We start from the raw sequence: 229,760 nt of genomic DNA, 5'->3' as shown, positions 1-229,760 counted from the left end.
ACTGCGAGCGCCATGCTTACCCCGGAACCCCGAATCGGCAACTGTGCTGGTTACCGTGCCGCGGGCGGCTCGCGTCCCACCCGTGCTTGGGGTTCGCCGGGTACGAACTTTCGGTCCGGACCGGAACTTCTCGCCGAACGTACGTGACTTCTTCCGGAGTCCGGCTTCGACCGGCCCGGTTCCGCGAGAGGTGGCATCCTCGAGTCAGTGTCCGAGCAGCCCGCCGCCGACAGGCGCCCTCCGTCCGCCGCGAAACTACGGGCCTGGCGCAGGATGCTGGCCGACGAACGAGCCGAGGCCACCGTGTACCGTGAGCTCGCCGACCGCAGGCGCGGTACGGAACGGGAGATCCTGCTGCGATTGGCCGAGGCCGAGCAGCGTCACGCCGAGCACTGGCGGCGTCTGCTCGGGGAGTACGTCGGTGAGCCGCGCCGCGCCACGTTCCGAATGCGGGTGTTGGCCTACCTCGCCCGGGGATTCGGATGGATCTTCGTGTTGGCGCTGGTGCAGCGTGCCGAAACCCGTTCCAACTACGAGTCCACTGCCGACGCCACCGAGGCCATGGCCGCGGACGAGCGTGTGCACGGTGAAGTGGTGCGCGCGCTGGCCGCACAGGGGCGGGCGCGGATGTCCGGAACCCTACGAGCGGCCGTTTTCGGCATCAACGACGGCCTGGTCAGCAATCTCGCCCTGGTGCTCGGTGTGATCGGCGGGGGAGCCGGCACCACCCTGGTGGTGCTGACCGGGTTGTCCGGGTTGTTGGCCGGAGCGCTGTCCATGGCGGCGGGCGAGTTCGTGTCCGTGAGTTCGCAGCGAGAACTCCTCGCGGCGGGAAAACCCGACGACACGGCGGACGGGGCCGTGCCGTTGCTGGATGTGGACGCCAACGAACTCGCCCTGGTCTACCGGGCACGGGGCATGACGGCCGCCGAGGCCGAACAACGTGCCGAGACGATGCTGCGTCGACCCGGTGCGGAACAGTGTCCGGCGGGCGAGGAGGTCGACGGCGGGGAAGTGGTCGGCAGCGGCACGAAAGCCGCCGCCTCCAGTTTCACAGCCTTCGCGCTCGGGGCCCTGTTGCCGGTACTGCCGTTTCTCGCCGGGCTTCACGGCCCGCTCGCCGTGCTGGTTGCCGCGGTGTTGAGCGGTGCGGCGCTGCTGCTCACCGGAGCCACGGTGGGAGTGCTGTCCGGGGCGGCTCCGCTGCCGCGCGCCCTGCGCCAGCTCGGTATCGGAGCCGGCGCCGCGGCGATGACCTTCCTGCTGGGCCTGGTGTTCGGGGTGACCGCTTCCTGAGCGCGTTCGGGCGAGTCCGACGCTCGTGGCGCGACTCCGCGAGGGACATTCTTCCGAACGTCGGTGTCCCCGATTCACAGGCCAGGGTTCACGCCTCGGAGAGGGACTCGACCAGTTCCCCCACCCGGGGTTCCGGCATGGTGCGTGCCATGTCGGCGACCGTGACCATGCCCACGAGACGCTGTCCGTCGATCACGGGAAGGCGCCGGATCCGATGCTCGTTCATGATGCGCATCGCCTCGTCGGTGGAATCGTCGGCGCCGATCGTGACGGCCTCCTGCTGATTGAGATCGCCCGCAGGGAACGTCCCGGCGTCCCGGCCCTCGGCCACCACTTTGATCACGATGTCCCGGTCTGTGACCATGCCCTTGATCCTGTCGTCCTTGCCGCAGATGGGAAGTGCGCCCACCCCGAGACGGGCCATGAGCCGCGCGGCATCGGCCGCGGTCTCCTCGGTGCGCACACAATCGGCTCCCTGGTGCATGATTTCTCGTACCGTGCTCATCGCTCACCTCCGGTGTGTCCCCGCCGGGCGCTCCGAATCGCTTCCGGGCCGGCTGCTCGGGAGTCCTCCTTGTGTGTTTCCAGGTGTTGTGAGGCTCAAACGCCCCAGCCGTATCCGGAAGCCCCAGCCGTATCCGGCAATCGAGCGGTGAGTGCTCAAGCGGTGTCACCCCCAGCCCCAGTGGGCTCGTCGTGCCCGTATCGACCACGCCGAAACGGCTTCGTAATCGGACCGCCGGTAGTGGCGTTCGCTGCCCGGACAGCGGTCGCTCACGTGGTGAACTCGGAGAATCCGGAAATCGGACTGCGGCCCGCTGCGGCAGCAGTCGACGTGGTCTTTCGTGTCCGCACGAGCGTGGTCACCGCAACCGCTGCTTACCGTGCCGACCGGTCCGGCCGCCGCGGCCGGGCTCGGAGCTAGCGCAGCTCGCGAGCGAAGAGCCCGGCGACGGCCTTCGGGTCGAACCAGGTCGATTTCGGTGGCATCACCGAACCCGAGTCGGACACCGCCATGACCTGTTCCACCGTGGGCGGGTGCGGCACCAGGCAGATCGCGTTCCGGGACGAGCACCAGCACTTTCCCCCGCCGTCGGGGCTCTCGCCGTGTTGGCCGTTCGGATCGACGATACGTGAGACGGCAGGCAACAGCTGCTCGTCGAGCAGCACCGCGTCCAGTCCCGCCCGCACCTGGTTCGGTCCGGTGGGCGTGCGTAGCCGAAGCCGGAAACACCGATCGTTGAGGCGGAGCAACACCACCCCCGGTGCCGGATTGGTCGTGGCGGTCGAGGTGCATTCCTCGATCCGTGTCATCATCGGCAACGCCGCCAGCCGTTCGAGTACCCACGACGTCGACAGCTCGCGGTGCGCGGGCAGGCAACGGTGGTAACCGAGAATACGCATCTGGCTGCTGGGAAACAGTGCGGCCAATGTGAACGCGCGCGGATCCTCTTCCGTGGAGTGCCGGTGTGACCGGCCGTTCCGCTCGGCGACCGCCATCCGGTGGTGACCGTCAGCGATGTAGATCGTCGAAACACTCGCCAGTTCCTCCCGCACCGTTCCGGCCAGCATGGCGTCCTGCCGCAGCCACACACTGTGCCGAACCCCGCCAGCGGCATCAGTCTGAAGGTCCGGCTCCCCTTCGGCTATTCCGTCGAGGAGCTCACCCAGATACGGCCGGTCCGGATGCGTGAGTGTCACCGGCATCTGTTCGACACCGCCCGCCTCGGTGAGCTGCTCTATGCGGTGCTCCCGCTCGGGCTTGGTGGCCTCATGGCGGCGGATCCTGCCCGCCCGGTAGTCGTCGAGCGAGACCTCCACGACCACGCCGGTCTGTTGGTGCCTGCCCGCCCGCAGCCGGTAGACCACCACGGTGGGCCGTGGGGGACGGGTGTATCCGCCCCCGTCGAGCAGGCGTTTCACCCGCTCGGGCTCGAGGGAGCCGTCCAGAGGAGCGGCACCTCGCTGGTCGAGCACGAGTAGGCGTGGGTAGCGTACCGTGATCCCGCCGGAATGCTGAGCGTTGTTCGGGGGGACGGTGGTGGTGTGCTGGATGCGCGGGGTGTTCATGAGACACCGCCGGAACGTGCCGACACGGCCGCGTCTCCGGCCCGGTCGGGTGATGGGGGCTGTTCGTTGACACAGTGCAGTACGCTGCCCGCCCGAAAAGCCCCGATCATGTGTACCACTTCGTCGGCCACGGCTTGCTGCGCCTGCTCGGTGGAGGCACCGATGTGGTGGGTGCCGTACACGTTGGGGTGGGTAGCCAGCCGCGACGTGATGTCTCCCGTCCCGCCCTCCGGCTCGTCGGGGAACACGTCGATGCCCGCCCTGATCCCCCGAGCTTCCATGGCCTCGATCAACGCGTCCTCGTCGACCAGCTCGCCCCTGGAGGTGTTCAACAGGATCGTGCCCGGTCGCATCCGGGCGAGCAGGTCGCGGTCGACGATGTGGTGGGTCTCCTCCGTCAACGGCAGATGCAGGGACAGCACGTCACAGGTCTGCGCCAGTTCGTGCAGGTCGGCGACGAGTTCGATCCCGAGTGCCTCGGTACGTTCCCTCGTCTGCCGATCCCGTTCCGGGTTGTTCAGGGCGTACACGTGGGTGCCGAACGCCACGGCCCGTTCGGCGAACCGTAAACCGATACGTCCGAGCCCCAGCACGCCCACCCGACGGCCGTGGATACCGCGGGCACGGGAGTAACGTCGTTTGTTCCAGTGGCCTGCGCGTAGATCGGCGACGTTCTCGGCGATGTTGCGGTCCAGCGCCAGCAGCAGGCCGAATGCCAGCTCGGCGACGGCCACCGCGTTGCGTCCCGGGACGTTGCAGACGTGAATTCCGAGTCGTGCGGCGGCCGCGCTGTCGATCGTGTTGGTGCCGGAGCCGGCCCGGATTACCATCCGGAGCGCGTCACCCGTTTCCAAGGCCTCGGCGGCGACCGGAGTGCTGCGCACGACGAGGATCTCGGCGCCGCCCAACGTTTCACGCAGCTGTTCGGAGTCGAGATCGGGCTGGTACACGCACTCGTGTCCGAGTCGTGAGAGCTCGGCCAGGGAGGTTTCCGGGAAGGTGTCTGCGAGGAGAATCCGCATCGATGGCTCCCTTGCGATCGGTGGACCGCCCCGGTGGTTCCCCGATTTCACCGAGGCCAACCGCACCAGTGGCACGTCAACAGCGCAGCGTCACGAACGATAGCACCTTGTTGCTTATTGCGCACCGAATTGCTTATAACGCAATGTTGGCTTTTCGGGAGAGTACCGTCAACACCTACCCCTCGAGCTGTGCGCACAACTCGCCCGACAGCGTGAAGATCACGTGCCGCTCGCGATCGCGGCCCGTGCGGAGATCGCCCGCCGAGCTCATGAAACGGAGCCACGATTGTTCCTCGCCACGCAGTGCGATCACGTGGCCGATCGGGCACTCCGGGGGAGAGGAGATTCGGAACGGGCCGTGCGAGGAGATCGACCATGTCGGACACCGAGATCACCGTGATGCCGGGCAGGCAGGACATCGTGTTGAACAGGGTGTTCGAGGCGCCGCGCGACATCGTCTTCCGTGCTTGCACCGAACCAACGCTGGTACCCCGCTGGTGGGGACCCCGGCACTACAACACCACGGTGGAGCGTGACGACGTCGCCACCGGCGGAAGCTGGTGCTACATCAGCCGTGACGAGCAGGGGAACGAGTACCGCTTTCACGGCGTGTACCACGACATCACCCCACCGCATCGGATAGTGGCCACCTTCGAGTACGAGGGGATGCCCGGACACGTGTCACTCGAGAGCGTGACCCTCTGGGAGAACGGCACGGGGACGACCCGCTACGTGGGGAGCTCGGTGTTTCAGTCCGTGGCCGACCGTGACGGGATGGTTCAGAGCGGTATGGAAGAGGGCGCCCGGGAAGGGATGAACCGGTTGGCGGAGGTGATCAGGGTGTTGCGGGAGCGCACCGAGTGGTGAGTCGTTCCCGTTGCCGAGGCGCTGCCCCCAATGTTCTTCAGGCAGGCAGCGGTTCCCCCACGATCTCGGAGCAGGCCAGCCCGTCACTGACGGCCGGTGAGCCACTGAGACCGAGTGCCTGTTGTTGTTCGAGATCGACGCAGCGCACGGCGGATCCGTTCACCAGCAACGGAGCCATCTCTCGTGCGGCGGCCGTGTAGGCGAGCACGCGCTCGGGGCTTCGACCGTTCTCCAGCGCGATCGAGGCGGAATCGTGCAGTCGTACCAGCCGGTAACGCTTGCCTCGGCCCTCACACCGGTCGAGCACTCGGCGCTGTTCCGCGGTGGCGTACCAGATCGTGTGCTGCTCGGTGACTCCCGAGGCAGCGGCGAGTACGGCGGGCCGTTGGCCGTCGCGGGGCCGCAGTCCCGAGGACCAGACCGCTGCCATCCCCTCGCACTCAGCGCGCAGCACGACCGCCGGACCGGTCAGCGACAGATTCCGGCGCAGCCAACCGATCTTCTCCGGGCAGGCGTTGGATCCGTATGCGAGTACCGGTCGCCGTTGCCGCAGTGGTTCGGCCCCGTGCTCGGCCAGCCATCGGTCCAGACAGGGTTCCGTCCGGGTTCCGGTGCGTACTCGCCATCCCGAATCGGTCGTGGAATCGGGCAGCAGGGGGTATCCCGTCCCGTTGAGATGAACGAAGGAGCAGTCGGGGCGCGTTCCGGGGTAGGGATGCTCGGGGTACTCGGTCTCGGCGAACGGTTCGGTGAGGGGGGAGCGGGGCAGTAGGTGGGGAACGGTCATCGGCCGCCCACCCTGGCAGCCCGCGTGCGCCCACGCTGCGATCGCCGTCACATTCAGCTGGGTTCAGATCCTGTGATGTGACGAGTTTTTCAGACAATGTGCCCGGTTCACGGTGAGTGCCACCGGACGGGCGTATCTCCTCTCGGCCGTTCGGTGGTGCGCCGTGCCGAGGCCGAAGAACGAACGGGGCCCGCTCACAGCGAAGTGAGCGGGCCCCGTCATATGTTTATTCGCGGGCTCGAAAGCTCGAGATCAGAGCGCGCGGACGGTGTCGGCCTGCGGGCCCTTGGCGCCCTGGCTGACCGTGTACTCCACCTGCTGCGCCTCGTCCAACGTGCGGAAGCCAGGGGCGTCGATCGCGGAGTAATGCACGAAGACGTCCGGTCCGCCGTCGTCGGGAGCGATGAAGCCGAAGCCCTTCTCCGAGCTGAACCACTTGACGGTTCCCTGTGGCATGGCTGTCTCCTTTCGGGAGCTGATTAGGTCACCGGCGACCGTCCCGTACGGTCACCAATGGTCGTGGATCTCAGACGGCGCCTACTCCAGCTACACCAAAGACAGCTGCTCGCCCGCACCAACTATCTGCGAACGTGCTCTAACACGACTCCAGAAAAACGACCGAGGCTCATCATACACGCCTCGGCTCCGGGGTGCAGCACTCACGTGGCAACTGATCGAAAAGTCCGTGTGGCCCACTCGGGTAAGGCGATGAGCCCGGATGGCGGGCCCCTTCCCCGGGGTGTTGATCGGGCGGATCGCTCCACGGTGCCGGAGTTCCCCGGCGGTTTCGTCCCCATTGAACATCCCGGGACGGTGTGGTGCCACGTGCCTCGTCCCCGGCCTCAGTTCGTGGTGTAGTGGGCCACGCCCTCCACCAGCTCGACATCGAGTCGTCCCCACTCCGTGAGCAGCTTCAGGTGCGCCGCCGTTTCGAGTATCGCCAACGTGCGGTTGAACGTGTCGAGCTCGTCCAACGCGTATCCGTGTCGGGTCCAGGTCAGCGCCCGTGCCGCCTGGTATGCGGTTTCGGCTCCCTCGGTTACCGCGGTGGCCATGGTCGTCAGCCGCCGTTCGTGGTGCCGCAGCAGCTCGTCGACCCGGGAGTGCACGCTCGAGCCCGCGGGCCCGTGAGCGGGCAGCATCCGCGCGTCCGGCAACGAGCGGGTCAACCGTAGTGAGTCGAGGAAGTCCCGCAGCGGTACCGGCCCGGGGGCCTGCTCCAACGCGACGGAAGGGGTGATGTGCGGCAACACGTGATCGCCGGTAAACATCAGTCCCGCGGCCTCGTCGAGGAACACCACGTGGCCACGGGTGTGGCCCGGGGTCGGTACCACGCGCAGCGAGCGCTGTTCCAACTCGATCAGGGCCGACTCGTCGAGCCACTCGTCGGGTTCCCGCCAGGTTCCTTCCGGTGGAAGCGCGTCCGGCGTGCCGAATTCGGCTTCCAGCGCGTCGACGACGTTCTTGGCGCCGCACTCCAGCAGTTGTTCCCGTTGCCTGCGCATCGGAACGTGATCGGAAGCCATCAGGCACCGTAGGTTGGGTCGTTCGGCTGCTCCGAGAGCGACTCGGCAGCCGGTCTCCTCTCGCAGCGTCACCGCCTGGGTGTAGTGGTCCCGATGGACGTGGGTGACGAGAACGCGGGTTATGTCGCCGAGTTCCGCCCCCAACGTGGCGAGCGCTTCGGCCAGCTGGTTCCGGGACTCCTCCAGCGCCCAACCCCCGTCGATCAGGGTGATGGTTGAGGTGTCCCGGATCGCGTAGACGTTCACCGCGCGCAACCCGTCCCCGGGCATCGGCAGTGGAATCCGGTGTACTCCCGGGGCGACTTCGTAGGCCCCCGGCTCCGTCCAATCCGCACTCGACATGCTCACCTCCACGACGCCAACCTGTGATCGGCAGGCATACCACGCGGTCGGTACTCGATCGAGTGGGTGCGACACAGCTCACCGACTCCTTGGGTGGCCGAGTGGGCCGAGGCCACCAGCACAGCGGAAGTGGGACTCCGTCGGACACCGTGGCTGCTCGGCTTCCTCCCGGCAGGACCTTCTTCTCGGTCGGGGGAATTCGCGTCCACTCGGAAACAATTGATTTCCCGAGTGGGAATTGTTTTCAGCCTATTGCCGGGGTTGGAGGCGGTACAACCTTCGACTGCTGGGATTTTCGGGTGAGTTCGTGGTTCCGGGGCATGGCCGGAGGAAGCGCCGTGGGCGAGCTGAGCTCGGTTACGAACCGGGACCGGTCCGGAGGAAGTCAGCGGTCCGCGGCGCTCCCCCAGTTGATGGCATGGTGGATGGCACTGCCACCGTGTCCGGTTTCGTCGCGGACCGCCGTGGCCTGCTCAGTGGTCACCACCCAGTCTGCCCGCCAGCGCGGCGTGCCGCTGCTTGCTGGATTCGTTCATGCCGGTGATCGATACCGTGCTGCCGCGTTGGCGGTACTTCGTTTCGACCGCGTCGAGCGCGGCCACGGTGGAGGCGTCCCAGATGTTGGCCTCGGAGAGGTCGATGATCACGTTTTCGGGATCACCCGCGTAGTCGAACTGGAACACCAGGTCGTTGCTGGAGGCGAAGAACAGCTGTCCGGTGACCCGATAGATCTTGGTCCCGCCCTCCGGATCGAGCACGCTGTCGATGTTGACCAGATGCGCCACGCGCTGTGCGAACAACACAGTGGCCACGACGACGCCCACCACGACGCCGATCGCGAGATTGTGGGTGGCGACCGTAACGGCCACGGTCGCCAGCATCACGGCCGTCTCGCTCTTGGGCATCATGCGTAGCGTTCTCGGATGCACGCTGTGCCAGTCGAAGGTGCCCACCGAAACCATGATCATGACCCCGACCAGAGCCGCCATGGGGATCATGGCAACCACCGGACCCAGCGCCACGACCAGAATCAACAGGAACACCCCGGCCAGAAAGGTGGACAATCGAGTCCTCGCGCCGCTGGATTTCACGTTGATCATGGTTTGGCCGATCATCGCGCAGCCACCCATGCCACCGAAGAAACCGGTGACTATGTTGGCGAGCCCCTGGCCCCAGGACTCGCGGGTCTTGTCCGAGTGCTCGTCGGTGATGTCGTCGACCAGCTTGGCGGTCATCAACGACTCCATCAGCCCGACCAGTGCCATAGCGATCGCATATGGGGCGATGATTCGCAGCGTCTCGAGGGTGACGGGCACCGACGGCAGCCCGGGCACGGGCAGACTGCTGGGGAGTTCACCCTGGTCACCGACGGTGGGCACCGCGATCCCCGCCGCCACGGTGAACACGGTCAGCGCGACGATGGCCACCAACGGAGCGGGGATCGCGGTGGTCAGCCGCGGCAGCCCGATCATGACTGCCAGCCCCACGGCCACGAGCGCGTAAACGCTCCAGGGAACATCGGTCAGGTACGGCAACTGCGCGGTGAAGATCAGAATCGCCAACGCGTTGACGAATCCGACCATCACGCTTCGGGGCAGGAACCGCATCAATCGTGCCACTCCGAGCAGCCCCAGCACGGCCTGGAACACGCCGCCCAGCAGCACGGTGGCAACCAGGTAATCCACTCCATACTGCCGCGCCACCGGTGCCAACACCAGCGCTATGGCCCCGGTCGCCGCCGAGATCATGGCGCGCCGTCCGCCCGTCAGCGAGATCGCCACCGCCATGGTGAACGAGGCGAACAGTCCGATCCGGGGATCGACTCCGGCGATGATGGAGAACGAGATGGCCTCCGGAATCAGTGCCAACGCCACCACGAGACCGGCCAACACCTCGGTCCGCAGCACACGTGGGGACAACCAGTCCGGGCGTGACATCCGGTCACGTAATACGGCAGGAAACGACATCATCTTCTTTCGTACGGGGAGAATCACTGCTGGAAGACCGATCGGAGCGGAGCCACACCTGTGGGGCTCACGCGATCACCACGAACCCTACCGTTACGTAACGGCAAAGATGGTCGGAGTGTGACATATATCGGTGTGTGATCCACGCCGAAACCCTCGTCAGCGGCCACCCGATGACTTCCCGGGCGAAACCACCGCTACGCCGGGGCGTTCCGGCGAACGCTCGATCTCCACCGCGTGACTCCGAGCCGTTCGCCGGAGGACTCACTACGTCAACGGCACACGGAGTGCGGACTCCGCGCCGGCGCCCCACCGCGCAGGGCGTCCAGATCCGAAGGCATGTGTGCACCGGTCCGCGCCAGCTCGACACGGCAGTCCGGAGCGTGGCGGGCGTTCCCGGAACGAGCCAACGCGTTCAGCAGTTCGTCGTTGATCTCGTCCAAAGATGTGATTCCCGGCTACACGCCGTCGACGTCGTGTGGGTCAGTGTTGGCCGAGCTCGGCTGCGAAAATCCGGTAGGCCCCTTCGTCGAAGAGTACGAACCGCACCAGTTCCACAGCGGTGTCGGCCTCGCGCACGGCCCGCACCGCCACCCGTGCCGCCTCGTCAGCCGGGTAGCGGTACACACCCGTGGATATGGCCGGGAAGGCAACACTGGTGGCCGGCAGCGAATCGGCGATCCGCAACGATTCCCGATAGCACGAAGCCAGCAGGTCCGAGCGGTCCCGCGAGACCGAGTAGGTCGGGCCGACGGTGTGTATCACCCATCGGGCGGGGAGTTCGCCCGCCGTGGTGGCCACGGCGTGCCCTACTGTCAGCCCGTCGGTGTACTCGGAGGCACGTAGCTGCTTGCAGGCCTCCAGTATCTCACTGCCGCCGCGCCGATGGATCGCACCGTCGACACCGCCTCCGCCCAGGAGCGAGGAGTTGGCCGCGTTGACCACGGCGTCCACCCGCTGTTCGGTGATGTCGCCCTGTATCGCCGTGATATGCATGGTCGTATTCTCGGGTCCGCACCGACTGTTCCACCAGCGACGTGTTCCATGACTCGTGTGCGACTGGCTCAGAGCAGCGCCTTGCCGAGCAGCACCGCCGCGCTCAGACTCGCCACCGCGAGCAACACCGGACGTGTGCGTCCGTTGTCGAGTATCCGACGCAGTGGACCCGAGAGCACGAATCCCAGCAGCGCGAACGGGAACAGCACCCCGGCGGCCAATAGCTGCTCACCGTGTACCTGCCCGGAGGCGACCAGCGCGATCAGGGAGAGCACCGAGCCCAGCGCGAAGTAGGCGCTGAGCGTGGTGCGTACCGTCGGTCCCGCGTTGTGCTGGTACACCAGTGCGATCGGTGGGCCGCCGATCGCGGCGGCGGTCCCGAACACGCCGCTGAACATGCCGGCGGTGAAGAGGGTTCCCGGCACCGGCTCGGGACGCCACGAAACCAGGGACAGCACTACGGAGACCAGCACCACCAGGCCGATCAGTACCGCCAGCCACCGATTCGGCAGCAGCGCCAGCGCGGTGACCCCGAGCACGGTTCCGGGCACTCTGCCGAGCAGCCCCCACCGGACTCCACGCCAGTCGGCCCGGCCCCTTTCGCGGAGCAGGGGCAGGATCGCGAACGCGGAGGCGGTCAGCAACAGCGGAACCGGCACCAGCGCTGGGTGGGCGATGGCCAGCAGCGGGGCGGCGATCAGGTTCATGCCGAACCCCACCGCTCCCTGCACGACCGCTCCGCTCAGCACGATCGCCCCCGCCAGTAGCAGCATCCAGATGCTCAAGTGTTTCCTCGATCGTCTCGGACAGGCTCGGGGCACCGAGTCAACCCCCACAGCGGAAGTGGTACGAGTGCGGGGACCCTTCGGTGTGTTCGACTTCATAGTCCGGCGTCGATAGCGGCTCTCGGATGCGTCCCCGGATGTGCTCGCGGTTGGTTCCGGTGGTGCTTCCGTGGGGCCGTTCGCTCCTGTTCTCTCTCGAGAAGTGGCGAACCGGACAGCTGGGACGTTTCGCGTGAGCCACCCGGTTCGGGAAATCTCCCGGACTGGGGTGACCTCGCTCGCGAGCCGGCCTTCGGTTGGGGAAATACCAGTTCACGGGCCTGATCGTCGATGCTGTTCGTCCGGTTTCGGGAGCTCGGCGTCCACGCCTTCGGCACGTCGAGTGTCACGGTCGATGCGACAGATGTCACCGGGATGGCGCAACCCCGGTGGTAACCGACCCCTCCTAGGCCGGTTGACCTGCCTTTTCGTCGAACAAGCTCGTCCCCGGAAGGCCCTTTGTTACTCCGTTCGGAGTAACGCTACTACTCTGTTCGGAGGTATTTACCGATGATTGACGGCCGTACGTTGTTCGCTCGTGGCACGAATCGTGCTCGCGGTGGTGCGGGCTTGCCGCCATCGGCAGCCACGATCCGCCGTGACCGACGTCGACAGAAGGAAAACCTGAGGCCGACATGGAAACGATCGCACTCGAACTGGTGCCGCCCGATCAGGACGGCGGTGTGGAGAGCGCAGTTGAGGAAGGCCGCAAGGTGGCCGAGAGCTGCCGCACGTCCGGGCTCGGGGACCGCATCCAGCACCTGATGATCCCTGGTTTGATCGCCGAGGACGACGATCGTCCGGTCGAGATCAAGCAGAAGATGGACACGCTCGATTTCTGGCATGCCGTTCGTCCCGAGATCGGTGATGTGAAGGGGCTGTGTACCCAGGTCACGGCATTCCACGACAAGCAGCAGCTGACCGACCGTATCGGCGACCTTCGCAACGCCGGTATGGAAGGCATCGCCTTCGTCGGTGTGCCGCGCAACATGAGCGACGGTGAGGGGCCCGGGATGGCTCCTACCGATGCGTTGGCCGAGTTCAAGGGAACCGTCCCCAACCGGGGCGTCATTCTCATTCCCACCCGTGAGGGCGAACACGGCCGGTTCAACTTCAAGTGCGAGCGGGGCGCCACCTACGGCATGACCCAGCTGCTGTACTCGGATGCCATCGTCGGCTTCCTCAAGGAGTTCGCGCAGCAGAACCCGCACCGTCCGGAGATCCTGCTCTCGTTCGGTTTCGTGCCGGGTGCCGAGAGCAACGCCAAGCTCATCGACTGGCTCATCCAGGATCCGGGCAATCCGGTTGTGGAGCAGGAACAGGAGTTCGTCGCCAGGCTGGCGGAGAAGTCCTTCGAGGAACGCAAGCGTCAACTCGTGGACCTGTACAAGCGGGTCGTGGACGGGGTGCGTGACCTCGGCTTCCCGCTGAGCATTCATCTGGAGGCGCCCTACGGTAACTCCAAGCCCGCTTTCGAGACCTTCGCGGAGATGCTGGATTACTGGTCGCCCCGCCAGAGCTGACGGCGTGGAGCCAGAGCTGACGGAGCGGATGCGGGCGGCGAAACCGGTTGTCGTTTCGCCGCCCGCATGTGCTTTCCGGCCGCCGGCTCGGAACCGTTCGCTCGCACGACGGTCACCGTCCCCGCACGGGGCATCGTTACGCCTGTCGCCACTCCCGGATTCGGGTGTAGCCTCGGATCAGTCGCAGCGCCGTTGTGATTCCGACTCCACCGATGATGTTGCCCAGCAGGGTCCAGCTGAACCAGCTGAGCCATTCCAGGTATCCGTAGTCGGCCCCGGCGTGGATTCCGCCGAATATCAGCAGCGAATCCAGTATCGAGTGGTGCATACCTGTTCCGACGATCAGAAATCCGGTGACGGCGCTGGCGGTGAGTTTCGCCATGTCGTTGTCGGTGCCGTTGTGCATCCTGGTCATCAGCGTGATCGCACTACCGGCCAGCACCGCCAGACACAGATTCTTGGGTGACAGGGCGGCGTTGGCGAACTTGCCCCCCATTTCCACGGCCGTGGTGTGCAGGTCGGGAAACGCGGTGATCACCACGAACATCAGCGCCCATCCGCCGAGCAGATTGCCGGCCAGGGTTCCGCCCCAGAAGCGTGCCAGTCGTCGCCAGGTGGCCTGGCGAGCCGCCACCACCACGATGGGTACGAGAAAGCCCTCGGTGAACAGCTCGGCGTGGCCGAGCAGCAGCGCGATCAGGGCGATCGAGAACGCCATGCCCGCCAGCAGCGGACTTCCGGTGGTCTGGTACACGGTCAGCAGAGCGAGCACGCCCAGTGCCACTTCCACACCGGCGACCAGAGCGGTCGCCAACAACTGCGGCCACGTTCGGTAGAGACGGGGACGCCCCTTCTCGATGATCCGATCGATGGCACGGTCCACCTCGTTCTCGCGCGGTCGTTGTCGAGTTTCCGGCGCGTGGGGGGTGACTACGTGACTAGGCTGCTCAATCTGCTTGGTAACCACGACCTACCTGTGTTCGCGTTCGAAGGTGTAAGGGCCAATTTCCGGGTGTATCGGCCTCGGACGCCGCGCGTTCCCGAACGCCATGTGTCGCCCACCAGCGGAAGAGATGCTTGCTGTCAGGGGAAGAAGTCCGTTGTTCGAGCCGCGGCCCGCAAGTGTCGCAAAGCCGATATTCCGGGCGTAACCCCGGTGGGAAAATCCCTCTGGAGGGGTGGTGCTAGGCGCCGCGACAATGGCGGTTCCGTGTGGGCAGGTATTGTTTCACCCGTCTGAACGCCGCCGGTGTCCGCCGAGCGGGCACGGCCCCGCGACGCTGGTTCCCGCGAACGAGTACCGCCGCGACCGGAAGGTACGACGGAATCACTCGTTCGATGCGGTGCGGTGCCTTTCCGCTCCCTCGTTCGGTGAGTTCTCCGCCGTCCGCTCGGTGCGGCGCAGCCACACTATGCCGCCGAGCTGTACCGCCATCGCCGCGGCGATCAGCACCACCGCGGTAGTCGCGAGGGATGACCAGCCGATGACGGTGAACAGCACCAGCCCGGCCACCAGGAACACTCCGGTGCGCATCAGCACGAAGGTCAACCTTCGGGAATTCATCGAACCTCGCTCGGACAGCGGTTGCATCGCGAGTGCGCAGCATACGTCAGGGCTAGGCCCCTGCAGAGCCCGCCCAACTCGGTGAGACGCCGACTCACCTGCCTTGCTCGGGTGGGCTGAGCGGGCCGTTCCGCGATGAGTTCCAAGTGTCATTCGTCCGTATCGACCGTACCGGTGGTGAGCGCAAACTGGCCACGGCAGGACGCGGCGCACGCGCGTAGTGGGATCGGAGTACGAGCGGACCGAAGATCGCTGGGCGACCACACCCGCGCACGGGAAGCCGCGAAAACTGATTCGTCGAGATCGTCGGAGAAGATCATGTCCGCACAACTGCGAACACTCACGCCGGAACCGACCACCCTCTCGGAGGAGACGTTGCGCGACTTCCGAGCCGAGTTCCGTGGTTCGGTGATCGGCCCCCTGGACAGTGAGTACGAGCAGGCCTGCGTGGTGCAGAACGGTGCGTTTCATGGCAGGCCCGGTCTCGTGCTGCGCTGTCACGGGACAGCCGACGTCGTCGAAGCCGTCGAGTTGGCACGCAGGAGCCGGTCGTTGGTCACGGTTCGGGGCGGTGGACACAGTGTGGCCGGTCACAGCAGTTGTGAGGGAGGTCTGCTGATCGACCTCTCCGGGATGCGTGCCGTGACGGTGGACCCACGGCACGGAGTGGTACGGGCACAGGGCGGCGCCACCTGGGGCGACGTCGACCGGGAATCACAGCTGTTCGGACTGGCGGTGCCCGGTGGAATCGTGTCCACCACCGGGGTGGGCGGACTGACTCTCGGTGGCGGAATCGGTTGGCTGCACCGTGCCTACGGTCTCGCCTGCGACAATCTTCGAGCGGTCGAACTCGTCACCGCCGACGGTCGGGTGGTGCACGCCGACGACGAGCATCACCCCGAGCTGATGTGGGGGCTGCGCGGCGGTGGGGGCAATTTCGGGATCGTCACCGCCTTCGAGTTCGACGCTCACCCGCTGGGTCCCACGGTGATGGACTCCACCGTGATCTACGACGCGGGCGATGCCGATACGCTGTTCCCGCTGTGGCGGAACTGGGCGGACACGGTTCCGGAGGAAGTGACGACGAGAGCGCTGTTCTGGACCATGCCCGCCGACCCGACGTTGCCCCCGGAGCTGCACAACAGGGACGTGTTCATCCTCGCGGCGTTGTACGCGGGCGATGTGGAGAACGGGCAGCGGGTACTCGACCCGATCGCTCGGTTCGGAACACCGGTGGCCGATCTCAGCGGCCCCACACCGTATCGGCTCGCGCAGTCCTCGTTCGACGCGTTCTTCCCGCGGGGGGAGTTGCTCAGCTACTGGAAGTCGATATATCTCGACGAACTGACCGACGACGCCGTCGAACTGGTACTGCGCCGTTCACGGCAACGGCCGCATCCGTTGACGATGGTGCACCTTCCACTGCTCGGTGGTGCCATGAAGCGTGTCGATGCCTCGGGCACCGCGTTCGGGGACCGGCAGGCCGGCTACATGCTCAGTGTGGACGGGAACTGGCTCGATCCGTCGGACAGCGTGCGAGTCACCGAATGGGTGAGGGACACCGTGGCCGAGGCGGCCACACTGCCCGCGGCGGCGGGAACGTATCTGAACTTCAGCGGTGACACGGAGGTCGACGACTCGGTGCGCCGAGCCGCGTTCGGGACGAATCTGCGTCGGTTGACGCGGCTCAAGACCGAATACGATCCCGAAAACCTGTTCCGCTCGAATTCCAACATTCCCCCGGAATGAGCGGGTCCCGGCTGGGAGCTCATCCGAACTCGAGGGGCCCGTGGCGGTCACGGGCGGGAGGTTCCGCCGGGAAGTGCCGCCCGAAAGCTGGCCGACAGGGACCCTGACCACACAGGGACCCCTGACCACACGGGGACCCTGACCACACGAGTCGGAACCGCGGCCGGTCCCCTCGGTGTCACGTCGATTCGGGATCCGTCTCCGTCAGTTCCTCCGCCAACCACAACCACCTGGTAATACCGAGATCACGCAGGAACGCCGAGTCGTGGCTGGCCACCACCAGCGCGCCCTGGTAGTCGGCGAGCGACTCGGCCAGTTCGCGGGTACTGGTCATGTCGAGGTTGTTGGTCGGTTCGTCCAGCAACAGCAGCTGCGGGGCCGGTTGCGCCAGCAGCAGAGCGGCCAGCGCGGCCCGGAGCCGTTCCCCGCCGGAAAGAGTGTGTACCGGTTGATCCGCGCGCTGTTGTTTGAACAGGAAACGGGCCAGCCGGGCCCGGATCTCGTTGTCCGTCGCTTCGGGGGCCAGCCGGGCGACGTTGGCCGCCACCGAAAGCGATTCGTCGAGTACCTCGTGGCGCTGGGGCAGGTAGCGCAGGGGCACACCGACCTCGACAGCACCGTGTGCCACCGGCAACGATTCGGCCACGGTGTGCAACAGGGTGGATTTGCCCGCCCCGTTCGGTCCGGTCAACGCCACCCGTTCCGGACCACGCAGTTCCAGCTCCGGAATCGAGACTCCGTTGCGCAGCTCGGCCTGCCGGACCGAGAGCACTCGACGGCCGTTGGGCACGGCGGTGGCGGGGAGATCCACCCGGATGTTCTCCTCGTCGCGGACCTGTTCCCGAGCATCCGCCAACTGTCGCCGAGCCTGTTGGAGCCGTTGTTCGTGCAGGATACGATGTCTACCCGCAGATACCTGCGCGTCCCGTTCGCGTTGCCCCGCCACTATCCGGGGCATGCGGTTCTCGGCGGCGCTGCGTTCACCTCGTGAACGTCGTTTGTCCGATTTCTCGCGGGCCTCGATCAGTTCGCGTTTTTGTCGTTTCACATCGGCCTCGGCCGATCGCACCGAGCGTTCGACCGCTTCCCGCTCGGCGGCAACCGCCGCCTCGTAGTCGGCCAGGTTTCCGTGGTAAGTGTGCACGGTCGCGTCCCGCAGTTCCGCTATTCGATCCATCAGCCCGAGCAGCTCACGGTCGTGACTGACCACGACCAGCGCACCCTCGTAGGAGCGAACCGCTTCGTACAGCAGGTGCCGTGCCTTTCGATCGAGGTTGTTGGTCGGTTCGTCCAACAGCAGTACTTCCGGCCGTCGCAACAACAGAGCCGCCAAGTGCAGCAGGACGAGCTCTCCGCCGGACAGTTCACCGAGCGCGCTGTCGAGCCGGAGATGCCCGAGACCGAAGCCGTCGAGCATTCCCAGACAACGTTCCTCGATGTCCCACTCCTCACCGAGCACGGTGAAATGCTCCTCTCGGGCTTCCCCGGCCTCGATGGCCCGCAGCGCCGCCAGGCGGGCGGTGACGCCGAGAGCGTCCGCCACACGCGCCGTTTCGTCGAAAGTGAGCCGTTGTGGCAGATAACCGAGCTCACCGGACGTTCGTATGGTTCCGGCTCGGGGGAACAACTCGCCGATGAGCAGTTTCAGCAGGGTGGACTTGCCGGTTCCGTTCGAACCGACGACACCGGTTCGTCCCGTTGCCACAGCCCAGTCGAGATCGTGCAGTACTACCGTGCCGTCCGGCCACTCGAAGGAAACGGCGGCGCATTTGACAAGAGTGCGGTCGCGTGTGGACATGGTGCTGTCTCCAGAGAGGTTTCGAGTCGATCAGCCAACGCGTGGAGACACCGCGCCGCCACACAGCGGGACGGCCGGAAAGAAGACTGCAACTGGGATCGGGATGGCACACGATCCGAGGTCACGTCACTGCGTACCCGAGGGGCACGCGATGTCCCGAGACCTCAGCGGCGCACTTTCCCTCCTCCGGACGGCAGCAGAACCGAGCGGATTCTATGTCGTTGTCCGCCGGGCGGGCAACCCGCCGCTGCACCTCGAGCGCCTCGGGGCGTCCGGGGCAGTGGTGGACTTCGCGGTTCGGCTCAGAGCCGGTTCGAGGACGAAACGAAGTCGTGTGATGAAATTCATCCTACTTCTTCGTTTCTCGCCGATCGGCGTCGTGGCCCGCGTTGTGAGCGTATCCAGCCCGCATCACGCGGGAACACGAAGAGTATCTACTCTTCCTACGCCTGTTCGGTCGTTGGTTCTTCCTGTGCATTGGCAGTACAGTGAAAATATTTAAACCGCTTAGTTGGTTTTCTTGAAGATGAGACAGGGAGCATGTCGTGATGGCGATGAGGCAGGAACGGGCCGAACAGACCCGGTCCCGGGTGGTGCAGGCCGCTGCCGAGGTGGTCGAACGCGGCGGCGTGCGGGACGCGACACTGACTCGCATCGTGGCGGTCGCCGGCGTTTCGAAGGGGGCGCTGTACTTCCATTTCGACACCAAGGAACAGCTCGCGGACGCCGTTTACGAGGCCGGACTCGCAAGACTCGGGAAAGTGGTGAGCGAGAACTATCGCTGGTACCGCTCGGCGCTGGACACGCTGGCTCTGTTGTGTGGAGCTCTCGTGCGTACTCTTCGTCGGGATGTGGTCGCCCGTGCGATGATCAGACTGGCGCGAGAGACCGATGTCAGCACTCGGTTGTCGGGTGATCCGTACCACCACTGGTGGCGTGTGGTGTATCGCTTGCTGGTGCGAGCTCGGAACCAGCGCGAGGTGCCCACCGCGATGGACCTCGAGGCGGGGGCGGGTCTGCTGGTCTCGGCCACAGTGGGCTTGGAGATCCTGGTGCGGAACAATCCCGCATGGTGGAACGAGGGCAGCGTGGAGCGCATCTGGCACATGCTGTTGCATGTGCGTGAGCAGGCGGTCGCGGTGACGGGTTCCTCAGGGGAGGCGCCGTCCGAGTGGTGACCCGGCGCTGAGGTGCACAGTGGTTCAGCAGTGAAAAGTACCGCCCGGTTGGATTGATATGTTGACCGAAGCAACAGACCAGACGTGTCCGAGCGGTTGAGGCGGGGACGTCGGTGGTACGGCAACGTGCTGGAGGAGAGCTTGGTTAAGCAGGAACGCGCGGTGCGGACGAGGGCCCTGGTGCTGCGGGCCGGGGCCGAAGTGATCGCCGCACGTGGTTACGAAGGGGCGACGATCGCGGAGATCCTCGAGCACGCCGGGGTGACCAAGGGGGCGATGTATTTCCACTTCCCTTCCAAGCAGGCGCTGGCAGAGGCCGTTATCGAGGAGCAGACCAACATATCGACCGTGCCCGTGACGAGTTCGCGGCTGCAGGACGCGGTCGATCTCTCGCAGCACGTCGCCAGGGCGTTGCGGTCCGATCCGTTGTTGCAGGCGGGGACGCGAATCGCGGTGGAGACGGGGTTCGGTGAGGAACCGATCGTTCCGTACCAGCAGTGGACCAGTGTGTTCCGGTCGCTGTTCGTCTCCGCCAAGGAGAGCGGGGAAGTGTTGCCCTCCGTCGACCCGGCGGAGACCGCGGAAATGTTCGTCGCCTCCTACTTGGGTGTCCAGCTGTTCTCACAAGCCGCCACCAACCGCGAGGACGTGTGTGACCGGGTCGCCACGTTGTGGCGTCATCTACTGCCGGGAATCGCGACTCCGGGGATATTGGCACGGATCGAGCCGGAGGGCCTCGGTGATTTCGACGACTTCGACGGCATTCCCCAGCAGACCGAGACCACCGACATCGCGTCCTCGTGAGCCCTCGCGCCCGAGTGCGTTTCCGCGGCGTAGTTTCAGAGTTCCACCAGTACGGTCCCCAAGTGCTTGCCGGCCACGAGTTCACGGAGTGCCTCGGGGGCTCGTTCGAGGCCGTACAGCCTGGTGTGTGGAAAGCTGAAAGACCCCTCGGCGAGACCGGCTACGAACAGGCGGCCCCACTCCCGCACCGCGTCCGCGTGATCCCGCAGTGAGACACCCCGGATTTCCATTCTTCGCCTGATCAGCAGCGCGGAGTCCAAGCGGGTCGGTGCGCTGAGCCCGTCCCCGCCGAGTTGGCCGGACAGTGCTCCCAGCAGAGCCACGCGTGCCCCGGTGTTGGCGTTTTCCACAGCGGCTTCGAGCTGTTCGCCGCCCACGGTGTCACAGACGACGTCCAGCCCCTCCGGTGCGGCCATCCGCAGCTGATTCGTGACACTGGCCTCGTTCCGCAACACGAGTTCGTCGTAGCCGAGCTCTCGACGCAGGTAGTCGGCCTTTTCCGTCGAGCCGGTGCTGCCCACTACTCGTTTTGCGCCGAGGTGTCGCGCGATCTGTCCGGCCAGAGTGCCGATGCCACCTGCCGCACCGCTCACGAAAACCGTGTCGTCGGTACCGACCCCCGCGACCCTGTGCAACGCGGCCCAGGCGGGAGCTCCGTGCGAGAGCAGGGCACCGGGGTCGTGTGAGTCGGTGAGCTCGACCGGCTCGACCTCCGTCGCGTCCAGCAGCGCGTAGTCGCGCCACCCCAGTTCGTGCTTTACCAGGCAACCGGGTTCGATACCGCTCGCCGGGCCCGCGGCCACGACCTCGCCGATGGCGGCCCCCCACAGTGGGCTCCCCCGGCGGTAGGAAGGCATCGGGAGTTCCTCGGCGACCATCATGGTGCACATCGCCGCCGTCACTGCCATGAGCTTGTTGCGCACCAGAACTTCGCCGACCCCGGGGCGGGGCACCGCTGTGGTGATCACACGGAAGTGTTCCGAGGTGAGTGGCATGCCACTGGCCTCGCCGAGATGTACTTCCCGGTTCGGTTCCGCAGAGACGTACACCGGTCCGGTAGTCACAGCAACACCGCCAATCATCGTCGAACCGTCGTATCCGGGTGGCGAGCCGGTTGACCGAATTTTCTCCCCAAGACTACTCACCACACTCTTGAAAAACCGACTAACCGGTCTCTATGCTCAGCAATGGGGATTTCAAACCGCGCGGTAGGTATCTTTAATGCTGTGGAGGGCCTTATGACCAGCAGTATCGTCGCCGACACCGTCACCGAAGAGTCCCGTGAACAACCGAGTGTCTCGTTCGAGCAGAGTTTGCCGCGGCGCTGGGTCCATCGTGCCGCGAACACCGAGGTTCTGGTTACCAGTTTCGACAAACGCAGCGAGAACGATTTCGTACTGGGGGCGCAGTTACCTCGTGCACACGCCCTTTACGGGCCTGTCGCGGGCGGTCACGATCCTCTGCTGTTCGTGGAGGCTGTCCGTCAGGCGGGGTTGGTCGTTGGACACGTCGGCTTCGATGTGCCCTACGGGCATCAGTTCATAATGGACACATTGGAGTATCAGGTGGAGCCGGAAGCACTTCGTCTCGCGGACGCTCCGGCTCAAATCGTATTGGAAATTCACTGCGAAAACGTCAAACGGCGTGGTAAGACATTCGCCGGGGCGGATATGCACGTGCACGGATATCGTGACGGGGTGTTCGTCGGGAGAGTCACGCTGCCGTACAGCTGCATATCTCCGGCGGCTTACGCACGAATTCGGGCCGGCTGCGACGACTTCACCGATATGGCCGGTCAAGCGGAACTTCCGGATCCGGTCCCGCCGTGGGTGGTCGGTCGTGATTGCCCATCAGACGTGCTGTTGGCGCCGACTCCGCACGAACGGATCTGGTTGTTGCGGGACGGGCGTACGCACCCGGTGCTGTTCGACCATCCGGTGGATCATGTTCCGGGAATGACGGCCCTGGAAGCGGCGCGGCAAGCCGTACGTTCCGAGTTCTGTCCGGATACGATACTGCCGGTGGGAATGCGAACCCACTTCCACAATTACATCGAGTTGGGGCGCTCGTGTTTCGTACGGATCCATGACGCATCGGGCGCGCGGGATGCCATGCGGGTGACTCTGGAACAGGAGGGGCGGGTCGCGGTCGACTCGACCGTACGGGTCCGGCGAGTGTCCGACTAGCCGCTACAGTGCTCGATCGGCAGGTTTCCGTGGCGGCACCCGAGCTGGGGCGGGTACGCCACCCACGCCGTCGCGGTCCTGCCGTGTCGCCCCGGAATACTGTGAGTGGGGCGACCATCCGAGCCGGGGCTCCGTCGCCTCGCGGTGCACCCGACTCATGTGCGCTGCGAGTGCGAAGTGCGAGGGAATGCCTGCGCGGAACGGCGGGAAGAGTTCACGGAGGTGCGCGGCAGCGGCCGTACGGTGAAATCGCTCGGCGGAGACTTGGCAAACCGCGCAGTCGGTTTGCCAAGTCGTTTTTGGGCTCGATGGCACCGAAAGTGGTGACTGACAGTGGTCACCACGCGAAGTCGGAGATCTTACTGCGTCTCGGAACCGAAAGCGGAATCGAAAGACACCGAAGGTGGGGTGAAGTTCAGCTTCCGTACGAATTCCAGCGCTTCGGGAGCACCCCGCAGCCGATCCATGCCCGCGTCCTCCCACTCGATGGAAATCGGTCCGTCGTAGCCGATCGCGTTGAGCGTGCGGAAGCAGTCCTCCCACGGGACGTGGCCGTGTCCGGTGGACACGAAATCCCAGCCACGCCTGGGGTCGCCCCAGGGAAGGTGTGACCCGAGCAGGCCGCTGCGGCCGTCATTGGTCCGGACACGGGCCTCCTTGCAGTCGACGTGCAGGATGCGGTCCCGAAAGTCCCACAGAAAAGTCACCGGATCGAAGCCCTGCCACACGTAATGCGAGGGATCGAAGTTCAGTCCGAGTGCGGATCGGTGGTCCACCGCTTCGAGGGTGCGAACCGTGGTCCAGTAGTCGTAGGCGATCTCGGTGGGATGGACCTCCAGCGCGAACCGGACACCGCACTCGTCGAACACATCGAGGATGGGGTTCCAGCGGTCGGCGAACTCCTGGTAACCACGTTGCACCATTTCGTCGGGAGTCGGTGGGAACATCGCCACCGTGTACCAGATCGGAGATCCGGTGAAGCCGACGACTTTGTCCACGCCGAACTCGGCCGCGGCTCTTGCCGTGTCCCGCATCCGTTCCGCGGCACGCTGCCGAACGCCTTCGGGATCGCCGTCACCCCAGATTTCCGGTGGAAGGATGTTCCGGTGTCGTTCGTCGATCGGATAATCGCAGGTGGCCTGTCCGAGCAGGTGGTTCGACAACACCCAGCAGTTCAGGCCGTGCTTTTCCAGCACCTCTCGTTTCCGTCGTACGTAGTCCTTCTCCGCGAGTGCCCTGTCCACCTCGAAGTGATCACCCCAGCAGGCGATCTCCAGGCCGTCGTAGCCCCACTCCGCGGCGAGCCGGGCCACGTCCTCGAACGGCAGGTCGGCCCATTGGCCGGTGAACAGTGTGATCGGTCGGGACATGATCATCCTTTCCTGGTTTTCAGCTCGTTACCTGTCGCGGTTCGCGAAGGCCGGAGAGTTCGAGCAGCAGGTCCTTGACTTCCGTGGCGTGGTAACTCTCCCGACCGAAGCGTTCATCGGAGCACAACAGCACCGGTCCATGGGAGGGGCTGTCCGCGAGCCTGCCGTGACTGCCACGCACCGGTGTCGGATCGAGCGGTACCACGTTCATCCGGTACCGCAGTCCCAGTTTCTTGCGAGCCACCGCCGTCGCGGCGCGTAACTTGACCAGCCGGTCCCGGGGGTCCATGAACAGTTCGGCCGGGTCGTAGCCGGGTTTACGGTGGATCTCCACGTGCGAGGCGAAATCGGGTGCCCGGGCGTCGTCCAACCAGTAGTAGTAGGTGAACCACGAGTCGGGCTCCGCCATCGCCACGAGGTCCCCGGCCCGTTCGTGGTCGATGCCGTACCGTTGCTTGCCCGAGGCGTCGAGAACCTCGTCGACGCCGGGCAGCGCGCCGACGAGGTCACGTACCCTGGGGATGTCGTCCGTGTCCCGGACGTATATGTGCGCCGCCTGATGATCCGCGACGGCGAAGGCACGGGAACTCCACGGGTCGAGGTATTCCATGCCCGCCTGGGTGTGTACGTGCAGCAGCCGTTCGTGCCGCAGGGCACGATTGATGTCGATCGGTCGGCTCACCTCGGTCATGCCGTACTCCGACAGGGCCAGTACCGTGATGCCCTGTGCTTCCGCCCGATTCAGCAATGGGGCCAACGCCCGGTCCACCTCTCGCGCTGCCGCCGTGGCTCTGGGACTGTCCGGGCCGTAGCGCTGCAGGTCGTAGTCGAGGTGGGGGATGTAGGCCATCGTGAGGTCCGAGCCGCGAGTGGCCAGTAGGTGACCGGTGGCCTCGGCGATCCAACGGCTGGATTCGATCGAAGCGGTCGGTCCCCAGTAGTTGAACAGCGGAAAAGTTCCGAACTTCCCGGTGAGCTCGTCACGCAGCGCCGTGGGGTAGGTGTAGCAGTCCGGCGACTTGCGTCCGTCGGCGTGGTATACGGGCCGAGGAGTCACGGTTTCGTCGACGTCCATTCCCATCGCGTACCACCAGCAGACGTTGCTGACCCGGTAGCCGGGATCTCGTTCGCGTGCCGCCTGCCAAACCTTCTCGCCGCGCACCAGCCCGTTGTACTGGCGCCAGAAGAAGACCTCCCCGATGTCGCGGAAGAACCAGCCGTTACCGACTATGCCGTGCTCGCCGGGATTTCGTCCGGTAAGCAGGCTGGACTGCACCGGACAGGTGACGGCGGGAAACACGGTTTTCAACTCGGCCCGAAAACCACGCCGTGCTATTCGGTCCAAATTGGGCATGTGCTCGAGAAGCGGGGGAGTCAACCCCACCACGTCCAGCAGCAGTACCGGAGTACGCGCGTCGGCTGTGTGATTCATCGATCTTCCTCCGTGAGTCCGAGTGCGAGCAGTCGCCGCCGGGCCCAGTCGAGTTCGGCCGCGATCCCGGCACTGATGCTCGTGGAGTGATCTCCCGAGCCCGGGAGTACGTCCCAGGTGTAGGTCTCCACCTCCACGTGTCGGGTGTGTGCCGTGTTCTCACCGAGCAGCGAGCGGAGTGTCTCGTCGAGCACGTCGTGCGTTCCCCGCACCGAGGTGCCGGGGGCGGTGTGCAGCGGAGTGTGGAAGTGCACCCGCCACGGTTGCTCCCCCGAGAGCTCACCTGCCAAGGCCAGGTCCAGATCATCGGCGGCACGCCGGACCCCGTCACCGCTCTGCTGGGTCTGATGCAGGAACCTGGGCTCCACGAAGGAGTTCAGCTCCGCACGCTGCGCCGGGTCACGGGGATCGTCGACCCGTAGGGCGCAGGACGCCTGCGTTTTGACCACCGGAAGACCGGCTTCGTGCAGCTGTCGCAGTGCTCGATATGGGTTTTCGAACGCCACGGCCACGTGGCAGGTGTCCAGGCAGATCCCGAGGTGCTCGGTGTCCGTTCCGGACAGCGCGGAAACGAGTTGATCGGTTGTCTCCAACACGCATCCCGGCTCGGGCTCCAACCCCACCCGCACCGCACGTCCCTCTCGTGCGGCTATTCGAGCGAGCCCGTCGGCCAGCTCGCTCAGATGTGCCAGGGCTCGGGTGTGGTGGTGTTCCGACCACCACGCCCCCCACCCCAGCGGTAGTGTGGAGACACTGCCATCGGTGACGTCTTCCGGCAACAGTTGAGCCAGTAGTTTCGCCAGGTCGAGTGTGTAGTCCAGCCTGGCACGCTCGGACCAGTCGGGTCGGTAGACCGCATGTTTGACCACCGTTTGTTGGAAGCCCCGGTAGGGGAAGCCGTTCAGCGTCACCACTTCCAGACCTCGTGCGGCCAGCTCGGAGCGCAGCCGGGCGAGCGCGGTGTCGTCCTCGACCAACGCGGTGGCCACGTTCCGTGCCAGCCACAGTCCGAGGCCGAGCCGTTCGACCCCCAATCGCCGACGTATTGGTACGGCGTAGCGGTCGAACTGAGCTATGATGCCGTCCAGGTCTTCCGCCGGATGCACGTTGGTGCAGTAAGCCAGGTGTACGGTTGATCCGTCACGATGACGAAATCGCATGATCATCGTTTCCCGCGTTCGATGGAGTTTCCCGCGAAAGTGGTGCCGTCACCGTCTCCGAGCGCGGGCGTATCCATGCGTAGTCGACCACTCTGCCCGTAGAATCCGACCGGATTCGACCAAAAAACGGTGTCCACCGCGGCCGGTTCGAAACCGGCGGCAAGCATGGCGTGCGCGGTTTTGCTCGTTTTCAGCGGATCGCTCTTGCCCCAGTCGGCCGCCGAATTGACCAACATCCGTGCTACGCCGTACCTGCGCATTATCCGAACCATCCGGTCCTCGTCCATCTTGGTGTCCGGATAGATCGAGAATCCCATCCAACAGCCCGATTCCGCCACCGCTTCGACGGTTACCTCGTTGAGGTGATCGACGACGACACGCTCAACGGGGATGCCGGACTCTCGGATCACATCGAGGCTGCGCCGGGTACCGGCCTCCTTGTCCCGATGCGGGGTGTGTACGAGCACCGGCAACTCGTGCTCGGCGGCCAGCTCCAGCTGAGCGGCGAAGGCATCGTCCTCCTCGGCGGTCATGGCGTCGTAGCCGAGCTCGCCCACCGCCACCACGCCGTCCTTGGCCAGGTAACGGGGAAGCACCTCCAGTACGTCACGGCACCTGGGATCGTTGGCTTCCTTCGGATTGAGACCAATGGTGCAGTGGTGCGCGATACCGTACTGCGAAGCCCGGAACGGTTCCCATCCGATCAGACCGTCGAAGTAGTCCACGAAGGTTCCCACCGAGGTGCGTGGCTGTCCCACCCAGAATGAAGGCTCGACCAGAGCCCTCACCCCCGCCCGGTACATCGCGTCGTAGTCGTTCGTGGTCCGCGAGCTCATGTGGATGTGCGGATCGAAAATGCGCATCACGCCTCCTCTGCGGAGTGGTGTTGTGTCGGGTCCACGACGAGCCACACGTCGTTGGGGATCTCCCGCCCGGCCGCACTGCGCTCCCTGGCGTAGTCGGTGAGCATGCGTGCCAACTCGGCGTCGAGACGTTCCGGCAGTCCGAAGACGTCCCGTAGGGGTATTCCGAGGAAGACACACTTGAGCACGCCCTGCCGGTAGGCGGGTGGGTCGAGATTCCTGGCACCGAACTCGGCCATTCCCGCTGCGATCAAACCGGTGTCGTTGCTGCGCAACGCGTCCCGTACCAACGGCAGCCCGGTTTCCACCAGCTCGGGATCCTCCCGCAGCACACCCGCACCTCGCAGCACACCGCGTTTCTCCGCGGCATCGCCGTACCGGTACAGCGCGCTGAGCTCCGTGCCCAGCTCGGCACCCGTCAACGGCAGCGCCGTCAGCAGCAGCGCGCGTACCGCGTCCTCGCTGCTCCAGGTACGTAGTGTTTCGGGCTCGGTCGTGTTGTCGACGAGTGGGCCACGACCGCATTTCCTGCCCGCTGCCGGAAAGAGCGTGCCGATCGCACGCACGCCCGCGGCGATGTCCGCCAGGGCCTCGTCCAGCCAGCGCCCCGCGGTCTCGTCGATCCGCTCGTCGAGCGCGGCACGCAGCTCGGCGGGATTCGGAGCGGTCATGCTGTCACCTCCGTGGCTGCCTGACGAAGAAAACGCAGTGAACGCTGTGCCACCGCGGGCGCGGCGTGGCTGTGACGAGGTAGTTCCACGGAGATCAGCCCGCGGTAGCCCACTTCGCGCAGCGCTGCCATCACCGGTGGGAAATCGATGTCGCCCTCGCCGAACTCCAGGTGTTCGTGCACGCCACGCCGCATGTCGTCGATCTGGACGTTGACCAGGTCAGGGCCGGCACGGCGTACGCACGCCGGTACCTCGACGGGTTCCAGACAGCGGCAGTGCCCGATGTCCAGCGTCACCCCGAACAGCTCGGGGTGGTTCAGCTTCGCCGCCAGCTGTTCGTAACCGTCCAGGTCTTGGACGAACATGCCGGGCTCCGGCTCGAAACCCAGCTTCACGCCGTACTCGGCAGCGGTGTCGAGAACCTCGGAACACCCCTCGACCAGCAACGACCACGCCGTTTCGTCGTCGAGGTGGTCGGGCTTCGTGCCGCTCCAGAACGAGACGACCCCGGCCCGCAGTTGTGCCGCGATGTGTACCGCGCGGTGCAGCAGATCGAGACGCAGCTTTCGACCGTGTTCCGACAGCAGCGTCGGATGGTGCTTGTGCCGCGGATCGAGCAGGTAGCGTGCGCCCGTTTCCACCACCACGTCGAGTTTCAGTCGTTCCAGGTCTCGTCTTAACCGGGCGGTGTGTTCGGCCACGTCCGGGTGAAACGGATCGAGGTGGTCGTGATCGAGTGTTACCGCGACTCCGTCATAGCCCTGCTCGGCAAGGATTTCCAGTGAGTCCGTCAGCCGGTGGTTGTCGAATCCGTTCGTGCCGTAGCCGAAACGCAGCGTCCGTTCGGGGCCGGAGTGTTTCGACAGCGCCGTGGCGTTGGTGGGGAAGGAACCGAGTTCTCTCATGTCGGTGACACCCGTCCGAAGAGTCGTCGCGCGATCGGGAAAAGCGCCAGGACAGTGGCCGCCCGCTTCGGAGCTCCTCCGAGCGAGGTCAGCGCCGCTTGCAGCGGGATCATCCCGAGAATCCCGGCACTCGTGGCTTGTTGCAGTCGTGCCGGGCTCGGATCGCGGAGAGCTTTCAACTGAGCGGTTCCGGTCGTGCTCGCGTAGACGGCCAGCGCCGCCGACGTCGTGGCTCCGGCGAAGCGGCGCCACGATTCCGGCCCGTGGCCCCCCACGGTCATCCGGATCGCTCGGGTGAGAAGCGCCGAGACGATCGTGGTCGTCACCGTCAGCGCGACCCCAGGAACCCGGCGGGGCGCTCCGGTGACCTCGTCACGCCCCACCGTGCTCACGCCGAAGGTGTGCGCACCGATGGCCGCGGCCGCTGGTGCCGCGTTGCGGAAACCACCAGGTCCGGCGCCGTGCAGCACGTCGAGAAAGCGCGCGGCGGCCATAGTGGCGGGCCCGGCCGGAGTTCGTTTCAATCCCAGGTTGTAGGCCCAGACCGTGCCCGCCAGCGGTACGGTGACGCGCAGAGCCCGCCTGCCGTGGGAGAGCGCGGTGATCGTCGTGGCCAGGCCGGTGAACGAGATCGCCAGGCCCAACGCGAGTCCGGGCGGAACCCGGCCGGAAGGAATCGGTCTCGCCGGTCGCTCAGCCGCGTCCACCTCCCGGTCGGCGTAGTCGTTGAGCGCCATGCCCGCCCAGTACAGCCAGCACGAGGACAACATCAGCATCGTCGTCGGTCGGGACGAGTGCCGCGCGGCGGATCCGGCCGCCACGTCGCCGGGCACCGACAGCGCGGCCGGAGCGCGTACGAGTTCCACCAGTGTCCGGATTCGCACTGTCATCCCTCCTTGAGCTGTTCGACGAAGGAACGCAGCGTTTCGAACTGGGCCACCAACCGGTGCTCCTCCGAGGCCACCGGATCCTTGAAGAAGAAACCGAGCTGGGGAAGCGGACCGGAGTGCCTGCGCTCGTGGGCCCGGGCCAGCAGTCTGGCCAGATCGAGTACGAGAGGTGCCGCCAGGGCGGAGTCGCAGCCCTGCCAGGTGAACTGCATGCTCATGGCGTTGCCGAGAAAGCCCTCGAAGGAGATGTGGTCCCATGCGGTTTTCCATTCGCCGAGGGCGGGGACGTAGTCGATGTGCACCTCCCCGTCGACCGGATGCCCCAGCGACTCGTCGATGGCACGTTGTTTCGAGGTTGTTTTGCTGGTCACGTTGTGCGGATCGGCGAGGTTGCGGCCGTCGCCACCGCCGAGCAGGTTGGTACCGGACCAGGAACGGACGTGTAGCGCACGGCTGGAGAACATCGGCAGCAGCGCGCTCTTGACCAGCGTCTCACCGGTTTTGCCGTCGCTGCCCGCGTAGGGCACCCGCTGTTCTGCGGCCAGTTGATCCAGCGCTGGTAACCGGGCTCCGACGGAGGGTGTGAAGTCGGCGTAGGAACAGCCCGCTCGTAGGGCCGCGTAGGCGTAGAGCGAGCTCGGTGGCAGTGGTCCTGCTCCTTCGGACGGATCGGGACGCCGCAGACAGTTCTCCAGATCCTCGAGGTCGGCGTGTTCACGCCGGGGCGGTGGGTGCGCTTCGGTGGCGGCCACATTGAGCACCACGACGCGGGACAGCGCGTACAACTCCCGGAAGGAACACAGCTGTTCGGTCAGCCGTTCGACCGCTTCCAGTTGATCGTGAGGCGTTTCCGCGGCACCGATACCAGGCCGGATCCGGTTGTCCACGGCCGCGAGATCGGTGTGAACCAGCTCGCGAAGTCCACGCGGCAGCACTCCTCCCGCCTCGAGCTGTTCGGCCCGCTTCGGCAACGGAGTGTCGGTTATGTCGTGCCCGGCGAACACGAGTCGGTCGAAGCCGGGCATCGCTGGGTCCATGAGTTCCGGTGATTCGGTGACGCAACCGGTGGGGGGAATCAGCCGGTCGCGCAATGCCGCCGCTCCCGTGATCGCCGTGGTCGCTACCGATCCCCGGGCACCGATGAGCCAGACGCCGGTACGTTCGTCGCTGTCGGGACTCGTCAAAGGACGGCCCTCCTCGTTCGCCTCGATCCGTTCGGCACGCCCCGACCGCCGGACGGGTGCGGCAGCATCCGTCCGGCGGCGGAACTCGCCAGGTGGCACGGTCCCGGTTCCGCGCGGGGCGGAACCGGGACCGGGACTCACTTGCCGATGTCGGAACGCCCGGCGGCGCTCATGATCCGACCCTTGTCACGTCCGGAGATGACACCGGCCGCGAGCAGATCGTTGGTCACCCGATCCACGTGGGACACGAACTGCCCGTGATTGCCGTAGCCCGCCTGTTCGTCGATCAGGTCGTTGATCGTGCAACCGTTCCCGGAGTCCCGGTTGACCACACCGGTGTCGTCGGAGCCGATCACCACGGTTTTCCGCAGATCCGAACCAGGACAGGAGTCGGGTTTGATCTCGAAGGTGAACGTGCCCACCTTCGAGGTGTTGCCCGCCTTGTCCGTGGCCCGGTACCGCACGGTGTGGTTTCCCGCACCTCGCACGGTCACCGGTTCCGCGTAGTCCGTCCAGCCCTTCTCGTCCACGCGGTACTCCACGGTCGCCACTCCGGCCCCGCTGTCCGAGGAATCCAGGGTGACGCTCACGGGAGTGTTGTAGGTTCCCGCGTACTCGCCGTGCGGATCGCCGTTGGGCTCGGCGGGGGAGGGCACCGCGGAGACCTTCGGCGCGGTCACGTCGATGCTCTCGTCGACGCGGACGTTGCGGAAGGCGACCGTGTCCTCGTCCCCGTGGTTCTGCAGCCCGATGTGACCGTTGCTCAGGTCGACGTTCTGGTCGTCGTCGACCCAGTGGGTGATCCGGGTACCGTTGAGGTGGACCGTGATCGACTGTTCGGTCACGACGATCTCGTAGGTGTTCCACTCGCCGGCCGGGTTCAACGCGGCGTCGCGTTTCTCCTGGTCGGGAGCCTGTTCGTCGTAGATCGCCCCCGTCTGGTTCGCCGGGGCGTCGGTGGGATCTATCTGGATCTCCTCACCGCTGTTGACGGCTGCCCACGGATCGTTGCCCGGATCGGGGAATCCGACGAACACCCCGGAATTGTCCTGGTCGGAGAGTTTCCAGTCCAACTTCAGCGAGTAGGGGGCCTCGAACTTTCGGTCGCCCAGCCAGTACAGGCCCATGCCGCCGGTCGAACGCAGCGTGCAGTCCGAGGTGTGCTCGAATCCGCCGGGCCCCGCCTGTTCCCAACCGTTCATGCTGGCCGCGGTGCCGTCGAACAGACTGGTGTAACCCTGTTCGGGTTCTACCGCTTCACAGGCGGGCGAAATTCCCGTGCGATCGAGGTGCATCGAGTCCACGTCGAACAGTCCGCCCGAACCGTTGCCCGTGAACACCAGGAACAGCTCGTCCGAACCACCCGGATCGCTCACCGGCACGGGGCCCACCTCGGTGTAGGTGCCCCAACCGCCGGTGTTGGGCACATCGGTGGTGGCCACCACCGGACCGTCCGGGGCGCCGGAGCGCACCTCGATCGTGCCGCCCGGACCGCCCGAGGAGACGCGGAAGGTGGCTGATCGGATCCCACCGAGGTTGTACGGAGTGAACGAAGTCCAGTCACCCGACTGGATGTGTCCGACCCTGGCACCGGCTTCGGCACCCGCACTGTCCTCCACGACCTGCACTCCGTTGCTGTCGTCGAAGAACTCCGCCTGCTTGCTCGCGGGCTGCATGATGATCTCGGCGGAACCGCTCAGGGCAGGCGCCTGCTCGGTGGGCGAGGTGTCGGTGTAGCTGGCGTTGAGCACACCGTAGATGTCGGCGCCCTGATGCCCGTCCGTGTTGGAGGTTTCGATGGTCCCGCTGCAGCCGTTGGCCTCGCTCAACGGGTGCCCGTGGGAGTCATTGCCCGTGGAATGACCCAGGATGTATTCCACGTGCACCTTCGAGCAGTCGACCGCCGTGCCGTCCGGATCGGTGACCGAGACCTGGTAGTTGATCGTGTCCCCGAACTCGAACACCTTGCCCGCGGCCGGTCGCTGGAACGTCACGCTGGGAGCGGTGTTGCCCACCACCACCGTCTCACTGGCCGAGCCGGTCTTGCCGGTCTGATCGGTTACGGTCAACGTGGCGGTGTGCTCGCCGTCCGAGGTGTAGGTGTGCGTGGGGTCGGCCTCGGTGCTGTCGGTCTGCCCGTCACCGTCGAAGTCCCACGCGTAGCTCAGCGAGTCACCCTGGTCGGGATCCGAGGATCCTCGCGACGAGAAGTCGACCTCCAACGGGGCTTGCCCGTTCGTCGGTTCGGCCGAGATCTGTGCTGTGGGGGCTCGTCCGTCGCGGGTGTAGTCGATCCGGTACACGGCCGAGTCCTCGGCACCGCCGAAGTAACCACTGCCGTAGTCGAGTACGTACAGCGATCCGTTCGGACCGAACTCGATGTCCATCGGACGGGTCAGCGTCATCGAGGGAAAGAAGTCCTCGATCTGTGACGGCTGCCCGTTCGAGTCGGGAGTGATCGTCTTGATCCAGCCGCGTCCCCACTCGTAGGCGAAGAACTTGCCGTCGTAGGAGGCAGGCAGTTTCGTGGTGGACGGGCTGTCGGCGTCGTAGTGGTAGACCGGACCTCCCATGGGCGACTCGCTGCCCGAACCGAGTTCGGGAACCGAGCCGTCGTTGTAGGGCAACCACGCGGGCTTCGCGGTGGGCAGCTGCGTGAGCCCGTCGTTGTTGGGGGAGTCGTTGACCGGATTGGCGCAGTCGAACTCGCCGCTGGAGTTACCGGTGGCGAAGTCGTAGTCGTGGTAGGCCTTGTTGTCGCCCACGCAGTACGGCCAACCGTGGTTACCGGGCTCGGTGACCCGTTCGTACTCCACGATGCCCGCAGGGCCGCGTTGCGGATCGGCGGTTGCGGCGTCCGGACCGTAGTTGCCCACATAGACCGTGCCGGTCTGCTGGTCGACCGAGATCCGGTAAGGGTTGCGGAAACCCATCGCGTAGATCTCGTCGCGGGTCTTGTCACTGTTGTCGCCGGCGAACAGATTGTCCTGCGGGACCCTGTAGGAACCGTCCGAGGCGACGTCGATCCGTAGTACCTTGCCGCGCAGGTCATTGGTGTTGCCCGAGGTGCGCTGCGCGTCGAAGGCCGGGTTGCGGTTTTCGCGTTCGTCGATCGGGGTGTACCCACTCGACTGGAAGGGGTTCGAGTCGTCCCCGGTGGACAGATACAGCGACCCCTCGGGGCCGAAGGCGATGTCCCCACCCACGTGGCAGCACATACCGCGGGTGGCGTCCACCCGCATGATCTGCTGCTCGCTGCTCATGTCGAGGGTGCCGTCCTGAGCGAGCTTGAAGCGCGAGAGCTGGTTGTAGCCCTGCCACTCCTCGAACGTCGCCGGATCGTCGGCAGTCGCGGGGGCATCCCCAGCGGGGGTGTTCAACGGAGGTGCGTAGTAGAGATAGACCCATCGGTTCTGCTCGAAGTTCGGATCGATCTCCAGCGACTGCAGTCCCTCCTCGTCGTGGGTGTAGACGGGGATATCGGCAGCCACTTCGGTGTTTCCGGACGCGGTGGTGTAGTACAGCGTGCCCTGACGCTCGCTGTGCAGCACATCGCCGTTCGGCAGTACCGCCATGCCCATGGGCTCACCGACCTCGTCGGCCGTTTTCGCCAGTGTCACCTGGTTGAGAGTCCCCGCCGATGCGGACTCGCCGCAATCGGCCGAGACAGCGCCCGCCGCGGTTCGGATGCCGCCCGCGAGATGGTCCAGGAAGTTCTGGTTCGAGAAGGACTCGGCGGTGTGTCCCATTCCCGTGTACCAGGAACGGCCACCCTGATAGGGCTGGCACCAGCTGATCGGGTGGTCCTCGCCCATCGAGCCGCCGTCGTAGGTGGATTCGTCCAGCGTGCTCAACACGTGCACGTTCTCGCGGGGATTGGGCGAGTAGTTGTACCACTCGTCGGTGCGAGTCCACTTCTGCGGCAACGATGACGTCGAGGGGTGCTCGGAGTCGGTGACGTCGACGGTGGCTTCCTGCACGGCCGGGTGGGAGTCGAAGTAGGCTCCGACGAGGTCGCCGTAGAACGACCAGTCGTACTCCGTGTCCGCCGCCGCGTGCACACCGGCGTAGCCGCCGCCGTTGTTGATGTACTTCTCGAAGGCCGCCTGTTGCGTCGCGTTGAGCACGTCCCCGGTGGTGGACAACCACACGACCGCCTCGTACTGCTTGAGGTTGTCGTAGGTGAACGCCGAGGCGTCCTCGGTGGCGGTCACTCCGAAGTGGTGCTCGTTGCCGAGCTGTTTCACCGCCTCGATGCCTGCCGGGATGGAACCGTGTCGGTAACCGGCGGTCTTCGAGAAGACCAGTACGTTGAACTCCTGGTGCTTCGGGGTGACATCCGCCGCGGAGTCGGTGTTGTTCGTGGCGGTCGTGGAGTCGTCGGACCGTGCGGCGGCTGGCGCGCCGAACGCGATCATGGTTCCGACGAGAAGTATGGTGCTGAATGTCGCCGCTAACGCTCTACGTAATAACGGTGGCACGGTGTCTCCCTCTGTAGACAGCATGCTGATTCAATTTCGAATACTGGTTGCGCGACAGAATCTCTTTCCCGGACACGTCATTTCCGCTACGGTCGATTCCCGATTTTCGCCTCGGGGAGACGCCGGACTGCCGCTGGAAGCGGGGAACCCGGTTGACCGGCTTCACGAAGATGACGGATCCGACGGGACAACTCGATCGAGGGGTCGATCGAAATCTCGGAGCATGCTCAGCATCCGAGACGCCGAAGGTAGTGGTATCCCTCCCTCGCGGTTTCCCTCGGGTGTGGCTGGTCGTCACGTTCCACGAAGAAGTGACGAATTCCGGCGCGTGTTCGCTCCGCCAGAATGCGTTCGTAGTCGATGACCCCCTCACCCAGGTCGGCGAACGAACCGTCCGGGGCCATTCCCTTGATGTGTGCGAGTGGAAATCTGCGGGGTGCTCGTTCGAACAGTTCCAAGGGATCGACGCCCGCCTTGACCACCCAGTAGAGGTCCACTTCGAAGTCGACCAGATGCCGGTCGGTCTCCTCCAGCAGGACGTCGTACGGACGTTTGCCTTCCAAGGTCTCGAACTCGTGGGCGTGGTTGTGGTACCCGATCCGGACGCCGTGCCTACGTGCCAGATCACCGGCCCAGTTCAGCCGTTCGGCCAGCCGGTGGTACGAGGCCAGGTCATCGGCGGAGAACCAGGGAAGGACGATCCAGCGTTGCCCCAGGACCCGGGCTCGGTGCAGCAGCTGTTCCAGCTGGTCCCGTTCGGTGGGGATGTCCTCGTGAGCGGCGGGGGTCCGGAGCCGCAGCTCCCGCAGCAGATCACGCGTTTGTTCCGCTGTGTGGTCGTACAGTCCGGCGAACTCCACCTCCGAGTAGCCGACCTCGGACAGGAACGAGAGAGTGTCGGCCACCGACTCGCTCATCATGTCGCGCAGGGTGTAGAGCTGGATTCCGATTTTGCTCCGCGGTATGTGCGGCCCGTGGCCCCACTCCGTTCCCGCGAGCGCCGTTCGCGCTCCCACCACCGAGGCCCCCGCAGCCAATGCCGCCGCACCCGCACCGCGGAGAAAAGTACGCCTGTCGTTGTTCGTGAACTCCCGCATGATCGATCCTTTCGTGCTCGAAGGTGATTCACAACGCGTTCTGTCGGGGGACCTCCGTCCAAACACTCTGATTGTTCGAGCTGTGCTCGACGGCCGCCAGTACGTGTTGCACCGCGAGGCCGTCGGCGAACGAGGGCTCGGGATCGCCGTCGGCGCCAACTGCTTCGAGCAGGTCCCGCATCTGGTGCGTGAAGGTGTGCTCGTATCCGAGTCCGTGACCCGGTGGCCACCACGCGTGCATATAGGGGTGGTCCGGTTCGGTGGCCAGTATCCTGCGGAAACCGGCTGTGGAGTCGTCCTCGGTGTGGTCGTGGAACAGCAGCTCGTTCATCGACTCGAAGTCGAAGGCCAGACTGCCCGCGGAGCCGTTGAGTTCCAGCCGCATGGCGTTCTTGCGCCCGGTCGCGAACCGGGTGGCCTCGAAGGTGGCCATTCCACCGCCGTCCAGCCGCGCCAGGAACGCCGCCGCGTCGTCCACGGTGACCTCTCCGTAGGCGCCGCTGCCGTCGTCGAGCGGACGTTCGGGAACGAAGGTCTGCGTGATTCCGGAAACCCCGGTGATGTCCTGCCCGGTGACGAACCGGGTCAGGTCGACAATGTGGGCACCGATGTCCCCCAGAGCTCCCGAGCCGGCCCGCTCCCGATCGAGGCGCCACATCATGGGAGTTTCCGGGTCCACGATGAAGTCCTGCAGGTACTGGGCGCGTACATGTCGAATCGTGCCGATTCGACCCTCGGCCACCATCCGCCGAGCCAGGGCCAGTGCCGGAACCCTGCGGTAGTTGAACCCCACCATGCTGCGTACACCGCGTTCCCGCGCTTTTCGAGCGGCCTCGGTCATAGCGCTCGCCTCCGTCACGGAGTTCGCCAGCGGTTTTTCGCAGAGCACGTGTTTGCCCGCTTCCAGCGCGGCGATCGCTATCTCGGGATGGGTGTCACCGGGAGTACAGATGTCGACCAGTGCCACGTCCCGACGTTCGATCAGTTTTTCCCAGTCGGTTTCGATCGCGGCCCAGCCGAGGCGTTCGGCGGCTGCTGTCGTGTTGTCCGCTCGGCGCCCGCACAACGCGGCCATCACTGGTCGGACGCGCGTGTCGAAGACCCGGCCGACGGTACGCCAGGCCTGCGAGTGGGCCGCTCCCATGAACGAATAACCCACCATCCCGACGCCCAGTCGGTCGTTTTCCGTCATCGGTCACGGTCACCTTTCTGTGTAGTGGCTCGTCCCGCCGCGCGAGGAGCACCTCCTCGCCGGTTGCCCGGAAGGCGTGTCCGTTGCGCGGCTGTCCTCGGCTCGCTCAGAACGCCGTTTTCAGGTACTCGTCGACGTTGTCCTTGCTCACGGTCGCCGAGTGCAGCGTGATCTCACTGGGTACGGCACGTTCCACCAGCCCGGACACGCTGCGCTGCTGTGCGAGGAGCCTGGCCATGTTGACGGCCGAAGCGGACATGGTCGGTGGGTACAACACGGTGGCGGCCATGGGGCCGTCACCCGCCTTGATGTGTTCCATCATCACCTTCGAACCGGCGCCGCCCACCATGAAGAACTCGTCGCCCCGGTTGGCCTGCTCGATCGCGGCCAGCACCCCGACCCCTTGGTTGTCGTCGTGGTTCCAGACCGCGTCTATGTTGTCCCTGGCCTGCAACACGTTTCCCATGACCTGGCGACCGGACTGCGGGGTGAACTCGGCGCTCTGACTCATCGTCACACTCAATCCCCGCGACTTGAGCGCTTCCGCGAACCCTCTGCTGCGCTCACGGGTCAGCTCCAGGTTGTCGATACCCGCGATCTCGACGATCACCGGGTTCTCCACCCCCTGCTGCTCGAGACGGTCGGCGATGAAGTTGGCCGCGTTGACCCCCATGCCGTAGTTGTCCCCGCCGACCCAGGTGCGATAGGCCAGCTTCGACGCGAAGACACGGTCGATGTTGACCACCGGGATGTTCGCCCGCATCGCCTGTTCGGCCACCTGGGTCAGCGACTCACCGTTGAACGGCAGGATCGCCAGTACATCGACCTTTTTGTTGATCAGCGTCTTGACCTGTGATATCTGACGATTCACATCGTTGGTGCCTTCCGTGGCCTCCAGCTTGACGTCCTCGAAGCTCTCGGCCTGGGCGATCGCGTTCTCACCGATGGCACCCATCCAGCCATGATCGTCGGAGGGAATGGACAGTCCGATCGTGACGGTTTCACCCGGTTGTGAGTTGTCGCCCTGCTGTTGGCCGACGAGCTGGTTGGCGCCATCGGACTCGCCGCTGCCGCTTCCGGTGCAGGCGGTGAGCAGCGCGCCCGCGCCCACGGCGGCTCCTCCCATCAGGAAGCGGCGGCGTTGCGTCGCTGAACTGTCCCACTTCGACATTTCGATACTCCTTCGACGGACGGGGTACTGCACGGTTTCGTGCGGAGTCCCTCCTGCCTCAGCCGGCCGATTCCTTGTTGGCACGGCGTTGCAGCAGCACGGCGATCACGATGATCACGCCCTTGGCTATCTGCTGGATCGGCGTGGACAGATTGTTCAGCACGAAGATGTTGTTGACGGTGGTGAACACGACCACACCCAGAATCGACCCGATCAGTGTCCCGCGGCCACCGGAAAGCAGCGTGCCGCCGAGAATCACCGCCGCGATGGCGTCGAGTTCGTAGAGGTTGCCGTGGGTGCTGGCTCCGGTGGCGGTGCGGGCCGTGAGCATGATCGCCGCGACGGCGCAGCACAAGCCGGACAGCACGAACACGATCGTGCGAGTTCGACGCACATCGATGCCCGCGAGCCTGGCTGCCTCGGCGTTACCACCGACGGCGAACACGTGCCTCCCGAACGTCGTCCGGTTCAGCAGTAACCATCCGAGGATCACGGTGGTGGCGAACATGTAGACGAGCAGCGGGATGCCCAGGAACTCCGTCGTGGCTATGGCACCGAATCCGTCCACTCGCACGACCTGCGGCTGTCCTCCCGAGATGAGGGTGGCCATGCCGCGGTAACTGGCCAGCCCCGCGATCGTCACGATCAGTGACACGAGACCGCCGTAGGCGATCAACACACCGTTGATGAGGCCACAAGCGCCGGCCACGACGACCGCGGTGAACAGCATCCCCCACAGTCCGAACTCCTGGGTGGCTCCCGTGGTGGCCCACACCGAGGCCAGGGCGATGATCGCGCCCACCGACAGGTCGATACCACCGCTGATGATCACGAAGGTCATCCCGATCGACAGCACGCCGATGATCGAGGCCTGACTCAGCAGCAGCACCAGATTGGATACCTCGAAGAAGCTGTCCGTGGTGAAGCTGCCCACCGCGATCAGAATCACCAGTACTGCCAACAGCCCGAGAATCTGCCGCTGATTACCGTCCGAGAACCTCGCCCGAGCGTTTCGTGTTCTCGGCGTCGCGGCAGTGGCGGACCGTGATTCCGACGTCGGCACCGTGTCGGTCTGCGATTGCTCCGTCACGCGGCACTCCCTTCGATGAACAGATCGAGCACTTCGGCCTCGTCGATCTCGTCCGCGGGGGATTCCCGAACGATTCGTCCCTCGCGAAGCACCAGGACGCGATCCGAAAGACCGAGAACCTCCGGTATCTCACTGGAAACCAACAGCACCCCGACTCCGGAGTCGGCCAGCTCACGCACCAACGCGTAGATCTCGGCCTTGGCGCCCACGTCGACACCTCGGGTGGGTTCGTCCAGCAACAGCACCCTGCAGTCGGTCAGTAACCATCGAGCCACTACGGCTTTTTGCTGGTTCCCCCCGGACAACACCCGCACCGGTTGTTTCGTGTCCGGTGGTTGCAGGCGCAACGCGGTGGTTACTTCCTCGGCAGCGGCTTGTTCCCCGGTTCTGTTCACCCACCCCAGCCGGGCGTAACGCCCCAGGGCGGCCAGCGAGACGTTGTGCGCGATCGACTCGTACGGAACCAGGGCCTGACTCTTGCGCTCCTCCGGGGCCAGCCCCATCCCGCCGCGTACGGCGGCTCGCACATTGCCTGGTGGAAGACGCCCACCGTCGAGTTCCACCTTTCCGGTGCGGGGTTTGCGCGCCCCGTAGACGGTCTGCAGAATCTCCGAACGGCCCGACCCCACGAGTCCGGCTATTCCCACGATCTCGCCACCTCGCACCGTGAACGAGACGTCCTCGAATTCGCCGGTGCGACTCAACTCCGCGACCCGGAGCAGTTCGTGCTGTCCTTCTGGAGCGCTCCCGAAGTTACGTTCCGGGAAGGCGGAGACCATGCTCCGCCCCGTCATCAGCGACACGACCCGCTCCGTCGAGGTACTGGCCGCGGGGAGAGCCTCGGCCACGGTCCGGCCGTCCTTGAGCACGGTGATGCGGTCGCCGATCTCACGGATCTCGTCCAGCCGGTGCGAGATGTAGACGATCGCGATTCCCTGCCTGGTGAGCTCCTCGATCACCCGGAACAGACCCGAGATCTCGTCGTGGGCGAGCACGGCCGACGGCTCGTCCATGACGATCAACCTCGCATTGAGTGAGAGTGCGCGTGCCATGCTGACGAGTTGTTTGCTCGCCGATGACAGCTCGCCGACCTCTCGTGCGGGATCGATCTCGCCGTGCCCCAGTCTTTCGAGTAGCCGCCGAGCGTTTCGCCGCATCTCGGTGCGGCGTGCGAAGCCGACAGTGGTCGGCTCGTGACCGAGAAAGATGTTCTCGGCGATCGACAGGCCGTCGACCAGGTCCAGTTCCTGGTAGATCGTGGCGATGCCGAGCTTCATCGCCGCGGCGGGACTCCGTGGTGAGACCGCGTTGCCATCCCACTCGATGGTTCCCTCATCGGGACGTTGTGCCCCCGCGAGCACTTTGATCAACGTCGATTTGCCCGCGCCGTTCTGTCCGAGCAGGCAGTGCACCTCGCCGGTTCGCACCTCGAGGTCCACCCCGTCCAGCGCACGCACGCCGGGAAACGTTTTCACGATTCCGCGCATTTGAAGCAGGGTCGTACTCATCAGCTGGACTCCTCGAACCGTCGCGTGTCGGGGAGGCATGTGGTCTCGCCGAATCGAGAGACGATTCCGGCGGGAGGTGGCGCACAACACTTGGTGTAGCTGATCATGGTCACGGTGCCCCTAACGTTCCTCGATGCCACGCGGTACGGACAGGACCTGGTCGCTGATCAACCTGGCCCCGCCGACCACTCCGGCCGCCGCGGCCAGTTCGGACAGCACGATCGGGAGATTGCCGGTGGCCAGCGGTAACGACCTGCGATAGACAGCGCTGCGCATCTCGGCCAGCAGGGAGTGGCCCGCGCCCGCCACACCACCCGCCACCACCACCAGCCCGGGATTGAAAAAGCTGACCAGGCTGGCCAGCACCTGCCCCACGCGGTGCCCGCCACTGCGCAGCAGTTGTACCGCTACGGGATCACCCACCGAGACGGCGTCGGTGACGTCGGCGGCGGAGAGTGCCCCCGACTTCTCGAACAGCTCGGCCAACCGTGGGGAACTACCGGCCCGCGCGGCGGCCATCGCGTCCCGGGCCAGCGCTGTGCCGCTCGCGTAGGCCTCCAGGCAGCCACTGTTTCCGCAGGCGCAGGGCGGACCGTTCTCCTCGATCTGGATATGACCGATGTCGCCCGCGCTGCCCGACACACCTCGATGCAGCTCGCCACCGACGACGATGCCGCAACCGATACCGGTGCCTATCTTGACCAGCAGGAAGTCGTCGACGGAGCGCGCCACGCCCGCGTGCAGTTCACCGAGAGCCATCAGATTGACGTCGTTGTCCACCTGTACCGGCACACCGAGCGCCTGGCTCATCGTCTCGCGCACCGGGTACTGATCCCACCCCGGCATGATCGGTGGGGCTACCGGAGCTCCGTCGCGGAAACTCACCGGTCCGGGGATGCCGACACCGGCACCGTGGATGTCCGGTGCGGTGCCGTCCGCTCGTAGCTTGCTCAGCAGGTCCAGTGCGGTGTCCAACACGGTGTCGGGGCCGTTATGGACTCCGATCTCTGCGCTGCTGTGCCCGAGAACATCGAGCTGTCCGTCGGTGACGGCGACATCGACGGAGGTCGCACCGATATCCACACCGACGAACCGCAGGTGTTTCGACAGTCGGACGATCGAGGAACGGCGTCCGCCCCGGGAAGCGGCGAACCCGCCCCGCTCGACGAATTCCAGCTCCGTGAGGCGATCCACCTCGTGGGCCAGTTTCGACCGCGAGAGTTTGAGTGCCTCGCCCAGCTCCGCTCGGGAGTGCGGGCCACTGTCCCGCAGCAGCCGCAGCAGTCTTCCCTGCTGGGGGTTTTCCGGGCGTGATGCGATACGCGGCACCGTTTCTCCTCCCGTGTCCGAATTGCTCACCGGGCGAGGTGAGACGTTAATCACGTTCAGCGGGATGTGGCAATACTAGTGCCGATTTTGAACGAACTTTTGCTGTGTTGAGAACAAAGTTTGTCCGTCGTTCAGTGGTGTTGATTGCTCCGTTCGCAGTAACGAATGGATCAATTGGGGTGATCTTCGTTCCCGTATCTACTGTGGAGCTGTTCCCGCTTTTCGGTCGCCTCGGTGCCTCCGGTGCACCGGGTTCGAGTATCCGGACGACTCGGTGGGAAGCTTCGGTACCCGTGAACCAGCCCCGTGCCTCCCACCGCTCCGCGAGCTCGATCCGCTCCGAGGCCCCGGTCGCGACGATTCGGTCCGCCCATTCCCGAGCGGTGGCCGTGCCCTACCGAACCGAGGTGGCGCGATCCCCGTTTCAGGACGAGGGGCGTGACCCGAGCATCTCCGAGTGGTCCATCCCGAGCCGGTAGCCCCGTTTGACCACGGTCTGCACCAGTCGTTTTGCTCCCAGCGCGGTTCGCAACCTGCCGATCGCCGTCTCGACGGCGTGTTTCTCGCCCCCGTTCGGCAGCGCCGCCACCAGTTCCTCGCGAGCCACCACTCTCCCCGGGCGTTCGGCGAGTTTGCGCAACAGCGCCATCGGGACCGGCGACACGGAGCGTAGCTCGCCGTCGACGAGCACCCCCTGCCCGCGTAGTTCTATCTCCCGGCCGCCGATTCGTAGGTATTTGCCCCGCTGTGGCAGGGAGTGCGAAATCGAACGCACCAATGATCCGAGTCTGGCCCGTTCCGGGAACGTCACCGCCACATCGATCTCCCGCAGCGGGCGTGCGCAAACCGGACCCACGCAGGCCGCCACAACGTGTTCCCGGAACGCCGTGAGCAACCCTTCCCATCGTCCGGTGTGCCTGGCCAGTTCCAACAGGCTGGTCACGGCGGGGGCGCTGGTGAAGGCGAGTGCGTCGATACGCCGGTTCATCGCGGCCTCCACCAGACCGTCGAGCGGGGTGGTGTCCAGTGGCGCCGCCCACCGATACACCGGTAGCTCGATGACCTCCGCCCCCGCCGCACGCAACTGCTCGGTGAACTCCGGCATCCGCCGACCGTGCAGCTGTACCGCGATCCGTTGTCCGCGTACCCCTTCCGTGAGCAGTCCGTGCAGTATTTCCGAGTTGCTTTCCGAGTCGGGGCACCACGCCTCGTGAAAACCGGCGGCCCGCAATGCTCCGGTGGACTTCGGCCCTCTGGTGAGCAACCTGGCCTCCCGCAGATGTCGGGACAGGTCCGGTGCCAGTCCCCAGCCCTCCGCGGCTTCCAACCAGCCGCGGAATCCGATACCCGTGGTGACCACGACCTTGTCCACCGGTCGGTCCGCCAGGTTCCGGCTCGCCTCGAACAGTTCCCGGTCATCGGCCAGCGGAAGGATGCGGATGGCGGGAGCGTGCTGCACCTCCGCGCCTCGTCGGCGCAGCATGGTGGTCAGTTCCTCGGCTCGTCTCGCCGCGGTCACCCCCACGGTGAAACCGGTCAGTGGCCCTGCCCGCCGTGTTGTTTCCTGTCGTTGTGCTGTCATCCCGCGCTCGGTTCGCGCTCACGTGGCTGTCGAGGAGGAGCCGCGCGGTGCTGTTGGCGGTGCGCCTACGTGCGCCTCCCCGGTCGGCTGCTGTTCACCCATGCTCGTACTCGCTGATGTCGTGCTTGGTTCGAAGTGGTTTCCTGCCTGTTACGGAGTTCTCGCGGTGGGGCGTTGCCCGATGTCGGGTCACCCGGAGCGAGAGCCGGCGGGAGGTTCCGCCCAGGGAGCAACCTGACAACCCGACCGGAAAACTCCGATCAGATGTGGGCGTAGGAGAGGTTGGGGGCCCGTTCGATGGCGAAAGTGCTCCGCACGTAGAACCACCAGGTGACGAGAACGCATGCCAGGAAGAACACGAGAATCGCGAGCAGTGCCGGGATCAGCGTTCCGCCAACCTGCAACGAGAACTTGAAAACCAGGTTGATGAGGACACCGCCGAAAGCGCCGACCGAGCCCACGATCCCCACGACCGCGCCGGCCTGGCGCTTGGCCGCTTTCTGCGCGCCCTCCATGTCCTCGCCGGTTCTCGCCACCCGTTCGTTCGTCTCGGTCCGAAATATCAACGGAATCATGCGATAGGTGGAACCATTTCCTATGCCGGTGAACACGAACAGGAGCACGAACGAACCGAAGAACAGCGCGAAGCTGTCGGCTCGGACGCCGAGAAGTACCCCCATTGTTCCCAGGGTCAGTCCCACGAAGTTCCACAACGTTATCCGAGCCCCGCCCATCCTGTCGGACAACCAGCCACCGATCGGTCGTGCGATCGAGCCGATAAGAGCTCCGAGGAATGCGATACCGGCGAATTGCGAGAAATCGCTGAAAGCGATCCCGATAAGTGATGGAAAAGCGAACGAGAAACCGATGAAGGATCCGAACGTTCCGACGTAGAGCAGTGCCATCACCGGAGTGTGCTTGCTGGTCAGTGCTGCCCGGTAGGAGGTGTTGTCCGGTTTGGCCGCCGTCAGGCTGTTCATGAAGAACCACGAACAAGCCGATGACACGATGATCACGGGCATCCACATCAGGGCTGCGTAGGAGAGGTTGACTCCGGTGCCCAGGTGGATCGCGAACGGCACGAGCAACTGGCTCACGGCCACGCCGATGTTGCCGCCCGCGGCGTTGATTCCCAGCGCGAGTCCCTTGCGGTCTTCCGGGAAGAAGAAGGAGATGTTGGTCATCGAGGATGAGAAGTTACCGCCCCCCACTCCCATGACAGCGGCAGTGAGGAGAAAGAACCAGTAGGGGGTTCCCGCCGCGGTGACGGCACCGGCGAGCATCGCGCACGGAACGAGTAACAGCGAAGCACTCGTGGTTGTCCATCCCCTGCCGCCGAATCGTGGTATGGCGAAGGTGTATGGAATGCGCAGCGCCGCCCCGACCAGGTTCGGCAGAATCAGTAGCCAGAACGTCTGCCCCACGGTGAACGCGTAGCCGACGTCGTCCAGGCTCACCACGACTATGCTCATCAACGTCCAGACGTTGAATCCCAGGTGTTCGGCCAGTACCGACAACCACAGGTTGCGCCAGGCGACCCGCTTTCCGGTCCGATGCCAGAATCCGGCGTCCTCCGGTTCCCAGTGGTCGATCCAACGACCGGTGAGAGCTTGTTCGGCTTCGGCCGGATTTCTCGCGGCATTCTTGATCGTCATCCGCGTGCCTCCTGTTGGTCGGTCATGCTGGAAGCATCCGAACATGTCGTGATTTCCGATCGGCAACGAGTGATAAACGGTGAGCGAAATTTCGCGCACGCTCGCCGTGGCTCGCTGTGCGTCCCGCGCGTCACCGGCGCTCGACTCTCCGCTCGGGGTGCGTCATCTCGATGCCACACGATCGTGATAATCAAACGTCACTGTTCAGAAGCGCTGTGTAATATCATCAGGTCAGCGTATGCGTTTCTTACGTGAGCGTTCCCAGTATTATGGCTGGGGTACGGGGATATGTGGGGCGAGCTGGAGGCCGTATGACGAGTCTTGGGCGTGTGCGGACGACGGGGCGGCCGACGCTCGAACAGGTGGCCGCGGAGGCAGGCGTGTCGCGAGGCACCGTGTCACGAGTGGTCAACGGCTCGCTCGAAGTCAGCACCACCACGTTGCGCGCGGTGCAGGATGCCATCGACAAGCTCGGTTACGTGCCCAACCACGCGGCACGCAGCCTGGTGACCAGGCGGACCGACACCGTGCTGCTCGTGGTTTCGGAATCCGAGGCACGGGTTTTCGACGAGCCTTTCTTCGCGGGAGTCGTGCGTGGGCTCGGGCAGGAGCTGGCGAAGACGAATCTGCAGCTCAACCTGATGATGGCCAGTGGTGCCCGGCAACGGGACAGAGTGGAGCAGTTGGTCGGCAACGGCCACGTCGACGGTGCGGTGCTGATTTCGCTGCACGGTGATGATCCCCTGCCGCGCAAGCTTGTGGAAGTGGGAGCACCGGTCGCATTGAACGGCCGCCCGCTCTCCTCGGAGGTCGCCGTGCCGTTCGTCGACGCCGACAACCTGGCGGGGGCGAAGAGTGCCACCGAGTACCTCTACCAGTCCGGCAGGCGGCGTATCGCGACCCTGGCCGGTCCGCAGGACATGGCCGCCGGTATAGATCGGTTGGCGGGATATCGGACTGCTCTCAAGTCGCGGCGCGGGGTGACGCGGGTTGTCGCGCAGGGCGACTTCGGACAGGCCAGTGGTGAGCAGGCCATGCGGGACGTGCTCGAACGTGACAGCGAAGTGGATGCCGTCTTCGCTGCCAGTGACCTCATGGCAGCGGGCGCGATGCGAGTGCTGCGCGAAGCGGGTAAACGCGTGCCCGAGGACGTCGCGGTGATCGGTTTCGACGATTCCGACGTGGCTCGCAACACCGAGCCGGCCATGACCAGTGTCGCGCAGCCGGTGCAGCGGATGGGAACCGAGTTGGCGAAATTGCTGATCACGCAGCTGGAGGAGCCGGGGCGCAGCCTGGATCCGGTGATCCTGCCGACCGAGCTGGTGTGCCGCGGTTCGGCCTGACCGAAGCTCCCCCACGGGGGTGCTCGGCTCGCTGTGCGGGGCCTTCCCGCTCGCGTCGCTCGTTCACGCGGCAGCGAAACGGGCGGGCACGAGCCCGTGCCCGCCCGTTCGTCAGTGTCGGATCAACCGACGTTGACCGAGAAATCGTTCGTGGCGAGGCCGGTGCCGTTGACCCACGGCTCGAATCCCGCCTGCACACTGTTGAGGTACCAACTCGGTTCGACCGAACCTCGTTCGACCGCGTCGGCGCTGAAGGCAGTCAAATCGAGATCGACCGAATCGGTCGTTTCCGTCCGCACGTAGCTGATCACGTTCCACCCGACGTTGCCGGTCCAGACCTCCCACTGAGCGCCATCTATGGTCACGGTGCCCACTGGTGATCCGATCGGCTGGATGTCCCCGCGGTGGTCGAGCCAGATCATCAGTTCGGCGGCGTTCTGTCCCGACTTGCTCGGCTGCGGGTCGAACCAGAGATCGTAGGCGGCGTTGTAGGTTCCGGTTTCGGGGGTGGTGATGTCCCAGCTGGTGGTGGCATGGGTCATTCGGTCGGCGCGTACCGGCAGTCCGGTTCCCGTGGTGCAGTTGCCGTAGTGGCAACCGGCGTAGATGGAGGGATAACCCGCCGGTGAGCCGTTGGTGGCCTTGTCGTGGTTGGCCGTGGTCACCGTGAACGAGCTGCCGTCGACGTTGATGCACTGCTGGGTGTCGGCGCCCCACACGTTGTTCTGTACGATGTAGCGTCCACCTTCGACCTGGGTGGAGGCGTACTTGCCGCACATGGTGGTGGCGGGTTGTGCGGCGGCCGCACCCGTGCTCAACGAGCTCAGTGCCAGCCCGGACACGGCGAGTGCCAGCGCGGCACGTCGCCCGCGGTTGTTTCCGTTGAACATCGAAACGTAGTCCTATCCGATCCGGTGAATGCTTCGGATTCCGTCCTCGAGCTCGAGCGCCGCCTCACGGCGGCCCGTCGAGCCGCGTAACCGGTCCGTCGTCAAAGTGGTGACGGGAACACCGAACGGGCCACGGTCGTCGTGTCCCGTCACCACGGTTGACCGAGCAGTCACGAGGTGACGATCACTCGAAGATCACGTCCGAGCAGTTGTAGAAGGCCTCCGGGCTGTCCGAACGCTGCCAGATCGAGTAGATGAGGTGCCTGCCACTCTTGTCCGGTAGCTCGGCCTGCCAGGTGTACTCGTCCCCGTGCGGTCCGCTGCCGTTGATCGGCGGGTTGGTGACCGTGTTGAAGGGCTCGGGTTCCAGGTCTGACCAGGCGAGTGGTTCGCTTGGGTCCCAGCTGTCCTTCGTGACGTACTGGTACCAGGTCCCGGGGTGTGCGGCCCAGGCGTTGTACCGCAGGGTGACCGTCTCTCCGGCGGGCATCGTGGTGGTCGGCCAGTCCGTACGGGCCATGTTGTAGGCGTCGAAGGTCTCCGTGGGACCGCACAGCTTCCCGTCGGGAATCCGCTCGCGATGGTTGTCGCCCACATCGCTGATCAGATTGCCGAACCAGTTCCACAACGCGGTCTTGCCGCCGCGCTCGATCGCCTCGGCACAGGCCGGGTTGGTGGGGGCGAGGTCACCACCCTGGCCACCTTCCAGCCCGTTCACATAGCAGGCGTAGGTCCTGGTTTTCGGGTACGTGAATCCGCCGTGTGCCTGTGCCACACCGGGATTCATCGTCGAGGCGAAGAGTGCGACCGCCGCGCCCAGGGCGCCGAGGGCGATCATTTTTCCTCGTAATCGCATTTCTGCTCCCGTTTGGTTTTCTTTGTGGCCGCTGTTTATTTTAGTGAGCACCCCCGGGGGGACAAATGGTGCGATCAGGTGATTTTGTGCTCTGTGGCGATCGATCTTGGTTTTCGCTCTCGTCGGCGGCTTTCTCGGTGTCGGGGTGGAATATTTTCGGCTTGACCCCGGGGGCCGGGAAAATTTGATCATTGTTGGTTTCGGCGGTTCGATATGTGAAAAACCGTCCCGCCCGAATTCGGTCGGACGGGACGGTAGTGGTTCCGGCTGATCTACCCGGCGCGGTGGGTCAATCGAGCCGGATCAAATTGTCGTGGTTGCTCCGTTCAGTTCGTTCCCTATCGGGAAGCGGCGGTGCTGATCTCCGGATGGGCGTTCTGCACCAGCATCTTGAACTGCTCGTGGAACCAGTGACCCGCCAGAGGTGAGTTCGGCAGCGCGCCGGTGGGGTTGTTACCCGCGTTGGGGGCGACGTAGTCGGGGTCGCACATCGGATCGGCGTGCTTGCCCTCTTCGTTCGGGATCTCCTCGCTGTTGCCGTCGGACTCGCCCGGCGGTTTCGTCCACACGAATGCGTCGATGTTCGCGTTCGGATGTCCGGACGGGGCCGCCTGCGGAGGCACGCCGATTCCGGCACCGCTGACGTTGCACCACAGGCCGCGGTGGGCACGGCGGTCCACCTTCGATTCCTCGATGTAGGTGTTCAGATTGGTGCTGGAGCTCTCCTGGGCGGGTCGTTCCGAACCGCCCCAGCCGTTACGGCCGGTGTCGATGATGGTTCCGACGTTACTGGGCCAACCGTTGCTGACGAGCTGGTCGTGGAGGCTGGCGGCGAAATCGGACTCATCGAAGTTGGGATTCCACTCGTAGAACTGTCCGGACCTGACCTGGTTCCCGCCCACCTGAGCGTTGGGATCGGTCAGGAATGGTTCCTCAGTGGGTGTGTAATTCGAGGTGTTGGTCGCGAAACCGTCGACGCTCTGGAAACCCGCGTCGGTGTTCTGCACGACGTCGGTGTAGAGCTGTACCGTCTGGGTAAGATTGTTGTTCCAACCCAGCCAGCCGGAATGCGCGAAATCCATGTAGGTGTAGACGTTGGAAATGTCGTGCAGCTGGTTCAGCGCGTACTGCACGGCGTCGACCTGGATCCCGCTGGACTTGGCCTCGGCACATTCCGGATCGTCCAGGTTGGTGACCAGATTGGGCAGCCCGTCGGGCTCGATCACCGTGGTGATTCGGATGTCGTTGTACTTGGGGTCGTCCATCACGTCGGTGATGGCGTCGATGTAGTCGGTCTTGTAGCGCTGCAGTCCTTGCTGCGTCAGCGGCAACTCGCCGTTCGAGGCCAGTGCCGAGCAGTCGCGCCCCGGCAGGTCGTAGATGACGAACGAGGCCGTGATCGGACCGGAGCCCTGCTGCGCGAGGGCCTCGTCGAGGTGCTCGCGCAGACTCAGTCGTCCACCGTTGTCCTCGCCGCCCTCGATGGCCGCGATGCGGTCGAGCCACACCGCGGTGGGGTACGACTTGACCTGCTGCATCTTGGCTTTCAGGTCGGCGTCCTGGGTCTGGTCGATGGAGGACTGGACATTCTCGGCATAGTCGGGATTCACGTAGGAGGTGGCTCCCTCGAAGGGATTGTCCACATGGGCGGGAGCTGCCTCCGACGAGGCCGGGGCCAGCATGGGAACCGCCGCCGTCATCGCCAACGCGAGGAATCCCGGTACGACGCGACGCCAAGTCGGTCTGCGCCCCTGTTCGGGTAATGAGTTGGATGGCATGCGAGATGCTCCTTGCCGTTTTCGGTTCTGCCGGGACCGGTTGGCGGCCCGGCCACCGGCGACTGAGCGCAGCGAGGAAAGCTACGCCGAATCACTCCTCCCGAACCCGGAACCACTCGGTGATCCAGATCACTGGGAGCGCTCCCAAGGTAGCGACTCGAACGCGTTGCGTAAACCCCTGAATGTGAACTCCCTTGTGGTGTCGAACCGGCCGCGGCAGTGGTTGATCACTTTGTGTTGTCCGATGTGGCTGCTGTGTCAGCATGTTGCCCTCGGCTTTCGTGTGACTTACTTGACAATCCGCGGGTCCACGAGCAGTCTTTCACGACTAGTGAGAGCGCTCCCAGCAAGACGAACGAGTGAGCCGGTGGGGGAGATGTCCGGGCGTGCGCTTCGCGCGCCGGGCGTGGCTTCCGGCTCCGTCGACGCCGCGACAAGGAGTGGTAATGCGGCATAGAAGGTTATCCGGGGTGATCGTGCTCATCCTGGTGCTGGCCTCGAGCCTGTTGTCGGGGTGCGCCCGGGAGCAGGACGACGAGCGGACCCTGACCTACTGGGCGAGCAACCAGGGCAACAGTCCGCAACAGGACCGCAGGATTCTGAACGAGGAGTTCGAGAAGTTCACCGCCCGTACGGGTATCGAGGTGAACGTCGAGGTGATCGGCTGGGGGGATCTACTGAACAAGATTCTGGGTTCGGCTGTTTCCGGAGTGGGACCGGACGTGGTCAACCTCGGAAACACCTGGGCGGCTTCGTTGCAGGCGACGGGTGCCTTCGTGCCGTTCACCGAAGAACGGATGCAGCGGTTGGGCGGACGGGACCGTTTCCTGGAAACCAGCATGAGCTCCACCGGCATGTCCGGTAGGCCACCGTCCTCGGTCCCGTTGTACGGACTTTCCTACGGAGTCTTCTACAACAAGGCGATGTTCCGTGAGGCGGGAATCGAGCAGCCCCCGGAGAACTGGTCGGAGTTCGTCGACGTCGCTCGCGACCTCACTCGGCCGAACCAGGATCAATGGGGGATGACGCTGGCAGGTGCCAGCTACACCGAGAACGCGCACTTCGCCTTCATGCTCGGGAACCAGGAGGGGGCTCAGCTGTTCGACTCGAACGGCAGGGCGACGTTCGCCTCGCCGCAGATGGCCACCGGGGTGCAGCGCTACGTGGAGCTGATGAGCGAACACGAAGTGGTCAACCCCGATGACGCCGAGATCGGCTCGGCCACCGAGGCGGTGGGCAATTTCGCTACCGGTGAGGCGGGGATGCTGGTGGCGCAGAACAGCGCGATCGCCGCGATCCGTGCCGCCGGGATGAAGGACAGCGAGTGGGGGGTCTTCCCGCTCCCGACTCCGGATCCGTTGCCCGAGGGAGGAGAGGCGGTCCGCAGTCACGTCGCCGGAACCAATATCGCGGTGTATCGCAACAGCGAGAACAAGGACGCTGCGATCGAGTTGGTCAAGTTTCTGACCAGCGCCGAAGAGCAGAGCATCCTCAACGAGAAGTACGGCAGCCTGCCCGTGGTCTCGGATGCCTACGACAATCCCGCTTTCAACACCGACGCGTTGCGAACTTTCTCTCGAATACTCGCCGAATCCTCGAAGCGAGTTCCGATGATTCCCAACGAGAACCGGTTCGAAACCACTGTGGGAGCCGCGGTGCGTGATCTGTTCGCCAGGGCGGGCACCGACCGTTCGGTGCGCCGCGAGGACATCGCGGAGGCGCTGGACGAGGCACAGCAGAAGATGCGGAGTGGCGGAGGTTCGACACGATGACGGTGACCAGCACCGCTTCGACGGCACCGCCTTCCGGTGCCGAGCCGAACGGTTCCCGAACCAGACGTCCCTGGATCAGCAAACGCAGTGTGCCGTACCTGCTGCTGGCACCCGCGCTCTTCTTCGAGTTGCTGGTGCACATCGTGCCGATGCTCGGCGGGCTCTGGATGAGCTTTCTACGGCTCAACCAGTTCTTCCTGCGCGAGTGGATGAGCGCTCCGTTCACCGGACTGCAGAACTACCGCTTCGCGCTGGATTTCCACGGCGCCGCCGGGGTCGAGCTGTTCCAGTCCTTCGCCGTGACCATCGCCTTCGCCGTCATCACCGTTGGGGTGTCCTGGGTGATGGGGCTGGCAGCGGCACTGTTCCTGCAGCGGTCCTTCCCCGGCAGAACCCTGTTGCGCGGGCTGTTCCTGGTGCCCTACGCACTGCCGATCTACACCTCGGTGATGATCTGGAAGTTCATGCTCGACCGCAGCGACGGAATGGTCAACGCGACGTTGTCCGACCTGGGGCTGGGCGGCGAACGTTTCTGGTTGCTGGGCAACAACGCGTTCCTGAGCCTGACGGTGACCGCGGTATGGCGGTTGTGGCCGTTCGCCTTCTTGGCCCTGATGGCGGGACTGCAGTCCATTCCGACCGACATCTACGACGCCGCCGCGGTGGACGGCGCCGGGCTCTGGCAGCAGATACGCACGATCACTGTGCCGATGTTGCAGCCGGTCAGTCAGGTGTTGATCCTGGTGCTGTTTCTGTGGACGTTCAACGACTTCAACGTTCCCTATCTGCTGTTCGACCAGGCGGTTCCCTCGTCGGCGAATCTCATATCGATCCACATCTATCAGAACTCGTTTTTGACCTGGAACTTCGGCCTCGGCTCGGCCATGTCGACCCTGCTGCTGTTGTTCCTGCTCGTCATCACCGCCGGGTATCTGATGCTGACTTCGAGGAGGAGTCGCAATGCGTGAACCACGCTGGTTCCAGTGGGTTCGCGGTGTAGGACTGTGCCTGCTGACGCTGTTCACCGTCATACCGCTTTACGTCATGGTGACGACCTCGGTGAAGCCGTTGTCCGACGTGCAGGACACGTTTCAGTGGTTTCCCTCGGCACTGACGCTGGAGCCCTACGTCGACATGTGGTCGACCGTGCGGCTGGCCGACTACTTCGTCAACAGCGCCGTGGTCTCGTTGGGGGCGGCCGCCTTCTCGGTGTTGATAGCACTGTTCGCCGCCTACGCCATCAGCCGTTACCGTTTTCGTGGCCGTGACGCCTTCCGGTTCACCGTGCTTTCCACCCAGATGTTTCCGGGAATTCTGTTCCTGCTGCCGCTGTACCTGATCTACGCCAGTGTCGGACAGGCAACGGGAATCGTTCTCCAGGGCAGTCACATCGGCCTGATCATCACCTATCTGACCTTCTCACTTCCCTTCTCGATCTGGATGCTGGTCAGTTACTTCGACTCGATACCGGTCGATCTCGACGAGGCGGCGTACATCGATGGAGCCGGCCCGGTCCAGACGTTGTGGCGGGTGGTGATCCCCGCCGCGAAACCGGGTATAGCCGCGGTGGCGATCTACGCGTTCATGACGGCCTGGGGTGAGACCCTGTTCGCCTCGATCATGACCGACTCCGATTCCACGACCCTCGCGATCGGGCTGCGTGATTACTCCACCCAGTCCACCGTGTACTGGAACGAGGTGATGTCGGCCTCGTTGGTGGTCAGCATTCCGGTCGTACTGGGTTTCCTGGCTCTGCAGCGTTATCTCGTGCAGGGACTGACGGCTGGAGCCGTCAAGTGAGCTGGGGGAGCGAAGCTGTCCCCGGCCGTTTCGTTCGGCGCCTTACGGCGGGTCCGGACTTCGCAACAGCGGAAATGGAGCGAACGAGTTGACTGGCGAATCAACTTTCCCCACCTTCCCTGACGGATTCAGGTGGGGGGTGGCGACCTCGGCCTATCAGATCGAAGGGGCGGTGGACGTCGACGGACGCGGGCCATCCATCTGGGACACCTTCTCGCATCGAGCAGGTGCGGTGGACAACGGTGACACCGGAGACGTGGCCTGCGACCACTACCACCGTTACGGGGAGGACATCGCGCTGATGCGCGAGCTGGGGGTCGACAGCTATCGGTTCTCGGTGGCATGGCCCCGGATACAGCCGCAGGGTAGCGGTCCTCCGAGCAGCGCGGGACTCGACTTCTACTCCCGGTTGGTCGACGAGCTGCTCGCGGCGGGCATCGAACCGTGTCTGACGTTGTACCACTGGGATCTGCCCCAACGACTCGAGGAAGCGGGCGGATGGCGTGAACGCGACACGGCAGGCCGGTTCGCCGACTACGCGGCGATAGTGCACCGCGAGCTCGGCGACCGGGTGCGGCTCTGGACGACACTCAACGAACCGTTCTGTGCCGCGTTCCTCGGCTACGCGGAGGGCAGACACGCGCCCGGGGCCAGGGAAGGCCATGAGGCGCTCGCCGCCGCCCACCACCTCCTGCTGGGGCACGGTGCCGCGACGGCCGCGATGCGTGCGCAGCGTTACGGCGACGAGTCGTTCGGGATCACGCTCAACCTGAATCCGGTGACCCCGGTCAGTGACTCCCCCGAGGACGTGGCCGCGGCCAGGCGTTACGAGTGCTACCAGAATCTGGCGTTCTCCGACCCGGTGCTGGCGGGGACCTATCCGGACATCGAGAGCACGGTGTGGGGCGAGATCAGTGACTTCTCCTTCCGACGCGGTGGTGACCTGGAGCTGATCGGTACGGAGCTCGACTTCCTGGGGGTGAACAACTACTTCCCGGGGTATGTGCGGGCCGCCCCCTTCGAGAGCGTTGATCCGAAGCTGCGCACGGCCGATGACATCGGGGTCGAACTCGATCCTCCCGAGTCGCTGCGACGGACCACGATGAACTGGCCGGTGGAGGCGGCGGGACTGTCGCGCCTGCTGCTGTGGCTCGGCGAACGCTATCCCGAGCTCCCTCCGATCTACATCACCGAGAACGGGACGAGTGGATTCGACGCGCCGGACGGCCAGGGCGAGGTCCACGACGGGCACCGCATCGAGTATCTGGACACTCATCTGCGCGAACTGCGCGGCGCGATGCGTGCCGGTGTCGTCGTGCACGGCTACTACTGCTGGTCGTTGCTGGACAACTTCGAGTGGGCCGAGGGTTACAAGCAGCGTTTCGGCCTGGTGTACGTGGACTTCGAGTCCCAGCGACGAGTCCGCAAGGACAGCTTCGACTGGTATCGCCGCACCGTCGCGCACTCGCGGGAACCCGACGGCTCACTGACCGGCTGACTCCCGTTCTCGATTCCGGCCCCGGTGCGTCCTCGGCACCGGGGCCACGGCCCGCGACTCCGGTCCCGCCCACCGAAGCGCCGCGGGCGGCTTTCACCCACACATCCGAACGAATTGGAATACCGCCATGGCAGAAGTCGAATACCGCGCCGCCACCAGAGCTTATCCGAGCACCCCGCCGGTCCGGGCGGTGGACTCGCTGGATCTCGAGATCGGTGACGGCGAGTTCCTGGTGCTGGTGGGGCCTTCCGGCTCCGGGAAGTCGACGGCACTGCGCATGCTCGCGGGGCTGGAGGACGTCGACGAGGGTGGCATCTCCATCGGCAGTGCCGACGTCACCGGCACACCTCCCAAAGCGCGCGACATAGCGATGGTGTTTCAGTCCTACGCGCTGTACCCACACATGACGGTCGGCGAGAACATGGGTTTCGCCCTGAAGCTGCGCAAGACCCCCAAGGACATGATACGTCGCAAGGTCGCCGAGGCGGCCGACATGCTGGATCTGCGCGAGTTCCTCGATCGCAAGCCACGTGCCCTGTCCGGTGGGCAACGGCAGCGGGTCGCGATGGGCCGGGCCATCGTTCGGGACCCGAGCGTCTTCCTGATGGATGAGCCGTTGTCCAACCTCGACGCCAAACTGCGGGTGGAAACCCGCGCGAACATCGCCGCCCTGCAGCGGAAACTGGGTACCACCACCATCTACGTCACTCATGATCAGGTCGAGGCCATGACCATGGGCGATCGGGTGGCGGTGTTGGACGGGGGAGTCCTGCAGCAGGTCGCCGCCCCACGTGAACTCTACGAGAGCCCTGCCAACTCGTTCGTCGCCGGATTCATCGGATCCCCCGCGATGAATCTGGAGACCGTCCCGTCCCGGGGAGACAGCGTGTTGCTCGGCGGCCATCGGGTCGAACTGCCCCGCGCCGCACAGGCAGCGGCCCGGGGGCTCGACGAGGTGATGTTCGGGGTGCGCCCCGAAGTGCTGCGCCCGGTGCCCGCCGAGGAGGACGGTATCCGGATGGACGTGGAACTCGTCGAGGAGCTGGGTGCCGACGCCCTGGTCATCGGCTCGGTGGACATCTCGGGTGTTGCCAAGCGGTTCACGGTTCGTACCGACGGCCGCGGTGTTCCCAAGGCAGGGGAGACGCTGAACCTGGTGCTGCGGGATCAGGAGGAGGTGCACCTGTTCCACCCCAGCACCGGTCAGCGGCTCGTCATGTGAGCTGGTGGGCGTTGCCACCAGGCCTCAGCGCGGGGCGGGTCGCAGCGCCGTCGCCGCCGAGGGCGCCAGGGGAAGTGTCGGGAACAGCGCGGCCTGGTAGGCGTGATAAGCGTCCGGTTTACCGGCCCACACGGTTGTCGAGGGGCGACCGTCGGCGGTCAACTCGTGGTGCCAACTGCCCTGTCCGTAGTCGATGTGCCTCGTCCGCGCGAAGTCCCAGAAGGTGGCGTACCACCGCTGGTAGTAGGGCTCGGCAGTGCGTCGGTGCAGTGCGGCGGCGGTCAGGACCGCTTCGGCGATGACCCAGTGCATTCGCTCGCGAACCTGCGGGCGGTCCTGCCAGTCCAGGGTGTAGACGAACCCGGGATGGCCGTCGGCGTGCCAACCGTGCTGGATGGCGGCCTCGAACAGATTCCGAGCGTCGGAGATCAGCCAGTTCGGCGACTCCTCCCCGAGGGAGGCTTCCAGCTGCAGCAGTAGCCTGGACCATTCCAGCCAGTGCCCCACAGTGGTGCCGTGCGGGCGGAACGGATCGTGCGGACGGTCGCTGTTGTAGTCCGGTTCGGGCTCCCACCCGGGAGTGAAGTGCTCCGGCAGTCGCCAGCCGTGGGTACGGGCGACCTCGTCGATCAGCGTTCCGGCGATCCGCAGCGCTCGCTGATGCCAGATCCGTTCACCGGTGACGTCGCCCGCAGCGAGCATGGCTTCCACGAGGTGCATGTTGCTGTTGGCACCACGGTAGGACTCGGTGGTCGTCCAGGCTCTGTCCCAGCTCTCCAGCCCCAACCCCGCCTGTTCGTCCCAGAAACGGGACTCGACGGTGCGCAGCGCCTCGGTGAGCAACTCCGCGGCGCCGGGCCGTTCCGCGGCCGCGGCACTACTGGTGGCCAGTACCACGAACGCGTGTTCGTAGGCACCTTTGGTGGTGTCGACCGTACTGGTGAACCAGCCGCCGTGTTCGGAGTCGCGCAGTTGATCGACCAACGCGGCGATGCCGTGGTCGGCGAGTTCCGCGGCCTCCGGTTCACCGAGCAGATGGGCGAGACTGAACACGTGGGTCATCCGGGCCGTGATCCAGGTTTCCACGGGTCGGCTCGGACTGGGGTCTCCGGCCTCGTCCAGCCATCCGAAGCCGCCTTCGGAGCCGCGTGCGGCGGAAGCGAAGTCGAACAGCCTGCGCCGTTCGGCTGTCAGCCACTCGTGGTGTTCCGCGGAGTCGGGATTGGTCAATGTCGTTCCTCTTATCGGGTGGATGCGATGCGTGGTGGCGAGTGAGGACCACCGCGATGGGCGTGACCCGTGCGGACTGAATCGGTACTTCCTCCCACAGACGTCGGACGTTATCGGCACCGGTCCCGGGCGGGCACCACGGGGCGGCGTACTGCGCTCGGTGAGCGTCCGGACGGCAGTGAATACTCTCCGACGGCCGAATCGATTCCGTGTGGGCCACGCGGGTTGTGTGTACCAATTCTGCTGTCCTTCGCAGGGATGGGTACTTGTCGTAACCAATGAATTGCTACCGCCGAACGGGTGACCCGTTTCGGGCGATCGAGATATCGCTTTCTGTGATGAATGGCCACCGGGTCGGGTGACGTGCGATACTTTACTGATTCGATTCCGTTCGATCTGATTCGATTCAAGGTGATTGGGTTCGGAATACCGGGCCGGAGTCTGTCAGGCTTGAAGTGAGTCCGGTCCGGCGATCACCGGCCGACAACGACAGGCAGATACGTCCCTAAGGAGAGCGCACCGTGTTCAGCGACGACATGCGGTTGATCGCACAGCAGATGGTTGCACCGGGCAAAGGCATTCTCGCCGCCGATGAGAGCACCGGCACGATGGAGAAGAGGCTGCACGCCGTCGGCCTCGACTCCAACGAGGAAGTGCGACGCCAGTACCGCGAGCTGATCGTCTCCACCCCCGAGTTGGGGAACTCGATCAGCGGTGTGATCCTGTACGACGAAACCGTCCGCCAGGACTCCAGCGCCGGGGTGCCGCTGCGCAAGATCGCGGAGCAGAACGGCGTCCTGCCCGGTATCAAGGTGGACAAGGGAGCCAAGCCGCTCGCCGGGACCGACGGTGAGAAGATCACCGAAGGACTGGACGGACTGCGCGACCGGCTGGCCGAGTACGTCCAGCTCGGCATGAAGTTCACCAAATGGCGCGCGGTGCTCGACATCGGATCCGGTAGGCCCAGCGACTACGCGATTCACACCAACGCCCACGCGCTCGCCCGCTACGCGGCGCTGTCGCAGGAGGCGGGGCTGGTTCCCATGGTCGAGCCGGAGGTGCTGATGGACGGCGACCACTCGTTGGCCGCCGCCGAGGAGGCGAGCACCCGGGCGCTTCGCCGCGTGTTCGCCGAACTCGCCGAGCAGCACGTGGACCTCGAGTCGATGGTGCTCAAGCCGAACATGGTGGTGGCGGGCAAGGATCACAGTTCGCAGCCCGGATCCACCGAGGTCGCCGAGGCCACGGTACGCACGCTCAAGCGAACCGTTCCCGCGGCCGTTCCCGGCATCGCCTTCCTCTCCGGAGGACAGAGCGACGAGGAGGCCACGGTCAATCTCAACGCGATCAACCAGCTCGGTCCGTTGCCGTGGCAGGTCACCTTCTCGTTCGGACGTGGTCTGCTGGCACCTGCCCTGCAGGAGTGGGTCGGACGTGACGAGAAGTTCGACAGCGCCCAACAGGTACTGGCACACCGGGCGAAGCTGAACGGGGCCGCCTGCGAGGGACGCTACGAATCCGCCTTGGAACACGCCTGATCCGTTCGGCCGTTCCCACCGGTGATCCGGTGGGCGACCGGATCCCGGAGTCGGAGCGGATCGTTGATCACCGGGTTCGGCAGCGCTCGCCCGCTGTCGAACCCGGTCTCCGGAGCACTGTCCTCCACGCGAGGAGTGCAGTGACGACTTCGGAGGACCTCCACGGCTCAGCCACTCGTCGAGGGGCGGTGTGGCCGCCCGTTCGCGACCGTCAGGGCCACCTCACTCAGATCACCCAACCGCAGCAACGGGTCGCCGCGCACGACCACCAGATCGGCAGCCAGCCCCGTCGCCACACACCCGGTATGCTCGCCGATGCCGAGCGCGGTCGCGGCATCGGAAGTGGCCATCCGAAGAATCCGTTCGTTGTCGAACCCCAGGTGCTCGTACAGCCCCAGTGCTCCGGCGAAATCGTCGAAGACCGAGTCCCGCAGCCCCGCGTCGGTTCCGACGATCACATCGACACCTGCCTCGTCCAGAGTGCGGAGTCGTCGCTGGAACCGCTGTGCCAGCTCCGCACCGAGCTTGTCGGCGAGCCGGTGCCAGTTGCGGGACTGCCCGGCACACACGCTGATGCCGCGCTCCCGCATCTCGCGAATCACCGGCTCGCGTTCGTCCACCCCGTCCGGTCCCAGCCACGTGCAGTGCTCGATCGTGCTCACCCCCGCCGAGACCGCGTCTTCGATCGCGTCGGATCCGTGCGCGTGCGCGGCGACCGGCAGTCCCTGCCGCTCGCTTTCGTGCACGATGATCCGTAGCTCGGTGGCGTCGAACTGTGACTGCCACATGGCGGGCGAGTTCGGGGTGATCTGCCCGCCTGAGGCCATCACTTTGACCACATCCGCGCCGAGTTCCGCGCGATGCGCGACCGCTCGGCGCAGCGAGTCCTCGCCACGTTCCACCTCGCCGCCGAGGAACCAGCAGTGGCCCTCGCGGACGGTCAACGGCGGGCCCGCCGCGAGCACGCGCGGTCCGGCGATCTCGGACCGCGCGACGGCGTCCCTGATCCGGATCGCCGTGCCGTTCCTGTCGCCGAGGTCGCGAACGGTGGTAATTCCCGCGTCCAAGGAGTCGCGAGCTCGTTCGGCCATACCGTCCAGCAGCTCGTGGTCCTCGGTGGCCAGTAGCGTGTTGATCGGTTCCTCTCCCGCATCGAAGGAGAGATGCACGTGTGCGTTGATCAGTCCAGGCAGAAGCGTGTGCCCGGGGAAGTCGTGCCTTTGCGCATCGATCGTCGATTCGGTCAGCTCGGCGCGCGGTCCCACGGCGGTGATCGTGCCCTCGTCCACGAGCACCGCGCCGTCCTCGATGATGTGACCGTCGTTTCCGGTCCATATCCGTTCCGCCGTCAACAGGAGTCGCATCCTCGCGCGAAACCTCCGATTCTCGTATTGCCCCGATTTTCCGGTGCCTTCCCGAATTCTCCTGGCGTAACCGGATCGGCGGTAGCGAATTCGGCGAATCGTGTGTTGAGTTTTTGGGAGCGCTCACAGGTGCTGTTGTCGACCGGAGCCCGTCGTGAATCCGAGGAGCGATGTCCGTTGCGTGCTGTGCTCGTTCGTACTCTGCTGTGCTTGTTCGGTTGCCTGGTGACCGTGGTGGCCGCGGCTCCCGCCGTCACCGCCCAATCCGGATCCGCACCTCACGCCGAGGAATGGGTCGCCGCGTGGGCAGCCGGGCCGGTGCGAGGTAGTGATCTCCCCGGATCCGATTCCTGCCCGGCGGCCGACGGCGTCAGTGATGTCACCGTGCGCGACGTCGTGTTCGTCAGCACCGGAGGTCCCGAGGTCCGGATTCGACTCAGCAACGTTTTCGGCAGCACCCCACTGCGGATCGGCCACGCGACCGTGGCGGTCCGCTCGGAGGGAGCGGCCGCCGAAGCGGGGACCATGCGCGAGCTGAAATTCGGCGGTCGGTCGGAAACCGAGATCCCCGCCGGACAGCACCGCTACAGCGATCCGGTCGAACTGGACGTCGAAGCACTGTCCAGCCTGCTGATCAGCGTTCATTTGCCCGAGGCCACCGGCCCGCTGACGAACCATCCCTTCGCGAACCAGACCAATTACCTGACGGCCGGGGACACCGCCGCCGATCCGGCCGGTTCGGGCTACAGCACCATGCCGTGCTGGGTCGTGGCGGACGCCGTCGATGTGCGATCGGCACCGCGAGTCGATGGCACGGTGGTCGCCTTCGGCGACTCGATCACCGACACCGCTGCCACCAGTTACAACGCCAATCAGCGCTGGCCCGACCACCTGGCGCGGCGACTGCACGCCAAGGAAGGCGAGACCCTCTCGGTGGTCAACGCGGGGCTTGGCGGTAACCGACTGTTGGCCGAGCGCCCCGGGCAGCCCTACTACGGGGTTGCCGGGGTGGAGCGGTTCGCCAGGGACGTGTTGAGTCATTCCGGGGTGCGCAGCGTGATCGTACTGGAGGGAATAAACGACATCGGTTACAACGCCACCGCTGAGGACATGATCGCCGGGTACGAGCGGCTGATCGAACTGGCCCACGACCGGGGAGTGGCCGCGGTGGGAGGCACGATCACGCCGTTCAAGGGGTCGAGCGTCTGGACCCAGCAGCGGGAGGACATCCGGCAGCGGGTCAACGAGTGGATCAGGAACAGTGGTCGGTTCGACGCGGTGGTCGATTTCGCGGCAGCCACCGCCGACCCCGACGCGCCGCTGCGGTTGCTGCCGAGCTACGACGGCGGTGACGGGCTGCATCCCGGCGACGTCGGCACCGCCGCCATGGCGGATGCCGTGGATCTCGACGAACTGATCTCGGTGTCCACGGATCGGGGCGCGACGGTGGTGGGTTCCACACGCCACTGATTCCTCCTCGCGACTGGGGTGGGGGTGCTTCCGGCGACCACGGGGAGTACCCCCGCCGGGCGCCTGCGCGAGTCGGGCTTTTCGCGCGGGGTTCCGTCCGAAGGGAACGACGGGAAAACGGAGAGCAGCGGGGAAACCGGTCAGCGAAGTCCCTCTACTAGGGTGTTGCCGTACACCACAGCAGCACCCGGGGACATGATGCCGTCGAAGCGCCCGACGATCTCCGACATCGCCAGAGCGGCGGGGGTCTCCACCGGCGCGGTCTCCTACGCGCTCAACAAGCGCCCCGGTGTCTCCGCCGAGACCCGCGACCGCATCCTGCGGATAGCGAGCGAGCTGGGATGGGCCCCGAGCAGCGCGGCGCGCTCCCTGACCGGTGGCAGGGCGGAAGCGGTGGGGCTGGTGGTGGACCGTCCTGCCCGCGAGATCGGAGTCGAGCCGTACTTCATGCAGCTGATCTCCGGGATCCAGGCCGAGTTGGCCGACGGCCCCACCGCGTTGCTGTTACAGGTCACCGACAACGCCGAGGCCGAACTCACGACCTACCGCCGCTGGGCTGCCGAGGGCAGGGTCGACGGTGTGCTGCTGGTGGATCTGCGGCACGAGGATCCCCGGGTCCGGCTCGTACGCGAGCTCGGGTTGCCCGCCGTGCTGCTGGCCGATCCGGTCGATCGGTTCGGCCTGCCCTGCGTGTGGACCGATGACCGGGGTGTGATGACCGAGGTGCTCGAACGGCTCGCGTCGCTCGGGCACCGTCGGATCACGCGGGTGACCGGTCCGCAGGAGTTCGTGCACACCGGCATTCGCTCGGACGCGTTCACCTCGGCGGCGGCACGACTCGGTTTGGACGGTGCCCGGATCGTGCACGCCGACTACACCGACGAGTCCGCCGCGCGTGTCGTTCGTGAGGTGCTCGCCGATCCGGAGGCTCCGAGCGCGTTGGTGTTCGACAACGACGTGATGGCCGTCTCCGCACTGGGGGTCGTGCGGGAGCTGGGACTGTCCGTTCCGGAGGACGTCTCGCTGGTGGCCTGGGACGATTCCGCGTTGTGCCGGTTGGTTCGGCCCGCACTGTCGGCGGTGAGCAGACCGATCGCCGAACGAGGGGCCACCGCGGTGCGGATGTTGCTCGAACTGCGTACCGAATCAACGGTCGGGGAGCGGCGCACCTCCGATCCGGAGTTCGTAGAGCGGGACAGCACCGGATTTCACTGCGGGTGAAGCCGGGCGCTCGAAGGCCCTCGCCCGTCCGATTCGGAAATCGAAAGGTCGTCCAAGCCTCCCGTCCCGCGTGGTTTCACCTTGACTATTAACCGCTTAAGTGATCCAATTCACTTCAGAGTTTCGCGTGGATTCACGGTTCGGAGCGCACGAGCCGGATCGATCCGCACGCCGTTGATGGGAGCGCACGGATGCGTCGTGGTTTCGCCTTCGTCGACACGAAGGACGGTCCGGTCAGCTGGTTCGGGGCCAATTTCTGGTCCGCGGCAGGAGGGCCGCGGATGTGGACTCGTTACGATCCCGAGTTGGTCCGTGCCGAGCTCGCCGTGCTGTGTGAGCACGGTTTGACGTTGACCAGGTCGTTCTTCTTCTGGCCCGACTTCATGCCGGAGCCGGACCGGATCGACGAGAGCTGTGCCGCCGCCTACGCGGATTTCCTGAACGCACACGTCGAAACGGGGCTGCGGACCATTCCGACCTTCCTGGTCGGCCACATGTCCGGTGAGAACTTCGACCCGCCCTGGCGCGGGGGACGTGATCTTTATCGGGACGTGTGGTTGCTGGATCGGCAGAGCTGGTTCGTCGAACAACTCACCGCGCGCTACACCGATCATCCGGCGGTGGCGGGCTGGTTGATCAGCAACGAGATGCCGATCTACGGCGAGCCCGCCGACCGGGAGAGCGTGACGGCCTGGGTAGGCCTGATGGTCCGCTCGGTGCGGGCCGGCGGGGGAACCCAGCCGATCTCCGTCGGCGACGGTGCCTGGGGGGCCGAGGTCACCGGAACCGACAACGGGTTCTCGGTGCGTGACCTGGCCTCGTTGACCGATTTCCTCGGTCCGCACGTCTATCGCATGGAGGACGACCGGGTCCGGCAGCACTTCGGCGCCGCCTTCATCTGTGAGCTCACCACCACGTTGGGCAGTCCCGTGGTGCTGGAGGAGTTCGGGTTGTCCTCGGACTTCGCCTCCGACGAGCACGCGGCTGTCTACTACCGGCAGGTGCTGCACAACAGCCTGCTCGCCGGATCCACCGGCTGGATGGCCTGGAACAACACCGATTTCGACGAACTCGCCGGGCAGGATCCCTATCGGCATCACCCGTTCGAGCTCCACTTCGGGCTGACCACCTCGCGGCGCGAACCCAAGCCACAACTGCGCGAGATGGCACGGTTCTCCGAGACTCTCGCCGCCATCGATGTGCTCAATTGCGAGCGGGAACCGGCTCGGGTCGCGATGATCGTCCCGGAGCACCTGGAGGGCGACATCCCGATCAGTGACGGCGACGACGCCCGATTCGCGTTCAGCACCCTGCGGCAGGCGTACACCAGCGCGAAACTGGCGGATCTGCCGGTGGGACTCTGTCGGGAACGGGACGGTATCGCCGAGGACTGCTCGTTGTATCTGCTTCCCTCGGCCAAACAACTGACCGCACCCTCGACGGGCAAGCTGGAGGAGCTCGCGGCCTCGGGGGCGACACTCTATCTCTCCTACTGCCACGGCACCGGTTCGTTCCAGCGTGGCCCGTGGATCGCCGGACTCGACCGGATATTCGGGGTGAAGCACCAGCTGTGGTATGGCCAGGTGGATCCGATCCAACGCGAGGAAGTCGAGCTCACCTTCCGAACGGATTTCGGTGGGCTGGCCGCGGGCACGAAACTGTCGTTGCCGGTCGCGGGGAATCGGCACAGCCGTGCCAGGCTGCCGGTGCGGGCTACCGAGGCGGAGATCGTGGCAGTGGACCAGGACGGCGATCCTGCCGTGCTGCGCAACCGGGTCGGCTCCGGTTGGACGGTGCTGTGCACTTACCCGATCGAGCACATGGCCGACTGGACCCCCGGGGTCAATCCGGATGCCGCGGTGGGGCTTTACGACGCACTGGCCGAGTTCGCCGGAGTGCGGCGGAGCGTCCGCGTGGCCGATCCGGCGGTGAGCGCGGACGTGCTGCGGCACCGTGACGGTCGACGTTTCGTCTTTCTCAACAGCCAGAGCCCACAGCCGCTGCGGGTGACTCCGGAAGTTACCGCGGGTGAACTCACCGATCTGGACGAGGAGAAGCCCGTGGACACCCTCGAACTGCCACCCTACGAGGTTCGAGTGCTGCGTATGTCGGGTTTTGACGCGGCATGAGCGTCGCCGCGTCTCGGTCGACTCGCGGAATCGAGGTTGTCGGCGTGTCGACCAGTCGCGTCGAACGAGTACGCCCCGATCGGCGATGACGCCGGCAGAACAGTGGTGTGGTCGGCGGCGCGACGCGATGGAACGTTCGAGAATGTTTTCGGAGGAAAACATGAAACGACGATTGAGATTGCCCGCCGCCGTTCTCTGTGTGTTAACGATGGCGGTGCTGCTGACACTTTCGCAGGTCTCGTTCGGCGCTGCCGGGAAAGCCGCCGCGGCGACGGGATTCCACGTCGCCAACGGCAGGCTGCTCGACGCCAACGGGAACGATTTCGTGATGCGCGGGATCAACCACGCCCACACGTGGTATCCCAACGAAACGGACTCGCTGGCCGACATCAAGGCCACCGGCGCCAACACCGTTCGTGTGGTGCTCAGCAGCGGTGACCTCTGGAACCGCAACGACACCGCCGACGTGGCGTCCGTGGTCGAGAACTGCGAGAACAACAAGCTGGCCTGCGTGCTGGAAGTGCACGACACCATCGGGTATCCGGAGAAGTCCGGCGCCGTGCCGCTGTCGCGGGCGGTGGACTACTGGAACAGTGTCAAGAGCGCGCTGATCGGCGAGGAGGACCACGTTCTCATCAACCTCGGCAACGAGCCTTTCGGCAACACCGGTTACGAGGCCTGGACCGAGGACACCTCCAACGCCATCCAGCGGATGCGTGATCTCGGGTTCGGACACACCCTGATCGCCGACGCCCCGAACTGGGGTCAGGACTGGACGTACACCATGCGCGACACCGCCGCCTCGGTGTTCCAGGCCGACCCACTGCGCAACACAGTGTTCTCCGTCCACATGTACGGCGTGTTCGACACTCCCACCAAGGTCAGGAACTACCTGAACCACTTCGTCGACGCCGGGCTGCCCATCATGGTCGGTGAGTTCGGACACCGCCATTCCGACGGTGATCCGGCCGAGGACGCCGTCATGGCAACCGCCGAGTCGCTCGGCCTCGGCTATATCGGCTGGTCCTGGAGCGGCAACAGTGGTGGGGTCGATTATCTCGACATGGCGCGGGACTTCGACCCGAACCAGCTGACCCCGTGGGGCGAGCGCATCATCAACGGCCCCAACGGCATCCGGGAGACCTCCCAGGAGGCCTCGGTGTACTGACCCGGCCAACGTGAGTTCGAATCGCCCACATCACTCCGGCCGCGCGGTCGCCCTCGGACCGCGCGGTCCGGTGTTGGGATTTCGCCTGCCGCTTGGGCCTCTTTCACCGCGGCCCTGCGCGGTGGACGGTTCGGCTGAGCCGCACCGGATGTGGCTTCCGCACGAGCCTTGCTGCCGGACTCGAAGTGGCGGCGCCCCGGCCGCTCTTCGAGTGGGGCGAGCTCGTCAGCTCCTGAAACCACGCGGAAAAACAGTGGCAAGATCCCGCCCGAGTCTGCTTCGATCGAGAGGTGTCGCTGCATCACCCTTACGAATTCGACGACGATCAGAACCGGCTCGACCTCGACGCCGTCTGGCGTTTCCTGTCCAACGAGGCCTACTGGGGCCGCTGGCGTGAGTTCGACGATTTCCGCAGGCAGGTTCGGCATGCCTGGCGTGTGGTGGGCTGCTACGACCAGCACGGCGACACCGTCGGTTTCGCCCGGGCGTTCTCCGACGGTGCCGCCATGGCCTACCTCGCCGACGTCTACATCGAGACCGCGCACCGCGGTCGGGGACTCGGCAGGGGACTGGTGCGCGAGATGATCGACAACGGTCCGGGCAAGGACTTCAAGTGGATGCTGCACACCGACGACGCGCACGAGCTCTACCGCGAGTTCGGGTTCGCCGAACCGAACGCGAGGTACCTGGAGCGACCGCCCTCGTACTACAGCGGCTCCGGTTCGGTGTGAGATCAGGAGGCAGCTCTGGAGCCACGCCGTGGATCTGGGTAACGGCGGCGCGTTCACCGACATGCCCGCCGATTTCCTCGCGGCCCTGCTCTCCGACGTCACGGGGTTGTGGGAGCGCAAGCAGCAGCGGCCCGCTCTGGTGCTGCGTTCGTTGGACACTGCCACGGAGTACCACGTGGACATTCCCGGTGAGTCACCGCACGTCGTGCTGGGTGCTACGGCCGATCTCGCCCGTCGGGTGACCGGGCGAGGCGTTCGTGGCCCGCACACCGACAACGGCGCGGAGCCTCCGACGCTCGGCCCTGGTTATGACTGCCCGAACGGCCGAAGCCGGGCCACGGGAGCGGAAATCTCGCACGTCGCGTTCGCTCCGGGGATCCCGGCTCCGGCCGTTCCGGTTACTACCGATGAGCGCTTGGTGGAACCTCTCGACTCAGCGCTCCCGGTTGCGGCCACGCCGCCCGGAGCGGGTGTGTCCACCCGGCCGCCGGCGCGGTCTCCCTTCGCCGCTCGCCGCGATGCGCCGCCACAGCGAGGCCCACTGCTCGGCGGTGAGCTCCTTGGGCAGCGCCCGTGGGGAGACGCGCTCGACTCGCAACCACTCTCGCAGTGTGGAGCGGTCGATCCGCCCTGTGCGCTCAAGGATCTCGCCCAGCCCCCGTCCCCGGCCGGTGTAGACGTTTCTGACGAATCGCTGGTATGCCTCACCCGCTGTGGTGACCAACGGGAGTTCCCGCCTGCTCATCAGGAGCAGTCCGCCGTCGACGGAGGGCACGGGCCGGAAGGCGTGCGCCGGTACCCGCTGTCGCAGACTGAACTCGTACCAGGGCCACCACTGGGCCGTGAGCATCGTGGCTCCGCCCACACCGGCTCTCCTGCGTGCTACCTCCCACTGCACCAGCAGAACGGCGGTTCGCCATTCGTGCGCTCCCAGCACGCGTTTGAGCACCGTGGTGGTGAGATGGAACGGCAGGTTGCCGACCAGCACGTGCGGGGTTCCCGGCAGGGTGAAACGCAGGATGTCGGTGTTGACGACAGTGACGTGTTCGGGGGTGCGGTGTTGCAATCGCACTGCTCTGCCGGGGTCGAGTTCCACGGCGGTGAGCGGACGGCCGGACCGGCCGAGCCGCATGGTGAGGGCACCGTCGCCAGCGGCGAGTTCGACGATCGGTCCGTTCGTTCCGGCGACGAGATTCTCGATCGTGGCGATCGTGGAGCGGTCGACGAGGAAGTTCTGGCCGAGCTCGTGGGGCCCGCCAGGATGGGCGTGAGACATGGGTGTGCTCCGCGAGAAGAGAACGGAGCCGGGCAGCCGAGAGCCGCACCGGCGATGACTCCGGTGTGCGGCGGAGCTGTGAGAGTGAGATCAGCTCGCCGCTGTCAGCGGCGGGGCCTCACGTAGAAAAGAGCGCTCGTGGTTACACCCATCGGTGAATACTCTAGCAGCAGTGCCGGAACGGCCGAGATGCCACCGTGCGGGGGCACAGGGGGTGCTGTGCGGGGTGCTCGGTTCAGAAAACCAGCCGTAGCCGCTGTTCGTCGAGGTCGTAGCGCAGCTCGTGCGCGCTGTCGCGTATGCCGGACACGATGGTTTCCACCACTTCGTCGGTGTCGGCGGGTGGAGGCATGCGAGGGGGTGTTCCGCTCAGCGCGCGATCCACTAGCCCGGTTTCCATGTGTGGCGGTCGGATGTCGAACACATCGACGCCACGTCTGCGCATTTCCCGCCGTGTGGCGGTCAGCCACGCCGACAACGCCGCCTTGCTGGCCGAGTAGTCGGCCATCTCCGCCGTGGGATAGTCGGCCAGTATCGCGGAGATCGCGGCCAACGTCCCCCCGCTTCGTTCCAGATGGGGCAGTGCCGCACGCGCGAGCACTATGGGTGCGAGTGTGTTGATGGTCAGCAGGTGCTCGGTTACCGCGTCCTCGGTCTCCGAGGTACGCCCGAACGCCGCCACACCCGTGGCGATCAGCACGAGATCCAGTCCCGCCATCGATTCGGCCGCCGCGTCGACCACGTGGTGACAGGAGTCGGTGTCGATCGCTTCGAAGGTCGAGTAGGCAGCGCCGTCGAGCTCCTCCGAAACGGTGGCGAGCTCGTTCCGGTCACGCCCGGCCAGGTAGGTGCGGGTACCCGCCTCGTGCAGCTTGTGGGCGAGTTTGCCGCCCAGCACTCCGCTCGCGCCCACAATCAACACATTCTTGTTTCGCAATTGCACGTGAACTCCGGTTTTTCCGCCGGTGACTGCTCGGGAGAACGTTAACCCAGCCCGCCGTGCGGCGCGATTACCACGACTCCGCGTGGCGGAGGAAAACGGTCGTCCCCGAGCCGCTAGCGGGCCTGGTGCGAACAACGGCGGTTCATTGACTTACTCGTAATTTTTCGCCTGTGAAAATTTTCCTATCTGGTGGGTCCGTCCGGAACGGGGCGATGGGATTTCGGGGTTGCCGCGGTTCGTGGCACCAGTACGGCGTGAATTCCTTTCGTGTTGTTTTGTGGCAGCCGAGACGCTCCGCGGAGGGGGCGAACCCCGTCGAGCGGATCGTCACCGAGTGCTGTCGGAGACATGCGTTCCGGGACATCTCCAGCGCGTCCGGCCGAGGCGATTCGAATCACACTCGTGCGACCGGCTGAAACCCGAGGGACTTTTCGTTCCGCGGGAATAAAACCTCCTTCACGTTCGCTGTGAAGTTGGCAGTCCTGTCATCTTCACACCCTGTACGGAAGGTCGTGATGGAACGAGTCGCAGAGCACAGCACTTCCACCCCGAACCAGGCGGGTGTGAGCGAACCCACCGGGTGGGACAGAACCCGGATCATTCTCGTACTGGGCGCCCTGGTTGCCCTGGTTCCGCTGACCATCGACATGTACCTGCCCGCCCTGCCCGACATCGGTGAGAGTCTGGGAGCGACTTCCTCGCAGACACAGCTGACCCTGACCGGTACCCTGCTCGGTCTCGGGCTCGGACAGCTGTTCATGGGGCCGTTCTCCGACGCGGTGGGACGCAGGATCCCCCTGATCGTGGGAATCTCACTACACGTCGTGGCCTCGTTACTGTGCTTGATCGCCCCGAACATCCTGGTACTTGGGATTCTTCGGGTACTGCAGGGTGCGGGCGGTGCCGCGGGCATGGTCGTCGCGCTGGCATCGGTCAGCGATCTGTTCACCGGACGCACCGCCGCGACCACGTTGTCCCGGCTGATGCTGGTCAACGGAGCGGCACCGATCCTGGCGCCGACCCTGGGCGGCGTCATCCTGCTGCAGTTGTCCTGGCGCGGTGTGTTCGCCGTGCTGGCCGTGCTGGGCGTTCTGCTGCTGATGCTTGCCTCGCTGGCACTGCGTGAGAGCCTGCCGCCCGAACGCAGGCACAAGGGCGGTATAAAACCGGTGGTGCGCTCCTACCGGGAGCTGTTCACCGATGGTCAGTTCATGGTCATGGTCCTGGTGGCAGCACTGGGCATGTCCGCGTTGTTCTCCTACATCTCCGGTGCCTCGTTCGTGTTGCAGGAGCAGTTCGGACTCAACCAGCAGCAGTTCGGCCTGGTATTCGGACTCGGAGCCCTCATGATCATCGGAGCCACGCAGTTCAACGTCGTACTGCTGCGCAAGTTTTCCTCGCAGCAGATCGTGTTCGGCGCGTTGGCCAGCGCCACGACGGCCGGGCTCGTGCTGACCCTGTTCACCACCACCGGGCTCGGCGGGATCGCCGGTTTCTTCGTGCCGCTGTTGTTCGTGCTGGGCTCGGTCGGCTTCGTACTGCCGAACGCCCCCGCACTGGCGCTCTCCCGGCACGGCGACTCCGGGGGCACGGCCGCCGCGCTGTTGGGCGCCGGACAGTTCGGCCTCGGAGCGTTCACCGCCCCCATCGTCGGCCTGCTCGGCAACGACGCCTCCGCGTTGGCGATCGCGATGACAACGGGTGTGCTTATCGCGTTGATCGCTCTCACCGCCGTGACCATGGCGGGAAACCGTCGTAACGCGGCGGCGACCTCGCGGGCCGCTGCGTGAGTCCGAATCCGACGGTCCGTCCCTGCTGAGCCAGCCGGCTCGTCCCCCGAGTTCGAGCGGGGCGGTGTCCCCCACGACGCCGCCCCGCCGTGTTTTCCACGAACGTGGCCGTGAGGTCCGGGGTGGTCGGGACGGCCGTGGCGCGACTATCTTCTCTTCGGCCCCCGGAAACAGGGGGCGACCGGCTGATCGGCTTCGAGGGAAACGCATGTCACTGGCGGACAACATCGGCAACATCGGCCGCGCGATCCAGACGCGCATCTACCGAGAGGGGGTCTACGGTCGCAAGCCCCGAGTCCCGGTCGATCCGCGGCGGCTGAGCCTGGCCGCCCGTTCGGCGATTTCGCGGCGGGCCTGGAACTACCTGCAGGGCTCGGCCGGTACGGAAAGTACCGCCTCGGCCAACAGGGCCGCGTTCGAGCGCCACCGCATCGTCCCCGGCATGCTTCGTGACGTTTCCAGCAGGAATCTCGGAACGGAGCTGTTCGGCCGCGCCGTCCCCGCACCGCTGTTCCTCTCGCCCATCGGGGTGCTGGAACTCGTCCATCGCCACGGTGACCTCGCGGTCGCCCGTGCCGCCGCGGCCACCGGTGTGCCCGTGACGCTGTCCACCCAGGCCTCCTACTCGATGGAGCGGGTCGCCGAGGTCGCTCCGGAGGCCATCCGCTGGTTCCAGCTGTACTGGAGCAGTGACGACGACCTCGTCACCAGCATGCTCCGCCGCGCCGAGGAGTCGGGCTGCGAGGCCATCGTGATCACATTGGACACGCACGTGCTCGGCTGGCGTCCCCGCGATCTCGACGCGGGGTTCCTGCCGTTCGCACACGGTCAGGGTATCGCGCAGTACACCGCGGACCCCGTGTTCGCCTCCCTGGTACGGCAACGTGCCAGGCGTCCGGCGAGCTCCCCCGCTCCCAGCCCCACCCCGCAGGCGCTGCGGGCGCTGTGGTCGATGAGCCGCAATCACCCCGGCTCGCTGCTCGCCAATCTGCGGTCGCCGTATCCGCGAGCCGCGGTCGAGACATTCCTGGACGTGTTCTCCCGCTCCTCGCTGACCTGGCCCGAACTCGACTTCGTCCGGAAACGCACCAACCTGCCGATCGTGTTGAAAGGCCTGCAACACGTCGATGACGCGCGGCGCGCCCTCGACGCCGGAGTGGACGGCATCCTCGTGTCCAACCACGGTGGCCGTCAGATTGACGGCGCTCTCGGAGCGCTGGACGCCTTACCCGGGATCGTGGCCGAAGTCGACGGCCGGGTGCCCGTGCTGTTCGACAGCGGGATCCGAACCGGGGCGGACGCGTGCAAGGCGCTGGCGCTCGGCGCGACCGCGGCGGGTGTCGGCCGGCCCTATGCTTACGGACTGGCCGCGGGCGGGACCGAGGGGGTGCGAACCGTGCTCGAACATCTGGTGGCCGAGCTCGACATCACCATGGCGCTGGCCGGAATCGCCGAACCGGCCGAGCTGGAACCCGGGCTGCTGCGGGCGGTTCACGGCTGAGCCCCGGATCGGGCCGCGTCGTTGCCCGATCGGGCCGCGCCGGCTTCGACCAGGGGCACGCCGATTCAAACGGCACGCATCGTCCAGTCGTGCAGCCCGATCATCACGGTCGCGAGCGCTACTCCCAGAAAGAAACCCGCTCCCTCACCGAGTACCAGGCACAGCAGCGCGCACGCGTAGGAGAAGACGATTATCCCCGTGCGGAGGTTGAATCGCAGTCCGCGCGACGGGCGGGAACCGTCGCTGCTCATGAGTTCGGCCAAGTGAGGATCGTCACCGCTGAGCTGGTGCTCGATCTCGTCCAGCCTGCGCCGTTCGTACCGATCGAGCATGGCCCACCTCCCCAGGCCGTGGTGTCGTCACCGCAAGCATCGTCGTGTCCGGTGGCGCTTCCGAAGGGTCTTATGTCATTCGTTCCCGGCTGACGAGGTCACGACACGCCGTCGGTGTGCCCGCATCACCGGTTGGTCGTCATCGCCGTTCCCCACGGGACCTTGTGCCCTATGGGCCGTGGTGTGCCCTGCCTAGGCTGAACTCGTCGATCGGCCGACCGGTTCCGCTGTTCGTGGTTCAACGGTGTTCACCCGGTGCCGCTCGACGAAACGGATCCGAATCGTCGGCTACCTCTGATGGGGTGTTGGCAGATGGCACACGCCGAACACGGGAGCGGATCCCCGGTCGACCGTTCCAGCGGAGTCCTGGCCAGCGGTGTGGAGATGTTCGCCAGCGTGCTGATGCTGATCATCGGGCTTTTCCACGTCGTTGTCGGACTCACGGCACTGCTGCAGAGCTCGTTCTACGTGGTTGCCGGGGGGTATTTCTTCGGGGCCAACATCACGGCCTGGGGATGGGTGCACGTGGCGCTGGGCCTGCTGGTCGGAGCCACCGGTGCGGCACTGCTGTCGCAACAGCGCTGGGCGCGCATCACCGGTATCGTGATCGTCGCGGTGAGCGCACTGGGCAATTTCCTGTTCGTCCCGTTCCAACCGTTGTGGTCGGTACTGATCATCGCGGTGGACGTGGTGGTGATCTGGGCACTGGCCACCCAGCTAAGCGGGATTCCGACAGCACGTGAGTAGAATTCGTGAATTTTTGGTGTGGTCCTTCCGCCAACCACTCGATCCCTTGTGGTGATGACGGGGTTCCCACCATCATGGGAACACCGGGCAACCGCACGGATGTGAGCTCGACGATTCCCGTATCCGGACAAGGCCCGGCCGATTCGGAGGCGTCTCGCACGGCATCGACCGGGACCGGAAGAAGTGGTTCCGAGTACTCGTGGGCGAAGGAGAGAAAATCATGATCGCCACAGAGGAATGGTCGGTGACCATTTTCATCGACGAACGCGAGGACCGAACACACGCCGAGGCCAGGTTGCACCGGCAGTACCAGCCGGAGGTCCGGGCCAACGGCCTGGCCCGTCGCAATCCACACGACAGCAACATTCCGCGAATCGGTGCCGAACTCGCCACCTCGCGTGCGCTTTCACAGCTGGCGCACCAGTTGCTCGACGATTCCATCGCCGACGTCGAGCAGTCCACCGGTGAGCCGGCCTACTTCCACACCTAGGAACGCCAGGGGCTCGGTCCGCCCGGTTTCCGCGGGTGCTCTGGTGGGTGGGGCTCCCACCGGAGCCGGCCGTGCTCGGAGCGCACGGGGAGCGCCTTCCCAGGGAAAAGCGCGGTGATCCGGGGTGCTGTTCGACCGCACGGAGACCGTCACCGCACCGGTGCTCGGGCGAACATCAGTGCACCACGGCTACCGGGCACTGTGCGTAGTGTGCGACGGCATAGCTGACCGAACCGAGCAGGCTCGATCTGATCGAACCCCTGCCGTGGCTGCCCACCACCAGCAGATCGGCCTGCTCCGAGGCGGAGAACAACGCGTCCGCGGCCCCCTCGTTGGTCACCACCTCGCTCCGCAGCACGACATCCGGATACTTCTCACGTTGTCCGGCCACCGATTCCGAAAGCACCCGTTGACAGGTCTCGTGTACCTCCTCCCAGTTGAGTCTGCGACGGGCTGATACCGACAGCGCGTACTTGCGGATCTCGTTCCACGCCAACAGGGCCACGAGCTCGGCCCCGTGGCGGAAGGCGAACTCGTAGGCGAACTCGATGGCACGCTGGCTACCTCGGGAACCGTCGACACCCACCACCACTCTGGTGAAATCGGTCGGGGTGCTGGTGATTCGTTCGTTCTCCCGCTCGCCCCGCACCACCACCACGGGAAGCTCGGCGGTACGAACCAGTTCCGCAGAGGTCGAGCCGAGCAGCACACGCCAGGGCCGAGTCTGCTCCGGAGGCCCCAGCACCAGCATCTCGGCTCCTTCGGCGGCCTCACCGAGAATCTTGGCCGGATGTCCCATCCGTACCGAGGTGTCCATTTCCAGCCCCGGGAGTTCCGCGCTGCATTCGGCCACCATCGCTCGGAGCTCGTTCTCCGATTCGGTGCGCAGTGGTTCGGACTCCACTGCCTCACTGGGCAGATGTATGCGGGTGATCTGTTCCAACGCTACGGGGACGGCGCGGACGATCAACAGTGACCGTTGTCTACTGGCCGCTTCGAAAGCCGCCCACCGCACCGTCTGCCGTGAGTGTTCGAGTTCGTCGAACCCGACGACGACCTTGCCGGTTTGCTCCGCGCTCATCGCTGCCAACCCTTCGAGTTCGCCCGTAGCGACGATTCGTACCGAGGCCATGATGTCGTTTCACGAGCGATCGAGCAGTCCCGTTCCTCGTGAACGGGTAGGTGAATGCTCCGAACGAGCGTGAGCGCACCCCTAATCGATGTCCGGTCTCCCGGAGCTCCGGGCTCCTGGTGCGGCAACCGACGAGAGTTTTCATCGAGCGAGCGCCGCGGAGAACCGAACCGCCAGAGCTCTGCTATTCGCTGCGTTCGCGTACCACGACCACCGGACAGGACGCGTGGTGCACGCAGTGTTGACTGACCGACCCCAGCAACGCGCCGGTGAATCCGCCGTGTCCACGACTGCCCACGACCAGCAGATCGGCGTCCTCGGCCGCATCCAGCAGGGCCCGGGCGGGAATTCCCCGCACCACACGCTGCTGTATCCCGACATCGACTCCGAGCTGGTTGACGGCGTCGGCGACCGACTGCGACAACCGCTGTTCGGCCCGCTGGTCGATGTCCTCCTCCGGAATCGGGGCGCCCAGGCCGTAGTAGGTCGGATGTGCCCAGGCGATCAACGCGGTGACCTCCGCTCCGCTGTTGGAGGCATAACGCAGTGCCCAGGACAGTGCCTCCGCCGCGCCCGAGGAACCGTCCACCCCGACGACCACTCGTTCCTGCTCGGTACTCATCGGGATCCTCCCGTGTCTTCGACCGATTGTGGCTGCTGGTCAGGGGAGGGGGAATGGTTGCCGTTGATTCGTCGTGTCTTGTCGGGAACCCTCGTGCTGTTCAGCCCGTACGACCACGACCGGTGTGCGGGCATGCGCCACGCAGTGCTGGCTGACCGAGCCCAGCAACGCGCCGGTGAATCCGCCGTGACCGCGATTGCCCACGACGATCAGTGCGGCCGCCGTCTCGTTCGCCACATCCAGCAGTGCTCTGGCCGGATGGCCCTGTACCACCTCACGGTGCGGGAGCACGGATGTCTCCTCGCCGAGGATTTCCATGATCACGGCGTTGAGCGTCCGTGCCGCATCCCTGTCGAGATCCGCCCCGGTCGGTACTTCCCAACCGTAGATCGGTGGGTACTCCCAGGCGATCACGGTCGTTATCTCCCCACCGGTGAGCTCGGCCTGCCGAACAGCCCAGCGAAGTGCTGCCTTCGAGGCCGGTGAGCCGTCGACACCGACAGTGATCCGATAGGTGCTCTCCCCAGTCATCACGCCCCTCCACCTCCACGTTCTCCCCGCTGGAGCGAACTCGCATTTCGGTCATGGCGAACCGGGCGGAGACGCGGGCGATCTGGGCGCTGTTGCCCGACCATCCGGGTATGGCGACTTCACGCAACGGCAGGATCGTCGTGGGGACCGACGGCTCGGACTCGGCGGTGCGGGCCGCGCTGTGGGCCGCCGACGAAGCACGACGTCGATCGGCCGTGCTACGGCTGGTGCACGGTTACGCGTTGCCGGAACGGGGGTATCCCCGATTTCTCGTTCCGATGCGTGCCCTTCGTAACGGACTCCGCGCCCAGGCGCGGACAGCACTGCACACCACGAGCGAAGCCGTGCGCGCTGCCGTGCACGGTATCGAGATCGAGACCCGCATAATCGAGGCTCCCCCGGCAGTCGCGCTGTTGCGGGAGTCCCACGGCGCCGTGTTCACCGTTGTCGGTTCGCGCGGACTCGGCGGGTTCAGCGGGATGTTGGTCGGTTCGGTGGCGATGGCACTGGTGGGCCACTCGCGGGTTCCCACAGTGGTGGTACGGGATGAGCATTCGCGCGATCCGGCGCACCGTTCCCTGCCCGTGGTGGTCGGTGTGGATGGGTCCTCGGCCAGTTCGGCCGCGGTGGCGTTCGCCTTCCGGGACGCCTCGACTCGCGGGGTCGCGTTGACCGCCGTACACGTCGGCAAGGACCACCACGCATCGCCCTCCGGAGCGGAAGCGGACCGCGCGCTGCTTTCCCAGCGGACCGCCGGCTGGCAGGAAGACTTTCCCGAGGTGCCGCTGGAACAGCTCGTGGTCACCGGACACGTGGTACGCACCCTGCTCGAGGTCGCCTCCCGCGCTCAGCTGCTCGTGGTGGGAAACCGGGGAACCGGGGGATTCCACGGGATGTTGCTCGGCTCGACCAGCCGTTCACTCGTCGTGCACGCGCCCTGCCCGTTGGCCGTGGTTGGTGCCGAGGACACTACGGAGACCGAGGAAACTACGGGGATAGCCACCGCCTAGTGGAATTCCGTTCGCCTGGGCGACGGGACACCGGAACTCGCACGCGCGGCACTAGCCCGGGGCTTCGCTGGTCACGTGCGGCAGCGCCAGTCGTCGTCCGGTTACCATCTCGAACGGTATCCGCAGGAAGTAGTCCCGCAGCGGCACCCAGGAAGATTTGGCCGGGTCGGCCAGGGTGACCAGCTGATCGATGTCCCTGACCCGTTCGGCGCGCCCGTGGACTATCACGCTCCATCCCGAGCGGGTCGCCAGATCGATGTGGTCGGCCTCGAAGGCCACCACGTTCCCGTTGAGTTTGGACAGGCTTCCATCCCTGCCGGTACGGATCACCACACTCGCACCGTCGACCACGAAGTTCACGGGCCGGATGGCGGGCAGTGCCTCGTCGGTGAACACCACTCGACCCACCTGCGCGGAGGACAGCAGCACGATGCTCTCCCTCGTGGTCAGGGAACGAAGCTCGTTGTGTGTGTTCATCATGGGGATCCCGGTGGCACTCGTCGGGTTCGTAACGCCAACGGTCCACCAACTCCCCTTGAGACCACAGAGCACAAAGTAAGTCGTTCGGGGCTGCCTTCGCGCGGCGATTCCTCCGTGGTCGCCGTGCGTGAATGCCACCGGCCGGTCATGCTCGGTCCGGATGGAGGAAGTATGAGCCCGGTCGATGGCCCGAGCAGGACCGTGGTGGTGGGGGTGGATGGTTCCGATGCCTCCACCGAGGCTGTGCGCTGGGCCGCGTCGGTGGCTTCGTGGCGGCACGCCCGGTTGTGGCTGGTGCACGTGTTTCGTCCAGTTGCGGCGGGCAACCGACCGGAGGACCACGCTGGGCCCGGAACACCCCACGATGCCGAACACATTCTCTTCTTCGCGGCCTCGGCGGCGGGTGAGATCGCCGCCGACCTGCCGGTCTCCACCCGCAGCGTGCACGAGCGAGCGGTGCCCGCGCTGCTGGCGGAAACACAACACGCGGGCCTGCTCGTGCTGGGTGCCTCCGGACGTGGCGGATTCGCCGGGATGCTGATCGGATCGACCGCGGCAGCGGTGCTCAGCAGGGCCGCCTGCCCGGTCGTGGTAGTACGCTCCCGTCCCGGCGACGAACACTTTCCCGTCGAGGGCCCGGTGGTGGTCGGTATCGACGGAAGCCCCATCAGCGAACGAGCGTTGGCCGCCGCGTTCGACTACGCGGCACACTGGCACACCGCATTGGTGGCGGTGCACGCCTGGAGCGACGTCGAGTACGACACGTCGGCGAGTTCCGATGCCGCCGACGAGATCTACGCCGAGAGCGGGGAGAGGCTGTTGGCCGAGCGTCTCGCGGGGTGGCGGCAGCGGTATCCCGACGTGAGCGTGCGGCGCGTAGTCGGAAGAGACCGTCCTCGACAGCAGCTGTTGTGTGGTTCAGAGACCGCTCGTCTCGTGGTACTCGGGAGTCGAGGTCGGGGCGGTTTTCGTGGACTGCTGCTCGGTTCCACCAGTCAGGCGTTGATCGAACACTCCCACTGCCCGGTGCTGGTGATACGCCCCCTGCGGGAGGAGTGGTGACCGGAAGTCGTCGGTACTTACGGATACTCCGAGAGAGGCGGTGACCATGGGGGAGTGTCTCCTGCGGTTGCGCCGGTTGCTGCTGCCGGGTGCCAACCCACTGGCCCGGCCCTCCGACCGGCTCGAGGGAAGAATGCTGACTCTCGTGCTGCTGCTACCGCTGGTTGCCACGCCGTTCGCGGTGGCCAGCGGTGCACAGACCTACGGAGAACAGCTCGGGGCGGCGCGTAGTCAGGCACGGGAACGGCAGCAGGTTACCGCGGTGTTGCTGGACGACGCCGGTCCGCCACCGGCAGCGGTGCGTGCCGGTTCCCGAACCAGGGCCGAGGTTCGCGCCATCTGGCAGGCTCCCGACGGTTCCGCCCGCACCGGTATGGTGGCGGCCCCCGCCGGTTCCCCCGAGCGCAGCCGGGTACGTATCTGGACGGATCGCAGTGGCCGTTCCGTCCCCGCCCCGATGACCTCGGCCGCGGTGGTTCGTGAGGCGACGGCGGCCGCGGCGACGCTGTGGCTGACCGTGCTCTTCGGTGCCGCGGGCGGATTCTGGTTGTTCCGGCGGTGTTTGGATCGTCTCCGTGGGTGTAACTGGCAACGCGAATGGGAATACTTCGAACGCCACTGGAGTGGCTATCGGGACAGCGGTGAGGGATGAGGAGCGGAGATGCGTGTGCGAGACGTGATGAACGAGGTTCCTGTCACGGCGCGTATCGACACGCCGGTCAAGACGGCCGCCGCGTTACTGGTCGAACACGGGCTCACCGCACTGCCGGTGCTCGACAGTGAGGACTACCCAATCGGCACGGTGACCGAGCTCGATCTCGTACGGGATCGATTCCCGCGTGATCCGCGTTATTCCAATGAGGAGCGGGAGCGGCCCTCGCCACCGGAAACGGTGGGAGAGTTGATCACTACCCGTATAACCGGCGTCAATCCCGAAACCGATGTGACCGATCTGGTCAAGGTGCTGCTGGAAGAGCGCGTGCGTAGCGTGGCGGTGATCGACGAACAGCGACTCGTCGGTATGGTCACCGGTCGGGACCTGGTACGGACCCTCGCCAGGGACGACGATCTGTTGGCCCGCGACATCCGCTACCGGCTCTCCTTCATAGGCGGACCGCGGCGATGGAGCATCCGGGTCTCCGGAGGTGTGGCGGTCATCGTCGACGAGTTCGACAGCCCGGAGGACCGACACGTCGCCCGTGTGCTGGCTGAGAGCGTGCCCGGCGTGTTGCGCGCCAGGTGTAGCGCGGCCGAGTCGACGGCGACGGGGTGAAAGCGTTTCCGGACGTCCCGCGCACCGATCGACTCTTCGACGGTCCTCACGATTCCGGATGGGGCAGTGGTGCCGACCAGCTCAACCTGGTTCCCCCCTCGGGAAGCGGTGTCGTCTCCATCGTTCCCGCCACTCCTCGTGCTCGTTGTGCGAGGTTGTTCAGCCCACTGTGCGTGATACCGGCCGGTATCCCCGAGCCGTCGTCCACGACGGTGACGGTCAGCTCGTCGGTGACCGAGACGGTTACCGAGACGCTGCTCGCCTCGGCGTGTCGGACGGTATTGCTCAGCGCTTCCCGGATCACGGCCTCGGCCTGTTCAGCCAGTTCGTCGGGGACGGCACTGAGCGGGCCGCTCATACGCACCTTCGCTTCCAGTCCGGTTTCGGCGAGCGACTCCGAGACGATCTCGTTCAGTCGGGTGCGGAGCTCGGAACCGTGACGCGTGCTGTTGCGCAGATCGAAGATCGTGTCGCGTATGTCGTTGACCACCTGCTGTAGCTCCGCGGTGGTCGTGCTCAGCCGCTGTCCCACTTCGAAATCGGTGGTGAGTCCCTGCGTGTTCCGCAGTGACAGCCCGATGGCGAAAAGCCGCTGAATCACGTGATCGTGCAGATCACGTGCTATCCGGTCCCGGTCGCCGAGTAGTTCCAGTTCGCGCAGTCGGTGTTGGTCGTCCGCCAGCCGGAGTGCCAGTGCCGCCTGGTCCGTGAACCCCGCCACCAATCTGAGCTGCTCGGAGTCGAAGGAAGTGGCTCTCGGATTCCGAGCCACTACGAGTACTCCCGAAACCGTTTCGGAGCTGGAGCGCAGTGGCAGAATGAGCGCCGGACCGAAGGAACCCGCCTCGTCGCCCAGATCGAGCGTTCCCACGTGCCGGGGGAGCCGTTCACGGAAAACCGTTCCACAGGGCGAGGCGGTCACCGGAATTTCCCGCCCCACCAGCCCGTTGCCCACTGAGCCTGCCGAAACCGAAACCGCGAGCCTGTCCACCTCCTCGGGAGGCACGTCGGGATCCTGTGGCAACGCCAGAAACGTGCAGTCGGCCCCACTGATCTCGTGTGCCCGATTGGCGATCAGATCCAGCACCTCGGCGGGCTCGGTGGCCGCCAGCAGCGCGGCACGGATCTCACTGGTCGCCTCCTGCCAGCGTTGCCGCAACCGGGCCTGCTCGTAAAGGCGCGCGTTCTCCACCGCTATTCCGGCCGCGGCGGCGAGTGCACGAACCATCGTCTCGTCGGCCTCGGTGAAGACCTCACCGTCGATTTTCTCGGTGAGATAGAGGTTGCCGAACACTTTGTCACGCAGCCGGATCGGAACACCGAGAAAGCTCCGCATCCGAGGGTGGTTCGCCGGAAAGCCCACCGCTTGGGAATGCTGTGACAGTTCCGCCAGCCGCACCGGCTCGGGATGGTCGATCAGCAGCCCCAGCAGCCCCCGTCCTCGGGGCAACTCGCCGATCCGGTGGCGAGTTTGTTCGTCGATACCCTCGTATATGAATTCCGCCAGCCCGTCACCGTCCGGATTCAGTACCCCGAGTGCGCCGTACTTCGCTCCCACGACCTCCGTGGCCGCTTGGACGATCCGCCGGAGTGTCGTGTCCAGTTCCAGCTCGGAGGCAACGGCGAGTATCGCTTCCAGCAGTACATCCGCCCGGTCGCCCGCACCGCCGTCCCGTTCGATGAGCTCCCAAGCACCGCGTAGTAGTTCCCGAGAACGAGACTGCGACAGTGCGTTTCGTGTTTCGGGGGGAAGCGGAAAATCGCCGGGTCCTCCGTGTGGCGATTCACTACCCGACACGTTTCCCACGATGCCACCGGTCGCGACACCCTGCCACTCTCACTTTCCGTGAGCGGCAGCGGTGCGGCGCCGCGGTGTTCTCCACGGGACCTCAGCGCGGAGTCCGTCGTTGGTCGCGCAATCGGGTGGCCAACACGGCCGCCTGGGTACGGCGCTGTAGTCCCAGTTTGGTCAGCAGACGCGAGACGTAGTTCTTGACCGTTTTCTCGGCCAGGTACATGCGTTGCGCGATCTGACGGTTGGTCAATCCCTCCCCGATGAGGTCCAGCAGGAGCCGTTCACGCTCGGACAGCTGGGGTAGCTCCTCCGAACCGCCCCCGCCGCTCCGCAGTTGGCTCAACAGTGTCCTCGTGGCCCGGCTGTCGAGTATCGAATGTCCCGACCCCACCCGGTGCACGGCCGAGAGCAGTTCGAAACCCTGCACGTCCTTGATGACGTAACCACCGGCCCCGGCGAGAATCGCCTGCAGCATCGCCTCCTCGTCGGTGAACGAGGTCAGCATCAAACAGTTCAGTCCGGGGATCTTGGAGCGCAGCTCCCGGCACAGCTCGACTCCGTTGCCGTCGGGGAGCCGTACGTCCAGTACCGCCAGATCCGGCCGAAGTGCCGGTGCGCGGGCCAGCGCTCGTGCGACAGTGGCCGCTTCACCGACCACTTTCAGTTCCGGGTCCGATTCCAGCAGATCCGCGACTCCACGGCGGACAACTTCGTGGTTGTCGACCAGAAACACCGTGATCATGCGATATCACCCCATCGATTTGGCGATCACCGGTGTACGGCGGAGCCCAATGGTGTGTAGGATGCAGTTGATCAGTTCCGTGCGGTTGAGCATTCGTACGGTTGACTGGCAGACCCGTTATTGGTGCTGCCCGCTGCTGCGGGCTGCTCCGTAGTGAGTAGCACGCGGCTGTGGTTACTACTCTGCGAGGGCGGCTGGGGTCAGTCAAGGTTTGAGCTCGCCGAGCGCGGTGCTGGTCAAACAAGGCAAACGTGGCTACCGTGGTAACTCGGGCGTGACACCGGAAGCTTGTGGTCCGGTGTGTGATCGCATTGTCGGTCCTCGGAGTAATCACGGTGGATGCGGCGGCGGCAACAACAGAAGGGGCGCTACCGCGTATTTCGCGGTGTGACGGCGCGCGCATTTTCCCAAGATCCTCGCGATCGACGGTGAACACGTGCTGCGCGCCGTGCGGTGGTTCCGGTTTTTCCGGTCGACGGGGTTTCCCGCGCGATCGGGTCAGGCGTTGTGAGTCGACACACGCGGTCGAAACGGAACTGTCGCCGTTTCCACGACGTTGCGGGTGAGGTTGGTCGCCATCCTCGTGACGTCGACGTGAACGGCACGTAGCGTCCGTGCGGCCTTTTCACAGCCACGGCTTGCGCTCATGCGTGGGCATGACTCCCGAACAGATCAATCAGGCAGGCACACGACCGCGCCCGAAGAGAGAGGAGGCGCCACATGATGGACAACACGAATACCGATTGGCAGCACCGCGCGAGCTGCCGCGACGAGGATCCGGAACTGTTCTTCCCGGTATCCGAGGTGGGGCCGGGCGCGCAGCAGGTGCAGCAGGCCAAGAAAATATGCGCCCAGTGCCCGGTAAGCTCCGAGTGCCTCGCTTACGCGCAACGTACCGGACTGGATTTCGGCATTTTCGGCGGGATGACTCCGGAAGAGCGTCGCGAGGCGGGTCGTCGTGCTCGTGGTGCGGCGAGGGCTACCGATTCCCGCGAGTCCGCCGCTCGTCGGTGAATTACGGAAAGTCCACGAGGACGCCCTCGGACATCCCGCCCGCGCCGCGCCGTGGCCCGTTCCTTCCGGACGTTTCAATCGTGACCAAGGCATTTTCCGCGTTCCCCGGCGCGGCTTTGGCCCGCCGGAGGATCCGGAGGGGAGATTTCGCGTCGAATGTCCGGATGGGCACCCGTCGTGACACTTCCGGGAACGACGAACACCTCGCGTGATCGGCTCCGCCGCCGATGACTCCGCTCGCCAGGTTAGGCTAACCTTTGCACTGGTTGGGTGTGGTCGGGATCGGCCCGACCACACCGTCGCCATCGACCGCTACAGCGGGAGGACAGGGTTGCGGAGCGGACTCGGAAACACACGTCGTTTCGGTGGCTTACTGAGCGTGGTGTTGTTGACCACCGTACTTTCGGCATGTGGCCAAGGGGACTCCTCGGGTGGGTCCACGGAGAAAGTCACCGACAACGGGGCCTTCCCGGTCACCGTGTCGACCAAGTTCGGCGAGGTCACCGTGCCGGAGGAGCCCCAACGGGTGGTGGCACTCGGCTGGTCGGACGCGGAGACCGCACTGGATCTGGGCGTCCAACCGGTCGGCGTCAGCGACTGGCTCGACTTCGGCGGAAACGGTGTCGGCCCATGGGCGGCGGGAGAGTTCACCGAACCCCCCGAGATGCTGGGAACCAACGAGGTCGACTACGAGAAGGTCGCCTCGCTCGAACCCGACCTCATCCTCAACACCCGCTCGGACGGATCCAGGGAAAAACACCAAACGCTGTCCAAGATCGCGCCGACGATCGCCCCTCCCGCCGACACCGTTCCGTACGGCACCAGTTGGCGCCAGCAACTCGACCTGGTTTCCGAGGCACTTGGCAAGCCCGATGCGGGGCAGGCCCGCATCGCCGAGGTGGAGCGGGCATTCTCCGAAACGCTGTCCCAGCATCCCCGGCTAAAGGACAAGACGGTCGGGGTGGGGGCCTACTACGGCAGCGACCAGTACGGGGCTTATCTCACCGGTGACTCCAGGGTTCGCTTCATGCGGGAGCTGGGTATGACGAACAAACCCGAGATCGACGAACTGGGTTCGGGCAGCTTCTACGTCGACATCTCGCGTGAACGGCTCGATGTACTCAGTGCCGATCTGACAGTGGTTTTCGCGATCAACGGTAGTTCGCGGAAACTCCGGGAGGATCAACTGCTGAACCGGATCCCCGCCGCACAGGACGACCGTCTCGTCATTCTGGACGATCCCGAGATCGTCAATGCCTTCTCCAGTGGTTCCGCCAGTGGTATGGAGTACGCGCTGCAACAGGTCGCTCCGGTCTTCGCCGAGCACGTCGCCGAGTCCTGAACCGGCCCCCCGCCGGTGCGTTCCGCCCTGCTGGTTCCCGGCTCTGCCGGGCCGCCGTCGGATACCGATACCGCCCGGGAGGAATCTCACCCACTTGGAAGATCCACGGAAGATGTGTGGTTGGGCGGGATATGCGAGCTATTGGAGTTACCGCGTTCGGTGGACCCGAGAAGCTGCGCGTCGTGGATGTCGCGCAGCCGAAACCCGAGCAGGGCGAGGTCAGGATTCGGGTGCACGCCGCGGCGGTGAACCCGACCGACACCGTGTTGCGCGCGGGCGGTCATCGCACCGAAGGGCTGGAACCGCCCCACATACCGGGTATGGACGCTGCCGGAGTGATCAGTGCGGTGGGGTCCGACGTGAGTACCTGGCAACCTGGTGACCGCGTCATGGCCGTAGTGGTCCCCGTGGATGAACGGGGCGGTGCCTACGCCGACGAGATCGTGGTTCCCGCGGACTCGGTGGCGGCCATCCCCGAGGGGGTCGATTTCGCCGCTGCCGCCACACTGCCGATGAACGGATTGACCGCTCATCTGGCGTTGGAGCAACTCGCGCTGGCCGAGGGCGAGGCCCTGGCTGTCACGGGGGCCGCGGGAGCTTTCGGTGGCTATGTCATTCAGCTGGCCAAGGACCGCGGGTTGTACGTGATCGCCGATGCGTCAACCGCGGACGAGCAACTGGTACGTGATCTCGGTGCGGACGCGGTGGTACGCCGTGGTGCGGATGTGGCCGAGCGAATTCGTGAACTGGTGCCAGACGGCGTGGCCGGAGTGGCCGACGGCGCGGTACTCGACGGTGAGGTGGCCCCGGCCATCCGCGACGGTGGTGGTCTCGCCGTGGTGCGCGGCTGGAATGGTGCCCCCGGTCGTGACATCCGTGTACACCGGGTGCTCGTGGTCCATGCCGCCAGGGACCACGTCGCCCTGGACCGGTTGCGTGCGAAAGTCGAGAGCGGAGTGCTCAGCCTTCGAGTCGCGAGTGTCCTACCGGCGGAGCGGGCCGACGAGGCTCATCGCAAGCTGGAAGGCGGTGGAGTGCGGGGACGTCTCGTACTCGATTTCGAATCCTGAACGAGTCCTGTCCGACGAACGACCGGACGCGACCGGGTGCCCTGGCCGCGTCCGGTCGTCCCGCCGAGTTGTCGCTGATACATTACTGTCAGGGATTCTCCGGGTATCGAGAGCTCGAGCGCGCCCACCCGGAGGAGCGCGGTGACCGATTGGGGCGGGGCAGCTGACTCGAAGTCCGGTCGGGGTATCGAGCGCGGGGTGGGGAGTACCACGGGCAAGTCCGTCGGCTTGCACACCGGCTGGTGGTGTGACGGCTCGGAATGCCGCAGCGGGATCCCGAACGCTGTTCAGAGTTGATGAAACGAGGTAATGGGTATCAAGGGTGAGGTGATCCGGTTCGACAGTTCCCGGGGCTTCGGGTTCGTGTCGCCGGAAAGTGGTGGTGAGGATGTTTTCGTCCACGTCAACGATCTGTTGGTGGACGAGGGGTTGATTTCTCCGGGCACTACCGTCGAGTTCAACGTCGAGGACGGGGAACGCGGGCTGAAGGCCTCGGATGTTCGTCTTGCCGGTGGCGCCCGCTCCGCGGGTGGCTCCGGCGGGAAGCCACCGGCCGATTCGGAAGGGGATTCCGACGTCCTCTCGCCCGAGGAGTTGTCCGCCGAGATAACCGAGGCACTGCTGGGTGCGGTTCCCACAATGACGGGTAATCAGGTTCTGCAGGCTCGGCAACGGTTGCTCAAACTGGCCGAAGAGCACGGTTGGGTCGGGCGGTGACGAGGGCCGAGCCCCGGCTGTGAGTCCCTCCCTGCCGCTCGAACCGTGGTGTCTCTCGGTTCGTGAGGACGGCACGTGGTTGCCGCGACGAACCCTCTCCCGCCGGAGGCCCGGGTCTCCCGTGCGTTCGGCGGGAGGTTTCGTGGCGTGCTCACCCCGGTTGGCCGGGGTGGCGAACTGCCACTTCGGCGTGGGAAATTTTCGAAATTTCTCCCTGCGTGAGGCCTGGTCGTCCGACCCTGTCCGGTGTGACACTACTTACCCCGGGGCGGCAACGCGGACAGGCAGGTACGGGAGGTTGTCGATGTTGGGCAAGTACGAACGTCGCAGCCTGGAAGAGATTGAGAACCGGCTGAGCCAGGAAGACCCCGAGCTGGCGCGTGGGCTGACTCAGGGGAAGCCGAGAACCATTCGGCGCAGGTTTCCACCGTTGCTCGTGCTGGCCGCCCTCGTGATGGTGCTTTCGGTGACCCTGCTCGTGCTGGCCGAATTCGGAGCGGCCGTGCTCGCCGCCGTGCTGGCGGGTGGAGTTCTGGCCTTCTGGTACTGGCGCAGTCGTTCCTGATCGGAGGCTCCGGTCAGAGCGATCAATCGTCTTTGGGGCCGCGGAGGAGCGAGCGTCGCAACGGTTGTTCGGGCTCGCCCCTGCTCGGGGTCCATGCGGTTCAACCACTGTTCTCCGCGAGGAACGAGGCGAAGTAGGCGGCTGCCATGTCCGCCTCCGCATAGCCTGCTTGCTCCGCCCTGCGGAAACGTTCTTTCGCTGCCAGAGCGAGATCCAATCGGACCGAGTCGTCTGCCGCCTCCGCGATCAGCTTGGCGTCCTTATGGGCGCCGTGCACGGTGAAGGACGGAGTGAGTTCGCCCCGCAGGATGGCGGCTCCCTTCAGATGAGCATAGGGGGAGTCCGTAGCGGTATCCTTGATCGCGTCCAGGAAAAGGTCGGGATCAACTCCGAGACTTCGGGCAAGCGCGAGTGATTCACCGACCGCGTTGGTCAGGGCCAGTACCCAGTTGTTGGCAACCAGCTTCAGCTTCGTCCCCGCCGCGGACGCCGCGTCGTCGGAAACCCAGACGGTCCGCTGTCCCACCGCCTCGAAAACTTCCTCCGCACGTGTCCTGAGCTCCGGCGCCGCTGCCGCCAGGATCGTCAGCGTCCCCTGCTCGGCAGGCACTCGTGTCCCCAGCACCGGGGCATCGACCAGCGATACCCGGCTATCGAGGGATGAGACCACCTCTGACATCCCCGACAGACCTATGGTTCCCATCTGCAGCCACAGTGCACCGGGAGTCAGCGATTCCAGCGCTGAACCGGCGGCACGCATCGTGGAATCGCCGTCCAGCAGCATCGTCACCAGGACGTCGGCGTCTTCCGCCGCGGCCGCGGGGGTCTCCGCCCGCACGGCGCCGGCCGCGCGGAGCGGTTCCGCTTTCGCGGAGGTTCGATTCCAGACACGTACTTCGAATCCCGAACTCAGCAGGTTCCGGGCCATCGGGGCTCCCATTGTTCCCGTTCCCAGGAAGGCGACCTTCGTCATCACTCGTTCTCCGCTCGCTGGTGTTCAGCCGTCGTATCGCCTGCCGGAGTGGTGCTTTCGTCGTGATCGGTGGAGTGAGCAACTCCCGGGAGGCACAACGACAAGCCGGATCGGCGCCTGCGACCCCACTGTCCGGCATACTTCTTGCCGAGCCTTTCCGGTGCCGCGGCGTGTCGCGTCGAAGCGGGCACTCTGGGCCGGCGTCGTTGCCCGGTTACCCGCTGCAGAAGCCGAGCAGTGGAGTTCGTCGTTGCCGCACCGCGTTGTCGTGGTGGGTATGGAGCCGCTTTCGGTGTTTTCGTGTGTTTCTCCCCTCCGAACGGCGATCGCGAATCACGACGAGATCTTCTCCGGTTCCGCCGGCACCTTCCGGTGCTCGTCGCCGCGTACTGGAACTGCGTGAACCATTTTCCCTTGTCATCATGTCGACATGCTGTGCCTGGTAACCGGTGCCACGGGATACATCGGCGGTCGACTCGTGCCGCGCCTGTTGGACGATGGTCATCGAGTCCGTTGTCTCGTGCGCGATCCGGACAAGCTCCGCGATGTTCCCTGGGCCGATCGGATCGAGGTCGTTCGCGGCGACGTGCTGGATCCGAGCAGTATGCGTGCCGCCTGCCACGGGGTCGACGTGCTCTACTATCTGGTGCACTCGATGTCCGGCTCCGGTTTCGCCGAACGCGACCGTCGAGGCGCTTCGGAAGCCTCTCGAGTGGCCGCGGAGGCAGACGTCTCCCGGATCGTGTATCTCGGTGGGTTGCACCCGACCGATCGCGGTGAACTCTCCGAACACCTCGGTTCGCGGGTCGAGGTCGGCAACATCTTTCTCTCCGGGCCCGTACCGGCCGTCGTGTTGCAGGCCGCTGTCGTGCTGGGCTCCGGTTCGGCCAGTTTCGAGATGCTGCGTTATCTCACCGAACGGCTGCCGGTGATGGTCACCCCACAATGGGTACGAAACCGTGTTCAGCCCATCGCGATTCGGGATCTGCTGCACTATCTGGTGCGTGCCGCCGAGATTCCGGACTCGCTCAATCGGACCTTCGACATCGGTGGGCCGGAGATTCTCACCTATGAGCAGATGATGCGGCGCTACGCGGCGGTAGCGGGGCTGCCGCGCCGCGTGATGCTACCGGTGAGCGTGCTTTCACCTCGACTGAGTTCACACTGGATCAACATAGTCACTCCCGTGCCCAAATCGATCGGGGCCCCACTGATCGACTCGTTGGTGCACGAGGCGGTGTGTACCGAACACGACCTCGACGCCTACGTCGCCAGACCCGAGCAAGGGCTGCTCTCGTACGAACAGGCCGTGCGCCTGGCTCTGGCCCGGGTTCGCAACGGACAGGTGGACACCCGCTGGTCCGACGCCTCCGGGAGCACCCCCTCGGATCCGTTGCCCTCCGATCCGCAGTGGGCGGGTGGGAGTGCTTATCGCGATGTTCGGATCCGTCGGACATCGGCGGCGCCGGAGACCGTCTGGCGAGTCATCGAAAGCATCGGAGGGCGCAACGGTTGGTACTCCATGCCGTTGGCGTGGGCGGCACGTGGCTGGGTCGATCGTCTGGTGGGAGGTGTGGGACTTCGGAGGGGACGGCGTGACGCGTACGAACTCCGAACCGGCGACGCGCTGGACTGGTGGCGGGTGGAGCAACTCGACGAGGGCAGGCTGCTGCGGCTGCGTGCCGAGATGAAGTTACCCGGACGTGCCTGGCTCGAACTGGGCGTCCATCAGGACACGGGCTCGGGAGCCGTGTACCGCCAACGGGCGGTGTTCGTGCCCAGAGGTCTGTTCGGTCATCTCTACTGGTGGGCTGTCGCCCCGTTCCACGGGGCCGTCTTCGGTGGTATGGCACGAAACATCGTTCGCGAGGCGGAGCGGTCGGCCGGACGGTACCGTGCCGCGGCGGGCTCTTCCGGGGCGCAGGGGCCCGGATAACGCAGGGGCCCGGATAACTCCGTTACGACTCGCACCAACCGTGGGACAGCTCGGTCATGCCGGATACCGAACCACGCCAGACGTAGACCCAGCACCGGCGACGGTCCCGGAGCGTGAGGGCGCGGCGGAGGTATTCCGGGCCTTCGTAGTTGTCCAGGACGGACAGTGCTCGCTCCGGTTCCCGCAGTACGTAAACCTCGGCGGGAATCCCCTCGTTCGCCGTGGGAGCCGACTCCGCGGGGATGAAAGCCGGATAACCTCGTCCGGTGTCGTAGAGCCGCCCCGCGAGCAGCGTGTCGTTCTCCCGCCGGCTCGCCAGGGACCTCATGAGATCGCCCGCCGGGGCCGTGTCGCGCAAGGTGCCGTAAACAGCGACCCGCCACGGTCGTTGTTCGTCCCGCGATGGCGGGAGGGTCATGTTCGTCGTTCCCACACGGCTCGCTCGCAACGGTCGTTCAGTCCCGCAAGCCCCGGATTCGCCGGGAGCTCCCGGGCAGAGTCCCACTGGTGACCACCGATCCCGGTGCCTCACCGGTCGCGTACCAGCGGGAGCAACCGAGCTACTGCGAACCGGAGTCGGGATCGCGCTTGCTCAGCCCGGACAGCAGCCGCTCCATCACCTGGGGATCGACGTCGTCGGGAAGTTCCTCCGACTGTTCGGAGGCGTTGGAACGCTTCGGCTCCCGGCGAGGAAGCGGAACGTCGGAAGCACGCATCCCCTGTGGCAGTTCCAACTCGCACCAAACGATGCGCCCCCGGCCCTCGGGTGAAACCACCCCGGTGTGCACACCCGCGAGATTCGACGAGACGGCGGGGGGCAGCACACTCTGGTCGTCCTCGACCTCGATCACCAGATTGTTGCCGTGAATCCGCAGCCGGACCGAGACGAAACCCGGTGACTGCGAATCCGAGTGCTCGACGACGGCGGAGACGAGCCGAGTGGCAGCCGCTGTCGCCTCGTCGGTCATCGGGCGCAGGGACCACTCACTCAGGGTGAAACGGACGAACATGTCGGTGCAGTTCACGGCGCTTTGCAGCGCGACGAGCCGAAGATCGTCGGTCTGCGCGGTCTCGGTATCCACCTCGGTCCTTCCATCGTCGGCGTCGTAGCCGGTAACCGAAAGGTCACGTGTTGTCCAACCGGATCCTCTGCGGTTGTGGCTCGGCCCACGAACCAGTTGCCACTTCCCACCGGAGGTACGCGACGGTGCTGACGACAGCGGTACGTACACCCGGCTGGACGGTCCCGCGTTGGCGTTCGCGCCTACCGAGTGGGGCCGCGGTAACGCAACGTCCATTCGCGTGATACTTCGAATGTTCGCATATTCATGGTCACCAACCGAATCGTACCCATCGGTCCCCGGGGAGCTCCGCAGCTGTTCGACGCGGCGTGTCGCGGAGCAAGCGCGAGTTCGCCCGGTGGCGTGTTTCACCTCACAGTCGCATCCTCGAGGGGCCCGAGGAAGACACCGCTCGACCGGTCTCCTCGGGCAGCGCGATCCGGAAACTCCAGTCAGTCGTTGCCCAGCAGTGCGGAGCGGACACTTGAACGTCTCGTTCGACGTCGACGGTAGGTCGGTCAGCGTTTCCCGGCCCGGGAAGGTGCTCTTTCCCGTCGACGGGCTCACCAAGCAGCGGATCGTCTCCTACTACCGCGAGGTGGCGCAGGCGATGCTGCCCCACCTGCGCGAGCGTCCGATGGTCATGGAGCGGTTCCCGGACGGTATCGACGGTGAACGCATCGTGCAGCACAACGCGCCGGACTTCTTTCCCGAGTGGATCCGCCGCGTTCGGGTGGCGAAGAAGAGCGGTGGGCACAACGAACTCGTGGTGTGTGGTGACGCTCCGACACTGCTCTACCTCGCCGGACAAGCCTGCCTGACTCCCCACCCGTGGTTGTCCACCCAGGAGCACCCCGCGGTGCCGAATCGGCTGGTGTTCGATCTCGATCCCTCGATCGACGAGCCCGAGTCGCTGCGCACCGCTGTTCGTCTGGTCGGCGAGATCCTGGAGGAGCTCGGGCTCGTCCCGTTCCCGATGACCACCGGCTCCCGGGGGTTTCACGTGGTGACCCCGATACGTGGCGAGCTCTCGTTCGACGAGTCGCACGAACTGGCCTTCGGAGTCGCCCAGCTGCTGGCGGCACGCCGACCCGCGACGCTGACCGTCGAGCAACGCAAGAAGGAACGTGGCGAGCGCGTTTTCGTCGACTACCTGCGCAACGGCTACGCCCAGACCGCGGTAGCACCGTACGCGGTGCGTGCTCGCACCGGTGCACCGGTCGCCGCTCCGCTGTGGTGGTCGGAGCTGGATTCGATCGGTCCGGCCTCGTTCACCATCCACGAGCTGCCCGCGCGGTTGCGTGCCTACGGCGATCCGTGGAAGGAGTTCGCGGATCGTGCTCGGTCGGCCACGCATGCCCGAAGTCGGTTGTCCCGGATGCGGGAGGGCACCCCGGGCAGGTGACCCGTCCGTCGGCCCACCGGAACGGTGAGTACTCGTGCGACGAATTCCGGGAGGCGGTGGGCCCTCGGATCGCTCGCTGCGCTTCGGTACGGCGGGTGTCATGGTTGGTTCCGGGCGCTGCTACTGGCAGCCCCCGCGGACTCGGGAGACCGCGCCACCACGCATCTCCGCCCGGACTGATGCCATGACCACCGGAGTGAGACATGTCTACCATCGCGAAGCCGATTCTGGTCGGAATCGACGGTTCTCCCACCGCCTTCGAAGCCGTGCGCTGGGCGGCTCGCGAGGCCTCCCACCGTTCGGCACCGTTGCGGCTGGTACACGCCGACGTCTCGGCCCTGGGGTATGTGCCCGACACACTGGGAACCTCCACACCGGAGCCCACCGACGAGACGGCACGGGAGTTCGTCAGCGACTGGCTGCGCGACGCCCGGGAAATCGCGGCCGCCGAGGATCCGGAACTCGTGGTGGACACGGCCGTACGTAGCGGATCCGCCCGCACGGTGTTGCTGGACGAGTCCAGCACGGCACGGCTGGTCGTGGTCGGCAGCCGTGGTCTCGGTAGTTTCAGCGGCGTGATACTGGGCTCGGTGGCGATCGCGTTGACACACCACGGGCAGTGTCCGGTGGCGGTGGTGCGGGAGCCCGACGAGGGGGCGGAACCCGCCGGCCTCCCCGTCGTCGTCGGGGTGGACGGTTCCGGCCCCGGTGAGCTCGCGCTGCGGTGGGCGTTCGATATGGCCTCGGCCCGCTCGACCGAGATCATGGCGGTGCATGCCTGGCACGACCTGGTGGTGGGGGAGCTGTGGACCCGTGCGCAGGCGGACAAAACCTGGGAATCCGTTCGCGCTGACGAACAGCGGCTACTCGCCGAAGTGCTGGCGGGTTGGCGGGAGGACTATCCCGACGTGCCGGTGCACGAGATCGTCGGTTACGGCAAACCCGCGCGGCTGCTGTTGGAACAGGCCGACAACGCTCAACTGGTGGTGGTGGGGGCACGTGGTCGCGGTGGGCTGGCGGGGCTGCTGCTGGGTTCGACCAGCCAGACACTGCTGCACCACGCGCCCTGCCCGGTCGTCGTCGCTCGCTGAGACCCCTGTCGGGGCGCTCTCCCGGGCCGGAGGACACCGGGCGGCGACACGAACGGGCGGCGACTCCGGAGGAATCGCCGCCCACCGTTACCCGGTGCCTGGCCCTGAGAGGGGCCGGGGTGTCGCTTCACCCGCCGAGAGCCTCGACCGTGGAGTTCCGGTCAGGCGGAGGCCTCCGCCGGTTGCGGTTGCACCGAGAACCGCAGTCGGTCCTGGTCGGCTCTGACAACCACGCGTTGCCCCTGGGCGAGCTCCCCGTCCAGCAGCAGGTCCGAGATCGAGTCGTCCACTTCGCGCTGGATGGTTCGCCGTAGCGGGCGGGCACCGTAATCGGGTTGATGCCCGTGCTCGGTCAGCCAGTCCACCGCGTCCGACTCGAACGTGATGTCGATTCCCTGCGCCCGCAGTCGCTGTTTGGTCTCGTCCAACAACAGCTCGGTGATGCTGCGCAGCTGGTCCGACTCCAGTTTGCGGAACACCACGATCTCGTCGATCCGGTTGAGGAACTCGGGACGGAACGAGTCACGCAGCCGGACCATCAACCGATCCCGTGCCGCCTCGGTGGTCTGTTCCTCCTCCCTGGTGCTGAATCCGAGCACGCCGGACCGGTTGGAGATGATGTCCGAACCCAGGTTGCTGGTCATGATCAGCACCGTGTTCCGGAAGTCCACCGTTCGCCCTTGGCCGTCGGTGAGGCGGCCGTCCTCCATGACCTGCAGCAGGATGTTGAAAACGTCGGTGTGGGCCTTCTCGATCTCGTCGAGTAGCACCACGGAGTAGGGCCTGCGCCGGACTTCCTCGGTGAGCTGACCCGCCTCGCCGTAACCGACGTAGCCCGGGGGAGCGCCGACCATCCGACTGGCGGTGTGCGCCTCCTGGTACTCGCTCATGTCCAGCCGGATCATCCGGTCCTGGTCACCGAACAGCGATTCGGCGAGAGCTCGGGCCAACTCGGTCTTGCCGACCCCGGTGGGCCCCAGGAACAGGAAAGTGCCGACCGGCCGGTTCGGATCTCCCATACCGGTTCGGGAACGGCGTACCGCGCGGGAGACCGCGTGAACGGCTTCGTCCTGACCGACGACCCGGTGATGCAGCTGTTCCTCCAGTCGCATCAGCCTGCCCTTCTCCTCCTCGGTCAGCTGGGTGACCGGGATTCCGGTGGCACGGGAGACGACCTCCGCTATGTCCGTCGAGCTGACCTCCGGGATCCCGTCGGGGCTGTGCCGCTGCTGCCGGATCCTGCTCTGCACCTGATTGATCTCGTCCCGCAGCTGCGAAGCCTGCTCGTAGTTCTCGTTCGTGACCGCCTGGGCCTTGTCCCTGCTGAGCTGTTCGGCCTGTTCCTCCAGCTCGCGAACATCGGTCGTGGGGGTACGGGTGCGCAGTCGTTTGCGCGCCCCGGCCTGATCGAGCAGGTCGATGGCCTTGTCCGGCAGGTAGCGGTCCGTGACGTAGCGGTCGGAGAGCTCGGCGGCGGCGTTGATCGCCTCGTCGCTGAATCGCACCTGGTGGTGCGCCTCGTAGCGGTCCCGCAGCCCCCGCATGATCTGGACCGTGTCCTCGACGCTGGGTTCGGCGACGTCGATGCGTTGGAAGCGACGTTCCAGCGCGGCGTCCTTCTCGATGTTCTTGCGGTACTCGTCCAGGGTCGTGGCCCCGACCACGTGCAGATCGCCCCGGGCCAACCTCGGTTTGAGCATGTTGCCCGCGTCCACGGCACCTTCTGAGCCGCCCGCGCCGACGACGGTGTGCAGTTCGTCGATGAAGATGATCAGCTGCTCGCTCTGCTGACTGATCTCCTCGATGATCTTGTTCATTCGTTCCTCGAAGTCGCCCCGGTAGCGGGTACCGGCGACCACGCCGGACACGTCGAGCTGCACCACTCGCTTGTTCGCCAGCACGTCGGGAACCTCGCCGTCGACGATGCGCTGCGCGATGCCCTCCATGACCGAGGTCTTGCCGACGCCTGCCTCACCGATGAGCGCGGGGTTGTTCTTCGTCCTGCGCGAGAGCACCTCCACGGTCTGCTCGATCTCCGACTCGCGGCCGATGACCGGGTCCAGTCCACCCTCGCGGGCTCGTGCGGTCAGATCCTGACCGTATTCGTCCAGCGTGGGGGTCGGGCTGCTGTGCTGTGCCTCGGTGGCTTGCTGCCCGCCGCCGGTGCCACGAGCCGAGGACCCGCTCTGCAGCGCTTCCAGGGTCACGTGGGCCGCCGCCAGCATCTGGCCCGCCGTGGACTCCTGGTTCGCCGCCAACGCGAGCAGCAGGTGATCCGGGCCGATGTAGGACGAGCCCACCGCGCGGGCGACCCGGTGCGCGTCCAGCAGTGCCCGCTTGGCCGCCGGAGTCAGCATGGGCGGCTGGTCGGTGCTCTCGGTCTGCGGCAGCTGCTGCTCGATGCTCTGGGCGATCGCGGCGGGGTCCGTGCCCGCCCGTTCAAGCATCGAACGCGTCGTCTCGGTCTGGCTCGCCGCCCACAGCAGGTGGTGCGCGTCCAGGTCGTGCCCGCCGTGTTCTGCCGTGAACCGCGCGGCGGCGGCCATCAGTTCCTGGGCCTGGTGGGTCATCAGGCGGGTGATGTCGACGCGCTGCACCGGTCGTGGCGTGTTGCCCTGTCCGCCGAGAAACCGGGCGAGGAAGTCGTCGAACGGACTCGAACCGGGCCCACCGGAACCGAAGAAGTTGTTCATCACTACCTCTCTCGTTCGCACGCTTCGTTGCGGATGTTGCGGATCGCGTCTCGTGCAACATGAGCGATCCCGCTCGGCATTCCTGAGTCGGTTTCGCTCAAGGCTAACGCATCCATTGGGCTCAGGGTGATCCACCTCCTTGACCGCGTGGGCGTTTTCGCGGTTTCTTCCCGGTGGGTTCGTTCTCCGGCTGTCTGCTCCGGTGCACACCCGGCGATTCGGTGATCGCCCGCTCCAACTGGGCCCGGTTGAGCTTGGATCTGCCCCGGATGTCGAGTTCGCGCGCACGCCGCCGCAGCTCGTCACGGCTCAACGTGGAAACCGACTCGGCCTCCCCTCGGTCCCCGGGTGGGTTGCCGCGGGAGGCCTGCGCGGCTTCTGCTGGAGAACCCGTTCCGGCGCGTGCTCCGGCGGTGCTGCGACGCAGCGCATCGGCCAGGTCAAGGGGCTCGGACGGTTCTGTGAGCTCGGTGACGGCGCGTCTCGCGCGCCCCGCCGCCTTGTCCTCGAGCAGTTGCTCGATCCGTGCGGTGTGCGTGTCGTAGTGCTCCGCGGGGCGCCACGAGGTGCTCATCGATCTGATGAGGTCTCCCGCCAGTCGCAACTCCCGAGCGTCGTAGTGCTCGTCACCGGGGGTGTGTTCGAGCACGTTCGCGGGATCGCGTATCTCTTCGAGGAAGAACAGGGTGTGCAGCACCAGCACGTCGTCCTCCGGGCGCACGGCCGTCAGGTACTCCCTCCCCCGGAACACGAAGGTGGCGATGCCCGCCCGTCCGGTTTCGGACATCGCACGACGCAGCAGGGCGTAGGCGCGCGCGTTCCGCCTGTCGGCCGGAGCGAGCCAGTACGACTTCTGGAAGTGCACGGGATCGATCTCGGAGAGGTCGACGAATTCGTCGATCTCGATCGTTCCGGAACGTTCCGGCGCGACGTCGTCGAGTTCGTGCTGCTCGACCGTGACCAGGACACCGTCGATCTCCCGACCCCTGACGACCTCGTCGCCCTCCAGCTCCTTGCCCGTGCGCTCGTTGATCCTGCGATAGCGCACCCTGTCCGAGGTTCCCCGCTCGTACTGGTTGAAACGGATACCGTGGTCCTCGGTGGCGCTGTACAACCCGACGGGGATGGTGACCAGACCGAACTTGAGCGAACCGGCCCAGATCTTGTGCGGCATGATTTCCTCCTCACCCGGCCGGTGACCCTGCAACACGCGCCGCCCCTGCGGGTTGGATGCCCAGCCGGTGCGGCCCGGCAAACCTCTTCACGTCGTTGCCCGGCTTGCCCGCCCGGAGAGCAGCCGCCCGATGACTGGTCGCCAGCGGGGGGCGCTTCCCGGCGGGACCGGTCAGCGCACGCGGTGGGTTCCGTCCGGGAATCGGCGGGTGTAGCCCTCGCGGGCGAGCCGCTCCAGCAGCGGCACAACCACGCGACGACTCGTGCCCAGGGCATCCCGTGCCCCACTCGGGGTGAACGGTTCCGGCAGTCCGGCCAACACGTCCCGGGCTCGTTGCAGCGCTCCCGGCAGCAAATAGATTCCCTCGGCGATCCGGAGCAGCTGCCCGGCCTTGTTCGCCGCGCCGAGCTGCTCGGTACCCATCCCGAGTTCCCGGAGTTCCGCAGCGGTGGGCGCGTCGAAGGGGTGTTCGGCCAGCCGAGCACGAATCGCGGTGACGCCCCGCCGCACGTGCTCGCTCAGCTCGGGATCTTTCAGCCGCAGCCTGCCGCTGCCCGTCCCGATCCCGGCGGCCACCGCCGAGTCCAGCACCAGCGGCAGCAACGATGGGTGGGGCAGGCTCAGCTGCCGTACCGCCTCCTGCTCGGAGAGACCGTCGGCCGTCGGGTCCTCGTTGTGGATCCGGTCGAGGAGTTCGACCAGTCGTGCGGCGTACTCGTCCCTGGCGGTCGGCTCCATCAGCCAGTCCCCGGCCACCAGGCAGTGCGGGGGAGGGGAGGCCCCCACGACGCGCAGCTCCGAGGCGCGGATCGCGTGATTCCTGGCGAGCAGTTCCGCACCGGCGGGCTGTTGGCCCGTTCGTTCGAGTTCGCGGGCGCGGGCGGCGGCAGCACCCCGGCGACGCAGCTCCGGTGGGCACACGTCGAGAACATGGATCCCGGCGGGGATCAGGTGCTGTCCGGCGTCCCGCAGCAGCGCGTTGTCACCGATCCGCAGGGGCAGCGCGGTGCGCAGCGACAACCGGGCGGTGTCGGCACCCAGCGGTCGCAGCCGCACCCCGGTGGCGGCCGCACCGATGTGCATGCCGAGTTCGCGTGGCAGCTCGCCCGAGCCACGCTCCCGCAACAGCACGTCCACGCTGTCGGTGCTCCGCCAGGCTCCCGGCGTCAGCAACGCGTCCCCGCGGTCGAGTTCCCCGGCGTGCACCCCGCGCAGGTTCAACGCGACCCGTGCCGTCGCGCGAATCGTTTCGTGCTCCTCGCCGAGGCTCTGCAGCCCCCGGATCGTCACGCGTTTACCGGTTCCGGCCACCACGAGTTCGTCACCTCGGGTCAGCGTTCCCGCCGACAGCGTCGCGGTCACCACAGTGCCAGCGCCACGAATGCTGAAGCAGCGATCCAGCCAGAGCCGCACGTCGGCGGTGGGATCCGGATTCGGCAGCTCGCCCGCGAGCTCGTCGAGCTTCCCGGTGAGCTCGGCCAGTCCGGCCCCGGTGGCCCCGCTGACCACCACCTCGGGAACTCCCGCCAGCGAACTGCCGGACAGCCGCCGCCGCGCCTGTTCCAACGCGGGGAGCGGGTCGGCGAGATCGCCGCGCGTGATCGCCAGCACTCCCCGCCGCACGCGCAGCGCGTGCAACGCCTGGAGGTGCTCCTCCGACTGCGGCTTCCACCCCTCGTCGGCGGCCACCACGAACAGCACACCCGCGACCTCGCCGACCCCGGCCAGCATGTTGCGCACGAACCGTTGGTGACCGGGAACGTCGACGAACGCCATCGCCTCGCCGCCGGGCAGGGTTGTCCACGCGAATCCCAGGTCGATGGTCAACCCGCGACGTCGCTCCTCGTCCCACCTGTCCGGATCGGTTCCGGTCAGGGCTTTGATGAGTGTGGATTTGCCGTGGTCCACGTGCCCTGCCGTGGCGATCACTCGCACGACGCACCTCCCACGGCCGGATCCGTCGTCCGCGCACCCTGGCGGATCGCCTCGGTCAGTTCCGTGTCCCGCGCCGGCTCCAGCGCGAACAGGTCGAGCAGGCAGTTTCCTCGTTCGACCCTGGTCAGCACCGGTGGCACGGCGCGGCGCAGTGGTTCGGAGCAGTGCTCGGGCAGCACGACGGCCGCGCTGGGCAGCTCCACCCCCGGTGCTCCGCCACCACCGATGCCCGCGGTGGTGTCAGCCACCGTCGCCGTCACACCTGCCGCTCGCGACGATTCCGCGATCCGTTCGGCGCGGACCCGTAGTTCCCGCTGGGATCGTTCCAGCGCACGCGCGGTCGGCGTGGGAGGTCCGTGCAGCGTGGCGTGCAGCGCGGCCAGGGTGAGTTTGTCGGGACGCAGCGCACGAGCCAGTGGATGCTTCCGGAGCGTGTCGACGACGGCTGTCCTGCCCAGCAGCAGTCCGGCCTGTGGGCCGCCGAGCAGCTTGTCACAGCTGGCTACCACCAGATCGGCTCCCGCTCGCAATGTGCCGCGGGCGTCGGGTTCGTCCGGCAGCCTGGGGTGCGGTTCCAGCAGTCCGGATCCGATGTCGACGACCAGTGGCATACCCAGGCCGCGGAGTTCGCTCGGTTCGACCGAGGAGGTGAAGCCACTGATCACGAAGTTGGAGGGGTGAACCTTGAGCACGAATCCGGTTTCCGCCCCGATCGCCGCTCGGTAGTCGGCGAGTTCGACGCGGTTGGTCGTGCCGACCTCGCGCAGCCTCGCGCCGGTGGAGCACAGCAGCTCGGGGATGCGGAATCCGGCGCCGATCTCGACCATCTCGCCCCGTGCCAGCACGATCTCCCGCCCGGCGGCCAGGGCAGTGGCGGCCAGGGTGAGTGCGGCCGCCCCGTTGCCCACCACGTGTGCGCTCTCCGCCTCGGGGACCGCGTCGAGCAGGCCGCGCGTGACGCTCGCCCCGCGACGGCCGCGCTGCCCGGTCCGGGTGTCCAGTTCCACGTCGCAGGTTCCGGCGGCCTCCCGCAGGGCCAGTACGGCGGCCTCCGAGAGGGGAGCCCGGCCCAGGTTGGTGTGCAGCAGTACGCCCGTGGCGTTGAGCACCGGACGCAGACCACCGATCGATACGGGCAGGTTCGCCGCCGTTTCCTCGACCACCTGATCGGCGGTGATCTCGCGGGCCCGCGCGCGTCGCTGTGCGTCGTGCACGGCGTGTTTCACCCGCTGTCGCCCGAAGCGTTCGACAGCCGCGGCAATGCGGGGCTCGCTGAGGACTCGATCCGTGGCCGGGATGTTCCGCCGCTCGTCCACGGTTGTGACGATACGCAGCGGGAAGTGCCGGTGAAGGTTGTCGACACGGCGTGTTGGCCCGGTACGTCGAAGCAGTTTTCCGATGCGTGTTTCCGAGTGGCTTTCGCAGCGCGTTCCACCAAGCTCCGCGGTTCGGTCCTGGGCTGCGGTTCGCCGGACCGAGGATGGAAGGGTCGGACCTTCGTCGTGGGCTCAGCCGAGGGGATCGGGTACGGAGCGTGCGGTGGCCGCTTCGTGCAGGGTGGTGGTGGCCTCACCGACGAGGGGGTGCCCGTGTCCGAAGCAGACCACGTCGCAACGCAGTCCCGCCAGTCGCCGGAATGAGCGGCGGGCCTGGACCCGGTCGTTGTTGAACGGCCCGAGAACGATCTGCCTCTCGTACTCGGCGGCGATGTCTCCGGTGAACAGCACTCCGGCTTCCTCCAGATGCAGTGCGATGCTGCCGGGGGTGTGTCCGGGGGTGGAGATAACCCGGGCGTCGATCCCCTCCAGGAGCTCGCCGTCATGAACCTCGTGATCGACACGGGCGGGTGGAGCCTCGGGAACCGCGTCCGCCACTCGGGCGTGCAGTGCTTCCTCAGCGGGGGTGAGCAGGCTCTCTTCAGTACTCTGATGACCGCGAATCACCGCGGCATCCCCGTGATGAGCGAGTACTTCCACGTTCGGCCACTGGGCTACCTCGGAGAGAGCGCCGGTGTGATCGGCGTGCCAATGGGTCAGCACCACTTGGGTGAGCGCCTCCCGGTCCAGGCCCCAGTCCCTCAAGGCGGTCGCGATCGTGCTGCCGTCGCCGACCTGTCCGGTGTCGACCAGCAGAACTCCGCCAGCGTGACGCAGCAGATAGGCCTGACCAGGAGGACTGGTCAACACCCGCAGATCGGGGCGGAGATCGATGATGTCCATGTGATCGAGCATAGCCCGCATGCGGGGTTTGCGATTCCACGTTCACGAGCGGCTGAAGTGCCACTGTTTAAATATACTGTTGTTTCAGTGTTAATCGAAATAAATCCACAACAGAAACCGCCCGCGATCCACCGACTCAGCGGATGATCCGCAACGAGACACCGGTGCACAATCGGGGCATGACCGAACGGAAACCGCCGGGGATGGACTTCGAGACCTGGATCGACCGGCAGGTCCGCACTGCCAGGGAGCGCGGAGAGTTCGACGACCTGCCCGGAGCCGGCAAGCCGCTGTCCGATCTCGGCGACGAGGACGAGCTGTCCTGGGTCAAGAAGTACGTCGAACGGGAGGGGTTGTCCACCGAGGCGCTGCTGCCGCCCGCCGTGCAGCTGCGCAAGGAGATCGACCGGCTTCCGGAGACCGTGGCCGAGCTGCGTTCCGAGCAGGCGGTGCGGGAACAGGTCGGTGAGCTCAACCTGCGCATCGCGGAGTGGTTGCGAGCCCCCAGCGGACCACGCATCAAGGTCGCACCCGTGGATGCCGATGAGGTCGCGCGCCGCTGGCGGGAACTGCGCGCCGCGCGGGCCGAAACCGTCGCGGCGGTACCGGAAGTGTCGGAGACGGGCACGGCCGACAGCGAGGCAGGTGACCACAGCGGAGACACCGGTCGTTCCGGTGGGCTGCGTGCCTGGTGGCGCAGGCTGGTGCGTGGCGGAGGCGGACGGGAATCGAACCCGCCTGACCGAGTTGCTCGGCCACGTCGGTTTTGAAGACCGCGGGGGCCACCAGGCACCCTTACGCCTCCAGTGCCGTCATCCCGCGTGTTGTGCCATGCCGTCGGCCGTCCGGTGGACTAGCTTCGGGGCATGACCGATGCCGGGACCGTCACGAGCGAAAACTACCGCCTGACACGGTACGCGCACGGTGGCGGGTGTGCTTGCAAGATCCCCGCCGGCGAGCTGGAGTCCATGGTCGCCGGTGCCGGGATCTCCGGCGGCGCCCCGGCGGGCGGTGAGGTGCTGATCGGTGCCGGTGACGACGCCGCCGTGGTGCGGTTGCACGGCGACACCGCGATCGTGGCCACGACGGACTTCTTCACCCCCGTGGTCGACGATCCCTACGACTGGGGCCGGATCGCGGCTGCCAACGCGCTGTCCGACGTGTACGCGATGGGGGCGCGTCCGCTGGTGGCGTTGAACCTGCTCGGTTGGCCACGTGAGTCGCTGCCGATGGAGCTGGCCGAACGGGTGCTGCGCGGTGGCGCGGATGTCGCGGAACTGGCGGGTTGCCCGGTGGGCGGTGGCCACAGCCTCGACGATCCCGAGCCGAAGTACGGCATGGCCGTGACCGGTACGGCCGCTGCCACTCGGCTGTTGCGCGAGGACGCCGGAACGGTCGGAGCTCCGCTGTCGTTGACCAAACCGCTCGGCATCGGGGTGCTCAACACTCGGCACAAGGCCACCGGAGAGGTTTTCCCGCAGGCGATCGAGGCGATGACGACCCTCAACGACACGGCGGCACGCGATGCCCTGGCGGTGGGGGCCGAGTGCGCCACCGACGTCACCGGATTCGGGCTGCTCGGGCATCTGCGCGAATTGACCCGTGCCAGCGGTGTCTCCGCGGTGCTGGACTCGAGCGCCGTTCCCTACCTGGAGGGGGCCCGCGAGGCCGTCCGGGACGGGTACGTCAGCGGTGGGACGCGCCGCAACCTGCGTTGGGTGGGTGAGTGCACCGATCTCTCCCGTGTGGACGAGAACGAAGCGCTGTTGCTGGCCGACGCGCAGACCTCGGGAGGGTTGCTCGTCGCGGGGGAGCTGCCGAACGCTCCGGTGATCGGCAGGCTGATCAGCGCCGAGGAGCACGCCATCACGGTCCGCTGAGCACTCTTCCGCTTCCGAGTGCTCGTTTTCGTTTCCGGGCACCCGCGGGCGAGGGAGCCTGCCGTCCGAAGGCGGGCGCTCAGTCCTCGTGGGCCTTCAGCGTGGCCTGAGAGAGCCCGTCGCAAGTGCTGTCGAGGACCCCCACGAGAATCTCGCGCAGGGGTGTCCCGTCCTGCCGAGTCAACCAGGCGTGCATCGCCGAACCGAAGCACGAGACCATGGTCATCGACCAGGCGCCTGGACGCGGATCACAGCTGGGATCGGTTCCGATGTGCTCGGCCACCAGTTCGGTCATGTCCTGCATCCAGCGCTGCCGCATCAGATGCATCTCGTACTGCCCGGTGGACTCCAGGACTTGCAGCAGCTCGGCACGCATCAGGTGCTGTTCGCGGTCGGCCTCCATGCGGTCGGCCGCGTGGAGCATCGATGCGGCCATGGCGCGCATGGGGTGTTCCCCGGAGCCACGTGCGTTCAGTGCCTCACGCACGTATTCGAGCTCGCTGCCGATGTCTCCGAACAGCACCGCGTCCTTGCTGGGGAAGTACCGGAAGAACGTCCTGGGGGCGATGTCGGCGGCACGGGCTATCTGTTCCACGGTTGTGGCCTCGAATCCCTGCTCCCGGAAGAGTCGGAGGGCGGCCGCCTCGATGCCCGCACGTGTCCTGGCCGCTTTGACAGCTCGCCTGCCCTGGCCCTCCGTTTCGTCGGTCGAATCCACCGCAACGCTGGTCATGGCCACAGGTTCCTCGACCCCGGAGCTCAGCGTCAACTGTGCCCGTTGTCACCGATGACAAATGGCAGTACTGCCATATTCTGTGGATGGGGAAAGGAGACACGCATGTCCGACGGTCACGCCCGCCATGGGGCGGCGGGTGCTGCAACGACACCCGACAAAGGCGAGGAGGGTGCCCTGGCGGAGGGCATCGACGTGCGGGTCTACCGCCGAAGGTGGGCGACCATGCTCGTGCTGTGTCTGGCGTTGTCGGCCACGATGCTCGCGAACACTTCGCTCAGCGTCGCGTTACCCCAGCTCTCCCGGGCGTTGGGGGCCTCCACTTCGGCGCAGCAGTGGTTCTCGGACGCCTACGCGTTGGTGTTCGCGGGCCTATTGTTCACCACCTCCTCGATAGCCGACCGCTACGGGCGCAAGTGGATGCTGCAGGCCGGGATGGTGCTGTTCGGCCTGGTGTCGGTCTACGTGTGGCTGTTCGTCGGCTCCAGCAACGAGATGATCGCCGCACGGGCTCTGCTCGGTGTGGGCGGCGCCATGATCATGCCGGTGACGCTGTCCATTCTGACCAGCGTCTTCCCCAGCGGGGAACGCACCAAGGCGGTCGGCATCTGGGCCGCCGTCTCCGGCGCGGGCAGCGCCGCGGGGCCGGTTATCGCCGGGGTGCTGTTGCAGTACTTCTCCTGGGAATCGGTGTTCGTGATCAATGTTCCGGTGGTGATCGTCGGTGTGATCGCCGGTATCCGCTACATCCCGTCGCACACCGGCATCGAAGGCGGACACGGTGGGCTGGACCTGCTGGGGGCGCTGCTGTCCACCGCGGGGATCACGATCGCGGTCTACGCGCTGATCGAGGCGCAGTACGTCGGTTGGCTGTCACCGCGCACGCTGTCGCTGGTGGCGCTGGGGCTGGTGCTGCTGGCGTTGTTCGCGCTCTGGGAGCGTCGGGTGGCGGATCCGATGCTGGACGTCCGGCTGTTCCGCAGCCGCGGTTTCTCCGCTTCGGCGGTGGCGCTGACGCTGGTGTTCTTCGCGATGATCGGTGTGTTCTTCGCGCTGAGCCAGACCCTGCAGCTAGTGTTCGGCTACTCGCCGCTGATGGCTTCCACCGCGATGCTGCCGATGTCGGTGATGATGATGCTCATCGCTCCGCAGGTTTCCAGGATCGTGGACAGGTTCGGCTCGCGTAACACCATCGCCGTCGGGTTGCTGCTGGCTGCCCTGGGCATGGTGGGGCTGAGCACGCTCGGCGTGGAATCCGGCTACTGGCAGATCCTGCTGCCGCTGTCCTGCACGGCCGCGGGTATGTCGCTTGCGATGGCTCCGGCCACCGACCAGCTGATGGCCAACGTGCCGCGCGAGCGCGCGGGTATGGGATCGGCCACCAACGACGTCACCCGCGAGGTGGGCGCCTCGTTGGGTGTCGCCGTGCTGGGGAGCGTGCTGGGTGGCAGCTACGCCGCACGGATCTCGGACTCGCTGAGCGGACTGCCCGAGCAGGTGCGGCAGACCGCCGAGGAGTCGTTGCCCGGGGGCATGATGGTCGCCGAGTCGTTGGGCCCACGCGGGGAGCAGCTCGCCCACGAGGTGTCGGTGGCCTGGATGAACGCCTCGCAGACCGCGTATCTGGCCTCGGCGGGGCTGATCGCGGTGGCCGCGCTGGTGGCGTGGTTCTTCCTGCCCGGCAAGACGCGAAGCACCGAGGTACGGGCCTCCTCCGAGACCGCGCGGGGTGCGGCCGAGGAGCCGGGCAGCCCCGTCGAGAAGTCGGACAGGGCCACCGAGAAGTCGAACACGGCGGTCCCCGAGCAGTGACCCCGCCGATGTGGTGATCGCCGCGCCGGTGCGGTGTCCTGCGGGCGCAGGGATCGTGCCGGAGGCGGGATGTCGATTTCGCGCGAAATTGTCGCGCCGTGGGCCCTGTGGCGCGGAGCGGCGTAAGTTTCGCGCGAAATCGCCGGTTCAGTTTCCGGTGCGTTCCTGGGCGATACTGCGCAGGAAGTCGTTCCACCGGGCGCGGGAGAACAGCAGCGAACCGCCGTGCGGGCGCTTGGAGTCCCGCGCGGCGACCCCGTGTTCGGTGGCGGCGATCTCCACGCAGTTCGCCTGACTGGTGCTTCGGCTGCTCTTGCGCCAGTGCTTCACGGATGCCACGGACTCACTCCTTCTCGTACTCGGCCGGTTCGTCGGCGAGACGCGCGATGATCTCGCTGGAATCATCCGGGGTGAACGCGAGTTCGCGCAACCGCCACAGGGAGCGTTCCGCGGCGTCGACGTGCTCGGGCTGCTCCAGGAAAGCGCTGTTGCCCCGGTGCTCCAGATACACCAGGTTCGGCTGCTTCGGGAAGTCCAGCAGCACGAACGGCCCCTCCATGCCGGGATGGATTCCCGCCCGCTGCGGCACCACCCGGACGGTGACGTTCGGCCGCAGGTTGCTCTCCGCCAGGCGCAGCAGCTGCCGCCGCATCACGCCGGGGTCGGCGGTCGGGCGGCGCAGCACCGGTTCGTCCAGCAGCACCTCCAACCGTGGCGCGCGGCTGCCGAGCAGCACCGTCTGCCTGCCGATGCGTGCTTCGACCAGCCGTCGCACCTCGCGTTCCGGCAGGCCGTGGGTGGTGCCCCGAATGACCGCCTCGGCGTACTCGTCCGTCTGCAGCAGTCCCGGAACCGCCTGCGATTCCCAGCTGTGGATCGCGGTGGCCTCGGTCTCGAACCGCATCAGGTCCTGCCACATCGCGGGCAGCGCGGCGTGCTGCACCTGCCACCAGTTGCGGTCCGTACCGTTGCGCACCAACGCGAGGATCTCCTCGCGCCGCTGGGAGGGCACGCGGTAGAGCCCCAGCAACGCCGCGACGTCGTCGGCGGCCAACCCGCGAGTTCCCGTCTCCATCCGACTGAGCTTGCTCATCGAGATCCCCAGCGACCGGGACACCTCGGCGGCGCTGAGCCCGTTGCGGGCCCGAAGTTCCCGCAACTCGCCGGAGACCCGTCTGACCCGTGCCGGAATCCCGCTGCGTCGTTCCATGCTCGACCCTTCCTTGCTGGTCACTGTTCGTTCGCACCCTGACCGGTTGACCACTGGTCAAGGAAGTGAGATCACGCGAAAGTGTCGTTGCGTGACCGCTGGGGAGCCGCCGAACCTTCCTGTCGACATGATCGATTCGGTAGGCGTCACCTTCGGGAGGACGGATGCGCGCACAGTGGTTGGTCGAGGCGGGCAGCGGCACGGCAGCGGTGTATCTGAGCATGCCGGGCCTGCACGAACTGGAGATCCGGCAGGAGGGGAGTGTGCTGCGGGTGGACAGCGACCAGCTGCGGCAGTTGTTGGACATGCTGTTCTGGTTGGACGAACTCCACGGCGCGGGGTTGCAGGAAGCCGCCGTCAACCTGTCCGAGCAGGTGGTCGCAGGGAATGCCTGATGCTGATTCCCACCCGCTCGATGGCGGCACTTCCGGAACCGCCGGGAGATTCCGACGACCGGGTTCGGCTCTGGAGTCGAGTGCGAAAGCTCGACGGCTCACTCCGGCACGATGCTCCTGGCGAGGTCGCGTACCCGTTCCGCCAGCCGGTTCCGGTCGATCGGGGCGAAGGTGGTCCACGCCCGCCCGCTGCGGATGGTTTCCTCCATCAGGTACCAACCCTTGGTGGTGGCGAAGCAGTTGGTCACCATCGGTGCCCTGGAGCGGTGGCCGCGCTGGTCCATCCGCGCGGCTCCGAACTGGGCATATCCCACGCGTTCCCCGCCCGCCATCTCCACGAGAGCACTCGCGTCGTCGCGGCGCACTCCTCGGCGTAGCAGCGCCTCGCGCATCGCCCGGTCGGAGTCCCCGGCATCGGCAGCCGCCGCGTCGAGCTGGTCACTGGGCACCGACACCGCCTTTCCCGGACCGGGGTTCAGCTCGGGGAGTACCCCCACCACGGCCCGGTGCGGCGCGTCGTCGGTGCGCAGCTGGCGCAGGCGGACCACGCCGCCCTCCCGGACGGCCAGCGCCGAGCTGGCCGGGCCGTTCGCGGCCAACGCGGTCCTGCGGTGTTCGCCCTCCTCGGACAGATAGCGATACACCAGGTCGAAGGAGTCCCGGTAGCGGTCCAGCGGGAAGAACACTCCCGAGACGGCGTCCTCGGCATCCCGATCGCCGAAACCGATCAGGCGCAGCTCTTCCCAGCTCCGCTGCTCGACATCGCGCCGCTCCGACTCGTTGAGCCCCTCGGGCAGCACGTTCAGCGAGAGCGGTTTCGTGCCGAGCCGGAAATGTTGCCAGGCGAGGTGAAACGCCTGTTCGGAAAGTTCGATGTTCACCCTTGCCCCCGAACGATCGCGGCGCCGGAGTTGCTCCCGGCGCCGCGACACACGCTGCTGGATCCGATGTGACGGTGCTCGACAACTCGACGGGAGAACCCCGATCAGTCCTCGCCGATCACCGGCGGGGCCACCCTGGGCAGGTCGCCGTCGAAGTAGCCGTAGTCACCGACGAGGTAGCTCGGTGTGTCGTGCTCCTCGTCCTCCTCGCCCTGCTGGCCGCGACCGCGCGGTGCCCCCGCCATACCACCGCGAGCGTTCCCCGCTCCGGCGGAGGCCGCGCCGCTCGTCGCGGCGGAACCGGTGGACGGGCGCGCGATCCCCGACTGCCCACCGGGGCCGAGGGAACGACCACCGAGTCCGGCGGAGCCCCGGCCACCAGCTCCGGACCCGGTTCCACCGCCCGAGCCGCCCGCGAGCGAACCGAGGCCGCGTATCGGGATTCGGCTACCGGGAGCACGTCCGGTCCCACCCGCGAGGCCGGATCCGCCCGGCGTGCGACCGGTGCCCGAACCACCGCCGGCTCCGCCGCCCGGAGTTCCGGACTGGCCGGGGCGGTATCCGGAGGAGCCGCCCTCCGGCGGACGCTGCCACGCGGAATGACTGCCCGCGGGCTGGTTGATCCCCGAACCGGGCCTGCCCGCCGACTGTCCCGAGGTGCCGCTGCCCGCCGTGCCGCTGCCGGAGCCGTGCGCACTGCCCGATGTGTCCAGTGACCCGCTCCACGAGCTGCGGGTGCCAGCGGCCGTGCCGGTGCCCGTGCCCCGGGACGCGGCGAGGCCGCCGACCTCGGGGCTCGAACCGGAGCGCACGCCGGTCTCGACGCCGCCGGGCGGGGGAGCGGTGAACGTGGGGGTGGCGCTGACGGTGGTCTGCGAGGCGGTGTCGTAGGCCTTGAACGCCGTGACCGCGTCCTGGCGCAGCTTCTCGTTGTGCGCCAGCGCCTGCTCGTTGTCGGTCTTGCCGCCGGTGAACCCGGCCCAGGCTTTCCCGAGGAAGCTCTCCTCCGGCACCGGCTTCTCCTCGGACGCGGCGGGCACGGAGGAGTACACCCTGCTGAAGGCCTGGCCCTGCTCCTCCAACCGCACTGCCTCGGCGGTGGCGTTGTCAGCCGCGACCTCGGTCCACAGCACCACCGGTGACATGGCGTTCTGCACGGCTTCCTGGCCCTTGGACTGGTTCACGGCCCCGGCCTGCTTCAGCCTGTCCTTGATCTCGGTGGCGAGGTCACGCATGTACCGCTCCTCGTCACGCCAGCGGCTGCTCTTCTCGTGGAGCGCCTCGGCTCCCTTGCCGCTGTTGACCCAGGAGCGCATCTGCTCCAACTGTGCCCCGTCGAGATTGGACGGCGGCAGCGTGCGTCTGTCCCCCATAATTCTGAGCTCCCCTCAGGCGTCGGGCAGGTTCTTGATCGCGGCTTCGGCGAACTTGTTCGCGACCGAGCAAGCGTCGGATTTAGTTTGCAGTCGTGTTACTCCATTGACGAAAAGCGATCCTGAATCCGTCACGTCTACCGCCACCATGCATCCGTACTGCTTCTCGAGTTCGTAAGCGGGATAACCAGCGATTTCCGTGCTCTCACCGCTGGGGCGCTTGCTGGCGAACTCCTGCGCCGTTCTGCTCGGGTCGGCTGCTACGAACATGGCCCAGCCGCCGTCGGAGCCGGATTTTCCTTTCTTGTAGTCGCAACCTTTTTTATCGCTTAGGTTTTTACTTTCGAGTGGCTGGTTGACTCCGAGTTTGGTTGCTTGTTGTTTCGTGATGATGGCACAGGGCTCGGAAAGGTCGAGGGATTTGGCGGGTGCGGTGCGTTCCGGCAGGCCCACTCCGGCGGCGCTGCTGGTACTGGTGGGTGCGCTCGTGCCGGTCTCTGTGGTTTCCTGCGCCGCTTGACCGGTCTGGCCACCACCGCATCCGGCGAGCAGCAGGAATCCGGCTGCCAGGGAGATTCCTGTGGTGACGGCGTTACGCATTCTGGATTCCCCGATTGAAGCTGTCGGCGGCGTTGGCGTCGTCGGTACGGGTCTGCTTCGCGCTGGACCGCAGGCTCGCGGCGGTGTCGTTGAACACCTTCGCGAGTTTCAGATAGTTGGGCATGTACGAGCGATCGTCCCCGGAGGCTACTTCGCCGTGGATTGACGCGGCTCCCGTACTCACCGGATCGGTACCTGGGGCAGGGACACTCGCCAATTCACTGACCTCCCTCTGGCGGTCTTCCAATTCACTGGCCTTCCCCTCGAAGAAACCCGCCAGCGCGTCGACCTCGTCGGGGTCGACGACCATGCGCGTGTTGTCGCTGATGGCCTGGGCCAGTTCGGCCTTGGTGTTGGCGCGTTCGGCGATCCGCGCGATGTCGGCCATCTCCTCGGCGAGAGCGGGGCCGGGGAACAGCGCGCTGGTGGCCACGTCCTGCATCTCGGCGTCCATCGCCGCCTGGTCCGCGGCGTCCATTCCCGATTGGCCGCCAGCCTCGCTCGTTCCGCCCGCGTTCGACTGGCTGGTTTCCTCGTCGGCCACGCTTCCCCCTGTACTCACTCGGTCGTGCGATGCTCTCGCCCGGCGGCATGATCACTTGCCCATTCGGAACGTACCGCACTGCGCATCCCGCGTGTGCCGGGTTCGGCACATCCGGCTAAGCGACCCGTGCGCTTCACACGTCCGTGCGAGCGGAGCGTCACCGGACGGCACCGGGAGTACCACCCGCGGTTGCGCCGGTACCTCGGCGAGCGCAGCATCGGCGACAACGTGTCGGGAGTTGGTGATCGGCTATGCGGGAATGGCTGCGCTGGCCCGTGCTGCGCCAGTTGGCGGGCTCCGACCCGCTCGGTCGCGGCAGGGCGGCCCGTTCCGCCGAGACCGACCGCGAGTACGCACGCACCGAGGACGCCGAGGCCGTGGTCGGATCGGTGTGCCCCTACTGCGCCGTGGGCTGTGCCCAGCGCGTGTACGTGCGGGACGGAGCCGTCACCCAGATCGAGGGCGATCCCGACTCGCCCGTGAGCCGGGGAAGGCTCTGCCCGAAGGGCTCGGCCAGCCGTTCCCTGGTGACCTCACCCGACAGGCAGACCAGGGTCGCCTACCGGCGGCCCTACGGTACCGAGTGGGAGGAACTGGATCTCGACACCGCGGTCGACATGATCGCTGATCGGGTGATCCGTACCCGGGACGAGACCTGGCAGGAGACCGATTCGGACGGTACGCGGCTGCGCCGCACCATGGGAATCGCGAGCCTGGGCGGAGCCACGCTGGACAATGAGGAAAACTACCTCATGAAAAAGCTCTACACCGCCCTCGGCGCCATCCAGATCGAGAACCAGGCCCGCATTTGACACTCCTCCACGGTTCCCGGTCTGGGAACCTCGTTCGGCCGTGGTGGGGCCACAACCTTCCAGCAGGACCTCCGTAACTCCGACTGCATCGTGATTCAGGGGTCCAACATGGCCGAAGCACACCCCGTGGGGTTCCAGTGGGTGATGGAAGCCAAACGGCGCGGGGCGAAGATCATCCACGTCGATCCCCGGTTCACCCGCACCTCGGCGATGGCCGACACTTTCGTCCCACTGCGCGCGGGCAGTGACATCGCCTTCCTCGGCGGGCTGATCAACCACGTGCTGCGGGGTGGGCACTACTTCCACGAGTACGTGACCTCCTACACCAACGCGGCCACGCTCGTCGACGAGTCCTTCGCCGACACCGAGGATCTCGACGGGGTGTTCTCCGGCTTCACCGGAAACGGTTATGACTCGGCCAGTTGGTACTACCAGGGGGCGCGGGTCAACCCGGCCGCGGGCGAACGCGACCACTGGAACGACGTTTTCGGCTCACCCGAGCACGACCGAGCCACGCGGGAAGGGGAGTGGACGCGGCGTGCGGAACCGGAGACCGATCCGAGCCTGACCCACCCCCGGTGCGTGTTCCAGATCCTCAAGCGTCACTTCGCCCGCTACACCCCGGAACTCGTGGAGCAGCTGTGCGGGATCGACCAGCTACGGTTCCACGAGGTGGCCGAGGCGCTGGTCGCCAACTCGGGTCGGGAACGCACCACCGCCTTCGCCTACGCGGTGGGCTGGACCCACCACACGGTGGGGGTGCAGTACATCCGGGCCGCCTCGATCCTGCAGCTGCTGCTCGGCAACATCGGCAGGCCCGGCGGCGGGATTCTCGCGCTGCGCGGTCACGCCAGCATCCAGGGCTCGACCGACATTCCCACGCTGTTCGACCTGCTGCCGGGCTACATCCCGATGCCGCAAGCCCACCCGAACCTCTCGCTGGACGAGTTCGTGGCCAACCACGCCGCCGACAAGGGGTACTGGGGCAACATCCGCGACTACGTCGTCAGCCTGCTCAAGGCCTGGTGGGGCGAGTACGCCACCGCCGAGAACGATTTCCGGTTCGATCATTTGCCCAGGCTCACCGGTCATCACGGCAGTTTCCGAACCGTGATCGACCAGATCGAGGGCAAGGTGCGCGGCTACTTCGTGGTCGGCGAGAACCCGGCGGTGGGCACCGCCAACGCGCACCAGCAGCGCATGGGGCTGGCGAATCTGGACTGGCTGGTGGTGCGCGATCTGAACATGATCGAGACGGCCACGTTCTGGCGGAACGGTCCGGAGATCGAGAACGGTGAGACGAGTCCCTCCGAGATCGGTACCGAGGTGTTCTTCCTGCCCGCCGCGGCGCACACCGAGAAGGACGGGACCTTCACCAACACCCAGCGCATGCTGCAGTGGCACGAAAAGGCGGTCGAACCGGTCGGTGACCAGCGCAGCGACCTGTGGTTCTTCTACCACCTGGGGCTGCGGATCAAGTCCAAGCTCGCGGCCCGGCGACTCGAACGCGACGCGCGGCAGCGGGAACGCGACCGCCCCGTCCTGGAACTGACCTGGAACTACCCCACCGAAGGGGAGATCGCCGAACCCAGCGCGGACGCGGTGCTCCGCGAGATCAACGGTACCGACGCCGAGGACCGGGCACTGCCCTCCTACACCCGGCTGCGCTCCGACGGTTCCACACGTTCGGGGTGCTGGATCTATTGCGGTGTCTACGCCGAGGAGGTCAACCGGGCCGCACGGCGCGAACCGGGGGACCGGCAGTCCTGGGTCGCGCCCGACTGGGGTTGGGCCTGGCCCGCCAATCGGCGGATCCTGTACAACCGGGCCGCCGCCGACCCCGGGGGCAGCCCGTGGAGCGAGCGCAAGGCTTACGTGTGGTGGGACGCCGAACAGCGGCGCTGGACCGGCCACGACGTGCCCGACTTCGATGCCACCAAACCTCCCGATTACGAGCCCGCCCCCGACGCGCACGGTCCCGACGCGCTGCGCGGCACCGATCCTTTCATCATGCAGGATGACGGGCTCGGATGGCTGTACGCCCCCGCGGGGTTGCGGGACGGGCCGTTGCCCACCCACTACGAACCGCAGGAATCGCCGCTGCGCAACACGCTGCACACCACGCAGCGCAACCCGGCGCGGCGGCTGTACCACCGGCCGGAGAATCGCTACCAACCAAGCGGTGCCGAACCGGGGGCGGAGGTGTTTCCGTACGTGTTCACCACGTTCCGGCTGACCGAGCACCACACGGCCGGTGGAATGAGCCGGTGGTTGCCACACCTGGCCGAGCTGGCGCCCGCGATGTTCGTCGAGCTCTCCCCTGAGCTGGCCGTGGAGCGGGAACTGCGGCATCTCGGCTGGGCCACGGTGATCACCGCACGTGCGGCGATCGAGGGACGGGTGTTGATCACACAACGCATCCGGCCGTTGCGTTCGAACGGTACGACGCTGCACCAGATCGGCATCCCGTGGCACTGGGGTCCCAACGGGTTGACCACAGGTGACGCCGCCAACGAGTTGCTCAGTGTCGCCTTGGACCCCACCGTGCACATCATGGAGACCAAGGCGGGAGCCTGCGACATCCGCCCCGGCAGGAGACCACGGGGGGTGGAGCTGCACAGGTTGATCGCCACCTACCGCGCTCGTGCGGGAATCACCGAGCACACCGGCGGCGACGCTCCGCCCCCGGATAACGGGCTGCCGGAGAACGGTACGCGTCCCTCGGGGACGGACACGGTCGACGGAGGTGAGGATGAGTCCTGACAGGTCGTCCGAGCACCCGCTCTTCGAGCTCGAACGCTCGATGCGAACCGGCGAGCACGCCCGGGAAACGGCACCGGAACCAGCGGTGGGGTCCTCGAACGGTAACCGACTCAGCGGCCCGCTGGCCGATCCCAGCGCCGAGGCGGGCTATTCGGAGCAGCATCCCGATCGGATGGGGTTTTTCACCGACACCAGCGTGTGCATCGGGTGCAAGGCCTGCGAGGTCGCCTGCAAGGAGTGGAACCTGCTGGAAGAGGACGGGCTGGAACTTACCGGCATGTCCTACGACAACACCACCGACCTCGGAGCCACCACCTGGCGGCACGTGGCGTTCGTCGAACAGCGCATCGACCTCTCCACGCGCGCCCGAGTGGATATCGGAATGCCCGGGATGGGCCCCCCGGAAACGGCGGCGGAAGAGGTCGCGGGCTCCGAGGTGCGGTGGCTGATGTCCTCCGACGTCTGCAAGCACTGCACGCACGCCGCCTGCCTGGACGTGTGTCCGACGGGAGCGTTGATCCGCAGCGAGTACGGCACGGTTGTGGTGCAGGACGACGTGTGCAACGGATGTGGTTACTGCGTCCCGGCCTGTCCCTACGGAGTGATCGACATCCATCCCGAGAACGGCGGCGCGTTCAAGTGCACCCTGTGCCAGGACCGACTCGGCTCGGGAATGACCCCGGCCTGTGCCACCGCCTGTCCCACCGAGTCCATCCAGTACGGTCCGCTCGACCAGCTGCGGGAGCGGGCCGAGCAACGCCTCGAACAGCTGCACGAGCAGGGAATCACCGAGGCCCGGCTCTACGGGCAGGACCCCACCGACGGTGTGGGAGGTGACGGAGCCTTCTTCCTGCTGCTGGACGAGCCCGAAGTGTACGGGCTGCCACCCGATCCGGTGGTCACCACGAGGGATCTGCCCGCCATGGCCTGCTACGCCCTGGCCGCGGCCGCCACGGCGGCCGTGACCATCGCGAGCTGTTTCCTGGGAGGACGGCGTTGACCGGAAACGAGCCCGCCGGGGCGATGGGAGCAGGCGCCGCCGAGGAGGCCGACGGGGAACGGGCGACCTTCCGGTCCTACTACGGCAGACCGATCATCAAGGAACCGACCTGGAAGGTTCCCGACGTGCCCGCCTACCTCTATCTGGGAGGTATGGCGGGCGCCTCGTCCGTCATGGGGGCCCTCGCCCAGCTGCGTGGCTATTCCCGGCTGCGCCGGGTCGGGCTGCTCTGCGCTGCGGGAGGTTCCGGCGCCAGCGTGCTGGCGCTCATTCACGATCTCGGTCGGCCGCTGCGGTTTTTGAACATGTTGCGCGTGTTCAAACCCACCTCGCCGTTGAGCGTGGGATCCTGGATCCTCGCCCCGTTCTCCGCGCTCAGCGGCGCGGCCGCTGTCTTCGAGTTCACCGATCTCGCCCGTCCGCTCGGCAACGCGGCAGCGTGGTGTGCGGCCTTGCTGGCCCCGGCCATGACGACCTACACCGCTGTGCTGCTCGCGGACACGGCGGTGCCGGGATGGCACGAGACGCGCCGTGAACTTCCCTTCGTGTTCGCCTTCAGCTCGGTCTCGGCGGCAGGCTCGCTGGGAACGATGTTGTCGCCACGCGCGGAGGCCGGGCCCGCCCGGCGTATGGCCCTGCTCGGCTCCATCGGTGAACTCGTGGCGAGCCGCGTGCTGGAACACCGGGCGGGCAGAATCGCCGAGGTGTACCGCTCGGGTCGGGCGGGAAGCACGCTACGGGCGGCCCGGATCATGGCAACGGGGTGCGCTGTCGGTGCCGTGTTCGCCCGGCGCGGCACGAGCGCGGCGATTCTGGCCGGTCTCTGCGGTACGGCAGCCTCGATCGCCACTCGCTACGGGGTGTTCGAAGCCGGGCGGGAGTCCGCCCGCGATCCCTACTACACGGTGGTGCCACAGCGGGAGGCTCGCCAGGTGGAGGAATGAGCTCCCGTGTGGTTCCGGCCTGCCCGGGAATCCGGATTGCGCTGCGAGACCGACCGAGATATCGGAGGATGGGACGGGCAGGCACAGCCGTCCCGCCGCTGGACTCCGCTCCGACGGCCGCGGCGGGCCGCCAGCGAGGGAGGCGGACACCATGCCGAGTACGCCCAGCGGATTACACCATGTGACCGCGATCGCTACGGATCCGCAGCGTAACGCGGACTTCTACCGCACCGCGCTGGGGCTGCGCCTGGTCAAACGCACCGTCAACTTCGATGCCCCGGACACCTACCACCTGTACTTCGGGGGTGAGTCGGGCCAACCGGGGACACTGATCACCTTTTTCCCGTGGCCGAGCGCGCCTCGCGGGCGGCGCGGGGCGGGGCAGACCACCACCGTCGCCTTCTCCGTGCCGCAGCACTCGTTGGGGTGGTGGCAGCAGCATCTCGACGGGCTCGAGGTGAACGTGGGGGCGCCCACCACCCGGTCCAGTGAGGAAACCCTCACGGTCGCCGATCCGGACGGGCTGCTGGTCGAGCTGGTGGGCCACCCGGAGGCGGACTCCCGCGCGCCGTGGGAGGACGGCCCCATTCCACCGGAGTACGCCATCCGGGGACTTCACTCGGTCACCGTGACGGAAATAGGGCATGAGCACACCGCTGAACTGTTGACCGAAACAATGGGTTTTCGGTTGGTGGAGGAGTCCGGGGCGCGGTTCCGGTTCGTCACGGGGTCAGGTGGTTCGGGGGCGATGGTGGACGTGCTGTGCAGTCCGGAAGCACCGCTGGGCATGGTCGCCGCCGGAACGGTGCACCACATCGCCTGGCGTGCCCCTGACGACGCCGAACAGGTCGACTGGCGGAACACACTGCTGGATCAGGGACTGGACGTGACGCCGGTGTTGGACCGGCGGTACTTCCACTCCATCTACTTCCGCGAACCCGGCGGGGTGCTGTTCGAGATCGCCACCGACCCGCCGGGATTCACCATCGACGAGCCGTTGCTGGAGTTGGGCAGGGCACTGAAGTTGCCTCCCTGGCTGGAACCGTCCAGGGCCGAGATCGAGCAGGTGCTGCCCACGCTCAGGGTCCCCTCGCCGGACGAGGAGATCACGTTCACTCCGCCACCGGTGGAGCGTACGAGGTGAGTCATCGGAAGGTACCGGGACGGGGACACGGGCGGACCGACTCGGGGCGGTGGTCGGAGCCGTGTCCCCGGGGCCTGGGGCGTTCGCACGCCCCGCGGGCGCTTCGAGCGAACCGCATGCGGGCCGGAGGGCCGTTTTCAGGGGGAGGCGATGGCCGGTTCGAACACGGAAACCGAACGGGGACTGCGATGGCCCGAACTGCGGGTCGACGACTGGAACGAGACCCGTGAGACCTTGCACATGTGGTTACAGCTGGTCGGGAAGATCAAGCTGGCCTGCGAACCGATGATCAACCACTGGTGGCAGGTGCCGCTCTACGTCTCGGCTCGCGGTCTGAGCACCGGCTCGATCCCGTACCACGACGAGGTGTTCGACATGGAGTTCGACTTCCACGAGCACCGGTTGCTGATCCGCCGCAGTGACGGTGGGTTACGCGAGATCGCTCTCATCCCCAGGACCGTTGCCGATTTCTACCACGAGACGATGGCGGCGCTGGATGAGCTGGGAATACGGCTCACGGTGAGCCGCACCCCGACCGAGGTCGTGCGGGCCCTGCCTTTCGACACCGACACCGAGCACGCCTCCTACGAGCCGGAAAAGGCGTGGTTGTTCTGGCGCCAGTTGTTGGGTGCCCACCGGGTGTTCAGTGATTTCCGGTCGAGTTTCATCGGCAAGGTGAGCCCGGTGCACCTCTTCTGGGGAGCTATGGATCTGGCCGTGACCCGTTTCTCCGGGCGTGCGGCACCTCGCCATCCGGGTGGGGCGCCCAACTGTGGTGACTGGGTCATGGTCGAGGGGTATTCGCACGAGCTCAGCAGCTGCGGATTCTGGCCGGGTGGAGGCGCCGAGGGCGTGTTCTACTCCTACGCTTACCCGGAGCCACCGGGATTCGACCGGTACCCGGTCGGTCCGGCGGGGGCCTATTACGAGCAGGGTGAGTTCCTGTTGCCCTACGAGGAGGTGCGAACCGCGTCCTCGCCGGATCGGCTCCTGACGGAGTTCCTGCGCACCACCTATGAAGCCGCCGCCGAATGCGGTGGCTGGGATCGCCGGGAGTTGGAGGACGACCCGAAACGACGAGCTTCACCGCGGTGATTCAGGTTTCCCGCACTGCCTGGCTTTCGATACCGAACTCAGGGAACGAATGAGGTGACTATGAGTGTCCAGGAGTTCCCGGCGCCGAGCGAGGGAATGCTGCTGACCCATTTTCTCACGGTCCGCGACGTGAGCCGGTCGCGTGCCTTCTACCGGGACGTCGTCGGCGGCCGGGTGATACTCGAGGAGAACCCGTGTACGTTGCGTGTGGCCAACAGCTGGCTGATCATGAATCCCGGAGGTGGCCCCACTCCCGACAAGCCGGAGACCACGTTGCGTCCCCCGGCAGAGGGGGATCCGGTGTCCTGCTTCCTCAACATACGCGTCGCCGACATCTGGGCCGTTTATCGTGAATGGAGCGCCAACGGCGCCGAATTCCTGACACCTCCGGTGGATCGTGGGGCCGAGTTGCGCTGTTACCTGCGTGACCCCGACGGTTACCTCATCGAGGTCGGTCAGGCTACGGGAATGCTTCAGGGGAGATTCGCCGAGCCCCCACCGACGTGATCGGTTTCGCGGGGAGTCGTTACCTGCGCCTGTCGATGTGGATGTCCCAAACCGTCCACCCGATTCCCAGCGCGACGAAACCCGACAGCAACAGCAGCACGATCATTTCCATCGGTGCCTCCTCGGCATGCTGATGCGCACGCGGCGATCCGGCCGCTCTCCAGTGGATTTTCTCGCCGATGGTTTCAGCGTGTTTCACTCACTCGTTCGAGTCAAGTGGATATCATTCAGGTGTTCGTGTCCGTGTTGAACCGTTGTTCGGTTTCTGCTACTGGGGGTTATTTCGAGATGTTCCGGAAAGCTGGAACGGTGGCGCGATCACCCGTTGAATGCGAACAGCAAACTGCTGGTTTTCATGTTCTGCTCACGTGCGGTTGCTGTGTTGTGTGGTGTCATTCTTTCGGGGGTTATATGTGACAGGAATGAGTGTCGACTCCAGGTGTCGGCGATTCGGAGTAAACTGTGGTCGAGAGTTCTCCAGTGGTGAGATCGAAACGATCTCCGAAACGGATTCGGAAAGTGTGCGAGAGCTGACTCCGAAGCCGCCCGTAATAGGTGTGAGCGCGCGAAAACGGACACGATGAATCATGTTCGCAGAACAGTTGCCCTGGCTCGCGGGGCCACTACAGCTGGCCGTCGCCTTACCCCGGGAATGGGTCGGGGTCGCTGCCGTTGCCGTGGGAACGACACTGGCCGCGTTTTCCGGCCTCCGGTTCTTCCTCACCCGATCAGTGGCGAACGATCGCGCTGACGACGACAGTGAGACGAAGTCACGAAGCCCGTCCCGCCGTCGGATCACGGTGCTGCCCCCAGTCCGCCGCGTCGAGGAAAGGACCGGTCGATGACGAACACGACCCGCCGGAGCGAGCGAAGCCACCCCACGGGTCCATCGCCCCAGGACGCACCGTCTCCGTCGGAGTCCGGACAGCGTTGGCGAGTGGTCTCCGCACGGGGTGCGCGGCGGGCGGATGTTCTCTCCCGAGTACGCACCGGCACGGCGCTGGCTGCGGGAAGACTCGCCACGAGCACATCCAGGAGCCTGCGACTGGGAAGCGGCGGCATCATCGGCGGCCGAGTGGCCCTGGCCCTGCAACCGGATCTGCTCACCCGACTGGTGATCGACAAACGAATCGTGGTGATCACCGGAACCAACGGCAAGACCACCACCACCCACATGGTCGCGCAGGCACTGCGCGCCGGTGGGGCCTCGGTCAGCAACGCCACCGGGGCCAACATGCTCGACGGCCACGTCGCCGCCCTGATGGCCGAGCCACGAGCCCCCTACGCCGCCTTGGAGGTCGACGAGCTGCACCTGGCCCAGCTGACCGACCGATTCCAGCCCTCGGTGATTCTGCTGCTCAACCTCAGCCGTGACCAGCTCGACCGTGTCGGGGAGATTCGCAGCGTGGAGGCCAGCCTGCGTCGCGCGCTGCGGCAGGCGCCGGGCGCACGGGTGGTCGCCAACGCCGACGATCCCAACATCGTCTCGGTAGCGGCCGACCATCCCCACGTGACCTGGGTATCGGGCGGCTGCCGCTGGAAGCACGACGCACTCAACTGCCCCAGGTGTGGTGCCTTCCTCGGCGAACTCGACGAGGCATGGGAGTGCGTGTGCGGGTTGCGCAGGCCCAACGCCGACTGGACGGTCGACGTGGGCGGGCTCACCGCCCCGGACGGCACGAGCGAGCGGCTGTCCCTACCGCTGCCCGGCCAGGTCAATCGGGTCAACGCCACTTTCGCGCTCGCGGCCACCACGGCGTTGGACATACCGCGTACCGAGGCGCTCGACCACATCCGTCGACTGCGCGATGCCAGCGGTCGATACGAGCACACGAGCATGGCCGGACACGACGTGCGGCTGCTGCTGGCGAAGAACCCGGCCAGCTGGCTCGAGATGCTCGACCTGGTGGCCGAGAACGATCGCCCGCTGATCCTGGTCGTCAACAGCAGGCAGGCCGACGGACACGACGTCTCCTGGTTGTGGGACATCGAGTTCGAACGGTTGGTGGGCAGGAACGTCGTCGTCACGGGGGAGCGCGCGCTGGATCTGGCGGTGCGACTGCGTTACGCCGAAGTGAAGTGCGAAATCGCCACGAACGTGCAGCGAGCACTGCACAGTGTCACCATCGGGGGCTCGGCCGACTCGGTCGAGATCATCGCCAACTACACCGCTTTCCGGGATCTGTTCGCGAAGAGGCAACAACATTGATCGAGGATTCGGCGATCCGCATCGCACTCGTGGTGCCCGACCTGCTCGGCACCTACGGGGACCGCGGCAACGCCCTGGTACTCGCGCAACGACTGCGCTGGAGAGGTTATCGCGCCGAGATCGTGACCGTGTTGTCCTCGGCCGAGACCCTGCCCGACTCCTGCGACATCTATCTGCTCGGTGGGGGTGAGGACGTCGCGCAACAGGCCGCGGTGAACTTCCTGGCACGCGGTGACGCTCTGCGGCGGGCCGTGGACGCGGGGGCGGTCGTGTTCGGGGTCTGTGGTGGGTTGCAGGTGCTGGGCACCAGCTTCACCACCGGTGACGGCGCTACCCATCACGGACTGGGACTCATCGACATCTCCACCGAGCCCGGTCCGAACCGGGCCATCGGCGAACTCAGCACGCGGTCCGAGAAAGACGGTCTGGGGCTGCTCACCGGCTTCGAGAACCACCTCGGCAGGAGCACGGTCGGTCCGGCTGCCCGCCCGCTGGGACGGGTGCTGCACGGCATCGGCAACGGTTCCGAGGACACCGAGGGGGCCCTCAGCGGGCGCGTGGTGTGCACCTATCTGCACGGCCCGGCGCTGGCGCGGAATCCGGCGTTGGCGGACACGATGCTGTCCTGGGCGGTAGGGGAGTCGTTGCCCGAACTTGCTCCCTTCCCGGAACTCACCGAGCTGCGGACCGAACGGGCGCGAGCCGCCGGGTGACCGCTCGCGCCATGCCGTCCGGGCAGCTCGGCAGGCCGCGCGCTGACCGCGGAACACGATTTCACCGGGGGCAGCCGACGTTGACGAGACCCTGCTCGGTGTGGACGTCGCGCGATGTCGACCTGTTGCGGACGAGGAAAGCGAAGGCGCACCCGGCCCGTACGATCAGGACGAGCGTGGCCGGCCCATCGGCACGGCCGTGTCCTCGCCCATGACCCCCCCAGGGGTCCATTGCGGCTGCTTACCAGTAACCCCGCACTGGCGATCGCGGCGGGATCAGCCCCGTGGTGATCATGTGGCGGTAGGCGACACGCACGGTGTTCGGAACTGGACCGATTCGATCCATCGGCGAACGCATTCCGAAGGTCGACATGGCCTCGCGCGCCGGGACCTCGGCCACGGATACGGGCAGGCGTGGTCCAGGCAACCCCTTGATCAGCTCTTGGGAGTCGCTCCGCAGGTCACACCCGGTTCAGCAGTCCACGTAGTCGTTGTCGGACGATGGTCATCTCCGGTATCGGCAACAACAGCATCAGCCCGAAGCCGAGGCCGAGCACGAGCGTGCCGCGTACCCCCAGGCCCACCCAGGCCGTGGCCACGTCACCGAGTCCGTGCAGAGTCCCTCCCAGCCAGTGCCAGACGGCGAACGCGCATCCGCATCCCACCGCCGAGGCCAGCAGGGCCCACCCGATACCGACCAGAGTTCGTCCGGTCTGTATCCGTCCGAGTCGGGTGTGCAACCACCACTGGCCCACCGCGGCGCCCACGAGAAAGCTCAACGACATGGCCAGGGTCACGCCGATCACCAGGTCGCGCGGATCCAACCACATCAGCAGCGTGTAGCACACGGCGGTGCGGAACACGACCATGATCACGTTGATCAGCATCGGTGTTCGGGCGTCCTTCATCGCGTAGAACGCCCGCAGCTGCAGCATCGTGATCGAGAACGGCACGATTCCGGCCGCTGCCACGCCGAGCGTGACCCCGAGCCGGTCCGCGGCACCGACACTGCCCTGACCGAGCGAGAAGAACGCCACCCCGATACCGGATCCCGCCGTGAGCATGAACGCGCTCACCGGCATCAGCAGGATCGCGCTCAACCGCGATCCCAACCCCACGTCGCGGACGAAACCCTCGGTGTCCCCCTCCGCTATCGAACGGCTGATTCGCGGCATCAGCGCCTGCAGCAGTGAGACCCCCAGCACCCCGTAGGGAACCTGCGAGAGCAGCCACGCGTAGTGGAACGTCGCCACACTGCCCGACGTGCCCTGCCCGGCCACTCGGATGGTCACGATCATGCCGATCTGGCTGATCACGGTGTAGAGCACCACCCAGCCCGCGAGCGAACCGAACTCCGCCAGTCGCCGGTCCCAGCCCCACCGCCAGCGGAACCGGAACCCGGTTCGACGCAGCGAGAGCACCATCACCGCGCTCTGCGTCGCGATCCCGAGCATCGTGCCCAGCCCCAGGATCAACAGCTTCGCCTGTCCCATCCGCACCGGATCGGCCGAGATCTCGCCGGGAGTCACCGCGTACAGGCTCACCGTGGCGGTGATCACCAGGTTGTTCATCACCGGCGCCCACGCGGGTGGGCCGAACACCTGGCGCACGTTGAGGATGGCCATCAGCAGCGCCGACAGGCCGTAGAACACGATCCCAGGAAGTAGCAGATAGGCGAAGGCCGTGGTCAACTCGCTGTTGGCGCGGGTGTGCGAGCCGAGATACAGCTCGGTCAGCAGCGGAGCCCCCAGCACTGCCAGTGTCGTTGCCGCCACCAGCAGGATCACACCCATCGTGATCATCCACTGCGCGTAGGACTCGCCCTCCTCCTCGCTGTTCTGCCGCGCGCTCACCAGCAGTGGCACGGCCACGCTCGTGAGCACTCCCCCGAGGAGCAACTCGTTGACCACGGTGGGCAGGGTGTTGGCCACGGTGTAGGAGTCGTTGATCATTCCCAGGCCGAGCACCCACACCAGCAACACCTTGGCGAACAGGCCGCTGATCCTGCTGGCCATGGTGGCCACGGCCATGGCGCCGCTGGCGCTGCCCAGCGACGGCGTTCGCGCGCGTGTCGGACGCTGGCGCTGCTCGACCACGGAAGTTCCCCCTGGCTGAAATACGGCTGCTCAGACCCCGCCGAATCCGGTTGGTTAAACGGTAACGAAGCACTGCCCCGACCGCGGGTTCGAAAACGCTCAACCACATGATTCCGGTGGAAAACTTCCGGTGCGAGCGTGGCCTTTCGGGCGCATACTGACCTGTCCGGGGGAGTCGTGCCGACTCGGCAGGGGAGGTGTGATGGGCGGTTCTCCGGTGTTTTCCGAAGATCTTCCGGCAGAGGTGCGGGTACTGGACAGTTGGCGCCGTGCCGGGGTGGACTGCGCGGTGGGGGAGCTGCGCGGGTTGTTCTACGGTTTCGCCCGGTTGGCGGGCCCCTCCAGCGGCTGGAGTCGTTATCGCCCCGGGCGGGTGAGCCGCGGTGGTGGTGAGGCACTCGCCCCCGAGAAGCTGGGAAACTGGGTGGTACTGGAGTTCGGCCCGAGCGAGCGATTCTGGTCCCAGGAGGTGCGCGCCCGGTTTCTCGGAGGAAACGGTGAACTGTCCGGGATGGACCGGTGGGGCTGGGCCTGGGGGCTGAGCCGCATCCACGAGGAGGTCGACGAGTTCGTCGACGCGCAGCTCAGCCGTGGTTAGTGCAGTCCGTCCTCGAAGCGCTTGGAGCTGCTGGACGAACTCACGCACCGATACCGAGAGGCTCCACGAGAAATCGACGAATCGCACCACCGCGGCGCGCGGGGCATCACGAGGACATCTCCGTCCATTTACCCGGGCGATGCCAGCCACGTTCGTATAGCCACACCAGGCCGACCACTGCCAGATTGACCGCGGCGAGGATCAGGTAGGACGGTCCACCCGCACCCACCGATCTTTCGTACGCGGACGTGCCACCGTCGGCGAACAGCGAATTGAGCAGCGTGACCACGACGTTGTTGCAGACGTGGAACGCGATCGGCGCTTCGAGACCCCGGCTGAGCACCGCCATCAGGCCAGTACAGACACCGACGACGGTGAAATAACCCAACAGCCACGGATCGGCCGAGCCGTGGATGAGCGCGAACACGAGGCTCGACCCCACCAGCCCGGTGAGCAGTGCCCAACGTGTTGCTGGCACCCAGGACGCGATCGCAGGCAGCATCGTGCCTCGGAAGATGAGTTCCTCACCGGCGGCCTGCAGCGGCGTGGTCAGCACGATGACGAGGAGAAGCGCCCCCGTGGTACTGGTGATCCCGAAATCGGTCCAGCCGGTGTCGGCCGGGGCGACGAGCGCCACCAGTGCGACACCCGCGGCGACCAGCAGAGTGGAGCTGCCGGAATACACTCTCCAACGTCGGGAGTCCAGCCCTCGCGAGGAGCTCAGGAGGCTGCGCCAGGGCACCTCGGCGAGCCGTGCCACGAATGACACGGCCAACAAGCCTGTCACCGCTACGCTCAGGTTGTTCGCCAGAAGCGTCAGTGGCGTCATCTCGTTCGTGAGCGGATCGTCCCTGCCCTCGATCATCGCAGCCGCGTAGTAGAACACGATCTGCAGCAGGACCATGGCCACCGGTAGCAACGCGACGATCACCAGGGGTTTCCACCAGTTCATCCGGAGATGGGCGCCGAACGGCCGGGATGTGTCGATCGGCGCCGGAGTGGAGGTGTCGAGGGGACGAGTAGGCATCGCGCGCTCCTGGGGAGTTTGTGGTCGGCGAGAGGGCGGCGCTTCGAAATCAGTTCGCCGCACCGTCGAGCAGCCAGTGGTATCGCAGGCGGAGGGCTCGTTCCGTGCCGGCTACCGCGGCCGAGACGCCGAGCGTGAGGTTGAGCCACAGCGGCGGTCGGATCGGGGATTCGAAGCTTCCGAAGCGCTGGGCTACGGGTGGGAGCTGCGAAACCGGTTCGGCGATCTGCAGGAGGAGCAGGAAGGCGCCGATCAGGAGCAGGACCAGCGAGAGGAGACCGATACCGCGGCTGATCACGGGATGTTTTCGGGCCAGCCGTGCGCGGCGTCCTTCTGCCGATCGGGGGTCGGGGACGAGCTGTCTCTCGGTGCCGTCGGCGCTCACGTAGTGACAGCGCTTGATCCCGAAACCGCTCATCGCCACCTCGATCGTGCCGCCCTCGACGGGAAACGCGGCAGGGAGCTTCGAGACGGCGTACTGCCGATCGTCGAGGTAGAGCTGCGCCTCGACCTCCCCGGAACCCTGGTTCTGCCAGTGGCGCACGTCGACCGCGTAGTCCACGTGAGCTCCTGCGGGGCGCGGCAGACGGACTCGGAACAGAGCGCGTCCCGGCAGCTGCCACCAGCGGAAGCGTTGCAGTGCTCGCCCGTCACCCTCGCGTACACGTCTCGCGGCACGTCGACGTCGCCACTCCTTGAACACGGACACCTCTCGAGTCCTCTTGGTGGGATACTCCAACACACCGTGTTGGTCTGCCGAAGTCACGCTAGCACAGCGTGCTAGTACAGTGTGTCGGAGGAGGTTGAACAGTGACAGCGGACGAGCAGAACATGAGTTCAAGGGACAGGATCATCGCGGCGGCCGCGGTGATGCTCGGTGAGGACGCGGGGGCACGGCTCAGCGTGCGCGCGGTGGCGGAGCGGGCCGGTGTCAGCACCGGCTCGCTCCGCCATCACTTTCCGACGCAGCGTGCGTTGCAGGACGCGGTGCTCGCACGCGTCTACGACGAGGTGGTCTCGGACGACCGGATCCACGACCGGACCGTCCCGGCCAGGGAACGGCTGATCGACTGCCTGCGGCTCGTGCTGACCCCCACGGTCGGCGAACAGGCACGGCAGGCCTGGCTCACGGTCTTCCGGACATTCATCGTCCCCGAGCAGACCGATGAGATCCGCGCGGCGTACCTGGGAATGGAGCGTGAGGGTCAGCGTCGTGTCGAATACTGGTTGAGCGTCCTGGTCGAGGAGGGCGCGCTCGCCGAGGGCGACAACACTCGACGCGCCAGGTTCCTCTGCACCGTCCTCAATGGTCTGTCGATCGAGCGGGCGCTCCCGGCCGAGGAATCGATTCTGCGGTCCGAGGCCGAGACGCTGCACACCGCGGTCGATTGCGTCCTGAGCTCTCCCGCTTGAGTTCGGACCAAAACCACCGGTGGGCCGGCTCGAACAGGGGCTGGAACGCTCGGGGCGGGCGAGGTCTACGGTCCACCGCGGTCGAGATGGCGGCCGAGGTTCGGCCATACGTGTTTCGTGGGGGGTGGCGAGGCCGGCTTGGTCCGACGGTCGACTCGCTCATCGACCGCCGGAAACGAGATCGACGGATCGCCGGAATCCCACTCCACGGTGATTCTCACTTCAGCAGCGAGCGGGCCATCACCATGCGCTGGATCTGGTTGGTTCCCTCGTAGATCTGGGTGATCTTGGCGTCGCGCATCATGCGTTCGACCGGGAAGTCGCGGGTGTACCCCGCTCCGCCGAACAGCTGCACCGCGTTGGTGGTGACCTCCATGGCCACGTCCGAGGCGTAGCACTTGGCCGCGGCGGAGATGAAACCGAGGTTGCCCTCCTCACGTTCGGCACGCGCCGCCGAGACGTAGATCATGTGTCGTGCCGCCTCGATCTTCATCGCCATGTCGGCGAGCATGAACTGCACGCCCTGGAAGTCGGCGATGGCCTGCCCGAACTGCTTGCGCTCCTTGACGTAGTCCACGGCGGCGTCGAGCGCTCCCTGCGCGATCCCCAGTGCCTGCGCCCCGATCGTGGGGCGGGTGTGGTCCAGGGTCCGCAGCGCGGTCTTGAAACCGGTGCCCGGCTCCCCGATGATGCGGTCCTCCGGGATGGTGCAGTCGTTGAAGTGGAGTTCGGCGGTCGGTGATCCCTTGATCCCGAGTTTTTTCTCCTTGCCCCCGACCTCGAACCCCGGATCGTCGGCGTGGACGACGAAAGCGCTGATTCCGTTCGGGCCCTTGTCCGGATCGGTGACCGCCATGACCGTGTACCAACTGGACTCACCACCGTTGGTGATCCAGCACTTGGTGCCGTTGAGTACCCAGTCGTTGCCGTCCCGGCGTGCCCGCGTCTTCATCGCGGCCGCGTCCGAGCCCGCCTCCCGCTCGGAAAGCGCGTAGGATGCGGTGTGCTCACCCGCCGCGATGGACGGCAGCACCTTGTGCTTGAGTTCCTCGGAGGCCGACAGCAGGATCGGCATCGTTCCGAGCTTGTTCACCGCCGGGATCAGTGAGGAAGAGGCACAGACCCTGGCCACTTCCTCGATGACGATGCAGGTGGCTACGGAGTCCGCTCCCTGCCCGCCGTAGGCCTCCGGAACGTGAACCCCGGCGAACCCCGACTTCGACAGCGCGTGGAAGGCCTCCCTCGGGTAGCGTTCCTGCTCGTCGCACTCCGCCGCGTAGGGTGCGATCTCCTTCTCCGAGAGCGAGCGGACAGCTTCCCGGAGCGCTTCGTGCTCTTCGGAGAGCTGGTAGGTGTCGAAGTTCGAATCCACGAGAGAGTCCTCCTGGTACGTGCCACGGCCGTAGCCGGACTTCCTGCTGTTTCTGACTTGGGAACACACCCTAAACTGGCATCGCGTGCCACGGTGTGCCATGTTGTCGCGATATTAACGGCACTGGGTGCCATCAGCAATCGTGGCCTGCTACATTTCCGGCATGTCCGAGGGGAACTCCGGTGAGTCCAAGCCGCGCGCGGGCCGTACGGCGGACGGACGCCGTCAACTGCGTGGTGCGCTGGCCGTGGCCGCGCTCGACCTGTTCGCCGCCAAGGGCTACGAGTCGACCACCGTCGAGGACATCGTGGCGGCTGTGGGGGTCGGGCGGCGCACGTTTTTCCGGCACTTCCGCTCCAAGGAGGAAGTGGTGTTCCCGGACCACGAGGAGCGTCTCGCCGGGGTCGTACGGGAGCTGGAGCAGGCGGGTGACTCCGAGCCGCCGATGAAGGTGGTGTGCCGTACCGCGGAGACGGTGCTGGACATGTATCTGGCTGACCCCGAGGTTTCGCTGAAGCGTTTCGAACTGACCAGGCAGGTTCCCTCACTGCGCGACCGCGAGATCGTCAGCATCGATGGTTACCAGCGGGTCTTCGCGCGGTATCTCCGGCGACGGTTCTCGGAGTTGCCCGACGCGGAGCTGCGAGCCGCTGTCACCGCCGCCACGGTGGTGGCCACCCACAACCACGTGCTGCGCCGTTGGTTGAAGAGTGGGGGAGCGCTCGACGCGCGGGCCGCCCTGCGGGAAGCGCTGCACGGGGTGACGGCCGACGACACGCGTGTCTCGTCTTCGGAGTCGACCGCCGACACCGACGAGGTCGTTGTCGGTGTCGTGCGTACCTCGACATCCGTTCACGCGGTGCGTGACCGGATCGAGGGTGTGCTGCGCGAGATGGACGAGAAGGACTCGGAGTGAGCGAGCCGCTCGACACTCGATGCGTGCTCGGGGCCCGGTAAGGAATGTGTTCGGAGTTCCTGCCACGAGACGGCACGTACCGCGTCGTGGCCCCAACCCCGCTACTTGCCCAGGGGGAATCCGGGAGAACTGAGCCCATGTCCTCCCGGTCGTCGATAGTCTGCGGTTATGCATGATCCAGCCGCTCGTGCCATCGCCCACGTGACATCGTTGGCCAACGGCGGTCCGGTGAAGCCGTCGTTGCGGGTGACGCTGCATTTCCACCCCGATCGACTGGCGGACGGGGTGCCGATCCTGGAGCGCATGGCCCACGACGGGGTGTACCGGTCGCAGTTCGAGACCGGCACGAGCAACGGGGGGCTGACCGCGCATCCCGGCGGTGACCGCTGGCGGTGGGAGAGCCGGATCTTCGCCGGGGCCTACGACGAGGCCTCGGCGGCTCACCGGCCGAAGTACGGCTCGTTGAACTTTCGTGGCCGCCTGGTCGGTGGCTCACCTCGTTTCGGCTCGGCTCATCTGCGGTTGTCTCGACATGTTTTGGACCGCACCACGTTCTGCTATCCGGACAGTGTGTTCGAACCGCGGCACTTCGGTGTCGCCTCGCGGCTTTCGAAGCTGATCACGCTGGCCGAGACCGACGGTAGGGATCCGCTCGACGACTATGTCGAGGCCCACGTGCACGGTGTGGTCGACCTCGAACGGGATGTCGAAGCATTGGTGCTCGACCCCTGCTATCGCGATACCCCTACGGAGATCGCGGCCGGTCGGCTGGGATGCCCGGTCGAATGGCACGGTGGATTCACGCTGCCCACCGCTGAACTGCGCAGCCATCCAGAGTATCGAGGCCCCGAATTCGTGCGTCTCGGCGTGTCGCTGGTTCGGGACGGCCGCCTGGACCCCCGGATCATCGGCGACGCCTCGCGTACCGGTCACCATGACGAGCAGGCACTCAAACGCGTGTGGCATTACGTGGCGAGATTCGGCTCCGCCGAGCTGACGGGGCCGAGCTGACAGACAGCGAGCCCGGGGATACCACCGGAAACGGCCCGGACAGCCCAGCTGCTCAACATCGTTAAATATAATCTATTGTTTCAGTATCGAACGAAATAAACTGACAAAAACCAACAACCACCAGAACAAGCCGGAAAAAACGAACTCATCCCCCACGCCAAAAAAGATCAGAGCTCAAGAGTCATATAGATGCTGTTGGGGCTGGAAACGTAGTCCCCGAACGGTTCGCAGTTTCGGAAGCCCGCGGAGTCGTACAGCAGGCGAGCGGGGCCGAAGGCTTCGTTGCTCCCGGTCTCCAGGCTTATCCGTGCGTAGCTGTTCGTGTCGGCCCACGCCACGAGCTGACGCAGCATAGCTCGTCCCACACCGCGTCCCCGGGCCGCCTCGGCGGTGTGCATTGATTTGAGTTCCAGATGGAACGGTTCGATCTGTTTGAGTGCGCAGATGGCCAGCAGCTCGGAGTCGTCGCGTAGGCCGAAGAGAGAGACGTTCTCCGCCTCGAGCCCCGACTCGTCGAGGGCGTAGCACTCCTCGGCCGGGCTGTTGTCCCGGATGAACGTCAGATGCCGATCCAGTAGTGCTCGCACGTCCTCGGCGTCGGGAGCCTCGGCTCGGAGCTCGAAATCACTACTCATCAGGAGCATTCTGGCACGCCGTACTTGCCGGGTCGGGGCGTTTCAGCACAGTTGTTCCGATTTGACTGTCCCCTCGGCAACAGGCTCTGTTACCGCGTTTTCGCGTAGGAGTGGGATGCGATCAACTGGAAAGTCCGATCATGCCGGATGGGTTTCGATCCGAGTGTGGGTGAGGTTGCGGAGGTGGGGTTGCAGGCGGGTACTCAAAGGTGGGGTCAGTCGCAGGGTGACATTTTTGTGGTGGAGGCGGGCGTACTGATCCAGGGCTTGGATGACTCGGGGGTCGAGGATGTCGAGGCCGCGATCGTTGATCAGGAGGTTGTGTGCACGGGTGTGCTCCAACGCGGAGGTGAACAGGTTGGCGCAGGGCGGGTCCAGACGTCCGGTCAGGGCGAGGTGAGTGTCGTACTCGTTGTCGGTGTTGTCGGTGTTGTCGGTGTAGAGACGGAAAGGGCTGGCTGCGGGGCTGGTCACCGGGTGCAGGCAGCCCATTTCGGTGACGGCGGCACTGCCGAGTTCGGTGAGATTGTAGGCGCACAGGGCGGTCACGGGTTCGGTGCTGATCACGTGGTCGCAGAGGTATTCGTAGTAGGCGAAGGCCGCGCGCTGCTCCGGGGTGGTGACCATGGCTGTGGCGTTGACGATGGCGCGGAATCCGGTGTAACCGGCGGCCAGGGCTTTCTCGGCGGCGGTGACGCGGGCGCGCATGGCCGCCTCGGCATCCACGACGCCCTCGGCGTTGGTGGGGTAGAACTCGTCGATGGTGGCCACGGTCATCGCGCCCGTTGCTATCGCTGGGCCGAGGAGGTCGTCGGCGTCGAGTTGTGTCCGCAACTGGGCGGCGGGGGCGTGATCGACGTATTCGATCCAGTATCCGTGGCGTAGCCCGTCGCGGACGTACTCACGGGCGCGGGTGCGGAACTCCTCGTGGTTTTGGAAGATCCAGCATTCGTGCCCACCCGGGAGGGGCTCGTCTACGGCGGCCACTTCGCCGGCCGTGCGCCGACTTGGCGGGGTGGTGTCCGGTGTGAGGGTCGCTGCACCGGGGGCGTCGGGTGCGGCTGGGGCGGCCCCGCTGGGGAGCGGGTGCTCTCCCCTCTGCTTGCGGCCTGCGAGGGTGGGAGGATGCTGGATCAAAGCTCGCAGGTGTGAGGCGGGCAGTCCGGCGGCGAACAGAAAGCCTTGGTAGTCGGTGAAGCCGATTCGGGCCAGTTGGTACAGCTGGCCGGTGGTCTCCACTCCTTCGGCCACGCATGTCATGTTTCGGGCCTGGGCGATACTCAGGGCGGCCCCGGCGATGGCGGCATCGACCGGGTCGTGTTCCAGAGCGGCCGCGAAGGTGCGGTCCAGTTTGAGGATCTGTACGGGCAGTTCCTTGAGACGTTCCAAGGACGAGTAGCCGGTGCCGAAATCGTCCAGAGCGAACCGCACGCCCCGCTCCGCGAGTTCGTGCATGGCTGTCAGGGTGGCCGGGGCGAGATCGAGCAGATCGGTTTCGGTGATCTCCAGTACGAGCCGGTGCCACTCCAAGCCGGCCTCTGGAACGATCCGTTCGATGTGATCGGCGAAGTCGGGTTCGTGCAGCAGTGTGCTGCTCAGATTGACCGTCACCGCCACGGGTTTTCCCTGCTGGGTGGGCCAGGTGGCCGCTTCACGCGCGGCGGTGCGCAACACCCACCGGTCGAGCTCTGCCATCAGTTGAGCGTTGTGCGCGGCGGGCAGAATCACTCCCGGAGACAGCAGGCCGTGCCGCGGGTGCGGCCACCTCAGTAGCGCTTCCGCGCTGTGAACGTGGCCGGTGGGGTTGACTATGGGTTGGTAGTGCAGCGCCAGCTCATCGCGGCTCAGTGCTTGGCGCAGGTCCTGTTCGAAGTCGGCCTCGTGTTCCAGCGATGTGCTCGATTCCGTATCGGCGCGAACGACGTGTCCGGTACCGCGGTCTTTGGCTCGGTACATGGCCACCTCGGCCAATCGCAGCAGGTCTTCGGTCCGCTGTGCTCCGGGATTGGTCGTGGTCGCGATCCCGATCGATGCGGAGACCGCGATCAAACAGTCTTCCTGAGGCAAACTGGTGCGTAATAGCACAGCGACGGTCTCGGCCAATTCCTGTACTCCGCCCTGGGCTGTCATCTCCGGGCAGATGATGAGGAATTCGTCGCCGGAGTGCCGCGCCGGGACGCACTCCGGCGGCAGCCCTTGCCGCAATCGCTGCGCCAGCCGAATCAGCAGATCGTCGCCGACCTTGTGGCCCAGCGTGTCGTTGATTCGTTTGAAATTGTCGAGATCGCAGAACAGCACCGCGCAATCGGGCCGCCTCTCGGCTGACAACTGCTGGTCCAGTAGCCGCCGCACACCCTTGCGGTTGAGCAGCCCGGTCAGCTCGTCATGTTCGGTCTCGGCGTGCAGGGCCTGGGTGTAGTGGTGACGTTGCCTGACATCGATGAAGGCCACCAGCCACACGCCCGACCGGCCCTCGTTCGGCAAGAACGTGGCGTGCACATCGCAAAACACCGTTTCTCCCTCAGCGCACTGCAGGCGCCGCTGATGCCGCGTGAGTCCGCCGTGGTCCGCTCCGATGTCACCGTGACGCGCGGTGAGAGTGTTGCTGCGATCCTGTTGTGACAGCAATTCCACCGACGAATGTTGCACAAGGTCCTCGCTGGTACGGCCGAGCAGCGCACACAGCGCCTCGTTGACCGCCACCACGTGCTCGCTTTCATCCAGGACCGCCATCGCCGTCGGCAGAGTCTGGAACAACGTGTCACCGTTCATCTGCAATACCCTGCGCATCGTGCTCCCCTCGGTTCACGCCCATCGGGCGCTGGCCATCGAAGATTTCCTGGCCAGTACCTGCGCGCATTGGGTATGCAGCCCCTCACCAGCCGTCGTGTCCGCAAGGATAGAGAGAGGTTTCGAGATCTACCAGTATCGGAAGTGACCCGTCGCGGGGACTTCCGGAATCGGGTTACGATCACGGAGGCGATTCCCAAGATTCTTTTCCGGTTTCGGGGAGAGTTCGCGTGCTCGACGACAGTCCGCGGCCGGCGAGGAGCAATGGCATGGGCACGGCGGTTTTCACGTCTTTCGACGGCGCCGAGATCGCTTATCACACCTGGGAACCACGGGTAGCCGCCGAGGGGGTTCCTCCGGTGGTGCTGCAGCACGGTTTCGCGGCGAGTACGGAGTCGAACTGGGTGGGGCCCGGTGTGGTCGACGCGCTTCTCGAGTCCGGTCGGCGGGTCGTCGGTGTCGACGCACGCGGGCACGGTCGTTCGCAGAAGAGCGAGGATCCGGCCTTCTTCGGTGAGCGGAACATGTCTCGTGATCACCAGGTGTTGTTCGACCGACTGGAGCTGACCGAGGTCGATCTGGTCGGGTATTCGATGGGGGCGATCGTTGCGCTGCTCACGGCCAGTCGGGATCGACGCGTTCGTCGTCTGGTCGTGGGTGGTGTCGGTGGGGCTGTCGTCGAACTGGGAGGGGTCGACGCCGGTGCGTTGCAGGGCGGGTCACTGGTTTCGGCGCTGCGTACCGACGATCCCGCGAACCTGACGGGGCCTGCAGCGGAGTTCCGCCGGTTCGCCGAGGCCTCCGGCGCCGATCTTCCCTCGCTGGCAGCGCAGGCCGAGACGGTCCACGACGCCCCGATCGAGCTGGACGCGATCACAGCCCCGACCGTGCTGATCGCGGGTACCGAGGACTACTTGGCCCGGAGTCCCGAACGACTCGTCGAGGCGCTTCCACACGCGACCCTTTCCACTCTCGCCGGGGACCACCTCGGTGTGGTGCGGGAGAAGGCTTTCACCTCGACCGTCGTGGATTTCCTCGCCGTGGGCTGACCGCTCGTGGCACAGGGGTACTCGAACGTGGTGGGTTGTTGTTGTTTTGTTGGTACAGTTTTTTCAGTGTTGAATAAAATCAAACAAAAAAACACCCTACAAACAACCAACAAGGAATAAATACTCAGTCATAACCGCGAACGAAGTGGGTCTCCTCAAGATCATCTGATTCCCACATGGTTGTGGTGTCGCTGAAGTGGTAGGCACTCTGCCTCGGTATCCGCAGTGCTGCCGTCCGCATCGCTTCCTGGGCCGGGGGAGTGGCGGTGACGTGGTGCTTGGTCTGGTTCTGTTCGGAGTGCACGGTGTGCTCCTTAGCGGGAAGGGCTGTATCCGCCCATCATGCGGCCCCCGCGTTGCCTGCGCATTCCGATTGGCGTCTCGGCTGGGTAAACTTACTCGGATTGGGGAATGTCACCGCGACTCGGCCCTGGACTCCCGAAGCCGGCCTGAGGGGCGAAGCAGCCGAGAGCGCTGGACATCAATTCTTGGCTGAGTTCTGCTCCCGTCGCGGGGCGCGGTAGACGGTGGCCCTGCCGACCGAGAACAGCTCAGCGAGATCGTCTTCATACCACGGCGAGTGCTTGGTCGAGGCCGAACGGCAACGCCTGCACCACGACCTGACCACCACCCTCGACATCATCGACCTGTAGACATCGGCTGATCGAACCCATTCAACAACAGATCCCACACACATACCGTAAAAACATGAAGCTCTGTGTATGCGATGATTCGAGGAGTGATCACAAAGCCCTTCAGGGGCGATCACGGTACGCACTCTGGGGCATGGAGCTGGGAGAAAATAGCAGTGACCACCATCAGCAACGGTGAACTGGCCACAACAGGGGCCACCTCGGACCCCTATATCACCAGCACGGACACGGGCTTGGCACTCGAGGCTCCGCAGGAGGTTCTGGACAGTCTGCCGGTCGAACATCTGGCGGAACTGCGCACCTCGCCAGCCAAGTACAACGCCCTGGACGGCCAGGAGTCCGACACTGACGAGAACGACTGGACCTACATCTACATGATCGGCACACCGCCCTTCACGCCCGGCGGCGTCGGCTGCAACCCCTTCGGATGATGACGCAGTCCCGGCGCACCAAGCCGTTCCCCGGACAGCGCCTCACGCGGGCCGGGGTGATCTGCCTGTGCGGTCTCGTCGTCGTGCTGGCGGTGCTGCAGATCACCGGGATCATCGACAGGATGAACATGCTGATCACGGTGTTTTTCCTGATGGTGATCTGTGTGGGCATCAGCGCCTCACTCGGCTGGCTTCCCTGGCGCTACCGACGTTGACCCCTTTGCACCCCACTCCGGATCCGGCGGACCCGTTGGCCGAGTGGGGTGCCACAGGCAACGCGGACGAGCGGGTGATGATGGGCAAAGGCATCGAAAGCACGGCGCGGCGGTACAGCGGCACGCGGGACGGGCCACCACTGGATTGGGATCGGACGCGTGCCGCTGTCGTCGACGATGTGCCAGGATTGCCGGTCATGAGCGACGATCACTCGACCGAGCGACCCGAGCCCACGGCCACCGAGACCGACGACGTGGCTCCGGGCATCGCGGCCATCCGCGCCAAGCTGCCGCCGCTGGACCGCGCCGCCACCGACGGCGAGCGGGATCAGGTGCGCCGCGGCAAACTCGGCGGCTGATCCCCTGCCACCGACCGCCGTTCACACTCGTGGCCAGGACTCCATCACCGAGGTGTGCCTGAGCTGTTCACCAAACGCCTAATCCGAGGCGATAGTCACTGATCCCTCTCCTTTTGCAGCGTCCCGCTCACCGACCGCAGTCGTGCTCGATGCGAACTCCATGTGGCATCAATGGTGGCTGACCGGCGCCTCGTGGGATGCCGTGCGCGATAACGAAGTCGCCAGGTCAACTAACCACCCCGGCAGGCGCCCCTCAACGTTCGTCTGTGAGCTCTCGGTTTACGCAGCGGCCTCGTACGATCGTCCACCAAGCGTCGCTACTGACATCGCCAAGCACATATCACTCAACCCCATCCCTGAGCTGGCGAAACAGAACTAACCGTTGATTTTTCGGGATGTGTCACCGCAAGCCCACATCCGCTCACTGGTGAGGCCGAGTTCGGCCAGGCGTCGGCGCTGGGTGGTGAGGTCTTGCTCGTCGGTCGAGCAGCGCGCGTACTGGACGTGGTCGTTGTTGCTCAGTTGGTGAGGTCGAGTACGAATCGGTGGCGTACGTCATTGCGAGCGAGGCGGTCGAAAGCCTCGTCGAGGTAGTCGGGCGTGACCATCTCGACGTCGGCGGTGATGCCGTGCTCGGCACACAGGTCGAGCATTTCCTGGGTTTCCGGCACCCCGCCGCTGCCGGAGCCGGCGAGGCGTTTTGCCCCGACGATCAGGTTCATCGGGTCGACACGCATTGTTTCGTCCGGAATGCCGACCATGCAGAGGGTGCCGTCGATGCCGAGCGTGTCGAAGTAGGGTCCGAGTTCGTGCGGTGCGCCGACGGTGTCCAGGATGAAGTCGAACCGGTTGGCCTGGGCCGCCATCTGCGCGGCGTCGGTGGACACGATGGCATCGTCGGCACCGAGGGCCAGTGCGGACTCGGCCTTGCCGGGCGAAGTGGTGAACACGCTGACCTCGGCGCCCAGCGCCCGGCCCAACTTCAGCCCGACGTGACCGAGACCGCCGAGACCGATCACTCCCATGACCGTGCCCTTGCCGACGCCGGAGCGGCGCAGCGGCGAGTAGGTGGTCACGCCCGCGCACATCAGCGGCGCCACCCCGGCCGGGTCGAGTCCGTCCGGTAGTCGATAGACGAAGTGCTCGTCGAGCACGTACTCCGAAGAATAGCCGCCCTGGGTGGTGTTCCCGGATTCGTCCGGGCCGCCGTAGGTCAGCCTCACCTGCGCGCACCAGTTCTCCCGTCCTGTCCGGCAGGCCGTGCAATTCCCGCACGAACCGACGATGTTGCCCACCGCTACCGGGTCACCGACCGTGAACCGTGAGACGCCCGGACCGACTTCGGCGATCTCGCCGACGATTTCGTGGCCGGGCACCAACGGGAACGCCGTCGTGTCACCCCCACGGGCCGCGTGCAGATCGCTACCGCAGATACCGCAGTAGTGGATCCGTACGGCCACATCGCGGTTACCGACGTCGCGCCGGACGAAGTTCCAGGGCCGCACCGCCGCGCCCGGCTCGCTCACGGCCCATCCCTGTGTCGTGCGCATCGCGTTCCTCCGTATTCATGCTGTTCGTCGCGTCGGCAGCAATAAACAAACTAGTTAGTTATTTTTGTGGTGAAACTACTGGAGTCACGCAAGGGAGTCAAACCAACCGGTTTGTATCATTGCGGTGATGGGTGATGGACAGGCAACACGACGCAGGTTGCTCGACGCGGCCACCGCCGAGTTCACCCGGCACGGGATCGCCGGCGCACGGGTCGACCGCATCGCCGCCTCCGCGCAGGCCAACAAGGCCCAGCTGTATGCCTACTACGGCAGCAAGGATCAGCTGTTCGACACAGTGTTCCACGAGCACCTGCGGCTGGTCGTGGACCTGGTCCCACTCGACGTGACCGATCTGCCCGGCTACGCGGCACGCCTCTACGACGCCTACCTCGAACATCCCGAGATCGTGCTGCTGGCCACATGGGCCCGGCTGGAACGCACCCCGACCGGAGATCTGTTGACGGCCGCCGCCGACGACGTCGCCCGCAAGCTGACCGCGATCGCCGGCGCCCAGCGCGACGGCCTGGTCACCGCCGACCTCGAACCATCCGAGGTCTACTCGATGGTCATCGCGATATCGATGACCTGGTCACCAGCCAGCACGACCTACACCGCATCCGCCGACGAAGACCCCGCCGTGCACGAACGACGCCGGTACGCCCTCGCTGAGACCGTGCGCCGGGCATTCACGCCGTGAGTCGCATGTCCGGATCGTCGCGGAACGTACGCTAAGCCTCAAGCCGCGGCCGAAGACTTGGCGTATCTTCCGCCTCAAACGTGGTCCTTGTGTTTTGCTGTTACTGGGCGGCGGTGGTTGGAACGACCGGCACTGGCCGGCCAGTGACCCCACCGCCGAGTTGAACCGGGCGAAGGTCGCCGCCGACCGCGGCCGGACACCGGACGGGCGCGGTTGTTCTGCCGGCGCGCGGCCGAGCTGCTCAAGCAGGCTTGCGATGGCTGGGCGCCGCATGGCCTGCGGCATGCGGCTCGTGGGGGCTTCGGGAGAACCGGGCCACCTAGAGTTGATTGCCGGACCGATGACGCAGCGCTAGGAGTGAGGTGCACGGGTGCACGGTGAGTACAAGGTTCCGGACGGTAAGCTGGTTTCGGCCGATGTGGAGGTGGTGGACCAGCGGTTGAGCCGGGTGCGAATCAGCGGGGATTTCTTCCTGGAGCCCGACGAGGCGTTGGAAGACATCAATCGCTCGCTGCGGGGCGCCTCCGTGAACGCGGACACCGAGACGCTGACCGGGCTCGTCCGGCAGGGACTTGATCCGGAGGCACGGTTGGTGGGGTTCACCGTCGAGTCCGTGGCCGTGGCGGTGCGGCGCGCGGTGACCGGCTCGACGGGGTGGCTCGATCACGAGTGGCGGCTTGTGCGGGAACCGGCTCGTTCGCCGCTGATGCACATGGCGTTGGATCAGGTGCTGGCTGAGGAGGTGGCCGCCGGAGCTCGGTCTCCCACGTTGCGCTTCTGGGAGTGGGCCGCTCCGTCGGTGATCATCGGCAGTTTCCAGTCGGTGCGCAACGAGGTGGACATGCCCAGCGCCGAACGCTACGGGGTCGAGGTTGTTCGACGTATCACCGGTGGCGGTGCGATGTTCGTCGAACCGGGCAACACCGTGACCTATTCGCTGTACGCTCCGAGTTCGCTGGTGGCCGGCATGTCGTTCGCCGCCTCCTATGCCTTTCTCGACGACTGGGTGCTGCAGGTACTGCGGGAGTTGGGGCTGAACGTGTGGTATCAGCCGCTCAACGACATCACTTCCGACGGCGGCAAGATCGGTGGTGCGGCGCAGAAGCGGGTGGCGGCAGGGGCGGTGCTGCATCACGTGACGATGTCCTATGACGTGGATGCGGAGAAGCTGGGGCAGGTGCTGCGGGTCGGCGGGGTCAAGCTCTCGGACAAGGGGGTCGGCAGTGTCGTCAAACGGGTGGATCCCCTGCGTCGTCAGACGGGGCTGGAGCGGCAGGTGGTGATCGATCGGCTGGTGGGTGGTTTCGGTGCCCGCCACGGTCTTGTCGAGGACCGTGTCACCGATGAGGAGCAGCGTCGTGCCGAGGAGCTGATCTCCGAGAAGTTCGCCACCGAGGAGTGGTTGCACCGGGTGCCCTGAGCGGTGGTTTTCGGGCGGGGAGAATGCGGGACCTGCGCCGGTATCGGGTCGGTCCGGGCCGGGTTCGTGTCGTTTTCAGGGCAGTGGGCTGGGCAGGCCGGGGGTGGTGCGTCGGCGACGTAGCCATACCTTGCGGGTGCCATCGGAGTACAGCAGTACCCGGGAGAGTTCCCAGCCGGCGAATTCGGCGTGGATGCTGAGTCTGGTGGCCGCGCTGAGCCGGGAGACTCCGGCCGGTAGGCGCAGCGGTTGGTATTCCCAGTCGGGGTCTGCTCCTGTGGAGCCGGTCTCGCTCAATTTCGTACCACCTGTAGGCCGTCCCCGGTTGCCGAGGCGATGTAGATCGTCCCGGTGTGGGGGTTCACCGCCACCGAGTTCGGTTGCCTGACCGTCGGTAGACGGTGGGTTTCACGCGGTTGCCCGCCTGCCGTGTCGTAGCCGACGAGTTGGTTGCGTGCGGTCAGTGTCACCCAGGCTAGGTCGCGGCGGGGCGCGAACGCGAGTCCGTAGGGGGAGCCGGGTACGGGGTAGCGCTGTTTCATGATCAGGGGTTCGGTGGCGAAGGCCATGATCTCTTCGCCGCGAGTGTCGATTGCCAGTACGCGGCCGAACGCGTCGGCGATCGCGTTGGTGGCGCCCTCACCTGCGCGCAGCGCTGGTTGTTTGTCGCCGGTGCTGATCTCGATCGGGGTCAGCGAGGTGGTGAGCCGGTCGAGTACCACGACTGTGGAGCCGCGGCGTACGAGGTCGTCGGCGCCGGGGAAGCCGTCGACGCGTTGTTGGATCTCGCCGCCGCGCAGTATGGCGACGTCACCGGTTTGCGGACGGCTGACGAAGAGTTTGTCGCCGACGTCGAGCGCGTCGGCCGGGGAGCCCGGAACGTCGGTGCGGTGGGTGATCCGTGCGGTTTTCGGATCGATGCGGGCGACGGTGTTGGCTTCGGGTAGGGCTGCCAGCAGGGTTGTGCCGTCCGGGCTGAGGCGGAGCGAGCTCGCCGGGGCGGGGAGTTCGACGGTGCGGGGTGCCTGCTGGGGGGCGTTGGTGTCGAGCAGGCTGATTCGGGCGGTGTCGGCGTGGGTGAGGGCGAGGGTGTCTCGTCGTGGGACGAGGGTGATGTGTTCGGCGGCGGGGGCGGGTATGACGGTGCCTGCCGGTTGGGTTCGTGTTTGGGGGGCGGGGGCTGGGGTGGCCGAGGTGAGTTGGTCGGTTACCTGTAGTGGACGGGAGGTGTTGTCGCCGGAGCATGCGGTCAGTAGTGCGACTGCGACCAGACATGTGGTGATCAGGCGGCGCAACGACGATCTCCCCTGGGTGTGTGCGGGAACGGGTTGATTCCAGGATCCCGCATCCGGTGGTGGGGCTGTGACAGGGTTGCTTGTCGGGTGCGGTGTGGTTGGGGTGTCGCTGTCATTCGGGGACGCATCGTATTCGTTGTGTGGTTGTTTCGTTTTGTGCCGGGTTGGGCACAATTCGTGTTCGCGGTGGCGTGCATCACAGTGCTGCTGTGGTGGTGGGCTGTGGCACGGGTGCTGCGTGGTGGCCCGTTCTTTTCGGGAAAGCGGGGTTGCCCTGGGGATTGTCGGTGGTGGGGGCGCTCCTGGGGTGGTTCGGGGTATGCTGCAAGATCTTTGGGGCGGGAGGGGTTGTAGTGATGGCGTCCCGGCGGGTGGGCGCGAAATTCGACTGTGCTGGAGTGGGTTTCGTTGACGTGGTTGCAGGCCGTGGTGCTTGCGGTGGTTCAAGGGCTGACTGAATTTCTGCCCGTCTCGTCGTCGGGGCATTTGCGGATCGTGTCGCAGTTGCTGTTCAACACCGATGCCGGGGCTTCGTTCACGGCGGTTACCCAGATCGGCACGGAGCTGGCTGTGGTGATCTATTTCTTCGGCGATATCGTGCGGTTGATCGGAACGTGGTTTCGCGGGATGGTCAACGCCGAGATTCGTCGCACGCAGGATTACCGGCTGGCGTGGTACGTCATCGTGGGCAGTATTCCTATCGGGATTTTGGGGTTCTTTTTTCAGGACCTCATTCGTGGTGCGTTGCGTAGTTTGTGGATCACCGCTACGACGTTGATCGTGTTCGGTCTGCTGTTGGGGTTGGCCGAGCGTTACGGCCCGCAGTTGCGTAAGCAGGCGGAGCTGCGGCTCAGTGATGGTGTGCTGATGGGGCTGGCGCAGTCGTTGGCGCTGGTGCCGGGTGTTTCCCGCTCGGGCGGCACGATCACGGCGGGGTTGACATTGGGGTTGGATCGGCCCACGGCGGTGCGGTTCTCCTTCCTGCTGGCGATCCCGGCGGTGTTCGCCGCGGGTCTGTTGGAGCTGGGTCACGTGTTCAATCCGGAGGGTCCTGGTGTGCAGCCCAGTCCGCCGCAGATGCTGGTGGCCACGATCCTGGCCGGTGCGGTCGGCTATGCCTGCATCGCGTGGTTGTTGCGGTATGTGGAAAAGCACAGCGTTTACCTGTTCGTTTGGTGGCGTGTGATCGTTGGTGTGGCGGTGTACGCGCTGTTGACGTTCGGGGTGCTGCAGGCCTGACTCCGTGGGGTGTGAGCGGCACGTATGCTGGCGTCGTGGCGACGGTGATTTTGCTGCGACATGCCCGTTCGGCGGCCAACGGCGCCGGTACGCTCGCCGGTCGCACGCCTGGGGTCGGGTTGGACGAGCGGGGGAGGGCACAGGCCGCGGGGATCTCCGAGCGGCTTGCGCCCGTCCCGTTGCGAGCGTTGGTGGCTTCTCCGCTGCTGCGTTGTGTCGACACGCTGTCCGGACTTTCCGGGCAGCGTGGTCTGGCGGTGGAGACCGAGCAGGATCTGGCCGAGGTCGACTACGGTGACTGGACCGGGCGTTCGGTGCGGGAGTTGAGTGAGGAGCCGCAGTGGAAGGTGGTGCAGCAGCACCCTTCGGCCGCGGTGTTTCCCGGCGGTGAGGGCTTGGCCGGGGTGCAGGCCAGGGCAGTGGCCGCGGTGCGTGCGCACGACGCGCGGGTCTCCGCCGAGCACGGTGATGAAGCGGTGTGGCTGGCGTGCACGCACGGCGATGTGATCAAGGGTGTTCTGGCCGACGCGTTGGGGCTGCATCTGGACGGTTTCCAGCGGATCGTGGTCGAGCCGTGCTCGTTCAGCGTGGTGCGTTACACCGAGACGAGGCCGTTCGTGTTGCGGATCAATGACACCGGAACCGACCTGTCGGGGCTGTTGCCCGCCGAGCGGAAAGACGCCTCGGGCGATGCCGTGGTCGGGGGGTCGACGGGCGGTTGACTGGTTCGGGCCGTTATCCCGTGCTCGATTTGAGTGCGTTTTTGCTGGGCGCGTGGTCGTTGCATCGGACGATTCTTTCGCCGGAGGGGGAGCGGTGGGGTGAGTTCACCGGTTCGGCGTCGTTCGAGCCCGCCGGTGAGGCGTTGGCCTACCGGGAGCGGGGCACGCTGCGACTCGGTGGTTATCAGGGCTCGGCTTTTCGGCAACTGCGGTATCAGTTGACCGGCTCTGGCCGGGCAGCGGTGTATTTCGACTACGGGGATTTCTTCCACGAGTTGGATCTGCGTGAAGGCTACTGGAACACGAGTCACCCGTGTCGCGACGATCTCTACCGCGGCGAGTTCGAGGTGTTCGACGTCGACACGTGGTGGCAGTGCTGGGAGGTTTTCGGGCCGACGAAGAACCACACGTTGCGCACCGAGTTCCGCCGCGGCGATTTCGGGGGACGGGACACGTGAATGCGTTACCGTGTGGAACTGCGCGGTGATGACGAACTCGGGCTGCTGAGCTCGGCGGGGGGCGCGGTGGCCGCTGCCTTGATGGGCGTGGGCGAGCGGATACGGCCCGGGGTGTTTCCCGCTGATCTCGAGCGGGCCGCGGTGGCTTCGTTGACCGAGTGCGGCGCGGCGCCGGCGGGGCCGGTCACCGGCGGTGTCGCACGCGCGTTATCGCTTTCGCGGGACGACGTGGTCTGTGGTGGCCCACCTGTGGGGGAGCGCCTGGAAACTGGTGAACTGGTGACTGTGGAGTGCGTGGCCAGCGTGGCCGGTTGGCGTGCGTGGTCGGCGATCGGGATGGCGGTGGGGGTCTCCTCCGAGTCGGATCTCCGGTTGACCGGGACGGCTGCCGAGGCGCTGCACAGCGGCATCGCGGCCGTTTCGGTTGGCAACAGGTTGGGTGAGGTCGCGCACGCGATCGGGGTGGTCGCGCGGGGTGCTGGTTGCGGCATGCCGGTGGGGTGCGGTTACGGGATCGGTCGTGGGGTGCGTGAGGGGCCTGTCGTTCCGGCGCCCGGGAGGCGGGCGGCGGGTGTGACGTTGCGCCCGGGATTGGTGTTCACGGTCGTGGCCGGGGTTTGCGACAGCGGCAGCGACGAGGTGGTGCGCGGGCAGGACGGTGTCGTGGTCACCGGAGACGGCAGTCGTGCGTGCGTGTTTGGCCACACTGTGGCGGTGACCCGGTGGGGCCCGCGGGTGTTGACCGGCTCGTGATCTTCTGCTTTTCCCGCCAGCGGTGTGCTGCGGGGAGGTTTTCACCGGTGCCGGCGTGGTGGTGGCGTTGCTGCTGATTGGGTTGCTGAGTGTCCCGGTCGGACTGGGTAGTTTCACGGATGCCCGAGCGCGGGGGAGTTGGTCACCGTGGAGTCATGAGTGGACGGCGACTCGTGACACGGATCTATCGAGCTCTGGCAGGCGGCGTGGTGCTGGCGCTGTTGACCGCGTCGTGCTGGTGGGGCTGGATGGCCTGGGATCAGGGGTATCACACCGATCCGGTGACGGGGGTGACTGGCGGTCCTTATCAGGCGTGGCAGGTGATCGGCTGCGTGGTGTGCCTGGTCGTGTTGGGTGTGCTCGCCACGGGACGGCTGCCCTGGTGGCTGGTGCTTGTGATCATGCCGCTGTCGTTTACCGCGGCCTGGTCGTGGACGGCCGCCGGTGCCGACAGCAGCGGACTGTGGGGGGTCGGCGCGGTGCTGGTGTTCGTCGGCATGCTGGCCGGAACGGGGCTGGTCACCGGGTTGACCACTGTCGTTCGTTCCCGCAGGAGGCGAGCTGGGTGACACTCGGCGCGCTCGGCCTGGTGTTGAACTCTGAATCCCCGCGCCGTGGCGGACAGCTCATGGAGTTGGGTGAAGCAGCCGTGAAGCGGTGAACGATCGGCGTAGCAGGAGCACGGTCATTATTGTCAGGCCGCCCGCCGCGGTGATGGCCAATGCTGGCCCGATGGCGGAGGCGAGGGCGCCGACGAGCGCGGCGCCAAGCCCCTGGGATGTCATGAGCCCGCTGCTGAACAGACCGAAGCCTCGTCCGCGCAGCTGCTCGGGGACGAGTTCGGCGAAAGCTGCCTGCAACGGCAGCGAGTAGGCGACACATGTTCCTTCGGCGACGAGCAGGGCCATCGCGACGACGAGTCCGGGGCGTGTGATGAAGGCGAGTAGCGGTGTACCGGCCAGCAGGGCGAGTGGCAAAGCCAGGCGTGCGCGCATGGCGGGGCGGAACAGTCGGGCGATGGCCACATCTCCGACCACCATGCCAACCGGCAGCGCCGCGAGGAGATAGCCGGCGCTGCCCTCCGGAAGGCCCGCGCGTGCGGCATAGGCGACCAGTGTGGCCTCGGCCCCGGCCAAGGCGGCGATCGGCAGCCACAGCCCCAGCAGCAGGCCGCGCGTGTTTCGGTCGCCGCGCAGTAGATGAACATTGGTGCGCCACGTCTCGATGACCGTGGTGCGCAGCGCGAGCTCGGGTGTTCGGGCTGCGCGGTGGTGCAGGCCGAGCCGCCAGAGAGCCGCGGCCAGCAGGTAACTGCCCGCGGCCAGCAGCAGGGCGACCTGTGGACTCAGCAAGGCCAGCAACACGCCTCCTACCGCGTAACCGGCGATTTGCGTGGTCGAGGAGATCGTCTGCACGATCGATCGCCCGAGCACATAGCGGTCTCCGGTCAGGATCTCCGGCAGCACCGCCCCGGTCGAGGCCGACCGAAGTGGGGAGAGGGTTCCGGCCACGGCCAACACCAGCAGCACCGCCCAGATGGGTAGCCATGCCGCGGCAAGGATCCCGGTGACCGCGGTTTGCAGCAGGTCATAGGCCACGAGCAGTCGGCGTGGTCGCAGTCGGTCGGCCAGAGCCGTCAGCGTGCTGCCACCGACCGCTTGCGGGAGGAACCCGGCCCCGAAAGTCATCGCGCTCAGCACAGTGGAGTCGGTGGCGTCGAAGACCACCACCGACAGCGCGAGGGTCCGCAACGTCTCGGCCAGCAGCATGAGCAGATTGCCCACCAGGACAATCCGAAACTCGGGTTCGGCGAAAACCTCGCTATATCTCGTACGCCCGAGCTCTTTCCGCGCAACCATCGCGCCAGCCTCGGCCGAAAAAGAGCGACGCGCAAAGCCTTTTACGCGTTCGATCATCTACCCGATCTCATGACGTGCTCGGTGTGGTCATCGACGAATGCTCCAGTGGCCAGTTGGCGATTTTTCGAACGCATGACGCGAAGCAGGAACGTCACCGGGCGGCTCAGGTACCGGGTTGCCGAGTGGTGAGGTCCTCGTGCCGGGCTCGGGTGAGCTCATCGATGGTGATTCCCGCGGCACGACCGGGGAACCGTGCTGGGTTGATCGTGCGGGCTTCCGGCGGGTGCCGGTAGGCTCGGCGGCATGGCCCAGATCAACTTCGGTTCTCGCGTCGGTGTGTGGTGGAGTAGCGACCTGTGGGCGATCAACGATGTGATCACCCGTGCCCGCGAGATCGAACGGCTCGGCTACGGTTCGCTGTTCTACGGCGAAGCCGGTGGTAAGGAAACGTTCACCCAGGCCGCCGCGCTGTTGGGCGGCACCGAACGGTTGGTGGTCGGCACCGGCATCGCCAACATCCACGCCCGCAGCGCGGCGGCCGGCGAGTCCGGTGCCCGCACCCTCACCGCGCTGCACCCGGGTCGTTTCGTGCTGGGTCTGGGTGTCAGCCACGCCCCGCTGGTGGAGCACAGCTACGCCGGCTCCTACTCCCGGCCGCTGAGCACCATGCGCGACTACCTACAGACCATGGACGCCGTCCCGGCCGAGATCGAACCGGGGGCGCAGCGCCCGGCCCGGTTGCTGGCAGCGCTCGGACCGAAGATGATCGAGCTGTCCGGTACCGCCGCCGACGGGGCTCACCCGTATCTGGTCGCGCCGGAGCAGACAGCGCGCACCCGCGAACTGCTCGGTCCCGACAAGTGGGTGGTCAGCGAGCAGGCCGTCGCGCTGACCACGGATCGGGAGACCGGTCTGCGGCGTGCGCACCAGCACCTGCACATGTACTCGCAGCTGCCGAACTACCAGAACTCGTGGCTGCGGCAGGGATTCGACGAGTCCGACCTGGTCGTCGGCGGCTCGGACAGGCTGGCCGAGGGCATGGTCGCCATGGGCGACGCCGAGGCGGTGGCCGCGCACGTGCAGCGGCATTTGGACGCCGGAGCCGACCACGTGCTGATCCAGGTACTGGGCGACGATCTTGCCGCCGACCCGCTGCCGGTGCTGCGTGAACTCGCCCCGACCCTCGGGCTGAGCTGAACACGCATGACTCGGCTTGGGGGACGGGGCTGGTCAGCGCCGGTACCTCGCCGTTCCCTCCTTTCCCGTATATGTGGTTCCCGCCTCCAGCAGCATCGGCACATTGCGTATCCGAGGCTGTGGGAAGTGCTCGGGCCCGGTGCGCGCGGCGAGCCGCTGGGCACCGTGCTCATCGGTCACGGTGCTGGGGTGGACTTCAGCCCGGGCTCACCCCGACGACCTCGGCCACGGTGTAGATCCCCAACACCGCGATCGCCAGGCTGCTGACCACGAGAGCAGCGGTGGGGATCGGGCCGGAGCGGAAGCGTCTGTCCACTTCCAGCGCGCGCAGTCGCCACACCGCGATGACCACGGCGATCAGGAAAACGCCGCTTCCCACGCCGCCGATCTGGACCATCAGTACCGGTGACTGCGCGAACAGGTAGAACGCGGCCCACAGTGGGGGGAACGCGGTGGTCAGGATTCGTATGGTGCGGTGCCGCACCACCGGGTCCTCCCAGTTGATCACGCCGAGCAGTCCCAACGTGTTCGTCCACAGTCGGGGGACGCTGGCCGAGGAGCCGATCGCTGTTGCTCCCAGGACGGCGATGGCGCCGAACAGGAACAGGTACTGCGCCCAGGGGCCCATGGTGTCGGTGTAGATCCTGGACAGTGTGCTGATCATGTCGTTGCCGCTGGGAACCAGGTTCTGCGGGTGCAACACGGCGGCGCCGATCACGTAGAACGAGAGAGTGCACACCGTGCACACCAGCCAGGAGACGAACACGTCCAGACGCATCACGCGCAGCCATCCCTCGGCGCGGCGGGCGCGCCGTTCGGTGCCGTCGTCGGGCCCAGTCCAGCGGGCGTAGCCCTTCTCCAGGCACCAGTAGGTGTAGGTGGTCATCTCGTCGGCGCCCACTCCGGTGAGGCCGAACATCGACACGGCGATGCCGAGGGTTCCCGTGGGGATGAAAAACCGCAGTCCCTCGCCGAGTTCGGCCGTGCCGTAGGAGAAGGGAGTCAGGGGAAGGCCCAGCGCCAGGGCGACGGTGGTGACGGTGAAGAAACCGACGGCGAGCATCGCGCTGCGTTCGACGATGCTGTAGCGGCCGCTGCGCAGCAGCAGAACGAGCCCGGCGGTGATCAGCACGGTCCAGGTCAGCACGGAGGTAAAACTCAGCGGTGGGCCGACGATGGGCCACAGGATCGAGCAGGCCACGGCGACACCGCCGATGATGCCGCCTCGCTGGATCATCTTGGTGAAGTCCATGCCGATCCAGAGCCAGTTGATCCAGCCCACCGGACCGAGGCGGGGCGGGATCTGGTTGAACCCTCGTAGGGCGGGTTTTCCGGTGAGGATGGTCCAGCGGGCCAGCTCCAGCTGTACCCACACCTTCACGGCGGTGCTGATGATCACCAGCCACAGCAGCACGAACCCGGCGCGGGCTCCCAGCGAGGTGGTCACGATCAGCTCACCGGAGCCGACCACGGCGGCCGACAGGACCAGGCCGGGACCCAGGTGGCGCAGGCGTCCCCGCAGCGAGGTAGGGGCCTCCCGTACGTTGTCCGGGTGCAGCGCGTAGGGGTCGGTTCTGTCGGGTTCGGTGTCGGTGTTGTCGGTGGTGTTGTCGCTCATCGGCGGGGTGTCCTTTCGGTGCGGAGACCGGTCGGGCAGCCGGGGGCTCAGTTGCGGGTGGGGTGGGTGACTTCGTGTGCGGGTTCTTGCCCGTTGAGCACCCGCACGACGTCTTCGGCCACCATCACGCCCATGTCGCGGTTGGCCTCGTTGGTGCAGGCCCCGATGTGGGAGGTCAGCACGACGTTGGGGGCGGTCAGCAGCGGGTCGTTGTGGGGCGGTTCGACCGTGAAGGCGTCGATGCCCGCTCCGCCGAGCCTGCCGCGTCGCAGCAGCTCGGCCAGGGCGGTGTTGTCCACGAGCCCGCCGCGGGCGGTGTTGACCAGCACCGCGCCTGGTTTCATCGCCGCCAGCGCGGCGTGATCGAGCAGTGGCGGCCCGGTCGGGTCGCCGGGTAGATGTAGGCTGAGGAATTCCGCTTGGCCGAGGCACTCGTCGAATTCGGCGGGTTGCGCGCCGTGGGTGGAGATCTCCTCGGTGGGCAGGTGCGGGTCGTGGGCCAGCACGCGCATGCCGAAGGCGGCTGCGTATCCGGCCAGCAGTCGACCGATGCGGCCGAACCCGATGATGCCGAGTGTTTTGCCCGCCAGTTCGGGGCCGAACGGTTTCGGCCACGAGCCGCGCAGCACCGCGGTGTGCGTGGTTGTCAGGCCCCGGGCGGCGGCCAGCAGCAGGGCGAACGCGAGTTCCGCCACGGCGCGGGCGTTGCTGCCCGGTGCGGAGACCACGCGGATGCCGCGGTCTTGTGCGGCGGCGACGTCGATGGTGTCCACACCGACCCCGTGTTTGGCGATGATGCGCAGCCGGGGTGCGGTGTCGAGGGTGTGGGTGTCGATGGTGTCCATTCCGACGATCAGCGCCTCGGCGCGTGGTATCCGTTCGAGCAGTTCGTCGGTGGGCATCGGGAGGTTGTCGTGGGGGTGGATCACGTCCGCAGCGGTGTCGAGGACGCGGCGCGGCTCGTCGGAGTAGCGGCCGAAGGTGGGGGTGGTGATCAGGATCGAGGGCATGGCGGGACTTTCGTGTGCTCGTGGGGTTCGGAAAGGAGTGTGGAAAGGATTCCGGCCTGGGCAGGGGTTTTCGTCGGGTGTTACGAACGTGCGGCGTTGAGGTGGTTCGCAGCGGTTTTTTCCAGGTGAACCAGGTCGGAGGCGATGCTGGCGAAGGTGTAGCCCTGCGTCAGGCGTCGGGCCGCGGTGTCCCCGTCGGGGGTGTGGATTCCCGCTGCGATGCCTGCCTGGGCCGCGGCTTGTCGGATGTCGGTGACCGCTTGTTCGAAGGTCTCGGTGACGGCGGGATCGCCGGGGAAGGCGCCGCCCACGGCCAGGCACAGATCGGATGGTCCGACGTAGACTCCGTCCAGCCCGGGGGTGGCGCAGATGTCGTGGAGGTTGGCCAAGCCGCGGGAGGTCTCGATCATCGCGAGGACGGCTGTGGCGGTGTTGGCTTCGGCGGGGCGGGGTCCCAGGCGCAGACCGGAGCGCATCGGCCCGTAGGAGCGGTTGCCTTCCGGTGGGTAGCGGGTGGCGGCCACGGCTGTGGCGGCGTCGTCGGCGGTGTCGATCAGCGGCACGATGACGGCGGCCGCGCCCGCGTCGAGCGCACGTCCGATCGTGGCGGGGTCGTTGGCTTCGACTCTGACGGCGCCGGCTGCTTGCCCGCCCGCGTCGATGGCCATGATTCCGTTGAGGATTCCGGTGTAGCCCACGAGCCCGTGTTGGCCGTCGATGGCGATGTAGTCGTAGCCCAGCCGTGCGAGGCGTTCGGTGGCCACCGGCGCGTCCAGCACGGACCAGTATCCCAGCAGTGGTTGCCTGGTGCGGAGTTTGTGCGCGAATTCCGCGGTGGTCATGTTCGTTCCTTTCTGGAGGGGCGGTCGTTTCCGGTGAGGTGGGGTGGTGGTTGTTTTCGGGGGTTTGTTCAGCCGAGCAGGTTCACGACGCTGAGGATCAGTTGGTAGGTCGCCCAGAGGCCGATCGCGCCGATCAGGGCCAGGGTCGTGGTCTGCCACCACTTGTTGACGTGGGAGGCGGGCATCAGATCGCGCCGGGTGGTCATGACGATCAGACCGATGATGACGGCGGGCACGGTCAGCACGTTGACGGAGTTGCCCAGCAGGGTCAGCACCACCATGCCGGGCATGAACGGCAGCGAGAACACGAGGGGCACCGTCATGATCAACAGGAACACGATCCAGAACACGCGGTCGTGCAGGAAGAGCTCCTTGTGCGCGTTCGCGGGCATCCGGTGTCGCAGTCGGATGTGTTCGGCCCTGTCGGGGCGGGATTTGTGTAGCGATTCGACGAACATGCGGACGAATACCCGTGGCTGGGTGACGATGTTGTTGAACACCGTGAAAAAGACCGCGCACCACATGATGGGCGGTCCCGCCGGTCCGATGGCTTTTTCCATCATCAGGGCGAGCCCGTCCGCCGAGGACACGCCCTGCTCCGTTCCGTGCAGTGTTTCGGCGGCCACCACCCACACGGCCAGCACGAGTCCGAACATCACCAGGGTGCCGAAACGCAGGTCGATGCGCTGCAGTTTGCGGTAGCTCTGACCGCGCCATCCTTTCTCGTGCATCAGGTAGGGGTAGAGCAGGTTGGCGGCGGATCCTCCCACCGCGCCGATCAGTCCCACGGCGGTGCTGGCCGCGGTGATGTAGCCCGCCTCACCGGGGGGCAGTTCGAACAGCAGTCCCCCGAACAGTTCGCCGAAGTCGACGCCGGTGCCCACCAGCGCGACGAAAAAGCTCAGCACCAGCACCGCCATGGTCAGTTGTGCCACGATCTCCAGTGCGCGGTAGTGCCCGTCGCGTCGGGAGGCCAGCCACAGGGCGGCGGCCGCGGTGGGGATGGCCCAGCAAAACGTTCCCCACTGCCCCGCGGGGACGACCGCTGCGAACAGGTGGTCCAGCGCTGTTCCGGCGGCGATGAGCAAAAACGAGACGTAGACGAATCCGAGTACACAGGTGGTCGCGCCGATGTAGGTCGGGAATCCGCGCCAGACGCGGCCGTACCCGTCGAGGATCGTCTCGTCACCGACGCTGTTGCACAGTTGGTACCGCGACATCGTGGACACGATGAAGTACCGCGACAGGATCGCGATCAGCAGTGTCCAGATCAGCGCGTAGCCGAAGTTGGACCCGGCTACCGAGGCGCTGATGAAGTCCCCGGTGCCGAGCCAGGACACGACCACGACGATGCCGGGTCCCAGGCTTTTGACGTAGTCGGTGAAACCGGTGGGTGGTGGGGCGGTGGGTGTGGCGGCGTCTGTGGGGGTGTGTGAGTCGTGGTTCATGGTGGTTCCAAGGGGTGGGGCTGCTAGGTGCGGGCCTGTCCCGGCCGCAGGCGCACGTGTTTGATGGCCTGCCGGAAGTGGGTGTAGGCGACGTGCAGGTCACCGTCGGCGGTCTGGACGATCGAGGGGTAGGACAGTTCCCGGTTGGCGCCGTGGCGGGAGTCGTTGGTCAGGCAGTGGCCGTCCCCGGTTTCGATGTCGCGCCGGTAGGGCCAGCTGCGGCCGCCGTCCGTGGAGAACGCGAGGGTCATCGGTGCGCGGGGAGCTCCCCAGAACGCGGTCGACGGCGGGTCCTGGTCGGTGCCGGTTTCGTCGTCGATCTCGTCGTACAGCGAAGTGCGGCGGGCCGTGGCGTCGGCGGCGCTGCTGGCGTTGAAGGCCAGCGCCAGGGTCCCGTCGCGCAGCGGCGTGACCTGGATCGAGGAGTTGTTGTTGGGCAGCTCGGTGGGTTCGGGAACGCTCCAGGTGATGCCGTCGGTGGAGCGGCTGGCGTGGATGGTGTCGGCCTGGCGGCGGCGGAACAGGGCCAGCAGCGTCGTGTCCGGCAGCCGGACGATGTTCATGTGCACGCATCCGGTGCTGTGCGGGATCTCGTGGTGGTGCCAGCTCTCTCCGCCGTCGTCGGAGACCAGCACCGCGCTGCTGTCGTCGTCGCCCCGCCACTTGCCGTGTTCCGGGCGGGGGCAGTGAAAGATCGGCAGCAGCCAGCGTCCCGAGTCCAGCACCACGATCGGCTGGCGGATGAACACGCCTCGTGACTCGCTCGCCGGGACCAGGGTGTGGGCGGGTGAGAAGCTGTACCCGTGATCGGTGGAGACGCGCAGCCGCACTTCGGCGGTGTCCTGGTTGCCGGCGTGTTGGGCGGTGTAGAGCAGCCAGAGCCGGCCTTGCGGTGTCGGAAACAGCACGGGGTTCTGTTCGGAGTGGTGCGGGTCGGCCGAGACGCGCTCGGGGGTGGTCCACGTGCCGTCGCGGCGCCCTCGTGCGAACCAGATGTCGATGTCGGACATGCCTTCCTGGGTGCCTGCGAACCAGGTGCAGCCCAGTTCACCGTTGGGTAGCGGCATCAGGTTGGCGGCATGGGACTGGGTGGTGGGTGCGGACAGCAATGTGGTCTGCGTTTGCCATCGCTCGGCCGGGCCGATGGTGTTCATGGTGATTTCCGTGTTTTCGCGGGGGAGTCAGCGGTTGTAGGCGGGCATGGGGCCGCGCAGCGCCGTCCCCACCTCGTCGCAGGCTTCGTTCACGTCGGTGGGCAGCGGCCCGGCCCGCATCGTGTCCAAATTGGTCCGTAGTTGAGCGGCGCTCGAGCAGCCCAGCAGCAGCGCGTCGGTGGTGGGTCTGCCCACCAGCCAGCGCAGCGCCAGCTCGGGTAGTCGCAGTCCGGCTTGTTCGGCGATGTCGTGGAGTCTGTCCACGGCCTGGAACAGTTCGGGGTTCCAGTACCGTTGGGTGTACATCCCGGCCAGTCGCGAGTCGCCGAAGCGTCCCGAGCCGGGGGAGGCGTCGAACCGGTGTTTGCCGGTCAGCAGTCCTCCCGCCAGCGGGTTGTAGGCCACGGTCGACAGTCCGGTGGTGGTGGCGAACTCGGCGTATTCTTCCTCCATGCGGCGGGCCAGCAGGTTGTGCAGCTGTTGGGCCGTCTGTGGGCGGGCGGTGCCGAGCCGGTCGGCCGTTCGGTTGGTCTCGGCGATTTGCCAGGCGGCGAAGTTGGACACGCCGAACGTGGTGATTTTGCCTTCGGTGGTGAGTTCGGCGATGGTCGACAGCGTTTCGCTCAGCGGGGTGGAGCGGTCGGGCTGGTGCAGGTAAAACACGTCGATGTGTTCGACGTCGAGTCGTCGCAGGCTGCCCTCCACGGCCGCCCGCAGTCCCGGTGGCGACAGCGGCGGGTGGTCTCCCGCGTCCGGGTGGGGAATGCCCGCCTTGGTCGCGAGCACGATCCGGTCCCGGCGGGTGTGCAGTAGCTCGCCGAGCATCGTTTCGGCGTGCCCGCCGGAGTAGCCGTTGGCGGTGTCGACACTAGTGATGCCGGATTCCAGGGCTGTGTCGAGTATGCGTGCGGCTTCGGATCGGTCGACGGTGTCGCCGAAGTTCATGGTGCCGAGCACCGGATGTGTGGTTGTGGTGGCCGCGGGCATGGCTTCGCCGCATTCGAGGTGCAACGGATGTTCACTCCTTCCTTACGGCCCGCCCCGGGCGCAGATGAGTGGGACGGGCGGGCGGCCTGCGGATTTTGCCGGTGGGTGGCGGGCTGTCCCCGTTTCGGTGTTCCGGGGCCGAGGGCACCGGGGTGGCCGTCTCGCCGAACGGTTTCGGTCTCGAGGGATCGCCTCGCGTTTTCCGCGGGTGAGCACGGCGGGAGCGCGGTGGTCTTCGCCGCCAGGTCCTTGGCCCGACCGGGAAGACGGTCACGGGCAGGGCAAGCCGATGTGGGGCCATCGTTGACCTTTCCTCGTGCCGCACCGGGTTCGTGGCCCTCGGTGTTACCTGGAACACCCTGACATGATTGCGTGAATCGCGCAACTGTCGTAGCGTGATTCACGCAGAAACGGACAGCAGTGAAACGTTTCCAGCGACGCCCCAGCGAAAAGCGAGTCGTGGCGAGCGTGCATCCCGAGAGGAGTCAGCAATGAATAAAACGCTTTGTACTGGCGTTTTAGCTCTCGCGGATGACCTGTCCGGGGCCGCTGAGACAGCGGCGGCGCTGTCACGGACGGCATCGATCCGCATCGAACTACGCTCACCCGTCACCCCCGGAGATGCGCGAAATACGCATAAGTTCCCACTGTGGGGCTCCGGGGAGGAACGCACGGGCCCGCTGGTCCTGGATCTCGACACCCGCCAGTCCAGCGCCGCGCGGACCGAGCACGCCGTCCGCGAAACACTTGCCGCGGAAACCTCCGGGAACACGCCGGTGTTACTCAAGATCGATTCATTGGCACGCGGCAACATCGGCGCCGTGATCCGGGCCGCCCGCGGCGGGCCCGTGGTACTCGCCCCGTCGCTGCCGATCGCCGGACGCACGGTTCGCGACGGTGTGATCCACGTGCACGGGCAGCCCCTGCGGCGAACACGGACGTGGCGGGTCGAGGAGACCACCGCGCCGGAAAACCTGGCACAAGCCATCGCCCCCAGCGCCTGCCGTGAACTGGATCTGGACACCGTGCGCTCCCCCGAGCTGCACGCCGCCATCGCCGAATGCGCCGCGCAAGGACTGGTCGCCGTCTGCGACGCCGAGACCGACACCGACCTGGACACGGTGGTCGCCGCCGCCTCGTGCCTTTCGAGTCCTCGGCTGGTCGGCAGTGGCGGCCTCGCCGCCGCGATCGGACGCGTGATGTCCGAAGAAGCCGCCCCACCCGCTCGCGAGCCCGCCCCGGCCCGCCAATCGTCCGAACGGCCCCTGCTGATCGTGGTCGGCACCGCCGAGCCCGGTGCCGTCGAACAAGTGCGCGTACTGACCGATCTCGGCGCGCGACTGATCGAACTCGACGTGGTCGAGACGCCGGAGGAACTCACCGCCGACGTGCACGCCCGCCTCCGCTCGGAACTGCGCCGGGGGCCGGTGGTGCTCACCGCCCCGCTCGGCGGGGAGGTTGTGGCAGGGCGTTCCCGAACGTTCGTGCGGCTGCTGGCCGAGACGGCACGACGAGCAGTCACCGACTGCGACTCGCCGGTCGATCTGGTGCTGACCGGCGGTGAGACCGCGCGCAGAGTGCTCGATGCCGTCGGGGTCGACGCGCTTCGGGCTCGCGGCCAAATTCATCACGGCGCCGTACACAGCCACACCCCCGACGGAACGTCGGTGGTCACACGCCCGGGAAGTTTCGGCGGCCCGGACAGTCTCGTCCGGATCGTCAGGCACCTACGTCCAACTTGGGAAGGTTGAGCATGAACACTGCCCACAGCCCGCTGATCGCCGTGACGATGGGCGACGGTGCCGGTATCGGCCCGGAGGTCATTGTCGGAGCGCTGCTCGACGAGACGATCACCGCTCGATGCCGGCCCGTGGTACTCGGAGACACCGAACGGCTGCGGCTGGCCGCCGCGAGCGCGGGCAGGGAGCCGGAGGTCGTGCCCGTGGACTCCACCTCGGAGGCGGTGTTCCTTCCGGGACGGATCAACGTGATCGACCCCGGGCTGCTTCCGACCGAGCTGCCGTGGGGCGAGGTGTCACCGGCCGCGGGCAACGCCGCTTACCACTACGTGCGCATGGCCGCCGAACTGGCCGTCCAGCGGCAGGTGCAGGGGATCTGCACCGCGCCATTGAACAAGGAAGCCCTGCACGCCGCCGGGCACCTCTACCCGGGGCACACCGAACTGCTGGCGCAGCTGACCGGAACCGAGGAAGTGTCGATGATGCTGTCGACCCCTCGGGTCAAAGTCGTGCACGTGACCACTCACGTCGGGCTGGTCGATGCCGTGGACCGGATAGAACCCGGCCTGGTGGAACGCACCGTGCTGCGTGGGCACCAGGCGATTCGCGCGGCGGGCACCCCCGCACCGCGGATCGGGGTGTGCGGGATCAATCCGCACGCTGGGGAGAACGGGCTGTTCGGCTACCGTGAGGAAGAGAACAAGATCGTTCCCGCGCTGGAGAAGCTACGGGCCGACGAGATCGACGTCCACGGGCCGCTTCCGGCCGACACGGCGTTCTTCCTGGCCAGTCGCGGCGATTACGATCTGATCGTGGCGATGTATCACGATCAGGGGCATGCTCCGGTGAAACTGCTGGGGATCGAGGCGGGGGTGAACGTGACGGTGGGGCTGCCGGTCATCCGGACTTCGGTGGATCACGGCACCGCCTTCGACATCGCCGGTACCGGCAAAGCCGACGTGGACAGCATGATCGAGGCCCTGTCCCAGGCCGCCGAGCTGTCCGTGGCCGTTTGAGGCAGGAGGAGCATGTCTCGGGAATCGCGGGACCGCCGGGCCGCCATCGTCCGCATGGCCACCACCTCGGGGCTGGCCAGTGTCGACGAACTCTCCAACACATTCGGTGTGACGGCCTCGACGATCCGCCGTGACCTCGCCCAGCTCGAGTCCGCCGGGCAGCTGGCACGCACCTACGGTGGGGCGATGCCGGTGGGCCCGGGGCAGGAACCGTCGTTGTGCCAGCGCAGCGGGGAATCGTTCGAAGCCAAACACGCGATCGCCGGGTGGGCGGCCGGCCGGATACGACCTGGGGAGACGGTGCTGCTCGACTCCGGATCCACCACCGGTGCGCTCGCTCGACACCTACGCGGTGCCCACGACATCACCGTGGTCACCACCGGTCTGACCGTGCTGCAGGAACTGGCCGATTCGCAGCTGCACGTCGAATGCCTGGGCGGGACCCTGCGGCACGTCAGCCAGGGATTCGTCGGTCCGCTGACCGAAGCGGCCCTGGAGCGCATGACCTTCGACCGGGTGTTCCTGGGCGCCGACGGCGTCACCCCCGACCGGGGCATCTGCGAGATGGACCTGCAGCAGACCAGACTCAAAGAGCTCATGGCCCACCGAGCCGAACACGTCTATGTGCTGGTGCACGCCGCCAAACTCGACAGACGCCCCTTCCACTCGTGGGCACGGTTACCACGGCGAACGACACTGGTCACCGACACCGAGGCCGAACCGAGCCTGGTCCGGGCGTTCGAGGACAACGATATCGACGTGGTGGTCGTCGCCCCCGAGGGGAACACGCGGTAGCACCGGAACGGAAACGTTTCTCCCGCCGGTGCGGCGAACGAGTGAAGCACCTGCGAACCGGACGCCCGTTTTGGCGTATTCGCACCATACGGCGATGTTGATGATGTCACGTTTGGGGGGATGTACGGGCGTGGGCGGAGCCGTCGGGGAATAATCGAACGCGGAAACCGGCAGTCGTGTCATTATTTCTCCCGATGTCGTTGTGAGGATGTATGCCCCGCCATTTCGCGTTCGTCGCGCCGCCACTCGACGGGCACGTGAATCCGAGTCTGCCGCTGGTGGAGGAGCTGTGTCGCCGGGGCCATCGGGTCAGTTACGCCACAGGGCAGCGCAAATTGCAGACCGTGGAGGACAGCGGCGCCCAGGGGGTCGACGTGGGGGTGGACCCGCCCATGCCACCGACCCAGTCATTCGACGAGATCACCGTCGAGATGATCTCCTACATGATGCACATGATGCTCGACCACACCCGGGACAGCCTGCCGGTGCTGCGGCGGCACTTCGTCGAGGATCCGCCGGAAGCCGTGTGCTACGACATGATGAGTCTGGGCGGGCCCATGCTGGCCGAAGCGCTGGGGGTGCCCGCCGTGGCGCTGCTTCCCAGCTTCGCCGCCAACGAGCGGTTCTCGCTGATGCGGTACTTCCTACCCGAGGACTTCGACCCGGAACACCCGGCGCTGCGGGAGGTCGCCGCCCGGCATCGCGAACTGGCCGAGCAGTTCGGCGTCTCGCCCCCGGACTCGTTGCTCTCGCCCAACCCGGCTGGGTTGAACCTGGTTTTCGTGCCCCACCAGTTCCAGCCCGCGGCCGAGACCTTCGACGAACGTTTCCGGTTTCTGGGGCCGTCGATGGGTAACCGGGCCCGCGGCGACTCCTTCACACCCCGCGACGAGCAGGCCCCGTTGCTGTTCATCTCGTTGGGGACCGCGTTCAACGAGCGCCCCGAGTTCTACCGCGACTGCCTGCGGGCCTTCGGTGACAGCGGTTGGCAGGTGGCGATGTCCATCGGCGACCGGATCGAGCCCGGCGAGCTGGGCGCGCTGCCCGACAATTTCGACGTGCGCCCTCGGTTTCCCCAGGTCGAGGTGCTGCGGCACGCCGACGTGTTCGTTTCCCACGCTGGGATGAACTCCACGATGGAGTCGCTGTATCACGGGGTGCCGCTGGTGACCTATCCGCAGATGGTCGAGCAGCGCGCCAACGCCGAACAGGTCGAGAAACTGGGGCTGGCACGACGGCTGCCCGAGGGCGCCGACGCCGCCGCGCTGCGCAAGACCGTCGACGAAATCGCGGGCGATGAGTATCTGCGCGCCACGGTCACCGCCACCGCGGCGGGCCTACGGGGCTGTGGCGGTGCCGTGGCCGGTGTCGACGCGCTGGAGGCCCACTTGGCGCGGTCCTGATTTCCCGCCCCGCTCGGGGACGAGCTCGGCGCCGCAGCCCGCCCCACCTGTTCGTCCGCACCGGGAAAGGCGGTGGGCTCGGGGCTATACCCAGCCCGCCAGGCGCGTCACGGTCGCGGTCATCCCGGTGACGGCGAAGCCCAGCGCGATGGGCAGCAGTGTGGCCACCGTGGTCCATTTCGGGCTTTTGGTTTCGTTCCAGATGGTGAGGATGGTGGTGCTGCAAGGATTGTGCAGCAGACTGAACAGCATCAGGTTCACCGCGGTCAGCAGGGTCCACCCTCCGGCCTGGGTCAGCACCGTGTGGGTCTGGGCGGCGCCGAGTTCGAGTATCACGCCCTGCTGCGCGTCGAACAGGTTGGGGCCCAGCGTCATCGTCAGCATCAGGATGGTGGGGATGATGATCTCGTTGGCGGGGATCGCCACGAGGTAGGCCAGCAGGATGACGCCGTTGAGACCGAGCACCCATCCCAACGGGTCGAGGGCGCTCACCAGGTGCGCGGCGATGCTCGCGTCGGCGACGGTGACGTTGCTGATCAGCCAGACGACCGCTCCGGCGGGGGCGGCCATGACCACCGCGCGGCGCAGCACTTTCAACGTGCGGTCGATGAGGCTGGTGTAGAGGGTGCGCCACACCTTCGGCGGGCGATAGGGGGGTAGTTCCAAGGAGTAGGTCGAGCTGTGGCCACGCAGTACCGTCTTCGACAGCGCCCAGGACACCAGCAGGGTGACCAGCACACCGAGAAACGCCACGCTGACCACGCTGGCCGCGGCGATCAGGCCCGCCAGGGCGGGTGGGGCGAGCGCCCCGATGAAGATCGTGCCCATCAGGATGAGGGTGGGCCAGCGCCCGTTGCAGACACTGAAGTTGTTGGTGATGACGGCGATCAGCCGTTCCCGACGGCTGTCGATGATTCTGGTGGCGGTCACCCCGGCCGCGTTGCAGCCGTAGCCCATCATCATCGACAGGGACTGTTTGCCGTGCGCGCCCGCTTTGGCGAACAGCCGGTCGAGGTTGAACGCCACCCTCGGTAAGTAGCCGAAGTCCTCCAGCAGGGTGAACAGGGGGAAGAAGATGGCCATGGGGGGCAGCATCACCGCCACCACCCAGGCGGTGGACAGATACACCCCGTCCAGCAGCAGGCCGGTCATCCAGCCCGGAATCGGCAGCGGAGCGGCCAGGGCGTGCAGCCTGCTGTGGCCGTAGTCGACCAGTAGGCTCGACAACAGTCCCGAGGGGCCCGCGGCGCCGGTGATGGTGAACCAGAACACGGCGAAGAACAACAGGCCCATCGCCGCGAAGCCCCACACTCGGTGGGTCAGGGCTCGATCGAGCAGGCGGTCGAGGGTCGGTCTCGTTTTGTCGTCGTGTTCGGTGACGCTGGTTTCGGTGATGCGTGCGGCCTCGTTGTAGAGGGATTCGACGACCTCGTCGCGGAATCCCTCGGGCAGGCCATCGCGCAGCCGCGCCGCGTGGTCGAGGATCGAGGAGCTGGTCATGTCCCTGTCGTTTCGGAAGAGACGGCGTGCGGTGTGGGGCTGCTCAGTCGGTGCAGGGTGCCGTCGGTGACGGCACGTTCGATATCCGGATCACCTTCCAGCAGGCGCAACGCGATCCACCTGGGGTTTGCCAGACCGGGGTGCTCCCTGCGCAGTCGCGCGGCCAGTTCGGAGACGGCGCGTTCGGTGCGGTCGTCGCCGTGGCGGACGCGCCGCGCTCGGGTGGCCACCGTGCCCAGTGCGACCTGTTCGATCGCCTCCAGCAGCCTGTCCAGCCCCTGGTGACTGCGTGCCGCCATGGGCACCACCGGCACCCCGAGTTCGCGTGCGAGGTGGCGCTGGTCGAGGGTGAGGCCGTGCCGGTGGGCCTCGTCGATCAGGTTGAGGGCGATCACCACCCGTCCGGTGATCTGCAGGATCTGCAGCACGAGGTTGAGGTTGCGTTGCAGGCGGGTGGCGTCGACGACGACCACCGTCACGTCCGGTTGGCCGAACAGCAGGAAGTCTCGGGCGACGTCCTCGTCCTGGCTGTCGGACAGCAGCGAGTACGTGCCGGGAAGGTCGACGAGCTTGTACCGTCGTTGGCGATACCCGAATCCCCCTTCGGCACCGGCGACGGTCTTGCCGGGCCAGTTGCCGACGTGTTGACGCAACCCGGTCAGCGCGTTGAACACCGTGCTTTTACCGGTGTTCGGGTTTCCCGCCAGCGCCACCACGTGCTCGTGGCCGGAGACGTCGACGCCGAGCGCGCGCAGCTGGGCGGCGTTGTTGAACACGCAGGTTCCGCAGGCCGCGCCCGCAGCGTGCGGTGGGCTCGCGTTCGGAGGCGGTAGGTCTTCTGCCACGGTGCTCACTCCTGTTCGACGGTGATGTGAATACCGCGGGCTTGTTCGCGGCGCAGCGCGATCACGCTGCCCCGTACCAGATAGGCGGTGGGATCGCCGAGCGGGCTGACACGATCGATGTGGATGCGGCTGCCGGGAAGCACCCCCAGGTCCATCAGGCGCCGTCGCTGGGGCCCGTGGATGTCCACCGCTGTCACCGTGGCGGTCTGGCCCCGCTTGAGCCGGTCCAGCGTCGTGGCCGTGCTCGCCACCACCGAGGATCCCTTGTCTACGTCGCCCACAACCAAAATTTTAGGCGAGCCGAAAACTCTTGTTAAGTCGGGACGTAAAACTCGTGTAGCCGTACTGAAAACAGTTCGTGACAGCGGAGGAGCCCACGGCGGGTGTAATCGACGGCCACATCGGCACATCTCCCGAGCAGCGACGCGTGGGCGAGGAGAGCGTGGTGTTCGCTACGTTCCGAACCGGGAGGCCGCGACGATCACGAACGGCTCACCCCGGGGAGGTCAATCAGCGGGCCGCACGTCACCTCCGGCGGCACGACTCCGGCGGGCACCGGAAGGCGTGGCGGGCCGTACCGAGGCGGCGAACCGCGGTGTTCACCACAGGCTCATGTGATGCAGGCGGGGCCAGATTTGCGACCAGGGAAGCTTCGGATCCCGCAGCACCCAGATACGCATGTTGTCGTAGTAGGTCCGAAAAGCCGGATCCGTCTCGATCGACCCCGCCGCACGGACCGTGCCGAACAGTTGGCGCAGTCGCTGCGGATCGCCACCCAGATACACCACGCGGCGCACCGCTTCGTCGGGCCTGCCGAAGTACCAGAAGCCGCGGCTGGGGCTGTAGACCTCGGAGACCCCGCGCTCCGGCCCGTAATGATGCAGTGCTCCCGCCGACCAGTAGTCATGGGTGACCACAGCGGAGGGAACACCGTCGTCGGGCAGTTCGCGGTAGACCCGGGCCACCTGCTCGGTGATGCCGGGCCAGCCGAGGCTGGCCGTGACGACCACATTGCGAGGGCTGACCCGGGAAACCGGGGTCAGCGGCAGCGTGTTCACGGCCGTGCTCAGACTCAACGCACAGCACCCCAACGCCACCAACGGCAGCGACCACCGAGTCCACCGGTACCGTGAAACGTCGAGACGCCACCACCATTGCTGCACCACCACGGCACCCGCCCCGAACAGCACGGCGTAGAGCCCGGCAGTGTAGTAGGAACGGCCGCTGATCAGTATGAACACCAGCGTGACCACCAGCGCGGTCACGCCGAGGAACCGGTACGGCCGCAACTTCGGGCTGACCAGCAGGCCACACACCCCCAGTAACGCCACCACCGTTCCCGCGGGGCCGAGCTGATTGACCGAGGCGTTGAGAAACGTCCACGCACCGCCGGTTTCGCTGTCGATGACCCGCCCCATGGCCAGCTGGGGCCAGCCGTGCCGCGCCTGCCACCACAATCCCGGCAGGACCGAGCCAACCGCGATCACACCTCCTACCCACAGTCCGGGGCGAAGCGGTAATCGACGAGGACCGAACAGCACCGCCACCGGAAGCACGACCAGCCACAACACGGGGATGAGGAGTTTGAACTGGACCCCGACGGCGGTGACCACGCCCGCGGCCACCAACGTCGAATTCGCGGGCTCTCCGGCGTGGTGGCGACGTGCCCAGCGGAGCAACAACCACACGACCCAGGCCCACATCGTCTGGTCGAACGAGTAGGTCACCAGCAGGTGCGCCGACGCCACCAGATGTGGGGTCAACGCGGCCACCCCGGCCACGCACGCCTGTGTCAGTCGGGTGGCACCCAGTTCGCGGGCGCTCAACGCGCTCAGCACGATGTAACCGACCGCGGCCAGCAGTGACGGTGCTCGCAGCGCGTTCAGCGATTCGGGGAACAGGGCCTGCATGGCACGTGCCAGCAATGGCACACCGGGGGGCTGGTCAACGTAGCCAAACGCTGGGTGATGCCCCGCGGCCAAAAAGTAGAGTTCGTCGCCGAAGTAACCGTAGCGGCCCGTGGTCAACGCGCACACCACGGCGAAAACAACGGCGATCACCCCGACGGAGACCGTGGCGAACGGCAACCGCCCGGTGGCTCGGAGCCCGGGAGCGGGCAGGGTATCGACTCTGCCGGCCGTGGCCGGTGGTGCTGTGGACAATGCGCTCCCTGGCTACGGAGGAATCGGTCGATTGTGGACCGTTCCGATTATGCCCGATCTCAGCTGAAGACGATTCAGCGTTTCTTCGGTGCCGGATCCTTACGAAGCAGGTCCGGGCCAAGGATCCGCCGCACGACGCGGCGGGCGAGGCTGCGTCGTTTCCGCGGTTGTCCGGCCGCTGCTCCGTTCGACGAACCCGAGGATTCGGTGGTCTCGCCGGGCCCGGACGACTGCGGTTCCCCTGCCGGTGTGGTACCGGCGGTAGGCGAGTCGTCCGGCGGATGGGGAGCGGCGGTCGCCGGTTCGGCGGTCAGCCGTTTGGCGAACTCCGGAGTTTGGTCACGGATCGCGGGTATGAACGGCTGGGTGACTTCGAGCCGTTCCGCCCAGGGCGCCGGGGTCGGTGGCTGCTCCGGGAAAACGAGTTCTCCCTCGATCCGGGTGGTCAGCGGCCCCGCGTCGCCTACGGCATCCCTGTGCGGTTGTTCGGTTGGCACCATGGGCTGGAACCAGGTCCGAGCACGGTCGTCTTGAAGTGTCATCCGTCTTGACTCGTGATAGGAGCAACGGTCAGTAACACCGGTGGGTGATCCCGTCCGGTGTGACAGAGCCTACCGGTAACACTGCGATAAAGCACCACCCGTCTGCGCTGGACAACGACACAGCAAGATCACAGCGGTGCTGCGAACCTCTCCGAGGCCCCGCTGAGCTGGTATTGCGCGGTTCGAAGCAGGAAAGTGTGGCACTTATTACCTCTTGTCGCCGCCACGGCGGCCGGGCGTGTTCCGTGGCCGTGCCGCGACTTTCGGTGTCCGTGGCGACAGTACCGACACGATCGGCGGGGTGCGATCACGAGGTGCGGCGGCCCTTGTCCAACGGGGAGGCTATCCCGTGGCCGAGCGAGTGATCAACGGATCCCCTCTCAACGATCCCGCCGAGTGATCACCCGGGCCAGTTCCGCCAGTTCAGGACCGGCTTTCCGATCCGTGCCCGCCGTGGCCAGCTCGGTCAACGCCAACGACAACAACCGGTCGGCCTCGTCGAGACTGAACTGCTTCCCACCGGCCGACTCGACGAGTTCGGCCACCCGGGCCACTTCCGGAGCGGACAGGGGATGCCCACGGTAGTACAACGTGCGCAACTGCTCGGCGGCCGGAGTGTCGCTGCTCAGCGCGGCCAACACCGGCAGGGTCTTCTTCCCGGCCCGAAGGTCGGAGTGGACGGGTTTCCCGGTCTGTCGCGGATCGCCCCAGATACCGAGCAAGTCGTCGACGTGCTGAAAGGCCAGCCCGAGATACTCGCCGAAGGTGTGTAGTTTGTCCACACCCGCTCCTGTCGCACCCCCGAACAAGGCCCCGAGCGCACACGCACATCCCAACAGCGAACCGGTTTTGGCAGTGGCCATGCTTTCGCACTCGGCCAGGGTGACGTCGCGGCGACGTTCGAAGTCCAGGTCCGCGCTCTGTCCCTGTATCAGCGTCCGCACCGTGCCGCTGAGGGTGTGTACCGTTTCGGTGGCCGCGGGGTGCTCACTGGCCACGAGCACGTCGGTGGCCGTGGCCAGCAAGGCGTCTCCGGCCAGGATCGCCTCTCCGGAGCCGAACACACTCCAGGCGGTACGGCGGTGTCGTCGGGTTTCGTCGCCGTCGATGACGTCGTCGTGCAGCAGGGAGAAATTGTGCACCAGCTCCACGCCCACCGCCGCGGGCACGGCCGCTTCGGCAGAGCCCCCCACCGCCTCGGCGGTGAGCAGCACCAGCGCCGAACGCAACGTCTTGCCGCTCTGACCGTGGACGGGCGTACCGTGTTCGTCCCGCCAGCCCAGGTGATAGGTGGCCACGGCACGTGCTGCCGGGGACAGCCGGTCGACGGCGGCGCGCAGACTGGGAAGCACCAGTTCACGAGTGGAATCGAGTATTTCGGTGCTGGATCGGATGTTGTCGGTGTCTTCGATGGTGGCCAAGGTGATCATCCCTTGCGGAAAGGAGGCTCGCGGGCCGGTGGCGAAACGAGTGGTCGTGGCAGTGGCCGAGTTCGCGGCGAGTCTCGGGCGGTTCGAAAGCTCGGAGGCGGAACCGCTCGTCGAGTGACCGAAATGTCGAGATCAGGTTCGATCTCGGGAAGTTCCCGGGATTTTCCGGAAGGTCGTCGCGGGGATCAGTGTCCGATTTCGACGTGTTCGAGGACGCCGAGCGCGTCGGGGACCAGCACGGCCGCGGAATAGTAGGCACTGACGAGGTAGGAGATGATGGCCTTGTCGTCGATGCCCATGAACCGCGCGTTGAGGCTGGGGGCGCACTCGTGGGGGATGCCGGTCTGGTGCAGTCCCACGACTCCCTGACTGTCCTCACCGGTGCGCATCACCAGCACGGAGCTGGTCGAGGTGTCGCTGATCGGGATCTTGTCGCAGGGCAGCAGCGGCACGTCGCGCCAGGAGAGCAGGGTATGACCGTCGCGTTGTGTTGTGGCGGGGGACACATCCCGCCGGTTGCATTCCCTGCCGAACGCGGCGATGACGCGCGGATGCGCCAGGAAGAATTCCGATTTGCGGCGTCGGGAGAGCAGTTCGTCGAGGTCGTCGGGGGTGGGTGGGCCGGTACGTGTGTGAATCCGCTGCGACAGATCCGCACTGTGCAACAACCCGAACTCCCGATTATTGACCAGCTCCTCCTCCTGACGCTCCCGCAACGCCTCAATCGTCAACCGCAACTGCTGCTCAGTCTGATTCATCGGCTGGTTGTACAAATCAGCCACCCGACTATGCACCCGCAACACCGTCTGCGCCACACTCAACTCATACTCCCGCGGCGCCACCTCATAATCCACATACGTCCCCGCCAACAACGACTCACCCCAATGCCCCGACGCCACATCAATCACCGCCTCACCGTGCTTGTTGTGGGGTGGGGTCGGCTGGGCTTCGGCCTGTCGTAGGTGCCGGGACAGGTCCTCGAAACGTTCGGTCATCTCCCGGGCGTCCTGTCGGGACAGGGTGAGCACGGTGCAGGCAGTGATGGCCTTGACGGTGTGGGGCCAGATGGCGTCGTCGTCGACCAGGATTCGTTGTCCGAGATGTTCCCCGTCGGCGAGCACGTCCAGCACGCTGTCGTCACCGTACTCCCCGGGACCGATCTTGTTGGCCTTACCGTGCGCCAGCAACACCACCCGATCCGCGTCCCGGCCCTGTTCGGTGATCAGTTGGCCGGGATCGTAGTGGTGTTGCGCGAACCGGTCGGCCAGAGCCGACAGGGTCGAGTCGTCGTCGAAACCACGCAGCAACGGCAACTCCCGCAGCTCCTGCGGAATCACCCGCACCTGAGCCCCGGTGTTGGTAAACGTCAACCGCCCATCACCCAACTGATACGTCAACCGCCGGTTGACGCGGTAGGTGCCTGCTTCCACTCGCACCCAGGGCAGCATCCGCAGCAACCACCGCGAGGTGATGCCCCGCATCTGCGGCGTCGACTTCGTCGTCGTGGACAGTTTGCGAGCGGCTTCGACGGTGAGACTGGAGTGCTCGGGGGAAACGGCGGTGTCCGGGTCGGAAACAGTCACGATGGGTGATTACCAATCTGCTCTGATACGGAAAACGTGTGTGGTGGTCTCCGGCCGCGCTGGGACACTTCGCACGCGGCCGGGACGGCGGCGGTGATTAGACCGGGAAGACATCCACGGTTGGGGTGGGACAATCGGTGGTGGGCAGGGGACGCTGCGCCACCTGGGGCGCGGGTGCGGCGTGGTGGGTGGGCCACTCGGTTTCCAGCAACCAACCCAACTCACCGGTGATCCAGCGTTCGAGATCGTCGAGGTAGCTGTCGAGCTGCCTGCCGGCCGTGGGGGAGAGTCGGTATTCGGCACGGGCCCCGGCTATGTCCCGGCTCAGCAGGGATTCGAATCGTTGCTGCCGTCTGCGCAGCAGATCGGTCAGTATGCTCACGGCGTGGTGTCTTCGCCCGTCGTACGGTCGTCTTGGTGTCGGTATCGTTGCCACAGGGTTTTCGCGCAAGCTGCGGCGGTGCGCGATGACGAGATCCCGGTGCAGGGTCGTGATCTCGGCGAAGACTTGCCGCAGTGAACGCATCGCGGGGCTGCGTACCATTTTGGGGGGTATGTCCGGCCCCAGGCGCAGTTCGGTCAGTGCCAACCGAAAATGGGATCGAGCGGTTCGGGGTGGCGTCTCCAGCGGAGCGAGCAGATCGGCGGCCTCGCTCCCGCCGGGTTCGAACGGTTCGCCCGCCGTGTGACGCAGGAATTTCCGGATGCGTTGTCGGAAACGAGGCTGCGCCCGTTTCGGAATGATCGTGGTGGTGCGGGTCCACAACTCGGCCAGTGCCTGTTCGGCCGGTTCGCTGGTGCTGGGCATCTTCGTGGGATCAGGGGCCATGAATTCGGCCAGTCGTGGCCACGGTTGATACCGCTCACGGTGGGCACCGTCGTTGATCCACCGTGCCCACAGAGTCCAGTCGGCGATCAGGGCCAGCTCGGTCTCGCCCGCATGGGGGAGCACTCTGGCCGCGAGTAGTGCGTAATCGATGTTGGTGCGTGTGGTGCTCGGAAACGCGTTTTCGTAACTGCCGTGCCGTTGGGCCCAGCTCGCGGTCCGGGAGCGCAACCGGGTCAGTAGCGGGTTCGTGGGTGCCCGGTTCGTGTCGTGGCTTCGGGTGCTCCATGGGAAGAGTTCCCACCGGGGTCGGAAGCGGCCGGACTCCATCGGTGAGCCGGTGGTGGTCACCGGTCGGGGGTTGTGGCCAGTGGCGGTGAAACCGAGGCCTGCCGGTTGCCGTATCCGGGTGGTGTGGATCGGCCCGGTGTTCATGTAGCGAGTGGACAGCGAGTGCCACTCGTGTGCTCCCGCCAACCAGTCACGCATCCCGTTGACATAGGTCAACACGGTTGTGCGCTGCTGTTCGGGTAGTTCGTGTTCGCTGAGCAGGGCGGGCAGACCACGGTGCAGCGTGATCTCGAAGAGATGCACCCGTCGGGTCAGCACGGTGTTGGCGATCTCGGCGGCTCGCTGGGGCGAACATTCCAGGAAACGTTCGACACTCAGTACCGTGTTGTCGCGTTTTCGTTCCTGCCGGGTTTCGCGTTGGTAGGAGAAGAGGTCGTTGCACAGTCGCAGCGCGTCGGCGAAGCACTCCCGCAGCAGCCGTAACGGCCTGCTGCGGGCCACAGCCAGCGGCAACGGGCTGCCGAGGGGGTACTCGACCAGTGTGGCCACCCAGCGGGCTCCGCTCGAGTGGCGGCTGCCGCGGAGGTGGTCGACGGGGTTGGGAAACGACTCGAGTGGGCGGCAGGGTTGATGTACTCGTGCCGTCAGCAGGATATGGAGCTCGGCGGCCAGGCGTCGCAGCAGTCGGGGAGTGGTCGTTGCGGCTGTACGCTGCCACAGCTCGGCCAACCCGCGTTCGAGTGGTGTGTTCGGTTCGGGAACGCATCCGGCGGTGGTGCGTAGGAATCCGAGGAGGCGCTGTACGTCTCGCCGTGCTTCCGTGGATGAGCCGGGGCGCTCGTCGTGGGGTGGCAGCTGATCGTCGAGGAGGAACATCCACGCGTACCAGTCGGCGAGCAGGTTCAGTGTCGCTGTCGAGACGTCGGGGTGGGTGTAGCCGGCCAACAGGGCGTAGTCGTGGTCGTCGAATTCGGTTTCGTCCGGAATCGTGGTGGCCGTGGCCGTGCTTCGGGGCCGGCTGAGCAGTCCGGTTTCCCGGGCCCATCGTGTGGTGTGTGTCCTGGCGGAGTCGACGTGCGGATTCAGACGGGCGGGGTGGGGTGTGTAGAAGTCCGGGAGTTCGAAGGGACGCATATGATCAGTCCTGGCGTCCGATTTCGACGTGTTCGAGGACGCCGAGCGCGTCGGGGACCAGCACGGCCGCGGAATAGTAGGCACTGACGAGGTAGGAGATGATGGCCTTGTCGTCGATGCCCATGAACCGCACGGACAAACCGGGCTGATACTCGTCGGGGATTCCGGTCTGGTGCAGCCCGACGACACCCTGGTTCTGCTCGCCGGTGCGCATCAGCAGTATCGAGCTCGTGCGGGTGTCACTGACGTGCAGTTTGTTGCACGGGAAAATGGGGACCCCGCGCCAGGAGGGAACTTTGTTGCCGTTGATGTCGATGCTTTGGGGGTAGATTCCCCGCCGGTTGCATTCCCTGCCGAACGCGGCGATGACACGCGGATGCGCCAGGAAGAATTCGGAGTCCTTCCACACCAATGCCAACAGTTCGTCGAGGTCGTCGGGGGTGGGTGGGCCGGTACGTGTGTGAATCCGCTGCGACAGATCCGCACTGTGCAACAACCCGAACTCCCGATTATTGACCAGCTCCTCCTCCTGACGCTCCCGCAACGCCTCAATCGTCAACCGCAACTGCTGCTCAGTCTGATTCATCGGCTGGTTGTACAAATCAGCCACCCGACTATGCACCCGCAACACCGTCTGCGCCACACTCAACTCATACTCCCGCGGCGCCACCTCATAATCCACATACGTCCCCGCCAACAACGACTCACCCCAATGCCCCGACGCCACATCAATCACCGCCTCACCGTGGGCGTTGCTCGGACGTCGTGGGCTCTGCGCGGCGGTGGTGATGTGGGAACGCAGTTCGTCGGCCGAGGGCATTTCCCGAATCGTGTGGTGCGGCAGACTCAGCACGGTGCAGGCAGTGATGGCCTTGACCGTGTATTCCCAGTTGGTCTCACCGTCGGCGAGTACGTGCGCCCCGACGTGCTCTCCGTCGGCGAGCACGTCCAGCACGCTGTCGTCACCGTACTCACCGGGACCGATCTTGTTGGCCTTACCGTGCGCCAGCAACACCACCCGATCCGCGGCACCGCCTCGTTGGGTGATCAGCTCTCCCGGTTGGTACTCCTCCTGAACGAACCGGTCGGCCAGAGCCGACAGGGTCGAGTCGTCGTCGAAACCACGCAGCAACGGCAACTCCCGCAACTCCTGCGGAATCACCCGCACCTGAGCCCCGGTGTTGGTAAACGTCAACCGCCCATCACCCAACTGATACGTCAACCGCCGGTTGACGCGGTAGACCCCACCGTTGGCCTGGGTCCAAGGCAACATCCGCAGCAACCACCGCGAGGTGATTCCCTGCATCTGCGGCGTCGACTTCGTCGTCGTCGCCAAATTGCGAGCCGCCTCGGTTCCCAGGCTCAGCTGTGAATACGTGTCTGTTCCAGCCGGATCCACCGTGGTCACGTCCATTCCACCAATCTTGTGCGCCCACAGCGTCGAAACGGTAGTGAGAAAAACTGAAACCCGGATCCAGTGTCCGTCTCGACCTGCCTTCTTTCCTTCACGCCGGGAAGGGAATCCATCGGGATGCGGGATGGAAACTCTTTCAACCCCGAACGATCACGAGATTAGCAGTAGTCACGAGCAACTCAAAGTCACTCGAAAGTGGAAAGTTTGTCTCCCTTTTTCGTGGTCTGTACTGTTATCCATATTTCACCGAATCAGCCGCTTGATCAGCACGCAGTGTAGCCGACAATCCGCCGAATGCGGGTTCGTGTCGGGTGCGGTTGTGATTCACGGCATCGAACGTCGCAACATACACCGTTCGCACGGCCCCGTAATGCTCCACCCTGGGGAGGAAAACGTCGTTGCGCCTTGCGGGGGAACGCTTGCCAACATCGGGCTCATTCGCTATTAATGTCCGACGATGTTCGATGTTTCTCCGGCGCTGGGTTCTCGGGATTTTCGAGATTTCCTCCGGTTCTGCGAACAGGACGTGCTTTCGTGATCCGACGAAGGAGTGACAGTTGAAGTGGAATCTGCGACTGGTGGCCGCGCATCGCGGTATCTGGAAAGCGGGGGAGCTGCAGAACAGACTGGCCGAGTACGGACTGACCGTCTCGGCGGGCAAGATGTCGAGCCTGTGGTCCGGCACACCGATCAGTCTGAAACTGTCCGACCTCGACATCATCTGTGCCGCACTCGACTGCGAGATCGGTGAACTGCTCGTACCGGAAACATCGGCAGTACCGGTCCCCGAACTCGCCGGCCGAACCGCCGTGACAGCACGTCACGACGAGCAACGCACGGGAACGTGAATGAACACCTACGTCAGTGGATTGCTGTGGGTCATCGCAGCGGCGGTCTCGGCCGGGCTGATCGGCTACGCGGTGCGCCGGTTCGGACTGGACGAGGGCAGACCCGGAAACAATGACGCGGCCGGACAGGTATTCGTCATCGTCAGCGGTATGCACGCCGTCGTGTTGGCTTTCGTCATGGTGACTCTTTTCGACGCGGTGGGCGTGGCTCGGGAAGGGGCATACCGAGAGGCACAGAGCCTGGTTGCCGTTGCCTGGGCGGCCGAGGCGCTGCCGGGTGAGACCGCCGAGCGCGTCCGCACGCTCAGCCGGTCCTACGCCCACACGGTCGTCGAACAGGAATGGCCCGGCATGCGGGGGGACAACCGCGTTTCCGGCAACGGTTGGAACCAGCTCGACCGGATACGTGAGACCGTACTTGACGCTCCTGCCAGTGGCGACTGGCAGGAGGGACGCAAAGCAGCGGCGATGGAACGTCTCCGCACGGTCTATCAGCAACGACAGGACCGGCTGAACATGGCCTTCAACCGTGATGTGTCCCCGGTGGTCTGGTTCGTTCTCATCCTCGGAAGTGTGCTCGTGGTGCTGCTGCCGAACTTGTTCGGGGGAACACGGCTACTGCCGCACGTCATGATCGTGTCCACCCTTGCGGGCACCCTCGCGCTGCTGGTGTTCGCGGTCTATCACCTGCAGAACCCGTTCGCCGGCGACTCACGGATCGATCCGACGGCGTTCCGCTGGGCACTGGAACGACTCGGCTCCGATCGATGAGGGTGAGCCGTCACACGCCGCGGGCGGTAGCCGCGCTGCTGACCGCGCTGGCACTGTTCGGCCTGTCGCCCCCGGTCGTGGTGGCACGAGAGCAGGCGGCGGCAGCGGACTGCTCACTGCTGCACGTCACGAGCTCGTTCCGAGCGGGCACCACGCTTCGGCGTGTCACGCCGCCCGGTATGACCACCGAGGCACTGCCACCACCTCCCCGCCCCGTCGAAGCACTGGGCTATTCCGCCGAGCAGGGAAAAGCCTACGGACTCAGCAGCACCGGCATGTTCCCCTTCCGGGACGCGCGCGTGGTCACCATCGATTCCCAGGGGAACACGCACGAGCTCGGTCCACTACGCCCCCGCGCTCCGCGGCGGTCGCTACCGTGGTGGGGCGAGTTCCGATCCGGGGCCATCGCCGGGGACAACTGGTATCTCGTGGCCGGGCATCGGCTCTACACCGTCGACATCGATCCCGACAGTGCCACATATCTGACCGTCACCCACGGCACGTGGTTGGCGCCGTGGCTCGTTCCGCTGTCGATCGGCGATCTCGCGGTCACCGCCGAGAAAACACTGCTCACCGTGACGACCAACAATCGGCGCCAAGTGGTGCTGCTCGAAATCGCCGTGGACAACGGGGAGGTCATCGGGACCCACCCGGTGGCGCTCCCGCCCGCCCGGTACGGAGCCCTCGTCATCACCGAAAGCGGCGTCCGCTACGTGGTCGCCGACAACATCGCGGGCCACAGCAGGTTCTACCGGATCGGGGCCGATTCCGGCGAGGCCGTCGAACTGGCACGAGGCAGGCCGTTGCACCACAACGACGCGGCAGGATGCCTTCGCTCCGAGCCCCCACCACCGTCGTCGTCCACCCCAACACCCCGGCCACCGTCGATGCCACCGGAAACAACCCCAAAACCATCCCCGCCCACCGAACCTCCTCCGGTGGAGACCACACCGCAGTCCCCCACCAACACCCAGAGCCGGAGCAGCACGCCGAGAACGTCCCCCTCGCCGCGGTCACCGAACACATCCGCCCCACAGTCCCGCCCACCGGGCGCGCCCGCCCTTCCCGTCCCGACGCGGCGCAGCCCCGTGCACTCCCTCGACACGGCGACCAAACGACAGTGGGTGCTGGCCACGCTACTGTTGATCATCGGCTCCGGAGTCGTGCTGCGGCGACTACGTTGATTCGTCCGTGTTCGGGAACACCCCGCAAGAGCCGGGTCAAGCCGGTGCGGTCAACAGTGTGGTCAGGATGGGCCAGGCCACGAACACCGCCACCACCAGACATCCGGACTCGACGAACTTCTCGATTCCCGCACCGGCGGGAAACCGCAGCGATTCGGGAAGCACGTGTTGTCGATCCCACCGGGCACCCGGACAATCGGTGCCGCCGCGGCACCGATCGCAGGCACGTTTGAACGGCCACACGAACGGGATCCCCGCATTGGTGGCCCCATCCCCGACGCTGTGCACGATCATACCCAGCGTCACGATCGCCCCCAGCCACACACCGGCGTCGGCGACGGCGTGAACATAGACCAACAACCCGGTGGCCAGCAGTGCGTACAGCGGCGGTGCGGCACGACGCTGCAACTGCAGCGTGCCACGCACCTGGGTGGGCACCGACCAACGCAGCGAACGCAGCGCGGCACTGGTGAGTACATAAACCGCCACGATGCCCACCCATTTCGACGCCAGGGTGGCCCCGGCCAACGCCGCCCCCACCAGAAGCGCGAACACCGGTGTGTGGATGAGTCCTCGATGCTCGCCGGTCTTGCCGGAAGCCCTGGGGTCGTGGGGTAAACGGGTACGGCGATAGGTCCACCTGGCCAACGTCTGCAACAGTTCCGCCGCTCCACGGGTGACCGGCCCGGCTGATTTGGTGATGGTGGACTGGTCGTGGTCGATGTCGGGCAGTAAGGCCGCTCCCGCCCCGGCCAGTGCCCCCAGGGCGATCCCCGCTGGGGTTGGTTGGGCAAAGCTGGCCACCGTGGTGCCGGTCAACAGGCCCGTGGCGGCGTGCGCACCGTTCATCATCGCAAAAAGACCGTTCCGTCGCGTTCGGAGTGAACCAGCGCGAGAAGTGAACCCGCTGGCCGGGCCTGAGGTCGGCCCGGGTGAAACAAGATCACATTCGCTGTGGTGCACCTCGGTGGGCGTCACGGCTTTTCGCGATCACTGTGGAGAGTGCTACTGTGTCCTGTCGCCTGTCATCACGGAGTCCTTCGGTGGCACTGCCAGACGTGGTGATGATTCGGTGCTTCGCCGATCTCCTTGCTGGTGAACTTCCATGAACGTCTGCGACAGGCTGCTCGATACACGTCCGGTCCGGTCCCACGCCGCTTTCCGCCGCTGGTGGGTAGGAAGCACCCTGTCGGTGTTCGGTGGGCAGCTGACGACCGTGGCCGTGCTGTACCAGACTTGGGAGAGCACGGGCAGCTCGCTGGCGGTGGGCAGTCTGGGAATCGCGCGTGCGGTGCCCGCGGTGCTGTTCGGGCTGCTCGGAGGGTCGGTGGCCGACACCGTCGACCGAAGGCGACTGGTGCTGTTGACCACCTCGGGACAGTTCGCCTGCGCCGGGGCGCTGGTCTTGCAGGCGCTGTCCGGTTTCGGCTCGTGGTGGGTGCTGCTGGCGCTGGTCGCCGCGCAGGAGAGTTGCGGAGCCACCGGTGCCCCCGCTCGCAGAAGTTTCACCGCCCGACTGCTGCCGGACCGACAACTCCCCGCCGGGATGGCGCTGAACCACCTCGGCATGCAGACGGCCATGCTCTCGGGACCCGCTCTCGCTGGAGTGATCATCGCCGCGCGGGGAGTGGAGGGCTGCTACCTGCTGAACGCGATGACCTTCGCGGCAGCGTTCTACGCCGTGCTGCGCCTACCGACCATACGTCCGGAAGCAGACGAGAACCGTCGGAAACCGGCTACGATCAGCGCGGGATTGCGTTACGTCGCGAGCAGACCCGAGTTGCACGGTGCGTTTCTCACCGATGTCCTGGCCACCGTCCTCGCCATGCCCACCGTGTTGTTCCCGATGGTCAACGAAGAGCGGTTCGGCGGAAGCCCGGAGACGCTCGGCCTGTTCTGGTCCGCCCTGGCGGCGGGAGGTATCGCGGCGGGCTTGGCTTCCGGCCTGATCACACGGCTCTCCCGTCCAGGGGTGGTCATGCTGACCGCGGCGGGAGTGTGGGCGGTGGCCCTGACCGGATTCGGCGTGGCTCAGCAGCTGTGGCTGCTTCTCGGGTGCCTCACCCTTGGTGGAGCCGCCGACACGATCTCGGTGATCTCACGGGGTGCGCTGGTGCAACTGGCGATCCCGGACTCCCATCGCGGCAGGATCAGTTCCGTGGATCACATCGTCGGTGCCGCCGGGCCGGATCTCGGCGAGTTCCGGGGCGGTCTGCTGGCGGGGGCCACCTCGGCCACGTTCGCCGCGGTGTCCGGTGCGCTCTGCTGCGGCCTGGGAATCCTCACTCTCGCGGTGGCGAACCGACCGTTGCGGCGGTTCACCGTTCCCAACAGCTCGGCCTCGCAACCACTCCAACGTGGCTGACCGTAGTAACAGATTCCCCGCGCCCCACGAACTGCCGTGGATCAACGCTACTCCGATTCGAGGGCGGCACGGATGTCGTTGAGCCAACCGGTGAACTCGAACACCGACAGCCCGGCCTGCTCGCAAACCAGGTCGGTGGCCGTTTCGGTGGTGTGGTTCGTCGAGTCCAGCCACGAACGGTCGCGCAGCACCAGCGCCACCGCCAGCTGCTCACCCATCGGCCACCGCTGTGACGGATGGCTCTCGTTGTGGTCGCGTGCCCATCGGCACCGTTCGGTGATCTCGTTCTTGGTCATATCGACGTTCCTTTCCGTCTGAAGTACAGCCCCGGCCGGCGGAACCGTCGAACGCCGCCGACCCGAGCAGGCGGCAACGTATCACCGAGAACCGCCGGATTCCGCACACCGCTCCGGACCGCCCCGAGATACGGTTTTCGCTTTTTGCGTTCCAGTGAGGCAGCAAGACCACCACATGTCGGTTCTTCGACGGTGCCCGGTCGAACTTCGTTCAGCGCAACGTGTCCCGTTCGTCCTCCGCGAGGACTACGATCACCGCTCGTCGCCACCGCAACGAACCGAAAGGGATCGTATGCACCGCAGCGCACCAGCGACGAGTACGAGCCACTCCTCGGACCTGCCGAAGTCGCGTCGGCGAACCCGGTTTTCGAGCACTCGAGGAGGAGTCGGCAGGCAGGTGTCCAAGCTGTTCTCGGCCGTGGGCGGAACGGTTCTGCTGTTGCTCGCTCTGCCGGGCACCGCACTCGCCGAGGATGTTCCGCCCGAGATCCCGGCCGACTTCGCCCCCGAGGACGCCAAGTGGGCGCCCGCCTTCGACTACGACGGCGACGGGTGCTATCCCAGTGTGGCCGTCGGGGTGAACGGGGTCCTCAACAGTGGATTGAACAATTCCGGGGCACTGGACGGTCAGTGTCACGACCCGTCCGATCTGGAAAACTCCAATGTCTACGCCCGTGCCAAACGCAACAACGGGTGGCAGGCCTACCTCTACGACATGTACTTCCAGAAGGACCAGGCCGTGCCGGGGCTCGACGCCTTCGGCCATCGGCACGACATCGAGCACGTCGTGGTGTGGGTGCACGACGGCAGTGCCCGCTACGTCGCCACCTCCGCACACGGTGACTACAACGTCCACCCCGCCTCCGAGGTCGGCTGGGACGAGGGCACCCACGCCAAAGTCGTCTACCACAAGGACGGAGTCGGCACCCACGCCTTTCGGACGGCAGGAAAGAACGAACAACCGGAGAACCACTGGAACGACTGGCACTACCCGGACCTGGTGAGCTGGCACCGTTTCCCCGGTGACACACGTTCGATCCTGACCGGCGCCGATTTCGGCAGCGCCAGTCTGGCGATCAGCGACGGCGCCTTCCAGGACAATCTCAACAACGCCAAACCGGCGGGCATCCCCTTCGACCCCTACGCGTGACCCGAACGTCGCCGCGGCGGAGCCGGTCGCCATCGTCGAACGTGTCGGTCGCGACAGCTCCGCCGCCGGGTGATCGAAGCAAACGGAGCGATCACTGCTCAGGACGGTCGTGGTTCCCGCAGCGCTGTGTCCAAAGTGCTCATAAGCCGCGCGGTGCGGTTGTCGGCGGTCGGCGCGGCGGGGTACCGACGGAGCACGTCGAGCAAAACCGGCGCGGCGCGTTCTCGCGCCTGCTCGATTGCCGTGTCGCCGACCGCGGGATCACCTGCGGCGTTCAACTCGGCGATGCGCGCGGCACTGGCGGCCGCCCGCAGGATATGGCCCACCTGGCCGGCCTTCGCGATGGGATGCAAATACGCGGCGGAGGCGGCATCACCTGCGGAACGCGCGGCCAGCCGTGCGGTTTCGGTGCCTGCCTCCTTCGCGGCCCGGTGCGCGTCCAACGAGGTGACGCGCTGCAGCTTGGTTCGTTCGGCGCCGTGGACGAACTCCCACGCGGCATCGACAGCCGCGCGCGGGCGGTAATCTCCGGCAACGGCTTCCTCGAACACCGGCAGGACTTCCTGAGCGCTTTCGACCACAAAACGCGCCACGACCCGGAGCTCGTCCATGGTCAACTCGAACTCACCGGTCACGGTTATCACGCATCCGATTCTGCCGTCGAAGGTGCCGGTCCGGTGACGAGCACCTGTCGGTGCTCGACCGTACACTCTTCCGACATGAGGGAGACGATCACGGGCTGCGCCCGCTGTCGCGCCATGATCGGGAGTAGGCATCCTACGAGCTCTCGCTCGGCACGCCTGCTCATTCCCTTGAAACTCTGTCGCGACTGCTGACGAACGGAACCCGGTCGCGGCACGCCTCTCGGGTATCCGCGTGAAACACGCCTCGCTCGGGGTGAATCCGTACTTTCGGAGTCACCGCCGAGCGGGCACACGGTGTGCACGGGGAGGACTCCAGTGGCGGTGTTCTCTCTCCTCCCAGCACCCCCGAGACCGAACTCCTCGATGGCCGACCAACGCGGAAAGCATGGTAGGCGCGCCGGCAGCCTTCGTTGCAGCAGGATGTTCGCTCCTGTCCGGACAAGAGGAGTCACCGTTGACATACAAATAAAAATGAATATCGTTTTCAATATGGATGAAGCCCAGATCGAGGCGGCACGCGAGGAAGCACTGCTCGAGGCCCTCCCGGACCCACTGCCCGCCGAACGGATCATCGCGCTGAACCAGCCCGGAACCGACCTGCACAGCCATCGCGAATACGAGTGGAACGGGTTGCGCTTCGAAGCACCACCAGGTGTTTTCCTGCCCGGACACACCAGTCGGATGATTTATGACCGGCTGTTCGACGGCAGGATCGAAGTGCGTGATCGTCGCTACGTGGCCATGGGTGTCGGGCTCGGCGTCGAAACCGTCGCGGCCGGTCTGGCCGGCGCTCGGGAGATCCACGCCGTGGATGTACACCCCGACAGCGTGGCCACCACCGATCGCCACTTCGAACGGCATGTCGGCTCTACGGAACCCCCGGTCTTCGTGCCCGTGGTGGCCGACGTCTTCGACGGCTTCCCCGAAGGGGTTCAGAGCGACGTCATCACCTTCAATCCGCCTGCGGTGAGCCAGCCCATCAGCGACGATCCCGACATCATGCGCAACGTGTGCATGGGAGCCCCGCTGCTGGAGCAGTTCTTCACCCAACTCGCCGAACGCGAGATCCTGGCCCCCGGCGGTGAGGTCTTCGTCGTTGCCTCCACCACCGCCGACCTGCGTGCCATCGTGGGCCACGCCCTCGCACACGGCTTCACCGCGGAAATCCGCGATCTGCACGACTGGCAGGACGGTGTGGTGACCCATCTCTTCCGGTTCGTTCGGCAAGTCGTTTCGTGAGCTGCCACCGCGGACGCGGATCCGAATGCCCACCCCGCACGGTCACCGGGGGCCACTCCGCTCGGGTGCCCTGCCCGTGGAGAGACAATGAAGCGCGCCGTTGGGCGCCCGGCGGGACGAGCTGACGTCGAGAACACCGGACAGTAGGCGTTGACCGCCCCGGCAGTGCGAACGGTGCGCCGCTCAGTACCGTTGCGCGGTACTGCGGGCCGGAACGAGTCGAGGCGACAGCAGCCGAATCTCGGGAGAACGCACCCCTTGGAGTTCACGCATCGTCATCTCCACGGCGATCCTTCCGATGTCTTCGGACGGAAGCGGCACCGTGGTCAGCGGTACCGGGCGGTTAGCGGCCATCTCGTCGGGGGTGACCGCCACCACCGAGATGTCCTCGGGGATCCGCATGCCACGGCTGTGCAGTTCGGACAGCAAGGGGTCGAGTACCGCTTCGTTGTGCACCACCAGACCCGTCAGCCGCGGCTGGTCGGTGAGAAGCCTGTCGAGGCAGTCGCGCACCCCCTCGTAGGAAGGCAGGCAGGCCTGACTGGTGGCGTGCAATCCACGCTCCCGCGCGGCGGAGGTGAATCCCCGCAGGAACCTGCCCGCGAAGCTGGTGCCGCGTTCGTAGACCACCGGTGAGGGCCCAACCAGGGCGACCTGTTCGTGTCCGAGGTCGGCCAGGTGTCGCACGCATCGTTTCGCCGCGGCCGAGAAATCCAGATCCACGCAGGACAAATCCCCCGGATCGTTCGGCAGGCCGATCAACACCCCCGGGCAGGACAACGACTGCAACACCGGCACGCGGGGATCGTCGTCCTCGACATCCATCAGCAACAGCGCGTCGGCCATCGCCGAATCAGCGACCCGCCGCAACCCGGCAGGCCCCTCGTCGTTGGTCAGCAGCAACACGTCGTAGTCGTAGTTCCGCGCGGTGGTGACCACCGAGTTGACGAAACCCATCAGAACCGGAACGTCTATGTCGGTGCGCAACGGCATGATCAGTGCCAGCACACTGGTGCGGCTGCTGGCCAGCGCCCGGGCCCCGGCGTGTGGGTGATACCCGAGCCTGTGGATGCTGGCCTCCACCCGGCGCTGCGTCTCCGAGGAGATCGAGCGTTTCCCGGACAGCACGTAGGACACGGTGCTGGAGGAGACCCCCGCGTCCCGGGCTACGTCGGCGATGGAGACCATCTCGTCCTCCGGCGTGGTGCGTCGAATCGCATCGAACGATATCGTGCCGAGCGGCACTGGCCGGACCGGCTCGCACACCGGCGGTGCACTAGCTCGACGAAAAGCGCACTCGGTGGGAGAACGCGTCGGGGCAACACCGCTCACCGAGATCGTACTTCGTTCGACGTGCACGCCTTCGTCCTCGTGGGTTCCTCGGAACGGATCGAAACGATTCACCGTGGACGGCTCCGTCCCGTGCGAAAACACGCCGAGCACACCCGCGACCGTATCGAGGGACCGCCGCAGCGGGCCGACTACCCCTCGAGCCGGAACTCGGTGAGACCGACCCTGCCCTCGAAAACGAGGTAGAGATCGCGACGCCCGTGTGCCCGTGCCAGCCGGGACCGCACCGTTCGGTAGGTGTGTTCGCCGCCGGTGGGCGGAACGCGCAAGGTCCCGAGCCGTCTTCCGGCCGGGTCGTCGAGTCGCACACTCACGCACGCCGTGTGGGCGGAGTCGTTGGCCACCAGCGCGGAGATCCCGCTCGTTCCCGACGTGAGATCGATGTCGCGGAACTGGATCCAACCACCGTCGTCCGAGGCAGTGACCGTGGTACCGTGCTGTTTTGTTCGGTCGGTGAGCGTGATGTTCGAATAGTCGTCGAAATTGACGGCCTTGGTCCGCTGGTACGGATTCCGCGGTGGGATGGTCTCGCCCCACACGCGCAGTCCGAGTCGCCTGCGGACATCGGCGCTGGAAGCGCCGAGCATCAGGTCGTGCGTCGCCGTTTCGACCACCCACTTCTCCCTGGTGACGTCCCAATGCGCCAGGTCGGCGGCACGCAGCGTGAAGGTAACGGTCCGATGCTCGCCCGCCGCCAGGCTGACTCTGTGGAAGGCGCGTAACCGTTTCCGTGGCTGCGGATCACGGGACTCTCGCTGGTGCGTGTACAGCTGCACCACCTCGTCACCTGCTCGTCGGCCGGTGTTGCCGACCGTGACGCTGACGCTGACCTCGCCGTCGGCGTGTATCACCGGTGCGCTCGTGCGCGCCGCGGTGTAGTCGAAGGAGGTGTAGGACAGTCCGTGCCCGAAGGGATACAGCGGTGTCGCGGTGGAGTACTGGTAGGTGCGTTCGGCCTTGACGATGTCGTAGTCGAGGATGTCGGCGAGGTCGTTCGCGGAGCGAGGCCAGGTCTGGGTGAGCCGCCCGGCGGGGTTGGCCGCGCCGAAGAGCACGTCGGCCAGCGCGTTGCCCGTTTCCGCACCGGCGTGCGTGGTCCACACGATCGCGGGCACGTTGTCCTGCGCCCAGGTGATCGTGGTGGGATAGCTGTTCTGCAGCACCAGCACGGTGTGCGGGTTGGCCTGGTGTACCCGTTCCAGCACCGCTTGCTGTGTCGGAGCCAGATTCATGTCCTGCCGGTCGTCGTTCTCCCGCCCGTTGATGAACGGCATGCTGCCCGCCACCACGATCGCCACATCGGCGCCGGTGGCGGCTTCGACCGCCGCATCGCTCCCGCTGCGCACCACTTCGCGGGTGAAGGTGGTCGCCACGTTCGGCGAGGAAGCGGTGACACGCAACCGACCCTCTTCGTCGACGGCGACGTAGACACTGTCTCCGAACCACGACTCCCCGGTGTCGTTGCCCGCGTACCGCAGCACACAACCCCCGTTGTGGTCGACCAACTCGAACTGCTGCCGCACGTACCAGCCGTTGGGCTGCTCGGCGTTGTTGACCAGAGTGCTGTTCGCGCCGTACGAGACGTACTTGCCGTTGGAGACCGCGCGCAGCGTCACAATCCCCTCGCCCCAACCGAACACGTCGAACCGTGTCGCCGAATCGGGGCCCGTGGTAACCGCCAACGGATCCTCGCCGTCCGGGGCGCTCACGTAGTTCCCGTCCGGCGTTCGTAGCGCGATCCTGTCGACGCCTTCGGTCGAGGAGACGGTGGTGTTCGGTCCGAGCGCCGCGGTGACGCCGCTGAGCGGAGTCACCTCGTAGGGCAGGTCAGCGGAGTACCAGTCGGTGTAGAGCGTCTCGCTGAGCTGGCCGATCACCGCGACGCGCCGTGCTCGGTGCCGGTCCAACGGCAGCGCGTCCCGGTCGTTCTTCAGCAGCACGATCGCCTCGGTCGCGGTTCTTCTGGCCAACGCCCGATGGGCGGGGCTGTCCACGACTCGCTTGTCGATCCCGCCGTACGGCCCACCGTGTGGATCGAACTCGCCGAGCCGGAACCGCATGTCCAGTATGTGACGGACGGCCTCGTCCACGTCGTTCTCGCTGAGCAGTCCTTGTTCGAGTGCGGTCTTGACCGCGCTAATGGTCTTGCCGGAATCGGTGCCGTCGACGGTGAAACTGTCCAACCCTGCCTTTAGGATCGCCGCGTTTGCTTCCGGCTGGGTCGTGTAATAGTCCTGTGCACCGGTGATGTTGTTCGGTCCTCCCGCGTCGGTGACGTTGCACAGTGTTCGTCGTGCCCAGCCCCGCACCTCGTCGATGTCACGGTGGACGGTCATCGGTCTCCCGTTGACCAGGTTGTAGGCCGACATCACTCCGGTTGCGGCGTCCGCCGACAATGTCTGTCGGAAAGCGGCCTCGTAGTACTCGTGTCTGACCCGTGGTGGCAGCATCGACGAGGTGGTGTGTCGATGGATCTCGTTGTTGTTGGCCAGGTAGTGCTTGAGTACCGGTGCGGCGCGTATCCGCTCGGGATCATCGCCCTGGATGCCGCGCCCGTAGGCGGTGGAGATCGAACCGGTGAGGTATGGGTCCTCGGAATATCCTTCCTCGTTGCGGCCCCATCTCGGGTCACGTAGCAGGTTCACCGTCGGTGCCCACAGTTGCAGTCCCCAGATATCGGGGGACTCGGCGTGGTATCCCCGTGCTTCGGTGCCGACGGCCGCACCGACACGTTCGATCAGTTCGGGATCCCACGTGCTGGCCAGCCCGATGGCCTGGGGGAAGACCGTGGCTGTCGCGGTGACCACCGCGCCGTCCGCCGCTCTGTCGTTGGACCAGGCGAGACCGTGCAGCGCTTCGGTTCCGGTTTTGAACGGCGCGATACCCAGTCGGGGAATGGCCGGCTGGTACTGGTGCAGCATGGCGACCTTCTCGTCGAGAGTCAGTCTGCGCAGCAGCTCCTCGAGCCGTGCTTCTCGGGCCAGGGTGGAATCACGGAACCCGGATGTGCCCACCGGCTCGGCCGGGAGACCGTGGGCCTCGCCCCCTGGCAGTGCCGATCCGGCGGCGAGACCGGCGGCCAGGGCCAACACGCGGCGGCGGGAGAGCAGCTGGGGTGGAACGGAACGCATGGACGCAACCCACTTCCCGAAAGTCTCGGCATGAATCGAAGCGATTCGATTGCTTTTCGACGATCTCACTCGCACGACGAAAACGATGACGGGAACTGTGACACCAAGGTGACCGCAGGTCAACAGCTCTTTTTGCAGGAATATGCCTTTCCTCCAAATGCTTTCCCCGTCCTGTCTTGTGTGATGCGCCATACTGAACTAGCGTCGTTGCTGTTGGATCAATCGATGCGCTTCGACGATCCACACTGTTGAAATCATCGACGGATTCCGAGAGCACTACCGCGCGAAACGGTTCGCAGCCGGTGATGGAACTCCGGTACAACCCGGGCGGGGGCACCTCTTCGAATGCCTGTACTCCGTGGTCACCGCACTCGTGTCTCACCTTCGCGTCCGAACCGACAACCGGCAACAGCACGGGAGAAAACAGAATGCGAATGTCCCGAGTGGCCGTCACGTGTGTGGCCGTTCTGGCCACCATCGGCCTGACCACGAGCACCGCCCATGCCGCCGAGTGGGGCTCCTCGGCCAAGTTCGCCACCTGGTCCGACGGTGCCTACACGGTGCGCAACAACGTCTGGGGAAGCGGTGTAGGGCCCCAGTCGATCTGGGCGAACTCCCACGGTAACTGGGGGGTGTGGGCCGACCATCCCAATACCGGCGGGGTCAAGTCCTATCCGCACTCGGCCAGGGCCATCAACAGCCCCATCAGTGCTCTCGGTGACCTGAGCAGCGAATTCGACGTGACGGTTCCCAACTCCGGGGCGTATGCCACCGCCTACGACATCTGGGTCGACAACCACAGCCACGAGATCATGCTCTGGATGAATCAGCACGGTGCCGTGGGGCCGATCGGTTCCCGGGTGGCCACCGTGGATGTCGGCGGACACACCTGGAACGTGCACCGAGGGACCAATGGTTCCAACGAGGTGTTCTCCTTCGTTCGACAAGGAGATACGACCGCGGCAACCGTGGACATCGACTCGGTGATGTCCTGGCTCGTCGGACAGGGATGGCTCGACGCCCAGTCCTCGGTCGGCGAGGTCCAGTTCGGTTTCGAGGTCACCAGCTCCAGCGGTGGCCTGGATTTCGTAACCAATGACTATTCGGTGACACCCGGCTGAGAAATCGCCGTGCACCTCGTAGCGGGGAGGCATTGCTCGTCGCACGAGCTCTCCCCACCACGGGGCTCACTTCGTGTTGGCGCCAAGACAACTTCGTGCGACCGCTGCCTGATGCTCAGTTCCCCACTCCGACGGCAGGAAGATCCCATGGCACGCCATTTCAACCGTCGGGACGCGCTCCGCCTCGGGGCAGCCTCGGCGTCCCTGCCCCTGTCGACTTCCCCCACGTCTTCCGGCTCCGCCGCATCCGCGACCACGCGAACCGAGACGACAGGCGCCGAGCCACCGCTACGTGGGTTTTCGCTGTCCGACGTGCGGCTCGGGCGGGGTCTGTTCGCCCGAAAACGTGCTCGAATGCTGGATTTCGCGCGCGGCTACGACGAGAACCGGCTGTTGTTGGCATTCCGCGCGAACGCGGACCTGCCCACCCACGGCGCCGTCGCACCCGACGGTTGGGAAAGCCTGGACGGGCAGGGCCACGGCAATCTTCGTGGGCATTTCGCCGGGCACTTCATGACGATGCTGTCCCAGGCGCACGCCGCCACCGGCGAAGCGGTGTTCCACCGCAAGCTGACCGCGATGGTCGCCGCGCTGCACGAGTGCCGCCAGGCACTGAACCGAAAGCCTGCCATCCGTGGCGCGGATGGTCCGCTCGCGCGCGCCGTCGAGGTCCGGCGCGGCTGCTGCCTGTATTTCGACGTTCCCCCCGAAACGGTCAACGGCCTGCGTGCCCTGACCTTCGCGGGGTGGGTTCGCCCGGCGGCAGCCGACGAGTGGACCCGAATCTTCGACTTCGGCAACGACACCGACACGAACCTCTTCCTCACCGCCAGAGACAGTGCCGGCGTGCCGCGGTTCGCCATCACCCGGGCGGGTGGCGAGCGCGAGGAACGAATCGTCGGTTCCGAGTCGCTTCCGGTCGGGGAGTGGAGCCATGTCGCCCTGACTCTCTCCGAGGGCTTTGGTGCGCTCTACGTCAACGGGAGGGAGGTCGGGCGCAACGAGGAGCTGTCGTTGACCCCGGCCGAGCTCGGCTCCCTCGAGCACTGCTGGATCGGCCGTTCGCACTACGATGACCCGGTCCACTCCGGTGGTTACGCCGACCTCAATCTGTGGTCGAGCGTGCTGACTCCACAACAGATCGAACAACTCCGGCACACCGAGGCGGCAGCGACCACCGTCGGTTCCGGGGACCGGTTCTCGTATCCGTGCCGGGAGCGGGGCGGAACCGTGCTGCACGACCACTCGGGCGGCCACCGACACGCCACCTACGCCCGAACGTGGGGAAAACCCAGCCACACCGGTTTCCTGGCCGCCTACCCGGAGACCCAGTTCATCCTGCTCGAATCGCTGACCAGCAGCAGCTATCCCGTGGTGTGGGCGCCGTACTACACGGCGCACAAAATCCTGCAGGGAGTACTGGACGCCTACGAAACCACCGGTGACCGGCGCGCGCTCGATCTGGCCGCCGGGATGTGCGACTGGATGTACTCCCGGCTGAGCGAGTTGACCGTGGCCGATCGCCAGCGGATGTGGAGTCTCTTCTCCAGTGGTGAGTACGGCGGCGTGGTCGAGGCGATCCTGCGTGCCCACGAGCACACCCGTGATCCGCGCCATCTGCGGCTGGCCGAGTACTTCAACCTGGATTCGTTCATCGACGCCTGTGCACAGAACACGGATGTTCTCGACGGCAAACACGCCAACCAACACATCCCGATCGTGACCGGCCTGGTGCTGCTGTACGAGCGAACGGGCGAGCAGCGCTATCTGCGGGCCGCACGCAATTTCTGGGGCATGGTGGTGCCCACCAGGATGTTCGGAATCGGGGGAACCGGTGAGGGTGAGTTCTTCCACGCTCCTGGGCGGGTGGCCCAGCTGTTGAGTCTCGACACCGCAGAGACGTGTTGCGCCTACAACATGCTCAAGCTGACCCGATCGTTGTTCCGGTGGGAGGGCGAGCGTGGTTACGTCGAGTACTGCGAGCGCGCTCTGTTCAACCAGGTTCTCGGTTCCAAACGTGATGACGACGATGCCGAGAAACCGTTGACCACCTACTTCGTCGGCCTCGGCCCCGGCGCGAGCCGCGACTTCACTCCCAAGAACGGCACTACGTGCTGTGAGGGAACAGGAATGGAAAGCGCGACGAAGTACCAGGACTCGGTCTATTTCGCATGTGAGGAGCGAAGCGCGCTCTACGTGAATCTCTACCTGCCTTCGACACTGCGTTGGAGTTCCAGAGCGGTAACGATCGAGCAGGACACGAGTTTTCCGTACGAGCAGCACAGCAGGTTGCGGGTGACCGGCTCGGCACGGTTCGAACTGCACTTGCGTGTTCCGGAATGGGTGGGCTCCGGTTTCGCCGTCCGGGTCAACGGCCTCCGCCAGTCTGTCGGGGTCGGCGAGCGGGGCTACATCGTCCTCTCGCGGCATTGGCGCACCGGCGACACAGTCGACGTGGAACTTCCGTTCCAACTGCGCGCGGAACGCACTCCGGACGACCCGACGGTGCAGAACCTGATGTACGGACCACTCAACCTCGTGGCGCGGGACGAACGCTCCGAATTCCTCCACTTCACGCTGTACGACACAGCGCGGCTGTCCGGGGACCTGGCGCCGGCGTTGACCGAATTGCCGGGCAAGCCGCTGCACTTCCTGCTCGGAGAGGTGGAGCTGGCTCCGTTCTTCGAGGGCACGAGGGAGGCCTGTCACTCCTACTTCCGCAGGAGCGAACCACGAGTCGTGTTCGATTCGGTTGCCTCCGGTGTTTTGAACCGCAGCTCCTCGGAGGGTGTCACTTTCCTCGACGAGATCTGGTCGGCGGCACCGTTCGAGGACAGGGGAGAGTTCACCAGCCACGTGGCCCGGGTTTCGCGACGTTGGCAGCGGAACGGTGTGTATACCGGCTCCGAGCGGGGAAACATCATCGCGGCCGCGGGCAGAGCGCGGTTCGACGACTGAACCATACCGGAAGCACCACTGGCCGGTAGTACTGACTGTTAAGTGCGTGTTGAACTGCGACGATACGGTAACCGGACCGCGGGACAGGTCGGAAACGACTCCGGGTGGAGCAGTGCCGATGCCGACGAGCGGCCGATTGGTATCGGGAGCGCTCACAAGCATGCTACGAGCGTACGAACTGCATCGTTCACGTTCCTGTGAGGAGCCTTCATGTCGCATCGAGCGACCGGTCGCCGATTCCGGCGATCGCTGCCCGCCGTGGCGGGCATGGCCGTGGTCACGCTACTGACCGGCGCACTTGCCCCCGCCGCGGCGCACACCACGCATCACCACGAACATCACCGGCACCATCCGCGGCCGTCCATGACGGAGCGGGTGGACGAGCTGATGTCGCATATGTCCTTACAGGACAAACTGGGACAAATGGTTCAGATTACGCGGGAGGCCGCCAGTCCCGCCGAGGTCGCCGAACTCCGGATCGGTTCCGTGCTCAGTGGGGGCGGCTCCGCGCCGAGTCCCAACACGCCCGAGGCCTGGGCCGACATGTACGACCGGTATCAGAATGCCGCGCTCGACACTCCGCTGGGGATTCCGATTCTGTACGGCGTCGATGCCGTGCACGGGCACAACAATGTGCGGGGAGCCACGATCTTTCCGCACAACATCGGTCTCGGCGCCACACGCAACCCCGAGCTGGTACGACGTATCGGCGCCGCGACCGCCGAAGAGGTAGCGGCCACGGGCATTGACTGGACGTTCTCACCGTGCCTGTGCGTAGCCCGGGACGACCGCTGGGGCAGGACCTACGAGTCCTTCGGGGAGACCCCGGAACTGGCCACTGCGATGAGCAGCGAGATCACCGGCTACCAGGGGCCTACTCTGGGCGGGGATCCCACTTCGATCATGGCCACCGCCAAGCACTACGTGGGTGACGGCGGAACGACCGGTGGGATCGACCAGGGAAACACCCAGCTCAGCGAGCAGGAACTACGCCGGATCCACCTCCAGCCGTTCCGCGAAGCCATCGAACGCGATGTGGGATCGGTGATGGTTTCCTACAGCAGCTGGAACGGCGACAAGCTGCACGAGCACGAGTATCTGATCAATGATGTGCTCAAGGGTGAACTCGGTTTCGACGGTATCGTGCTGTCCGATTACAACGCGATTCACCAGCTCGACGGCAACGACAGCACACTCACGGCCGCCGAGGTGCGTCGTTCCGTGAACGCGGGCCTGGACATGATCATGCTGTCCAAGGACCACGAAAAGTTCCTGAATCACCTGCGGCAGGAAGTGGACTCCGGCCGCATTTCGATGCGGCGCATCAACGATGCCACCCGTCGTGTGCTGACCAAGAAGTTCGAGCTCCGGTTGTTCGAGCACCCGTACGCCCAGCGTGATCTGCTCTCCACGGTGGGAAGCACCGAGCACCGTGAACTGGCACGTCAGGCGGTCCGCGAATCGCAGGTGCTGCTCAAGAACGAGGGTGTGCTGCCGTTGTCCTCGGGTACGGACAAGCTGTTCGTGGCCGGTTCCAATGCCGACGACATCGGGAACCAGAGTGGTGGTTGGACGATCTCCTGGCAGGGATCCAGCGGTGACATCACCGAGGGCACCACGATCCTGGAAGGGATTCGCGAGGTCTCGGGCTCCTCGGTGACCTACAACCGTCACGGTGACGGAATAAATGGCAGTTACGACGCGGCCATCGCGGTCGTGGGGGAGAAACCCTACGCCGAGTACCAGGGTGACCGACCCAACGGGCTCGAACTCTCCCAGGAGGATCTGAGTACCATCGCCAAGCTGCGTTCCGCTGGCGTGCCCGTGATCGTCGTGCTCGCATCGGGGCGCCCCATGGACATCGCGTCCGAGGTCGGCAACTGGGACGCGCTGCTGGCCTCCTGGCTTCCCGGAACCCAGGGCGGTGGTGTGGCCGACGTGCTGTTCGGGGAGTACAACCCCACGGGCAAGCTTCCAATGAGCTGGATGCGTTCGTTCGAGCAGCAACCGATCAACCAGGGAGACGGTAAAGATCCGCTGTATCCCTACGGCTACGGGCTCAGCTATCGCGACTAGCAGTCCGTGATCGACCCGGCTTTTCCCGGTGTCACTCAGCGACCGAGCCAACCGAGCAGCAGATCCACATAGGCGAGATTCACAACAATGTGAACCGCGATGACGATCCAGATGTTGCGGTAGCGGGACCACAGATAGCCACAGAACACCCCGAACAATCCCTGGAACACCAGCACTGTGGCCAGACCGGTGACCACCGAGCCGGAGTGCAGATGGGTGGGCAGATGCATCGCCGCGAACAGCAGCGACGAGACCATGATCGCGAGCCAGCGCCCGAGCAGGCTTTCCAGCCGGGTTTGCAGGAAACCACGGTAGAAGACCTCTTCGAGAACACCGGCGGTAAGCAGTGTCACCAGCGATACCACCGCCAGAGTCACCGGATCCGGAAGAGCTGCCGCCGGATAGGGCGGTGGAGCCAGTGGACCGATCCGTGACAGGTAGAACCATGCCAGGACGGCAGGCAACGGAGCCAGCCAACGTAACCGGGGCACCCGAAACGGGATCGCTGCGGTGGGCTGCTCTTCCCCGCGGAGCAGCCGGAAGGCGACAAGCGGCACCACGAGGAACAGCAGTACTTTCAGTGCCGCGTACCCCACTCCGCGGGAGGCCCCGGCAGGCAGTACGGCTATCACGGTGGGAAACGCGAGTGCCGCTACCAGGATCACCCACATCTCCCGGAACACCAGTGCCCGTGGCGACCGCGAGAACGGATCGGTTTCGGTGAGGCCGAGTGGCACCATCCGCGTCAACGCGATCCCGACCAACGGCGGCAGCATCGCCTGCCACAGCGTCATGGGAGGCGCACCCTCATCCGCTGAGCCTCGAAAGCTGGTATGCCCGGTGAGCAGCAGCCACAGCGGGGCGGCCACCAGCACGGCGAGTCCGCACACCGTCAACGCTCGTGCTGCTTTTCTCGTGGTCGATGGAGTTCGTGCGCCATCGTCGTCGGCGGTGTCGGAATCCCCCCTCGGCGGGTGCATACCGTGATGTCCCTTCGTTCGGATCGAGAACTTCCCCCGGCGCGGCGAAGCATCGTCGTGTACCGCGGAACCCTCCCCAGCTTTACGCGACGAGGCCGAGTACTGCTCGGGCCTCCGCAGCCGTGATACGACCGTTCCACGTCGCCTCTTCGCGCCACGGGGAAAGTTCGCCGTGTGTCGTGACGTTGAGCGTAGGAGCAATGCGGGATGCCGTGGGGCTGTTCGGCCACACAACCCGAAGGCCGTTCAGTAACTGATCCTGCCTCCTCGCGGAGAGCAGTGGGCCCGGGACCCGAACCGTCGTTTCTCGGCCGTACCGCCATACGGGACTTCCCGTGCTGCCGAGCCGGTTGTGCCGGGAGCTGTCCCGAAATCACTCATCTCGCGGCGGCACGGTTCATCCGTGCCGTTGCGCGGCGACCTCGGCGAGCGTGGCCATACCCGCGTACACCTCGGTGAATCGGGTGCTCAACGGTGACAGTCCGATGCGGATCCCGTCCGGGGCGCGAAAGTCGGGCACGACGCCGCGCCGACGCAACTCTTCGGTGACCACCTCGAAGTCGGCGCGGCACAGCGTGACGTGTCCGCCCCGTCGATGGTGCTCGCGTGGGGAAGCGACCCGTACTCCCAGCGGGGGCAACCAGACATCGGCGAGCTCCAGCGCGAAGTCGCTCAGCAGCAGAGACTTCGCGCGTATCGCCTCGGTACCCGCCTGTTCGAGCAGCTCCACCCCGGCCAGCAGTGGCACCATCCCCAGTATGGGGGGTGTGCCGCTGAGCACACTCCGTATGCCCGGGGCCGGCTCGTGGCCGGGGCCCATCGTGAAGGGGGAGCGGTGCCCCATCCACCCCTGGATGGGTTGGCGGAGGTTGTGCTGGTGGCGACCGTTGACGTACGCGAAAGCCGGTGCACCGGGACCGCCGTTGAGGTACTTGTAGCCGCAGCCGACGGCGAAATCCACGTCCCAGTCGTCGAGTTCGACGGGCACCGCCCCCGCCGAGTGACTCAGATCCCAGAGCGCGAGCGCGCCTGCTTCGTGCGCGAGCCGCGTTATGGCCGCGGCATCGGCGAGGTAGCCCGAGCGGTAGGCCACGTGGCTGAACACGACCAGTGCCGTGTTCGGACCGATCGCGTTCGCGACCTGTTCCGACGTGATCCCCGCGGTCGGATCGGTTTCGATCCACCGCAGGGTCAGACCGTGTTCGTCGGCGATGCCTTCGACGACGTAGCGGTCGGTGGGAAAGTTGTCGGTGTCCAGCAGGATCTCCCCACGCTCGGGGCGGGTGTGCAGCGCGGCTCGCGCCAGTTTGTACAGCAGCACGGTCGTCGAGTCGGCCACCACGAGTTGCCCGGGTGCTGCCCCCAGCACAGCTTCGCCGAGTCTGTCTCCGACAGCGGTGGGCCAGTCGAGCCACTCGTCGTCCCATCCCCGGATCAGTCGTGCTCGCCACTGGTGACGGACGAAGTGCTCCATGCGCTCGGCTGTGACGGCGGGAGGACGACCCAGCGAGTTCCCGTCGAAATAGGCCACGATGTCGTCGTCGGTCGGCAGGAAGCGGTCCGGATAGTCACCGAGGGGGTCGGTGTCGTCGAGTTCGCGTGCTTTGGTCGCGAAATCCGTCCGGTCAGTCATGAGCGCGATCCTTCCCGGGCTCGTCTTCGACTGGGGCTGGCACCACCCGCGCCGTCGCCAGCGCCGCGGCCAGACCGGCCGGGTCGGCATCCAGGCCGCCGGGAACGACGCACGGTGGTGCGCACAGGTCCGGATCGGTCATGGCCAGCAGTACGTCGTCGACCGACATGCCGGCTTGTTGCATCGCCGTGACTTCGCGAGCGTTCACCCCGAGTGGCAACGGGCCGTTTCCCAGGTCGGTTCCGTAGCGCACCGTGCCACCGTGCTCTCGGAAACGGCGTAGGTTGTCCTGTGCGCACTCGAGTTCCGCCGTGGGGCGGCCGTGACCGTGAATGTCCAGTGTGCTGATCCAGGTCATGTCGCGAGCTGCGGCCAGGGTTGCCTCGTCTATCCGCTCGGTCCAGGGAACGTGGGCGAGTCGGTCTACACCGTGCGACAACACCGTCGAGAACGTCTCGGCGCCTTCCGCGTGCGCGACGACCTCGAGGCCGTAGTCGTGGGCGGTGTCCACGATCACCCGCAACACGTCGTCCCCCAGCACCGGACCGGCGCGAGTGTGCAGGGTGATTTTGATCGAGCTCGCACCGAGGTCCCGTTGTTCGGCCACGGCGCGGCGTGCGTCGCTTCCGGAAGTCACCTGGCGGTAGAGATCCGGCTGTGCCCACTCCCTTGTGCTCGGATAGCCGCCGGGTGCGGTGAGCATCGCCCCGGCGAACCGGCAGACAGGTAGGGAAGGGTCGTCGTGGGCGATCAGTTCGGCGATCCGGGTCGGGCTGCTGCCGAGGTCGTCGACTCGCGCGATTCCGCCCGCTCGTACTTTGCGTAGCTCGACCAGGCCGGAGTGCACGTGCGAGTCGTGAAGTCCCGGCAGCAACGTCCCGGGAAGATACGTTTCCAGCGCCGCTTCCGGCACCTGTTCCCTCGCACGTGGTGGGCCGGCCGGGAGGTCGCCGCACAACGGCAGCGCGCACCGACCCCACCACGTGTCTTGGCCCCACCAGGCGGAATCGGCGAGCAGCCAGCGGTGCTCGGTCATGTACCTCCGGTCTCGTGCTCGTCGCGGATCACACGTTCCGGCAATCCGGTTGGAATGCCTTTTTCGGTGGGGTTGTCGTGTTCGACGTTTCGCTGACGGACTCGGCAAGGGTACGTCGGGCAGGGGCGATTCCGACAGTTTCAGGCCCGAGAAATCCTCTCCCGTGGTGAGAAAGTTCCGCAGCCGGTGGGCGTTTCCTATCGGAGGGCGTTTCGAGTGGTCTCGGGGAGTACCCGACGTCGGCGGACGAGCAGGGTGAGTACGCCCGCGGCGGTGATACCGCCCAGGTTGATCAGCAGCTGCAGTACGGCCTCGCCACAGTGGGCCCAGTGGCCTGCGACGGCGGCGAGCGCGGCGAAACCGGCGGCGGGCACGGTGGTCACGGAGATGAACACCCCGATGAGGGTGCCGGATTTCTCGGATGTCAACGCGAGCATGCCCGCGGCCCCGGCCAGCAGTGCGATGACGATCGAATAGGGCCCGATGTGGTAGATGAAGGATGCCGTGTGTAGTCTGCCGAGCTCGCCTGCGTCGAAAATACCGGCCACACGTCCCAGGACGGCCAGCACGACGGTGACGAGGATCGCGACAGGATAGCCGACGCCGAGCGCGACGCCCGCTCGGGTTGCCAGCTCGCGACGCTTACCGATGGCGGCCACGGCGAGTGCGGCCAGCGGACCGAAGTCGGGACTGACGACCATGGCGCCGACGATGGTGATGGCCGAGTCGGTGAGCACACCGACCGCGGCCAGCAGGCAGGCCAGCGTGAGAAACGCCAGGAAGATGCCGTTGAGTCGGGACTCCTCACCGGTGGTCGCCACCAGTTCCTCCCAGATCACGGCGTCGGCGGGTTGTCCGGGCGTGGTGGCCTCAACGGTGTCGGCGGTGCGGGACAGCATGGTGTCGATGTTGTGCAGGCTGATCTCACCGCTGCGGTTCACCCCGAGTGCGGTGAGCTGGTCGAGCACGTGTTCGGCGTTTTCCCGGACGATCGCTGCCTCGATCAGATCGCCGGCGGGGTGGACGGCCACGTCGCGGACGACGATCAGATGCGCGATGCCCGAGTCGGTGCCCAGCAGGTCGATCACCGAGTCGGTGTGCTCGGACGGGCACACCACGCGCAGGTGCAGCATTGGCCCAGTCTGGCCGTTGTCGTGGTGCTTCGCACCGACCGGCACGGCGGTTCGAGTGCGCAACGTTGCGATCCGGGGGCCGTTCTCGACGGTCTCGCCGACTCGCGTCGACAAGCTGTGGATGGAACCAAACGTTTCGTATAAGATGCGGCGCCACGACTCGTACAGTTGCGGGATACCGTGTTCTGGAGGCCCCGTGTTCGTTCCGTTCAGCGTCTCCGACTTCGTCGATCGTGCCGCGCAGGTCTACGCGGACCGCGTCGGTGTCGTCGACGAACCCGACCAGCCTGCACCGTCCCTCGGTGAGCTGACCTATCGCGAATTCGCGGGCCTTGCGGCCCGGCAGGCCGCCCACCTCGATGAACTCGGCATCGGCGTGGGCGAGCGGGTGGCCGTTGTCAGCCACAACAGTGCGCGGCTGCTCACCTCCTTCTTCGGCGTGGCCGGAACGGGGCGGGTGCTTGTCCCCATCAATTTCCGGTTGCGTCCCGACGAGGTGCGCTACATCGTCGAGCACTCCGGCGCGCGGGCGCTGTACGTGGACCCGGCTCTCGAGGAGGAGCTCGGGGAGGTGACGGCCGAGCACCGCTACACGCTCGGCCAGGACGAGGAGCTGTACGCACCCGCCGGTGCCGAACCGCGCGCGTGGCAGCCGGACGAGAACGCCACCGCCTGTATCAACTACACCTCCGGCACGACGGCTCGCCCGAAGGGCGTTCAGATCACCCACCGCAACATCTGGGTCAACGCGCTGACGTTCGGTCTGCACGCGGGCTTGACCGACCGCGACGTCTACCTGCACACCCTGCCGATGTTCCACGCCAACGGGTGGGGAATGCCGTTCGCCACCACCGGACTCGGCATCAAGCAGGTCGTGCTGCGAAAGGTGGACGGAGCCGAGATTCTGCGTCGTGTCCGTGACCACGGGGTCACCGTCATGTGCGCCGCCCCGGCCGTCGTCGCGGCCGTACTCGACGCGGCTCGCGACTGGGAGGGGGAGATTCCCGGCCGCGGCAGCGTTCGGATCATCGTGGCCGGTGCACCGCCTCCCACCAAGACGGTCGCGCGGGTGGAGGAGGAGCTGGGGTGGGAGTTCGTCCAGATCTACGGGCTCACCGAGACGTCTCCGCTGCTGACCATCAACCGTTCCCGTTCCGAGTGGGACGATCTCGCCACCGAGGACCGGGCCGCCAAGCTCGTCAGGGCCGGTGCTCCCGCGCTGGGGGTACGTCTGGGGGTTTCCACCGAGGAGGGCAACGAAGGCGAGGTTCTGGCCCGCTCCAATGTCGTGCTCGACAGCTATTGGCAACAGCCCGAGGAGACCGCCGCCGTGCTGCGGGACGGTTGGTTCCACACCGGTGACGGCGGCACCATCGGTGAGGACGGTTATCTCACGATCAGCGACCGCAAGAAGGACGTCATCATCACCGGGGGCGAGAACGTCTCCTCGATCGAGGTGGAGGACGTTCTCTTCTCCCACCCAGCAGTCTCGGAAGTCGCCGTCATCGGTGTGCCCAGCGACAAGTGGGGCGAGACCATCAAGGCACTCGTGGTGCTGGCCCCCGGTGTCGAGGAACCGACCGAAAGCGAACTGATCGCCTGGTGCAAGCAGCGGGCCGCGGGTTACAAAGCCCCCACATCGGTCGAGTTCCGCGACGAACTCTCGCGCACAGCCACCGGTAAGCTCCAGAAATTCAAGCTGCGCGCTCCGTACTGGACGGAGGAATAACGCCTCCGAGATTACGCCTTCACCAGTGGCCCACCAGGCGAGCTCCGCCCGTTGCGCGACCCCAATGACGAACTCTGAACCTCTGTTCCGGTAGGTGATCGTTCACTGAGCAGGGTCTTGGGTGAGTTCGCCGAGGATGGTGTCGAGTTGGGGTGCGAGTGTGTGGCGGAAGTAGCGCCCCCAATGTGGTCGGCTGCCGTCCGTGTCGGTGAAGCCGTATTCTTCCGCCAAATTCCACGTTGCCAGTGACTGCCCGGTCTTGGACAACACGTCGGGGTCGGTGGCGAGGGCGACCACGGCGCGGCCGAGGAAGGCCGGTGTTTCCGAATAGGCGAAATTCGGGTCCTTTTCGATCCCGTCCCGCCAGGTGTGCTCGGTAACGCCGAAGTGCTCGAGCACGGCTTCTGAGCGTAGGAAACCGGGGGTCAGCGAGACAGCGGCGACACCGTGCTTGCGCAGTTCCGCGGCCTGGATGCGTGCCAGTCGGATCACGCTTGTTTTGGCGAGGTCGAAAAACGGGCTGCCGCGGTATCCGTCAGGAAACAGCGCGTTGGTGGCTTCGTCGCCGTCGGTGACCTCGACGACCAGGCCGGCGCGGCCGGCGGTCATCAGCGGCAGCGCGAAGTGACTGGTGATCAGGTGCGTGTCGACCGCGCGACGCAGTAGGGCCAGGCCATCTTCGAGCGGATGCTGCCACAGTGGTGCCCAATGCACCAGTGCGTCACCGCCCCACACATCGTTGACCAGGATATCCAGGCGACCATTCTGTTCGGTGGTGATGCGGTTGATCAGGTTCTTCACCTGGTGGGTATCCGCGTGGTCGCACTGTACAGCGATACCGGTGCCGCCGGCGCCGGTGACGTGCTCGGCGGTGTCCTCGATCGTTTCGGGACGGTCCAGATCGGATTTGGCGGCACGGGTGCTGCGGCCGGTGACGTATACCGTGGCGCCGGCGGCACCGAGTTCGGTCGCGATACCACGGCCACCACCGCGGGTGCCGCCGGCAACAAGGGCAACATGTCCTGCCAGGGGAAAGTTCATGGTCCATGAACTACCAAACACCCACGACAATCCCCTCGAGTTTCGTGTGGTTGACGGACCCCTCACCCCTACAACCTCGACCGACTCGCCCGATCGGTGCACGCCCCTCTCGCTATCGCCGACCTCACCGAGCTCTATACAGTCTCCCGCACCCTGCGACGGGATCAAAGCTCCACCAAGGCCCGGTTGCCACCGACTTCCCACTGCTTTGCGGCTCAGGTCTGCGGAGTCTGCCCCGGGCCAGGGAAGCAAGACCAGTAGCAGTCACAGTCGTGATGGATATTCGTCACCGTGACATTATTTTCCCATGAGTGGTCACCTTCATTCGTCAGTCCCCTTCGTCCTCGTCCGGTTCCGTCGTAGGGTCTGTGACCTCGGTGGACGATCGCAGCGTGGTGGCGACGAGATCGGCGGCGCTGCGTTCGGGGTGGCGGGCCGCGTGGTTGTAGACGCTCTGGGTGGTGGCGATGCTGGTGTGGCCGAGGTCGGCCTGGACATCGGCGAGGGCGGCGCCCGCTTCGACGGCGGTGGTGACGTAAAAGTGGCGCAGCGCATGGGGATGGAGTGCTTCGGCGATGTCGTGCAGTTCGGGGCTGGTGGCCGCCAGTCTGCGCAGCAGCTGCCACAGCCCCTGACGACTGCACCGGCGACCGCCACGAGTGCTGATCAGGGGTTGGGGGCCGGAGCTGGTCTGACCACGGTGGGTGGGGCGGTTGCTCTGCCGGCTGGAATCGCGGGTGTGCAGGTAGTCGGTCAGGGCGGTCTCGACGCTCTCGGGTAGGTAGACGATACGGGGTTTGTCGCCTTTACCTGGCACGCGCAGTGCGCGGCGGCCGCGTGTGGTGTGCAGGTCGGAACGGTTGAGGGCGCACATTTCGCTGACGCGCAGCCCCAGGGTCAGCAGGGCGACCACGGTGGTGGCGCGGGCGGTGTCCTGTGGCGAGGCGCCACGTCGGGGGGTGGCCGCGGCGGTGTAGAGGGCGCGCACCTGCTCCACGGTGAGGTTCAGCGCGTGGCCGGGCTCGCGGTTTCCGGACAGCCCGAGGCGACGACGGTTGAGTGCGGCCGGGTTTCCGCTGGTCAAACCGCTCTCGGCGAGGTGGGCGTAGAGAGCTTTGAGGGTGGCGAGCATGCGTTCGCGGGTGGTGCGAGCTGCTTCGGCGGTGGCCAGTTCGTCCAGCCAGGCTTTGACGTGGGCGCTGTGGGCGGCCAGCGGATCGATCCGGTGGGCGGCGCACCACCGCAGCCAGTGCAGCTCGCGCAGCTTCCCCGGGGCCGCGGGCGGGGGTCGCCGGGTGGCCGCCTGCGGGGTCGGTGTTCGCGGGTCGAGGCCGAGGACGGCGGCGTAGGCATCCACCGTGGCGCCCCAACCGGGTGGTCCTGATTCCGTGGCGGCCCAGTCGGCCAATTCCTCTGCTCCGGCGGGCAGACCGAGTCCGGTGGCGTAGGTGCGACGGGTGGCGGGGTTGCCGTAGCCGGCCAGCCAGTCGGCGATGGCGGCCAGCAGTCGGACCGGTTGTTCGGCGCCGGGCCACGGCTCAGGGGGGTGCCCAGTTTTCGGTGTCCTCGACGCGGCCCGCTCCAGGGGGCTGTCCTTAGTCATTTTCACCTTTCGAATCCTCGCGCGGCATGTTCCATCGAGGTTAGCAACAAAACAACACTTTCGTAGCAAAGGTAGTTATATATATCAAAACTCGAAACTAGAGTTGCAATATATATAAACCAAAACTAGACTGTGGATCATGGAACCCGCCACTGACGACCCAGCACCCCAGGGCCGGTGCAAGCTGGCCGCTTGCCGCGCCCCACTGCCTCCCGCCGGGCCCAGGGGTGGCCGCCCGCCGGAGTACTGCCCGGACCGCACCTGGCCCGGCGGAAAGACCTGCAAGCAACTCGCCGCCGCCCAATCCGCCCTGCACGAGGCTTTCGGCGATGCCCCCGGGGCCACGTTGGACAGCGCAGCCGGCGACTTCACCCGAGCCGCCGAGGCCGTGGCCGCTCCACTGTCCGAGCTGCACACTGCCCTGGAACAGGTACGCGGCCAGGTCACCGAGGAACTGACCACCGCCGCGGCCACCACCACCAGCGCCCGTGCGGAAGCCGCCGAGGCTCGCGAGACCGCCCGGACCGCGGAGAACACTCGCGTCGAGGCGGAACAGGCCCAAGCACTCGCCGAGCAGGCTCAATCCGAAGCCGAAGCCGCCGCGGCCGAAGCCCGCGCCGAAGCCGAGCAAGCCCGTGCCGATGCGGAACAGGCCCGGTCGGAGCGAGCCGCCGCCACCGACGCACAGCACCAAGCCGAAACCCGGGCCGCGGCACACGAAGCCGCCGCGGCGACCGCCACCGACCGCGCCACCGCAGCCGAGGAGCGCGCCGCGACCGCGACCACCGAGCTGACCCAGGCTCGCGAGCGCATCGCCGCGCTGGAGGCCGAACGCGACGCGTTGCGGTCCACGTTGGAGTCCGAACGTCGAACGCACGAGGCCACCGAGGCGGACCTCCGGCACGCCCGCGACACCGCCCAGGCCGCGGCCCAGAACGCCGAGACCCGCGTCGACCAGGCTCAAAACCACCTCGATCAGGCCCAGTCCCGTGCCGAGAACGCCGAGACCCGTGCCGAACAGGTCGAATCACAACTCGCCCAGGCCCACCAGCGAGCCACCGACACCGCTGCCGACGCCGCCACCGCACGGGCCAACGCCGAGGCCGTCACCACCGAGCTGACCCAGGTCAGGACTCGGCTACGGAACCTGCACGAGATCCTGCTCGAGCCGCACGAGAGCGATGAGCACCTCCGGCATCGCCTGCTCGCGGCCCTGCTCCACGACCCGGCCGAGCAACCCCCAGCCCCCGAGGGCGCCGGCACACCTCCGTCCGAGGGCCCACCATGAGCACTCCGGGCGTTCCAGTCGCTTATCACAGGCAGCGAGCACGGCATCCGTAAAAGCGCAGCTTTCCGGTTCCTGAGCGAGGCAACAGGTTGGGGCCTGCTCGATCGTGGTTGGTATGCGCCGATGCGTACTGAGCCCGTAGGGCGCTAGCCTGGCGAGATATGCGCCGGATCGCGGTCGTCGGGAGTGGTGGGGCGGGGAAAACGACGTTCGCTCGTGAGCTCGGGCGTCGAACGGGGATTCCTGTGGTCAGCCTCGACGAGTTCTACTGGCGTCCCGGCTGGCGCCGTCCCGATCGCCAGTGTTGGCGTCGGCGGCAGGAACAGGCGCTGGCCGGGCAGGTCTGGATCGCTGACGGCAACTACTGGTCCACGCTCGACATCCGGTTGAGTCGGGCCGACACGGTCATCGTCCTCGACCGGCCTCGCCGGGTGTGTCTGCTGCGGGTGCTGTGGCGGAACTGTCGGTATCACGGGCAAGCCGTGCAGGCCGAAGGCTGCCCGGAACGCATCTCGTGGGGCTTTCTGCGCTATTTGTGGTCCTTTCCCCGGCAGCACCGGCCACGCCTGCTCGCCGAGATCGGCCGGCACGCACCCACCCGCGTGATACGACTACGGTCGAACCGGGCCACGCGGCGGTTCCTCACCGCAGTGTGAACGGTGTGCGGCTCCGGCCTCGGACATAATCGTTTCGTAGACCGGCGAGTGGTAATCAGAGGGGCCGAGTGAGGACTCGTAATAGTGGACCAGCACCCATCGTGCCTCACGGATCCGGGCGAACATCGAAATCCGGATCTCCACGTCGAACCAATCGTCGCCCCCATCATCTCGTCCAGCGAAACGAAACCGGAAACCATATGCTCAACCGGCTGTTCGAACAAACCGGACTCGTCCCAGCGTTGATCCACGATGTCCTGCGGGGCTGTGCGGGACAGCTAGGCGGACAGTCCATGGCCACCGCCCGTAACACCGTCCTCACGGCCGGGCGGTCGGAAAGCGTCACCGGAGTCACGGTCGACTGAGTCGGCCGGTGGTTCGCCGGACGTTGGGGTGCCTGCGCGGCGGCGACGGTCAACGCGCGGCTGGACGCACTGCGTTCGGCCGCTGACAGGTGGTGGATGCAGGGCTGGATCACGGGCGATCCGACCCGTCGGATCCGTCGGCGGCCGCGTACTCCAGACCGCACGCGATCGATTGGCCGAGCCGAGGTCGAGAACCTACTGATCCGGACACATCTGCCGATTCGGGAGCGGACGTTGTGGCGCCTGTTGTATGAAACCGCTGCCCGCACCGAGGAGATCCTGGCTGTGGACGTCGACGAGCTGGACCTGCACAACCGCCGGGCGAAGGTGCGCCGTAAAGGTGGCGCGGCCGATGTCATCGTCGGGCGCACCGCCACCGACACCGGTTCCCGCGGCTCTCTGCGTTCTCCGTTAGCGTGCTCTGGGCGTGGTCAGCTGGCGTCGTCGCAGGCCGTGGCGATGGACTTTTCCTGCCACGTCGCCAGGACGTCTTGAATCTCCTGGATCTTGACCTGCTGGCGCTCGATGGCGTCGCGCCCCAGGGGCAGGTGGCCGGGCAGCTTGTCCTGCTGGCTGGTGACCTCGTAGATCAACGCGGCTGCCTTGGCCGGGTCGCCGAGCTGGGTGTGGTTGGCCTCGCCGCTCCAGTCGAGCGTGTCGTGGGCGGGCGTCCCGTCGTAGGCCGGGATGCGGTGCGCGGGCATCGACAACGAACTGGCATCGAGGAAGTCGGTGCGGAACACACCGGGTTCGACGACCATGCTCTGAATACCGAAGGGCGCCATCTCCGCGGCGAGGGCCTCGCTGATCCCGGCGACGGCGAACTTGGACGCGTTATACATGCTCACCCCAGGCTCGCCCTCGAATCCCCCGCGCGACCCGATGTTGACGATCTTGCCGTGCCCGGCGGCACGCATGACCGGCAGCACGGCGCGGGTCACGTTGATCAGGCCGAACACGTTGAGGTCGAACAGCGAGCGGGCTTCGGCGTCACTGATCTCCTCCAGCGCGCCAAGCAGACCGCGGCCTGCGTTGTTGACCAGCATGTCGATGCCACCGAAGTACTCGACGGCTGTGTCCACGGCCCGGCTGATGTCCTCGCTGCGGGTCACGTCGAGCGCAACACCGAGCACACGCTCGGACTGCGTCAACTCAGCCGGAAGATCCTCCGGGCGCCGGGCGGCGGCTACGACCGAGTCGCCGCCGGCCACCGCCGCACGCGCGATCTGCAGGCCGAACCCACGGCCAGCACCAGTGATCAACCACGTCGACATGAATAACTCCTTCTCGTGTCAGCGGAAACCGGCGCAGAACCAGCCATCAGGCGTGCCGGTCTGCGCCTCATGACCAACTGAACCAGCCATGAGCAGCGCAATGTCCGCTGAAAAGGGCCTCGTCGTTCGGGGGACAAACGGGGCCACCCTCGCCCGGCGTGAGCTGGCTGTGCAGGCGGGATACTGCAGGCATGAGTCGCGATGACACCAGCTCCGGGCTGGCGGAGTTCCTGCGCTCAGCTCGCGCTCGGCTGAGCCCACAGCAGGCCGGACTCGACGAGCCGGGTGCAGGACACCGCCGGGTACCCGGGCTGCGACGCGAAGAGCTCGCCCGGTTGGCCGGGGTCAGCGTGGACTACTACACGCGTCTGGAACAGGGACGTAGCCGCAGCGCCTCGGCCGAGGTCCTCGACGCGCTGGCCAGCGCACTGGAGCTCGACCACGCCGAACGCGCCCACCTGCACACCCTCGCCCAACGGTCCCGCACCCAGCGCAAGCGTCGGCCCAAGCCACAGCAGGTCCACCGGGCCACATTCGACCTGCTCGACGTCCTCGACCGGGCCTGCCGCCCGGCCTTCGTCCTCGGACGCCGCCTCGACGTCCTGGCCCACAACCGACTCGTCGGGCGGTTGATCACCGACTTCGAGGCACTGCCCGCCGCCGAGCGCAACCAGGCGCGATTCGTCTTCCTCGACCCGCACGCCCGCGAGCTCTACCGCGACTGGACCACCGTCGCCGCCGACACCGCAGCCATGCTCCGCCTGGATGCCGGCCGCCACCCCGACGACCCCGCCCTCAGCAACCTGATCGGGGAGCTGTCCATCCACAGCGAGGAATTCCGCCACCACTGGTCGGCCAACAAGGTCCACCAGCGCACCACCGGCACCAAGGACTACCACCACCCCCTGGTCGGCGATCTGACCGTCACCTACCAGGCGCTGACCCCCGCCGACGACCCAGACCAGACGCTGTTCGTCTACAGCACCCCGCCAGGAAGCTCGTCCGAGGCGGCCGTGCAACTGCTCGCCAACTGGGAACAGTCCACTCCTACCGACGAGATCTCACCCGCCGACAAGTAACGACGGGTACCCGGATCCGCTGCGGATCACCGTGCGGAGTCTTCAGGGCCCGCTGAGCCCATGCAGTCGACTGCGTATCTGGCGAACGGTGTCAAAGGAGGGCCGGGCGCCGTGGGCGCAATTCGTGCGACCGGTTTCCACCAGCGGGGTCGGCCGGGCGCGCGAGAACTGCGTATCCAGCTGGCTATGTGCCATCCGACGGCTGCCTGCCGCCGGATGGCGCGACGAGCTCGGGCGAACGCGGATCTTGCCTACGACAGCGAGAGGCTCATCCGCCCACCACGGCGGAACCGCGACGAACCACAGCAGCTGACCACACCATCGTCAACGAACAGACCGGCAGCTCACGGCTTAGCGCCGTCTGTCGTTCGGATGTTCCTCAAGCCCCGATGCAGGCGGCCACAGGGCAGGGCCGCTCTGCAGTCCGACATAGCCCGGTGGGGGCAGAGTGGAGCCCGTACCTTGCTCCGCATCACCACCAGCGGCGTAGCGATGCCCTGGAGTGGGCGGAGTCAGTGTTGCCTCACAGCGCACGATCTCTCCCACGGCCGCCGATTTCTGGCAGTGCTGTGCTGTTGCCCGCAGGGTTTCCTCGGTTGTTCCGTCGTAGAGCCATACATCCATGGCTAGTTGGTCCACCGGCTCCAACGCCTTCACGTCGACCCAGATCCGCACGTTTTTCGGTCCGGGGTCGATGCACGTATCGATCATCACGGGGCCTGCCCGATGTGGACTCCGGCACTGCGGTGGTGCTTCTTCGACCCGTGATTTCGGGAAGGACGACATTGACGTGCCAGTCGGCGCGGGTGGGGGCGTGGGGGTGGCTTGGCCGTGAGGACCGTGGAGAACTCGGAAGGTTCCCCACAAAAGCAGTGTGGCCACCAGGGTGCAGACAATGATGGTTATACGCTTCTTCGCCCCCAGTTGCGTCGCCGCGCCCCACCATGATCGGCAAGTTCCCGTTGCTCGCGACCGAGGAGGCCGTACCGTGTTGGAGACCTTCCGAACCGAGTCCGAACCAGAATTCATCGGACGCCGCCTGAACTGATCCATCTCCCGCTCCGCCTGAGTGGTGGAAGCTGCCCTGGAGAACGTTCAGCCCACCGCACCGAACTCGACCCTCTCAGCCGGAACGGTGTGGGCGGCGCGTCCCGGAGCACCGGAGTGGTTCCAGTAAAGGTTGGTGTAGGCGATCGCCTCCCGGCACCGATCGGTGAGCCCAGTTGTCGCAGGTCCTCGGTGGTGTGGGCGTCCTCGACCAGCACGGTGTCGTAGCCGCGCACCAACGCGCCGTGCAGCGTGGCGCGGATGCAGGCGTCGGTCTGGGCGCCGGTGACCACCAGCCGACTCACACCGCGTGCGGCCAGAACCGTCTCCAGCTCGGTTTCCTCGAAGGAGTCGCCGTAGCGCTTGTGCACCAGCGGCTCGTCATCGTTCCGGCGCAGTTCGGAAACGTATTCCCATTCGGTCGAGCCGAAGACCAGTTCCTCGTCGGAGTGCTGCACCCACACCACCGGAGCGGCTTCGGCGCGGGCCCGATCGGCGAGCGCACCGATATTGGCGACGACAGCATCGCGATTGTGGGCCTCGGCGACGACACCGCGCTGCATGTCGATGACGAGCAGGGCGGTACGGAGCCGGCCGGGCAGGCTGGGCATCGGGGCACACCTCGTATCCGGTGTCGACAGGTCATCGAAAAACCGGACCCTACCGGCATGCACCGACACAGTCGGGGCGTGCGGAAGCGAGCTGGTGCTGCGGTCCGGTGACTGGCCACCTGCGGATTAACTACAGGGCAGGTGGTCGAGTTCGGAGTTTCGCCGCCACTTCATGCACGCCTCCGGTAAAACGATCTTCTCGGAGTGGTGGCGGCGTACGATTGGGACGGTCTTTCGTCCGACTGACGGACCATCGAACTCACCACACCGCGAACGGAGCAACGATGCGGATCGAGATCGACGAGGAGAAGTGCATCGGAGCCGGGCAGTGCGTCATGAGCGCGCCGGAGACCTTCGACCAGCGTGACGAGGACGGCGTCGCGTTCCTGATCGAGGACTCTCCGACTCCGGACCGACAGGCGCAGGTCCGTGAGGCCGTGACACTGTGCCCGGCCGCCGCGATCACGGTCGTCGAGGACCAGTCGTAGCCAGCAGAAGTCCCTGCTTCGATCGTCCCGGCTTCACGAACAGTCCGCACCACGCCGTTCTCACCCGCCCGTACCGTGGGCGAGCGCGCCCCGACGCGCCACGGCCGGGAACGAGTCGCCTAAAGGGAGTTCTCCTCGAGCCAGGTCGGGGTCTGAATAGCAGCGGTACAGGATCCTCCGCTAAGCGTTGAGGGTGTTGATCGTGTGGTGGTACGTGGCTGGTTGAATCCGTCCTGTGCCGGTGGAGTTCTTGACCGATGAGCAGGTGGCCCGGTTCGGGCGGTTCGCTGACCAGGCACCGTCGCAGGCAGAGTTAGAGCGGTTCTTCTTCCTCGACGATGCCGATCGTGCGCTGGTCCGGCGGCATCGCGGGCAGCACAACCGGCTGGGGTTCAGTCTCCAGTTGGGCACGGTGCGGTATCTGGGGACGTTTTTGCCGGATCCGTTGGAGGTGCCCACCGAGGTGGTGGACTTCCTGGCGTCCCAGTTGGAGATTGCTGACCCGTCGTGTGTGAAGTCCTATGCGCAGCGGCAGGCCACCCAGTGGGAGCACGCTGCGGAGATCCGCAGCGAGTGCGGCTACCGCGACTTCGCCGACGCCACCGACGAGGTCGCGGAGTTTGTGTCGGCGCGGGCGTGGACGCGGGTGGAGTCGGCGAAGGCGTTGTTCGAGGCCGTGGCGGCGTGGCTGCGGGCGAACCGGGTGCTGTTGCCGGGCGCGAGTGTGCTGGCGCGGTTGGTGTCTGAGCACCGCGAGCAGGCGAGCCAGCAGCTGTATGCCGCGCTGCACCAGGCGGCGGCCGAGGCGGATGCCGAACTGCCGCATCGGTTGACGGGGTTGTTGGCGGTGCCGGAGAGCTCGCGATTCTCCGAGCTGGAGCGGTTGCGGCGCGGGCCGACGCGAGTGTCGGGGCGGTCGGTGACTGAGGCGTTGCATCGGGCCTCGGAGTTGTCCGGGATCGGCGCGGGGGCGGTGGATGTCTCGGCGGTGCCGGCGAACCGGCTGGAGGCGCTGGCCCGCGACGGGCTGTCGGCCAAGGCCCAGGCCATCGCGCGTCGTGAGGCGCCGCGGCGGACGGCCACGCTGGTCGCGGCGGTGCGCAGCCTGTCGGCCTCGGCGGTCGACGATGCGCTGGATGTGTTCTCCGTACTCATGAACACCAAGCTGATCAAGGCCGCCGAGCGCACCAGTCGCGAGACGAAACTGGCCCGGCTGCCGAAACTTACCCAGGCGTCGGCGACGTTGGCCTCGGCGTTTCGAGTGTTGGAGGACATGCGGGAAGCCGCCGACCAGGGCGGTGGCGGTGAGCATGTGGTGCTGGATGTGTCCGCTGTATGGGCAGCGATCGAGGAGGTCGTGCCGCGCACGCGGCTGGCGGCGGCGATGGACACCGTCGAGGAGCTGGCCCCACCGGAGGCCGACGACGATGCCGCCTGGCGGGCCGAGCTGGTCTCGCGGTGGTCCACGGTGCGCCCGTTTCTGCCGCTGTTGGCCGAGGTGATTCCGTTCGGTGCGACCCCGCATGGCCAGCCGGTGCTTCAGGCGGTGCGCGAGTTGCCGGAGCTGATCGGTCGTAAGAAGGTCCGGGTCAGTGAGATCCGCGAAGAGGTGGTGACCGGCTCGTGGCGCAAGCTCGTGACCAGTGGCGAGGGAGTCGAACCGGGGTGTGTGGACAAGCACGCCTACGCGCTGTGTGTGCTGGAGGCGCTGCACCGGGCGCTGCGGCACCGCGAGGTCTTCGCGACCGATTCGCAGCGGTGGGGTGATCCCCGCGCTCGGCTGCTGGACGGGGCCGCGTGGGATCGGATTCGGCCGAGTGTGCTGACCGGACTCAAGCTGCCTGAGGATGTCGGAACGCACCTGGACGAGCAGGCCACGGCGTTGGACGTGGCGTGGCGACACCTGGGCACGCGCTTGTCAGCCACTGCCGGCCAGGGGCGGGTGCGCGTCGAGCCGGGCCGAGATGGGCGGGCTCAGGTGCGGGTGGACGCGCTGGACAAGCTGGCCGAGCCGCCCTCGCTGGTGGCGCTGCGGGATATGACCGAGCGGATGCTGCCCGAGGTGGATCTGCCGGATCTGCTGTTGGAAATCCATGCCCGCACCGGGTTCTTGTCCGAGTTCACCCACGCCTCCGGCGGCGAGTCCCGCATGGAGGATGCGGAGTTGTCGCTGGCGGCGGTGCTGGTGGCTGAGGCCACCAACGTCGGCTACAAACCCGTGGCGCGGTCGCGGCATCGGGCGCTGAACCGGGCACGGCTGTCGCACGTGGAGCAGAACTACCTGCGGGCCGAGACGCTGAAAGCGGCCAATGCGCGGCTGATTGAAGCTCAGGCCGAGATCGGCCTGGCCGGGCTTTGGGGCGGCGGCATGGTCGCCTCGGTGGATGGGCTGCGGTTCGTGGTGCCAGGCAACACGGTCTACGCCGGGCACAACCCGCGGTATTTCGGCCGTCGGCGTGGGGCGACCTGGTTGAACGCGATCAACGACCAGGTCGCCGGCATCGGCGCCACGGTGGTGCCGGGTACGCAGCGGGATTCGCTGTATCAGTTGGACGTGCTGCTCAACCCCGATCACGGCCAACGCCCGGAGCTGGTCACCTCTGACAGGGCGGGGTATTCGGACATGGTCTTCGGGCTGTACCGGATCTGCGGCATGGCCTACGCGCCGCGGCTGGCCAGCCTGTCCGATAGCCGGTTTTGGCGCTTGGACGCGCACGCGGACTACGGCGCGGCGAATGATCTGGCCCGGCATCGGATCACACCGGAGCGCATCCGCGCGCACTGGTCGGAGATGCTGCGGGTGGCTGGCTCGCTGGTCACCGGCACCGTGCGCGCCTACGACCTCATCCGCGCTCTGGGCCGCGACGGCAACCCCACCCCACTGGGCCAAGCCTTCGTCGAGTACGGCCGCATCGCCAAAACGCTGCACCTACTGGCAGTGTGCGATCCGGACGACGACAGCTACCAGCGGGCGCTGAACGCCCAGCTCAACACCACTGAGTCCCGCCACCGGCTGGCCCGCAAAATCTGCTTCGGCTCCCGCGGCGAGCTGCGCCAGAGCTATCAGGAAGGCATGGAAGACCAACTCGGTGCGCTGGGCTTGGTGCTCAACGCCGTGGTGCTGTGGAACACAACCTATCTTGACGCGGCCCTCGGCCAGCTGCGCGAACAAGGCTATCCCGTCGACGACGCCGACGCGGCCCGTCTGTCCCCGCTGGGCGATACGCACCTCAATGTCCACGGAACCTACACGTTCCCCCCGACATCGTCGGGTGAGCTGCGTCCACTGCGGGATCTTAATGAGCTCGTCAAGGTAGACGGGCTATAGCGCGCCGCTGGACTATCGTGGTTGTCGTGGATCTCAAGACAGGCTCGCAGGCGGAGCTGGTTCGCTCCGGGTGAGTGGGACGTGGCGTGGTGACCAGATCGGGGAGTTGCCCGCTGGCGATGTGGACAGGTCACCGGTGGCGGTGCTGGTGGCCGGGACTGGGTGGTGTGGCAGGCAGTGATGGGACGACGGATCGATGAGGTGTTCTCGGGAGGGCCGCGACCTGCGTTGACGGTGGTGATGGTCAACGCGGTCGTGATGGGCTTGGCCGGTGTCAGCGCACCGATCGGCTGGATGTTGGTGCCCGGTGTGGTGGCGATGCTCGTGCGGCCGCGGGTCGCGGTGGTGGTGTCGGCGTGGGCGGCATTGTTGGCGCTGGTATCGGTGTTCGTTCCCGTCGTTGCCGGGCACCGGACTGGGGGGATGTGGTTGGTCGCCTCGGCGGTGTTCTTGGCTGTGCTGCCGGCCCTGTCCTGGGCACGTCGGCGGGGGCTGCGTGCCGGAATCGAGTCGTGACAGGTCCAGACGCCGAGTGGGCCACGGGCACAGCAGGCCCCGTGCCCCGGCATGCGGTGTTGGGTGGCTCGTGTGGGATGTGATCGGCGATACTGGGCCGTGCGTGCGGAGTATCGCCTTGGGGCGGTCATGATGTGCGCGTTCCCGGGTCGGCGTGGCTGCTTGGCACGCTGCTGGCGCCGATCCGGGGCAGGTCCCGAACACCGCCGGGGTGGGGTTCGTGGCCGCGGGAGGGTTAGGCGGGGGCGCCGGTGTCGCCGAACCAGTCGGCGAGTGTGCCGCTGCGGCTGACGGCACGCAAACGGCGTTCGGTGCTCGCGCGGCGGGCCGAGGTGGTGACGATGAGCAGTTCGTCGTCGGCTTCGATCCAGGTGCTCGGCTGGGGGACGAAGGCGTGGCCGCGGCGGATGATCAGGGTGATGGCGCTGGGGTCCGGCAGCCGGAGACCGGTGGGGGTGCTGTGATGCAGCCGCGAGTCTTCCGGCACGGTCAGGGTCAGTAGTTCGGCGTCGATGATTTCCAGCGGGGCGGCTTCGATCTGAACCTCACGGGTGGTTTCGCGCGGGATCAGCCGTAGCCGGTGGGCCAGGGGGCGCAGGCTGGGGCCCTGGATGAGGGTGAAGATCATCACCAGCACGAACACGAGGTCGAGCAGCCGGTCGCTGCCGGGCACCCCGGACACGATGGGGAAGGTGGCCAGCACGATGGGCACGGCCCCGCGGAGTCCCGCCCAGGACAGAAAGGCGTGTTCCCGCCACGGGAGACGGAAACCGGCCAGGCTGATCACCACCGACAGAGGCCGTGCCAGCAACAGCAGCACGAGGCCCACCCCGAGGGCGGGCAGGATCTCGCCGCCGAGTTCGCTGGGGGTGACCAGCAGTCCCAGCAGCACGAACAGGCCGATTTGGGCCAGCCACCCCAGCCCTTCGGCGAAGGAGCGGGTGGCCGCGCGGTGGGACAATCCGGAGTTGGCCAGGGTGACGCTGGTGAGGTAGGCGGCGAGGAATCCGCTGGCTTGGGCCACCCCGGCCGCGGCGAAAGCGGCGATGCCCAGCCCGACGGTGGCCAGGGGGTACAGTCCCGAGGCTGGCAGCGCCACGCGCGGCAGCGCCATGGCACCGAGTCTTCCCAGTCCGAGCCCGATGATGGCTCCGACGACGAGTTGGTAGGCCAGGCTGCTCGCGATCTGGGCCGGAGCGATATCGAGCGGCGTGGCGCTGAACAACAGCACCAGGATCACGGTCGGGGCATCATTGAAGCCGGATTCGGCTTCCAACAGCCCGGCCACGCGTTTCGGCAGCGGCAGCACCCGCAGGATCGAGAAGACGGCCGCCGCGTCGGTGGAGGACACGATCGCGCCCAGCAGCAGGGACAACTGCCAGGACATTCCTAACAGCAGGTGCGCCCCCGCCGCTGTGACCACGGTGCTGATGCCGACACCAACGGTGGCTAGAATCCCTGCCGGAGCCAGCAGGCGGCGGATGTCGGACCAGTCGGTCGTCAGTCCGCCCTCGACGAGGATGACGGCCAGAGCGGCCGTGCCCAGGTTCTGCGCCAACTGGGCGTCGTCGAACTCCAGTCCGATGCCGTCCTCACCGAGCGCGACTCCGACCAGCAGGAACAACAACAGGGCCGGCAGCCCCACCCGCGCGGCGAGACGGGTCGCGACGATGCTGACCAGCAGCACACCGGTACCTGCCAGCAGCACCACGTACAGCTGCTGCAGACTCATCCGATCCCCGATCTGTAGCCGGTCACCGGTTCCGGTGGCTGACACCGCGCAAACGCGCGCAACGGGCTCGCGAACACGTCCGTTCCCAGCGGGCGCCCGTGGCAGGCGCAATGCGCACCGAACCACGGTGACCAATATCGGAAGTGATCATAGCAAAGCACGTCCGGCGGTGATGTATGCTCCCCGAGGTCGTCGGCGGTTGATCACCGTGACCGGGAGGATGGGTGCTCGTGCCTGCCACCACATCGCAAGCACACCGCGACAGCTCGCCCCACGAGCTCGTATTGGCCGCCTACCGGGCCGCACTGGCTGGTGCGGAACTGTCCGAGCAGGCCCGGCGCGCCTACGCCTCACGGGTAGCCGGATTCCTCGACTGGCTCACCTCGACCACGACGCTCGCGCCCGAAGCGGGCGACCCGCTGGCCGAGCCCCGCGCCCGCGACATGGCCGTGCGCTCCTACCGCACCTACCTCGCAGGCGAGCGCGCCGCGAAATCCAACACGATCAACGCGGCACTGACCGCGCTGGACCACTTCTACGCCCACCACCTCGGCCTGGGAACACCCCACGTTCGCCGGGAACAACAGCCCGCGAGCACGCCGGAGCCCCTCGACGGGGACGAGCAGCGCCGGTTCCTGCGGGCCGTGACCGCCCACCCCTGCCCACGAGAACGGGCGATCGCACTGATGCTGCTACGCACCGGACTGCGCACCGAGGAACTCGCCCACCTCGACCACACCGACCTAGCAGTGTCCGGAACCTCCAGCACGGTGCGAGTGCGCCCCCAACCCCACTGGAATCCCAGCACCCGCCGCGAACTACCGCTGCCCGGATCCGCCCGCGCTGCGGTGACCGCCTGGTTGACCGAACGCTCCCGCTGGCCCCATGCCACCGACACCCCAGCGCTATGGCTCAACCGACACGGCGGCCGACTAAGCGTGCGCAGCATCAACACCATCATCCGCGAACTCGCCGTAGCCGCCGACCTCGTCCACACCACCGGCCCCGAAGCAGGCAAAGCACGCGTGCACCCGCACACACTGCGCCACACCTTCGGGCTCCACCTCGCCCGCAACGGCCTCGACACGGCCACCATCGCCACGCTGATGGGACACGCCAAACTCAGCTCCGCCCGCATCTACACACGACCGGCCGCCGAACAACCACCGCGGACCACCGCGTAACCCCACACCCTCACCCGGGCCGCTCACGCGCGGCGAGAATCATGCCGATCGTTCGCGCCTCACCGGCTGTCAACCGCAGCCACAACCGCGCCGCATCCGGATCGTCCGGCTCACGCGTGTACAACTCGAAACACCCGTCCCGAGTCGCGTGAATACCGACACCAACTCCGGCCTCCGTGACGAACTCGTACAGCGTCCCGTGCCCGAACAACACCTCCGTGGTGACATCCATAACCCAGTATGCCCGCAGCCACCGATCCACCGCATGTGTCGGGGAACGACCGTTTGTCAACACAACCCCCACACCGGTGGTCCACACCGCCCGACCCATCCCACGAGCATTGGGAAAACCGGGTGTCCACCAAATCGATCACGGCCCTTTGTCGTACAGCCGGGCGCGCTCACGATCGTGAAAAGTGCCCACCGAGGGCCACCACCACGGCCGACCTCGTCCTCGACGGCGGCTTCTTCAACACGATCGGAGCGGCGCGCGCATCGGCTACGCCCGCGCCCTACTCGCCGAACCCGGACCACGATCAACGCTGTCGAGCCAAAAGCCCCCTCTCCACTCATCCGCTACCAGCCCAACCCCAGTCTGGCGTCTACAACCGATGGCTTGGCGGAGGATCCTGTTCGAGTACTACTCAGACCCCAGGTCAACACCTGACCGGCGTGCTCTCGCGGCACGGGGACCGAGTGGAAGACGTGTTCGACGAAGCTATCGCGCACGATCAGGGTCAGCCGCTCGTACAGCAGCAGCCCACCTGCCCGGAACGTGGGAAGCCCGAGTGCTCGGGCCAGATTGTGCGTGGGGTCGGACAGCATCGGAAACGGCAGGCCCAGTCGTTCGACGAGTTCACGCTGGTAGTCGGTGTGTTGGCTGGACAGGCCGAACACCCCGGACGCGCCCGCTGCCAGCAGTTCCCGGTGGTGATCGCGGAAACCGCACGCCTCGGAAGTGCAGCCGTGGGCTCCGGGAATCGTGTCCCAGCCCTCGGGCATATCGACTTCCGGACTGCCGGTGAGCGGGTAGACGTAGATCACCGTGCGCCCCGCACCGAGGGCGTCGAGGTGGATCGTCCCGCCGTCGGTGGCACGCAGCGGCAGGGGCGGCGTCCGCGTGCCGACCAGCTCGGTGGTTCCGGCATCGGCGGGCCCGGGCGAGTCATCGGCCGGATCGGAATGCGCGGTTGCCCCACCTTGCGCCGGTTCGGCCGACGAATCGGCACTGTCACGCCGGGCGGCCCGCGCGAGCTGCTCGCGCAGCGCCGCCCGGCGGATGGTCAGCTCGTCGATGCGCCGGGTGAGCTCGTCAATCGCGTCCCGGTAGGTGGCGAGTGAGGCGAGGCAGTCGTCGGCGTGCCCGTGACCGGCCGTGAGGCAGTCCACGAACGGCCGACTACGTCCCGCGGGAATTCCGAGCTCACCTAGTTCTCGGATCTGCCGCACCAGCCGCACGTCGTGCTCCTCGTAGGTCCGGTAGCCGTTGGCCAGCCGCCCGGGCTCGAGCAAACCCAGCGACTCGTAGTAGCGCACGGCTTTCGTCGTCACGCCGGCCCTGCGGGCCACTTCACCGATTCGCATCCCTGTCACCACGCCAAACGCTAAACCCTGCCCCCGAAGGCAAGGTCAAGGCGGAACCACCGGCCGTTGCCAGACGTCACGCTTCGCGACAAGTCCGCGCGAGCCGTATCAGACGAGGCGAGTACCGTTCGGCACGGGAAACTCGAAGCCGGCGAGCACGACGCCCCCGTGCTCGCTGTGGGCACCGGTGACCAGCACTTCCGATTTCACACCCGCCACACGTTTGGGTTCGAAATTGCAGACGCACAACACCTGCCGCCCCAGCAGATCTTCGGGTGTGTAGTACTCGGTGATCTGGGCGCTTGAGGTGCGCACGCCGTGCTCACCGAGATCGACCGACAGCACGTAGGCGGGGCTGCGTGCTGCCGTGTTCGGCTCGGCGGCGACGACGGTCCCCACTCGAAGCTCGACCCGTTCGAAATCGGCCCACTCGATCGTCGTCATGCCACCACCGTCAACATCGACCCGACTCATTTCCGAGGACAGCGCGTTGCCATTCCGAACGGAGTGTACTGGCACCAGTCGCATCGACGTGCCAACGATCAGCGGAACGACCGCAGCGCCACCTCGGCCGCTCGGGCGATGAGCGCGTTGTCGTACTCGGCGTCTTCGGTGTCCCGCTCGGACAGCACCGCGAGCACGATGGGTGCCCGCTCCGGTGGCCACAGCACGGCGATGTCGTTGCGGGTGCCGTAGTCGGCGGCGCCGCTTTTGTCCCCGACACGCCAACCGTCCGGGGCCCCGGCGCGGATGAGCTCGTCACCGGTGGTGACGTTGCGCAGCATCCTGTTGAGCACGGCGCGTTCGTCCTTCGGCAACGCGTTTCCGACGGTGAAAGCACGCAGGCTGGTGGCCAGGGCGCGCGGAGTGCTGGTGTCGCGGATGTCACCGGGCTCGGTCTCGTTGAGCTCGGGCTCGATGCGGTCGACGTGGGTGGTGGTGTCACCGATCTCGCGCAGCACCGCGCTGAGCCCTTCGGGGCCTCCGAGCTCGTCGAACATGAGGTTCGCGGCGGTGTTGTCGCTGTAGCGCACGGCGGCGTCGAGCACGGAACGCAGGGTCATACCGCTGTCGACGTGCTTTTTCGTGATCGGCGAGTACGCGACGAGATCGGCGCGATCGTAGGTGATCCGCTTGTCGAGTCCTTCCAGCGAGGTTCGCCGCAACACCGCTGCCGCCGTCAGCGCCTTGTGCGTGGAGGCGTAGGCGAAGCGCTCGTCGGCACGGTAGGACAGTTCCCGGCCCGTCGCCGTGTCCACGGCGTAGACCCCGAGGTGGGCGTCGAATTCACGTTCGAGTCGCTCGAAGTCCTCGTGGGGCACCGACGCAGCGGAGGGCACGCTCGTCGAGTTCTGTGCGGGAGCAGGCTGCTCGGCACCGGCACCGGTGCATCCGAGCAGGGTGAGCAGAGCCGCTGAAGCCAGCAGAGCTCCGCGGGCACGCCGTACGAACAAGGTGGTTCCTTTCGTCGTTGCTTGTCCCGAGCAGTCTCATCGGCTCCGACCCATCCCGTCCAAGACACGAACGGATGATTCGATGCCGAATGCGTATAAGCTGTGGCTGTGGACCTGGTGGGCAGTTGCAAGGCGTTCGTGGCAGTCAGCGAAGCGGGAAGCTTCACTCGTGGGGCCGCCCTGGCCGGCGTTCCCCAGTCGGTGGCCAGCCGTCGGGTTTCGGCACTGGAAGGCCATCTCGGTGGGCTGCTGTTCGACCGTTCGAGCAGGAAGGCGGTGCTGACGCCGTTCGGCAGGGACATGCTTCCCTCGGCCCGACGTCTGGTCCGGCTCGCGGACGCGATGGAGCAGGACGCTCACCACGCCAGGTTCCGTCCGCTACGGATCGCCGTCCCCGAGACCTGCACCACTCGCGACCTGGCCGAACTCGACTCCGAGGCGCGTGCCCACGAGCTGTTCCTCGAGTTCCGCCCGGCCCCGCCCGGCGAACGTTCCGAGCTGGTGCGCACCCACCAGGTACGGGCGGCCGTCACCGCGGTGCCCGCCGATGCCGGTGTGTGGACCGTTCCACTGGGGCTGGCAGGCACTACCGCGCCGGCCCCGGGATCGATCTACCTGGAAAGCCTGCGTGTGGGACGATCAGGCCGGTTACCGCGGCGTCGGGTCTGGATCCAGCCGGAGGACGACGTTCCGCACGTTCGGGACCGCCTGGTGCGAACCCGCGACGCCGTCGGACTGCGGCCCGCCCAGATCACCGTCGCCGACTCGCTGACCGCCGCGACAGCCGAGGTGCTGGGCTCGGCGGATTTGCTGGTGTGCTCGGCCGCGCAGGCCCGCGAACTCGGCATGACGTGGCGGGCGATCGGTGAGCTGCGGGTCGAACGTGGTTTCGGCATCGAGGCCGTCGTCGCCGACGACGCCACACGCATCCGCGACCGACTCCAACACTCCGTCGCGCGAGCCCTCGGAGCCACAGTGAGCGGACAGGAGACGGCATGAGCATCGAATCACTGACCCGGGGACTGCGAGCCGAACTCGACAACGGGGGACTGCGGGGCTCGTTCCTCGTACGCGACCTGCACTCCGGCCACGAACTCGGTATCGACTCGGACGTGTGGTACCCGATCGCCTCGCTGATCAAGGTTCCGCTGGCCGCCGCCACACTCGAACGCATCCGCATCGGCGAGCTCGACGGTTCGACCACGGTCGAAGTGCGGCCGGGACGCATCACCACAGCGGGACCGACCGGACTGAGCCGGTTTCACCATCCAGCCCACATGGCGCTCGACGACCTGCTGTACTTGAGCACCTCGATCAGTGACGGCACGGCCGCCGACGCGCTGTTCGAGAAGACCCCACCCGAGGAGGTCACCCGGCTGCTGCGGCAGTGGGAACTGCACGACATCACCGCACGCCACCGGATGCGCGACCTCACCGACACCCCGGCGGAACGCCTCCAGCCCACCGAGGTGTCACTCGCTCACACACTGGCCATCACCGCAGGTACCGCCGGGAACGGTCACCCGGTGCCCCAACTCGACGTCACTCGTGCCAATGCAGGCTCGGCCAGAGCCCTCGTCGACCTGCTACAGGCACTGTGGACTCCCTCCGGCATACCCCGAAGCATCGGCACGCGGGTACGCGAGCTCATGACCAACAACCTGCTGCGCCAACGCCTGGCCCCGGAATTCGTCTCCGACGCCTCGACATGGGCGTCGAAAACCGGAACGCTGCTGAACCTGCGCCACGAGATCGGCGTGGTCGAACACGCCGACGGACGGGCCTTCGGTATCGCCGCGCTCACCGAATCGCAGGTGGCCGCCGCCAACCAGCCCGAAGCCGACGCGCTGATGGCATGGGTGGCGCGAACACTGCGCGACCAGCTGCGGCGTGGCTGACCCGACCGACCCCGCCAGGGCACAGCGACGTGCTCGCAACCGCTACGGCGCGGTGCTGGTGGCCTGGATAGGCTGAACGGCCGTGACGGTGCGCAAACCCGTGCGGCGCGGTTGTTCGAGTCCGGCTCACCGCACCGTTGCCACCACCGCTTCGGAGGAAAGGACAGGGTTGATGACTGCCGTAGAGGGAACAATGGTGGACGTCCCCACCCCGGACGGGGTCGCCGACGCCTATCTGACACATCCCGACGACGCCGCCGCGCATCCTGCCGTGCTGTTCTACATGGACGCGTTCGGGCTACGTCCACATCTGACCGCGATGGCCGACCGGCTCGCCGCTGCCGGATACACCGTGCTGGTGCCCAACGTGTTCTACCGCCACGGGCGTGCTCCGGTCGTGGAGCTGCCCGAGTTCATCGACCCGGGCAGGCGTCCCGAGATCTTCGACGAGATCGGCCCGATGATGCGGGAGCTGACCCCCGAGCTGGCGATGCGTGATGCCGGTGCCTATCTGGACTGGCTGCGACAGCGGCCGGAGGCCGATGGGGCAGCGGTCGGTGTCACCGGCTACTGCATGGGTGCGGTGCTGGCGTTGCGCACGGCCGGAACCCATCCGGATCAGGTGGCGGCCATGGCCGGTTTTCACGGTGGCGGCCTGGCGAGCGAGGAACCCGACAGCCCCCACCTGCTGGCCGGAAACATCACCGCCGAGCTCTACTTCGGCCACGCCGACCAGGACCACGCGCTGCCACCCGAGCAGATCGAGCGACTCGACCGGGCGTTGACCGATGCGGGTGTGGTTTTCCACAGCGAGGTGTATCCGGGTGCCGGACACGGCTACACCCAGGCCGACACCGCCGCTTACGACGAGCAGGCCAACGAACGGCACTGGTCGGCGTTGCTGGACCTGTTCGATCGTACGTTGAAGCCGGGCTCGTAAGACCAGCAGCCCGTGGGGGGCGGCGGGTGCACACTCCCGATGTCGGTGGCGTGTCCGTCGTTCGGTTCCCTGGCGAGGCCCTGTACTTTCCTCATTGGTGGGGCACGGACACACCCGCCGAGCGGAGTTCGGCTTCGATGAGCGTGGTCAACCGGGCCGAGACCGGCATCCGGTCCTGCCGGTGGTAGTTGATCACCCTGTGTTGCGGAACGGAGTCGAACCAGGCCTGTAGGCTGCCGGAATTCCCCAGCAGCGTGGGGTTGGCGAGAAAGTGCTCGGCAACGGCGGTCGCGAGTTCCTCGACACGGGGGTCGTCGGGTTGCCAGTTCTCGGCCTCCCAACAGCGTTTGGCCAGGTCGACGTAGCCGGGATCGTCGAGCCGGTGTTCGAGCAGAGTCAGGAAGCCGTCGAACCCCTCAGGCACCAGCGCCAGCGACAGCACCAGGGCTTCCCGCTGGGTGGTCACATAGTCCGGTTCGAAGCCGAGGGCGGACATCCGGTGCAGCAGCGCCAGGGCACGGTCGGGCAGCAGGGCCCGGTCTCCCTCAGCGAGCTGGTGCAACGTCTCACGCCGCGCGAGCAATTTCTCGATCTGCTCGGTCAGGCGCCGCTGCACGTCGGCGAGTGCCGCGCCGAACCGCTCGGCATCCGCGTCGAGCACGGCTCCGACCTCGACCAGCGGCACGCCCGCGGCGGCCAGCGTGCGAACCTGAACCAGCCGCAGCAGCTCGTCCGATTTGTACCGCCTGTAGCCGGAACTGTCGCGCGGTGGCTCGTCGAGCAGCCCAAGTTTGTGATAGTGCCGCACGGTTTTGACCGTCACCCCAGCGAATGCCGCCGCCTGTCCGATCGTGACGCCATAGGCCATCTGTCAGCTCACCTCGTGGGCACGTGGGGTCTCGTGGGTGGAAGCGATCTCGCGAACCGCATCGGCCACGGCCCGGAAATCCCTGCGCAGGATCTTCGAGTGGTTGCTCGCGACCTTCGCGCTCACCTCGAGGTGCGGGTTGCGGGCCAGCACCGGGTCGAGAGTGGCGCGAGCCCGTTCCATCTCCTCGGCTCCGCCCCCCAGGTTGCCTCCCGAGGCGATCACCCACCGCCCCGGGCAGAGCAGGCCGTCCAGCACGGGCTCGAGGGCTCCGAGGCTCTCGTTGATCTCGATGTTGACCTCGGCGTGCTGCTCGGCGGAGAACCGTGCCGCCAGGCCCAATCGACGGGCGATCGGAAATATCCAGCTCAACCGGCGGAACAACGTCCGGATCCGTTCCCGGGCCGCGTCGTCGATCCAGTCGTACGGCATCGCACCGTCGACCAGCACCACCCCCAGGACGCGGTCCGGGTTGCGGTTGGCCCAGTGCACCGCGAGCGCGGCTCCGTAGGACCAGCCGACCAGTATCGGCCGGTCCACGTTCCTCGCTTCGAGGACGGCGTCGATGTCACGGACGCACGCCTCGAACGAATAGTCCCCGGAGCGCTTCGATTCGCCGCGGGCGCGCTCGTCATAGGTAATGTGCCGCCAGCCGCTGCCGAGTTCACCGATGACGCGTCGCCAGTGCGACTGATCGGCATAGGCACCGTTGAGATAGACCACGGCACGACCGGGCCCACGCGTATCGGTCACGGCGAGCGCGGTGTCGTCGACCGGCACCATACCGGTCCAGGTCGAATCGGACGAATCGCTCGAATTCGAAAGGCTCATGCGATGAAGTGTGAACCCTGACCCGAGGTCAACCTCAACACGTGCCGCGCCCCGGAGGGGAGTTCTTCGAAGCGACTGGGGCGACCGGTGGAGAATTCGATCATCCCGCACCCGAGCACCGGGTGCCGCCACACGGCCGCGGAACCGGGCCGTCAAGCTCGGCCCCGACGGTGATTACCCGGCGAGACCGTGAACCGCTGCGGCCGCGTCACCAATCATGCGATCACGAGCGGGAAGGACATCACCGTCGTGGGCGTGACACCGTGGTGCTTGCACCCGCCGGACAGCGGATCGGCAGCCAGCGGAGAGGAGAGTGCCACCGTGGACCGATCCGACCTGTGCATTCACTGTCGGTACCGGCGCTGTGTCCGCCGAGCGGTTTCGCGCTCATCACCGGAATCCTCCGGCGGACACGGGTAACGACCGAAAGTATGGCAAGCATCCCGTGAACCTTTCCGAGCCCTCGCCGTCGAGAACGTGGTATTCGCTGATCCTCGCATTCCACCTTTCATCACCGTGACGAAATCATCGCGAATCCCCCACCAGCTCTGTTGTTTCTCTGTAGCAAGCTCGAGAATCGCTCGCGCGGGGAGCGCCGGTAGAGCAGCACCTCGTTCGGAACGAGCTTGCCCGAACCCGCGATCACCAGATCCGGCGTCAGGCGTTCCAGGGACCGATGCGGTCCAGGCGACGGCGCTGCTGGTTCGCGGTGGCCGTGTCGAGCCCCTGGTCGCGTCCGGCGAGGGCCTCAGCGACGGCGGCTCGGTGCTCGACTGGTTTCTGGTCGTCGTACTTGAACTTGGCCACGACGTCGGCGACCTGCAGGTGCAGACCGCGGATACCGGCGAGCATCCGGCCGTACGGGGGCTGGTCGACGGCGATGGGGGCGTGCTCGCCGTCGGGCTGGAAGTGGGCCATCTGGCGACGCAGCAGCTCGGCCTTGGTCTCGGGGTCGTCGACGATATCGGCACGGCAGGTGAATTGGACAGTGCTGTAGTAGCTGGTGGGCACTCCGTCGGAGGGCGGCGTGCCGGCCTTGGCCCGCCAGGTCCCCGGGATGTAGGCGTAGTCGCCGATGACGGTGAAGGTGACGTTCGGGTCGTGCTCGATGGCCGTCCAGACAGGATTGGGCCGGGCCAGGTGCACGAGCAGGTGATCTCCGTGGCAAGTGAAGTGGGTCGGGACGACGACGGGCGGCCTGCCGTCCGCGCCGTTGACGATCAGCTGTCCGAAGTCGTGGCCCTCGGCGATCCAGGCCCGCCACTCGGCTTCGTCCAGACTGGCGTCCCAGGGATGCACCAACATGTTGTCCTCCTTCTGCGGGGTCAGGTCACAGCGAGCAGGCTCACTGCCACAGCGGCGGTGCCCAGGCCGACGAGTTGACCGCGATGGATGCGTTCGGCGGTCACGCCGCAGGCGAGCAGGACCGTTCCGGCGGGGTAGAGCGCGACGATCACGGCGACGACGGCGAGGTCGCCACTGCGTGCGGCGAGCAGGAACAGCAGGTTCGCCACCGAGTCCAACGCACCCGCAGCCGCCGACATCGCGTACGCGGGCCGTTCGGAGCCGAGTTCGCGGTGCAGCAGTCCCGCTGCGGCCAGGGTGATCGTCGAGGACACCGCCCGCCCGATGATCAGCGGTGCCACACCGCTGTCGGTCGGTGCCTGGTGCAGGAAGATCAGCTGGCCGGCGATGGCGGCGCCGGAGCCGAAGGCCAGCAGCAGTGCGGCCCGCGAGGGCCGTGCCGCGCCCACTCCGGGGCCGGTGCTGACCAGCACCACTGCCACCAGGGCCAACGGGAGTCCCAAGATGCCGGCAACGGCCAGGTGCTCGCCCTGCAGCAGCCCCACACCGACGGGCAGCGCGGCGGAGACCAGCGCGGTCACGGGGGAGAGCACGTTCATCGGCCCGATCGCCAATGTGCGGTAGAGCAGCACGAACGCGGCGGCCGAGGCGACCCCCGATGCCGTGCCCCAGCCCAACGTGGCCGGATGGAACGAGGCACCCAGCAACGGCCACAGCAGCAGTTCGACCGCCAGGCTGGCCGGGGCGGCGATCATCACGGTCCGCAACGCGTGAGCTTTGCGGGCACCGAGGCCGCCGAAGAAGTCGGCGCACCCGTAAGCCAGTGAACTGCCCAGGGCCAGCAGCAGAGCGAACACAGCACACCTCTTACGAGTCGGTAAAACGACCAGACGGTACAATGGAACAACCAAATCAGTCAATCAAACGACCGAACGGTCCATTGAAACGACCCCCGGGAAGTGTGACGGTCACATGGTCGAAACGACGGCGGCTCTGCGCTCGGTCGCCTTCAACGTTCGGGCGGCACGCCTGCGGGCGGGCCTGTCCCTGGAAGAGCTCGGTCGTCGCGCCGAGGTCAGCAAGGGAGCACTGGTGGGACTGGAAAAAGCCGAGGGCAACCCCAACCTGGCCACCCTGGTCCGGCTGGCCGACACCCTCGGCATCTCGGTGTCGGCCCTGATGCAGGGCTCAGCCGAAAACCACGTACGCGTGGTAACCGCCGACCAGGTGGCGCCGCTGTGGACCGGAGAGCACGGCAGCCGGGCGCGCCTCGTGGTGACGACCTCGGGAACGGCCCCCACCGAGATCTGGCACTGGCAGCTGGCACCGGGTGAGGAGTACCCCAGCCACCCCCACCAGAGCGGAGTCGTGGAGACGATCAACGTCACCCACGGCCGGATGACCCTCGTCGTCGACGGCACCGACTACACCGTCGAGGCCGGGCAGACTGCCACGTTCGACGGGGCCGCCCCGCACACCTACCGCGGCGCGGGCACCGAGACCTGCCATCTGATCATGACCGTTCACCTGCCCCCCGCTCCCGCGACCACCACCTGAGCCGCGCGGGACACGCGAGGACCGCAGCGGGCACTCGTTCGGAAACGGGCTCCGATCGCGGGGGTCAACGGAGTTTCAACTCCTGCCCCGGGTGCCCCGTTGCGCGTGCGAGGTGGTCTCCCGCCTGGACGGGTGATTGCGCAGGTAGTGGTGCAGCTGCCCGGCCGCTTCGAGTATCGCGGTCGTACGCGCGGTCAACCGCGTCCACCGCTCGGCGACGGCGGCGCGCAGGGACCGTGTTCCGCCCGTACGACGCATGTCGTCGAGAACCTCGCCGATCCGCGGCAGCGGGTAGTGGTTCTGCCGCAGCAGGTGGACCATCCGTGCGTCGCGCAGATCCCCCGGCCCGAACCGGCGGTACCCGGTGACCGGGTCCCGGCTGGGTGTCAGCAGACCGGCGTCCTCCCAGACGCGCAGCGCGGAGGAGCGGATTCCGAGAGATGCGGCCCCCTCGCCGATCCGCATGGTGGACCGCGGGCTCGGGGAGCTCTCCAGAGCTTGTCCCGCGATCGCGTCGAGCGCTTCGGCCGCCGCACGCAGCGACTGCCGCTGCTCGTGCAGCTCGGCGTGGGCGGCGTCCACCAGCGCGAGCGCACCGGAGACGTCCTCGGCGTGGATCGCCCGCAGGACGGCTTGAGCCGTGGTGTGGCTGTACCCCTTCAGCAACGACCGGTAGGTCAGCAACGCCTGCCGGTGGCTCTCGTCGAACCGGCGGTACCCGGCATCGGTGCGAGGGGCGGCAGGCAGCACGCCCGTGTCGGCGTAGTTGCGCACCTGCTGGGTGGAGATACCGACCAGCCGCGCCAGATCCACGGGGCGGTACCGGCTGCCGTCTTGCTCCACCGACGCGTCGTCCTCATACCTGCCGGTTACAGCCCGAGTTGAGGGTTGAGTTCCTACACTGTGGGTAATGCACTGATCGTATCCGAAAAAAGTCTCAAGAGGAACTTCGATGAGATACTCGAAGGTATGGCTACCGCACGAGAAGAGTTCCCCGGCACCGAAACCGACGAGCCGAACGCGATGACCCAGCGGGAAATCATCGACTTCGTGACGGGCATGTCCGACGTCGTCGCGGTCACCACGAGCGAAGCCAACGGCTCACCCGAGATCGCCTGGGGAGACACGTTCTTCTTCTACTCCCCGGACAGCGCGGACCCGCTGGCCAACCGGCGGATGCCGTTCGCGACGATCGTCACCAAGGACTACCCGGGCTTCGACACCGTCTCCGACATCGACCGCGACGGGGTGTTCCGACTGAACATCGCGGTCGGCCGAGAGACCTTCGAAACGCTGCTCGACTATCCACCCGCAGCGTACCCGACCGATCCACCGAGTTCGACCACACCCGAAGCGACCGCGTGCTGCCCCACCCGGTTTACGCCGCCCAGAGCTGGGTGTGCCTGCTCAACCCCGGCGCGGCGACCGCGGACCAAGCGCGGTCACTGCTGACCGGCCCGCATTCCCGGGCCGTTCGGCAACACCGGTGACAACACGAGCACCACGGCCGAGGAGTCGTTCCGACGGGCCCGCCCCACTCCACGATTCGAGGGTCGGGCACCGCACCGACACGCTCCGCTTCCAGAGCGAGCCCTGACGATCAGCACCCCCATGGGTCCATTGCGGACAAAATGTGGTCGTCCGGTTTTCCGAATCAGTCACACCGGACGAGTCCGGCGAGTAACATCCCCCGACACGTTCACGCAGCCGGATCCGAGGGGGCTCAATGGAGTCTGATCGATCCCTCCCGCATTTCACGGGGTTGCACGCTCTTCTGAGACTGATCCGGAACCTGTACCACCGGCCACGATTGCTCACCGCGCCATCACCGCACGATCGGCGTGGTGACCAGCCTCTTCCGCTCGTCTGCCTGCACCGGGACCACTCGGTCACGGATTTCCTGCCGACGCTGAAGGAGTCCCTGGACACCGCACTGCCACAGGTTCCCCACGCCCTCATCGACGCGGACGAGGTCGTCGACACCACCACCGACGATCCAGCCCAGCGTCTGCTACCCCTCCTGCACGCGATCCAGCAGGAACTCGGTAAGGACGAGTTCACCTCGGGCGGCATCGGCGAGTTCGACAACTACAAGCTCATCGAGTGGCTGACACGACAACACCTGCCGCCGGAACAGGGAAAACGCGACAAGCCCATACTCCACCTGCTGCGGGAATGGACCGGCGGCCGCCCGGGCACCGGAGGGTTGCGCACGCTCATCTCCGAAGTTCCACACGCTCTGACCCGTTTCGTGCTGAGCGTATTCCTCTGGATCGGCCAACTCCTCGGCATGCGGTGGCTGGCGGGGAGAGTACCGGGGCTCGGCCGCGAAGCACGCTGGATCATGCGTCAACCGTTCATGGTGCCGCGGCACTCCATCGGTCTTCAGGGCTTCGCCGAGCGCCTGACGCTCGACCGACGCGCCTCCGAAAGCCAAGAACAGATCAAGAAACTGCTGCTGCACGCTTTCCTGGAGGATCTCCGCATCGCCTATCGGCGCAGACGATTGCGGATCCTGCCGCACAGGGCCGGTTGGCGCCGTACCACCTATGCCACGGTTCTGCTGGACAACGTCCGCGGCACCAACGGTGGCTGGGAATTGTTGCGACTGATCAACGAGGTACGCAACGAGACCGGCAAACTCGATCCGCTCCTTGTCGTCGCGGCGACAGACGACCCTCCACAGACCCCGCAGGCTGCCAATCCCTCGCTGACCGCCGCCGTACACGCGAACGAAGCCCTCTCCGAATGGCAGCGACGGCTGCCCAGCCGGCGGCAGAAACTCGCTCCCGACGCGCGCTATCTGCACATCGAACTTCCAGCCGCCACACCCGCGGCAGAAACCACCGGCGAGGACCGAAAAGCCTGGCAGGACGCTGCGAGCTGGCATCCCCGACGTGCTCCGCTGCTGGCACGACGGTACGTGTGCGAGGCGCTCGTGCTGGTCCTGCTGGCCGCAGGTCTGATCCAGCCCGCCATCACAGTCAGTCAATCCTGGACATCGAGCTGCGCCGCGTTCGAGCGATGGTCAACAGGAACGGTCGCCACCCGGGTGAGTCGTCTGGGCTCCGCTGGCGACCAGTGTCTCGGCTACAGCGACAGCGCCGTACAGGTGTTCGGCACCAATGAGCGGCTGCATTACGCGCAGTCCGCCGTATACGCGCAGAACGAACGGGCGAAACGGCTGCATGCCGATAACCCTCACCGGCCTTACGTCACACTGATCTATTTCGCCGGGTTGACCAACAGCCGGTTCGGCCCCCGCACCGATCACGCCGTGGCGGAAGAATTGGAAGGACTGTTGCTGCGCCAGCGAGAACAGAACAAACGGTCCGCGACGGAGCCGCTGCTTCGGATCATCATCGCCAACGGTGGGACGGGAATGCGGGGCGCGCCCGAGGTGACGCGGGAACTTCTCGTGCCGCTCGTCAACTCCGATCCCACCATCCTCGGCGTCGTGGGGATGGACCGCAGCGTGACCGAGACCGAAGAGGCCATTCGCATCCTCGGCGAACACGGCATCCCCGTACTCGGCTCCACACTGACCAGTACCGAGCTGGCCGAGCTCACTCCGCTCTACTTCCAGCTCGTCCCGGGAAACGAGAAACAGGCCGAGCTGATCATCGACTACGCGGCGCACCTCAACTCACCGAAGGTCACCCTGTACCACCCCTCCACGAGCGGACGGAACATCTATGCGGCGACTCTCGTCTCGGCGCTGACCGAGAAGCTCGACAGTACGGACATCGCGCTGGACGAGCGCACGTGGGAGCGTTCGGTCAGCGAGTTGGCGCCGCTGTGTGCCGAGGACACCGACCGCAGCCGGGAGATCGCGTTCTACGCCGGCCGGGAGAACACCTTCGGCGACTTCCTGCGCACCGTCCGCCGCAACTGTCCGGACTCCGCCGAACTCCCCATGATAGTGGCTTCGGACGCGGTGTCCCGGTTCGTCGCGGACCAGCGCAGCCGCAAAACCACCGAGTTCAACGGTGTGACGGTCTCCTACGTCGGTATGGGAAGCCCCGTGATCCTGGCAGGTGAGGACTGCGTAGCCGGCCGTGCCAACTCGCTGCCCGCCGGAGGAACACAGCTCAACGCGTTCTGCAGCGGTTACCGCAAGTTGCGCGAGACACTACGCGAACAGCTTCCCCGAGCGGAGGCACCGAACATGCCCTGGCCCGGCGAGCGGGTCGGCGGCCTGTACGACGCCGCGGGGTTGTTCATCAACGCCGTCATCGCCATCCGCCACGACCGGGGACCGACGAGAAATGGCCTCACACCACACCGTGCCGAGGTGGCTCAGCAACTTCGTGACAGCTCGTTCGAGGGGGCCACGGGCACGATCGAC

201 protein-coding genes, 1 tRNA gene and 3 pseudogenes (1 of these 205 only partly in view) are annotated in these 229,760 nt (G+C 66.3%); 92 read left to right on the top strand and 113 right to left on the bottom strand.

Features of this window, described 5'->3' with window-relative positions; translation table 11 throughout:
- The first annotated feature begins 207 nt into the window (after nt 1-207).
- Nucleotides 208-1,296 (top strand): VIT1/CCC1 transporter family protein, encoded by a 1,089-nt coding sequence (locus tag ACOQFL_RS09095; protein ID WP_435543657.1) that lies wholly within the window; start codon nt 208-210, stop codon nt 1,294-1,296.
- 88 nt (nt 1,297-1,384) lie between these two features.
- Here the strand turns inward: ACOQFL_RS09095 and ACOQFL_RS09090 are convergent, their stop codons facing one another.
- The 3 genes from ACOQFL_RS09090 to ACOQFL_RS09080 all read right to left on the bottom strand — a co-directional run bounded on the left by ACOQFL_RS09090 (nt 1,385) and on the right by ACOQFL_RS09080 (nt 4,388).
- Entirely contained in the window at nt 1,385-1,801 is a 417-nt protein-coding gene (locus tag ACOQFL_RS09090) for a CBS domain-containing protein (protein ID WP_435543656.1), read from the bottom strand.
- A 416-nt stretch (nt 1,802-2,217) separates the two neighbouring features.
- Nucleotides 2,218-3,366 (bottom strand): DUF1015 family protein, encoded by a 1,149-nt coding sequence (locus ACOQFL_RS09085; protein ID WP_435543655.1) that lies wholly within the window; start codon nt 3,364-3,366, stop codon nt 2,218-2,220.
- A complete protein-coding gene (locus tag ACOQFL_RS09080; protein ID WP_435543654.1) occupies nt 3,363-4,388 on the bottom strand; it encodes an NAD(P)-dependent oxidoreductase in 1,026 nt (341 codons plus the stop codon). Before ACOQFL_RS09080 ends, ACOQFL_RS09085 begins: the two co-directional genes overlap by 4 nt.
- 375 nt (nt 4,389-4,763) lie before the next feature.
- Between ACOQFL_RS09080 and ACOQFL_RS09075 the strand changes: the two genes are divergently transcribed.
- On the top strand, nt 4,764-5,255 hold the full coding sequence (locus ACOQFL_RS09075; RefSeq protein ID WP_435543653.1) for an SRPBCC family protein: 492 nt from the start codon (nt 4,764-4,766) through the stop codon (nt 5,253-5,255).
- Between the two features lie 37 nt (nt 5,256-5,292).
- Here ACOQFL_RS09075 and ACOQFL_RS09070 read toward each other — a convergent pair whose 3' ends face one another.
- The 7 genes from ACOQFL_RS09070 to ACOQFL_RS09040 all read right to left on the bottom strand — a co-directional run bounded on the left by ACOQFL_RS09070 (nt 5,293) and on the right by ACOQFL_RS09040 (nt 11,658).
- A complete protein-coding gene (locus ACOQFL_RS09070) occupies nt 5,293-6,042 on the bottom strand; it encodes a hypothetical protein (RefSeq protein WP_435543652.1) in 750 nt (249 codons plus the stop codon).
- Between the two features lie 252 nt (nt 6,043-6,294).
- Nucleotides 6,295-6,498, bottom strand: a complete 204-nt coding sequence (locus tag ACOQFL_RS09065) for a cold-shock protein (protein WP_092626912.1) — start codon at nt 6,496-6,498, stop codon at nt 6,295-6,297.
- Between the two features lie 386 nt (nt 6,499-6,884).
- Nucleotides 6,885-7,910 carry an MBL fold metallo-hydrolase gene (locus ACOQFL_RS09060; protein WP_435543651.1) on the bottom strand — a complete coding sequence of 342 codons (1,026 nt, stop codon included), beginning with the start codon at nt 7,908-7,910 and terminating at the stop codon, nt 6,885-6,887.
- 473 nt (nt 7,911-8,383) lie between these two features.
- Complete coding sequence (locus ACOQFL_RS09055; protein ID WP_435543650.1) at nt 8,384-9,877, bottom strand: SulP family inorganic anion transporter; 1,494 nt, start codon at nt 9,875-9,877, stop codon at nt 8,384-8,386.
- A gap of 272 nt (nt 9,878-10,149) precedes the next feature.
- A complete protein-coding gene (locus ACOQFL_RS09050) occupies nt 10,150-10,320 on the bottom strand; it encodes a chorismate mutase family protein (protein WP_435543649.1) in 171 nt (56 codons plus the stop codon).
- A gap of 40 nt (nt 10,321-10,360) precedes the next feature.
- Nucleotides 10,361-10,873: an O-acetyl-ADP-ribose deacetylase gene (locus tag ACOQFL_RS09045; protein ID WP_435543648.1), complete on the bottom strand. Its 513-nt coding sequence runs from the start codon at nt 10,871-10,873 to the stop codon at nt 10,361-10,363.
- A gap of 68 nt (nt 10,874-10,941) precedes the next feature.
- On the bottom strand, nt 10,942-11,658 hold the full coding sequence (locus ACOQFL_RS09040) for a TSUP family transporter (RefSeq protein ID WP_435543647.1): 717 nt from the start codon (nt 11,656-11,658) through the stop codon (nt 10,942-10,944).
- Nucleotides 11,659-12,332: 674 nt separating this feature from the next.
- Here ACOQFL_RS09040 and ACOQFL_RS09035 point away from each other — a divergent pair.
- Complete coding sequence (locus ACOQFL_RS09035) at nt 12,333-13,220, top strand: mycobacterial-type methylenetetrahydrofolate reductase (RefSeq protein WP_435543646.1); 888 nt, start codon at nt 12,333-12,335, stop codon at nt 13,218-13,220.
- A gap of 136 nt (nt 13,221-13,356) precedes the next feature.
- Here the strand turns inward: ACOQFL_RS09035 and ACOQFL_RS09030 are convergent, their stop codons facing one another.
- Both ACOQFL_RS09030 and ACOQFL_RS09025 read right to left on the bottom strand, forming a co-directional pair.
- The gene (locus ACOQFL_RS09030) at nt 13,357-14,103 is read right to left on the bottom strand and encodes a formate/nitrite transporter family protein (protein ID WP_435543840.1); all 747 of its coding nucleotides are present in this window, start codon (nt 14,101-14,103) and stop codon (nt 13,357-13,359) included.
- Nucleotides 14,104-14,547: 444 nt separating this feature from the next.
- Nucleotides 14,548-14,784: a hypothetical protein gene (locus ACOQFL_RS09025; RefSeq protein WP_435543645.1), complete on the bottom strand. Its 237-nt coding sequence runs from the start codon at nt 14,782-14,784 to the stop codon at nt 14,548-14,550.
- A 318-nt stretch (nt 14,785-15,102) separates the two neighbouring features.
- Between ACOQFL_RS09025 and ACOQFL_RS09020 the strand changes: the two genes are divergently transcribed.
- Nucleotides 15,103-16,533, top strand: coding sequence for an FAD-binding oxidoreductase (locus ACOQFL_RS09020; RefSeq protein ID WP_435543644.1), 1,431 nt, complete (start codon nt 15,103-15,105; stop codon nt 16,531-16,533).
- 178 nt (nt 16,534-16,711) lie between these two features.
- Here ACOQFL_RS09020 and ACOQFL_RS09015 read toward each other — a convergent pair whose 3' ends face one another.
- A complete protein-coding gene (locus ACOQFL_RS09015; protein ID WP_435543643.1) occupies nt 16,712-18,331 on the bottom strand; it encodes an ATP-binding cassette domain-containing protein in 1,620 nt (539 codons plus the stop codon).
- Nucleotides 18,332-18,879: 548 nt separating this feature from the next.
- Here ACOQFL_RS09015 and ACOQFL_RS09010 point away from each other — a divergent pair.
- Nucleotides 18,880-19,509: a ScbR family autoregulator-binding transcription factor gene (locus ACOQFL_RS09010; protein ID WP_435543642.1), complete on the top strand. Its 630-nt coding sequence runs from the start codon at nt 18,880-18,882 to the stop codon at nt 19,507-19,509.
- An 84-nt stretch (nt 19,510-19,593) separates the two neighbouring features.
- Nucleotides 19,594-20,313: a ScbR family autoregulator-binding transcription factor gene (locus tag ACOQFL_RS09005; RefSeq protein WP_435543641.1), complete on the top strand. Its 720-nt coding sequence runs from the start codon at nt 19,594-19,596 to the stop codon at nt 20,311-20,313.
- A 35-nt stretch (nt 20,314-20,348) separates the two neighbouring features.
- On the opposite strand, the gene ACOQFL_RS09000 is transcribed toward ACOQFL_RS09005, so the two are convergent.
- Complete coding sequence (locus ACOQFL_RS09000) at nt 20,349-21,377, bottom strand: MDR family NADP-dependent oxidoreductase (RefSeq protein WP_435543640.1); 1,029 nt, start codon at nt 21,375-21,377, stop codon at nt 20,349-20,351.
- Nucleotides 21,378-21,551: 174 nt separating this feature from the next.
- On the opposite strand from ACOQFL_RS09000, the gene ACOQFL_RS08995 reads away from it, so the two are divergent.
- Nucleotides 21,552-22,499 carry a ScbA/BarX family gamma-butyrolactone biosynthesis protein gene (locus ACOQFL_RS08995; RefSeq protein ID WP_435543639.1) on the top strand — a complete coding sequence of 316 codons (948 nt, stop codon included), beginning with the start codon at nt 21,552-21,554 and terminating at the stop codon, nt 22,497-22,499.
- Nucleotides 22,500-22,858: 359 nt separating this feature from the next.
- Here ACOQFL_RS08995 and ACOQFL_RS08990 read toward each other — a convergent pair whose 3' ends face one another.
- From ACOQFL_RS08990 to ACOQFL_RS08910, 17 genes are all read right to left on the bottom strand, one after another.
- On the bottom strand, nt 22,859-23,869 hold the full coding sequence (locus ACOQFL_RS08990) for a sugar phosphate isomerase/epimerase family protein (protein WP_435543638.1): 1,011 nt from the start codon (nt 23,867-23,869) through the stop codon (nt 22,859-22,861).
- Between the two features lie 19 nt (nt 23,870-23,888).
- Complete coding sequence (locus ACOQFL_RS08985; RefSeq protein WP_435543637.1) at nt 23,889-25,301, bottom strand: alkaline phosphatase family protein; 1,413 nt, start codon at nt 25,299-25,301, stop codon at nt 23,889-23,891.
- Nucleotides 25,298-26,461, bottom strand: coding sequence for a metabolite traffic protein EboE (eboE, locus tag ACOQFL_RS08980; RefSeq protein ID WP_435543636.1), 1,164 nt, complete (start codon nt 26,459-26,461; stop codon nt 25,298-25,300). Before eboE ends, ACOQFL_RS08985 begins: the two co-directional genes overlap by 4 nt.
- A gap of 2 nt (nt 26,462-26,463) precedes the next feature.
- Nucleotides 26,464-27,324 (bottom strand): TatD family hydrolase, encoded by an 861-nt coding sequence (locus ACOQFL_RS08975; protein ID WP_435543635.1) that lies wholly within the window; start codon nt 27,322-27,324, stop codon nt 26,464-26,466.
- Nucleotides 27,324-27,995, bottom strand: coding sequence for an EboA domain-containing protein (locus ACOQFL_RS08970; RefSeq protein ID WP_435543634.1), 672 nt, complete (start codon nt 27,993-27,995; stop codon nt 27,324-27,326). The genes ACOQFL_RS08975 and ACOQFL_RS08970 overlap by 1 nt, the downstream gene beginning before the upstream one ends.
- Nucleotides 27,992-28,900 carry a sugar phosphate isomerase/epimerase family protein gene (locus ACOQFL_RS08965; RefSeq protein WP_435543633.1) on the bottom strand — a complete coding sequence of 303 codons (909 nt, stop codon included), beginning with the start codon at nt 28,898-28,900 and terminating at the stop codon, nt 27,992-27,994. The genes ACOQFL_RS08970 and ACOQFL_RS08965 overlap by 4 nt, the downstream gene beginning before the upstream one ends.
- Nucleotides 28,897-29,790 (bottom strand): SCO3242 family prenyltransferase, encoded by an 894-nt coding sequence (locus ACOQFL_RS08960; protein ID WP_435543632.1) that lies wholly within the window; start codon nt 29,788-29,790, stop codon nt 28,897-28,899. Before ACOQFL_RS08960 ends, ACOQFL_RS08965 begins: the two co-directional genes overlap by 4 nt.
- Nucleotides 29,787-30,974, bottom strand: coding sequence for an inositol-3-phosphate synthase (locus ACOQFL_RS08955; RefSeq protein WP_435543631.1), 1,188 nt, complete (start codon nt 30,972-30,974; stop codon nt 29,787-29,789). Before ACOQFL_RS08955 ends, ACOQFL_RS08960 begins: the two co-directional genes overlap by 4 nt.
- 137 nt (nt 30,975-31,111) lie before the next feature.
- Complete coding sequence (locus ACOQFL_RS08950) at nt 31,112-35,392, bottom strand: ThuA domain-containing protein (protein WP_435543630.1); 4,281 nt, start codon at nt 35,390-35,392, stop codon at nt 31,112-31,114.
- A gap of 290 nt (nt 35,393-35,682) precedes the next feature.
- Entirely contained in the window at nt 35,683-36,552 is an 870-nt protein-coding gene (locus tag ACOQFL_RS08945) for a sugar phosphate isomerase/epimerase family protein (RefSeq protein WP_435543629.1), read from the bottom strand.
- Nucleotides 36,553-36,580: 28 nt separating this feature from the next.
- Complete coding sequence (locus ACOQFL_RS08940) at nt 36,581-37,744, bottom strand: Gfo/Idh/MocA family protein (RefSeq protein ID WP_435543628.1); 1,164 nt, start codon at nt 37,742-37,744, stop codon at nt 36,581-36,583.
- Nucleotides 37,745-37,850: 106 nt separating this feature from the next.
- Entirely contained in the window at nt 37,851-38,915 is a 1,065-nt protein-coding gene (locus ACOQFL_RS08935) for a substrate-binding domain-containing protein (protein WP_435543627.1), read from the bottom strand.
- A gap of 58 nt (nt 38,916-38,973) precedes the next feature.
- On the bottom strand, nt 38,974-40,005 hold the full coding sequence (locus tag ACOQFL_RS08930; RefSeq protein WP_435543626.1) for an ABC transporter permease: 1,032 nt from the start codon (nt 40,003-40,005) through the stop codon (nt 38,974-38,976).
- Complete coding sequence (locus tag ACOQFL_RS08925; protein ID WP_435543625.1) at nt 40,002-41,513, bottom strand: sugar ABC transporter ATP-binding protein; 1,512 nt, start codon at nt 41,511-41,513, stop codon at nt 40,002-40,004. Before ACOQFL_RS08925 ends, ACOQFL_RS08930 begins: the two co-directional genes overlap by 4 nt.
- A 120-nt stretch (nt 41,514-41,633) precedes the next feature.
- The gene (locus ACOQFL_RS08920) at nt 41,634-42,833 is read right to left on the bottom strand and encodes an ROK family transcriptional regulator (RefSeq protein ID WP_435543839.1); all 1,200 of its coding nucleotides are present in this window, start codon (nt 42,831-42,833) and stop codon (nt 41,634-41,636) included.
- A gap of 433 nt (nt 42,834-43,266) precedes the next feature.
- Nucleotides 43,267-44,424: a uroporphyrinogen-III synthase gene (locus ACOQFL_RS08915; RefSeq protein WP_435543624.1), complete on the bottom strand. Its 1,158-nt coding sequence runs from the start codon at nt 44,422-44,424 to the stop codon at nt 43,267-43,269.
- A 260-nt stretch (nt 44,425-44,684) separates the two neighbouring features.
- A complete protein-coding gene (locus tag ACOQFL_RS08910) occupies nt 44,685-46,079 on the bottom strand; it encodes an MFS transporter (RefSeq protein WP_435543623.1) in 1,395 nt (464 codons plus the stop codon).
- 311 nt (nt 46,080-46,390) lie between these two features.
- Here ACOQFL_RS08910 and ACOQFL_RS08905 point away from each other — a divergent pair, with 311 nt between their 5' ends.
- Nucleotides 46,391-47,422 (top strand): LacI family DNA-binding transcriptional regulator, encoded by a 1,032-nt coding sequence (locus ACOQFL_RS08905; protein WP_435543622.1) that lies wholly within the window; start codon nt 46,391-46,393, stop codon nt 47,420-47,422.
- A gap of 122 nt (nt 47,423-47,544) precedes the next feature.
- On the opposite strand, the gene ACOQFL_RS08900 is transcribed toward ACOQFL_RS08905, so the two are convergent.
- The 3 genes from ACOQFL_RS08900 to ACOQFL_RS08890 all read right to left on the bottom strand — a co-directional run bounded on the left by ACOQFL_RS08900 (nt 47,545) and on the right by ACOQFL_RS08890 (nt 50,946).
- The gene (locus ACOQFL_RS08900; protein WP_435543621.1) at nt 47,545-48,312 is read right to left on the bottom strand and encodes a GH12 family glycosyl hydrolase domain-containing protein; all 768 of its coding nucleotides are present in this window, start codon (nt 48,310-48,312) and stop codon (nt 47,545-47,547) included.
- A gap of 184 nt (nt 48,313-48,496) precedes the next feature.
- Nucleotides 48,497-49,168, bottom strand: coding sequence for a lytic polysaccharide monooxygenase auxiliary activity family 9 protein (locus ACOQFL_RS08895; protein ID WP_435543620.1), 672 nt, complete (start codon nt 49,166-49,168; stop codon nt 48,497-48,499).
- Between the two features lie 338 nt (nt 49,169-49,506).
- Nucleotides 49,507-50,946: a glycoside hydrolase family 6 protein gene (locus ACOQFL_RS08890; RefSeq protein ID WP_435543619.1), complete on the bottom strand. Its 1,440-nt coding sequence runs from the start codon at nt 50,944-50,946 to the stop codon at nt 49,507-49,509.
- Nucleotides 50,947-51,392: 446 nt separating this feature from the next.
- On the opposite strand from ACOQFL_RS08890, the gene ACOQFL_RS08885 reads away from it, so the two are divergent.
- The 5 genes from ACOQFL_RS08885 (at nt 51,393) to ACOQFL_RS08865 (ending at nt 57,238) form a co-directional block, all read left to right on the top strand.
- The gene (locus tag ACOQFL_RS08885) at nt 51,393-52,718 is read left to right on the top strand and encodes an extracellular solute-binding protein (RefSeq protein WP_435543618.1); all 1,326 of its coding nucleotides are present in this window, start codon (nt 51,393-51,395) and stop codon (nt 52,716-52,718) included.
- Nucleotides 52,715-53,686 (top strand): carbohydrate ABC transporter permease, encoded by a 972-nt coding sequence (locus ACOQFL_RS08880; RefSeq protein WP_435543617.1) that lies wholly within the window; start codon nt 52,715-52,717, stop codon nt 53,684-53,686. The genes ACOQFL_RS08885 and ACOQFL_RS08880 overlap by 4 nt, the downstream gene beginning before the upstream one ends.
- The gene (locus tag ACOQFL_RS08875; RefSeq protein ID WP_435543616.1) at nt 53,679-54,518 is read left to right on the top strand and encodes a carbohydrate ABC transporter permease; all 840 of its coding nucleotides are present in this window, start codon (nt 53,679-53,681) and stop codon (nt 54,516-54,518) included. The genes ACOQFL_RS08880 and ACOQFL_RS08875 overlap by 8 nt, the downstream gene beginning before the upstream one ends.
- A gap of 88 nt (nt 54,519-54,606) precedes the next feature.
- A complete protein-coding gene (locus ACOQFL_RS08870) occupies nt 54,607-56,016 on the top strand; it encodes a GH1 family beta-glucosidase (RefSeq protein WP_435543615.1) in 1,410 nt (469 codons plus the stop codon).
- A gap of 127 nt (nt 56,017-56,143) precedes the next feature.
- Nucleotides 56,144-57,238 carry an ABC transporter ATP-binding protein gene (locus tag ACOQFL_RS08865; RefSeq protein ID WP_435543614.1) on the top strand — a complete coding sequence of 365 codons (1,095 nt, stop codon included), beginning with the start codon at nt 56,144-56,146 and terminating at the stop codon, nt 57,236-57,238.
- Nucleotides 57,239-57,262: 24 nt separating this feature from the next.
- Here the strand turns inward: ACOQFL_RS08865 and ACOQFL_RS08860 are convergent, their stop codons facing one another.
- Entirely contained in the window at nt 57,263-58,468 is a 1,206-nt protein-coding gene (locus ACOQFL_RS08860) for an AGE family epimerase/isomerase (protein ID WP_435543613.1), read from the bottom strand.
- A 521-nt stretch (nt 58,469-58,989) separates the two neighbouring features.
- On the opposite strand from ACOQFL_RS08860, the gene ACOQFL_RS08855 reads away from it, so the two are divergent.
- Nucleotides 58,990-60,006, top strand: a complete 1,017-nt coding sequence (locus ACOQFL_RS08855) for a class I fructose-bisphosphate aldolase (protein ID WP_435543612.1) — start codon at nt 58,990-58,992, stop codon at nt 60,004-60,006.
- 167 nt (nt 60,007-60,173) lie between these two features.
- On the opposite strand, the gene ACOQFL_RS08850 is transcribed toward ACOQFL_RS08855, so the two are convergent.
- Nucleotides 60,174-61,370 (bottom strand): amidohydrolase family protein, encoded by a 1,197-nt coding sequence (locus tag ACOQFL_RS08850; protein ID WP_435543611.1) that lies wholly within the window; start codon nt 61,368-61,370, stop codon nt 60,174-60,176.
- 186 nt (nt 61,371-61,556) lie between these two features.
- Between ACOQFL_RS08850 and ACOQFL_RS08845 the strand changes: the two genes are divergently transcribed.
- The 5 genes from ACOQFL_RS08845 (at nt 61,557) to ACOQFL_RS08825 (ending at nt 68,089) form a co-directional block, all read left to right on the top strand.
- Nucleotides 61,557-62,840 carry an SGNH/GDSL hydrolase family protein gene (locus tag ACOQFL_RS08845; RefSeq protein ID WP_435543838.1) on the top strand — a complete coding sequence of 428 codons (1,284 nt, stop codon included), beginning with the start codon at nt 61,557-61,559 and terminating at the stop codon, nt 62,838-62,840.
- A gap of 198 nt (nt 62,841-63,038) precedes the next feature.
- Nucleotides 63,039-64,061 (top strand): LacI family DNA-binding transcriptional regulator, encoded by a 1,023-nt coding sequence (locus tag ACOQFL_RS08840; protein WP_435543837.1) that lies wholly within the window; start codon nt 63,039-63,041, stop codon nt 64,059-64,061.
- A gap of 191 nt (nt 64,062-64,252) precedes the next feature.
- Entirely contained in the window at nt 64,253-66,190 is a 1,938-nt protein-coding gene (locus ACOQFL_RS08835; protein ID WP_435543610.1) for a cellulase family glycosylhydrolase, read from the top strand.
- Between the two features lie 160 nt (nt 66,191-66,350).
- Complete coding sequence (locus ACOQFL_RS08830; protein WP_435543609.1) at nt 66,351-67,358, top strand: glycoside hydrolase family 5 protein; 1,008 nt, start codon at nt 66,351-66,353, stop codon at nt 67,356-67,358.
- Nucleotides 67,359-67,648: 290 nt separating this feature from the next.
- Nucleotides 67,649-68,089, top strand: a complete 441-nt coding sequence (locus tag ACOQFL_RS08825) for a GNAT family N-acetyltransferase (protein ID WP_435543608.1) — start codon at nt 67,649-67,651, stop codon at nt 68,087-68,089.
- Nucleotides 68,090-68,522: 433 nt separating this feature from the next.
- On the opposite strand, the gene erm is transcribed toward ACOQFL_RS08825, so the two are convergent.
- Together erm and ACOQFL_RS08815 are read right to left on the bottom strand one after the other, a co-directional pair.
- The gene (erm, locus tag ACOQFL_RS08820; RefSeq protein WP_435543607.1) at nt 68,523-69,365 is read right to left on the bottom strand and encodes a 23S ribosomal RNA methyltransferase Erm; all 843 of its coding nucleotides are present in this window, start codon (nt 69,363-69,365) and stop codon (nt 68,523-68,525) included.
- A gap of 235 nt (nt 69,366-69,600) precedes the next feature.
- Nucleotides 69,601-70,308, bottom strand: a complete 708-nt coding sequence (locus ACOQFL_RS08815; protein WP_435543606.1) for an SDR family NAD(P)-dependent oxidoreductase — start codon at nt 70,306-70,308, stop codon at nt 69,601-69,603.
- Nucleotides 70,309-70,775: 467 nt separating this feature from the next.
- Between ACOQFL_RS08815 and ACOQFL_RS08810 the strand changes: the two genes are divergently transcribed.
- On the top strand, nt 70,776-72,098 hold the full coding sequence (locus tag ACOQFL_RS08810; RefSeq protein WP_435543605.1) for a multidrug effflux MFS transporter: 1,323 nt from the start codon (nt 70,776-70,778) through the stop codon (nt 72,096-72,098).
- Between the two features lie 208 nt (nt 72,099-72,306).
- Nucleotides 72,307-73,599, top strand: coding sequence for an alpha-hydroxy-acid oxidizing protein (locus ACOQFL_RS08805; protein WP_435543604.1), 1,293 nt, complete (start codon nt 72,307-72,309; stop codon nt 73,597-73,599).
- Between the two features lie 65 nt (nt 73,600-73,664).
- Here ACOQFL_RS08805 and ACOQFL_RS08800 read toward each other — a convergent pair whose 3' ends face one another.
- Nucleotides 73,665-73,931 (bottom strand): DUF3040 domain-containing protein, encoded by a 267-nt coding sequence (locus ACOQFL_RS08800; RefSeq protein WP_435543603.1) that lies wholly within the window; start codon nt 73,929-73,931, stop codon nt 73,665-73,667.
- A 312-nt stretch (nt 73,932-74,243) separates the two neighbouring features.
- On the opposite strand from ACOQFL_RS08800, the gene ACOQFL_RS08795 reads away from it, so the two are divergent.
- Together ACOQFL_RS08795 and ACOQFL_RS08790 are read left to right on the top strand one after the other, a co-directional pair.
- The gene (locus ACOQFL_RS08795; protein ID WP_435543602.1) at nt 74,244-74,678 is read left to right on the top strand and encodes a DUF7144 family membrane protein; all 435 of its coding nucleotides are present in this window, start codon (nt 74,244-74,246) and stop codon (nt 74,676-74,678) included.
- Nucleotides 74,679-74,898: 220 nt separating this feature from the next.
- Nucleotides 74,899-75,168 carry a DUF1876 domain-containing protein gene (locus ACOQFL_RS08790; RefSeq protein ID WP_435543601.1) on the top strand — a complete coding sequence of 90 codons (270 nt, stop codon included), beginning with the start codon at nt 74,899-74,901 and terminating at the stop codon, nt 75,166-75,168.
- 175 nt (nt 75,169-75,343) lie between these two features.
- Here ACOQFL_RS08790 and ACOQFL_RS08785 read toward each other — a convergent pair whose 3' ends face one another.
- The 3 genes from ACOQFL_RS08785 to ACOQFL_RS08775 form a co-directional block, all read right to left on the bottom strand.
- The gene (locus tag ACOQFL_RS08785) at nt 75,344-76,249 is read right to left on the bottom strand and encodes a universal stress protein (RefSeq protein WP_435543600.1); all 906 of its coding nucleotides are present in this window, start codon (nt 76,247-76,249) and stop codon (nt 75,344-75,346) included.
- 235 nt (nt 76,250-76,484) lie between these two features.
- Complete coding sequence (locus ACOQFL_RS08780; protein WP_435543599.1) at nt 76,485-76,922, bottom strand: universal stress protein; 438 nt, start codon at nt 76,920-76,922, stop codon at nt 76,485-76,487.
- Nucleotides 76,923-76,961: 39 nt separating this feature from the next.
- Nucleotides 76,962-77,453 (bottom strand): universal stress protein, encoded by a 492-nt coding sequence (locus ACOQFL_RS08775; RefSeq protein ID WP_435543598.1) that lies wholly within the window; start codon nt 77,451-77,453, stop codon nt 76,962-76,964.
- Nucleotides 77,454-77,506: 53 nt separating this feature from the next.
- Between ACOQFL_RS08775 and ACOQFL_RS08770 the strand changes: the two genes are divergently transcribed.
- Nucleotides 77,507-78,463 carry a universal stress protein gene (locus ACOQFL_RS08770; RefSeq protein WP_435543597.1) on the top strand — a complete coding sequence of 319 codons (957 nt, stop codon included), beginning with the start codon at nt 77,507-77,509 and terminating at the stop codon, nt 78,461-78,463.
- A 51-nt stretch (nt 78,464-78,514) separates the two neighbouring features.
- Here the strand turns inward: ACOQFL_RS08770 and ACOQFL_RS08765 are convergent, their stop codons facing one another.
- A complete protein-coding gene (locus tag ACOQFL_RS08765) occupies nt 78,515-78,940 on the bottom strand; it encodes a pyridoxamine 5'-phosphate oxidase family protein (RefSeq protein ID WP_435543596.1) in 426 nt (141 codons plus the stop codon).
- Between the two features lie 174 nt (nt 78,941-79,114).
- Between ACOQFL_RS08765 and ACOQFL_RS08760 the strand changes: the two genes are divergently transcribed.
- From ACOQFL_RS08760 to ACOQFL_RS08750, 3 genes are read left to right on the top strand one after another with little or no spacing between them, the layout of a single operon-like run.
- A complete protein-coding gene (locus ACOQFL_RS08760) occupies nt 79,115-80,005 on the top strand; it encodes a universal stress protein (RefSeq protein ID WP_435543595.1) in 891 nt (296 codons plus the stop codon).
- 46 nt (nt 80,006-80,051) lie between these two features.
- Nucleotides 80,052-80,657, top strand: a complete 606-nt coding sequence (locus ACOQFL_RS08755; RefSeq protein ID WP_435543594.1) for an Rv1733c family protein — start codon at nt 80,052-80,054, stop codon at nt 80,655-80,657.
- Nucleotides 80,658-80,666: 9 nt separating this feature from the next.
- On the top strand, nt 80,667-81,278 hold the full coding sequence (locus ACOQFL_RS08750; RefSeq protein WP_435543593.1) for a CBS domain-containing protein: 612 nt from the start codon (nt 80,667-80,669) through the stop codon (nt 81,276-81,278).
- Between the two features lie 46 nt (nt 81,279-81,324).
- Here the strand turns inward: ACOQFL_RS08750 and ACOQFL_RS08745 are convergent, their stop codons facing one another.
- Nucleotides 81,325-83,076 carry a sensor histidine kinase gene (locus ACOQFL_RS08745; RefSeq protein ID WP_435543592.1) on the bottom strand — a complete coding sequence of 584 codons (1,752 nt, stop codon included), beginning with the start codon at nt 83,074-83,076 and terminating at the stop codon, nt 81,325-81,327.
- Between the two features lie 91 nt (nt 83,077-83,167).
- Nucleotides 83,168-83,815 carry a response regulator gene (locus ACOQFL_RS08740; RefSeq protein ID WP_435543591.1) on the bottom strand — a complete coding sequence of 216 codons (648 nt, stop codon included), beginning with the start codon at nt 83,813-83,815 and terminating at the stop codon, nt 83,168-83,170.
- Nucleotides 83,816-84,535: 720 nt separating this feature from the next.
- On the opposite strand from ACOQFL_RS08740, the gene ACOQFL_RS08735 reads away from it, so the two are divergent.
- The 5 genes from ACOQFL_RS08735 to ACOQFL_RS08715 all read left to right on the top strand — a co-directional run bounded on the left by ACOQFL_RS08735 (nt 84,536) and on the right by ACOQFL_RS08715 (nt 88,523).
- Nucleotides 84,536-84,829 (top strand): WhiB family transcriptional regulator, encoded by a 294-nt coding sequence (locus ACOQFL_RS08735; protein WP_435543590.1) that lies wholly within the window; start codon nt 84,536-84,538, stop codon nt 84,827-84,829.
- A gap of 382 nt (nt 84,830-85,211) precedes the next feature.
- Nucleotides 85,212-86,171, top strand: a complete 960-nt coding sequence (locus tag ACOQFL_RS08730) for an iron-siderophore ABC transporter substrate-binding protein (protein ID WP_435543589.1) — start codon at nt 85,212-85,214, stop codon at nt 86,169-86,171.
- Between the two features lie 131 nt (nt 86,172-86,302).
- Nucleotides 86,303-87,241 carry a quinone oxidoreductase family protein gene (locus tag ACOQFL_RS08725; protein ID WP_435543588.1) on the top strand — a complete coding sequence of 313 codons (939 nt, stop codon included), beginning with the start codon at nt 86,303-86,305 and terminating at the stop codon, nt 87,239-87,241.
- A 309-nt stretch (nt 87,242-87,550) separates the two neighbouring features.
- Entirely contained in the window at nt 87,551-87,958 is a 408-nt protein-coding gene (locus ACOQFL_RS08720; RefSeq protein ID WP_435543587.1) for a cold-shock protein, read from the top strand.
- Between the two features lie 304 nt (nt 87,959-88,262).
- Entirely contained in the window at nt 88,263-88,523 is a 261-nt protein-coding gene (locus tag ACOQFL_RS08715) for a DUF3040 domain-containing protein (protein ID WP_435543586.1), read from the top strand.
- 100 nt (nt 88,524-88,623) lie between these two features.
- Here ACOQFL_RS08715 and ACOQFL_RS08710 read toward each other — a convergent pair whose 3' ends face one another.
- The gene (locus ACOQFL_RS08710; protein WP_435543585.1) at nt 88,624-89,496 is read right to left on the bottom strand and encodes an NAD(P)-dependent oxidoreductase; all 873 of its coding nucleotides are present in this window, start codon (nt 89,494-89,496) and stop codon (nt 88,624-88,626) included.
- Nucleotides 89,497-89,926: 430 nt separating this feature from the next.
- On the opposite strand from ACOQFL_RS08710, the gene ACOQFL_RS08705 reads away from it, so the two are divergent.
- Nucleotides 89,927-91,432 carry an SDR family oxidoreductase gene (locus ACOQFL_RS08705; protein WP_435543584.1) on the top strand — a complete coding sequence of 502 codons (1,506 nt, stop codon included), beginning with the start codon at nt 89,927-89,929 and terminating at the stop codon, nt 91,430-91,432.
- Nucleotides 91,433-91,454: 22 nt separating this feature from the next.
- Here the strand turns inward: ACOQFL_RS08705 and ACOQFL_RS08700 are convergent, their stop codons facing one another.
- Nucleotides 91,455-91,850, bottom strand: coding sequence for a gamma-glutamylcyclotransferase family protein (locus ACOQFL_RS08700; protein ID WP_435543583.1), 396 nt, complete (start codon nt 91,848-91,850; stop codon nt 91,455-91,457).
- A gap of 142 nt (nt 91,851-91,992) precedes the next feature.
- On the bottom strand, nt 91,993-92,514 hold the full coding sequence (locus ACOQFL_RS08695; RefSeq protein ID WP_435543582.1) for a hypothetical protein: 522 nt from the start codon (nt 92,512-92,514) through the stop codon (nt 91,993-91,995).
- A gap of 463 nt (nt 92,515-92,977) precedes the next feature.
- On the opposite strand from ACOQFL_RS08695, the gene ligD reads away from it, so the two are divergent.
- Both ligD and ACOQFL_RS08685 read left to right on the top strand, forming a co-directional pair.
- The gene (gene ligD / locus ACOQFL_RS08690) at nt 92,978-93,898 is read left to right on the top strand and encodes a non-homologous end-joining DNA ligase (RefSeq protein ID WP_435543581.1); all 921 of its coding nucleotides are present in this window, start codon (nt 92,978-92,980) and stop codon (nt 93,896-93,898) included.
- Between the two features lie 203 nt (nt 93,899-94,101).
- Nucleotides 94,102-94,989 carry a universal stress protein gene (locus tag ACOQFL_RS08685; protein WP_435543580.1) on the top strand — a complete coding sequence of 296 codons (888 nt, stop codon included), beginning with the start codon at nt 94,102-94,104 and terminating at the stop codon, nt 94,987-94,989.
- A gap of 161 nt (nt 94,990-95,150) precedes the next feature.
- Here the strand turns inward: ACOQFL_RS08685 and ACOQFL_RS08680 are convergent, their stop codons facing one another.
- From ACOQFL_RS08680 to ACOQFL_RS08660, 5 genes are all read right to left on the bottom strand, one after another.
- A complete protein-coding gene (locus ACOQFL_RS08680) occupies nt 95,151-97,682 on the bottom strand; it encodes an ATP-dependent Clp protease ATP-binding subunit (RefSeq protein WP_435543579.1) in 2,532 nt (843 codons plus the stop codon).
- 121 nt (nt 97,683-97,803) lie between these two features.
- The gene (gene ku, locus ACOQFL_RS08675) at nt 97,804-98,856 is read right to left on the bottom strand and encodes a non-homologous end joining protein Ku (RefSeq protein WP_435543578.1); all 1,053 of its coding nucleotides are present in this window, start codon (nt 98,854-98,856) and stop codon (nt 97,804-97,806) included.
- Between the two features lie 171 nt (nt 98,857-99,027).
- Nucleotides 99,028-100,791 carry a selenocysteine-specific translation elongation factor gene (selB, locus tag ACOQFL_RS08670; RefSeq protein WP_435543577.1) on the bottom strand — a complete coding sequence of 588 codons (1,764 nt, stop codon included), beginning with the start codon at nt 100,789-100,791 and terminating at the stop codon, nt 99,028-99,030.
- A complete protein-coding gene (gene selA, locus ACOQFL_RS08665; protein WP_435543576.1) occupies nt 100,782-102,107 on the bottom strand; it encodes an L-seryl-tRNA(Sec) selenium transferase in 1,326 nt (441 codons plus the stop codon). The genes selB and selA overlap by 10 nt, the downstream gene beginning before the upstream one ends.
- Before the next feature lie 192 nt (nt 102,108-102,299).
- The gene (locus tag ACOQFL_RS08660; protein WP_435543575.1) at nt 102,300-103,010 is read right to left on the bottom strand and encodes an MBL fold metallo-hydrolase; all 711 of its coding nucleotides are present in this window, start codon (nt 103,008-103,010) and stop codon (nt 102,300-102,302) included.
- Between the two features lie 179 nt (nt 103,011-103,189).
- Here ACOQFL_RS08660 and ACOQFL_RS08655 point away from each other — a divergent pair.
- Nucleotides 103,190-103,711 (top strand): annotated as a pseudogene (locus tag ACOQFL_RS08655) (DnaJ family domain-containing protein); the annotation flags it as partial.
- 8 nt (nt 103,712-103,719) lie between these two features.
- Here ACOQFL_RS08655 and ACOQFL_RS08650 read toward each other — a convergent pair.
- Nucleotides 103,720-103,815 (bottom strand) — tRNA-Sec (locus tag ACOQFL_RS08650).
- A 61-nt stretch (nt 103,816-103,876) separates the two neighbouring features.
- On the opposite strand from ACOQFL_RS08650, the gene selD reads away from it, so the two are divergent.
- The gene (selD, locus tag ACOQFL_RS08645) at nt 103,877-104,890 is read left to right on the top strand and encodes a selenide, water dikinase SelD (protein ID WP_435543574.1); all 1,014 of its coding nucleotides are present in this window, start codon (nt 103,877-103,879) and stop codon (nt 104,888-104,890) included.
- A 79-nt stretch (nt 104,891-104,969) separates the two neighbouring features.
- Here the strand turns inward: selD and ACOQFL_RS08640 are convergent, their stop codons facing one another.
- Entirely contained in the window at nt 104,970-105,623 is a 654-nt protein-coding gene (locus ACOQFL_RS08640) for a TetR family transcriptional regulator (protein ID WP_435543573.1), read from the bottom strand.
- Nucleotides 105,624-105,728: 105 nt separating this feature from the next.
- On the opposite strand from ACOQFL_RS08640, the gene ACOQFL_RS08635 reads away from it, so the two are divergent.
- Complete coding sequence (locus tag ACOQFL_RS08635) at nt 105,729-107,435, top strand: MFS transporter (RefSeq protein ID WP_435543572.1); 1,707 nt, start codon at nt 105,729-105,731, stop codon at nt 107,433-107,435.
- Nucleotides 107,436-107,582: 147 nt separating this feature from the next.
- Here ACOQFL_RS08635 and ACOQFL_RS08630 read toward each other — a convergent pair whose 3' ends face one another.
- Both ACOQFL_RS08630 and ACOQFL_RS08625 read right to left on the bottom strand, forming a co-directional pair.
- Nucleotides 107,583-107,774, bottom strand: a complete 192-nt coding sequence (locus ACOQFL_RS08630; protein WP_435543571.1) for a DUF397 domain-containing protein — start codon at nt 107,772-107,774, stop codon at nt 107,583-107,585.
- 4 nt (nt 107,775-107,778) lie between these two features.
- Complete coding sequence (locus tag ACOQFL_RS08625; RefSeq protein WP_435543570.1) at nt 107,779-108,669, bottom strand: helix-turn-helix domain-containing protein; 891 nt, start codon at nt 108,667-108,669, stop codon at nt 107,779-107,781.
- A gap of 140 nt (nt 108,670-108,809) precedes the next feature.
- Between ACOQFL_RS08625 and ACOQFL_RS08620 the strand changes: the two genes are divergently transcribed.
- Nucleotides 108,810-109,040: a hypothetical protein gene (locus ACOQFL_RS08620; protein WP_435543569.1), complete on the top strand. Its 231-nt coding sequence runs from the start codon at nt 108,810-108,812 to the stop codon at nt 109,038-109,040.
- A 98-nt stretch (nt 109,041-109,138) separates the two neighbouring features.
- Here the strand turns inward: ACOQFL_RS08620 and ACOQFL_RS08615 are convergent, their stop codons facing one another.
- The 4 genes from ACOQFL_RS08615 to ACOQFL_RS08600 all read right to left on the bottom strand — a co-directional run bounded on the left by ACOQFL_RS08615 (nt 109,139) and on the right by ACOQFL_RS08600 (nt 112,438).
- Entirely contained in the window at nt 109,139-109,921 is a 783-nt protein-coding gene (locus tag ACOQFL_RS08615) for an ESX secretion-associated protein EspG (RefSeq protein ID WP_435543568.1), read from the bottom strand.
- A gap of 104 nt (nt 109,922-110,025) precedes the next feature.
- Complete coding sequence (locus tag ACOQFL_RS08610) at nt 110,026-111,294, bottom strand: hypothetical protein (protein ID WP_435543567.1); 1,269 nt, start codon at nt 111,292-111,294, stop codon at nt 110,026-110,028.
- Between the two features lie 15 nt (nt 111,295-111,309).
- Nucleotides 111,310-111,894: a DUF3558 domain-containing protein gene (locus tag ACOQFL_RS08605; protein WP_435543566.1), complete on the bottom strand. Its 585-nt coding sequence runs from the start codon at nt 111,892-111,894 to the stop codon at nt 111,310-111,312.
- Nucleotides 111,887-112,438: a hypothetical protein gene (locus ACOQFL_RS08600; RefSeq protein ID WP_435543565.1), complete on the bottom strand. Its 552-nt coding sequence runs from the start codon at nt 112,436-112,438 to the stop codon at nt 111,887-111,889. The genes ACOQFL_RS08605 and ACOQFL_RS08600 overlap by 8 nt, the downstream gene beginning before the upstream one ends.
- Before the next feature lie 251 nt (nt 112,439-112,689).
- On the opposite strand from ACOQFL_RS08600, the gene fdh reads away from it, so the two are divergent.
- The 9 genes from fdh (at nt 112,690) to ACOQFL_RS08555 (ending at nt 123,625) form a co-directional block, all read left to right on the top strand.
- Nucleotides 112,690-116,013 (top strand): formate dehydrogenase, encoded by a 3,324-nt coding sequence (gene fdh, locus ACOQFL_RS08595; RefSeq protein ID WP_435543564.1) that lies wholly within the window; start codon nt 112,690-112,692, stop codon nt 116,011-116,013.
- Between the two features lie 40 nt (nt 116,014-116,053).
- Nucleotides 116,054-117,013 carry a 4Fe-4S dicluster domain-containing protein gene (locus ACOQFL_RS08590; RefSeq protein WP_435543836.1) on the top strand — a complete coding sequence of 320 codons (960 nt, stop codon included), beginning with the start codon at nt 116,054-116,056 and terminating at the stop codon, nt 117,011-117,013.
- A gap of 23 nt (nt 117,014-117,036) precedes the next feature.
- Nucleotides 117,037-117,957, top strand: a complete 921-nt coding sequence (nrfD, locus tag ACOQFL_RS08585) for an NrfD/PsrC family molybdoenzyme membrane anchor subunit (RefSeq protein ID WP_435543835.1) — start codon at nt 117,037-117,039, stop codon at nt 117,955-117,957.
- Between the two features lie 151 nt (nt 117,958-118,108).
- Entirely contained in the window at nt 118,109-119,101 is a 993-nt protein-coding gene (locus tag ACOQFL_RS08580) for a ring-cleaving dioxygenase (protein ID WP_435543563.1), read from the top strand.
- A gap of 150 nt (nt 119,102-119,251) precedes the next feature.
- Nucleotides 119,252-120,196 carry a DUF5996 family protein gene (locus tag ACOQFL_RS08575; protein ID WP_435543562.1) on the top strand — a complete coding sequence of 315 codons (945 nt, stop codon included), beginning with the start codon at nt 119,252-119,254 and terminating at the stop codon, nt 120,194-120,196.
- 60 nt (nt 120,197-120,256) lie between these two features.
- Nucleotides 120,257-120,703 (top strand): VOC family protein, encoded by a 447-nt coding sequence (locus ACOQFL_RS08570; protein WP_092626987.1) that lies wholly within the window; start codon nt 120,257-120,259, stop codon nt 120,701-120,703.
- Between the two features lie 587 nt (nt 120,704-121,290).
- Nucleotides 121,291-121,548, top strand: coding sequence for a hypothetical protein (locus ACOQFL_RS08565; RefSeq protein ID WP_435543561.1), 258 nt, complete (start codon nt 121,291-121,293; stop codon nt 121,546-121,548).
- Nucleotides 121,549-121,640: 92 nt separating this feature from the next.
- On the top strand, nt 121,641-122,912 hold the full coding sequence (locus ACOQFL_RS08560) for a DUF1727 domain-containing protein (RefSeq protein ID WP_435543560.1): 1,272 nt from the start codon (nt 121,641-121,643) through the stop codon (nt 122,910-122,912).
- Complete coding sequence (locus tag ACOQFL_RS08555; RefSeq protein WP_435543834.1) at nt 122,912-123,625, top strand: type 1 glutamine amidotransferase; 714 nt, start codon at nt 122,912-122,914, stop codon at nt 123,623-123,625. Before ACOQFL_RS08560 ends, ACOQFL_RS08555 begins: the two co-directional genes overlap by 1 nt.
- Before the next feature lie 461 nt (nt 123,626-124,086).
- On the opposite strand, the gene murJ is transcribed toward ACOQFL_RS08555, so the two are convergent.
- A complete protein-coding gene (gene murJ / locus ACOQFL_RS08550; RefSeq protein WP_435543559.1) occupies nt 124,087-125,721 on the bottom strand; it encodes a murein biosynthesis integral membrane protein MurJ in 1,635 nt (544 codons plus the stop codon).
- A 202-nt stretch (nt 125,722-125,923) separates the two neighbouring features.
- On the opposite strand from murJ, the gene ACOQFL_RS08545 reads away from it, so the two are divergent.
- Entirely contained in the window at nt 125,924-126,319 is a 396-nt protein-coding gene (locus ACOQFL_RS08545; protein ID WP_435543558.1) for a hypothetical protein, read from the top strand.
- A 106-nt stretch (nt 126,320-126,425) separates the two neighbouring features.
- Here the strand turns inward: ACOQFL_RS08545 and ACOQFL_RS08540 are convergent, their stop codons facing one another.
- Nucleotides 126,426-127,346: a CPBP family glutamic-type intramembrane protease gene (locus tag ACOQFL_RS08540; protein ID WP_435543557.1), complete on the bottom strand. Its 921-nt coding sequence runs from the start codon at nt 127,344-127,346 to the stop codon at nt 126,426-126,428.
- A 49-nt stretch (nt 127,347-127,395) separates the two neighbouring features.
- Complete coding sequence (locus tag ACOQFL_RS08535; RefSeq protein WP_435543833.1) at nt 127,396-128,049, bottom strand: hypothetical protein; 654 nt, start codon at nt 128,047-128,049, stop codon at nt 127,396-127,398.
- A 128-nt stretch (nt 128,050-128,177) separates the two neighbouring features.
- Between ACOQFL_RS08535 and ACOQFL_RS08530 the strand changes: the two genes are divergently transcribed.
- Complete coding sequence (locus ACOQFL_RS08530) at nt 128,178-128,759, top strand: TetR/AcrR family transcriptional regulator (RefSeq protein WP_435543832.1); 582 nt, start codon at nt 128,178-128,180, stop codon at nt 128,757-128,759.
- Nucleotides 128,760-128,976: 217 nt separating this feature from the next.
- Here ACOQFL_RS08530 and ACOQFL_RS08525 read toward each other — a convergent pair whose 3' ends face one another.
- Entirely contained in the window at nt 128,977-130,131 is a 1,155-nt protein-coding gene (locus tag ACOQFL_RS08525) for an acyl-CoA dehydrogenase (protein WP_092626995.1), read from the bottom strand.
- A gap of 163 nt (nt 130,132-130,294) precedes the next feature.
- Here ACOQFL_RS08525 and ACOQFL_RS08520 point away from each other — a divergent pair, with 163 nt between their 5' ends.
- Together ACOQFL_RS08520 and ACOQFL_RS08515 are read left to right on the top strand one after the other, a co-directional pair.
- Nucleotides 130,295-131,047 carry a TetR family transcriptional regulator gene (locus tag ACOQFL_RS08520; protein WP_435543556.1) on the top strand — a complete coding sequence of 251 codons (753 nt, stop codon included), beginning with the start codon at nt 130,295-130,297 and terminating at the stop codon, nt 131,045-131,047.
- A 168-nt stretch (nt 131,048-131,215) separates the two neighbouring features.
- On the top strand, nt 131,216-132,058 hold the full coding sequence (locus tag ACOQFL_RS08515) for a DUF3626 domain-containing protein (RefSeq protein WP_435543555.1): 843 nt from the start codon (nt 131,216-131,218) through the stop codon (nt 132,056-132,058).
- Between the two features lie 167 nt (nt 132,059-132,225).
- Here ACOQFL_RS08515 and ACOQFL_RS08510 read toward each other — a convergent pair whose 3' ends face one another.
- Both ACOQFL_RS08510 and ACOQFL_RS08505 read right to left on the bottom strand, forming a co-directional pair.
- Nucleotides 132,226-132,693 (bottom strand): GNAT family N-acetyltransferase, encoded by a 468-nt coding sequence (locus tag ACOQFL_RS08510; protein ID WP_435543554.1) that lies wholly within the window; start codon nt 132,691-132,693, stop codon nt 132,226-132,228.
- A 138-nt stretch (nt 132,694-132,831) separates the two neighbouring features.
- Nucleotides 132,832-135,483 carry an EAL domain-containing protein gene (locus ACOQFL_RS08505; protein WP_435543553.1) on the bottom strand — a complete coding sequence of 884 codons (2,652 nt, stop codon included), beginning with the start codon at nt 135,481-135,483 and terminating at the stop codon, nt 132,832-132,834.
- A gap of 269 nt (nt 135,484-135,752) precedes the next feature.
- Here ACOQFL_RS08505 and ACOQFL_RS08500 point away from each other — a divergent pair, with 269 nt between their 5' ends.
- Nucleotides 135,753-136,532 (top strand): alpha/beta fold hydrolase, encoded by a 780-nt coding sequence (locus tag ACOQFL_RS08500; protein ID WP_435543552.1) that lies wholly within the window; start codon nt 135,753-135,755, stop codon nt 136,530-136,532.
- A 124-nt stretch (nt 136,533-136,656) separates the two neighbouring features.
- Here the strand turns inward: ACOQFL_RS08500 and ACOQFL_RS08495 are convergent, their stop codons facing one another.
- Entirely contained in the window at nt 136,657-136,836 is a 180-nt protein-coding gene (locus tag ACOQFL_RS08495) for a hypothetical protein (protein WP_435543551.1), read from the bottom strand.
- Nucleotides 136,837-137,340: 504 nt separating this feature from the next.
- Here ACOQFL_RS08495 and ACOQFL_RS08490 point away from each other — a divergent pair.
- Genes ACOQFL_RS08490 through ACOQFL_RS08480 form a run of 3 tightly spaced genes read left to right on the top strand, consistent with a single transcriptional unit; the run spans nt 137,341 to nt 138,190 of the window.
- Nucleotides 137,341-137,616, top strand: coding sequence for a hypothetical protein (locus ACOQFL_RS08490; protein WP_435543550.1), 276 nt, complete (start codon nt 137,341-137,343; stop codon nt 137,614-137,616).
- On the top strand, nt 137,613-137,831 hold the full coding sequence (locus ACOQFL_RS08485) for a hypothetical protein (RefSeq protein ID WP_435543549.1): 219 nt from the start codon (nt 137,613-137,615) through the stop codon (nt 137,829-137,831). Before ACOQFL_RS08490 ends, ACOQFL_RS08485 begins: the two co-directional genes overlap by 4 nt.
- Nucleotides 137,828-138,190 (top strand): hypothetical protein, encoded by a 363-nt coding sequence (locus tag ACOQFL_RS08480; protein ID WP_435543548.1) that lies wholly within the window; start codon nt 137,828-137,830, stop codon nt 138,188-138,190. Before ACOQFL_RS08485 ends, ACOQFL_RS08480 begins: the two co-directional genes overlap by 4 nt.
- A 518-nt stretch (nt 138,191-138,708) precedes the next feature.
- Here ACOQFL_RS08480 and ACOQFL_RS08475 read toward each other — a convergent pair.
- A complete protein-coding gene (locus ACOQFL_RS08475) occupies nt 138,709-139,740 on the bottom strand; it encodes an NAD(P)-dependent alcohol dehydrogenase (RefSeq protein WP_435543547.1) in 1,032 nt (343 codons plus the stop codon).
- 127 nt (nt 139,741-139,867) lie between these two features.
- On the opposite strand from ACOQFL_RS08475, the gene ACOQFL_RS08470 reads away from it, so the two are divergent.
- The gene (locus ACOQFL_RS08470; protein WP_435543546.1) at nt 139,868-140,437 is read left to right on the top strand and encodes a TetR/AcrR family transcriptional regulator; all 570 of its coding nucleotides are present in this window, start codon (nt 139,868-139,870) and stop codon (nt 140,435-140,437) included.
- A gap of 370 nt (nt 140,438-140,807) precedes the next feature.
- Nucleotides 140,808-141,857: a lipoate-protein ligase LplAB gene (gene lplAB / locus ACOQFL_RS08465; protein WP_435543545.1), complete on the top strand. Its 1,050-nt coding sequence runs from the start codon at nt 140,808-140,810 to the stop codon at nt 141,855-141,857.
- Nucleotides 141,858-141,932: 75 nt separating this feature from the next.
- On the opposite strand, the gene ACOQFL_RS08460 is transcribed toward lplAB, so the two are convergent.
- Entirely contained in the window at nt 141,933-142,154 is a 222-nt protein-coding gene (locus ACOQFL_RS08460; RefSeq protein WP_435543544.1) for a DUF5703 family protein, read from the bottom strand.
- Nucleotides 142,151-143,152, bottom strand: a complete 1,002-nt coding sequence (locus tag ACOQFL_RS08455; protein WP_435543543.1) for a YncE family protein — start codon at nt 143,150-143,152, stop codon at nt 142,151-142,153. Before ACOQFL_RS08455 ends, ACOQFL_RS08460 begins: the two co-directional genes overlap by 4 nt.
- 390 nt (nt 143,153-143,542) lie before the next feature.
- Between ACOQFL_RS08455 and ACOQFL_RS08450 the strand changes: the two genes are divergently transcribed.
- From ACOQFL_RS08450 to ACOQFL_RS08430, 5 genes are all read left to right on the top strand, one after another.
- The gene (locus ACOQFL_RS08450; RefSeq protein WP_435543542.1) at nt 143,543-144,391 is read left to right on the top strand and encodes an undecaprenyl-diphosphate phosphatase; all 849 of its coding nucleotides are present in this window, start codon (nt 143,543-143,545) and stop codon (nt 144,389-144,391) included.
- A gap of 35 nt (nt 144,392-144,426) precedes the next feature.
- The gene (locus ACOQFL_RS08445; RefSeq protein ID WP_435543541.1) at nt 144,427-145,113 is read left to right on the top strand and encodes a histidine phosphatase family protein; all 687 of its coding nucleotides are present in this window, start codon (nt 144,427-144,429) and stop codon (nt 145,111-145,113) included.
- 20 nt (nt 145,114-145,133) lie between these two features.
- Entirely contained in the window at nt 145,134-145,571 is a 438-nt protein-coding gene (locus ACOQFL_RS08440; RefSeq protein ID WP_435543540.1) for a DUF6314 family protein, read from the top strand.
- Nucleotides 145,572-146,324 (top strand): M24 family metallopeptidase, encoded by a 753-nt coding sequence (locus tag ACOQFL_RS08435; RefSeq protein ID WP_435543539.1) that lies wholly within the window; start codon nt 145,572-145,574, stop codon nt 146,322-146,324.
- 155 nt (nt 146,325-146,479) lie between these two features.
- Complete coding sequence (locus tag ACOQFL_RS08430) at nt 146,480-146,893, top strand: hypothetical protein (protein ID WP_435543538.1); 414 nt, start codon at nt 146,480-146,482, stop codon at nt 146,891-146,893.
- Between the two features lie 57 nt (nt 146,894-146,950).
- Here the strand turns inward: ACOQFL_RS08430 and ACOQFL_RS08425 are convergent, their stop codons facing one another.
- Nucleotides 146,951-148,183 carry an MFS transporter gene (locus ACOQFL_RS08425; protein WP_435543537.1) on the bottom strand — a complete coding sequence of 411 codons (1,233 nt, stop codon included), beginning with the start codon at nt 148,181-148,183 and terminating at the stop codon, nt 146,951-146,953.
- 303 nt (nt 148,184-148,486) lie between these two features.
- Here ACOQFL_RS08425 and ACOQFL_RS08420 point away from each other — a divergent pair, with 303 nt between their 5' ends.
- Complete coding sequence (locus ACOQFL_RS08420; protein ID WP_435543536.1) at nt 148,487-149,380, top strand: LLM class F420-dependent oxidoreductase; 894 nt, start codon at nt 148,487-148,489, stop codon at nt 149,378-149,380.
- Between the two features lie 33 nt (nt 149,381-149,413).
- On the opposite strand, the gene ACOQFL_RS08415 is transcribed toward ACOQFL_RS08420, so the two are convergent.
- From ACOQFL_RS08415 to ACOQFL_RS08385, 7 genes are all read right to left on the bottom strand, one after another.
- Nucleotides 149,414-149,560 carry a hypothetical protein gene (locus ACOQFL_RS08415; protein WP_435543535.1) on the bottom strand — a complete coding sequence of 49 codons (147 nt, stop codon included), beginning with the start codon at nt 149,558-149,560 and terminating at the stop codon, nt 149,414-149,416.
- A 16-nt stretch (nt 149,561-149,576) separates the two neighbouring features.
- Nucleotides 149,577-150,998 carry an Nramp family divalent metal transporter gene (locus ACOQFL_RS08410; RefSeq protein ID WP_435543534.1) on the bottom strand — a complete coding sequence of 474 codons (1,422 nt, stop codon included), beginning with the start codon at nt 150,996-150,998 and terminating at the stop codon, nt 149,577-149,579.
- Between the two features lie 47 nt (nt 150,999-151,045).
- Nucleotides 151,046-152,008, bottom strand: a complete 963-nt coding sequence (locus tag ACOQFL_RS08405) for a phosphoglycerate dehydrogenase (RefSeq protein WP_435543533.1) — start codon at nt 152,006-152,008, stop codon at nt 151,046-151,048.
- 80 nt (nt 152,009-152,088) lie between these two features.
- Nucleotides 152,089-152,850 (bottom strand): HpcH/HpaI aldolase family protein, encoded by a 762-nt coding sequence (locus tag ACOQFL_RS08400; RefSeq protein WP_435543532.1) that lies wholly within the window; start codon nt 152,848-152,850, stop codon nt 152,089-152,091.
- Nucleotides 152,851-152,918: 68 nt separating this feature from the next.
- Nucleotides 152,919-154,298, bottom strand: coding sequence for an Nramp family divalent metal transporter (locus tag ACOQFL_RS08395; RefSeq protein ID WP_435543531.1), 1,380 nt, complete (start codon nt 154,296-154,298; stop codon nt 152,919-152,921).
- A 23-nt stretch (nt 154,299-154,321) separates the two neighbouring features.
- Nucleotides 154,322-155,452 (bottom strand): sialidase family protein, encoded by a 1,131-nt coding sequence (locus tag ACOQFL_RS08390; protein WP_435543530.1) that lies wholly within the window; start codon nt 155,450-155,452, stop codon nt 154,322-154,324.
- Nucleotides 155,453-155,479: 27 nt separating this feature from the next.
- On the bottom strand, nt 155,480-156,439 hold the full coding sequence (locus ACOQFL_RS08385; protein WP_435543831.1) for an aldo/keto reductase: 960 nt from the start codon (nt 156,437-156,439) through the stop codon (nt 155,480-155,482).
- Between the two features lie 491 nt (nt 156,440-156,930).
- On the opposite strand from ACOQFL_RS08385, the gene ACOQFL_RS08380 reads away from it, so the two are divergent.
- The 4 genes from ACOQFL_RS08380 to ACOQFL_RS08365 all read left to right on the top strand — a co-directional run bounded on the left by ACOQFL_RS08380 (nt 156,931) and on the right by ACOQFL_RS08365 (nt 161,392).
- Entirely contained in the window at nt 156,931-158,190 is a 1,260-nt protein-coding gene (locus tag ACOQFL_RS08380) for a four-carbon acid sugar kinase family protein (RefSeq protein ID WP_435543529.1), read from the top strand.
- A 2-nt stretch (nt 158,191-158,192) separates the two neighbouring features.
- The gene (pdxA, locus tag ACOQFL_RS08375; protein WP_435543528.1) at nt 158,193-159,194 is read left to right on the top strand and encodes a 4-hydroxythreonine-4-phosphate dehydrogenase PdxA; all 1,002 of its coding nucleotides are present in this window, start codon (nt 158,193-158,195) and stop codon (nt 159,192-159,194) included.
- Nucleotides 159,195-159,206: 12 nt separating this feature from the next.
- Nucleotides 159,207-159,989, top strand: coding sequence for a DeoR/GlpR family DNA-binding transcription regulator (locus tag ACOQFL_RS08370; protein WP_435543527.1), 783 nt, complete (start codon nt 159,207-159,209; stop codon nt 159,987-159,989).
- Between the two features lie 212 nt (nt 159,990-160,201).
- Nucleotides 160,202-161,392: a macrolide family glycosyltransferase gene (locus ACOQFL_RS08365; protein WP_435543526.1), complete on the top strand. Its 1,191-nt coding sequence runs from the start codon at nt 160,202-160,204 to the stop codon at nt 161,390-161,392.
- Nucleotides 161,393-161,476: 84 nt separating this feature from the next.
- Here ACOQFL_RS08365 and ACOQFL_RS08360 read toward each other — a convergent pair whose 3' ends face one another.
- The 9 genes from ACOQFL_RS08360 to ACOQFL_RS08320 form a co-directional block, all read right to left on the bottom strand.
- Entirely contained in the window at nt 161,477-162,892 is a 1,416-nt protein-coding gene (locus ACOQFL_RS08360) for a nucleoside recognition domain-containing protein (RefSeq protein WP_435543525.1), read from the bottom strand.
- Nucleotides 162,889-163,737, bottom strand: coding sequence for a FeoB small GTPase domain-containing protein (locus ACOQFL_RS08355; RefSeq protein WP_435543524.1), 849 nt, complete (start codon nt 163,735-163,737; stop codon nt 162,889-162,891). Before ACOQFL_RS08355 ends, ACOQFL_RS08360 begins: the two co-directional genes overlap by 4 nt.
- 5 nt (nt 163,738-163,742) lie before the next feature.
- A complete protein-coding gene (locus tag ACOQFL_RS08350) occupies nt 163,743-164,018 on the bottom strand; it encodes a FeoA family protein (RefSeq protein WP_435543523.1) in 276 nt (91 codons plus the stop codon).
- Nucleotides 164,019-164,336: 318 nt separating this feature from the next.
- Complete coding sequence (locus ACOQFL_RS08345) at nt 164,337-165,899, bottom strand: ArnT family glycosyltransferase (RefSeq protein WP_435543522.1); 1,563 nt, start codon at nt 165,897-165,899, stop codon at nt 164,337-164,339.
- Nucleotides 165,900-165,973: 74 nt separating this feature from the next.
- Complete coding sequence (locus ACOQFL_RS08340) at nt 165,974-166,441, bottom strand: hypothetical protein (RefSeq protein WP_435543521.1); 468 nt, start codon at nt 166,439-166,441, stop codon at nt 165,974-165,976.
- 380 nt (nt 166,442-166,821) lie between these two features.
- Nucleotides 166,822-167,862, bottom strand: coding sequence for a family 2 encapsulin nanocompartment cargo protein polyprenyl transferase (locus ACOQFL_RS08335; RefSeq protein ID WP_435543520.1), 1,041 nt, complete (start codon nt 167,860-167,862; stop codon nt 166,822-166,824).
- Nucleotides 167,863-168,056: 194 nt separating this feature from the next.
- Nucleotides 168,057-169,454, bottom strand: a complete 1,398-nt coding sequence (locus ACOQFL_RS08330) for a family 2B encapsulin nanocompartment shell protein (RefSeq protein WP_435543519.1) — start codon at nt 169,452-169,454, stop codon at nt 168,057-168,059.
- A 97-nt stretch (nt 169,455-169,551) separates the two neighbouring features.
- Complete coding sequence (locus ACOQFL_RS08325) at nt 169,552-171,705, bottom strand: terpene synthase family protein (protein WP_435543518.1); 2,154 nt, start codon at nt 171,703-171,705, stop codon at nt 169,552-169,554.
- Nucleotides 171,706-171,709: 4 nt separating this feature from the next.
- Complete coding sequence (locus ACOQFL_RS08320) at nt 171,710-173,119, bottom strand: family 2B encapsulin nanocompartment shell protein (protein ID WP_435543517.1); 1,410 nt, start codon at nt 173,117-173,119, stop codon at nt 171,710-171,712.
- Nucleotides 173,120-173,676: 557 nt separating this feature from the next.
- Between ACOQFL_RS08320 and ACOQFL_RS08315 the strand changes: the two genes are divergently transcribed.
- The 3 genes from ACOQFL_RS08315 to ACOQFL_RS08305 are packed head-to-tail and all read left to right on the top strand — an operon-like array spanning nt 173,677 to nt 175,922.
- Complete coding sequence (locus tag ACOQFL_RS08315) at nt 173,677-173,967, top strand: helix-turn-helix domain-containing protein (protein ID WP_435543516.1); 291 nt, start codon at nt 173,677-173,679, stop codon at nt 173,965-173,967.
- Nucleotides 173,968-174,738 (top strand): bestrophin-like domain, encoded by a 771-nt coding sequence (locus ACOQFL_RS08310; RefSeq protein WP_435543515.1) that lies wholly within the window; start codon nt 173,968-173,970, stop codon nt 174,736-174,738. It begins immediately after the preceding gene.
- A 2-nt stretch (nt 174,739-174,740) separates the two neighbouring features.
- Nucleotides 174,741-175,922, top strand: coding sequence for a hypothetical protein (locus tag ACOQFL_RS08305; RefSeq protein ID WP_435543514.1), 1,182 nt, complete (start codon nt 174,741-174,743; stop codon nt 175,920-175,922).
- 36 nt (nt 175,923-175,958) lie between these two features.
- On the opposite strand, the gene ACOQFL_RS08300 is transcribed toward ACOQFL_RS08305, so the two are convergent.
- On the bottom strand, nt 175,959-176,771 hold the full coding sequence (locus tag ACOQFL_RS08300; RefSeq protein WP_435543513.1) for a metal-dependent hydrolase: 813 nt from the start codon (nt 176,769-176,771) through the stop codon (nt 175,959-175,961).
- Between the two features lie 256 nt (nt 176,772-177,027).
- Here ACOQFL_RS08300 and ACOQFL_RS08295 point away from each other — a divergent pair, with 256 nt between their 5' ends.
- Nucleotides 177,028-178,287: an MFS transporter gene (locus tag ACOQFL_RS08295; RefSeq protein ID WP_435543512.1), complete on the top strand. Its 1,260-nt coding sequence runs from the start codon at nt 177,028-177,030 to the stop codon at nt 178,285-178,287.
- A gap of 47 nt (nt 178,288-178,334) precedes the next feature.
- On the opposite strand, the gene ACOQFL_RS08290 is transcribed toward ACOQFL_RS08295, so the two are convergent.
- On the bottom strand, nt 178,335-178,583 hold the full coding sequence (locus tag ACOQFL_RS08290) for a hypothetical protein (RefSeq protein ID WP_435543511.1): 249 nt from the start codon (nt 178,581-178,583) through the stop codon (nt 178,335-178,337).
- A 397-nt stretch (nt 178,584-178,980) separates the two neighbouring features.
- On the opposite strand from ACOQFL_RS08290, the gene ACOQFL_RS08285 reads away from it, so the two are divergent.
- Nucleotides 178,981-179,733 (top strand): NPP1 family protein, encoded by a 753-nt coding sequence (locus ACOQFL_RS08285; RefSeq protein ID WP_435543510.1) that lies wholly within the window; start codon nt 178,981-178,983, stop codon nt 179,731-179,733.
- A 98-nt stretch (nt 179,734-179,831) separates the two neighbouring features.
- On the opposite strand, the gene ACOQFL_RS08280 is transcribed toward ACOQFL_RS08285, so the two are convergent.
- A complete protein-coding gene (locus ACOQFL_RS08280) occupies nt 179,832-180,344 on the bottom strand; it encodes a putative immunity protein (protein ID WP_435543830.1) in 513 nt (170 codons plus the stop codon).
- A gap of 522 nt (nt 180,345-180,866) precedes the next feature.
- Between ACOQFL_RS08280 and ACOQFL_RS08275 the strand changes: the two genes are divergently transcribed.
- Nucleotides 180,867-181,616 carry a class I SAM-dependent methyltransferase gene (locus ACOQFL_RS08275; protein ID WP_435543509.1) on the top strand — a complete coding sequence of 250 codons (750 nt, stop codon included), beginning with the start codon at nt 180,867-180,869 and terminating at the stop codon, nt 181,614-181,616.
- A 183-nt stretch (nt 181,617-181,799) separates the two neighbouring features.
- Here ACOQFL_RS08275 and ACOQFL_RS08270 read toward each other — a convergent pair whose 3' ends face one another.
- Both ACOQFL_RS08270 and ACOQFL_RS08265 read right to left on the bottom strand, forming a co-directional pair.
- Nucleotides 181,800-182,804, bottom strand: coding sequence for a LacI family DNA-binding transcriptional regulator (locus tag ACOQFL_RS08270; protein ID WP_435543508.1), 1,005 nt, complete (start codon nt 182,802-182,804; stop codon nt 181,800-181,802).
- A 293-nt stretch (nt 182,805-183,097) separates the two neighbouring features.
- The gene (locus tag ACOQFL_RS08265; protein ID WP_435543507.1) at nt 183,098-186,097 is read right to left on the bottom strand and encodes a glycoside hydrolase family 3 C-terminal domain-containing protein; all 3,000 of its coding nucleotides are present in this window, start codon (nt 186,095-186,097) and stop codon (nt 183,098-183,100) included.
- Nucleotides 186,098-186,525: 428 nt separating this feature from the next.
- Here ACOQFL_RS08265 and ACOQFL_RS08260 point away from each other — a divergent pair, with 428 nt between their 5' ends.
- From ACOQFL_RS08260 to ACOQFL_RS08250, 3 genes are all read left to right on the top strand, one after another.
- On the top strand, nt 186,526-187,218 hold the full coding sequence (locus ACOQFL_RS08260; protein ID WP_435543506.1) for a GH12 family glycosyl hydrolase domain-containing protein: 693 nt from the start codon (nt 186,526-186,528) through the stop codon (nt 187,216-187,218).
- A gap of 147 nt (nt 187,219-187,365) precedes the next feature.
- Nucleotides 187,366-190,176 (top strand): beta-L-arabinofuranosidase domain-containing protein, encoded by a 2,811-nt coding sequence (locus ACOQFL_RS08255; protein ID WP_435543505.1) that lies wholly within the window; start codon nt 187,366-187,368, stop codon nt 190,174-190,176.
- 210 nt (nt 190,177-190,386) lie between these two features.
- Nucleotides 190,387-192,252 carry a glycoside hydrolase family 3 protein gene (locus ACOQFL_RS08250; protein ID WP_435543504.1) on the top strand — a complete coding sequence of 622 codons (1,866 nt, stop codon included), beginning with the start codon at nt 190,387-190,389 and terminating at the stop codon, nt 192,250-192,252.
- 35 nt (nt 192,253-192,287) lie between these two features.
- Here the strand turns inward: ACOQFL_RS08250 and ACOQFL_RS08245 are convergent, their stop codons facing one another.
- The 4 genes from ACOQFL_RS08245 to ACOQFL_RS08230 all read right to left on the bottom strand — a co-directional run bounded on the left by ACOQFL_RS08245 (nt 192,288) and on the right by ACOQFL_RS08230 (nt 197,034).
- Nucleotides 192,288-193,142: a CPBP family intramembrane glutamic endopeptidase gene (locus tag ACOQFL_RS08245; protein ID WP_435543829.1), complete on the bottom strand. Its 855-nt coding sequence runs from the start codon at nt 193,140-193,142 to the stop codon at nt 192,288-192,290.
- A gap of 487 nt (nt 193,143-193,629) precedes the next feature.
- Nucleotides 193,630-194,865, bottom strand: coding sequence for a kynureninase (gene kynU / locus ACOQFL_RS08240; protein WP_435543503.1), 1,236 nt, complete (start codon nt 194,863-194,865; stop codon nt 193,630-193,632).
- Complete coding sequence (locus ACOQFL_RS08235) at nt 194,858-195,901, bottom strand: amidohydrolase family protein (RefSeq protein ID WP_435543502.1); 1,044 nt, start codon at nt 195,899-195,901, stop codon at nt 194,858-194,860. Before ACOQFL_RS08235 ends, kynU begins: the two co-directional genes overlap by 8 nt.
- A 197-nt stretch (nt 195,902-196,098) precedes the next feature.
- The gene (locus tag ACOQFL_RS08230) at nt 196,099-197,034 is read right to left on the bottom strand and encodes a DUF389 domain-containing protein (protein ID WP_435543828.1); all 936 of its coding nucleotides are present in this window, start codon (nt 197,032-197,034) and stop codon (nt 196,099-196,101) included.
- Between the two features lie 196 nt (nt 197,035-197,230).
- Between ACOQFL_RS08230 and ACOQFL_RS08225 the strand changes: the two genes are divergently transcribed.
- Nucleotides 197,231-198,763 carry an AMP-binding protein gene (locus ACOQFL_RS08225; RefSeq protein ID WP_435543501.1) on the top strand — a complete coding sequence of 511 codons (1,533 nt, stop codon included), beginning with the start codon at nt 197,231-197,233 and terminating at the stop codon, nt 198,761-198,763.
- 102 nt (nt 198,764-198,865) lie between these two features.
- Here ACOQFL_RS08225 and ACOQFL_RS08220 read toward each other — a convergent pair whose 3' ends face one another.
- Together ACOQFL_RS08220 and ACOQFL_RS08215 are read right to left on the bottom strand one after the other, a co-directional pair.
- Nucleotides 198,866-199,804 (bottom strand): SDR family oxidoreductase, encoded by a 939-nt coding sequence (locus ACOQFL_RS08220; protein WP_435543500.1) that lies wholly within the window; start codon nt 199,802-199,804, stop codon nt 198,866-198,868.
- A gap of 328 nt (nt 199,805-200,132) precedes the next feature.
- Nucleotides 200,133-201,407: a tyrosine-type recombinase/integrase gene (locus ACOQFL_RS08215; RefSeq protein ID WP_435543499.1), complete on the bottom strand. Its 1,275-nt coding sequence runs from the start codon at nt 201,405-201,407 to the stop codon at nt 200,133-200,135.
- 139 nt (nt 201,408-201,546) lie between these two features.
- Here ACOQFL_RS08215 and ACOQFL_RS08210 point away from each other — a divergent pair, with 139 nt between their 5' ends.
- The 3 genes from ACOQFL_RS08210 to ACOQFL_RS08200 all read left to right on the top strand — a co-directional run bounded on the left by ACOQFL_RS08210 (nt 201,547) and on the right by ACOQFL_RS08200 (nt 204,211).
- Complete coding sequence (locus tag ACOQFL_RS08210; RefSeq protein ID WP_435543498.1) at nt 201,547-202,695, top strand: hypothetical protein; 1,149 nt, start codon at nt 201,547-201,549, stop codon at nt 202,693-202,695.
- A 161-nt stretch (nt 202,696-202,856) separates the two neighbouring features.
- Nucleotides 202,857-203,351, top strand: a complete 495-nt coding sequence (locus ACOQFL_RS08205) for a P-loop NTPase family protein (protein ID WP_435543497.1) — start codon at nt 202,857-202,859, stop codon at nt 203,349-203,351.
- 461 nt (nt 203,352-203,812) lie between these two features.
- On the top strand, nt 203,813-204,211 hold the full coding sequence (locus ACOQFL_RS08200) for a tyrosine-type recombinase/integrase (RefSeq protein WP_435543496.1): 399 nt from the start codon (nt 203,813-203,815) through the stop codon (nt 204,209-204,211).
- On the opposite strand, the gene ACOQFL_RS08195 is transcribed toward ACOQFL_RS08200, so the two are convergent.
- Complete coding sequence (locus tag ACOQFL_RS08195) at nt 204,148-204,990, bottom strand: SDR family oxidoreductase (RefSeq protein WP_435543495.1); 843 nt, start codon at nt 204,988-204,990, stop codon at nt 204,148-204,150. The genes ACOQFL_RS08200 and ACOQFL_RS08195 overlap by 64 nt on opposite strands.
- Nucleotides 204,991-205,181: 191 nt before the next feature.
- Between ACOQFL_RS08195 and ACOQFL_RS08190 the strand changes: the two genes are divergently transcribed.
- Nucleotides 205,182-206,069 (top strand): helix-turn-helix transcriptional regulator, encoded by an 888-nt coding sequence (locus ACOQFL_RS08190; RefSeq protein WP_435543494.1) that lies wholly within the window; start codon nt 205,182-205,184, stop codon nt 206,067-206,069.
- Between the two features lie 351 nt (nt 206,070-206,420).
- On the opposite strand, the gene ACOQFL_RS08185 is transcribed toward ACOQFL_RS08190, so the two are convergent.
- Nucleotides 206,421-206,780, bottom strand: coding sequence for a hypothetical protein (locus ACOQFL_RS08185; RefSeq protein ID WP_435543493.1), 360 nt, complete (start codon nt 206,778-206,780; stop codon nt 206,421-206,423).
- Between the two features lie 384 nt (nt 206,781-207,164).
- Nucleotides 207,165-207,727: pseudogene (locus ACOQFL_RS08180) on the bottom strand (isochorismatase family protein).
- Between the two features lie 284 nt (nt 207,728-208,011).
- Here ACOQFL_RS08180 and ACOQFL_RS08175 point away from each other — a divergent pair.
- The 3 genes from ACOQFL_RS08175 to ACOQFL_RS08165 all read left to right on the top strand — a co-directional run bounded on the left by ACOQFL_RS08175 (nt 208,012) and on the right by ACOQFL_RS08165 (nt 212,059).
- Entirely contained in the window at nt 208,012-208,215 is a 204-nt protein-coding gene (locus tag ACOQFL_RS08175) for a ferredoxin (protein ID WP_435543492.1), read from the top strand.
- 235 nt (nt 208,216-208,450) lie between these two features.
- Nucleotides 208,451-211,543, top strand: a complete 3,093-nt coding sequence (locus ACOQFL_RS08170; RefSeq protein WP_435543491.1) for a Tn3 family transposase — start codon at nt 208,451-208,453, stop codon at nt 211,541-211,543.
- Between the two features lie 180 nt (nt 211,544-211,723).
- Nucleotides 211,724-212,059, top strand: a complete 336-nt coding sequence (locus ACOQFL_RS08165) for a hypothetical protein (RefSeq protein WP_435543490.1) — start codon at nt 211,724-211,726, stop codon at nt 212,057-212,059.
- A 235-nt stretch (nt 212,060-212,294) separates the two neighbouring features.
- On the opposite strand, the gene ACOQFL_RS08160 is transcribed toward ACOQFL_RS08165, so the two are convergent.
- Nucleotides 212,295-213,791, bottom strand: a complete 1,497-nt coding sequence (locus tag ACOQFL_RS08160) for a potassium/proton antiporter (RefSeq protein ID WP_092521672.1) — start codon at nt 213,789-213,791, stop codon at nt 212,295-212,297.
- Nucleotides 213,792-214,021: 230 nt separating this feature from the next.
- Here ACOQFL_RS08160 and ACOQFL_RS08155 point away from each other — a divergent pair, with 230 nt between their 5' ends.
- Nucleotides 214,022-214,975 carry a tyrosine-type recombinase/integrase gene (locus tag ACOQFL_RS08155; RefSeq protein WP_165631611.1) on the top strand — a complete coding sequence of 318 codons (954 nt, stop codon included), beginning with the start codon at nt 214,022-214,024 and terminating at the stop codon, nt 214,973-214,975.
- Between the two features lie 10 nt (nt 214,976-214,985).
- Here ACOQFL_RS08155 and ACOQFL_RS08150 read toward each other — a convergent pair whose 3' ends face one another.
- The 4 genes from ACOQFL_RS08150 to bla form a co-directional block, all read right to left on the bottom strand.
- Entirely contained in the window at nt 214,986-215,207 is a 222-nt protein-coding gene (locus ACOQFL_RS08150) for a cation:proton antiporter regulatory subunit (protein ID WP_165631612.1), read from the bottom strand.
- A gap of 344 nt (nt 215,208-215,551) precedes the next feature.
- A complete protein-coding gene (locus ACOQFL_RS08145; protein WP_435543827.1) occupies nt 215,552-216,559 on the bottom strand; it encodes a MerR family transcriptional regulator in 1,008 nt (335 codons plus the stop codon).
- 108 nt (nt 216,560-216,667) lie between these two features.
- Nucleotides 216,668-217,003: a tRNA-binding protein gene (locus ACOQFL_RS08140; RefSeq protein ID WP_435543489.1), complete on the bottom strand. Its 336-nt coding sequence runs from the start codon at nt 217,001-217,003 to the stop codon at nt 216,668-216,670.
- Between the two features lie 98 nt (nt 217,004-217,101).
- A complete protein-coding gene (bla, locus tag ACOQFL_RS08135) occupies nt 217,102-218,013 on the bottom strand; it encodes a class A beta-lactamase (protein WP_435543488.1) in 912 nt (303 codons plus the stop codon).
- A 102-nt stretch (nt 218,014-218,115) separates the two neighbouring features.
- On the opposite strand from bla, the gene ACOQFL_RS08130 reads away from it, so the two are divergent.
- The 3 genes from ACOQFL_RS08130 (at nt 218,116) to ACOQFL_RS08120 (ending at nt 220,851) form a co-directional block, all read left to right on the top strand.
- Nucleotides 218,116-219,012: a LysR family transcriptional regulator gene (locus ACOQFL_RS08130; protein ID WP_435543487.1), complete on the top strand. Its 897-nt coding sequence runs from the start codon at nt 218,116-218,118 to the stop codon at nt 219,010-219,012.
- Nucleotides 219,009-219,911, top strand: a complete 903-nt coding sequence (locus tag ACOQFL_RS08125) for a serine hydrolase (RefSeq protein ID WP_435543486.1) — start codon at nt 219,009-219,011, stop codon at nt 219,909-219,911. The genes ACOQFL_RS08130 and ACOQFL_RS08125 overlap by 4 nt, the downstream gene beginning before the upstream one ends.
- Before the next feature lie 172 nt (nt 219,912-220,083).
- Nucleotides 220,084-220,851, top strand: a complete 768-nt coding sequence (locus tag ACOQFL_RS08120) for a dienelactone hydrolase family protein (protein WP_435543485.1) — start codon at nt 220,084-220,086, stop codon at nt 220,849-220,851.
- A gap of 91 nt (nt 220,852-220,942) precedes the next feature.
- On the opposite strand, the gene ACOQFL_RS08115 is transcribed toward ACOQFL_RS08120, so the two are convergent.
- The 5 genes from ACOQFL_RS08115 to ACOQFL_RS08095 form a co-directional block, all read right to left on the bottom strand.
- Entirely contained in the window at nt 220,943-221,719 is a 777-nt protein-coding gene (locus ACOQFL_RS08115; RefSeq protein ID WP_435543484.1) for a MerR family transcriptional regulator, read from the bottom strand.
- Nucleotides 221,720-221,722: 3 nt separating this feature from the next.
- Nucleotides 221,723-222,550 (bottom strand): alpha/beta fold hydrolase, encoded by an 828-nt coding sequence (locus ACOQFL_RS08110; protein ID WP_435543483.1) that lies wholly within the window; start codon nt 222,548-222,550, stop codon nt 221,723-221,725.
- A 215-nt stretch (nt 222,551-222,765) separates the two neighbouring features.
- Entirely contained in the window at nt 222,766-222,894 is a 129-nt protein-coding gene (locus ACOQFL_RS08105; protein WP_435543482.1) for a hypothetical protein, read from the bottom strand.
- 313 nt (nt 222,895-223,207) lie between these two features.
- Complete coding sequence (locus ACOQFL_RS08100; protein ID WP_435543481.1) at nt 223,208-223,855, bottom strand: FMN-binding negative transcriptional regulator; 648 nt, start codon at nt 223,853-223,855, stop codon at nt 223,208-223,210.
- A 20-nt stretch (nt 223,856-223,875) separates the two neighbouring features.
- Nucleotides 223,876-224,712 (bottom strand): EamA family transporter, encoded by an 837-nt coding sequence (locus tag ACOQFL_RS08095; RefSeq protein ID WP_435543480.1) that lies wholly within the window; start codon nt 224,710-224,712, stop codon nt 223,876-223,878.
- A gap of 115 nt (nt 224,713-224,827) precedes the next feature.
- Between ACOQFL_RS08095 and ACOQFL_RS08090 the strand changes: the two genes are divergently transcribed.
- Complete coding sequence (locus ACOQFL_RS08090) at nt 224,828-225,412, top strand: helix-turn-helix domain-containing protein (RefSeq protein WP_435543479.1); 585 nt, start codon at nt 224,828-224,830, stop codon at nt 225,410-225,412.
- Nucleotides 225,413-225,487: 75 nt separating this feature from the next.
- Here the strand turns inward: ACOQFL_RS08090 and ACOQFL_RS08085 are convergent, their stop codons facing one another.
- Nucleotides 225,488-226,255, bottom strand: coding sequence for a MerR family transcriptional regulator (locus tag ACOQFL_RS08085; protein ID WP_435543478.1), 768 nt, complete (start codon nt 226,253-226,255; stop codon nt 225,488-225,490).
- A 126-nt stretch (nt 226,256-226,381) separates the two neighbouring features.
- Between ACOQFL_RS08085 and ACOQFL_RS08080 the strand changes: the two are divergent.
- Both ACOQFL_RS08080 and ACOQFL_RS08075 read left to right on the top strand, forming a co-directional pair.
- Nucleotides 226,382-226,902 (top strand): annotated as a pseudogene (locus ACOQFL_RS08080) (DUF6194 family protein).
- 320 nt (nt 226,903-227,222) lie between these two features.
- Nucleotides 227,223-229,760, top strand: the 5' portion of a protein-coding gene (locus tag ACOQFL_RS08075) for a type 1 periplasmic-binding domain-containing protein (protein ID WP_435543477.1). Its footprint extends 168 nt past the window's final position; only the first 2,538 of its 2,706 coding nucleotides appear in the window; its start codon is at nt 227,223-227,225; the stop codon falls past the right edge of the window.

It is taken from the genome of Actinopolyspora sabaoui (assembly GCF_051225635.1).
GTDB lineage: Bacteria > Actinomycetota > Actinomycetes > Mycobacteriales > Pseudonocardiaceae > Actinopolyspora.
The sequence above is the reverse complement of the archived record's forward strand: the minus strand, read 5'-3'. Positions and strand labels throughout refer to the sequence as shown.

Excerpts from the sequence above, each read along its gene's own strand:
- ACOQFL_RS09090 (WP_435543656.1), bottom strand. The coding sequence starts at position 1,801 with ATGAGCACGGTACGAGAAATCATGCACCAGGGAGCCGATTGTGTGCGC.
- ACOQFL_RS09085 (WP_435543655.1), bottom strand. The coding sequence starts at position 3,366 with ATGAACACCCCGCGCATCCAGCACACCACCACCGTCCCCCCGAACAAC.
- ACOQFL_RS09080 (WP_435543654.1), bottom strand. The coding sequence starts at position 4,388 with ATGCGGATTCTCCTCGCAGACACCTTCCCGGAAACCTCCCTGGCCGAG.
- ACOQFL_RS09075 (WP_435543653.1), top strand. The coding sequence starts at position 4,764 with ATGTCGGACACCGAGATCACCGTGATGCCGGGCAGGCAGGACATCGTG.
- ACOQFL_RS09070 (WP_435543652.1), bottom strand. The coding sequence starts at position 6,042 with ATGACCGTTCCCCACCTACTGCCCCGCTCCCCCCTCACCGAACCGTTC.
- ACOQFL_RS09065 (WP_092626912.1), bottom strand. The coding sequence starts at position 6,498 with ATGCCACAGGGAACCGTCAAGTGGTTCAGCTCGGAGAAGGGCTTCGGC.
- ACOQFL_RS09060 (WP_435543651.1), bottom strand. The coding sequence starts at position 7,910 with ATGTCGAGTGCGGATTGGACGGAGCCGGGGGCCTACGAAGTCGCCCCG.
- ACOQFL_RS09055 (WP_435543650.1), bottom strand. The coding sequence starts at position 9,877 with ATGTCGTTTCCTGCCGTATTACGTGACCGGATGTCACGCCCGGACTGG.
- ACOQFL_RS09045 (WP_435543648.1), bottom strand. The coding sequence starts at position 10,873 with ATGCATATCACGGCGATACAGGGCGACATCACCGAACAGCGGGTGGAC.
- ACOQFL_RS09035 (WP_435543646.1), top strand. The coding sequence starts at position 12,333 with ATGGAAACGATCGCACTCGAACTGGTGCCGCCCGATCAGGACGGCGGT.
- ACOQFL_RS09025 (WP_435543645.1), bottom strand. The coding sequence starts at position 14,784 with ATGAATTCCCGAAGGTTGACCTTCGTGCTGATGCGCACCGGAGTGTTC.
- ACOQFL_RS09020 (WP_435543644.1), top strand. The coding sequence starts at position 15,103 with ATGTCCGCACAACTGCGAACACTCACGCCGGAACCGACCACCCTCTCG.
- ACOQFL_RS09015 (WP_435543643.1), bottom strand. The coding sequence starts at position 18,331 with ATGTCCACACGCGACCGCACTCTTGTCAAATGCGCCGCCGTTTCCTTC.
- ACOQFL_RS09010 (WP_435543642.1), top strand. The coding sequence starts at position 18,880 with ATGGCGATGAGGCAGGAACGGGCCGAACAGACCCGGTCCCGGGTGGTG.
- ACOQFL_RS08995 (WP_435543639.1), top strand. The coding sequence starts at position 21,552 with ATGACCAGCAGTATCGTCGCCGACACCGTCACCGAAGAGTCCCGTGAA.
- ACOQFL_RS08990 (WP_435543638.1), bottom strand. The coding sequence starts at position 23,869 with ATGTCCCGACCGATCACACTGTTCACCGGCCAATGGGCCGACCTGCCG.
- ACOQFL_RS08985 (WP_435543637.1), bottom strand. The coding sequence starts at position 25,301 with ATGAATCACACAGCCGACGCGCGTACTCCGGTACTGCTGCTGGACGTG.
- eboE (WP_435543636.1), bottom strand. The coding sequence starts at position 26,461 with ATGCGATTTCGTCATCGTGACGGATCAACCGTACACCTGGCTTACTGC.
- ACOQFL_RS08975 (WP_435543635.1), bottom strand. The coding sequence starts at position 27,324 with ATGCGCATTTTCGATCCGCACATCCACATGAGCTCGCGGACCACGAAC.
- ACOQFL_RS08970 (WP_435543634.1), bottom strand. The coding sequence starts at position 27,995 with ATGACCGCTCCGAATCCCGCCGAGCTGCGTGCCGCGCTCGACGAGCGG.
- ACOQFL_RS08965 (WP_435543633.1), bottom strand. The coding sequence starts at position 28,900 with ATGAGAGAACTCGGTTCCTTCCCCACCAACGCCACGGCGCTGTCGAAA.
- ACOQFL_RS08960 (WP_435543632.1), bottom strand. The coding sequence starts at position 29,790 with ATGACAGTGCGAATCCGGACACTGGTGGAACTCGTACGCGCTCCGGCC.
- ACOQFL_RS08950 (WP_435543630.1), bottom strand. The coding sequence starts at position 35,392 with ATGATCGCGTTCGGCGCGCCAGCCGCCGCACGGTCCGACGACTCCACG.
- ACOQFL_RS08945 (WP_435543629.1), bottom strand. The coding sequence starts at position 36,552 with ATGCGGGAGTTCACGAACAACGACAGGCGTACTTTTCTCCGCGGTGCG.
- ACOQFL_RS08940 (WP_435543628.1), bottom strand. The coding sequence starts at position 37,744 with ATGACGGAAAACGACCGACTGGGCGTCGGGATGGTGGGTTATTCGTTC.
- ACOQFL_RS08935 (WP_435543627.1), bottom strand. The coding sequence starts at position 38,915 with ATGTCGAAGTGGGACAGTTCAGCGACGCAACGCCGCCGCTTCCTGATG.
- ACOQFL_RS08925 (WP_435543625.1), bottom strand. The coding sequence starts at position 41,513 with ATGAGTACGACCCTGCTTCAAATGCGCGGAATCGTGAAAACGTTTCCC.
- ACOQFL_RS08915 (WP_435543624.1), bottom strand. The coding sequence starts at position 44,424 with ATGACAGCACAACGACAGGAAACAACACGGCGGGCAGGGCCACTGACC.
- ACOQFL_RS08910 (WP_435543623.1), bottom strand. The coding sequence starts at position 46,079 with ATGACGATCAAGAATGCCGCGAGAAATCCGGCCGAAGCCGAACAAGCT.
- ACOQFL_RS08905 (WP_435543622.1), top strand. The coding sequence starts at position 46,391 with ATGACGAGTCTTGGGCGTGTGCGGACGACGGGGCGGCCGACGCTCGAA.
- ACOQFL_RS08900 (WP_435543621.1), bottom strand. The coding sequence starts at position 48,312 with ATGTTCAACGGAAACAACCGCGGGCGACGTGCCGCGCTGGCACTCGCC.
- ACOQFL_RS08895 (WP_435543620.1), bottom strand. The coding sequence starts at position 49,168 with ATGCGATTACGAGGAAAAATGATCGCCCTCGGCGCCCTGGGCGCGGCG.
- ACOQFL_RS08890 (WP_435543619.1), bottom strand. The coding sequence starts at position 50,946 with ATGCCATCCAACTCATTACCCGAACAGGGGCGCAGACCGACTTGGCGT.
- ACOQFL_RS08885 (WP_435543618.1), top strand. The coding sequence starts at position 51,393 with ATGCGGCATAGAAGGTTATCCGGGGTGATCGTGCTCATCCTGGTGCTG.
- ACOQFL_RS08880 (WP_435543617.1), top strand. The coding sequence starts at position 52,715 with ATGACGGTGACCAGCACCGCTTCGACGGCACCGCCTTCCGGTGCCGAG.
- ACOQFL_RS08875 (WP_435543616.1), top strand. The coding sequence starts at position 53,679 with ATGCGTGAACCACGCTGGTTCCAGTGGGTTCGCGGTGTAGGACTGTGC.
- ACOQFL_RS08865 (WP_435543614.1), top strand. The coding sequence starts at position 56,144 with ATGGCAGAAGTCGAATACCGCGCCGCCACCAGAGCTTATCCGAGCACC.
- ACOQFL_RS08850 (WP_435543611.1), bottom strand. The coding sequence starts at position 61,370 with ATGCGACTCCTGTTGACGGCGGAACGGATATGGACCGGAAACGACGGT.
- ACOQFL_RS08840 (WP_435543837.1), top strand. The coding sequence starts at position 63,039 with ATGCCGTCGAAGCGCCCGACGATCTCCGACATCGCCAGAGCGGCGGGG.
- ACOQFL_RS08835 (WP_435543610.1), top strand. The coding sequence starts at position 64,253 with ATGCGTCGTGGTTTCGCCTTCGTCGACACGAAGGACGGTCCGGTCAGC.
- ACOQFL_RS08830 (WP_435543609.1), top strand. The coding sequence starts at position 66,351 with ATGAAACGACGATTGAGATTGCCCGCCGCCGTTCTCTGTGTGTTAACG.
- erm (WP_435543607.1), bottom strand. The coding sequence starts at position 69,365 with ATGTCTCACGCCCATCCTGGCGGGCCCCACGAGCTCGGCCAGAACTTC.
- ACOQFL_RS08805 (WP_435543604.1), top strand. The coding sequence starts at position 72,307 with ATGTCACTGGCGGACAACATCGGCAACATCGGCCGCGCGATCCAGACG.
- ACOQFL_RS08800 (WP_435543603.1), bottom strand. The coding sequence starts at position 73,931 with ATGCTCGATCGGTACGAACGGCGCAGGCTGGACGAGATCGAGCACCAG.
- ACOQFL_RS08795 (WP_435543602.1), top strand. The coding sequence starts at position 74,244 with ATGGCACACGCCGAACACGGGAGCGGATCCCCGGTCGACCGTTCCAGC.
- ACOQFL_RS08790 (WP_435543601.1), top strand. The coding sequence starts at position 74,899 with ATGATCGCCACAGAGGAATGGTCGGTGACCATTTTCATCGACGAACGC.
- ACOQFL_RS08785 (WP_435543600.1), bottom strand. The coding sequence starts at position 76,249 with ATGAGCGCGGAGCAAACCGGCAAGGTCGTCGTCGGGTTCGACGAACTC.
- ACOQFL_RS08780 (WP_435543599.1), bottom strand. The coding sequence starts at position 76,922 with ATGAGTACCGAGCAGGAACGAGTGGTCGTCGGGGTGGACGGTTCCTCG.
- ACOQFL_RS08775 (WP_435543598.1), bottom strand. The coding sequence starts at position 77,453 with ATGACTGGGGAGAGCACCTATCGGATCACTGTCGGTGTCGACGGCTCA.
- ACOQFL_RS08770 (WP_435543597.1), top strand. The coding sequence starts at position 77,507 with ATGGCGAACCGGGCGGAGACGCGGGCGATCTGGGCGCTGTTGCCCGAC.
- ACOQFL_RS08765 (WP_435543596.1), bottom strand. The coding sequence starts at position 78,940 with ATGAACACACACAACGAGCTTCGTTCCCTGACCACGAGGGAGAGCATC.
- ACOQFL_RS08760 (WP_435543595.1), top strand. The coding sequence starts at position 79,115 with ATGAGCCCGGTCGATGGCCCGAGCAGGACCGTGGTGGTGGGGGTGGAT.
- ACOQFL_RS08755 (WP_435543594.1), top strand. The coding sequence starts at position 80,052 with ATGGGGGAGTGTCTCCTGCGGTTGCGCCGGTTGCTGCTGCCGGGTGCC.
- ACOQFL_RS08750 (WP_435543593.1), top strand. The coding sequence starts at position 80,667 with ATGCGTGTGCGAGACGTGATGAACGAGGTTCCTGTCACGGCGCGTATC.
- ACOQFL_RS08740 (WP_435543591.1), bottom strand. The coding sequence starts at position 83,815 with ATGATCACGGTGTTTCTGGTCGACAACCACGAAGTTGTCCGCCGTGGA.
- ACOQFL_RS08735 (WP_435543590.1), top strand. The coding sequence starts at position 84,536 with ATGATGGACAACACGAATACCGATTGGCAGCACCGCGCGAGCTGCCGC.
- ACOQFL_RS08725 (WP_435543588.1), top strand. The coding sequence starts at position 86,303 with ATGCGAGCTATTGGAGTTACCGCGTTCGGTGGACCCGAGAAGCTGCGC.
- ACOQFL_RS08720 (WP_435543587.1), top strand. The coding sequence starts at position 87,551 with ATGGGTATCAAGGGTGAGGTGATCCGGTTCGACAGTTCCCGGGGCTTC.
- ACOQFL_RS08715 (WP_435543586.1), top strand. The coding sequence starts at position 88,263 with ATGTTGGGCAAGTACGAACGTCGCAGCCTGGAAGAGATTGAGAACCGG.
- ACOQFL_RS08710 (WP_435543585.1), bottom strand. The coding sequence starts at position 89,496 with ATGACGAAGGTCGCCTTCCTGGGAACGGGAACAATGGGAGCCCCGATG.
- ACOQFL_RS08705 (WP_435543584.1), top strand. The coding sequence starts at position 89,927 with ATGCTGTGCCTGGTAACCGGTGCCACGGGATACATCGGCGGTCGACTC.
- ACOQFL_RS08700 (WP_435543583.1), bottom strand. The coding sequence starts at position 91,850 with ATGACCCTCCCGCCATCGCGGGACGAACAACGACCGTGGCGGGTCGCT.
- ACOQFL_RS08685 (WP_435543580.1), top strand. The coding sequence starts at position 94,102 with ATGTCTACCATCGCGAAGCCGATTCTGGTCGGAATCGACGGTTCTCCC.
- ACOQFL_RS08680 (WP_435543579.1), bottom strand. The coding sequence starts at position 97,682 with ATGAACAACTTCTTCGGTTCCGGTGGGCCCGGTTCGAGTCCGTTCGAC.
- ku (WP_435543578.1), bottom strand. The coding sequence starts at position 98,856 with ATGCCGCACAAGATCTGGGCCGGTTCGCTCAAGTTCGGTCTGGTCACC.
- ACOQFL_RS08660 (WP_435543575.1), bottom strand. The coding sequence starts at position 103,010 with ATGGACATCATCGATCTCCGCCCCGATCTGCGGGTGTTGACCAGTCCT.
- selD (WP_435543574.1), top strand. The coding sequence starts at position 103,877 with ATGACCGATGCCGGGACCGTCACGAGCGAAAACTACCGCCTGACACGG.
- ACOQFL_RS08640 (WP_435543573.1), bottom strand. The coding sequence starts at position 105,623 with ATGACCAGCGTTGCGGTGGATTCGACCGACGAAACGGAGGGCCAGGGC.
- ACOQFL_RS08635 (WP_435543572.1), top strand. The coding sequence starts at position 105,729 with ATGTCCGACGGTCACGCCCGCCATGGGGCGGCGGGTGCTGCAACGACA.
- ACOQFL_RS08620 (WP_435543569.1), top strand. The coding sequence starts at position 108,810 with ATGCGCGCACAGTGGTTGGTCGAGGCGGGCAGCGGCACGGCAGCGGTG.
- ACOQFL_RS08610 (WP_435543567.1), bottom strand. The coding sequence starts at position 111,294 with ATGGGGGACAGACGCACGCTGCCGCCGTCCAATCTCGACGGGGCACAG.
- ACOQFL_RS08605 (WP_435543566.1), bottom strand. The coding sequence starts at position 111,894 with ATGCGTAACGCCGTCACCACAGGAATCTCCCTGGCAGCCGGATTCCTG.
- ACOQFL_RS08590 (WP_435543836.1), top strand. The coding sequence starts at position 116,054 with ATGCGAACCGGCGAGCACGCCCGGGAAACGGCACCGGAACCAGCGGTG.
- nrfD (WP_435543835.1), top strand. The coding sequence starts at position 117,037 with ATGGGAGCAGGCGCCGCCGAGGAGGCCGACGGGGAACGGGCGACCTTC.
- ACOQFL_RS08580 (WP_435543563.1), top strand. The coding sequence starts at position 118,109 with ATGCCGAGTACGCCCAGCGGATTACACCATGTGACCGCGATCGCTACG.
- ACOQFL_RS08575 (WP_435543562.1), top strand. The coding sequence starts at position 119,252 with ATGGCCGGTTCGAACACGGAAACCGAACGGGGACTGCGATGGCCCGAA.
- ACOQFL_RS08570 (WP_092626987.1), top strand. The coding sequence starts at position 120,257 with ATGAGTGTCCAGGAGTTCCCGGCGCCGAGCGAGGGAATGCTGCTGACC.
- ACOQFL_RS08565 (WP_435543561.1), top strand. The coding sequence starts at position 121,291 with ATGTTCGCAGAACAGTTGCCCTGGCTCGCGGGGCCACTACAGCTGGCC.
- ACOQFL_RS08545 (WP_435543558.1), top strand. The coding sequence starts at position 125,924 with ATGGGCGGTTCTCCGGTGTTTTCCGAAGATCTTCCGGCAGAGGTGCGG.
- ACOQFL_RS08540 (WP_435543557.1), bottom strand. The coding sequence starts at position 127,346 with ATGCCTACTCGTCCCCTCGACACCTCCACTCCGGCGCCGATCGACACA.
- ACOQFL_RS08530 (WP_435543832.1), top strand. The coding sequence starts at position 128,178 with ATGAGTTCAAGGGACAGGATCATCGCGGCGGCCGCGGTGATGCTCGGT.
- ACOQFL_RS08520 (WP_435543556.1), top strand. The coding sequence starts at position 130,295 with ATGTCCGAGGGGAACTCCGGTGAGTCCAAGCCGCGCGCGGGCCGTACG.
- ACOQFL_RS08515 (WP_435543555.1), top strand. The coding sequence starts at position 131,216 with ATGCATGATCCAGCCGCTCGTGCCATCGCCCACGTGACATCGTTGGCC.
- ACOQFL_RS08510 (WP_435543554.1), bottom strand. The coding sequence starts at position 132,693 with ATGAGTAGTGATTTCGAGCTCCGAGCCGAGGCTCCCGACGCCGAGGAC.
- ACOQFL_RS08505 (WP_435543553.1), bottom strand. The coding sequence starts at position 135,483 with ATGCGCAGGGTATTGCAGATGAACGGTGACACGTTGTTCCAGACTCTG.
- ACOQFL_RS08500 (WP_435543552.1), top strand. The coding sequence starts at position 135,753 with ATGGGCACGGCGGTTTTCACGTCTTTCGACGGCGCCGAGATCGCTTAT.
- ACOQFL_RS08485 (WP_435543549.1), top strand. The coding sequence starts at position 137,613 with ATGATGACGCAGTCCCGGCGCACCAAGCCGTTCCCCGGACAGCGCCTC.
- ACOQFL_RS08475 (WP_435543547.1), bottom strand. The coding sequence starts at position 139,740 with ATGCGCACGACACAGGGATGGGCCGTGAGCGAGCCGGGCGCGGCGGTG.
- ACOQFL_RS08470 (WP_435543546.1), top strand. The coding sequence starts at position 139,868 with ATGGGTGATGGACAGGCAACACGACGCAGGTTGCTCGACGCGGCCACC.
- ACOQFL_RS08435 (WP_435543539.1), top strand. The coding sequence starts at position 145,572 with ATGCGTTACCGTGTGGAACTGCGCGGTGATGACGAACTCGGGCTGCTG.
- ACOQFL_RS08430 (WP_435543538.1), top strand. The coding sequence starts at position 146,480 with ATGAGTGGACGGCGACTCGTGACACGGATCTATCGAGCTCTGGCAGGC.
- ACOQFL_RS08425 (WP_435543537.1), bottom strand. The coding sequence starts at position 148,183 with ATGGTTGCGCGGAAAGAGCTCGGGCGTACGAGATATAGCGAGGTTTTC.
- ACOQFL_RS08420 (WP_435543536.1), top strand. The coding sequence starts at position 148,487 with ATGGCCCAGATCAACTTCGGTTCTCGCGTCGGTGTGTGGTGGAGTAGC.
- ACOQFL_RS08410 (WP_435543534.1), bottom strand. The coding sequence starts at position 150,998 with ATGAGCGACAACACCACCGACAACACCGACACCGAACCCGACAGAACC.
- ACOQFL_RS08405 (WP_435543533.1), bottom strand. The coding sequence starts at position 152,008 with ATGCCCTCGATCCTGATCACCACCCCCACCTTCGGCCGCTACTCCGAC.
- ACOQFL_RS08400 (WP_435543532.1), bottom strand. The coding sequence starts at position 152,850 with ATGACCACCGCGGAATTCGCGCACAAACTCCGCACCAGGCAACCACTG.
- ACOQFL_RS08395 (WP_435543531.1), bottom strand. The coding sequence starts at position 154,298 with ATGAACCACGACTCACACACCCCCACAGACGCCGCCACACCCACCGCC.
- ACOQFL_RS08390 (WP_435543530.1), bottom strand. The coding sequence starts at position 155,452 with ATGAACACCATCGGCCCGGCCGAGCGATGGCAAACGCAGACCACATTG.
- ACOQFL_RS08385 (WP_435543831.1), bottom strand. The coding sequence starts at position 156,439 with ATGCCCGCGGCCACCACAACCACACATCCGGTGCTCGGCACCATGAAC.
- ACOQFL_RS08380 (WP_435543529.1), top strand. The coding sequence starts at position 156,931 with ATGAATAAAACGCTTTGTACTGGCGTTTTAGCTCTCGCGGATGACCTG.
- pdxA (WP_435543528.1), top strand. The coding sequence starts at position 158,193 with ATGAACACTGCCCACAGCCCGCTGATCGCCGTGACGATGGGCGACGGT.
- ACOQFL_RS08370 (WP_435543527.1), top strand. The coding sequence starts at position 159,207 with ATGTCTCGGGAATCGCGGGACCGCCGGGCCGCCATCGTCCGCATGGCC.
- ACOQFL_RS08365 (WP_435543526.1), top strand. The coding sequence starts at position 160,202 with ATGCCCCGCCATTTCGCGTTCGTCGCGCCGCCACTCGACGGGCACGTG.
- ACOQFL_RS08360 (WP_435543525.1), bottom strand. The coding sequence starts at position 162,892 with ATGACCAGCTCCTCGATCCTCGACCACGCGGCGCGGCTGCGCGATGGC.
- ACOQFL_RS08340 (WP_435543521.1), bottom strand. The coding sequence starts at position 166,441 with ATGACACTTCAAGACGACCGTGCTCGGACCTGGTTCCAGCCCATGGTG.
- ACOQFL_RS08325 (WP_435543518.1), bottom strand. The coding sequence starts at position 171,705 with ATGCGTCCCTTCGAACTCCCGGACTTCTACACACCCCACCCCGCCCGT.
- ACOQFL_RS08320 (WP_435543517.1), bottom strand. The coding sequence starts at position 173,119 with ATGGACGTGACCACGGTGGATCCGGCTGGAACAGACACGTATTCACAG.
- ACOQFL_RS08310 (WP_435543515.1), top strand. The coding sequence starts at position 173,968 with ATGAACACCTACGTCAGTGGATTGCTGTGGGTCATCGCAGCGGCGGTC.
- ACOQFL_RS08300 (WP_435543513.1), bottom strand. The coding sequence starts at position 176,771 with ATGAACGGTGCGCACGCCGCCACGGGCCTGTTGACCGGCACCACGGTG.
- ACOQFL_RS08295 (WP_435543512.1), top strand. The coding sequence starts at position 177,028 with ATGAACGTCTGCGACAGGCTGCTCGATACACGTCCGGTCCGGTCCCAC.
- ACOQFL_RS08290 (WP_435543511.1), bottom strand. The coding sequence starts at position 178,583 with ATGACCAAGAACGAGATCACCGAACGGTGCCGATGGGCACGCGACCAC.
- ACOQFL_RS08280 (WP_435543830.1), bottom strand. The coding sequence starts at position 180,344 with ATGGACGAGCTCCGGGTCGTGGCGCGTTTTGTGGTCGAAAGCGCTCAG.
- ACOQFL_RS08275 (WP_435543509.1), top strand. The coding sequence starts at position 180,867 with ATGGATGAAGCCCAGATCGAGGCGGCACGCGAGGAAGCACTGCTCGAG.
- ACOQFL_RS08270 (WP_435543508.1), bottom strand. The coding sequence starts at position 182,804 with ATGGTCTCCATCGCCGACGTAGCCCGGGACGCGGGGGTCTCCTCCAGC.
- ACOQFL_RS08265 (WP_435543507.1), bottom strand. The coding sequence starts at position 186,097 with ATGCGTTCCGTTCCACCCCAGCTGCTCTCCCGCCGCCGCGTGTTGGCC.
- ACOQFL_RS08260 (WP_435543506.1), top strand. The coding sequence starts at position 186,526 with ATGCGAATGTCCCGAGTGGCCGTCACGTGTGTGGCCGTTCTGGCCACC.
- ACOQFL_RS08255 (WP_435543505.1), top strand. The coding sequence starts at position 187,366 with ATGGCACGCCATTTCAACCGTCGGGACGCGCTCCGCCTCGGGGCAGCC.
- ACOQFL_RS08250 (WP_435543504.1), top strand. The coding sequence starts at position 190,387 with ATGTCGCATCGAGCGACCGGTCGCCGATTCCGGCGATCGCTGCCCGCC.
- kynU (WP_435543503.1), bottom strand. The coding sequence starts at position 194,865 with ATGACTGACCGGACGGATTTCGCGACCAAAGCACGCGAACTCGACGAC.
- ACOQFL_RS08235 (WP_435543502.1), bottom strand. The coding sequence starts at position 195,901 with ATGACCGAGCACCGCTGGCTGCTCGCCGATTCCGCCTGGTGGGGCCAA.
- ACOQFL_RS08230 (WP_435543828.1), bottom strand. The coding sequence starts at position 197,034 with ATGCTGCACCTGCGCGTGGTGTGCCCGTCCGAGCACACCGACTCGGTG.
- ACOQFL_RS08220 (WP_435543500.1), bottom strand. The coding sequence starts at position 199,804 with ATGAACTTTCCCCTGGCAGGACATGTTGCCCTTGTTGCCGGCGGCACC.
- ACOQFL_RS08215 (WP_435543499.1), bottom strand. The coding sequence starts at position 201,407 with ATGACTAAGGACAGCCCCCTGGAGCGGGCCGCGTCGAGGACACCGAAA.
- ACOQFL_RS08210 (WP_435543498.1), top strand. The coding sequence starts at position 201,547 with ATGGAACCCGCCACTGACGACCCAGCACCCCAGGGCCGGTGCAAGCTG.
- ACOQFL_RS08205 (WP_435543497.1), top strand. The coding sequence starts at position 202,857 with ATGCGCCGGATCGCGGTCGTCGGGAGTGGTGGGGCGGGGAAAACGACG.
- ACOQFL_RS08200 (WP_435543496.1), top strand. The coding sequence starts at position 203,813 with ATGCAGGGCTGGATCACGGGCGATCCGACCCGTCGGATCCGTCGGCGG.
- ACOQFL_RS08195 (WP_435543495.1), bottom strand. The coding sequence starts at position 204,990 with ATGTCGACGTGGTTGATCACTGGTGCTGGCCGTGGGTTCGGCCTGCAG.
- ACOQFL_RS08190 (WP_435543494.1), top strand. The coding sequence starts at position 205,182 with ATGAGTCGCGATGACACCAGCTCCGGGCTGGCGGAGTTCCTGCGCTCA.
- ACOQFL_RS08185 (WP_435543493.1), bottom strand. The coding sequence starts at position 206,780 with ATGATCGATACGTGCATCGACCCCGGACCGAAAAACGTGCGGATCTGG.
- ACOQFL_RS08175 (WP_435543492.1), top strand. The coding sequence starts at position 208,012 with ATGCGGATCGAGATCGACGAGGAGAAGTGCATCGGAGCCGGGCAGTGC.
- ACOQFL_RS08165 (WP_435543490.1), top strand. The coding sequence starts at position 211,724 with ATGGGACGACGGATCGATGAGGTGTTCTCGGGAGGGCCGCGACCTGCG.
- ACOQFL_RS08160 (WP_092521672.1), bottom strand. The coding sequence starts at position 213,791 with ATGAGTCTGCAGCAGCTGTACGTGGTGCTGCTGGCAGGTACCGGTGTG.
- ACOQFL_RS08150 (WP_165631612.1), bottom strand. The coding sequence starts at position 215,207 with ATGGATGTCACCACGGAGGTGTTGTTCGGGCACGGGACGCTGTACGAG.
- ACOQFL_RS08145 (WP_435543827.1), bottom strand. The coding sequence starts at position 216,559 with ATGCGAATCGGTGAAGTGGCCCGCAGGGCCGGCGTGACGACGAAAGCC.
- ACOQFL_RS08140 (WP_435543489.1), bottom strand. The coding sequence starts at position 217,003 with ATGACGACGATCGAGTGGGCCGATTTCGAACGGGTCGAGCTTCGAGTG.
- ACOQFL_RS08125 (WP_435543486.1), top strand. The coding sequence starts at position 219,009 with ATGAGCATCGAATCACTGACCCGGGGACTGCGAGCCGAACTCGACAAC.
- ACOQFL_RS08120 (WP_435543485.1), top strand. The coding sequence starts at position 220,084 with ATGACTGCCGTAGAGGGAACAATGGTGGACGTCCCCACCCCGGACGGG.
- ACOQFL_RS08115 (WP_435543484.1), bottom strand. The coding sequence starts at position 221,719 with ATGGCCTATGGCGTCACGATCGGACAGGCGGCGGCATTCGCTGGGGTG.
- ACOQFL_RS08110 (WP_435543483.1), bottom strand. The coding sequence starts at position 222,550 with ATGAGCCTTTCGAATTCGAGCGATTCGTCCGATTCGACCTGGACCGGT.
- ACOQFL_RS08105 (WP_435543482.1), bottom strand. The coding sequence starts at position 222,894 with ATGCACAGGTCGGATCGGTCCACGGTGGCACTCTCCTCTCCGCTGGCT.
- ACOQFL_RS08100 (WP_435543481.1), bottom strand. The coding sequence starts at position 223,855 with ATGTTGGTGCATCCCTGGGACGCCAGTCTGGACGAAGCCGAGTGGCGG.
- ACOQFL_RS08090 (WP_435543479.1), top strand. The coding sequence starts at position 224,828 with ATGGTCGAAACGACGGCGGCTCTGCGCTCGGTCGCCTTCAACGTTCGG.